The following is a 221,909-nucleotide window of genomic DNA, read 5'->3' on the forward strand; positions in this document are numbered from 1 at the left end:
GCTGCTCGGCGACGCCAAGAAGGTCACCGAGAACATCGTCAAGGCGATGTAAGGCTGGCGGCCAATGGCGCTGAACCGGGAGTGGCATCGAGACCATCGCATGCCGCCCCGGGCTACGCGCGAGCAGCGCATCAAGTGGCATGTCGCGCATGCGTCGGCGTGCGCGTGCCGGCCGATCCCCGACAGCATCAAGGCTGACGTCGAGAAGCTGCTCAAGCTTCGCGGCAAGAGATAGCTGCGGCTACCTGTGATGGCGCTGGCACTCGCAATCCTGAAATGGCTCGTGATCGCCGCGGCCGTCGTCTATCTCGGCGGACTCGCGGTGCTGTACGTTAATCAGCGCGAATTGCTGTTTCCGATCCCGCCGGTTGGGCGGACGGCGCCCGCAGCCGCCGGCCTTCCCGAAGCGGAGGAGCATGTTCTCACCACGGCTGACGACGAGAAGGTCATCGTCTGGCACGTGCCGGCGAAGCCGGGCCGGCCGGTCGTGCTGTTCTTTCCGGGCAATGGCGATTTCCTTGCCGGCCGCGTGGCACGCTTCAAGGCCATCACGGCCGACGGGACCGGGCTGGTGGCGTTGTCGTACCGCGGCTACGCCGGCTCGAGCGGATCTCCGAGCGAGCAGGGGCTGCTGCAGGACGCTGCGGCCGCCTACGCGTTCGCCACCGCGCGCTACCGCGCCGAGCAGATCGTGGCCTGGGGATTCTCTCTCGGCACCGGCGTTGCGGTCGCGCTCGCCGCCGAACACCCCATCGGCAGACTGATCCTGGAGGCACCCTATACCTCGACGGTTGACGTCGCCGGCGTGCTCTTCTGGTATGTGCCGGTCAGCCTGCTGATGCGCGATCAATTCCATTCCGACCGGCGAATCACCGGCGTCACGGCACCGCTCCTGATCATGCACGGCACCGACGATCCGGCGATCCCGATCCGCTTGGGCGAGCGGCTGTTCGGCCTCGCCCACGAGCCCAAGCAATTCGTCCGCCTGCCCGGCGGCGGGCACGACGATCTCGACAATTTCGGTGCGATGGATACCGCGAGGCGGTTTATCGGCGCCGCGAGAGGCTGACGGCGGCGATTGTCTGTCGCATAATCGAGGTCACCGAAGTGAGGGGACCCCACGATGAGCGCACACGGACCGATGCCACGGTCGGCCTGGCTGTATCCCGTTCTGGCGGTGCTGTTGTTTGGCGCAGTCTCGGCCTCCGGCTACAGCTTCGCGCCATCGGCGGGGGGCTGGGCGTTCGCCGCCGTGCTGCTGGTGATTCTGTTCGGCACCGTGTTTGCGGCTGTCCACCATGCCGAGATGATTGCCGAGCGGATCGGCGAGCCGTTCGGCACGCTGCTCCTGACGTTGGCGGTGACAGTCATCGAGGTGGCGCTGATCTCGACCATCATGCTGGGCGACACGCCGGCGCCGACCCTGGCACGCGATACCGTGTTTGCGGTGGTGATGATCGTCTGCAACGGCCTGGTCGGGCTCTGCATCTTCATCGGCGGCATCCGCTACCGCGAGCAGGATTTTCAGATCACCGGCGCCAACCTTTACCTCAGCGTTCTGTTCGTGCTCGCGACCATCACGCTCGACATGCCGAACTTCACGCTCACCGCGCCGGGCCCGATCTACTCCACGGCCCAGCTCGCCGTGATCAGCGTCGTGACCCTGCTGCTTTATGCGGTGTTCCTCTACACCCAGACCATCCGCCATCGCGATTACTTCGTCAGCGGGGCCAATGAGGCGGCGGCGCATGGCGAGGTGATGTCGGACCGCATGACGGCGATCAGTGTCGCCTTGCTGCTGGTTTCGCTGCTGGCGGTGGTGCTGCTGGCCAAGAAATTCTCGCTGGTGGTCGATGTCGTCACCGTCAAGATCGGCGCGCCGCCGGCCTTTGCCGGTCTGGTGGTGGCTGCCCTGATCCTGCTGCCGGAAAGCGTTGCCGCGGTGTCGGCGGCGCGCAAGAACGACCTGCAGAAGAGCATTAACCTCGCGCTCGGCTCCTCGATCGCCACCATCGGGCTGACGGTTCCGGCGGTAGCCGTTGCCGCCTATGCGCTCGACAAGCAACTGGTGCTCGGGCTCAGCAACCAGCATATGCTGATCCTGCTGCTCACCTTCATGGTCAGCATGCTCACCTTCGGAACCGGCCGCACCAACATCCTGTTCGGGCTCGTTCACATGGTGGTGTTCGCGGTGTTCGTGTTCATGGTATTCGTGCCTTAGAGCCTTTACCGTTCCGATCGAATCGGAACGGGGCTCTAGATTCTTGTTTGACGCGTTTTCTTCACGCGAACCGGTATCCACTTCGCTTGAAAACGCTTTCGTGGAGAAGTTGAAGTGACGATGCTCAGCGCCAAATCGGATGTTCAGGTGGATACGGCGGAGGTCCGCGTGACCGAATGGCGGCTCGCGCCGGGTAGCGCCACCGGCCACCACACTCATGAGATGGACTACGTCATCGTTCCGATCACGGCAGGCGAAATGACCATCGTGGCGCCGAATGGCGAGCGCTCGAAGGCACAGCTCGGGGCCGGCAGGTCCTATTTCCGCAAGGCCGGGGTCCAGCACGACGTGCTTAACGAGACGGCCAGCGAGATCGTGTTCCTCGAGGTCGAACTCAAGCCCTGACGCGGTGCAAAAACCCTGCAAGGAACCCTGCGCGCGCCGAATGGCAGGTCCGAGTGCGCGGGGCTGTGGAAATTCATAACCCGTTAACGGCTGCACGATGATCTAGAAGGCGGATGCGGCCTACGCAGGGGGCGCCTCCGCTGAAACCAAAGTGACACCAAAGGTGACGTCGGAACGGGGGTTTGCCACCGATCCGTCGCAGTTGATCCCTGAATGTGCCTCAAAGTTCCAGCATGAAATAACGGGGTGGGGAGTGGCAGGTCATGCTGAGTTACCTGAAGAAATTCGTGATGGACATCTTACCCTCGGTGGCAGCGACCATCATCGGGGCGTACATCGTCAATCATTACATCGTGGCCAAGCCGCAAGCGCCGGATGCCGCAGCCGTGACCGCCGCCGTGGATCCCAAGGCAGATCCAAAAGCCGTCGCCAAGCCCGCCGAAAAGTCCACCGTGGTCAGCAGCCTCCCGGAAGCCGGCGTGAAGGCCAAGGGCATGTCCGAGCGCACCCTGATCGAGCGGTCGGCGTCGGAGAAGGCCACCGTCACCGAGAAGCCCGCCGATCCCAAATCGGCTGATACCAAATCTGTCGACACCAAAGCTGATGCGCCGGCTGAGACGGCCAGCATCCCCGCCGACGCGCGCCATCATCCGGCAGCGCCGAAGGCGGTCGCGAAGGCTGCGCCAGTCGAGTCCGCCGTCACGCCGGAGGAAGCCCGCGATGCCAACGATCTTGCGCGTGCCGCCATCGAGCGGCTGCGCAAGGAGCGTCCGCAGGACGCTGCGCGGTCCCAGGACGCCGTGCGTACCCAGGACGCTCGCAGCACCGATCTCGCCCGCCTGCCTGACCAGCAGCGTCCGGCGGCAGCCCCGGCGATCCGGCCGTTGCCGCCGCCGATCATGGTGTCGAACCCGTCCAGCGACAATGCCGATCAAGCCGCGCAGCCGCGTCCGCCCTACGCCGCCAGTGCCCAGGATGCGAATCGGCTGACGCCGCCGGCGGACATTCCGGTCCCGGTGTTGCAGGCCCCGCTCGACCTGCGCGCCGACGCTGCGATGCCGGCGCCGAAGAACGAGCGCACGTCGGTGACCGACGACATGTTCTCCGGCATGAAGTCGATGTTCCACGCCGTCCTGCCCAAGTAACGCGCAGCACGGATCTATCGTTCTCGACGCATCCTGTTCGAGCGGATCGGTAACCGCTCGTTTGAAAGCGCGCTAGCCGCCGATGCGCGCCAGCCCGCTGCGCGCGCTTCCGTCATTTGGCCGCAGCGCGAGCGCGCGATTGTAGGACGCCGCTGCCTTGGCCCTGTCGCCGAGCCGCTCATAGGCCTGGCCGCGCGCGCTCCACGCCGCAACATTGCCGGGATCGGCCTGCACGGCCTCGTCGAGGTCGGAGGCGGCCTGCTTGGCCTTGTCGAGCGCGAGGTAGCTGGTGGCGCGGCCGACCAGCGGCTCGGCCTTCTGCGGCGACAGCCCGCTCGCCGCCGTGAAATCGTCGATCGCCTGCTGATGTTGTCCGCGGCCCTGATAGATCAGGCCACGCCCGTACAGCGCTTGGATGTTGTAAGGGTCGGCGGTCAGCGCCTGCTCGAACTCTGCCTGTGCCTCATCGATCTTGCCGGAATGCGCCAGCACCTGGCCGCGCGTGGCGTGATCCTTGGCGCTGTTGATGTCCTGTGGGGTGATGGTGTCGGCGGCAGGCTTGTCGGCAGCGGCAGCCTGTTTCGGCTTGTCGTCCGAGCCCCATGATCCCAAGTCGAAGGAGCAGCCCCCGAGCGGCAGGCCGAGAACCACGGCCATGATAACGAGGTGCGCCGCACGACGGCGGTGCGCAGCTTCTGGGAGCGGGGAGCGGAGCGCCGGAACGGCCATCATGCAAAGTGCTCTTGCCGGTCGTTTTGCATGGGTACCCCGGAACACGGCTGGCTTCAAAACAACAACGCGGGCCCATGGCCCGCGCTGTTAGACTTCCATATCAGCAAAACGGTTCAGCGCGGTCCGCGACCAGCGCCTGCACCACCGGGACGGCCGCCACGGTCGCCACCGGGACCAGCGCCGAACACCGGCTTCGGCTTCATCGGCAGCAGGCCTTCGCGCTGCAGCTTCTTGCGCGCCAGCTTGCGTGCGCGGCGCACGGCTTCGGCCTTTTCGCGAGCCTTCTTCTCAGAGGGCTTTTCGTAGTGACCGCGGAGCTTCATCTCGCGGAAAATGCCCTCGCGCTGCATCTTCTTCTTCAGCGCCTTCAGGGCTTGGTCGACATTGTTATCGCGGACGAGAACCTGCACGCGGCATCCTCTTTTGAATTGATCGGTTCGGAATTCTGGCGAGGTGAAGGGGCGGCAAAAGGCCTGCCTCTTAACCCTAGGCGCGCGCATGTATCAGACAAACGCGCAGATGTCCACCGGTCGAGTGACTTTAGGGCCTAGTAAAGCCACGAAATGGGGCGAAAATGCCTTCGTGCGGCCCTGATTTGGGTGGTTTGGCGCCAGGATCGGGGCCGCTCCCGGAGTTTCAGATAACCCGGACATTGGAAATAGGGGAGATGCCACATGGACATGAAGAAATACGCGGCCGAACTGATCGGTACGTTCTGGCTCACATTCGCTGGCTGCGGCAGCGCGGTGATCGCGGCCGGCTTTCCGCAGGTTGGGATCGGTCTGGTCGGCGTGTCATTGGCCTTCGGGCTGAGTGTGGTGACCATGGCCTATGCGATCGGCCATATTTCGGGCTGCCACCTCAACCCGGCCGTGACGGTCGGGCTCGCCGCGGGCGGGCGTTTCCCCGGCGGCCAGGTGCTGCCCTACATCATCGCGCAGGTCGCCGGCGCGATCATCGCGGCCTGGCTGCTCTATGTGATCGCCAGCGGCGCGCCCGGCTTCGATGTCACCAAGGGCTTCGCCTCCAACGGCTATGACGCGCACTCACCGGGCCACTACAGCATGGTGGTGTGCTTCATCACCGAAGTGGTGATGACCATGATGTTCCTGTTCATCATCATGGGATCGACCCACGGCAAGGCGCCCGCCGGCTTCGCGCCGCTCGCCATCGGCCTCGCGCTGGTGATGATCCATCTGGTCAGCATTCCCGTCACCAACACCTCGGTGAACCCGGCGCGCAGCACCGGGCCGGCTCTGTTCGTCGGCGGCTGGGCGCTGGGGCAGCTCTGGATGTTCTGGGTCGCGCCCCTGATCGGCGGCGCGCTCGGCGGCGTGATCTATCGCTGGCTCAGCGACGAGCCGACCGGCATCGTCGCCGGCGTCAAGACTGCGTGATCCGCCAGAGCGTTTTCGAGCGAAGTGGACGCCGGTTCGCGTGAAGAAAACGCGTCAAAGCGCAAAGCCAGAGCATCGGTTCTGATTCAATCAGAGCCGATGGTCTAATGGGATCGTGGCCGCCACGATCCCATTTCCATCGATGAGTCGAAGGCGGCGGCCGGAGTGGAATTAATTACGGCTTGCGGGCCGGCGTCACTTCCGTGACGTGCCCCATCTTGCGGCCAGGGCGCGGCGTGCCCTTGCCGTACAGATGCACGGTGGCGCCGGGAACGGTGAGCCACTGCTCATAGCTCAGGATGTCGTCGCCGATCAGGTTGGTCATGGTGACATCGCCGTGGCGCACCGGCTTGCCCAGCGGCCAGCCGGCGATCGCACGGATGTGCTGCTCGAACTGTGAGATCGAGGCGCCGTCGAGCGTCCAGTGGCCGGAATTGTGCACGCGCGGCGCGATCTCGTTGACCAGCACCGTCGCTGCGCCGTTACCGGGCACCACGAACATCTCCACCGCGAGCACGCCGACATAGTCGAGCGCTGCGGCGATCTTTTCGGCGATCGCCCGTGCCTGCGCCGCAAGCTCGTCGGGGATCGCGGCCGGCGCGCGAGAAGTTTTCAGAATATGGTCGCGATGCTCGTTCTCGGTGACGTCGAAGCACTCGACCTCGCCGGAAGCGGAGCGCGCCGCGATCACCGAGATCTCGCGCTCGAACGGCACGAAGGCCTCGAGGATGGCTGACTTGGTGCCGAGGCCCTGCCAGACCTGCTCGAGGTCGTCGCCGGCGCGGATGATGGCCTGGCCCTTGCCGTCATAACCGAAGCGGCGGGTCTTGATCACGGCAGGCAGGCCGATCCGTTCGATCGCTGCGCGTAGCGTGGCGACCGATGAGACGTCGGCATAATCGGCGGTGCCGATCCCGAGCTTGCTGACGAAATCCTTCTCGATCAGCCGGTCCTGCGTGGTCTCGAGGATCTTCTGTGCGGGCAGGACCGGACGACGCGCGGCGAGCACCATCGCGGTCGCGGCCGGGACATTCTCGAATTCATAGGTGACGACGTCGACGTCGTTGGCGAACAGTTCGAGCGCCTCGACGTCGGCATATTCGGCGCAGGTCGCGTTCTGCACCACGTCGAAGGCCGGCGAGTCCGGATCCGGCGAAAACACCTGGCAGCGGAGCCCGAGGCGCGCGGCGGCAAGCACCAACATCCGGCCCAATTGTCCGCCGCCGAGGATTCCAATGGTGTCGCCCGGCTTCAGCTTCACGAGGTTCGAAGCCGTCACGCCGAGCCCTCCGGATGCTCCTTGACCGCATCGGTCTGCTGCGTGCGCCAGGCCGCAAGACGGACCGACAGTGCAGGATCGTTGAGCGCGAGCACGCTTGCCGCGAGCAACGCTGCATTGATCGCTCCGGCCTTGCCGATCGCCAGCGTCCCGACCGGGATGCCGGCCGGCATCTGCACGATCGAGTACAGCGAATCGACGCCGGACAGCGCCTTCGACTCGACGGGAACCCCGAACACCGGCAGTTCCGTCAGCGCAGCCGTCATGCCCGGCAGATGGGCGGCGCCGCCGGCGCCGGCAATGATCACCTTGTGCCCGGCCGCCTTGGCGCCCTTGGCAAAGGCATAGAGCCGATCGGGGGTGCGGTGCGCCGAAACGATGCGCGTTTCGCAGGCAACACCCAGCGCGGCCAGGGTCTCGGCGGCATGGCGCATGGTCTCCCAGTCGGACTGGCTTCCCATGATGATGGCGATCGGAGCGGTCATCTCTTCAATTCTGTGCAGGAATCCAAAAGCATAGGCCGCATTATAGGGGCGGCCCGGGCGTCATCCAAGGCGTGGCAAGGGAGTTAGAATGGACTATCCTGTCTTGGTGAATCCCGGCAAGCCTTCATAAGCAGGCCTCAACAAGGATGCGCATGAAGAAGAAGACGACGGCGGCGGCCTCCGGGGCGGCAAAACGACGAAAAGGCGCGCCCGCCGCGCGCAAATCCGCACCCGGCACGACGGCAACAAAGGGGACGGGAACCAAAGCGGCTGGAACCAAAGCTTCCACGCGGGGCGCGGTCGCGTCCGGCGACAAATCCACGATCCGCAGGCTGCGGGCGCAGCTGGCGCGGGCCCAGGCCCGGATCGAGGAGCTGCAGGCCTCCGCCGAGACCGACTTCCTGCTCGACATCCTGAACCGGCGCGGCTTCGAGCGCGAGCTCGTCCGTTCGCTCTCCTTCATCAAGCGCTATCAGGCCTCCGGCGCGCTGATCGTGCTCGACGTCGACCGCCTCAAGCCGATCAACGATGCCTTCGGGCACGCGGCAGGCGACGAGGTGCTGAAGACGATCGTCGCCGCGATATCGGACCAGGTGCGCGCCTCCGACGTGATCGGCCGTCTCGGTGGCGACGAGTTCGCGGTGCTGCTGTGGAATCTCAGCGAGACCGATGCCCGCGCCAAGGCCGCTGCACTTGAAGAAGCGATCGATCGCCTGACCTTCGTGTTTCGCGGCAGCCGGGTCTCCGCGGGCGCTTCCGCAGGCGTTGCGATCCTCACCGCGCATTCGGATGCCGATCGCGTGCTCGATGAGGCCGATCGTGCGATGTATGTGCGCAAGGCGCAGCGGCGCCATGAATCCTGAAAATTACAGCGCGCTCAGATCCTCCGGCACATCGCCGTAGGCCCGCAGCAGCTTGGCGTCGCCGAATTCGCCGATCGCGGGATCGCCGGTGCGGCTGAACGCGACGGCGCCGATGCTGCCGGGCATCCGCGACATCGTCTCGGCCCGGCGCAGCGCGATCGCCGAGCTCTGGCATTCCTCGGCACTGCCGGCGACCGGTGTGCCGTCGTCGTCCTGCATGAAGGGCAGCGCCACGTAGTAGGTTACGTCAGCCATTGCTGTGCTCCCTCAGAGATCAGGCGGCGTCGCTCGCCGCATGGGTTCGCGCCGGCACGCAGCCGGCCGCGATGGCGGCCTGCAATTCCTCGAGCTCGGCTTCCAGATATTCGTTGGCCATGATCAGCGCCTTGATGGTGCTGCGCAGGTTGCCGTCGCACATCGCGATCGCCTGATCGCAGGCCTGCTCGTAGCGGCTGTTGTCGGGCAGGGAAGGCGGTGCGGACATGGCGAAACTCCCTCTGATGGCTGGCGGCTGGATCGATATGTTCTTATTTTGTTCTTTTGGAGTCAAGCGCCGAAAAGCGCACCCGCGTCCGTTGCCGCGAACGTGAAGCCAGTGAAGCGCTGTGGATGACGGGGAAAACCGCCGGCGGATCTGAACCAGTGGGCCGCCGAACCGCCGAGGCGGATGTCAGGCGATGATGTCGGGCGTGATCTGATCTTCGATGAAGGCGATGCGGTCGCGCAATTGCAGCTTCCGCTTCTTCAAGCGTTGCAGCATCAAGAGATCCGGCGCCGGCGATTGATGCAGCGCGTCGATCGCGGCATCGAGGTCGCGGTGCTCTTGTTGCAGACGCGCAAGCTCGGCGAGGAGTTCGCGCTCATCCTGATCGTTCATGGTTGTGTATTGACTGGTAAGCACGACGAGGTTGTTGCGACCGAAGCAGCCGCTCGCCGGAATATCCTCCCTGAGCGCGCGCGGCGCAAGCCGAACCGGTTCCATAGTCACGATTAGTTACAGATAAACCGAAATGAGTGCGTGCGGCATTTCGCGTCCCCTATCGACAGTACGGCCCACTCGTGTAGACTTATTGGTCCGGATCGAACCTGAGGTTTAACGCACCGAGGAGTGTTCGCAATGGCAATACAGGCCCATCTCGTTGAGCTGGAGCGTAAGCACAAAATACTCGAGAACGAACTGCACGAAGCACTCGTTCACCCCTCCGTAGACGATCTCCACATTTGCGAGCTCAAGCGCCGCAAGTTGATGGTCAAGGACCAAATCGAGCGGTTGAGACTTTCCGCCGACGACACGGTCCACTAAGCCGGTTCCTCCGCAAATCAGCAAATAATCTGGCCTTTTACCGAGGGATGAACGCCGCGGCGCGCATCCCCCGGGAGGCCATGCTGCATTTGCTCAGAGCTCTGCCAGCTCGCCGACATGGTCGGCGACCGCGAGCGACGACGTCAGTCCGGGCGATTCGATCCCGAACAGGTTGATCAGGCCCGCGACGCCGTGATCGGCCGGTCCCTGGATCAGGAAATCCTGGGTCGCGACCGCCGGCGGCACGATCTTGGGCCGGATTCCGGAATAGCTCGGCATCAGCGCCCCGTCCGGCAGGGTCGGCCAGTATTTCCGGATCGCCGGATAGAACCGCTCGGCCCGATCGGGGTCGACGGCGTAATCGATGTGATCGATCCATTCGACGTCGGGGCCGAACCTCGCCTGTCCGGCCAAGTCGAGCGTCAGGTGCACGCCGAGCCCGCCGGGCTCCGGCACCGGATAGATCAGGTGCGAGAACGGCGCCCTGGCGCTGCAGCTGAAGTAATTGCCCTTGGCCAAATAGGCCGTTGGGATCAACGCGATCGGCATGCCCTCGACGTTGCGCGCGACGGCCGTTGCGCCGAGGCCGGCGGCATTGACCAGGAGATCGCAGGCGAGCGCCATGGGCGCCGCGCCGCCAGCCTCGACCTCGAACCCGTTGGCCGCGGCCCTGGCGTGGAGCAGCGGCGTATGGAAGGCGAATGCTGCTCCGGCCGCCTCGGCGTCGCCGCGCAGCGCCAGCATATAGGCATGGCTGTCGATAATCCCGGTGGAGGGCGACAGCAGCGCCGCGTCGCAGTTCAGCGCCGGCTCCAGCGCGCGTGCCGCCTCGCCGGACAGAAGCTGCATGTCGTCGACGCCGTTGGCCTCGGCATGAGCCCGGATCGACTGGAGTTTTTCGGTCTCTTTGGCCGTGGTGGCGACGATCAGCTTGCCGCAATTCCTGTGCGGGATGCCGTGCTCGGCGCAGTAACGATAAAGTGCCCGCTTGCCGCTGACGCACATCCGCGCCATCAGGCTGCCGGCCCGGTAGTAGATGCCGGCGTGGATCACCTCGCTGTTTCGCGACGAGGTCACCGTGCCGATCCCTTCCGCCTCCTCGATCACAATCACTTCGCGACCGGCCTGTGCCAGCCGGCGCGCCACGGCGAGGCCGATCACCCCCGCACCGACGACCACACAATCAACCCTGTCCATCTCGTCCTTCACGTCCGAACATTTCCGCGCAGCCACGCCGTTGCCGCCAACATCGTTCAGCCGATCCCATCGTTTTGGGCAAGTGCTTATTAGGCAAGTGCTTGGGCCATCTCAAATAGTTGGGGAGCCATGCCCTGTTAGGGCAGCATTAATCATGTCAGGGCAATTGCCGTACATTAAGTGGCATTTTCCAGTTGCATCCCTACGCGTTTACCCGATCCAAACCGCCGGAGCCGGACACTCGCCCCGGAAATCCGCGGGTGATTGATGGCTGGCAGGAAGTGGCAGGCGGGCGGGAAGAATTCGATTCCGGCAAGGGCCGTCCTTTGCCTGATCGCCGCCGTCGTGCCGGTCGGTGCAGCCCGGGCCGCCACCGCCGCCTTCGCACCGTCGACCTACCTTGGTGACCTCGATCCCGGCGTGGTCTGGGAGCTCCTGATCGGCAGCGTGGTGGTTGCCTCCTTCCTCGGCGCGGTCGGGCTGTGGATCCTTTCGGCTCTGCGCAAGGCCAAGCGCGCGCAATTGCGGCGCAACGCCTTCGTGTCGTCCGCCCTCAACCATCTGAACCAGGGCGTGGTGATGACCGATGCGCGCGAGCGCATCGTGTTCTGCAACGACCGCTATCTCGACATCTACGGCCTGTCGCGCGCCGACATCAGGCGCAACATGACCGGCACCGAGCTGTTGGAGCTGCGCCGCGACCGCGGCGTGCTCGACATCAGTGCCGAGGATTTCTTTGCCAGGGCCGCAGCGCCCGATGGGCTGGTCACCGAACTGCCAGGCGGCAGGGCAGTGCTGGTGAAATATTTTCCGCTGCCGAACGGCGGCTCGGTCGCGACCCATCTTGATTGCACCGACCAGCGCAAGCTGTCGCGCAAGCTCGCCTCGACCACGCAATTCCTCGAATCCGTGCTCGACAACGTCCCGGTCTGCGTCGCGGCCAAGAACATCGAGGACGGCCGCTACATCTTCGCCAACCGCGCGTTCGAGCGCTTCTCGCGCTTCTCGCGCGATCACATCGTGGGCAAGCGGGCCGACGAGATCTTCCGTCCCGAGACCGCCGCCAGCATCGACACCGCCGACCGCGCCGCGCTGGACGCGCCGGAAGGCTATCACCGCAGCGAATTCTTCGTCGAACGTGGTTCGGAGAAGCGCATCCTGGCCTCGAACCGCGTGATCGCCCGCAACGAGGCCGGCGATCCGGAATTCCTGATCGCGCTGTTCGAGGACGTCACCGACCGCCGTTCGCTGTCGCGCGAGCTCGAGAACAACAAGAAATTCCTCGAGCTCGTGGTCGACAACATCCCGGTCTCGCTGATCGTGCAGCGCGTCAGCGACGGCCGCTATCTGCTGGCCAACCGCAGCGCCGAGACGATCCTCAACCGCCGCCGCGAGGACGCCGTCGGGCTGACGGCTTCCGACATCTTCAATGCGCGCGAAGCCAAGCTGATCCTCGCCCGCGACGAGGCTGCGATCAGGAAGCGCAGCATGATCGCCGAGGAGCACCCGATCTCGACCAAGGACGGCCTGCGGCTGTTCCTGACCCGCCGCATGACCGTGCTCGACGACGCCGGCGAGCCGCAATATCTGATCAAGACCCATGAGGACGTCACCGACCGGCGCCAGACCGAGTCGCGCATGGCGCACATGGCCTATCATGACGGCCTGACCGATCTGCCGAACCGCGCCGCGTTCCTGCAGGCGCTGACCCAGATGATCGAGGCCTGCGACGGCACCGACGAGGAGTTCGCCGTGCTCTGCGTCGACCTCGACGGGCTGAAGGAGATCAACGACGTCTACGGCCATGCGATGGGCGACAAGGTGCTGATCGAAGTCGCGCAGCGCTTGCAGACCGTGGCGCGCGGCGGCGTGGTTGCGCGGCTGTCCGGCGACGAATTCGGCCTCATCATCGACGGCCAGCAGCCGGCCGCCGGTATCGCGCTGGCCGAGCAGGCCGCCGAGGCGCTGGGTGAGGATTTCGCGATCGACGGCAAGTCGGTGCGTACCGGGCTCACCGCAGGGATCGCGGTGTTCCCGCACAACGGATCCGACGCCGCCTCGCTGCTGGCCAATTCCGGCGCGGCGCTGTTTCGTGCCAAGGCCAAGTCGCGCGGCACGATCTCGATCTTCGAGCCGGAGATGGACCAGCAGATCCGCGATCGCCGCGTGCTGCACCAGGAGCTGTCGGTCGCGATCAAGAACGGCGAATTGTCGCTCTACTACCAGCCGCAGGCGGCGACCGGCGCGAGCGTTGCGGGCAGCCAGATCATCGGCTTCGAGGCGCTGGCGCGCTGGCACCATCCGGTGCGCGGCTTCGTGCCGCCCAGTGACTTCATTCCGCTCGCGGAAGAAAGCGGCCTGATCGTCGAGATGGGTGAATGGATCTTGCGCGAAGCCTGCCGGGAGGCGGCCTCCTGGGCGGTGCCGATGCAGGTCGCCGTGAACCTGTCGCCGGCGCAGTTCACCCATGGCGACCTCGTCGGGCTCGTGCATTCGATCCTGCTCGAGACCGGGCTGACGCCCGACCGGCTCGAGCTCGAAATCACCGAGGGCGTGCTGATCGAGGATTTCGACCGCGGCCTGTCGCTGCTGCGTCGGCTGAAGACGCTCGGCGTGCGCATCTCGATGGACGATTTCGGCAGCGGCTATTCCTCGCTGAGCTATCTGCAGGCGTTTCCGTTCGACAAGATCAAGATCGACCGCGCCTTCGTCATCAATCTCGGCCGCAATCCGCAATCGGCCGCGATCGTCCGCGCGGTCATCGATCTCGGCCACGGCCTCGAAATGTCGATCGTCGCCGAAGGCGTCGAGACCGAGGCGCAGCTCAGTTTCCTCTCCGAGGAAGGCTGCGATGCGGTGCAGGGCTATCTGATCGGCCGGCCGGCCCCGATCGGTCAATTTGCCGCGCTGGTCGGCGGCGACCGGCTGGCCGAGACCGTGCGCAGGGCCGGCTAGCAGGCCCGAACCGTCAGCCCGGACCCGCCGGCTGCGCTTGCCATCAGTTGCGTGTCCGGCTAAATCTCGACCTACCACACCATTTTGCCGAGAAAGGAGGGCTGCGTCGTGGCGAGATTCAACGATCCCCACCTGAAGCGTGGCCCCGTCAACGCCCTGCAAATGCGTTTGCAGGGCTGACCGGAAACTCGGACAAAATCTCTTCCTGGTCTGCCCTTCGTGGCCGTGCGGCGTCGAACGTTTGAGCGTTCGCGCCTGCATTTGAATCCCTCGCCGCGCACCGACACGCACATCCGATGATGGCTGGATGCCTCTGGATCGTGTCGTGATCGCCGGCAAGACCAGAGAATTGATCGTGACCCTCATCAATGCACGCAATCTCGGCGTGACGCTGAACGCGCCGCTGTTTTCCGAACTGAACTTCGTCGTCAATGCCGGCGACCGGATCGGCCTCGTTGCTGCCAACGGCCGCGGCAAATCCACGCTGCTGCGCTGTATCACAGGCAGCATGGAGCCCAACGAAGGCGACATCACCCGCGCGCGCGGCCTGACCGTCGGCCATGTCGAGCAGGATGCGCCGTCGAGGCTGCTGGATACCCCGTTCCATGCCGCCGTGCTCGAGGCGCTTCCCGGCGAGCAGCGCGCCAGCGAGAGCTGGCGGGTCGACGTCGCCTTGCAATCGCTCGAGGTGCCGGAGGAGTTGTGGGCACGACCGCTGAGGCAATTGAGCGGCGGCTGGCTGCGGCTTGCAATGCTTGCCCGTGTGCTGGTGACCGAGCCCGACGTGCTGCTGCTCGACGAGCCGACCAACCATCTCGACCTCGCCAAGATCGGCCGGCTTGAGGCCTGGCTGAATGCGCTGCCGCGCGAGATGCCGGTGGTGATCGCAAGCCATGATCGCGCCTTCCTCGATGCGACCACCAACCGGACGCTGTTCCTGCGCCCGGAACGGTCGCAGCTGTTCGCGTTGCCCTACACCGCGGCGCGCACGGCGCTCGACGAATTCGATGCCTCGGACGAGCGGCGCTTCCAGCGCGACATGAAAGCCGTCCGGCAGCTCCGGCAGCAGGCCGCCAAGCTCAACAACCTCGGCATCAATTCCGGCAGCGACCTTCTGCTGTCGAAGACCAAGCAGTTGAAGCAGCGCGCCGAGAAGTTGGAGGAGACGGCGAAGCCGGCGCATGTCGAACGCTCGGCGGGAGCGATCCGGCTCGCCAACCGCGACACCCATGCCAAGGTTCTGATCAGGCTGAACAACGCCGCGATCGTCACGCCCGACGGCAGGCCGCTGTTCAGGACCGGCCAGCAGTTCATCTGCAGGGGCGACCGGATCGCGCTTCTCGGGCCGAACGGCGCCGGCAAGACCCGGTTCGTCGCGGCGCTGCGGCTCGCGATCGAGGACGCGGAGGCGGCAGCCGCCGAGATCAGGGCCACCGAGTCCCTGGTGCTTGGCTATTGCGATCAGGCGCTGGCCGATCTCGCGGATAGCGACACGCCGATGCGCATGCTGACGCGGCGCTTTGCGGTCGGCGACCAGCGTGCGCGCGGCCTGCTTGCCGGCGCCGGGCTCTCGATCGAGATGCAGGGCCGTGCGATCGGGCGGCTATCGGGCGGGCAGAAGGCCCGTCTCGGCATGCTGGTGCTGCGGCTCACCCAGCCGAACTTCTATCTACTCGACGAGCCGACCAACCACCTCGACATCGAGGGCCAGGAGACGCTGGAGGAGGAATTGATGGAGCAGCAGGCCAGCTGCCTGTTGGTGTCGCACGACCGCCAGTTCGTGCGCACGGTCGCCAACCGGTTCTGGGTGATCGAAGGCAAGAAGCTGATCGAGGCCGATGGCCCCGAACATTTCTTCGCCGCGGCCGGTGCGGACTAGCGATGGAGTTAGATTGGATAGCCGTCGCCAAGACAGTGTGCCTCTCCCGCTTGCGGGGCCGTCGCAGGGGCGCTGCCAAAATATCGAAAACAACCCCATGCAAAGTAGCCGGCGGCGGCTGGCGTTCGAGCCGGCTACTTGACACGTCGGGCAACTCAGAGGCATTCTTCCAATATTCCGAAATCGTGCAAGCGTCGCTCGTCCCCGCAAGCGGGAGAGGTGGAGTGTGCCGTGAGACCGCTTCACCCAGGCATCACGTCGTTAAGCGCCGCACCTTGACGCATTTTCGTGCGAACACGTATTTCGTTCGCATTGAAATGCGATAGCCGTTGCCCATGGCGGATTATGATCTCGCGATCATCGGCGGTGGCCTGAACGGCACGAGCGTTGCGCGTGATGCCGCCGGCCGCGGCCTGCGCGTGATCCTGCTGGAGCAGGGCGATCTCGGCTCCGGCGCGTCGGGGGCCTCGCCGCGGCTGGTCCACGGCGATCTGGCGGGCCTGGAACGGCGTGCGTTCTTCCGCGTCCGCAGGGCGCTCAGGGAACGCGATGTGTTGCTGCGCATCGCGCCGCATCTGGTGCGGCCGGCGCGTTTTGCGATCCCGGCGCATGCCGAGGAGCGGCCGCCGTGGCAATTGCGGTCGTTGCTGCTGCTGTACGAGCGGTTGGCCTCGCGCAGCGGCCTGCCGCGCTCGACGACGCTGGATGTCACCCACCATCCCGTCGGCAATGCGCTGAAGCGGCCGTTCGGAACCGCGTTCGAGTATTCCGACTGCGTTGTCGACGATTCCCGGCTCGTCGTGCTCAATGCGGTCGATGCCGCGGCCCGCGGCGCCGATATCCGCACCGGCGCGCGTGTGACCCGGGCCGAGCGCGGCGAGACCTGGCGGCTGGTCGCGATCGACCGCGGCTATCGGCGGGTGATCACGGCGCGGTCGCTGGTCAATGCGACCGGTGCATGGACCGCCTCCGTCGCCGACACCGTGTTGCGCGTGCCGGCGCCACCGCTCGCGACCGTGCAGATCAGCCAGATCGTGGTGCGCCGTCTGTTCGACTGCGACAACGTCTATGCGTTCCAGCACTCCGACGGACAATTGATCTTCGCCAGCCCCTATGAGCGCGACTTCACCCTGATCGGCAGCATCAGTCATCCCTTCAAGGGCGATCCCGCCATTGTCACGATGGGCGTGCGTGAGGTCGCCTATCTCTGCGACGCGGCCAATCGCTATTTTCGCGAGCAGATCACCCCGGCCGATGTGCTGCGAACGATTTCCGGCGCCAATTCCGTCGTCGCTCCCGCGCGCCGGCGCAGCAGCGATGGTGCCGCATCGCTTGATTATCGTCGCGGCAAGGCGCCGCTGCTCACCATCTTCGGTGGCGACGTCACCACCTCGCGGCGCCGCGCCGAGCGGGCGGTCTCGGAGTTCACGCGGTTCTATCCGATGACGCCGCGCTGGACCGCAACCGTGCCGCTGCCGGGCGGCGAATTCGCGTGGCAGCGCTTCGAGACCGAGGTCGACATCGCGCGCGACCGCTGGCGCTTCCTGGGCGAGGCGCAGGCGCGGCGGCTGGTGGCTGCCTACGGGCTGAACGTGAAGGATATCCTGGGCGACGCGAAGCAGAAGGCCGATCTCGGCCCGGCCTTCGGCGCCGAATTGACCGGCGCGGAGGTGCGCTACCTCATGCGCAAGGAATGGGCGCGCTTTCCCGACGATATCCTGTGGCGCCGCTCCAAGCTCGGCCTGACCATGCCGCAAGCCGATCGCGATGCGCTTGCGGCGTTCATGGCGAAGGGCGATTGAGGTTCGGCTACTGCCTTGCCGCCTCCTGCGACCAGGCGAGGTCACGCCTGGATGGACGGCGATGTAGCCGCTCCGAGATCAGGTTCGTTGCTTGCCGGCCCTGGCCGGCACGCAGGCACGCGACGATGAAGGTGTCCTCCCACAATTCGCGTTGCGCATGGCTGCCGCCGATGCGCACCAGCTCGGGCATCAGCGGCGCCAGGATACGCACGGCGCTGTCATGGTCGCCGGCAGCGAAGGCGGCAACGCCGCGGCCGAGCCCGATCGCGGCAGGGCCGGGCGCCAGCTTGCCGTCGGCGTCGCGCGCCGCCATCTCGGCCAGTCGCGCCTCAAGCGCATCGTTGTTCGTCGTGGCTGCGACCAGCGCATGGTGCACGTCGGCAAAATGCGCACCGGCCTTCGGGAAGTAGCCGTCGCCATAGGCGGCGACATCCTTCCAGTACGGCTCGAGGCCGGTCTTGCCGGCGACCGACAGCCGCCACAGCAGCGAGGCCGTGTCGGTGTAGATATTGAGCGGCGGATAAGGTCGGCCCGCCGGCTTGATGTGCTGCTCGTAAATGCCGAGCGCGCTGTCGGCGTCGCCTTCCTCGATCGCGATCAAGGCGAGGTGCCAGGCAAGATGGCCCTGCAGGAAGCTGGTGCGATCATTCGCCGGCAGCCACGCGGAGAGGAAGCTGCGGCCTTCCGCCGCGTCGCCCTGTTCGAACAGCGCATGCGCCACCGCGTGTGCGGCGCCGGCGTTCTCCGGCTTCAGTGCGTAGCCGCGCTCGGTGATGGTGCGGCCCGAGACGAGGTCGCCGGCCTCGGTCTTGGACCAGCCGAGATAGGTGAGGAACCACCAGTCGTCGCCATAGTCGCCGGCGTAACGTTCGGAGATTGCGAGCCGCGCGGCGTCATGGTCGGACCGGCCGGAGAAGGCATAGAGGCCGAAGGCGCCGAGCAACAGCGACAGCACCTGCGCATCGCGCGGATATTCGCTGAGATGCTGTTCGGCCGCTGTCATCGCCTTCTTGCCCTGGCCCTCGATCACGGACGCGATGATGTCGATGTGCTGGCGCTCGCGCGGGCTCGCGGCCGGCGCGAGCTCGCGCGCATCGTTTGCCTTGGCGCGGGCCGCGGCACCCTCCATGTTGAGCTGGTGGACGCGGGCACGGCCGAGATGGGCCAACGCGAACTCCGGGTCCTCGGCGATCGCCGCTTCGAACGCGGCATCGGCGCCGTGCAGCGCCGCCAGCATGCGATCGACGCCGTCGACGTAGTATGCGGCGGCGCGGTCCGAGATGGTGGTCAGCTGCAGGCCGTAGCGGTCGTGAATCATCGGTTGTCCTCCCGAGTTTGGCTGCGAAGTCTAGGGCATTTTCGGTTCTGATTGAATCAGAACCGAAGCTCTAGCTTTTTGTTTTGACGCGTTTTCTTCACGCGAACCGGTTTCCACTTCGCTCGAAAACGCTCTAGCAGAGGCGCGAAAGCCGACAATATTGCGGGAGATGTTCGTGAGGCGGTTGAGCCGGTGGCGATCCGCCGCTAGCTTGCCGCCAGGATTGGACCTTGCGGGGAATCGGGGCTTGCGGACGTGACATCGGGCGAAGCGAGTGCGGAAGCGGCCAAGCCGTTGCCTGAACCGGCCGTCTCGGACAAGCCGCTGCTGCGGATCGAGGGCGTCGCCAAGTCGTTCGGCAATTTCCGCGCGGTCGACCAGCTCTCGCTCGACATTCGCGCCGGCGAGTTCTTCGCACTGCTCGGCCCGAGCGGCTGCGGCAAGACCACGCTGCTGCGCATGCTTGCCGGCTTCGAGACGCCGGACGAGGGCCGCATCCTGCTCGGCGGCAGCGACATCGCCCTGGTGCTGCCGCATGAGCGGCCCGTCAACATGATGTTCCAGAACTATGCGCTGTTCCCGCATCTGTCGGTGCGCGACAACATCGCCTTCGGCCTCAGGCGCGCCGGCATGGCGCGCCGTGACATCGCGACCCGCGTCGCGGAGATGGTGGCGCTCGTCAAGCTCGAGGGGCTCGAGAAGCGCAAGCCCGACCAGCTCTCCGGCGGACAGCGGCAGCGCGTGGCGCTGGCGCGCTCGCTGGCGCGCCGCCCGCAGGTGCTGCTGCTCGACGAGCCGCTCGCCGCGCTCGACAAGAAGCTGCGCGAGAGCACGCAAGGAGAGTTGATGGAGCTGCAACGCCGGCTCGGCATGACCTTCATCATCGTCACCCACGATCAGGAGGAGGCGATGACGATGGCCGGCCGGATCGGGGTGATGGATGCCGGCCGTCTGGTCCAGGTCGCGACCCCGCGCAATCTCTACGAGGCGCCGGCCTCGCGCTGGATCGCCGAGTTCGTCGGCGACATCAACCTGTTCAACGGCCAGGTCGCCGCCCGCGAGAATGGACGGTTGACGGTCTCGACCGCGGAAGCAGGCACGCTCGCGGTCAGCGAACTGTGGCCGCCGGTGACCAAGGAGGTGGTCAGCGTCGCGATCCGTCCCGAGAAGGTGAAGTTGTCGCGCCGCGCGCCGGCGTCGGACGCGGGCGGATCGCAGGCGATCAACCGGTTGGATGGCGTCGTCGCCGACGTCAATTATCTCGGCGGCGTCACGAGCTATCGGGTGAGGCTGGAGTCCGGCGCGGTGGTGCGGTCGTCGATGGCCAATACCGCACGGCTCGATGTCGACGCCTATCTTGCCGGCCAGCGCGTGGTGGCGTGGTTCACCGCCGACGACTGCCTGGTGCTGGAGCGATGAGCGCGCGCCGCATCTTCGCCCAGCCGGCGCGGCTCGCCGCGATCGCGCCCTATCTCTGGATGGTGCTGTTCTTCCTGGTGCCGTTCGGCTTCGTACTGAAGATCAGCCTGTCGCAAACCGCGATCGCGCAGCCGCCCTATACGCCGGTGTTCGATTTCACGGAGGGGCGCGCGGCGCTGGCGGCCGCGTTCGCGCAATTGTCGTTCGATAATTTCCGCCTGCTGCTGCAGGACAATCTCTACATCCTGTCCTATCTGCGCAGCCTCGTCGTCGCCGTAACCTCGACCGTGATCCTGCTGCTGATCGGCTATCCCATCGCCTACGGGATGGCGCGGCTGCCGCAGCGCTGGCAGGGCGTGGCGATGATGCTGGTCATCGTGCCGTTCTGGACATCATTTCTGATTCGCATCTATGCCTGGATCAACATCCTGCAGCATGACGGTCTGCTCAACCAGATGCTGCTGGCGCTGCATATCGTGTCCGCGCCGGTGGTCTGGCTGTCGACCGACAGCGCGATGTATCTCGGCATCGTCTACTCCTATCTGCCGTTCATGATCCTGCCGCTCTATGCGACGCTCTCGAAGATGGATGCCTCGCTGCTGGAGGCGGCAGGCGATCTCGGCGCCTCGCCGCTGCAGGCGTTCTGGTTGGTGACGTTTCCGCTATCGCTGCCCGGCGTCGGCGCCGGCGCGCTGCTCTGCTTCATTCCCATCGTCGGCGAGTTCGTGATCCCCGATCTACTCGCCGGCTCCAACTCGCTGATGATCGGGCAGACGCTGTGGCTCGAATTCTTCACCAACAAGGACTGGCCGGTGGCGTCCGCCGCGGCGGTCGCACTGCTGCTGCTGCTGGTGCCGCCGCTCGTGCTCTACGACCGCCTGCAACGCCGCCAGTTGGAGGGTGGCCGCTGATGGCGCGCACCGCGACCCGCCTCACGCGCTTCAACATGACGTCGCTGGCGCTCGGGCTGGCGTTCCTCTATCTGCCGATCGTCATCCTGGTGATCTATTCGTTCAACGCCTCGCGGCTGGTGACGGTGTGGGGCGGCTGGTCGCTGCGCTGGTACCACGAATTCTTCAACGACCGCGCCATGCTGGATGCGGCGTGGATGAGCCTGTCGGTCGCCGCGGTGTCGGCGACGCTGGCGACATTGTTGGGCACGCTGGCGGCGGTCGGGCTGGCGCGCGGGGAACGCTTCCGGGGGCGGGCGCTGTTCTCCGGCATGCTGTATTCGCCGCTGGTGATGCCTGAGGTGATTTCCGGCCTGTCGCTGCTGCTGCTGTTCGTGGCGCTAAGTGCCGAGCGCGGATTCTGGACGGTGACGATCGCCCACACCACGCTGACGATGTGCTTCGTCACCGTGGTGGTGCAGTCGCGCCTGGCCACGCTCGACCGCAGCCTGGAGGAGGCCGCGATGGACCTCGGCTGCGATCCGGTGCGCGCGTTCCTTCTGGTGACGCTGCCACTGATCGTGCCGGCGATCGTGGCGGGGTGGATGCTCGCCTTCACGCTGTCGCTCGACGACGTCGTGATCGCGAGCTTCACCACCGGCCCTGGCTCGGCGACGCTGCCGATCCGGATCTATTCGGAAGTGCGGCTCGGCGTGAAGCCCGAGATCAACGCGATCTGCACGCTGGTGATCGCGCTGATCGCGGTGGTTATCGTGGTCGCCTCGTTCGCCTCAAAACTGTCGAGCGCACGCGGCGAAAGCGCCGCGCCTCTGTAGCGGCCCGTCATTGCGAGCGAAGCGAAGCAATCCATCGCGCCGCAAGCGGAGAGGTGGGATTGCTTCGTCGCTTCAGCGCAAAATTGCTTTGCAATTTTGTCGCGAGCTCCTCGCAATGACGACGAGGTTGGACCGGTTCCTGGCCTCACGATTTGACGGCGCCGGCCGTCAGCCCGCCGACCATGTAGCGTTTGAAGGCGTAGTAGACCGCGGCCGGCGGCAGTGCGTAGATGAAGCCGGTGGTCATCAACAGCTCCCACGGCGAATCGTCGGCGGCGAGGAAGTTGCCGAGCGCGACCGGCAGCGTGATGTCGGTGTCCTTCGACAGCAGCAGGAACGCGTAGAGATATTCGTTCCAGGCGAGCAGGATCGCATAGGTGCCGACCGCGACCAGCGATGGCATCATCAGCGGCACATAGACCAGGCGGAATAGCTGCAGCGTGGTGGCGCCGTCCATCGTTGCGGCCTCGTCGAGCTCGACCGGCAGCTTGTCGGAGGCCTGCTTCAGCACCCAGATCGCGTAGGGCGCGGCGATCGTCACCATCGCCAGGATCAACGACCAGTGATTGTTGAGCAGGCCATAGGTGCCCATGGTGCGGTACATCGGCACGGCGAGGAATGCCGCCGGGATGAAGTAGGTGAACAGCGCAAGGTTCATCACAGCGCGGCCACCCGGAACGCGCAGCCGCGAGATCGAGAACGCCGCGGCGGTGGCGACGAACAGCGTCAGCGCGCCGACGGCGAGCGCGATCACAGCCGAATTCCAGAACTGGATCCAGAAGTCGCGCAGGAAGTAATGCTGCTGGTGGAACACGATCGAGAAATTATGCAGCGTCGGATGCGTCGGCCACAGCTTACCGGTGAACGCGTCCTCCTTCGGCGAGATCGCGAACACGAACATGTGGTAGATCGGGATCATGGTCCAGATGAAGACCGGAATGCCGATCAGCAGCAGCTTGGCCTCGGTGCCGACTTCGCGGAGGGTGGGCAGCTTCATCGCGACAACCGTTTCATCATGTAATAGACCAGCGGCAGCACGAACGGCATCGCGCAGACGATCGAGGCCATCGCCAGCGACAACTGGTCGAGCCTGAGATAGCGGATGCCCAGCGTCGAGAGCACGTGGGTGAGGTCGGCAGGCCCGCCGCCGGTGAGCAGATAGACGCTGTTGAAGTCGCCGAGCGTCCAGATCATCGAGAGCAGCGTGCAGGTGATGTAGAGCGTCTGCATCGACGGCCAGGTGATGTAGCGGAATTTCTGCCACCAATTGGCGCCGTCGACGTCGGATGCCTCGTACAGATCATGCGGGATGGCGAGCCGTCCGGTCAGCAGGATCAGCGTCCAGAACGGCAGCGACTTCCAGATGTGCACGCCGATCGCCATCGCGAGTGCGACCGCAGGATCGTTCAGCCAGTTCGGGCCGTCGTCGCCGGTGAACTTGAAGATCAGCTGGTTGACCACGCCCCATTCGGGATTGAGCATGAAGCGCACGGAGAGAATGGTCGGGATCGACGGCACCGCCCAGGGCAGGATGAAGATGACAGACAGCCACCTGATCCAGGGCCGCTGCTGGGCGAAGAAGCCGGACAGGAACAGCGCGATCAGCATCTTGATGTTGATGCCGATGACCAGGAAGATCAGCGTGTTGACGGCCGCGCGCGCGAAGATCGGGTCGTTGTAAAGCGCGACATAGCTTGACGGATGACGCGCCAGCCACAGGCCGTAGCCGACCGGATAGACCACGAAGGCGAGGAAGACGAGCAGATAGGGCACGAGCAGCACGATGCCCCAGACCTGCGGCGGCGACAGCCGCGCCGAAAGCGGCGGCGAGGGGACATCGGATGCGGAGAGCGTGATCGCCATTCGGTTACTCTGGGAAGGAGATGCCGGACGCAACCACGCTGTCGTCCCGGCGAAAGCCGGGACCCATAACCACAGGTCCCGGTCGTTGCGCGAAAGTCGTCGACCAGCATACTCCACAACTGCTGCCGCGGCGTATGGGTCCCGGCTTTCGCCGGGACGACACGGAGCAAGTGGCGGCAGTGCCGGTCATCCTTTACGTTACCCCGCGACCTGCTTGATGCGGGCGATCAGTTCGTCGACGGCTTTGTCCACCGGCACCTTCTCGCTGACGACGCGGTTCATGGCCTTGGCCCAGACGTTCTCATTGTTCAGGATGGTGAACTTCCAGTTCTTGGTAAAGTCGAACGGCGCGGTGCCGCCGGTGAACTGATTCCAGACCGCCTTGCGATGCCGGTCGGCCTGCCAGAACGGGCTCGCCTGGCTGGCCTTGGTCACCGGGAACCAGCGGCCGAGCGCACCTTCGATATAGGGCCGCACATTGTCTTCCTGCATCAGGAAGCTGATGAACTGCTTGCCTTCGGCCTTGTTCTTGGCGTTGGCGAAGATCAGCCCGGTCTTGACGTCGGAGCGATACCGGATCGTCGAGCCGTCTGGCGCCTTCGGGAACGACGCCGTGATGATGTCGTGCTCGTAGGCCTGCTTGCCGGCGGCGCGCTGCGCGTCGGTCAGCGCCGGGTTGGTCGAATCCTCGAACCACTTCGCCGCGATCGAGATCGTGAAATTGTGGGTCATCACGATCGTCTTGTTGTGGAAGGCGACGTTGTTGTCCGGGTCCTTCCAGGTCGTCGAGGACGGCGGGGTGCAGCCCTTGATGTAGGTGTCGGTATAATCCTTCAGCGCGTGGATCAGGCCGTCGCGCACCTTGGGATCGTCGACCAGGAGCTTGCCGTCGTCGTCGACCAGCTTGACGTGGTAGGCGTCCATGAAGGTGTAGAACGACTGGAACGAGTCGGTGGATTCCACGCCCATCGGCTGGCCGACGCCGTAGGTGCGCTGGCCGGTCGCCTTGCGGATCCCCGGCTGCACCTTGTCGCACCAGAACGTCCAGTAATCCTCCCACTTGGTCGGGATGTCATCGGCCTTGAAGCCGGCCTTCTCCAGCATGTCGCCCCAGATCTGGACGTGCATGCTCTGCTGCTTGAGCGGGAAGCCGTAATAGGACTTCTTCTTGGTGACGTCATTGTAGAGCAGGGCCGCTTCCAGCGTGTTCGGCGCGAAGGCGTCCTTCATCGGCAGCATGATGTCGGACAGGTCTTCGAGCTTGCCCTCGAATGCCCACTTGCCCTGGGCCTGCACATCGTAGGTGTCGGAATAGGCGACGTCGGGCACGGTGCCGGAGTCCAGCGCGGCGACGGTCTTCGGAATCATGTCCTGGATCGCGTATTGCGACAGTTCGACCTTGATGCCGGTCTTGGCTTCGAATTTCTTGATCGTATCGAGCAGCGCGTCGTCTTCGGACTTGTAAAATCCCTTGCCCCACCAGACGGTGATCGTCTTGCCCTGGGCCAGAGCGGGTGCAGTTGCGGCGAACAGGCCGACCGCAGCGACCGCAATTGATAGCGCACCGATAACCTTGGATCTCACGTTCTTCTCCCCTCATGAGGCCGGTTTTTTTAACCGGTTAGGGAAAACACTAGCGCATGCCCGTGACCCGATAAAGATGCCGCGTCGACGACTTCTGTAGGGGGCTCGCGGGAGAGCGTGGATCAGTCCCGCTACATTGATGCGGAAAGTGAATGGATCGATCAGTTCGATCCTTGGTCAGTTCGACTTTGATCAGTTCGATTTGGCATTCTCGGCCGCTGTCGCCGGTGCGTTGGCGGGTGCGCCGGCCGCTGCATCGGGCGCGGCCGCGGGCCGTGCGGCTCCGCCGGTGATGCGCTCGATCACCGAGCGCACCGCATCGCGGGTCTTGCGATCCTTCACGGCGTCGAGCAGCGGGGCGGATGCGGGCGAGCGGCGGATCAGGCTTTCCGGATCGGGAAAGATCAACGGATCGTCCCACGGGCCTTGAATCACGAAGGGCAGATCGAACGCGGTGCCGCCGGCCGCCGCCGAGGTCAGGCTGGCGACGCCCTTGAGATCGTACTCGCGCGACGGCACCGAGGCGGTGCCGGTCAGCGTGATCTTCGCCGCGGGGCTCTCGACATGGATGTCGTCGGCGGTCGCGACGCCGTCGGCGAATTTCACCGAGACGCTGAGATTGTCATAGGGCGTCGAGCCGGAGCGGAAATTGCCGCCACCGGACAGCGGCCGCTTCTCCAGCCGCCGCAGCAATTGCTCGACGTTGAAGCCGGCGATCGCGCCGTCATGCCCGTTCAGCGTCGCGGTGCCGTCCAGCGACGACGCGAGCCCGAACGGGCTCGAGCCGGACGCCGTCAGGGAGACGTTGAGGTTGCCGCGGCCGGACAGCTTGTTGATGCCGAACAGTTCGCTGGCACAGGCCTGCAGATCGACATCGGTGAACTGGAATTGCGCCCTGACGTCGGCGACCGCATCCGAGCGCGCGATCGCGAACGAACCCTTGGCGATGCCGCCATACATCTGCGCCTCGCCGACACTGAGCGCGAGCGCGCCGCCGCGCAGATTGGCGCCGAACGCGGTGCGGCCGAGCTTGGACGGGCCGACCGTCACCTTGGCGGCCGACAGGCGCATGTCGAGATCGGTCGACGACAGCGAGGAGAGGTCGAACAGCTGCCGGTTCCAGTCGCGCTGGCCGCTGGCCAGCAGGCGGAATGTCGAGATGTAGGGCGTGAAATCGAGATTGCCGGCGGCAAGCGTCGCCTGCAGCGTCTGCCGGCCGTTATTGGCGTAGGTCATCACGCCCTCGGCGACATTGCCGTCGAGCTCGACATTGACATTGGTCAGAGCGACCGAGCCGCCGACCACATTGGCGCGAGCCTTCAGTGCGAAGCGGCCGAAGCCGCCACCGCCGCCGGGCGGCGCCTGGCCCATCCAGCGCAACGCGTTGCGCAGCGACGGGCTGTCCATAGTGGCCGTGCCTTCCATCATCAGGCTGGTGCGGTTGGCGACGGTTCCGTCGAACGCAATCTTCAGCGGCGCGCTGGCAAGCCGCGCCTTGAGGCCGGAACGGTCGCCCGACAGCAGCGCGACGAAATCGCTGGCACTGATCGAGCCGTCGACGCGCTCGCCGCGCCAGTCGAACTGGCCGGTTGCGGCAAAGGAACGCGAGATGGAGGGCCAGGCCAGCGACAGGTCGATGTCGCCGAGCTGTTCGGAGATGTGGTTGGTGCCGTCCTCGTAATTCAGCTCGCCGTCCTGGATCCTGATCTCCGAGAACGACACCTGATTCTCGGCGCCGGGCGTCATCGTCTTGGCGATGGTCTCGACGAACGGGGTCCAGTTACTCTCGCCGGCGCTGTCGCGAACCACATGGATATGCGGGCGGAGCATCATGACGTCGGCAATCTCGAACCGCCGCAGCAACAGCGGCAGCAGGCGCAGGTTCGCGGTCAGCACGTCGACCTGCAAGGCAGGATCGATGGTATCGGCGCCCTTCAGCCCGACATTGTGAAAGGAGACATAGCTGCCGGGAAACACCGAAACGTCGATCGGCCCGTTGACGACGAGCTCGAGCCCAGTCACGGCGCGGATCTGCGCTTCCACCGCGCTCCGCAGCGCGTCCCGGTTGAGGAACCACGACGTTCCGACCAGCCCGACGAGCGCCAAGCCGAGAAGCGCCGCGATCGGCATCCCCAGGCGCTTAATTCCTTGGGCAATCGTCAATGACATATCCGGTCGGGTTGAGTTTTGTCGGGTCGTCGTCGAACACTGCCGGCTGCGCAATGGAAGCCGGTGCCAACCCACGCAACTTGAAGGGTTTTCTTGTCGCTTTCAAGGCCATGTTGATGTCGCAGGCCGCCGCCGGTCGCCGCACGGGGCCGTGATTGACGCATTGCGAAGATTTCGCCTAATAATCCGCTGGACAGAGCCGTTCCGCGCCCTCCATCAGGTATTCATTGCATGAACAAGGTTTATCCCGACGCCAAATCGGCACTCGATGGTCTCCTCAAGGACGGCATGATGATCATGTCGGGCGGCTTCGGCCTCTGCGGCATCGCCGAGACCCTGTCGGACGCGATCCGCGATTCCGGCGTCAAGGGCCTCACCGTCGTCTCCAACAATGCCGGCGTCGACGGCATCGGCCTCAGCCGGCTGCTGGAGACACGCCAGATCAAGAAGATGATCTCGTCCTATGTCGGCGAGAACAAGCTGTTCGCCCAGCAATATCTCGCCGGCGAGCTCGAACTCGAGTTCAACCCGCAGGGCACGCTGGCCGAGCGCATCCGCGCCGGCGGCGCCGGCATCCCGGCCTTCTACACCAAGACCGGCGTCGGCACGCTGATCGCCGAAGGCAAGGAAGTGAAGGAATTCGACGGCGAGAAGTACATCATGGAACGCGGCCTGTTCGCCGACGTCGCCATCGTGCACGCCTGGAAGGGCGACACCGCCGGCAACCTCGTCTACCGCAAGACCGCGCGCAACTTTAACCCGATGATGGCGACCGCCGCGAAGGTCACCGTCGCCGAGGTCGAGCATCTGGTGCCGGCCGGCGAGATCGACCCGGACCACATCCACACCCCCGGCATTTTCGTCAAACGCATCATCGAGGTCGGGACCGGCAAGAAGCGGATCGAGTTCCGCAACACCCGCCCGCGTCCCGCAGCCTAAAACATAGATTTTCAGGAGAGCCCCATGGCTTGGACCCGTGAACAGATGGCCGCCCGCGCCGCCAAGGAATTGCGCGACGGCTATTACGTCAATCTCGGTATCGGCATCCCGACGCTGGTCTCGAACTACATCCCCGACGGCGTCGACGTGAACCTGCAGAGCGAGAACGGCATGCTCGGCATGGGACCGTTCCCTTATGAGGACGAGGTGGACGCCGACCTCATCAATGCCGGCAAGCAGACCGTGAGCGAATTGCCCTCGACCAGCTATTTCTCGTCGGCGGATTCCTTCGGCATGGTGCGCGGCGGCCATATCGATCTGTCGATCCTCGGCGCCATGCAGGTGGCGCAGAACGGTGACCTCGCCAACTGGATGATCCCCGGCAAGATGGTGAAGGGCATGGGCGGCGCTATGGACCTCGTTGCCGGCGTCAAGCGCGTCGTGGTCGTGATGGAGCATTCCGCCAAGGACGGCGCGAAGCTGCTCAAGCAGTGCAATCTGCCGCTGACCGGCGAGCGCGTGGTCGACATGGTCGTGACCGACCTTGCGGTGTTCACCATCGACAAGCACGGCAAGGACGGCATGGCGCTGATCGAGCTCGCCGACGGCGTCACGCTCGACGAGGTCAAGGCCAAGACCGAGGCGGAATTCCGCGTCGCGCTGACGAACACCTGAGATGACCGGCGCGGGACGATCCACGATCCGTCCCGCACGATCCGACGACGCCGGCTTCATCGCCCGCATCGTGCTGGCCGCGCAGCGCGGCCCGTTGCCGCGCGGCTGGTTCGACATCGTGCTCGACCGGCCGGAGGGGGAGTGTCTCGCGTTCATGGCGCGGCTCGCCGTGGCGCGGGTGCGGTCATGGTACCATGTCGCCCATTTCCTGATTGCTGAGGTCGACGGAGTGCCGGCTGCCGCGCTGTGTGCCATGCCTGCATCCGGAACGGTCGTCGCCGCACGCGCGGCGATCGAGGAGGTTGCGGCCGAGACCGGTGCCGATGCCGACGGCATCGTCGCGCGCGGCGGCTATGCCCGCAATTGCTGGGTTCAGGGCGGCGAGGGCGACTGGCTGATCGAGCACGTCGCAGCCGAAGCGTCGCATCGCGGCGGCGGCCTGGTGCAGGCCCTGATCGCCCGCGCGCTCGCAGACGGCAAGGCCGCCGGCTATTCGCGGGCATCGATCTCGTTCCTGATCGGCAACGAGGCGGCCGAGCGCTGCTACACCATGGCCGGTTTTGCCTTCGCCGAGGAGAAGCGCGATGCGGCATTCGAGGCGCTGACCGGCGCGCCGGGCTTTCGCCGATTTGCGCGGGGGATCTGAGGCGGCGGCAAGGGGGCACGTAGAAAGCGATCATATACACCGCCGTCGTCCTGGCGAAAGCCAGGACCCATAACCACCGTATTCGGTAGTGAGCGGGATCGCGGCCCCAGCGTCGCGCACCAACCAGCACTTGGGGTAATGGGTCCTGGCCTTCGATAGTTTTCGCACGATACGACGCACCGCTATTGCGTACCGCATCTCGGTGTCATCGCCCGGCTCGACCGGGCGATCCAGTATTCCAGAGGCAGTTGTGCTCGAATCGATAAGCCGCGGCGTACTGGATCGCCCGCCTTCGCGGGCGATGACAGATGAGGAGGGACACAGCTTCGCGCTCTCGCGACATGATTGTCCGAGCTTTGCTCTTCGTTTCGCCGCTCTGAGATCAGAGGGCGCAGGGAAAGCCGGGTGCCGATCGCACCCATGGGTCCCCCGGGGAGCTGTCCGTCCGGCCGTCACATCGGCGGCCGGCGCCCGTCGCTTGCCCGCTCGCGCGCGCGATGGCAGAATTGCCTCACTTTGTGCAAGATCGGACATGGCCATGCCACTCATCCGGATTTGGGTCTATGACGGTATCCTCGCTTCGGGCGTTGCGGGCATTGTCGACGTGTTCACGGCCGCCAATTCGGTGGCGGCGAAGCGGCCGCAGCGCCACAACGGCAAGCCGTCCCAGCTGCGGTGGCGCGTCGAGTCACTCAATGGCCGGCCGGTGCAGACCGCGTCCGGCCAAATCATTGGCGTCGATGGAGCGATCAGCGCGCGGTCTGCGGCGGATGCGGTGGTGATCCCCGGGCCGTTCGTCGGCGATATCGAACGCTTCTTCGCCCGGCTCGATACGGTCGAGCCGTTGCTCGCCGCGCTGCGGCGGCAACATGAGCGCGGCACCCTGCTCGCATCCTATTGCACCGGCAGCTTCATCCTCGCCGAAGCCGGCCTGCTCGACGGCCGGGTCGCGACCACCCATTGGGCGAAGGGGCGGACCTTTGCGATGCGTTACCCGGCGGTGGATCTGCGCGTCGCCGAGATCCTCACCGAGCAGAACCGGATCGTCTGCTCGGGCGCGGTGACCACCTCGCTCAATCTTGCGCTTCGGCTGGTCGAGAAGTTCGCCGGCGCCGATCTGGCCGCCGAGACCGGCAAGCTGATGCTGATCGACGGCAATCGCGTCTCGCAGGCGTCCTATGCCAGCCGCACGCACGACACCCAGCATTCCGACGCGCTGGTGGCGCAGGCGCAAAGCCTGATGGAGAAGTCGCTGCAGCGGGGCTTCAGCCTCGCCAGGCTGGCGCGCGACCTTTCGGTCAGCGAACGCACCCTGAACCGCCGCTTCAAGCTCGCGGTCGGCGAGGCCCCGCTGCAATATCTGCAGGCGCTGCGCGTCGACGTGGCCAAGCGCCTGATCGAATCCAGGCGGCTGAAGCTCGACGCGGTCAGTGCGCGTGTCGGCTACAACGATCTGTCGACCTTTCGCCGCCTGTTCAAGCGCGAAACCGGGCTTTCACCGCGCGAATACCAGCGCCGGTTTGCGCGTGTCCCCGCGCGCATGGCGCCTGCCGGCTGACGACGCCGTGTCCGAATTTGCCCTGAGAATGGCGATACTGCCACTGCTGTCGGAAGCACCCCGCGCATAGACCTCGTGCTGGCAACAACAGGAGGTCTCTCAATGCCGATGATCGACGTCACAATTCCCGAAGGAGCCTTGAAGCCGGCAGCGGAAGCGCGGCTCATCAAGGAGCTCGGCGATATCCTGATCGGTCACGAGGGATTCGACCCGGCCAACAAGGTTGCGCAAGGCGTCACCGTCGTGTTCCTGCATCGGCCGGCCGCCGTCTACGTGGCGGGCGAGCCGTCGCCGTCGCCACGCTATCGCATCGTGCCGACGGTGCCCGAGGGGCAGTACACCGAAGCCTCCCGCGCGGCTTTGGTGAAGGACGTGACCGCTGCCGTGGTACGCGCTGACGGTGGTTCGTACGAGGATGTGGCGCCGCAAGTCTGGGTGTTTCCGACCGAGATACCGGATGGCCAGTGGGGCAGCCGCGGCGTCATTCGTCTGCTGCCGGACATTCAGGCCTTCATCGCCGGCGAGCATGAACGCAAGGTCGGCGAAGAACGCCTTGCACGGCGACGGCGCGTCAAGGCGCTCGAGCTGCTTGCGGGCGCGCTTGATGCTGCCCGCAACGGCGTCGCGTGATGCGGCACCCGGCCATGGCAATCGATACGCATTTCAGGCTCGCGGCGATCCAGGCCGCCGCGGTACCGTTCGATCGCGAGGCGTCGGTGGAGAAGGCCTGTCGCCTGATCCGCGAGGCCGGTGCCATGGGGGCAACTGGCTGCCGGGCTATCCGTTCTTCTGTCATGCGCCGACCGGGCCGAGCACCTTTCGCGCCATGGCGGAATATCTCGATAGCTCCGTCGAGATTCCGTCGCCGGCCACCGACCGGCTCTGCGATGCCGCAGAGGGCGCCGGGATCGATGTCGTGATCGGCGTTGCCGAACGCGACGCAGTAACGAAGGGCACGGTCTACTGCACGCTTCTGTTCATCGGCCGCGAGGGGCGGATTCTCGGCCGTCATCGCAAACTCAAGCCGACCTTCAACGAGCGTTCGGTGTGGGCCGATGGCGACGCGGTCGGCCTGCGGGTTCATGAGCGGCCCTATGGCAGGATCAGCGGGCTCAATTGCTGGGAGCACAACACCATGTTGCCCGGCTATGCGCTGGCGGCGCAGGGAACGCAGATCCACGTCGCCGCGTGGCCGGGACGAGAGCCCGCCGTGGCGCCGCCGTCACCCACGCCGCTGTGGCCGCGACAGCTCCTGCTGTCACGCGCGTTCGCGTCCCAGGCGGGTTGCTACGTCATCGCCGTGGGCGGCATGCGGTCGCACGAGGCGACGCCCGAACGCTATCGCGAGCTGTCGACGATCGAGTACAGCGGCGACAGCGTAATCATCGATCCACGCGGTGAGATCATCGCGGGGCCGGCGCAAGGTGAGACCATCCTGATCGCTGACGGATCGCGGGAGGTTGTTCTCGCCGCCAAGGCGCTATGCGATATCGGCGGCCACTACTCGCGCCCGGACCTGCTGCGACTGATCGTCGACCGTGATCGACAGGATCGGGTCATCGATTGCGCCTTCGCCGGGCGCGTCGCGCCAGACGTGTGGGAGTAGTGCGATCTAGTGCAAAGCAGCGTCATCTGTGATGACGCTCACGCCGACGAGCTCGATGCGCGCAACTCTGGAAGCAATTTAGTCGTCACCCGCGTGTCGCGTTAGTCCAAACGCGTGTCGCAATAGTCCAAATGTTCGGACGCAAGTGACGCCAATCAAAGACGTTTTGGCGTTTCGTCGCGTGCGCGCCGGAAATGTATCGCATCAGCAATCCGGCCAACAAAAAACAAAATCCGGATCGAAGGAGGGCGCAGCTGTGGCAAGGTGCGAATGATCTCACGACATGCCCGCCGCCGCAGCCGTCTTTGCCCTCCGATTGTCTTCATCATCGAGGATCGATCCGTGATTAAGGTTTTTCGCCGCTCGTTCGTTGCCGGCCTGCTGTCGCTTGGCCTGGCGTTGCTGTCACTTCATGGCGCCCAGGCGCAGGCGCAAGCGCAGGGGACCGACACCATTCTCGTGCTCGATGCATCCGGCTCGATGTGGGGCCTGGTCGATGGGCAGAGCAAGATCTCGGCTGCGCGACAGGCGGTCGATGCCATCCTGTCGAAATGGAATCCCGCCGATCGTCTCGGCGTGATGGTCTATGGCCATCGCTCGAAGGGTGACTGCAAGGACATCGAGCTGATGGTGCCGGTCAGCAAGTTCGATCCGGCGAGGATCAAGGCCGCGATCGACGGCATCAACCCGAAGGGCAAGACGCCGATCTCGGGTTCGCTCCGTGCCGCCGCCGAGGCGCTGCACTCGACCGAGAACAAGGCCAATGTGATCCTGGTCTCCGACGGGATCGAGACCTGCGCGCCGGATCCGTGCGCGGCCGCGGCCGAGCTGAAGAAGGCCGGCATCGGCTTCACCGCCCATGTCATCGGCCTCGACGTCGCCGACCCCGCGGCGAAGAGCCAGCTGCAATGCATCGCGCGCGCGACCGGCGGCGTCTATCTCGATGCCGGCAACGCCGCGAGCCTCACCGGCGCACTGACCAAGGCGGTGGCGGCGACGCAAGGCACCAAGGTCGCAAGCGAGGCGCCGCCGAAGCCGGCGGCCGCCGATCCGTATCTCGGCAAGAACCTCCGCGGCGTGGCGCGGCTCGCCGAAGGGCTCGATCCGATCAGCGACGAGGACGTCAACTGGGGCGTCTACAAGCGCGCCGGAGGCGAGAAGGGCGAGCACGTCAACACCTTCTACGGTGCGCCGTTCGCCGACAATATCGCACCCGGCGATTACATCGTGGAAGTGAGCTACCGGCAGCTCAAGCGCGAGTTTCCGCTCAAGGTCGAGAACGGCAAGCCGGCCGCGCTCGACGTCATCCTCGATGCCGGCTACGTCACCAGCGAAGGCTCGGTTGCGGGCGGGGCTGCCAAGGTCGACGACGTGGTCTGGCAGGTCTCCGACAAGGGCGGCAGACTGGTCGCGCAGGAATACGACGCGGTGCCGCGCTTCGTGCTCGCCGCGGGCAATTACACACTGACGCTGACCAAGGGGCAGTCGAAGACCAGCAAGCCGTTCGCGGTCGCCGCGGGTGACTCCAGCAACGTCCAGCTCACCCTCGACGTCGGCAAGCTGATCGTCACCACCACCTATGCCGAGGGCGGCCCCAAGGTCGAGAAGGACCTCGTGGTCGCCGTGCACCAGCCGGCCAAGGCCGACGGTGACGAGGGCGAGAAGGTTGCGCAGGAATACGACGCCGAATCCAAGTTCGATCTGCCCGGCGGCAGCTACGAGGTGATGGTGACGGTCGGCGAGGCCAAAGGCACGGCGCGTGCGGAGGTGAAGTCCGGCGCGCCCACCCGGATCAACGTCAACCTCAACGCCGGCGTGGTCGGGATCAAGGCCGACGGCGCCCAGGAGATCGACATCTACGGTGCCGAGCGCGACATCAATGACGAGCGCAAGCGCGTCTCGGTGAGCTATGAGGCGACCTACAACGTCGCGCTCAGCGCCGGTGACTACGTCGCGGTCGGCACCTACGCCGACGGCCAGAAGGCGGAAAAGCCGTTCTCGATCGCCGCCGGCAAGCGCCAGACGCTGGAGATCAAGCAGTAGGGTGGCTGGATCGTCCGGGCCGCGGAAACAGTGCACCTCTCCCGCTCGCGGGGGACGTCGCATCTCATCGAAGATGAGATGCGGGTGGGGGCTCTCTCCACACTGGGACTCGCGGAGAGAGCCCCCACCCCGACCTTCCCCCGCAAGCGGGAGAGGGAGCCCTTCGGCCGCTCCGTCCCTGACGCACGGCCTGCCGACAATTTGGGCAGACCGCCCGGCTAATCCCGTTCACCTCGGCCACATCTCCGCCTAGTCTGACAGCAGACGGAGGCGAAACAGCATGCGGGCGATCCTTGATCACTGCACGGGCGGGAGCAGGCGCAGCCTGCCGGCCGGCACGGATTTCATCGAGGAGGGCGGCCAGACAGGTCACCTGTTCGTGCTGCTCGAGGGCAAGGTCGAGGTCGTGAAGGGCGACAGTCTGGTCGCGGTGATCGACGAGCCCGGCGCGGTGTTCGGTGAGATGAGTGTTCTGCTCGACAGGCCGCACAGCGCAAAGGTACGCACGGCGTCCAACTGCGTCCTGTACGAATTCGACGATGCAGCGTCGTTCCTGCGGGAGCAGCCTGCGCTGGCGCTGCTGATCGCGCAGCTCCTGGCGCAACGGCTGCATGTCGCCACGACCTATCTTGCCGATCTGATGCATCAATATGCCGATCACGGCACCCATCTGGCGATGGTCAGCGAAGTGCTGCAGAGCATGATCAACCTGCCGCCGATGCAGGTCGCGCCAGGCTCGGATCGGCAATCCGATCCAAGGATGTGAGCCAGTCCGGCGCCTCGCCGAGCGGCGTTGCCGGTCGATGCAGGGGGGCGTTGAGATCGACGATCTGCGCGTCGCCGGCGGCGAGCCAGAAAACCTTCTCCTGGGCGAGATCGAGCACGATGTAGACCGGCGGCCGGCCGGGCTGCAGGCCGGTATTGAACACCCAGGTCGTCCCGATCCGGTCGAACCACGAGCCGTTCGGGATGAACGGCGATTGATGCACATGGCCCGAGATCACCATCGCCGGATGGTGGCGTTCGATCCAGCGCAGCAGCTCGACGTCGCCGAAGAAGCGCTTGCCGCCCCAGCTGATCGGGGAATCCGCCGGCGGGGCGTGATGCACCCAGACCCAGCGGCGGTGCGGGATGGCGGCTGCCTCGCGCAGCTGGTCGTCGATCCGCGCCTTGACCATCGGGCCGTCCCACCACGGGCACACCGTGAACAGCGTGTCGCCGATGGTCAGATCGTCGCCGTCGCAGGCCACGCCGAATTCCCTGACGGCGGCGACCCATCGCGCAACCTTCTCGCCCTCTGCGTTGCGCTCGTCGAGGTCATGATTGCCCGAGCAGAAGATCACGCGCGTGAGGCCGGCGAGGCGCGCGAGGTATTTCGTGACGACGACGATCTGGGCGCGGAAATCGACCGCCGAGCCGAGGTTGAGCGCATCGCCGGCGAAGATCACCAGATCGAATTGCGGCGCGGCCGCCAGCAGCCAGTCGAACTGCGGCAATGAATAATGCAAGTCGGCGACGACGAGGCAGCGCATCCGCCAGATCCAGATGCCCGGAAAGCGGGCTGGGTTCGCGAGATAATGAATTTCAAACAATCGGAATTGCAGCAAGATTTATGCCGTGCCGCGCCGATCAAGCGCGACAGATTTTCGCAGTGCATTGGGGTTTACCCCTTGGAGAGGGGGCGGACCCGCCTCTCACACCCGCGCCGCGGCGTGGGAGAACACGATCTCGATCAGTGTGCCGGTGCGGCCGCCGGTGCGGATCTGGAATTTGGCGCGGTTGGCTTCGACCAGCGCCTTGGTCAGCGACAGGCTGACGCCGCCGGAGCCGGCCTGATCGGACGGCGTCGGCGCGCGGAACGGCTCCAGCGCCGCGGCGACCTCGTTGTCGTTGAGGCTCTGGCCGGTGTCGCGCACGCGCAGCATCACCTCGCCGAAATCCGACAGCGCGGTCGAGACGATCACCTGGCCACCGGCATTGGCGAGATGGATCGAGTTACCGATCAGGTTCAGCGTGATCTGGCGCAGCGCGCGGGCGTCGGCGACAACAGGCGGCAGCGTGTGCGCGAGCGAGGTGCGGATGATGATGCGCTCGCGATTGGCCTGCGGCTGCATGACAGCGACGCAGCTCTCCACCATCTCGTTGAGGTTCTGGCTGGTGAAGGCGAGGTCGAGCTTGCCGGTCTCGATCCGCGACAGATCGAGCAGGTCATTGACAATCGCGATCACCCGCTCGCCGGAGGCGCGGATGTCCTTCATGTATTCGACATAGCGCTCGTTGCCGAGCGCGCCGAAGCGCTCGCCGATCATCACCTCGGAAAAGCCGATGATGGCGTTGAGCGGCGTGCGCAGCTCGTGGCTGATCCGCGCCAGCATGTCGGATTTGGCGTTCGCCGCGCGTTCGGCAAGCCGCCGCGCCTCGCGCAATTCGCCCTCGCTCTTCCTCGTCTGCGAGAGATCGCGGAACACCGCGAAGAAGTTCGGGCCGTCGGCGCGGGTGCGGCCCATCGTCACCGACAGCGGGATGATGCCGCCCTGGCGCACGCGGCCGAGCGTCTCGCGGCCGTGGTCGAGCAGACTGGCGACGCCGGCCGACTTCACGCTCGTGAGATAGTCGAAGATGCCGTGCTGGCTTTCCGGCGCGAACAGGTCGGCGAGATTATGCGTGATGAACTCGTCGCCGTCATAGCCGAACAGCGCCTCCGCGCTGCGGTTGCAGGAATGGATGTTGCCCTCGGCATCGAACATGATGATGCCTTCGGCCGCGGTGTCGAGGATCGCGCCGAGCTCCTCGGCGTCGGCGTGGCCGGCCTGCGGCGGTAGTGGCGCAAGCACCGGCTCGGCGGCAGCCACGGGCTTGGGCTCGTGATCCGGATCGGACAGCGCGGCCGCGACCGCGGCGTCTTCGTCCAGCGTGCGTGAGAAGATCAGCGCCAGCGCGGAATCGTCGTCCCAGGTGATGGTGTGCAGCCGTGCCTCCGCGGACACGGACTGCGCGCCGTCGTCCGCGTTCTGGTTCGCGGAGATCGTCACCGGCGTGCCGGTGCCCGACGTGCTGCTTGCCTGCGAGACGCCGGGCTCGACATAGAGCGCGTCGAGCCCGCCGGCGGCTTCCAGTGCGTGCAGGCTGTCATAGCCCATGCGGGCGAGGAAGGCGTGGTTGGCATAGAGCAGGCGGTCGAGCCGGTAGATCAGGATGCCGACCGGCAAGAGATCGAGTAGCGCGCGGTCGCGCCGGGACTCTCCGCGCGGTGCGGGTTCCGTCGCGGCGAGCCAACCGGCCTTTGGCGCGTCGGCCGGCGCATCGAGCTGCGCGATCGCTTCTTGCTGCTGCGGCGCCTCCGCCTCCGGTTCGCTGGCGGGCGGCGCTTCGGCAATCGCCTCCGTGTCGGCGGGCTCGTTCGTTGTCGCGGTGAGGCCAGCCTCGCTCTCGAGCCGCGCCGACAACTGGCGGGCGAGCTCGTTGAAGGCGTTGTTCTCGACCGGCGTCAACGACGGCGGCCGCGTATCACCGGCAAGACGGAACGGCAGCACATTCTGCGGCGGGTCGTGGCGCACGTCGTTCGTTTCCTCCTGCGTTCCTCCTGTCGTTTCTTGCGGCGTTTCCACGGCGTGATCCGGATCGGCTTGGTGTGAAGTCTCTGCTGCGCTCGGCTCGGTCAATTCCTCGGGCGGTGCTGCGGTCGGGTCGGGCGGCGGAGCAACATCATGCGGCGCGGCGGGCCCGGGCGGCGCGGCGGTGCGCGGCGCGATCGAGCCGCTGAAGAACTCATAGCGGCGCAATGCGGCGAGTCGCGCAAGCCCGTCGAGGTCGCGACACACACCAAAGCCACGGTAGCCGGCGAAATTCCGGTTGCGATCGAACACCGGCAGGCCGGACAGTTCGACCGGCAGCCGGCCGCCGCCGTCGACCGGCCAGTGCAGCGTGATGCCGCTCCAGGTGTCGCGGCTGGCGACCGCCTTGAGGACGCGGCCCTCGGGATCGAGGCCAAAGCTCTCGGCGATGTCGCTCCAGAGACGGCCGAAGCCTGCCGCGGTGTGCAGGCCGATCAGGCGGGTGAATTCGTCGGAGCCGAGCGAGAAGCGGGCCTCATGGTCCATCTGCCACATGAAGCGCAGCGGATGCCGCCGCACCGGCAGCGGCTCGTCGAGCCAGGATGGCGGCGTCATCGGCGCCAGCGTCGCAGGCGCCGGTTCGGCGGCAGGCGGAGGAGGTGGCGCATCGGCGATCGCATAAGGCGAGGGCACGGCATCGGCCGGTGGCGCCGATGCTTCTGGAGTTGGCGCGTGTGCCGTCTCTTCGAGAGCGGGCGTGGGCTGCGGCTTGGGCGCTTCGATCGGTGCCGCAGCGGGCACCTCGATCAGAGCTTCCGATAGCGGTTCCTCGACCGCGGCAGGTTCGTCAGGCGTGGTGTCGAGAGGCGCGGTCTCGACCGGTGCTTGCTCTGCATGCGTTAGTTCGGCCGACGCGAGCGATGGAGCAGGGTGCGCGAGCGCTTCGACCTGTGCCTCAGCGGGCACTTCGATGAGCGCTTCCGATAACGGCTCCTCGACGGCGGCAGTTTCGTCTGGCGTGGTGTCGAATGCCGCGGCCTCGACGGGCGCGGTCTCGACGTGCGTCTCTTCCGACGCGGGAGATGGAGCCGCGCCCGTAGGCTCGGATTCAGCCGCGCTGGCGATCGGCTCGATCGCGATGCGCTCTTCCAACTGCGGGTCGAGCGCATCGAACAGCGTGAAGCTGGCCGGCGCTTCGCTTATGGGCGCGGGGGCTTCTTCACGCGCGGTTGGCGGTTCGACGGCGGCCGGTGCTGGTGGTGGCTCGACTGCCGCGGCCTCTTGCGGCGCTGCTGCGCGTCCCGGTGCTTCCGGTGCAGCCGTCTCCGGCGCAACCGGCTCGGGCTCGATCGGTGCCGCCGGTTTGGCGGCGAGATGCGCCGCGGGCTTGATCAGCGCGATCAGCGCGCGATCGGCGCCGTGGCCCATCCGCTGCAGCACGACGCGGCCGATCGCAACGCTCGCTGCCGCGCGGCCCTGCGCCAGCGCTTCGTCGCGCGCGGCATCGAGGCCGGCTTCGGTGAGATCGTGCAGGCCGGGCAGCGAACGCGCCGCCTCGTTGGTTGCGACCAAAAGTCCGTCGCCGTTGAAGGCGGCCGCTGGACGCGGCAAGCCTTGCACCAGCCGCAGCAAGCGCTCGGCGAGCGGCATGTTGCGGCCGATCGCATTGAGCGCGCTCATCAGGATGCCGTGGCTGCCGTCTGATAGCTCGATCCGCCTGCAGCCGCAGGTCGCGAGCATGCCGGGCGCCGCGCCAAAGCCGCGCAGCCGCTCCAGCCGCACCGCGCCGCCTGCGTCGAGGCTCGGCCCGAGCCGCGCGACCTGGCGGCGATGTGGATCGGCCGGGCCGAAGGCGCGCTTCGCCAGATCGGCGCCATTGGCAGCACCGAATACCTGCGCGCCGACCGGATTGGCCCACAGAATCCGTGCGCCGTCGGCCGACCACAGCCATGCCGGCAGGCCGCTCGTCGCATGGTCCGCCAGCCGCACGTCGCCGAGCGCCTGGATCTGGAATTCCGCGTCACTCATCACGCAAGATTTGACCGCATGGTTTGGCTTCTTCCTTAGCTTTGCCGGATCGCCGGCGGCCACAGGACGACAGCCTTAACAGAAGGTTAGTATCGCAACTGGGGGGCGGCAGGTCCATGTCCGCGGCCAGGGTGTCCCGCCTTAAGCCGGGATAACGTTAACTTGGCTGAACGATCCACAGCCGTTTGGCGTTGTCGGGCAGAGAGAGGCGGCTGCGACAGCGTGTTGCGGAGCCATCGCGGCGTCGCGTCATACCTGCGATTGCAGTGCCACGATATGTTTTGCTGTCCAGTCTACCTTGTATTTTACCCTGGCCCGTAAGGCCAACCGGCGGGCCGATCACCAAGCGAGGGAGAGCGACCATGAGCGACAACGGGCGTGACCATTTCGAGATCCCCAAATTCGAGATTCCCAAGGACATGCGGTCGATGGCGGAGGCGAGCTTCGATCAGGCGCGCAAGGCCTTTGAGCAGTTCGTGACCAACGCGCGGGACACCGCCGGCAAGATCGAGGAGCGCAACGCCACGATGCGCGCCGGCGCCAAGGAGCTTTCCACCAAGGCGCTGTCCTACGCCGAGAAGAACGTGCAGTCGTCGCTGGACTACGCCCAGTCGCTGCTCAAGGCCAAGGACCTCACCGAGGTCATGCGGCTGCAAAGCGAATATGTGCAGGGCCAGATGCGCTCGCTCGCCGAGCAGGCCAGCGAGATGGGCCAGGCGGTCAGCCGCGCCGCGATGGATGCGGTCAAGCCCAAGAGCTAACCGAGAGCTGACGAAGAGCTGACGGAGTGTGGCAGGGCCCAACCCTGGTCGGGGCGCGGTAATCCCATATTCCGCCACATAAAAAATGTGGCGTTGCACGCGATCGTACGTTGCGTTGCACAAAATTGACATGATATGGGTGTTTATTAGGCGTGCCCGACGAATGGCACTCCCGTGAATCAAGGCAGCGTGATCCATTTCAACGTTCCCGGCCCTTGTGTCTCCGGGACGTCCGCAATGGTCACATCTACTCACCCGTTGCGAAGGATTACACGTATGACCAACCCGTCCGATCCGTTTTCCGCCTCGATCATCCCGTTCGAGGTTCCCGAGCAGATGCGCGCGTTCGCCGAAAAGGGCGTGCTGCAGGCCCGCGACAGCTACGCCAAGTTCAAGGACGCTGCCGAGACTCACAACTCGACGGTCGAGGCCGTGTTCACCTCGGTGAACAAGGGCGCCACCGCGTATTCGGCCAAGCTGATCGAGTTCTTCAAGGCCAACACCACCTCCTCGCTCGACTTCGCCCAGGAGCTGTTCAGCGTGAAGTCGCCGACCGAAGCGATCGAGCTGTGGACCTCGCACGCCCGCAAGCAGTTCGAGACCTACACCGCGCAGGCCAAGGAACTGGCCGAGCTCGGCCAGAAGGTCGCCACCGAGACCGCCGAGCCGATCAAGGCCAGCGCCTCGAAGTTCTACCAGCAGCCGGCCGCCTGATCTCGGCCAGCATGAGATAGCGGAAGGCCCGGGCCGATGCGGTCCGGGCCTTTTTGCTGGACGGGGCCGTGGAATGGCCCGAGATAAGAGCGGAAATCAGCCCGTTACGGCCTTGCCAAAGGCGGGCGTTGCACCTAGTTTCCGCCGAAATCGCCGCCCCCTTTTTGCGGGGCTGTGCGTCAGGATGCAGTTGTAGCTCAGTTGGTTAGAGCGCCTGTCTGTGGAACAGGAGGTCGGTGGTTCGAGCCCACCCAACTGTACCATCCACACCATCACCCAACGCGACGTCGCAAGTTCGGGCCATCGCAAGCTTGCCGCCTCCCTTGATCGCCGGTGGCGTGTCATCTCGCCTGCTTGCACTTCTGCGTGCGTTCACCCACACTCCACGAAACGACGTCTTAACGACGCCTAGTGACACCTTTGGGGGATGCATGGGGATCGCCGGTTCAAGGAGATTTTCGTTTGCGTTAGCGCTCTCGATCGCCCTTGCAGCTTTGTTGCTGCCGGGCCGCGGTGAGGCTTACACGCCCGATCAGCAGCAGGCCTGTACGCCGGATGCGTTCCGGCTTTGTGGTCCCGAGATTCCCGATGTCGATCGCATCACGGCCTGCATGATCAGGAACAGGGCGCAGCTCTCTCCGGCCTGCCGCGTGTTCTTCCGCGCAGATCCCGACCCGCGCGAGGCGAGCGAGCGGCGGCCTGCGAAGCGGAAGGTCTCCAAGTTGCACAAGGCGAAGAAGTCCACCCACTGACGTCCGCCCGCTGAGCTGGTTCCTATCACGCGCACGCGACAGCCGCGAGCCCGGTGCGTTGTCTTGACGCGAACCGGTGTGCGCTGATCGCTCGGCGGCAATTTCAAGACCGTCATGCGCGACAGACTGACGCCTTGTGACGCTGTCACGCAGCATCATCTCTGGAGCTTGTGTTGTTTGCCAAATCCGTTTCGCGACGGAACGGATGGAGTGAGGCGCGTGAGCGAATACGACAAGCAAGAGATCGATCGGCACTTCGCCTGGTTCGAAGCCAAGCTTCCGGAAAAGCCGGCACGCTTCGTCGCGTGGCTGCGCAAGCCGTCGTCGCGCTACGTGCGGATTCCGCTCGCGATCCTCCTGATCATCGGCGGCATCTTCAGCTTCCTGCCGGTGCTCGGACTCTGGATGCTGCCGCTCGGACTCCTTTTGTTCGCGCAGGATGTGCCGTTCTTGCAGAAACCGACGGCGCAATTGCTCGGCTGGATCGAGCGCAAGTGGATCGCGCGCCAGCGCGCCAAGACTCGCGCCAAGACTGCCGAAAAGCGCTAGGCGTGAGTCTTATCAAGCGCTTAGCGCTTCCATTTTCGGTTGTGTCATAAGTTGAGTGTGACTCAAAAAGCAGAATGCACCGGTAATCTTGGCCGCTTTGCGGATTGCAAGAAGTTTCTTCTTTCGCGAATCAGCATGCTGATTCATTTTCGCCTCCTGGGGTCAATCTGGAGGCCAACGTATGAACGTGATTGTTTTCGCTTCGCGTAAGGGGGGCTCGGGGAAAAGTACCCTGGCTGCTCACCTCGCCGCGCAAGTGCACAAGGCAACGAAGCCCTGTCTGCTGATCGACGCCGATCCGCAGGGCTCGCTGACGCTCTGGCATAAATTGCGCGGCACCAACGAGCCGGCGATCAAGACGGCGGTGAACTCGGTCAGCGGGATCATTGCTCAAGCCAAGCGCGACGGCATCGAGTGGGTGTTCATCGACACGCCGCCGAATTTGTCGGCTGTGGTCGACGACTCCATCAAGAACGCCACGATGGTGATCATTCCGGCGCGGCCCGGCGTGTTCGACGTCAACGCGGTGCAGGAAACGATTCAGACCTGCCGCTCGATGCGCAAGCCCTACGCCGTCGTGATCAACGGCGCGCCTGCGCAGCGTGACGGCGCCGAAAGCCGCATCGTCGCGATCGCGCGTGAGGCGCTGGCGAAATTCCGCGCTCCGGTGTGGAGCGGCCAGATCACCAACCGCGCAGACCTTCTGATGGCGCTCGGCCAGGGTGAAGGCGCGCGCGAATATTATGCGGAAGGCCGCGCTGCCGCGGAGATCAATCGGCTGTGGGCCGCGATCGAACGCTCGATCAAGGCGATCCGCGGCACGGCGTCGGCGTCCGGCGCGATGCACAAGCAGGCGGCGTAACAACGCCGCTTTGGTTCGAACTGGAAAGAAACGCGCGGCACTCGCGCGTTTTTTGCGTGAGCGTCATTGCGAGCGCAGCGAAGCAATCCATTTTCCCGCGCGTGCGGAGCAATGGATTGCTTCGTCGCTTTGCTCCTCGCAATGACGGAACCGGATCGCTACGCCACCATCAGCAGATAGAACGCGATCACCGGCGCCAGGGTCAGGATCACCGACCAGATGCCGACGGCCCAAAGAATATCCTCGGTCGTAAAGCCCGGCTCACCCGGCCTCACGGCAATAAAACCATTCCTCGAATTCACGACGCCCCCGCGTTGGTCTTAAGCGCAATGCGGAGACTGATACGCGAGCGGTTTTAAGATCCCGCCCGGAATTTCGCTGGCATTTGCGGGCGGGTGCTACTTCGGATTAACCACAGCCCGGGCGGGCCGCATCCGGCGGGAGGGCGAAAGCCTCAGTGCATGCCCCCGTCGCGATCGCGGATCGCGCCGAGATGCTCGTTGATCCGGAACACGATCAGGATGAACTCGGCGGCGATGCGCGACAACACGATGCCGACGAAGATGCTCGCGATCGACGCGAGCAACTGGATGAAGCCGACGAACGGGCTGATCGCCATCGCGGTGAGGCTCCACAGGATGCCGGAGATCCCGAACAGCACGATGACCGCGATCACCAGCCAGTAGAACGTCTTGATGATCGTGGGCGTGATGAAGCGGTCCCACTGAAATAGATCCTGGAAATCGAACATCATGGTTCTCCCGGCCAGCCGAAATATGATTCGCGTCTCGTTCATCCTACTGCGTCACCCCCGGCGTGATCACTTCGTCCCGGCAGCCTGCGCAGCAGGCGTCGGTCAGGACGAGGCGTTTCGCCGGGCCAATGGTTCGGGGCGGCGCCAAAGCGCCTCCGCACCCAAAGGGATCGATACCGCAGAAGCCCAATCAGTCTCGCCAAGCCAGGCCCGGGACCGGGCGCCGGCAGTCCAGGGGCGAGCTATGCGAGTGGGCTGGTTGTGATTGCTGCAAATAACGGCCACAATCGGGCTTCCCTCCAGCATATCCTCACCCAATGACCACGCTGACCTTCGAAGACTTCAAGCCCGGCCGTTTCGGCACGTTCGGCCCGCGCCACGTTTCGCGCGAGGAAATCCTCGCCTTTGCCGCCGAATTCGACCCGCAGCCGATGCATCTCGACGAGGAGGCGGCGAAGAAATCCATGCTCCGCGGCCTGTCGGGCTCGGGCTGGCATCTCGGCTCGCTGATGATGCGGATGATGTTCGACGGCTTCATCGGCCGCACCGCATCGCTCGGCGCGCCCGGGGTCAACGAGATGCGCTGGGTGGCGCCGCTGCGTCCGGGCGACGATTTGACGCTGGATGTCGATGTCGTCGAAGCGCGCGTCTCGAAGAGCCGTCCCGAGACCGGCATCGTCACCTTCAAGAGCACGATCCGCAACGCGCGCGGCGAGATGCTGTGCGAGATGGAGGCGCCGATCATGATCGGCCGCCGTGACACTGCGAGCGCATAGGAGAGATCATGCGCTTTTTTGAAGACATGGAAATCGGCGCCCAGCGCGCGTTCGGCTCATTCACCTTCACCGCCGAGGACATCAAGCGGTTTGCCGCGCAGTTCGATCCGCAGCGCTTCCATCTCGACGAGGAGGAGGGGCGCAAGTCGCTGTTCGGCGGGCTCGCCGCATCGGGCTGGCACGTCGCCAGCGTCTGCATGAAGCTGCTGGTCGCCGACGGCAAACGGCTTGCCGCCGAAGCCGCCGCGCGCGGCGAGACGGTCGCGGTCTGGGGGCCTTCGCCGGGCTTCCGTGAGCTGCGCTGGATCCGCCCGGTGCTGGCAGGCGACACCATCAGCTTCACCAACCAGGTCGAGACCAAGCGAACGTCCGAGAAGCGGCCGGAATGGGGCATCATTCAAGCCCGCAACACCGGCGTCAATCAGCGCAATGAGGTGGTGTTCTCATTCCTAGCGACCGCCTTCGTGCCGCGCCGGAATCCCGGTTCCTGATGTTGCCCCAGCACCTCTGATGTTGCACGGACGCCATGGTTGGCAGCTACTTCTGCTGCCGACGTAGTTGTGCGTTGCGTGGAACTCATTTTTTGCTAACGCATTTTGAACCTTTATCCCTGCCTTATGGCCGGGGCACGAGCACTTGAGCGAGCACTTGGGCCGAACACCTGGGGACGACTATGGCAGATCGCAGCGCGCTGAAACTCGTCGGCATTATCTTTGCGACGGTAACGGTTGTCGTGATGCTGGCCACCGGAATGGTCGTGAAGGGCTTTGCCGACGGCAATTACTCCTTCGAGACCACTGCGAGCATCGACCGCTGATTGACCGTCTGTAATCCACGGCGCTCGAGCGAGCGCCGGGGCGCGCATTTGCGCTTTCAATGTGACCGGTCGGCAGGCTGCGTCACACTTCTCCCGATCCCGATACTTAACGATTCCAGATCAGCACCATCACGACGGTCGCGGCTGCCAGGATGCCGAGGAACCGGATCATGATCGTGCCGATGCCCTGCTGCGGCTGGCGCAGCGGTATAGGATCGGCGGCGTTATCCGGCCGGACGCTCTGCATGAATTCTCTCCAAATGGACGCCCCGCCAAGGCGCGGTCCGGACGCGAATTCCGGGTTGGACGCGGGCTCGGCATCTCAAGCTCAAATCGGCTTCTGCAAAGATTGACGCCGCGGAGTTTACACCGCGCTGAATAACGAATCGTTCTGCGCTGGATCGGCCCGCGCAAGACGAAGCCGCCGCCCCCTGTTCGGGAGGCGGCGGCCATCAGTCTGGAAAACTGATCGGGATCAGCTGTTGCGCAGGCCGTCGGCGGCGCGCTTCCACTGCGAGACGTTGTCGGCGATCATCCGCGTCGACTTCATGGCGGCCTGGCTGAGCTGGGCATAGCCGGAGATCTCGCGCTGGACGCGCTGGCCCTCGGCATGCAGCAGGTCGCGCAGGCTCTCGAGCTCGCCGATCAGCTTCTCGATCTCGGCGAGCGAGGTGCCGGCGACGCGCTGGATCAGCGAGTTGACGTTGCTGACGGTGGCATCGGTATTGGTGTCGGTCGGCGCAGTCTCCGGGCTCGCCACCGGGCGGCGCAGATAGGCGATGTCGTTGCGCACGAAGTCGCGGATGCCGGCTTCGACTTCCGAGACCGCAGCAAGGTTGGAATCGACCTCGGAAGTCGTTTCAGCGGCTTCCTCGGTACGGTTGGTGGCGTTCATCGGCTTTCCCCTGGTTCGCAATAGCGAAGCGCGGCTTGTCCCCCGCACGACGAATTGATGAAGTTACGGACCTATCAGTGCCGCCGAATTTGACCGCATCTGGGCCAAGTTGGGGCAATGCCTGATCATTAACGCGACAGGGCTAACAGATCGTTCACCATGAGCGCTTGTAGCCGGCGCCGATGCTCTTGTTGATCGTGCCCTGGGGGGTCTCGCCGACCGAGCCGGAGACGGTGACGCCGTCGAACAGCTTCTGCTCGGCGCCGACCCGGCGCAGCCATCTGTCATCGGAGGTCGACAGCGTCTGGCCGGCAGTGATGCTGGTGCCGGAGTCGGTCACGGACAGGCGTGCCGACTGATCGGTATCGTAGCTGCGCGACGGATTGCCAATGATGCCGGGCACCGGGACCACGCCCTGCTGGATCAAATTGTAGCCGCTCTGCAAGGTCAGCGAATACTGCTCCGACAGCGGCACCGATTTGCTGAGCGAGGTGCCGACCTTGCTCTGGTCGGCGCCCGGATCGACGCGCGCCTCGACCGAGGTCTTGTCCCAGATCGAAGCCACGCCACCCGTCGAGATCGAAGCCCAGGCCGAGCCGCCGGATTGCGGCAGGCTGCCGCCATTGGCGAGCCGCTCCGACAATTGCTCCGACGTCGTGATCGTGCCCTGCTTGGCGACCGTCATGTCGGCGCCGATGCGGGTGTCGAGGAACGGCGAGATCGACTGTTTGACCGACACCGCCGACGAGCCGTTGGCGTTGTTGTTGGTCGACCAGGACGGATCGTTGCCGGCGATGCTGCTGGGTTTGGCCGCACTCTTCGGCGCCAGCGTGGGCAGGCTGGTGGAGTCGGTATCGAGCTGGCTCCAGTCGAGCTTGCTCTGGTCGATGTCCTTCAGGATGTCGGCGTCATTGGCGTCGGCCGCCGGCGGCGCCTCGTCGGCCGCAGCCTCGGCGTCATCAGCGGGGGCGCCTTTCGCGCTGTCTTTCGCGATGTCCTGGGCGGCGGGAGCGATCGGCCATGGTGAGGTCTGCGCCGTGGCCGAAAGCGCTATCGCCACGCTGAAGCCGGCCGCCAGCACCGGCAGCCTTGCCCAGCCAAATCGTGATGTAGAAGTCATTCCCAGCCCGCAGATTCCAGCGCCGCAACATGCGGTTTTCTTGGTGCGAAATTGTGGCAGCGCAGCGCTTCAGGCAAGTGAGAGCCGCGTGATCGCCTAAGTGATCTCGCCCAAGTGATCGTCATGTCCGGGACAAGCGCGCGCGTGCGCAAGGCTCCCCGCGCGGCCGGTTCGGGGCTGGTAAAACCGGCCGCGTCCCGCCCGGAGCGCCGAACACGCGAAGACGCGCTTCGCGCTCGAGCCCGGACATGACGAAGGCGTGAAATCGTGGATCCGTCAGACCGCGATGCGCGGCAGGTGGATCGGGTAACCGACGGTCTGCTCGACCAGGTCGAAACTGTCGACCAGCACGCGGAAGCTCGTGAGCTTGCCGGCCTTGAACTGCGCGAAATGCGCGATCCTGAGCGAGATCGGCTTGTTGGAGTCCAATGCCGTCAGCGAATAGCGCAGCATCGAGGCGGCGGAATCCGCGCCCAGCATGATCGACTCCCGATCGAAGCGGTGAACCCTCAGGTTCTCGCCGATCTGCCTGATCACCTCGAGCACGGCGGCCTTGCCGCGGCGCGAGCCGAAAAAGGAAAACAGGTCGATCGGCCCGTAGATGGCCCATTCGACCTCGTCATCGAGCAGCGGCTCGATGTCTGCAAGCTGGCGTTCGTTGATCGCGCGATGCAATGCGCGCGAAAAACGCCAGAGGCTGTGCTCTGTCATTTTGGTCTCGTCCTGAAACTGGATTTTCAAAGCAAACGAATGGCAGGCGGTCAGCGTCGACGCCCTGCCAGGTTGCTGCACGTCACTATTACGGCCTCAAATAGTGCGGAGCGGCCAAAACGCAAATGACTTTTTTGCAATGCACAATTGCGCCGGTTTTGACCGGAATGTGACCGTCCGTCTACAGACCCGTCCAATGGAATCGGAGCGGGGTCCTGGATTCCAGTTTTGACGCGTTTTCTTCACGCGAACCGGCATCCACTTCGCTCGAAAACGCTCCGTAATTCAGCGGTCGCGCTGCCGCAGCGGCTGCCGCTCGATCACGATCTCGGCGTCGCGGATCGCCACCACCGCGAACAGCAGCGCGCCGCCGATGCCGCCGATCGCGGCGCCGAGCGGCATGAAGGTGAAAAACACCAGCGTTCCGCTGTCGAGACCTGAGGTTTTGGCCAGCCCGATCCAGGTGAGCCCGGCTCCGATGCCGAGAGCGGCGCCGCCAAGGGCGCCCAGTGCAAGGCCAAGCACAGCGAGCAATGCGACTTTCATGGTGATTTCAGCCCCGACCGCAACAAGCCCAGTGATAGGTCAGCGCCGGGCCTTCGAGGTTCAACGCTGGCGGGGACGAATTTGCGCGGCGGGGGCGTCGCCATGCGTTGCCCGGCCTTTCGGGAGCTAGCCCGCGATTTGCCCGGTCAGCGCCGCTGCGACATCACGCTCCAGCACCTGCTGGACGAGGTCGAATGTGTCGATGATCTCGCGGATCTCGGTGATCTTGCCGTCGCGCAGCGTGTAGAACACCGCGACGTCGAACTGCACGACGCGGGCGTTGTTGCGCTTGCGGAAGAACACCCGCAGCTGGGCCGCGACCTTGTCGCCTTCGGCCACCACCATCGGCGCCTCGTAGCGCATGTCGGAATAGCGCTCGTGGATCGTGGTCCACATCTGGCGCAGCGCGGCCTTGCCGCGGTGCTGGCCCATATGCGGAAGAATGTCGATCGGGGCGTTGGCGAGAAACGCGACGTCGTCACTGCAGCGATCGAGCGCGCCCTCGATGCCGCCGGCATAATAGACGTCGAGGAAGTTCAAGACGCGTTGCCGGTTCAAATCCTCGCCCATATTCGACTCCGCCGGTTCAGTCCGACTCGCCTTCGACTGGCCCTGGCCCGCATTGTGAACCGAAGCGTTCCACTCTCAAACATATGTTTTGACGCACGAGACGCGATCAGGTTCGGCAACCCCAACGTGCATTGCGGCACAACATGCGTGCGGTTGCTCCGGGGTGCCATCCCGACATGGCAAGAAACTGAACTGATGAAACTGAACTGATGAAACTGAACTGATCGCGTCTCGACGACGTGAAGCGCGCGGGGGCAGGTGGCCGCGAATTCATGAGAACTCCCCGGGCGTTTCACGTTGGCCCTGAAGCGGCGGGAACCGGCGGGGCGGCTCAGCCGTTGATCCCAGAGAATTCCATTGGAGCCGTATCATGAAATCCCTTCTTCTCGCGTTCGCCATTGCCGTTAGTGCGCTTGCCGCAACCTCGCCCGCCGATGCCAAGGGCTGCATCAAGGGTGCGGTCGTCGGCGGTGTCGCCGGCCATTATGCCGGCCATCACGGCATGCTCGGCGCCGCCGCCGGATGCCTCTACGGCCGCCATCATGCCAAGGAGCAGGAACGTCAGCGCCAACAGCCGCAGGCGCAGCGCTCGCAGCAGGAAAAGCTGTAAGCTCGGTTGCGTGAAGTCCCAGGTTCCGGGAACGCCGCCCGCACGGGCGGCGTTGTCTCGTGCGTACCGGAGACGATGATGACGAAACCGCTGAACAAGAACATCCAGCCCGTTCCCGACGACAACAGAAGCCACAAGGGCCCCGGCAGCGCCCCCAGCGTTCCCCTCGACACCACCAAGGGCCATCGCGACGACGAGAAGCACAACATCCGCGAGCAGGCCGCGCACGGCAATCTGATCCAGAACACCAGCAACAAGCGGTCGGGGTAGGGCGCGAGAGGCGGTCGGGCAGGCCGAGAGGTCGCGGCATATTCCACCGTCGTCCTGGCGAAAGCCAGGACCCATAACCACAGGGTTGTGTTGTTGCAGCGAGTTGGGCCCCCAGCGTCGCTCAACAATGGGCAGTCGGGGTAATGGGTCCCGGCCTTCGCCGGGACGACGCGGGTGGAAGTCCCGTTTCCGGCGTGACCTGCATCACGCCGCAGGCGCGAGCGCGCGGCTAGCGTGGCGGCATCGGATCACCTGATTGAGAAGGGACCGCCGCCATGAACGCCATCGCTGCACCGAAATCATCCGCGCAGAACCGGCTCGAAGGCTTTGCGCTCACCGCCATCCTCCAGGGCCTGCCGACCTTCGCCGCCGCCGTGCTGGTGCTGAAGATGGTCGGCGCCCCGGAAATTGTCGGCGAACGCTATGGCGCCGCGATCTACGTCGCGCTCGCCTCGCTGGTCTATGCAGCGATCACGCCGTGGCTTGCCGCCAAATTCCCGAAACGCTTCGTGCACATCCAAGCGCCGATGTTCTTCGACGCGAGTCTGACGTTCTCCGAGAAGATCGCGCAATGGCGGAGCCAGCCCGGCGTCTCGCTGCAACTGATGACCACGATGATCATGATGTCGCTGCTGGCGGTTGCGGTCGTCAGCGTGGGCTGAGCTTGCGCTTCGCCGCCGATCGGCCTTATCTGCGCGCATGCAAATCAGAGACGAACGCGATGAAGACGCCGCGATCAGCCACATCACGACGGCGGCCTTCGCGACAGCGCCACACAGCAGCGGCACCGAAGCCCGCATCGTCGAGGCGCTGCGCCAGGCCGGCGCGCTGACCGTCTCGCTGGTGGCGACATCGGATCACGGGCGCATTGTCGGCCACGTCGCCTTCTCGCCGGCGCAGATCGGCAGTACGCCCGGCCGCTGGTACGGCCTCGGCCCTGTCTCTGTTGCACCCGACCTGCAACGCCAGAGCATCGGCGGCGCGCTGATCCGCGAAGGACTAGCGCGCCTCGCAGCCCTGAATGCCGACGGCTGCGTCCTGCTCGGTGATCCCGCCTACTACAGCCGTTTCGGCTTCGTCAGCGATCCCGCGCTGACCTACGGCGGCAAGCCGAGCCCGTATTTTCAGTGGCTGGTGCTGAAGGGCGAGCCGACGAAGGGGGATGTGAGGTACGACGCGGCGTTCGACGTGACATAAGCACGCGAGACATTCCCAAAGTCTAGGCAAAATCAGTCGATGCCAGAAACTCCTCCGCCTTCGCTCGCGTCGGAAACCGACCAAGCTCGCGATAGTCTGGACGATGCTCGGCTGAGTCCGGTGACCGAACAACGACGAATTCGTCACCTTCTTGTGCAACAAGCTCGGTCAGGTCTTCGCTCTTGAACGGAGACATGTGCCGTGCGCCGCAATGCGGGCAATCGTCGTCGCAAGTGCAAGACCACTCGTCAGTCCAGATTTTCTTGCAGCGCGCACATCGGTAGAGATTGAGAAACCAAGCCATAGCTGTCCTCACTATTTCAGTCGGTAATTGCCCCGCGACAGGAACTCGATGAATCTGCGATCACGCAAATACTGGAGCTGTTGACGAATCTTTGGCCGGACGTTCTGGTTGCCCGGATACAGATCGCCAAGATGGCGCTCGAAAGCATAGACTTCTTCGAGGGTGAAGTCGCGTTTGCCCAGCGACTCCACGCACTTCATGACGTCGAGAAGCCAGCCACGCGATTCCAGCGACTCGCTTCGAAGAAACAGTGTCTTCTGCCACTCCGCGCGGACCAACTCCTTGTCTCGAATGACACCGTTCTGGACAATGTGGATTTTCCCGGACTCCGGGACCTTCCCGAGCAGGATATTGGAGCCGATCCAGCCGGCGCGCCGGGCGGTCGCCGCCAGCGGCTTCCGCTCCTCGATGATATCCCGAACGAAGAAATGCTTCGGGACAATCAGCAGATTGACGACCGCAAGCGTCTTAAGGTCATAGTTCATCAGCAAAAGATTGGGATTATTGCTTGCACCAAGACGTTCGCATTTCGTCTTGTAAGCGCCGTCGGCAACCTTGGGGCCGAACTTTCCCTTCTGGCTCTTGAGCTCGAACTCTTCGCTGCACGATCCGCACAGGAAGTCCGCCACTGGACTGTTGTTGGGAAACTGCGACATCTTCGCACTGCCGCAATGGGGACAGTAGGCCCAGGCTTTCACCCAGGCTTCCGTCCAGGCACGAGCGCTTTGCGAGCCGCTAGTATAGGAGGTCTGCGATTCTTCGAAGCCGAGTTTCATGAGACCAGCGTAGCGAAACGGAATCAAAAATCTAGCGCTACGCATCTACTCCAGTTCAATCTCCTCAACGCGCACCGGCATCACGCCGAAATCGCTGAACCTCACCCAGCACGGCCGCACGCGGACATAGCCGATGTTCGGCCACGCCTCCCGCTGCGGGCCGTCGGGCCACGCCGCGAAATAGACCTGCTTGCATGCGGCGAGCTCCGCACCGGTCGGAAAGTCGGCGACACCCTCGAGCTGCGTGGTCTGCTCGGCGTCCCAGCCGATCACCAGTGCGGCGCGGGGATCGGCGCGGAGGTTCTGGTATTTGCGTGAGGTGGTCAGCGTATCGAAGATGATCTCGAGTTCATCGCTGACCGCGATGCCGACGACAGCCGCCTGCGGCGCGCCGTCGTGGACCGTGCTCACGACAGCGAGCCGATGCATCCGCAGGAAGCCGAGCAGCTCGGCACGCGTCATGATCTACCTTTTCTTCCACCCGCCCCGCTTGCCCGGAGCCCCGCCGCTGCTCCGCGGCGCTGGCCCAAACTCCGGGCCTGATTGTCGCGAGTCGTTCGGCTGGATGATGCGGCTCGTGGTGCCGAACGGTTTGGCCGGCAGTGCGCTGCTCGGGCGGAAGGGCAGCGATTCCGGGCCGTGCATCTCGTCGAGGTCGGGCTTGTGCACCCGTGAGCCGGACTTGCCGCCGCGGCTCGCCTTGAGCGAGGTCTGTGCGGTCTTGTTCTTCAGCGCGGCGACCGGCAGGTTGGCGGCATCGCCGTATTTCCTGGTGCCGGCATAGGCGCCGGCCTGCTTCTGCACGTTGCGCTGCTTGGCGGTCGGATCGTCGACCACGGCCATCTCGGTGGCGCGCAGCCGTTTGACCTCGTCGCGCAGCCGCGCGGCTTCCTCGAAGTTCAGATCGGCGGCGGCCTCGCGCATCCGCGTTTCGAGGTCGCCCAGCACGGCCTCGAAATTGTGCCCGATCGAGATCACGTCGTCGGCCATACCGCCGTCGCCGATCTCGACCAACACATGGTCGCGCTCGTAGACCGAGTTGAGGATGTCGCCGATCGACTTCTTCACGCTCTCCGGCGTGATGCCATGTTCAGTATTGTACTCGACCTGCTTCTCGCGGCGGCGGTTGGTCTCGGCGATGGCGCGCTCCATCGAGCCGGTCATCTGATCGGCATAGAGGATCACCTTGCCGTCGACATTGCGCGCGGCGCGGCCGATGGTCTGGATCAAGGACGTTTCGCTGCGCAGAAAACCTTCCTTGTCGGCATCGAGAATCGCGACCAGCGCGCATTCGGGGATGTCGAGGCCCTCGCGCAACAGGTTGATGCCGACCAGCGCGTCGAACGCACCGAGGCGCAGATCGCGGATGATCTCGATGCGCTCGATGGTGTCGATGTCGGAGTGCATGTAGCGGACGCGGATGCCCTGCTCATGCAGATATTCGGTGAGGTCCTCCGCCATGCGCTTGGTCAGCACCGTGATCAGCGAGCGGTAGCCGGCCTGCGCGGTGGCGCGGACCTCGCCGACGAGGTCGTCGACCTGGGTGCGGGCGGGGCGAATATTGACAGGAGGATCGATCAGCCCGGTTGGGCGGATCACCTGCTCGACGAACACGCCGCCGCTCTCGTTGATCTCCCAGCCGCTCGGCGTCGCCGACACCGCGACGGTCTGCGGCCGCATCATGTCCCATTCCTCGAAGCGGAGCGGGCGGTTGTCCATGCAGGAGGGCAGGCGGAAGCCGTATTCGGCGAGCGTCGCCTTGCGGCGGAAGTCGCCGCGGAACATGCCGCCGATCTGCGGCACGGTGACGTGGCTTTCGTCGGCGAACACCAGCGCGTTGTCGGGCACGTATTCGAACAGCGTCGGCGGCGGTTCGCCGGGGCGGCGGCCGGTGAGATAGCGCGAATAGTTCTCGATGCCGGCGCAGCTTCCGGTCGCCTCCATCATCTCGAGATCGAAGGTGGTGCGCTGCTCCAGCCGCTGCGCCTCCAGCAGGCGGCCCTGGTCGTTGAGCTGGTCGAGCCGCATCTTCAATTCTGATTTGATCGACTTGATCGCCTGCACCAGCGTCGGGCGCGGCGTCACATAGTGCGAATTGGCGTACATCTTGATGAATTCGAGCTCGTCCTGCTTGTGGCCGGTGAGCGGATCGAACTCCTCGATGGTCTCGATGGTGTCGCCGAACAGGTTCACCCGCCAGGCGCGGTCCTCGTAGTGCGCCGGGAAGATGTCGATGACGTCGCCGCGGACCCGGAAGGTGCCGCGGGTGAAGTCGGCCTGGGTGCGCTTGTATTGCAGCGCGACCAGGTCGGCGATGAGCTGCCGCTGGTCGATGCGCTCGCCCTTCTTCAGCGCGAAGGTCATCGCGGTGTAGGTCTCGACCGAGCCGATACCGTAGATGCAGGACACCGAAGCAACGATGATGACGTCGTCGCGCTCGAGCAGCGCACGCGTCGCCGAATGGCGCATGCGGTCGATCTGCTCGTTGATCGAGGAATCCTTCTCGATATAGGTGTCGGTGCGCGGAACGTAGGCTTCCGGCTGGTAGTAGTCGTAATAGCTGACGAAATACTCGACCGCGTTGTCGGGGAAGAAGCTCTTGAACTCGCCATAGAGCTGCGCGGCCAGCGTCTTGTTCGGCGCCAGGATCAGCGCCGGGCGCTGGGTCGCCTCGATCACCTTGGCCATGGTGTAGGTCTTGCCCGAGCCGGTGACGCCGAGCAGCACCTGGGTGCGGTCGTTGCGCCCAATGCCCTCGACCAGCTCCGCGATCGCGGTCGGCTGGTCGCCCTTGGGCTCGTAGGACGACTTGATCTCGAACCGCACGCCGCCTTCGGATTTCTCCGGGCGCGGCGGCCGGTGCGGGGTCCACACCCGCATCGAGCCGTCATCCCTGCGGAATTCCGGGCGGCCGTCGCGGATCAGGTTCTCCAGCGCGTCGGCGGTCGCCTTGACGCCGAGCGCCTCCATCTTGCTGCGCGGCGGACGGGCGAGCGCCTCGTCGTCGTCCTCGGCGGTCGGCAGGCCGAGCTGTCGCGCCAGTTCCGGATCGAGCGTCGGGATGGTGGCCGAGGTGCCGTAATTGGCCTGCGGAGCTTCCTCGAGGCCGGAAGCGTCGCGCCTGGCAACGTCCTCGCTGGTCTCGCGCGTCGACGCCCGCGCGCGATGCGCGGCGGCTTCGCCGCCGGCGCGGCGGTCCCAGGAATTGTCCGGCGGCGGCTGCAGGCCGGTGCCCGAACCCATGCCGGCATCGCCGCGATTGATCGCGGGATTGAGCAGCTCAGCCAGCGCCGGTCCGATCGGTTGGACTTCGGGCCGATGAGCTTTGGATTTGGGGGATTTGCCGGGCTTTTTCGGAGTGTTCGGTGTCTTCGCCATGCCCGGAATATGGGACGAGTCCGGCAGCGAGAAAAGGGCAATCGACGGCCGGATTGGCGCACAGGCGAGGCTGCTGACAGCAGGGTGTCAGCAGGCCGCTGCTGGATGACGTGACGGGGGAGTTCCCATCCATGTCATTGCGAGCGTTAGCGAAGCAATCCATCGCGCCACAAGCGGGAATATGGATTGCTTCGTCGCTATCGCTCCTCGCAATGACGACAGTTTCTCAGGCCCGCGGCAGGTCGACGATATCGAGATGGATCGCGCCGCAGCCGTCGCAGCGCATGGTCCAGTATTCGGCGGCGCGGCCGGGAATGACGCGCAGCAGCGAGAGCCGGGCGGCGCATTCCGGGCAGCTGGTTCTGACCTGCGCCGGCCAGACCGGATCCGGCTCGCATTGCGGGGCGATCGCGACCACGACGTTGCCGGTCACGCCGACCGTATTGTCATGCCATACCGCTGTGGGAACCGGTCGATAGTCCGCTTCGCGTCGTCGATCGCCGCATCCGGATCGGACCACGCAAAGCCGATGTCGAGCATCGGAAACGGCATGCCATCGATGACGACCGGCCTTTGATCGACCCGTTGAATCCTGGCGTGCCATTGCCCCTTCCCCACCTCGAACGATTTGATCTCAAAACCGCTGTAAATCATCGCGACCTCGGGATGCCCCTTCTCATAGGAAGCATGGGCGCGCGGCGCCCAATGTGAACCAGATCACAAGTCGCGCGGTTTATTTCCGACGGGGCAAAGGAGTTCCATCATTTTGTTTTGACGCGGTTTCTTCAGGCGAACCGCACCAACGCGCTAGCCGCGGGCCGCGATGTGATCGGCGAGCACGGCCGCGTCGTCGCCGACGCCCGACAGGAACGAGGATTTCATCTTCGACAGCCATTGCAGGCCAAGAAAATACAGTCCCGGGACGTCGGAGACGCCATGGCGGTGTCGCGGTGCTCCATGGGCGTCCAGCACCGGTATGTCGATCCAGTTCAGATCGAGGCCGTAGCCGGTGGCCCAGATCACGCTGCTGATCCGTTCGGTGCGCAGGTCGACGGTATCAAGCGGTGCGGTGAGGCACGGCGGATCGGGCAAGCGGAGGCGCGCCAAGGGATCGTCGGGATGATCGAGGCCGCGTGTCGCGATGAAGTCGTCGACGATCCCGAGGAATGTCGCGTAGTAGGCGTCGCCATCGGCGATGTTGGTGGCGAGATCGGGCGCGATCTCGAGGACGCCGTCGCGCGCCGCGGTCACGCGGCCGAGCAGGGTCACGCCGTCGGCGGCGAAGCGGCGGAAATCGATGGTGTGGCCGCCATGGGCGCCCGTAATTACCGGCAGCAGGCGTGACGGGCCGCGCTGCTCGACCGGCGTCTCGTCGACGCCCATCTCGGCCAGCCACCAGAACAGGTCGCGGCCGCGATAGCGGCGCGGCAGGCGGTTGTGACGCCCGACCGAGAGGAAGACGCGGCGGCCGGCGCGGATCAGTTCGTTGGTGATCTGCGCGCCCGAGGCGCCGGCACCGATCACCAGCACCGCGCCATCAGGCAATTGCGCGGGATTTTTGTAATCGCTGGCGTGAACCTGAAACACGCCGGGGTGCTCGCGCAACAGTTCGGGCCGCAGCGGCCGCTGATAGGGGCCGGTGGCGATGACGACGTTGCGGGCCGCGATGCTGCCGCCGGCGATCTCGGCGAGGAAGCCGTCGGCGTCGCGGCGCAGTTTTGTCACCTCGACGCCGCAGCGGATCGGGGGCGCGACGAAGGCGGCGTAGTCCTCGATGAAGGCGATGATGGATGCGGTGTCCGAGAAGCCGTCGGGATCGCTGTGCGGAAACGCGAACTCCGGCAGCCGTACCGACCAGTTCGGAAACTGGAACATCAATCCGTCCCAGCGTTCGCTGCGCCAGCGCTCGGCGATCCGCCGCCGCTCCAGCACCAGATGGGCGATGCCGCGCTGCTTCAGCCGGTGGCTCATGGTGAGACCGGCCTGGCCGCCGCCGATCACCAGCGTGTCGATCGCCTCGTCAGGCATTGCGCGCTCCCTTGCGGCGCGCGGCGGGTTCCGCGGCGGCACGGATGATCCAGCGCCGGAACGCGGCGAAATCGCGCTGCTCGGCGTGGAAGCCGCGATAGACGAGGTACCAGCGCATGCCCTTCGGCACGCTGAGCGCAAACGGCGCCACCAGCCGGCCGGCGGCGAGATCGTCATCGATATAGGGCCGGATCCCCATCGCGATCCCGAGCCCGTCGCTAGCTGCCTGCAGCGCCTGGCCGTAGAACTGGAATTCCGGCCCGCGCGCCGTCAGGCGCGGCACGCCCGCGGCCTTCAGCCAGGACGGCCAGTCGTCGGGCGAATGCGCGACGCGGATCAGGCTCGGTCCCTTGAGGTCGGCGGGACGCTTCAGGGCGTTGGCGAGCCGCGCGGTGCACACCGGCATCAGGTCGGCGGCGAACAGCGGCTCGGCGACGAGGCCCGGCCACTGGCCGTCGCCGAGCTGGATGCCGCAGCTCCAGTCGTCGGCGAACGGCACCGCCATGCCGCCGGTCGTGATCCGCACCTCGATGTCGGGCTCCGCTTTGCGGAACTCGGCGAGGTGCGGGATCATCCATTTCATCGCAAAGGTCGGGCCGACGCCGACGGTAAGGACGCGCGCGCTCGCGGATGCCGTGACCTGTGCGGTGAGGCTCGCCAGCGCGTCGAAGATCGGCGTCAGCCCGCCCTGATAGGCGCGGCCGGCCTGTGTGGTGACCAGGCGGTTGGCCTTGCGCTCGAACAGCGCGACGCCGAGCCGCTCTTCCAGCAGATGCACCATCCGGCTGATCGCCGCGGCTGAGACGTTGAGCTCGCTGCCTGCGGCCGCGAAGCTGCCGGTCCGCGCCGCGGCCTCGAATGCCTTGATGCCGTTGAGAAAGAGCAGCCGCCGCATGAACCCTCAGGAAAACTGATGCAAGGGCAAGATAACTCAGTTTGCCGGCGGAGGCCAAGCAGCGCAGAAATACCGGAGACGATTTTGAATCCCTGCTGACCCCGGCGAGGACCAAATGACCGAGACCACGGACGCCCTGGTGCTCGATCTCGTGGAATGGGTCGCGCGCGAGCCGCGGCCCTATGCCGAGGTGCTCGAGGTCTGGCGCACCTCATGCCCGCGGCTGACGATCTGGGAAGACGCCGTCGACCGCGGCTATGTCGCGCGCCGTCCCTCGGTCGAGGGCATGCGGGTGATGGTGACGGAAACCGGCGAGGTGTTTTTGCGCGCGCATGGGCGGATGCATTGAAGCTGTCGCCGAGCCCGTCATTGCCGCTCGACTAGCGCGCCGGCTCGGCGAGCCGTGGCCGGATGATCTCGACCATCCGGTCGGCCGACGTGCCCGGCGGGAAGAAGCCGAGATAATTGCCGTCGCGGTCCATCAGATAGATGTAGGCGGTGTGGTCGACGGTGTAGTCGCCGGCGTCCTTCAGCGGCACCCTTGCGTAGTAGACCTTGTAGGCATCGGCGACCTTGCGGATCGCATCAAAGCTGCCGGTCAGCCCGATCAGGCGCGGGTGAAACAGCGGCACGTACTCGGCGAGATGCGCAGCGGTGTCGCGCTCGGGATCGACCGTGATGAAGATCGGTTGCACCTGATCGCCGTCAGGGCCGAGCTTGTCGAGCGCGAGCGCGATCGCCTGCAGATCGGTCGGACAGACGTCGGGGCAATAGGTGAAGCCGAAATAGACCAGCATCAGCCTGCCGCGGAACTCCTTGTCGGTGCGCGCATGGCCGGCCTGATCGGTCAGCGCGAACGGGCCGCCGACCGGCTCCCTGTTCCACATCAGGATGTCCATGATCTCGGCGGCCGAGCGCGTCGATTGCCCCAGTGCATCGCCGGCCAGTGCCGACGCCAGCGTCAGCCACAGGCCGGCGCCAGCGCATGCAATCATGCGCAGGAGCGGCGCGATCATATGCCGAAGGAGAGGCGGCTGCCGGTCGTCGTGACCAGCACCTTGTCGCCCATTTGCGCGGTCGCCTCCTGGACGAAGTTGAGCCCGGAGCAATGCATCGGGATCACCACGTCGGGGTCGAGCTTCTTGATCTCGGCGACCACCTCGGTGAGGTAGTCCTTCGGCGCCGGTCCGAGATGGAAGCCGCCGACGATCGCATGCACCTTCTGGATGCCGGAGACCTCCTGCGCCTGCTTGACAGAATTGACGATGCCGACATGGCCGCAGGACGAGATCACGACCAGGCCGAAATCCTTCACGTTGAAGCAGGTCGCGTGCTCGTGGATGTGCTCGTCGGGCACGATCTTGCCCTCCATCTCGGCCGGCAGATAGTGGCTGGCGTTGCAGCCGAGCCCGTCCTTCATGCCGAACTCGACCCAGGTCTGCGGCAGCACGCGCTCGATGCTGCGGCGGGTGATCTTGCCGGTCGTGAAGGCGTGGCCGGCGATCACGGTCGGGGTCTCGCACAGCACGGTGGTGACGCGCTGGGCGGCGAGCTGGCGGCGATCCAGCGTGCCGAAATCGGCGAACTGGCCCTTGGTCGGCGTCGCGCTGACACGGTGGCAGAAATTGTCCTCGCCGCCGGCATAGAGCTTCACGTCGGCCGGCAGCTTGTCGCGGAATTTGTCGAGGAAGCCGTTGAGGCCGCCGAAATGGTCGTAGTGCCCATGGCTCACGATCAGCGCGTCGAGCTTGGCGGGATCGACGCCGACCAGCTCCATGTTGTTGAGCAGCACTTCGGGCGTGTAGCCGTAGTCGAGCATCAGGCTGCGCCGGCTGCCTGCGGCCTCCGATTCCAGCCACAGCGACAGGCCCCATTCATTGTGCAGCGATTTGCGGAAGTCGGCGCCGCGCGCCGCCGGCGCGATCGAGACGCCGTTAGCCTGTTTCGGCTTGAAGAAGATGTCGAAGCTCGAATCGACCAGCACGCGGATCGACAGCTTGTCGACGGTCGGCACCTCGATCGGCGCGGCGCTCGCGATCTCGACGCAGGAGAATGCGCCCGCGGCGGCGGCGCCGGCGATCGCCGCCGAGCCTTTCAGGAAATCACGTCGTGCCAAATCCCGTGTCATTATTATCCCCCCAAGTTTTGAAAATTCTTCAATGCGAACCATGCGGAGCCTAGGTGCTATCGGGGCGCAGCTCAATCGGGCGCTTGCGTCGTTTGCAGATCACATTCGCGCGCGGCGCAATGCGCCGCCATTGACTTGGGTGCGGTTATGCGCCCAACTCCATGCATTCGCATCCTTCTCGCCGATGCGTCAGCAATCCCTGGAAATGCAGGATCTCGCCCATGATCGATCTCCACTACTGGTCCACGCCGAACGGCCACAAGATCACGATGTTCCTCGAAGAGACCGGACTGGAATACAAGGTTTTCCCGGTGAATATCGGCAAGGGCGATCAGTTCAGGCCGGATTTCCTGCAGGTCGCGCCTAACAACCGCATTCCGGCGATCGTCGATCACGCGCCGAAGGGCGGTGGCAAGCCGATCTCTCTGTTCGAGTCCGGTGCGATCCTGCTCTATCTCGCCGAGAAGACCGGAAAATTTCTGCCTGCGGATCTCTACGGCCGTTATGACGCGATCCAGTGGACGTTCTGGCAGATGGGCGGGCTCGGGCCGATGGCCGGGCAGAACCATCACTTCCGCAACTACGCGGTCGAGAAGCTGCCTTACGCGATCGATCGCTATGTCAACGAGACCAACCGGCTCTACGGCGTGCTCAACAAGCGGCTCGCCGACCGCGAATTCATCGCCGGCGACTATTCGATAGCGGATATGGCAAGCTATCCCTGGGTAGTGCCCTACAAGAACCAGGGCCAGGAGATCGACGACTTCCCGCATCTGAAGCGCTGGCTGGAGACCATCGGCAAGCGCCCGGCGACCGAGCGCGCCTATGCCAAGGCGAAGGAGGTCAATCCGAATTTCGGCCAGCCCGCGATCCGCACCGAGGAAGAGCGCAAGCTGCTGTTCGGACAGACCGCGGCGGTGGTACGGTAGGGCGAAGATCTCTCCCCGTCATTGCGAGCGCAGCGAAGCAATCCATATCTCGGCATAACGGATGGATGGATTGCTTCGTCGCTTTGCTCCTCGCAATGACGGATGAGGAACGAGCACGCTACGCCCCGACATACTTCGCCGGCCGCCGCTCCTTCCACGCCGCGAGCCCCTCGGCGAGATCGTGGCTCGGCACCAGCGCGGCGAATTGCTCGCTCTCGACCAGCAGGCCTTCCGCAATCGGCATGTTGAGCCCGCGCGTCGCCGCGGTGATGGTGCCGGCGACGGCACCGGGCGAATGCCTGGTGATGCGGCCGGCGAGCTCGCGCGCGGCGGTCAGCAGTTGATCGTGCGGCACGATCAGGTTGATCAGCCCGATCTCGCGCGCGTGTTCGGGCGGGAACGGATCACCCGCGAGCAGCAGCTCGAAGGCACGCTTGCGGCCCGCCAGCCGGGGCAGCCGCTGCGTGCCGCCGAAGGTCGGCGGCATGCCGAGCTTGATCTCGGGTTTTGCAAACAGCGCACGGTCGCTGGCAACAGCGAGATGCACCGCCTCGGTGATCTCGCAGCCGCCGCCGAAGGCGAGCCCGTTGACCGCGGCGATGACGGGCTTCTTGAACGCCTCCAGCCGCGCGGTCATGGCCTGGCCGCGGCGGACGAAGTCGCGCACTGCGACCGCGGCGCCCTGTTTGACGCTCTCGGAAAACTCCTTGATGTCGGCGCCCGCCGAAAACGCGCGCTCGCCGGCGCCGGTCAGGATCACGGCGCGCACTTCGGCGTCGCCCTCGATGCGGTCGAGCGCCGCCATCAGCTGATCGATCAGCTGGTAATTGAGCGCGTTGAGCTGCGCGGGACGGTTCAGGGTGATCAGGGCGATCCCGTCGTCGATGGCGAGCAGGATGGGGTCGGGCATGGCGCAGTCTCCGGCATGGGGGTTCGTGGGCCGAACCTAGAGGCTGGCGGAATTTGTGTATATTCACTGGTGAGTATACATACGACGGATGCCCAGACCCTCCGAACCCACCCGCGAGCGCATCGTCCAGGCGGCGAATTCGCTGTTCTACAGTGAAGGAATCCGCCGCGTCAGCGTCGACGAGGTGGCCGCCAAGGCCGGCCTCACCAAGCGCACGCTGTATTATCACTTCAAGAGCAAGGACGATTTGGTCGCCGCCTATCTTGCCGCACGCGACCAGCCCAATCTCGCGCTGTTCCGCAAATGGTTCGCGGAGGCCGAGGGCGGACTGCCGATGAAGGTCGAGGCGATCTTCCGGAACCTCGCACGCTCGGCGCGGCATCCGAAATGGAAGGGCTGCGGCTTCCTGCGCACCTCGGCCGAGCTCGCCAACATGCCCGGACATCCCGCGATCCGGATCGGCGCCGCGCACAAGAAGAAGTTCGAAGACTGGCTGCGCGCAACCTTCACGGAGCAGGGGATCGCCGATCCGCTCAAGCTGGCGCGGCAGATCCTGCTGCTGCTGGACGGCTCATTCGCCGTCGTGCTGCTGCATCGCGACGCGAGCTACATGGAGACCGCCGGCGAGGCCGCGCGCACGCTGATCGAGATGGCGATGGCGAAGCCGGGGCGTAGACGGAGTTAGGATTGGCCACCGCGCTTTTCGCCGTTTGATGTTCGGTCTCGCTAAGGTTGCCGGGGAGCGATGCGCTCAAGACGAGCCGCGCATTGATCATTCAGAACATCACCAAGCCTGCCTACATCCTTGATCCCGAAGTACACGTTGCAAAACGTCTCGGCCAAATGAAGGCAGGCAAGCGCGCGACGGAATACCTTCACGTACTGGCGGTCACGAAAAAAGAATGGCTTGGACTCATATGTGCTCAAGTCGCCCCTGACTTCGCCTAATGAGCCGACGGTGTACCGGACGCTTACGTTTCCGTAGCTCCACAAGCCGGCATAGACGCGGGCACCGTTGAGGTATCTCAAATCATATGCGGCGAAGCCATCCGCATCTACGACGCTTTTGAAGTACCTGAATAATCTGACGAGTAACCTTGTCTGGTCTACTCTGACCATCATTCGCTTTGTTGTGAGAATGTAAACAAAAGCTCCGCCCATGCGCAGCGCTATCAGTTGAGGTATGAAAGCAAAAAAGACCAATGCATCGACAACTATCCACCGCTTTCTGACGAGCCCATCAATGGCATATTGTTCTGGCGTTAGTGAGTAAATCCCGTGGTAGGCGATAAGCGCCAAAACGAGAGCGCCCGCCGTTACAAATGAGGCTGTGCAGAAGAAGCTGCTGAGCCATCCCGGCGTGCCAACCCAGAGAACACGCTCGCCTTCACCCAGCTTGGGCGTCACCCCAGAGGTGTCGAGCAGGTCGTTAGGCGGATCGAAGACTGACAGGCCGCGCTTGATCATCGAAAATGTCGCTCGCATACAAGGCGTAGTCGAAAGTCGGAGGTTATCCTGCTGCATCTGAACCGTAACGCAATTGAGGCCATGATGCACACTCATGATCGCTCCGCATATGCGGGACGATGGATTGCTTCGCTTCGCTCGCAACGACGGTTAAAGCGCGCCGCGCGCCTGCAGCAGCGCCAGCACCGCGTTGAGGTCCGGCAGCACGGCTGCGCATTTCGCGCGGGTCTCGTCGGTCGGCGGCGCCATGTCGGGCACCATCAGCGTGATGGCGCCGGCGGCATGGGCGGCCGTGACGCCGTGGTTGGAGTCTTCCACCGCGATGCAGGCCGCCGGCGTCACGTCGAGGCGCGCGGCCGCCTTCAGATAGAGCTCCGGGTCCGGCTTGCCGTGGGTCACGTCGTCAAGCGTCAGCAGCGTGTCGAAGCGGTCGCGGATGCCGGCGAGCGTGAGATGACGCTCGGCCGTGCGGCGGGATGACGAGGTCACGATCGCGGTCCGGCGGTCGGCGGCGGCAAGGCCGTCGAGCAGCGCGAGCGTGCCGGGCTTGAGCGGCAGGCCGGCGTCAAACATGCGATCGCGGGTGACGATGAAGGCGCGATTGACCTCGTCGAGCGGAAACGTCGCGCCGTAATGATCGCGCAGCATCGCTTCGCAGACCGGGCCGGGAAGCCCGACCATGGAATGGCACAGCGCGCCGACGCCGTCGGTATAGCCGCACGTATTCAGCGCCGCGACCAGGCTGTCGAAATAGACTTTCTCGGTGTCGAGCAGCGTGCCGTCCATGTCGAGCAGGACGGCGTCGACGGTCCAGGGTGCGGTCACTTGGCGCCCGCCGCGGCTTGCTGTTCCGCCAGCTTCCGCAAGCATGCGGGGCAGAGGCAGTCGCTGCTGTCGGTCGGCATCGGCAGGCGAAAGCTTTCGTCGGAACACCAGCACGGTCCCGTGAGCGAGCAGGAGAATTCGCTGCCGCATGCCGTGCAGGCAAGCCGGCGCGGCGATGCTGGTTCGGAACGATCGTGTGACGAGAGGTCCATTCTAACCACGATTTAATGCGCGAATTAATCTCGGGTTCATCCCGGGCCGCGCTATGATGCTGGGCAAGAGATATAGCCGGGATAGGCCGTTAAGGGAATTCTGATGGCCCGTGATTCACAAGCCGCGCTGGTTGCTCTCAACCGGTTTGGATTTGGCGCCCGTGGCGGGGCGGCCGGCGACTTCATCAACGCGGCCTCCGATCCGCGCGGATTCGTGCTGGCGGAACTGATGCGTCCGAACGGCGCGCTGCTCGAAGTGCCGGGCCTGCTCTCGACGCCGGAGCTCGGCAAGCAGGTGTTCGACTATCAGTTCGAGATCCAGCAGGCGCGCAATGCCGCGAAGGCCGCGCAGCAGGGCGCGAGCGAGACGCCGCCGCAGGGATCCGACGCGAAGCCGCAACCGCGGCGCAATCTGTCGCTGTCGACTGCCGCGAAGGAGATCGCCGGCAAGGATCCGGCGATGCAGCCGCAGGCCGCCGACAGCGCCAATGCGACGATGACGCCGTCCGCGACGATGCAGCCTCCGACGATGCAGACGGTGGCCGGTCCGCCCAAGCCGCCGGCGCAGCCGCTCAACATCATCCAGAAGACGTTCCGCGCCGAGGCGCTGGCGCGGCTGCAACGCGGCGTGGTCGCCGATTGCGGCTTCGTCGAGCGGCTCGTGGTGTTCTGGTCCAACCACTTCTGCATCTCGGCCAACAAGGGCGCGCTGGCGCGGATGTGGGCCGGCTCGTTCGAACGCGAGGCGATCCGCCCGCACGTGCTCGGCCGCTTCGGTGACATGCTGAAGACCGTCGAGCAGCATCCGGCGATGCTGTTCTTCCTCGACAACCAGCAATCGCTCGGCCCCGAGTCGCGCGCCGGCATCAACCGCAACCGCGGCCTCAACGAGAATCTGGCGCGCGAGATCATGGAGCTGCATACGCTCGGCGTCGGCGGCGGCTACACCCAGGACGACGTCACGTCGCTGGCGCGTGTGATCACCGGCTGGACCTTTGCCGGCCGCCGCGGCCAGCTCGGTGCGCCCGGCAGCTTCGTGTTCAACGCCAATGCGCATCAGCCCGGGCCGCAGCAGGTGCTGGGCAAGACCTATGCCCAGGCCGGCCTCGCGCAGGGCGAGGCCGTGCTGTCCGACATCGCGCGGCATCCCTCGACCGCGAAATTCATCGCGACCAAGTTCGCCCGCCATTTCGTTGCCGACGATCCGCCGCCGGCACTGGTGGCGAAGCTGCAGGACACCTTCACCAGAACGGACGGCGATCTCAGGGCGCTGGCCACCGCGCTCGTCCAGTCGAATGAAGCTTGGCAGGCGCCGCTGGCGAAAATGCGCTCGCCTTATGAATTCCTGCTCGCCTCCGGCCGACTGCTGGCGCGCAATCCGGAGGATCCGGGCCGCTATCTCAACGGTCTCAACGTGCTCGGCCAGCCGCTGTGGTCGCCGGCCGGGCCGAACGGCTTTCCGGATACCGCTGCGGCCTGGGCGGCGCCTGAGGGCATCAAGCTCAGGCTCGACATCTCGGCGCAGCTTGGCTCCCAGCTCGCCGACCGGTTCGACCCGCGCGACCTGCTCGAGTTGATCGCCGCCGATGCCGCTTCGGTCGAGACGCGGCGCACCATCGAGCGCGCGGAATCGCGGCAGCAGGCGCTGGCGCTGCTGCTGATGTCGCCGGAATTCCAGAGGAGATGATCATGGATTGCTCCGAGAGCCTGATGCTGCAGGCGACGTCGCGGCGCACGCTGCTGCTCGGCGGCGCTTCCTTTGCCGCCTGGGCCTATTTGCCGAAATTCGCGCGCGCCGCCGATGGCCGCGATCCGCGCTTCGTCACCATCATCCTGCGCGGCGCGCTCGATGGTCTTGCCACCGTAGCCCCGATCGGCGACCCGGATTATGCCGGACTGCACGGCGCGATCGCGCTGAAAGCCGATGGGCCGAACGCGGCGGTGATGCTCGATCCCTTCTTCGGCCTGCATCCGGCGATGCCGGAATTCGCGCGGATGTATCGCGCCAAGCAGGCCGCGGTGGTTCATGCGGTTGCGACGTCCTATCGCGACCGCTCGCATTTCGACGGCCAGGATGTGCTGGAGAGCGGCTTCCCAGGTCCCGGGCGCGTGCAGTCCGGCTGGCTCAACCGCGCGCTCGAAGCATTGCCAAAGGGCGAGCGGGTGACGAGCGCGCTCGCGGTCGGGCCGACCACGCCGCTGGTGTTGCGCGGCGCAGCGCCGACCGTCGGCTGGGCGCCGACCGCGCTGCCGCAGGCCGCCGACGACACCGCGATGCGGCTGCTCGATCTCTACCAGCATCGCGATCCGACGCTGGCGAGCGCGCTGACGCAAGGCTTGCAGCTCGAGAAGCAGGCGCAGGGCAACGAGATGAAACCGCAGCCCGGCGCAGGTGGCGTGGCGGCGATGCGGCTGGTGGCGCGCGGCGCCGCCAAGCTGATGGCGGCGGATGACGGTCCACGGATCGGCGCGCTCGCTTTCGACGGCTGGGATACCCATGCCAATGAAGGCGGCCCGGTTGGCCGGCTCGCGCAACTGCTCGGCGGTCTCGACGGCGCGCTGGCGGAATTTCAGAGCGGCCTCGGCGCGCGCTGGCGCGACACCGTGATCGTGGTCGCCACCGAGTTCGGCCGCACCGCCCGCATCAACGGCACCGAGGGCACCGACCACGGCACCGGCACCATCGCGCTGCTCGCCGGCGGCGCAGTCAATGGCGGCCGCATGATCACCGACTGGCCGGGGCTGAAGCCGGCCAATCTCTACCAGGCCCGCGACCTCGCCCCGACCGCCGACCTGCGCGCCGTGATCAAGGGCGTGCTGCACGACCAGTTCGGCCTCGGCGAGCGCGTGCTGGCCGATGCCGTGTTCCCGGACAGCGCCCCGGTGAAGCCGATGAAGGGATTGGTGGCATAGCACTCGCCACAACCACGGCGTCGTCCCGGCCAAGCGAAGCGCGAGCCGGGACCCATAACCACGAATGTTGAACGTTGCGCGATGCGGGGGCCACAGCGCGCCTCAACAACCCAATCCTGTGGTTATGGGTCCCTGCTTTCGCAGGGACGACAGCGAGGGCTACTTCGTAATCCGGTCGATCTCCGCCATCTCCTCCGCACTCAGCTTCCAGCTGATCGCTTTCACGTTCTGCTCGACCTGTTCGACGCGCGTCGCGCCGGCGATGACGCTTGCGACTTGCGGGCGGGCGGCGAGCCAGGAGAAGGCGAGTTCGAGCATGGTGTGGCCACGCGCCTGCGCGAAGGCCTGCAGCTGCTCGACGATGTCCTCGTTGCGCGGCGTGACGTAGCGATCTTTCAAGGCCGGCGCCTTGGCGAAGCGGGTGTCAGCGGGCGCCGCAGTGCCGCGCTGATATTTGCCGGTCAACAGCCCGCTGGCGAGCGGGAAGAACGGCAGCAGGCCGAGATTGTATGCTTGAGCCGCCGGCAACAGGTCCTTCTCGATGCCGCGCACCACGAGGCTGTATTCGTCCTGGCAGGACACGAAGCGGTTCACGTTCAGCTCGCGCGCGACGTATTCCGCCTCCGCGATCCGCCATGCCGGGAAGTTCGAGTTGCCGATGTAGCGCACCTTGCCCTGGCGCACGAGATCGTCGAGCGCGCGCAGCGTCTCATCGATCGGGGTCAGCGGATCGTAATCGTGCTGCTGGTAGAGATCGATGTAGTCGGTCTTCAGGCGGGTGAGGCTCGCTTCGACCGCGGACATGATGTAGCGCCGCGAGGCGCCCTGCTTGGTGCCGTCGGTCGCCATCGGCTTGGAGAATTTGGTGGCGAGCACGATGTCCTTGCGGCGATCGCCCAGCACGGTGCCGAGCACGGTCTCCGAGCCGCCCATGCCCGCATAGATGTCGGCGGTGTCGAACAGCGTGATGCCGAGATCGATCGCCTTGTGGATCACCTTGCGTGAGGTCTCCAGATCGGTGCGCTGGCCGAAATTGTTGCAGCCGATGCCGACCGCGGACACGCGCAGGCCGGAGCCGCCGAGATTACGAATTTCCATGAGACAATCCTGTGGGATAGGCGAGGGATGCCGCGCATTGTGACAAGCACGCCGACGGGCGGCAAGGTGCCGCCCTACCGCCGATCACGCATGGCACCTATCACGGACGGCAGTGTCACAAAAAAAGCGGTCCCGGTCAGACGCGGCGACTGACGGGGACCGCTCGGGGCGAAGATCTGAGACGGGGGGCCTGATCTTACGCACGCGGAAGCCTAGCCGGGCTTTGTAACGCGCCGGTGACATCTCCATTCCATCCACAGGCCGCGCAGGCGCGCTCAGATGATCTTGCGATAGATGACGAAGCCGGGCTTGTCCGCGACCTTGTCATAAAGCTGCATCGCGGTGTGATTGGTCTCGTGCGTCTGCCAGTAGACGCGCGGCGAACCGACGAGTTTCGCCTGCGCGTAGACGCCGTTGATCAAGGCGCGGCCGACGCCCTTGCCGCGCGCGGCCTGGCTGGTGAAGAGATCCTGCAGATAGCAGGTGGGCGCGATCGCCGTGGTCGAGCGGTGAAACAGATAGTGCGTCAGACCGAGCAACGTGCCGCCGGCGTCGGCGACCAGCGCAGGCATCGGCTCGTAGGCATCGAAGAAGCGCTGCCACGTCATCGCGGTGATCTCGGGCGCGAGCGCGGTCGGTCCGGACCGTTCATAGAAGGCGTTGTAGCCGTCCCACAGAGGAAGCCACTGGGCGTAATCGTCGCGCGTGACGAAGCGGATGGTGACGTCGTCGGACATGAACGAACCCTGGATGATCCCGCGTTGCACGATGTCTGCGCATCGCTCGCGAAGGTTCTACCGTCGCTATCTCGCGGGATCAATTGCCGACGTGGTCGCGCCTCATTCGGCGGCGCGCAGCAGCCGCGCCAGATGGCGTTCGCGCCCGGCGCGCTGCGCGCGATATTCGTCGGCCTTGGCCGGATCGTCGGTGTGCCGCACGAGGTCGGTCACCGGCGTGTAGCTCAGCATGCGGCCCCCGTCCGGCAGCGCCGTGCAGCTGAAGCGCAGCACCTGGCCGTCGGCGAGATTGAGGTTGATCGGCGTGGAATCGCCCGATCGCATCATCGCGATGCGCTCGGCGATGAACGCGCTCAGCTCGTCTTCCGGCAATTCGTAGGCGCCGGTGTCGCGGCCATGATACATCAGCGCGACGAACGGCGGCTTGCTGTCGGCCTGCGCATCGGAGAGCGCGAAATATTCGCGGAAGGCGCGGTTGATGAATTCGGCGCGGGTGTCGGCGTCGAGCAGCACGATGCCGATGTCGACCTGGTCGAGCGCGGCGGCGAGCCGCGCCGAGGTGGCGTGATGCTGCTGGTCCGCGGCAAAGGCGTCGATCCACTTCTGCCGCAGCATTCCGGTGATCAGGGCGGTGCCGGCCGCGGTCGCGGCCAGCATCAGCATCCGCGCGACGTCGGCGGCGTCGTAGCCGGGCAGCGCGCGATGGTCAAGGAAGAACAGCGCCGAGGCGGCCACCGCGATCGCGGCGGAGGTCAGCCCGGAGCTGATGCCACTGATCGAGCTGGCTAGCGCCACGATGCAGACGAACAGCGGCGCCGGATTGGGGACGGCGACAACGAGGCGATCGATGAGGAAGGCGGCGAGCGCCGTGATCGCCGTCAGGGCCGGACCTGAAATGGCACGCCAATCAAACCGCATGCGCGTTCTCGCTATCTGTCAAACGAACGATAAAGCGGTAGTTTGACGACAGCTCCGCAACGGCGCCGGGATTTTCGTCCCGACCGTTAAGCCGGCCTTGCGCGGGCCGAACCAGCTTTCGCTGCTTTCAAATCAAATGATATGCAGATCGCCATGGAACCCGGTTCCGGGCCTGCGGGTTACCGCGTGCTTTGCTTGAAAGAGGACATCGATGCCCGCCATTTCGCCTTCGCTGCTGCCGATCCTGATGCTGTTTGCCTCGAACGTCTTCATGACCTTCGCCTGGTACGGCCATCTCAAGTTCAAGGATCATTCGCTCCCCCTTGTGATCATGGTGAGCTGGGGCATCGCCTTCTTCGAATACTGGCTGGCGGTGCCGGCCAATCGCTGGGGCAGCGCGGTCTATAGCGCGGCGCAGCTCAAGACCATGCAGGAGGTGATCACGCTGGTCGTGTTCGCCGGCTTCTCGGTGTTGTATCTGAAGGAGCCGCTGGGCTGGAATCACGCGCTCGGCTTCGCCTTCATCGCCGCCGGCGCGTTCTTCATCTTCCACAAATGGAGCTAGCGCGTTCGCGCTAGCGGTGCGGAGCCGGCTTGGCGGCCGGCGCCGTAACATGCGCGGGGTGCGCACGGTCTTCGCCCTGCGTGCCGGTCACGATCAGGAGCGATGCCGCGAGCAGGATCGCCGCCGACAGCGTCACAGTCACAAGTCCCACGGGGGTCTTCATCATGTCGCGCCGCTGTGTCTCCCGCGCCTTGCCGCGGATCAGGTGCCAAATGGAATTGCTGGATTACGCCGGGATCGATGTCGCCATGCTGATGTTGCTCGCCAGCAGCGTCACGGCGACGACCAGGCACAGCGTCAGTGCGCCAAGCGCGAGCGACGCGGCGATCGCGTTCGTCAGGCGGGATGATGCCACTGGGGCAGGGCGGCCATGGAAGCCTGCCGTGCCGGACCACCGTTTCATGGTGTAAATCCCTCAAGCCGCGAGCGAATCACTCGCGACATCCGAGCGAATCTGCCCAGCGTCACCGGCAACATTGCGGCGGCGAGGTCCCCCGAAAACGGCGAAAATGCGGCCTCAACGGGGGTTTTGCCCGTTATTTGGGCAGTTTCCCCGCTATTCCCGGAATTCAGACCGGTTGTTCAAACGCCTGCCACAAGGCGGGCCTGAGGCTCGGCCCCGGCACCAGGCTGCCAATCCATCGAGACAAATCCGGGGGTCTGCTCGACCCGTTTCAGCCAGGCGCGGATCGACGGGAAGGTGGCCAGGTCGAAGTCGCAGCGGTCGGCGACGTGGGTGTAGCCGTAGAGGGCGATGTCGGCGACCGTGAACTGTTCGGCCGCGAAAAAGGCGTGCCCCTTGAGGTGATTTTCCATCACCTGCAGCGCCGCATAGCCGCGCTCCATCCAGTCCTCGAGCGCGTGCGTCTGCAGGTCGCGCCCGCCCTTGACCAGCGACAGCCAGAAATAGGCGGCGCCGATATTCGGCTCCAGCGCGTGCTGCTCGAAGAACATCCATTGCAGCGCCTCGGCGCGCTCGATCCGCGACTCCGGCGCCAGCGGCGTGCCGATCGCGACGTACCAGAGGATGGCGTTGGACTCGGCGAGATGGCGGCCTTCGGCGACCTCGAGCAACGGCACCTGGCCGCTCGGATTCTTGGCCAGGAAGTCCGGGGTGCGGCTCTCGCCGCGCAGGATGTCGATCTCGATCGCCTGGTATGGCGTGTTCAGCACCGCAAGCGCCAGCCGGACCTTGTAGCTGTTGCCGGAGCGCTGCATCGAATAGAGCTTGTACATTGCGTCGGGGTTCACAGGTTCACTTGGTCTGAGACGGTACGCTTGAAAATTGCGCGGCCTGTCACACCGCAATGCCGCTAAACAATGATGCCGACAGGGGTGCGTCGCAAGCCCTGGAACGTGGAAAAAGTCGAAACGTCTACCGCACTGCACGCGTGCAGAACGATTCCATCAACACGGCAGAACAACTCGGATCACGGCTGCGCGACACTGTGCACGGTGCCGGTCGATGCCATCGATACCTTGGCTGGCGCGCGGCAATTCACAAACGTTAACGCGCCATCCCGATCGCGCGATGTGCCCACCGGCTGCAACGGACCGCCCGCCGTCGGCACCATCTGGCAAGCGCCGCACGGCAATTGTCCTCGGAGCAATCCGCGCCGGCGCACGCGGCCGCAGGCCTTGCCGGCAAGGCTGGAGCGGCCATCAGCGGACTTGCCGGATATGAGTCATTTGGGGCCGGAACTTGCGGAATATTGCGCGTGTTGCGAGCCATGCGGGAAAGTTTTCGTGCTTAACCGCCAAGCTTCTTGCGATGCAGCGGCGACAGGCCTAGGGTGCCGCGATCCCATTCAAATCAAGTCGTGGCCCAACGGCTCACGACGTTTGCCAGGAGATGATAATGGCCTTCCTGTCCGCTGCGCTCGACCGTGTGAAGCCGTCCGCGACGATCGCGGTCACGGACAAAGCACGCGCGCTGAAAGCCGCGGGCCGCAACGTCATCGGCCTCGGCGCCGGCGAGCCTGACTTCGACACGCCTGCCAACATCAAGCTGGCTGCGATCCACGCGATCGAGGCCGGCAAGACCAAGTACACCGATGTCGGCGGCATTCCGGAGCTCAAGGAAGCCATCATCAACAAGTTCTCGCGCGAGAACGGCCTGAGCTACAAGCCGAACCAGATCATCGTCGGCACCGGCGGCAAGCAGGTGCTCTACAATGCGCTGATGGCGACCATCAATCCGGGCGACGAGGTGATCATCCCGGCGCCGTATTGGGTCAGCTATCCCGAAATGGTTGCGCTCGCCGGCGGCGAGTCGGTGCCGGTGGTTTGCCCGGCCTCGACCGGCTTCAAGCTGCGCCCGGAAGATCTCGAGAAGGCGATCACGCCGAAGACCAAGTGGGTGATCCTGTGCTCGCCGTCGAACCCGACCGGCTCGGCCTATACTCGGAGCGAGCTCAAGGCGATCACCGACGTGCTGGTCAAGCATCCGCATGTCTGGGTGATGACCGACGACATGTACGAGCACCTCGTTTATGACGACTTCGTCTTCACCACGGCCGCGCAGGTCGAGCCGAGCCTTTACGAGCGCACGCTGACCGTGAACGGCGTGTCGAAGGCCTACTGCATGACCGGCTGGCGCATCGGCTATGCCGGCGGCCCGGCGCAGCTGATCAAGGCGATGGCGACGATCCAGTCGCAGTCGACCTCGAACCCGTCGTCGATCGCGCAGTGGGCGTCGGTCGAGGCGCTCAACGGTCCGCAGGACTTCATCGCCGCGAACAACAAGGTGTTCAAGGAGCGCCGCGACCTCGTGGTGTCGATGCTCAACCAGGCGAACGGCATCGAGTGCCCGCGGCCGGAAGGCGCGTTCTACGTCTATCCGTCCTGCGCCGGTACGATCGGCAAGAAGGCGCCCTCGGGCAAGGTGATCGACAACGACGAGGCGTTCGTCACCGAGCTGCTCGAGAGCGAAGGCGTCGCGGTCGTGCAGGGGTCGGCGTTCGGCCTCGGACCCGCGTTCCGCATCTCCTACGCCACCAAGACCTCGGATCTCGAGGATGCTTGCAAGCGCATCCAGCGCTTCTGCGGTAATCTGCGGTAATCGGTCTGAACTAAGAAACTGGGAAACGCTCCCGCACCTGGTGCGGGAGCGTTTCTGTTTGTGTGCTGAGATCGCGCGGCGGTAAAATCGCGGAGTCAAATCACAACCTGCTCATCTCACGCGTGTGTGCGCGAACTTCGATGCCACACGCGGGAAGTTTTTACGGCGTCTTTGCGAACTGCCTTGTTTTGGACACGACCCTTGCATTCTGTCCGCCGCACAAATTCAGTTCACCTTGCGGAGACAGACCAATGCGACTTTCGACTCTCACCCTTGCAGCGCTTGCGTTGCTGGCGCCGTTCGCCACCGCCAACGCGGCACCCCAGCAGGTTCAGGCCGGGGTTCTGCAATGCCAGGGCGGCGAGAACGTCGGCTTCGTCGTCGGCTCTGTTGCCCGCCTCGAGTGCGTGTTCCAGAGCGGCGGCCGCCGTCCTGAGCCTTATGTTGCGACCGTGAAGCGGATCGGCGTCGACCTCGGCGTCACCGCGACGACCCAGCTCGCCTGGGCCGTGAGCGCGCCGACCACGCAGCTTCCGCGCGGTGCGCTTGCCGGCAGCTACGGCGGCGTCGGCGTCAACGCGTCGGTCGGCCTTGGTGCCGGCGGTAACTTCCTGTTCGGCGGCCCGAACAACGCCTATGCGCTGCAGCCGATCAGCGTGCAGGGCCAGACCGGCCTCAACGTTGCGGCCGGCATCGCCGGGATCGATCTCGAGCCGGTCCGCACCGCCGGTCCGCGCCGGCATCATCGTCACCACCGTCATCATCACCACCACTAAGCTGGTCGGTGTTCGATCAAAGAGGCCCGCGAAAGCGGGCCTCTTTTTTTGCGGTCTGTCGTTTTGTTGTCGGTTGCGTGACATTCTCTGCAGGGGGCGCGGGGCATAGCAATAGCGCCACATCCTGCAACAATCGGTGGCCGAGCACCGCAAATTCTGGCTGCACAATCGATGTTGTGGCATAGGATGCGAAAGGCGCCACAGACACGGCGCCGTTCTGCTCTCTGCTCGCGTCATTGCCTCTCAGCCGGAGACTCCCCAACATGCGTCGCTTCACTCTCCTCGCCGGTGCCGCCATCGCCACGCTGACCGCAATCGTTGGCGCCGACGCCCAACAGCCGAGCCAGCGCGTTCAGGTCGGCGTCCTGGAATGCCGCGGTGGCGCGAGTGTCGGCTTCATCGTCGGCTCCGTGACCCATCTCGGTTGCGTGCTGCGCGCCAATGGCCTGCCTGAGGATCGCTACATCGCGACCATCCAAAAGGTCGGCATCGATCTCGGCATCACCCAGGAATCGGCGCTGGCCTGGGGCGTCTACGCACCGGTGGAGCGGCTCGGGCCGGGTGCGCTCTCCGGCAATTATGCCGGCGCGCAGGGCAGCGCGACACTCGGCGTCGGCGTCGGCGGCAATGTGCTGGTCGGCGGCTCCGACAACACGATCGCCCTGCAGCCGCTCAGCGTGCAGGGCCAGGTCGGCGTCAACATCGCCGCCGGCCTCGAGAGCCTGGAGCTGCGTCCCGGCCGCTAACTCGCGCGCGCGGCGTTCTGCAATCTGCCGAAGAAGCCGCGGGCTTCTTCGGCAACGATCCCGGGCGCCTCGGCGTGAACATAATGCCCGGTGTCGACGAACCTGATCGAAGGTTCGCTCCAATAGTCCCCCAGCCTGTCCGACCATTCCGGCGCGATCAGCGGATCACGGCGGCCCCAGAGAAAGCGCGAAGGGATTTCGATGCGCGGCTGCGCCGGCAGTCTGCCTTCCAGCCAGAGCCTGCGATTGGGCGCGGACGAGGGATACCAGTCGAAGCCACCCTGGATGTTGCCCGGCTTCATGAAGTTATCGACATAGGCTTCGAGCAGGTCGCCGAATACGGCGGGATCGTCGCCCGACCAATGGTCGAGGAAATGGCGGAAGTAGAGCCGGCATGACTCGCGCGAGCTTCCGACCAGTTGCGCGGCCCATGGCAGCTGCTGGAAGTATTGATACCAGACCTCGATCAGGTGGCCGGGCTCGCCGTAGCGTTGGCCGAGGCCCGGATAGGGCGTGCAGAGATAGAGCGTGCCGGTCAGCCGCTGCGGCTGACGATGCGACATCGCCTGCATGACATAGGCGCCGAGATCGCCGCCGATCACGCCGAAGCTGATATGACCGAGCGCGTCCATGAGCGCGAACATATCCAGCGCATGCCGATCCGCGGTGGCGGACGCGTCAGGTCCGGGCGCCGGCTTGCCGGTGTCGCCGCAGCCGCGCAGGTCCGGCGCGATCAGCTCGAAACTGTCGCCGAGCCGCAGTATCAGCGGACGCCACACCAGCCAGAATTCCGGCCAGCCGTGAAGCAGCAGCAGCGGCGGGCCTTTGCCGAAGCGCGCGACGTTGACGGACAGGCCGCCGATCTCGATCTTCTGCTGCGTGATGCCGGCCGCGGCTGCATCCGCGAAGGCTTTTTCCAGTGCCGTCATGGCGATTTCCTGTGGTTTGCCGCAGGCTGTCTGCGTTCGCGCGTCCGGTCCAATACTCGTTCGATACGGTAGCAGAGCTATTGCGTATGGCTGCAAGCGCCGGCCGCCGTGCTATATCGCCGGCATGGAATTGCGACACCTCAGATATTTCGTGGCGCTCGGCGAGGAATTGAATTTCACCCGCGCGGCCGAGCGGCTGCATATCGCACAACCGCCGCTGAGCCAGCAGATCCGTCAGCTCGAGGACGAACTCGGCGTGACGCTGCTGCAGCGGAATAGCCGTCCGATCAGGCTTACCGAGGCCGGCGAGCTGTTTCTTGAGCGTGCACGCGCGCTGCTCGCAAGTTTCGAGAGCGCGGTTGCGGACACGCGGCGCGTCGGTCGCGGCCAGGCCGGCAAGCTTGCAATCGGATTCGTCGGCTCCGCGATGTTTGCCGGCCTGCCCGATATCATCGGCGCCTATCGCGACGCCTGTCCCGATGTCGAGCTCGTGCTCGACGAGATGCTGGCGGCGGAGACTGCCGAGGCGCTGCGGCGGTGCCGGATCGACGTCGGCTTCGCACGCCCGGCGCTGTTGCCCGAAGCGGGGCTCGCGCAGCGCCTGATCCTCGATGAGCCCTATGTCGCGGCGCTGCCGCGCACGCATCCCCTCGCGGCGCGAGGCGACATTGCGCTCGCCGAACTGTCCGACGATGCCTTCGTGCTCTATCCGGCGCAGCCGGAGCCTTCGGTTACCGGCCTGATCGTCGCGGCCTGCCAGGCCGCCGGCTTCACGCCGCGGCTCGCACAGGAAGTTCTACATCTGCAAACCGCGATCGGCCTGATCGCCGCCGGTGTCGGCGTGTCGCTCGTACCTGAAGGCGCGGCGCGCGCGCAGACCGGTCGCGGCGTGTCGTACGTTCGGCTTGCCGCGCCTGTTGTGACGGCTCCGCTCACGATTGCGTGGCGCGAGGAAGATGTGTCGCCTGCCGTGCAGCGCCTGCTCGACATCGTGCAGCGCTGGCGCGAGATTGCGCCGGGACTTGCGCCAAGGAACTGATGCATCGGACGCAATCGTCCGGCGAATGACGGCGCGCAGCTCCGCCGTCGCAAACTTCCGCGACGCCGCACCGCAGCGACGTTTTCCCGCTTGCCAAATGTCAAACGCAGGCAGAGCATAAACGGTCGCCGACCCAATCATGGGCCGAGCTCCAACACGAGGAGGCGGCAATGGGACAAGACGTCAGAAGTCCCCGAGGTCCACGGTGCATCGCGCTGGTGGGCCCTTTCCAAAGCGGTAAAACCACACTTCTGGAAGCGATCCTGGCGCGTACTGGCGCCATCAAGACTGCCGGCAGCGTCGATGCCGGAACTTCCGTCGGCGATGCCAGCCCCGAGGCACGTCAACACAAGATGGGCGTAGGCCTGACCGCCGCCACCACCACCTTTATGGGGGACAGCTACACCTTTATCGATTGTCCCGGCTCGATCGAGTTCGCGCACGACATGCGTGCCGCGTTGCCGGCGGTCGATGCCGCGGTCGTGGTCTGCGAGGCTGACGAGAAGAAGCTGCCGCAGCTGCAGATCATCCTGCGCGAGCTCGAGGAGCTCGGGATTCCCCGTTTCCTGTTCCTGAACAAGATCGACCGCGCCAACAAGCGCGTCCGCGAGACGCTTGCGACGCTACAGCCGGCGTCGCGCGTACCGCTGGTGCTGCGCCAGATCCCGATCTGGAATGGCGATCTGATCGAAGGCTTCGTCGATCTCGCGCTGGAGCGCGCCTTCGTCTATCGCGAGCACAAGCCGTCGGAGGTGATGGCGCTGGAAGGCGGCAATCTCGATCGCGAGAAGGAAGCGCGCTTCTCGATGCTGGAGAAGCTCGCCGATCACGACGATGCGCTGATGGAGCAATTGCTGGAGGATATCCAGCCGCCGCGCGATGCCGTGTTCGACGATCTCGCGCGCGAACTGCGCGAAGGGCTGATCTGTCCGGTGCTGCTTGGTGCGGCGAGCCGTGAGAACGGCGTGCTCCGCCTGATGAAGGCGCTGCGCCACGAGGCGCCCGGCGTCACTGAGACTGCCGCGCGGCTCGGCATCAAGGACCAGAAGGATGCGCTGGCCTATGTGTTCAAGACCGTGCATCTGCAGCACGGCGGCAAGCTGTCGCTGGCGCGCGTGCTCGCAGGCCGGCTCGACGACGGCGCGACGCTGCAATCCTCGAGCGGCGAGAGCGGGCGGGTTTCCGGCATCCTCGCGGTCTCGGGTACGCATGACAGCAAGCGGCCGCAGGCCGAAGCCGGCGACGCGGTCGCGCTCGGCAAGCTCGATGCGATCAAGACCGGCGATACGGTGTCGAGCGGCAAGACCGCCCCGGCCTCGCTGGTCAAGATCGAGCCGGTGGCGGCGGTGCTGTCGATCTCGATCGCCGCGACCGACCGCAAGGACGACGTCAAGCTCGGCCAGGCGCTGCTGCGGCTGAATGAGGAGGATCCGTCGCTGACGATGATCCAGAACCCGCGCACCCACGACACCGTGCTGTGGGGGCAGGGCGAGATGCATCTGCGCGTCGCGCAGGAACGGCTGAAGGACCGCTACGGCGTCAACGTCAAATCGCATCCGCCGGCGATCGGTTATCAGGAGACCATCCGCAAGGCGGTCACCCAGCGCGGCCGGCACAAGAAGCAGTCCGGCGGCCACGGCCAGTTCGGCGACGTCGTGCTCGACATCAAGCCGAAGCCGCGCGGAAGCGGCTTCGAATTCCACGAGAAGGTGGTCGGCGGCGCGGTGCCGCGCAACTATATCGGCGCGGTGGAGGAGGGGGTGGTCGACGCGCTCACGCGCGGCCCGCTCGGCTTCCCCGTGATCGACGTCGACGTCACACTGACCGACGGCTCCTATCACAGCGTCGACTCCTCCGACCTTGCGTTCCGCACCGCGGCGCGGGTCGGCGTCAGCGAGGCGCTGCCGCAGTGCCAGCCGGTGCTGCTGGAGCCGATCCACATGGTCGAGATCGTCTGTCCGACCGATGCGACCGCCAAGATCAACGCGATCCTGTCGGCGCGCCGCGGCCAGATCCTCGGCTTCGACACCCGCGAGGGCTGGAGCGGCTGGGACTGCGTCCGTGCCACGATGCCGGAATCCGAGATCGGCGACCTCATCGTCGAGCTGCGCTCCGCCACCGCCGGCGCCGGCACCTTCACCCGCCAGTTCGACCGCATGGCCGAAGTGACGGGCCGCGCCGCCGACCAGATCATCGCCGCGCATCGCGACGCGGCGTGAGGCTGTAACAGTCATCCCGGGCGCGCAAAACTTGCGCCCGGGACTCGCGGCTACATTTGGTTCTGTCACTATCGGCCTGCAACGATGTGCAATTACACATTGTAGAATGACCGACACTATCCCGCCACGGAGTGCGCCTACTCGTCGATCCCGGTTTGGACGGTGAGGGCAGGACCGTGCGCGTGTGGTCGAAAGTTGCCGCGTTGGCAGGCGTACTGTTGATGCATGGCGTATTTGCGCAAGACAAGCCGATGGAATTGACGCCGGCCGGCAAGGCCGTTTTGCAGGATTTGATCGCGCAGAGGCCCTCACCCTACGACACTCCCTCGTCTGGCCCCCTGCCAATGTGCGCGTTTCCCGGCGGTCTGTGTGGAGCGGTGCACCGCGACGGTACGGTCGCGGTATTTCCCCGCTACGACTGGATCGGCACATTCTCGGATCAGCGGGCCGCCGTCCGCCTCGGCGGTCTCTACGGCTTCATCGACGAGGACGGCCACGAGATCGTCAAACCACAATACCGCATCGTCGACGACTATCGGTTCGGCTTCGCGCAGGTCGATGTGGATGGAAGGTCCGGTCTGATCGACCAGGACGGCAAGATGGTGATCGAGCCGAAATATGGATTCATCCGAGCGATCAGTCCCGATCGTTTTGCCGTATCGGAAGACCGGCACCTGGGCGGTATGACCGGCGGGGAGGACTTTTCCAGTAGCCGGGTCGCGTTTACGCCGTCCGGCGAAGCGAGCTTCAGCGTCAGCGCCCCTGAGCCGTCCCTCACCGATGTCATCGACGTCCAGGGCCGATTGATCGAGTCGCGCAAACCGCCGATTCCTGGGTTCGACAACAATCCGGCACTCCGCTGGGTGCAAAAGGACAAGCTTTGGGGGCTGATGCGCGCAGACGGAAGCTGGCTCGTCGAGCCGAAATTCCAGCAGGTGAGTGCGTTGAATAACGGGCTCGCACGCGTGACCGTCAACGGCAAGGTCGGCTTTATCGACCGGCGGGGAAACTTCGTCATCGAGCCGGTTTTCGACAAAGCCGGGTGGTTCATTGCGGGCTTCGATCGCACCTCGGCCGAGCGCGACGGCATCGTGGGCGTGATCGACAAGTCAGGTGCATGGATTTTCCAGACCAATTATCAACAGCTTCAGTTTGCCTTTGCCAGCCTCAAGTCCGATCACCCGGGCGCTGTGTTTGGCTGGCACTTCAAGACGGCCGACCGGTGGGGGCTTCTAGACCTCAATGGCCGCGTAATTATCGACGCCGAATACGATCAGCCGATCGGGCAATGCGCCGATGGCCGGCTCGACGCGTACAAGAACAAGGAAGCGCTCTACTTCAAGGCGGACGGCAGCCCGCTGCAGCCGCCCGACGGCCGGCTTATCGACGCGTCGTGCTATGGCGGCACTCCGCCATTCATTCTGAAGATCGGAGACAAATTCGGTTTGGTCGACGCCGGCTCGAACCCAGTGACGCCTGTGGTGTTTGACGCGATCGTCTGGGCCGGACCGGACGTCAAGAATGCCAAGCTTCACGGCAAATGGGGTCGCCTTGGGCCCGATGGACATTGGGTGCTCGAACTCAAATTCGACTACCTCTCAACCGGCGCCGGCCTCTTCGTCGCATCGATCGACGGCAAGCGCGGCTTCATGCGCTCGGACGGATCATGGCTGATCGAGCCGAAATTCGACGCGGCCGCACTGCGTCGCGAAAATGACACCGCCTTTGTGACCCTGTCCGGAGCGACCGGCGTGCTCCGGCTTTCGGATCAATCCTGGGTCATTCCGCCGCGGCCGGGCGTTCTGTGCGATGTCAGTATCAGTCCCGTGATGGTGTCGGAAGCCGCGGGCAAGCGCGCTATCCTGTCGCGAACCGGGGAGACGTGGATCGACATTGGCGCCGAACGCGTGGGGGTCAACGTCGATTTCGGCCTCCTGACCTTTCTCAGGGACGGCAAGTGGGGGCTGGTCGATACCGCCGGGCTAGTGATGGTCGAGCCGCAGTTCGACGAGCCGGTCTACTTCACGCCGCGCCTACGCGGCGTGGCGTGGGCCAAGCGCGACGGCAAATGGTGTGCGATCGACCGGCGCGCTCACTCGGTCCCGGGCGTCGCTTGCCTCGATACCAACCCCCTGGGTCGCGACAACCGCTTCGAGTGCAAAGTTGAGCGGTGACTTCCTGCGATCACGCCCTGCGCGGGCGTGATCGTTGGCAGGATGGCCGGAGGCCGCTAGCTTGTGTCCCTGATGGGGGCGCAACGACATCATGCTTGAATCCCGCCGTAACCTGGCGCTGGCCTGCGCGCTCAGCGCGCTGGCCGGCTATGTCGACGGCATCGGCTATCTGCATCTTGGCGGGCTGTTCGTGTCCTTCATGAGCGGCAACTCGACGCGGCTCGGCGTGACCTTGGCCGAGGGCCATTGGCAGCACGCTCTGGATGCACTGGAACTGATCGTGCTGTTCGTCGCCGGCGCCGCGGCCGGCAGCCTCATCGTGCTCAGCCGCATCGCGCATCGCCAGCCCCTGGTCCTGCTGGTCGAGGCGCTGCTGCTGATGGCGGCGGCGATCGCCTATGCCTACGGCCTGCCGAACACCGCGGTCGTCGCCATCGTGCTGGCGATGGGGCTCGAGAACGCCGTGTTCCAGCTCGAAGGCGGGGCCGGGCTTGGCCTGACCTATGTCACGGGCGCGCTGGTCAAGGCGGGGCAGCTGATCGCTGCCGCCCTGACCGGCGGTGCGCCCTGGGCCTGGCTGCCTAACGTCCTGCTGTGGGCGGCGCTGGTCGCGGGCGCTCTGCTCGGGGCACTTGCCTACCGCTGGATCAATCTCGGTGCGATCCGGTTTGCCGCGGGCACCGCGTTCGCCCTCAGCGCGCTGGTTGCCGCAACCGCGAAGCGGATGGATTGACAGCGCGCCTGCCTTGGCCGATGTCACGGCCATGACATCCCAAGGCAATGCTCAAGACAACACCCAAGGTAAAACCCGCGCCGCGTGCCTGATCGGCTGGCCGGCGGCGCATTCCCGCTCGCCGCTGATCCATCATTACTGGCTGCGCACGCTCGGCATCGAGGGCGGCTACGTGATCGAGGCGGTGCCGCCGGAGGATTTCAAGGATTTCCTGTTCCGCCTGTCGCTGCGCGGCTTCGTCGGCGCCAACGTCACCCGTCCGCACAAGGAGCGCGCGCTGGCGCTGTCGGCGCCGGACGCGCGCGCCCGCGCCGTCGGGGCCGCCAACACGCTGTGGTTCGCCGATGGCGAGCTGCGCTCGACCAACACCGATGTCGAAGGCTTCATCAACAATCTCGACGCCTGCGCGCCTGGCTGGGACAAGACGGAGGACGTGCTGGTGCTGGGCGCCGGCGGCGCGTCGCGTGCGGTGGTGTTCGGCCTGATCGAGCGCGGGATTGCGCGCGTGCATCTCGTCAACCGCACCATCGATCGTGCCCGCGCGCTCGCAGAGCAATTCGGCGCCCGTGTTCATCCCGCGACGTGGGACGCGGTCGGCGAGCTGCTGCCGCGCGCAGGGCTGCTGGTGAACGCCACGTCGCTCGGCCAGCATGGCCAGCCCGCGCTCGAGGTCGATGTGCGGTTGCTGCCGCAAAATGCGGTTGTTTCCGATATTGTCTATGTGCCGCTGGTGACGCCGCTGCTCGCCGCAGCCGAGGCGCGTGGCCTGAAGACCGCCGACGGCCTCGGCATGCTGCTGCACCAGGCCGTGCGCGGTTTCGAGCTGTGGTTCGGGCAGCGCCCGCAGGTCACGTCCGAATTGCGCGCGCTTGTCGAAGCCGATCTCACAAAGACTTGAGGCCTGGAATAGCGTCTCCGGAACGGTGTCTCGTGTTAGTCCCCCGCGTTCCCTCCCGGAGATCAATGATGCCTGCCAGCCGTTCCCATGTCATTCGTCCGTTCATTGCGCTTGCGATGGTGACGGCATCCACGCTTTACGCGCTGGCGCAGCAGCCGCCGACGCCGACGCGGGTGCGTGGAACCGTCGAGAGCGTCGACGGCGATACGCTCGCGGTGAAGTCGCGCGGCGGCGAGGACGTCAAGCTGCACATGGCGGGCAATATGGTGGTGCTCGGCCTCACCAAGATCGCGCTGTCCGACATCAAGGTCGGTTCCTTCATCGGTACGACCACGGTGCCGGGGCCCGACGGCGTGCCGAAGGCGGTCGAGGTGCATGTCTTCCCCGAAAACATGCGCGGCACCGGCGAAGGCTCGCGACCGTATGATCTGAAGCCCAACAGCAGCATGACCAACGCCACGGTCGCGGAATCCGTCGTCGGCAATGACGGTCATACATTGCTGGTCAAGTACAAGGACGGCGAGAAGAAGGTGCAGGTCACGCCCGACACGCCGGTCGTGACCTATGTTCCCGGCGACAAGGCCGACCTGAAGGCCGGCGCCAAGGTCATCGCCTTCATGAAGAAGCTGCCCGACGGCTCGCTCGAAACCGACCGAATCAGCGTCGGCCGCGACGGCCTCACGCCGCCGATGTGACGCGTGGTTCGTAGCTCGGATGAAGCGAAGCGAAATCCGGGACGGTGCCGACGTTGAGAAAGTCCCGGATTGCGCTTCGCTCCATCCGGGCTACGGGATGACAGTTTCGTTATCGCAGTAACAGCATCCTCATCCGGTCCGTAGTTGTCCTGCGTGTCGCCTTCCCGCGAAGGGGAGGTAGCCGCACGGAATACCTGCAACTCCCCGGTGTTCCCTGATTCGCCAGCCAAACCCATGAGGAACACCATGCCGAAATCGACGCTGTTCGCCGCATTGCTTCTCGTTGCCTTTGCCTCAGCCGCATCGGCGCAACAACCGCCGACGGTGCGCATCCGCGGCACCATCGAGGCCGTCGACGGCGCGATGCTGTCGATCAAGTCGCGCGACGGCGACGATATGAAGGTACGCACGACCGACAACGTCGCGGTGTTCGGCGTCGCCAAGACCCATCTGTCGGAGATCAAGGCCGGTTCCTATATCGGCGTCACCGCGATGCCCGAGCCGGACGGAACGCAGAAGGCGATCGCGGTTCACATCTTCCCGGAAAACCAACGCGGCGCCGCGGAAGGTTTTCGTCCCTGGGACCTGCGCGCCAACTCGACCATGACCAACGCCACCGTCGCCGAGACCGTGGAGGGCACCGACGGCCAGAACATCCTGGTGAAATACAAGGACGGCGAGAAGAAAGTCGTGGTGCCGCCGGGAACCCCGGTCGTCACCTTCGTCTCCGGCGACAAGTCGGAGCTGAAGCCGGGCGCCAAGATCATCATCTTCGGCGCGGTGAAGAGGGACGACGGCACGCTGGAAGCCAACCGTGTCAACGTCGGCCGCGACGGCATCGCGCCGCCGATGTGACGCGAAGGCCAGTCTCTCTTAACACGTCGTCCCGGCGAAAGCCGGGACCCATAACCACAGGGTTAAGTTGTTGAAGTGCGCTGTGGCCCCAGCCATGCGCAACAATATCGATCGGTGGTTATGGGTCCCGGGTCGCGCTTCGCTTGCCCGGGACGACGCGGAGTTTGCAGCTGCGCTAAACCGCCAGCACCTTGTCGTCGATCTCGGCGATGGTGTTGACGCCGCACAGCCCCATCGTGGTGGTGAGCTCCTTGCCCAGGATGTCGAGCGCCTTGGCGACGCCGGCCTCGCCGCCGGCGCCGAGGCCGTAGGCGTAGGCGCGGCCGATCATGCAGGACTTCGCGCCGAGCGCGAGCGCGCGCATGATGTCCATGCCGGTGCGGATGCCGCCGTCGAACATGATCTCGAGCTTCGAGCCGACCTCGTCGACGATCTCCGGCAGTACCTCGATCGAGGACGGAGCGCCGTCGAGCTGGCGGCCGCCATGGTTGGACACCACGATCGCCTGCGCGCCGGTCTTGGCGGCGAGCTCGGCGTCCTCGACATCGAGAATCCCTTTAAGGATCAGCTTGCCCGGCCAGATGCTGCGGATCCAGTCGATGTCCTTCCAATTCAGCGTGGTATCGAACTGCGAGGCGGTCCATTCCGACAGCTTGGTCAGATCCTCGGTGCCTTTGACGTGACCGACGATGTTGCCGAAGCTGCGGCGCTTGCCGCGCAGCACGCCGGCGACCCATGACGGCTTGCTCGCGAAGTCCAAGAGCTTCGACAGCGACCATTCCGGCGGCACCGTCATGCCGTTCTTGATGTCCTGGTGGCGCTGGCCGATCACCTGCAGGTCGACGGTCAACACCAGCGCCGAGCATTTCGCCGCGATCGCACGCTCGATCAGCGATTTGATGAAGCCGCGGTCCTTCATGACGTAGAGCTGGAACCAGAACGGCTTGTCGACGGCGGCCGCGATGTCCTCGATCGAGCAGATCGACATCGTGCTCTGGGTGAACGGAATGCCGGCCGCTTGCGCCGCGCGGCAGGCGTGGATCTCGCCGTCGCCATGCTGCATGCCGAGCAGGCCGACCGGCGCCAGGATGAGCGGCATCGCCGAGGGCTCGCCCAGGATCGTGGTCGCCAGGCTGCGCTTGGACACATCGACCAGGATGCGCTGGCGGAACTTGATCTGCTGCAGGTCCTCGGTGTTGGCGCGCAGCGTATCCTCGGTGTAGGAGCCGCGGTCCGCATAATCGAAAAACGCCTTCGGCACCCTGCGCTTGTGCAGCTGGCGCAGATCTTCGATGCAGGTAATGTGCTTCATGGACGTTCCCGGCCCTTCTTCTCGATCGCAAGTTTGATGCAGACGTCTTGCGGGTGTTCGGTCTTGCCGTCATCTAGCATGGTTGGGTGGCCCGCCAAATCTGAAGACGGATAGGAGAGCACGATGACGCAATCAGGCTCCAAGCCGAAAGTAGACGAGAACGCCGAAAAGCGCCGGCTCGATGAGGCCCTGGAAGAGGGCCTTGAGGAGACGTTTCCCGGTTCCGACCCCGTCAATGTGACCCAGCCGGCCCCCAGCAAGGGTGACCAGCACGTCAAGCGAGGCGACAAGAGGTAGGGGACAGCAGTCGTTCCCGGGGATTGCCTGAAGGGCCATAATGTTATATTTTTCAGCGCCTTAATGCCGAAAAACGCGGTTCGGCCGCGGTAATGATTCATCATATTTTTTGAAGTCATTTTAGCGCCTGGCAGTCTATAAGGCCGATGCACGCTACACTGGTAGGCGTTCAGGACTCTCTCGCCGGGTGGTTCGAGAGGTCCGTGTTGGGGGTATCATGAGCCGCAAATATTTCGGGACCGATGGAATTCGGGGCCGCGCCAATGGGCTGATCACGCCGGAGCTCGCGCTCAAGGTGGGGCAGGCCGCAGGGTTGGTGTTTCAGCGTGGCGACCATCGCCATCGCGTCGTGATCGGCAAGGACACGCGGCTGTCCGGCTACATGATCGAATACGCCATGGTCGCAGGCTTCACCTCGGTCGGCATGGACGTGCTGCTGGTCGGCCCGATGCCGACGCCGGCGATCGCGATGCTGACCAAGTCGATGCGCGCCGATCTCGGCGTCATGATCTCGGCGTCGCATAATCTGTTCGAGGACAACGGCATCAAGCTGTTCGGCCCGCAGGGCTTCAAGCTCTCCGACGATGTCGAGAAGCAGATCGAGCAATTGCTCGACGAATCGCTCGACCGCCGCCTGGCGCAGAGTGCGAGCCTCGGCCGCGCCCGCCGCATCGACGGCGTCCACGACCGCTACATCGAATTCGCCAAGCGCACCTTGCCGCGCGACCTCTCGCTCGACGGCCTGCGCGTCGTGGTCGATTGCGCCAATGGCGCCGCCTACAAGGTGGTGCCGGAAGCGCTGTGGGAACTCGGCGCCGACGTGGTGCCGATCGGGGTCGAACCCGACGGCTTCAACATCAACAAGGAATGCGGCTCGACCTCGCCGGAAGCGCTGTCGCGGAAGGTGCGCGAGATGCGCGCCGACATCGGCATCGCGCTCGATGGCGACGCCGATCGCGTCATCCTGGTCGACGAGCGCGGCCACATCGTCGACGGCGACCAGCTGCTTGCGGTGATCGCGCAGAGCTGGAAGGAAGAGGGGCGCCTCGCCAAGCCCGGCATCGTCACGACCGTGATGTCCAATCTCGGGCTGGAGCGCTTCCTGCAGGGCCACGGGATTTCGATGGTCCGCACGCCGGTCGGCGACCGCTATGTGCTCGAGCAGATGCTGAGCGGCGGCTACAATCTCGGCGGCGAGCCGTCCGGCCATATCATCATGTCGGACTATTCGACCACCGGCGACGGCTTCGTCGCTGCGTTGCAGGTGCTCGCCGTGGTGCAGAAGCTGCGCCGTCCGGTGTCGGAGATCTGCCGGCGGTTTGATCCATTGCCGCAGATCCTGAAGAACGTGCGCTATCGCAGCGGCAAGCCGCTCGACGACGCCGAGGTCAAGTCCGCGATCACCGACGGCGAGAAGCGCCTCAACGGCCATGGCCGCCTGCTGATCCGCCCCTCCGGCACCGAGCCGGTGATCCGCGTCATGGGCGAGGGCGACGATCGCATCCTGGTGGAAGAGGTCGTCGACAACATCGTCAGCGCACTCGGCCACGCCGCCGCGGCTTAGGGCCTGCTGTTCTCCAGGGCCCTACCTGCCTCTGTCATCGCGAACTGCCTGACCCGTCATCCTGAGGCGCTCGCGGAGCGAGCCTCGAAGGATCGACGGCCCGGCTGGTAGCCGATTCATCCTTCGAGACGCGGCCAAGCGGCCGCTCCTCAGGATGACGGGTCGTCGATGAGAACTCCACAGCGCATCGCTGCCATTGGCTAGTGCAGCTGGTCCGCTTCACCTCCGCGCGCATTAAGCATTCGCTAACACTCAGGGCCTGCGTGCCGGCAAAACCCTGCGCCTGCGTCAACGCTTCATTAGCACCTGTGGCGAGATCGCCAATCTTTCGCCGCCACACGCGCGCTTTGATGGACCCATAAGCAACAGCCGCAGCAAAAGGTGAGAGAAAATCAACCTTAAAAATTAGGGTTAAGTGCCGCTTAAACATTTGCTGGCATCGTCCGGCCCGTGAGTTTCAGACGTGGGGCTTTCGTGTCGCCTCACTGGCCCAAAAGGACGAAGCCAATGCGTAGCGTAACGACCCTGATTGCCGCAGGCGCGGCATCCCTGCTGTCTTCGGTGGCGTTCGCTGCCGACATGCCGATCATGCCGCCGCCCCCGATGGCGTATGCTCCTCCGCCGGTCCAGGATTTCGGCGGCTGGTATCTGCGCGGCGACATCGGCATGACCAATACCCAGGCCAAGCTGCATGCCAATGCCTACGACACGCTGCCGGCGGGCACCACGTTCAACCAGTTCGGCACCGGCTTCGACAGCGGCATGCTGTTCGGCGTCGGCGTCGGCTATCAGTTCAACAGCTGGTTCCGCGCCGACATCACCGGTGAGTATCGCTCCAAGGTGAGCTTCAACGGCACCGACTTCTTCACGTTCCCCGGGCCGAGTTCGCTGGGCGACACCTATCATGGCGGCGTTCAGAGCTGGGTCGCCCTCGCGAACATCTATGCCGATCTCGGCACCTGGGGTTGCTTGACCCCGTTCATCGGTGCCGGTGTCGGTGCCGCGGTGATCAAGACCTCGGCCTTCTCCGACGTCACCACGTTCCCGAGCGGATCCGGCCTGACCAGCTCCTTCATCGCCGACGGTGCGACCAAGACCAACTTCGCCTGGGCGCTGCATGCCGGTGTCGCTTACAAGGTCACCAACAACTTCACGGTTGAACTGGCCTATCGTTACCTCGACATGGGCACCGCCGCCCACGGCCAGGGCCACTTCTTCGACGGCACGCCGGCCGGTCCTTCGACCTTCCAGTTCCGCGACATGACCTCGCAGGACGTGAAGCTCGGCGTACGCTTCGCCTTGCCTTGCTGCGACGTGCTGCCCCCGCCGCCGCCGCCCCCGCTGATCCGCAAGGGCTAATTTGAGGGTTAATTTCGAGCCTTCACGGTTAACGATTGAAACGGCGCGGGATCACCCCGCGCCGTTTTTCTTTGCCGTGCTTCTGCAACTTGAGTGGTCGAAAGCTCGCGGCGACAACGATTGGTTAAGGTTAACAGGCGATGATCAACGCGCATTCGGTGAGTGGGATGGAGCGTTGCAATGCGTAGGTTCTTGCTGGCGGCGATGATGTTCGGGGCGGTGACCGGCGCGCAGGCGGCCGACATGCCTGATTTCCTTCGCGGCAGTCTTCCCGCTTCCAGCGCGCCGACCAGAAACTGGGACGGCTGGTATGCCGGCGGTCAGGTCGGCCAGACATGGATCAACACCGACTTCGGGGGCAGTGTTGCTTCCCTGACCAATTCCATCTTCCGCAACACCACGCTGCAGGGGCCGACGTCCCAATTCAATCTGCTGGGCCGGGTCAATGCGCAAAGCTCGGGCTTCGGAGCGTTTGTCGGACGCAACTATCAGTTTGACGACGTCGTGGTCGGTGTCGAAGCAAACTATACCTATTGGTCCGGCCTTACGACAACGACCTCCGGAAGTCTGGGTCCGATTCAAGTCGCTCAGCCAACCCTGGTCCTGCCGGCCGGCGCGTCTGCCGCCGACGGCGTGACGTTGAATGGAAGCGCGTCGCTGAAGCTCAAGGACGAGATCACATTCCGCGGCCGCGCGGGTTGGGCGACCGGTGACTTTCTGCCTTACGCCTTCGGCGGCCTCGCAGTCGGCCGAATGGACGTTTCGCGCACGGTCACCAGCTCCGTGAACCGAACGATCAACTTTGCCGACGGAAGTTCGACCACCTTTGCACTGCCGCAGTTTTCCCAAACCGCGACAGATGCGAAGACGGACGCCTACGTTGCCGGCTGGACCGCTGGTCTCGGCCTGGAATACATGTTGTGGAACTGTGTCTTCGTGCGCGGCGAGTGGGAATACGTCAAGTTCGCACCAGTCAAGAACACGTCGGTCACGCAGAACAGCGTGCGCGCCGCCATCGGCTACAAGTTCTGACGCACGCCGCCTCGCTTGACACCGCAATCTGCGGCTGATCCGATGTTGCTCCGCAAGCGGAGCAACCTCACGTGAAAATCCATGGCGACGCCAATTCGGGCAATTGCCTGAAGGTGAAATGGGTGTGCGACAAGCTGGCGCTGCCGTACACATGGGTCGAGATCGACACCATGAAGGGCGGCAGCCGGACGGCGGAATTCCTCAAGCTGAACGGCTGGGGCCAGGTGCCGACGGTCGAGCTGGATGACGGCCGCACGCTCGCGCAATCCAACGCCATCATCCGCTACCTCGCGCGCGGCAGCGATCTGATCCCCGGCGATCCCTATCGTGCGGCGCAGATGGATGCCTGGATGTTCTGGGAGCAGAACAGCCATGAGCCCTATGTCGCCGTTTGCCGCTTTCAGACCGTGTATCTCGGCAAGGCCGTGTCGGAGATCGATCCGCACCTCATCAAGCGCGGCTATGTGGCGCTCGATCATCTGGAGCGGCATCTTGCCGGTGCGCAGTTCCTGGTCGGCGATGCGTTCTCGCTCGCCGACGTCTCGCTGCTGGCCTATACGCGCGTTGCGGAGGATGGCGGCCTCGCGCTCGAACGCTATCCCATGACCCGCCGCTGGATCGCCGATGCGGAGCATGTGCTCGCTCTGCCGCCGGTCCGCTGATCTCGGGTAAGCCTCGCCATGCGTGAAGCTTCATCGATCACGATCCGCCACGCTCGCCGCGAGGATGTCGCCGCCATCGTCGGCATGCTGGCGGACGATCCGCTCGGCAGTGCGCGCGAACGGATCGCGGATCCGCTTCCGCAAAGCTATTACGACGGCTTCGCGCGGGTCGAGCGTGATCCCAACCTGCAGCTTGTCGTCGCCGTCGACGGAGAGGGCGCCGTCGTCGGATGCCTGCAGCTTGCGGTTCTGCCGGGTATCAGCTCGCAGGGCTCTTCGCGCGGCCTGCTCGAGGACGTGCGCGTCGCAACACACTGCCGCAGCCGCGGCATCGGTGAGCAGCTCGTGCAGTGGGCGGTCGCGGAGGCGCGCGCGCAAGGCTGCATGCTGGTCGAACTGCTGACCCATCGCACACGCGTCGATGCGCAGCGCTTCTATGAGCGGCTCGGATTCGCGCGCAGCCATGTCGGCATGACGCTCCGCTTTTGACCTGCACGAGTTGTGCCGCATCCAAGACAATGCCTGCGGTAGCCGCTGCTGCGCGATCCGGTTAACAGCCAATAAACTAAGCCGGTCTCCGTGAATTTACGGGTCGGAACGAGTCCGGTATGTCGGACGTCTCCCACGGGGCGGCGGCGACTGGGGATTGGAATGTCGGATTATTCGATCGTGCGGGTCGGCAACGAGTACATCGTGCAGGCCGGCGATAAGAGCATTTTGAAAGTATCGAGCCGGCGCAGGGCAGTTAAGATCATGACTCTCGCGGCGGATTTGCTCGATCAGGAGACGATGCAGCAGGTCGAGGACGCTCCATCAATCAGCCGTGATCCCCCGACTGTCCCGGAAAAGTCGGAACTTCCTTGACGTTTTGGTGCCCTTCCACTATTTCCGACGGCGGGAAACCTCTCCCCACCGAGAGGCAGCTATCTGGAAGGGTAGATTATGACTGCAGCGAAGCCCGCTTCGCGGCCCAATGTGCCGCATTTCTCCTCCGGCCCCTGCGCCAAGCGCCCCGGCTGGAACCCCAACAATCTCAAGGACGCCGCCCTCGGCCGCTCGCATCGTGCGAAGGTCGGCAAGGCCAAGCTCAAGCTCGCGATCGAACTGACGCGCGAAGTGCTCGAGGTGCCTGCGGACTACAAGATCGGCATCGTGCCGGCGTCGGACACCGGCGCGGTCGAGATGGCGCTGTGGTCGCTGCTCGGCGCGCGGCCCGTCACCACGCTCGCCTGGGAATCCTTCGGCGAGGGCTGGGTCAGCGACATCGTCAAGGAGTTGAAGCTGAAGGACGTCACCAAGCTGAACGCGGCTTACGGTGAAATCCCCGATCTCGCCAAGGTCGATCCCGCGTCCGACGTCGTCTTCACCTGGAACGGCACCACTTCCGGCGTGCGCGTGCCGAACGCCGACTGGATCAGCGCAACGCGTGAAGGCCTGACGATTTGCGACGCGACCTCGGCCGCCTTCGCGCAGCCGCTCGATTTCGCCAAGCTCGACGTCGTCACCTTCTCCTGGCAGAAGGCGCTCGGCGGCGAAGCGGCGCACGGCATGCTGATCCTGTCGCCGCGCGCGGTGGAACGGCTCGAGACCTACAAGCCGGCCTGGCCGCTGCCGAAGATCTTCCGCCTCACCAAGGGCGGCAAGCTCAACCAGGGCATCTTCGAGGGCGAGACCATCAACACGCCGTCGATGCTCTGCGTCGAGGATTATCTCGATGCGCTGAATTGGGCGAAGTCGATCGGCGGCCTGAAGGCGCTGATCGGGCGCGCCGACGCCAACACCAAGGCGCTCGCCGACTGGAAGGCGCGGACGCCCTGGATCGACTTCCTGGCCAAGGATCCCGCGATCCGCTCCAACACCTCGGTGTGCCTGAAGTTCACCGATCCCGCGATCACCTCGCTTCCATCAGACGCCCAGGCCGACTTCTGCAAGAAGCTGGTCGCGCTGGTCGAGAAGGAGAACGCCGGCTTCGACTTCGCGTACTACCGCGATGCGCCGGCCGGCCTGCGGATCTGGTGCGGCGCTACCGTCGAGGCCAAGGACATCGAACTGCTGACGCAGTGGATCGACTGGGCCTTCGCCGAAACCAAGGCAGCGCTGCCCAAGGCGGCATAAGCTTTCTCTTGTCACCTCTCCCCGTTCTTACGGGGAGAGGTCGGATTGCGCAGCGATCCGGGTGAGGGCCTACTCGGCTTGTTCCTCGCCCGTGGCTGCCCCTCACCCCAACCCTCTCCCCGTAAGAACGGGGCGAGGGAGAAGTGATCAGAGACTTCACCACATTGGTCCAAGAGACCCGCCCGCTGCAGGGCAGAGGAACAGTCACATGACAAAACCCAAGGTTCTGATTTCCGACGCGCTGTCTCCCGCTGCCGTGCAGATCTTCAAGGATCGCGGCGTCGAGGTCGACTTCCAGCCCAATCTCGGCAAGGACAAGGAAAAGCTCGCCGAGATCATCGGCAACTATGACGGCCTTGCGATCCGCTCGGCCACCAAGGCGACCGCTAAGATCATCGAGAAGGCGACGAAGCTCAAGGTGATCGGCCGCGCCGGCATTGGCGTCGACAATGTCGAGATTCCGGCGGCGACCGCCAAGGGCATCATCGTGATGAACACGCCGTTCGGCAATTCGATCACGACCGCCGAGCACGCCATCACCCTGATGCTGGCGCTGGCGCGCGAGATCCCGCAGGCTGACGCCTCGACCCAGGCCGGCAAGTGGGAGAAGAACCGCTTCATGGGCGTCGAGATCACCGCCAAGACACTCGGGGTGATCGGTTGCGGCAATATCGGCTCGATCGTCGCCGACCGCGCGCTCGGCCTGCGCATGAAGGTGATCGCGTTCGATCCATTCCTGTCGCCGGAACGCGCCAAGGACATCGGCGTCGAGAAAGTCGAGCTCGACGATCTGCTCAAGCGCGCCGATTTCATCACGCTGCACACGCCGCTGACCGAGAAGACCCGCAACGTCATCGACGCGGCCGCGATCGCCAAGATGAAGAAGGGCGTGCGCATCATCAACTGCGCCCGCGGCGGCCTGGTCGACGAGCAGGCGCTGGTCGATGCGCTGAATTCCAAGCATGTCGCGGGCGCCGCCTTCGACGTGTTCGTCGAGGAGCCGGCGACCTCGAACGTGCTGTTCGGCCATCCCAATGTGATCTGCACCCCGCATCTCGGCGCCTCCACCACCGAAGCGCAGGAGAACGTCGCGCTGCAGGTCGCCGAGCAGATGTCGGACTATCTGCTGTCGGGCGCGATCTCCAACGCGGTCAACTTCCCCTCGATCACAGCGGAAGAGGCGCCGAAGCTGAGGCCGTTCATCGAGCTCGCCGAGAAGCTCGGCTCGTTCGCCGGCCAGCTCACCGAGAGCGGCATCCTCAAGACCACGATCACCTATGAGGGCCACGTCGCCGAGATGAAGATCAAGGCGATCACCTCGGCGGTGCTGTCCGGCCTGCTGCGGCCGATGCTGGGCGAGGTCAACGTGGTGTCGGCGCCGGTCGTCGCCAAGGAGCGCGGCATGGTGGTGGACGAGGTCGTCCGCGCCGCGCAGAGCGACTATGAAAGCCTGATCACGGTCACCGTCACCACCGAGCGCCAGGAGCGTTCGGTGTCCGGCACCGTCTATGCCGACGGCAAGCCGCGACTCGTCGACATCAAGGGCATCCGCGTCGACGCCGAGTTCGGCAAGTCGATGATCTACGTCACCAACGAGGACAAGCCGGGCTTCATCGGCGCGTTCGCGAGCCTGCTCGGCGATGCCAAGATCAACATCGCGACCTTCCATCTCGGCCGCGTCAAGCAGGGCGGCGACGCCATCGCGCTGGTCGAGGTCGACGGCGCAGTGCCGGCGGATCTGCTCGCCAAGGTGCAGTCGCTGCCGCAGGTGAAGCAGGCCAAGGCGCTGACGTTCTAACAAGACGTTTCAAACGTTGTTTGAGCGGGCTCTCGTCGTCGCCCGGGACGTGGCCCGGACGAGGGAATACGCCGCTCAAGCCCATCCAAATTCCGATCTGCGGAACATGACGCCGTCTCCGGCCCCGGAGGCGGCGTTTGTCGTTCCGGGGCGTCTGGTATTCCTGTTGCAGCGTCCAAAATATGTGTACGAAGGCGTCAAGACGCGCCACTATCCGGCGATCTCAGAGGGAGAAAACAATGCGTGAAGCCGTAATCGTTTCCTACGCGCGCACTGGCCTGGCGAAGTCCGGCCGTGGCGGATTCAACATCACCCCGCCGATGTCGCTGGCCGGGCATGCCATCAAGCACGCGGTCGAGCGCGCCGGCGTCGACAAGGACTATGTCGAGGATTGCTATCTCGGCAATTGCGCGCATGGCGCGCCGAACATCGGCCGCCAGGCGGCGCTGCTCGCCGGCCTGCCGAAGTCGACCGCGGGTGTCTCGGTGAACCGCTTCTGCTCGTCGGGCCTGCAGACCATCGCGATGGCTGCGAACTCGATCCGTTCCGACGGCTCCGATTGCATCGTCGCAGGCGGCGTCGAGAGCATCTCGATTCCTGGCGGCGGCACGCCGAAGGAATCGATCGATCCGGACCTGCTCAAGACCGCGCCCGCCATCTTCATGGCGATGATCGACACCGCCGACATCGTCGCCGAGCGCTACAAGCTCAGCCGCGAATACCAGGACGAGTATTCGCTGGAGTCGCAGCGCCGCATGGCGGCCGCGCAGCAGGCCAACAAGTTCAAGGACGAAATCGTCCCGATGAAGACCAAGATGAAGGTGGTCGACAAGGCGACCAAGGCCGAGTCGATCGTCGACTACGTCGTCGACCGCGACGAGTGCAACCGCCCCGAGACCACGCTGGAAGGCCTTGCCAAGCTTGAGCCGGTCAAGGGTCCGGGCAAGTTCGTCACCGCCGGCAACGCCAGCCAGCTGTCCGACGGCGCCGCTGCGGTGGTGCTGATGGAAGCCAAGGATGCCGAGAAGCGCGGCCTCAACCCGCTGGGCCGCTTCGTGGCCTGGGCCTCGGCCGGCTGCGAGCCCGACGAGATGGGCATCGGTCCGGTGTTCGCCGTGCCGAAGCTCTTGAAGCGCCACGGCCTGAAGGTCGAGGACATCGATCTCTGGGAGCTCAACGAAGCCTTCGCCAGCCAGTGCCTCTATTCGCGCGACCAGCTCGGCATCGATCCCGAGAAGTACAACGTCAACGGCGGCTCGATCGCGATCGGCCATCCCTTCGGCATGACCGGTGCCCGGCTCACCGGCCACCTGCTGCAGGAAGGCCGCCGCCGCAAGGCCAAGTGGGGCGTCGTGACCATGTGCATCGGCGGTGGTCAGGGCGGTGCCGGCCTGTTCGAGATCTACAGCTGAGCGCGATCGATCCTGATCGTGTCAGAACGAACGGCCCGGCAGTAACGCCGGGCCGCTTCCGTTTGAAGCCGGTTATGTTGCCGGCAAATCCGCCGCGTGTTCGCCGAACTCGAGCGCGGCGATCAACGCGAGCGTCTGCCTGAGATCGGCGGCCTGTTTCGCGCCGAAGGCGGTCTCGAAGCGCTCCTGCGCCTCACGCCAGGCGGCCTGTGACTCGTCAAGCCGGGCTTCGCCGCGCTTGGTCAGCCGCACCAGGCGGCTGCGCCGGTCACTCTTGTCGACGGCGATGGTCAAAAGGCCGTCGCGTTCCAGCGGCTTGAGGTTGTGGTTGAGCGCGGTGCGGTCGAGCACCAGCGCAGCGGCCAGCTCGCCCATCGTCGGCGCGCCCGAACGTCTGATGTGGACCAGAATGGCGCGTTGCGTGCCGCGCAGGCCGGATGTCGCCAGGACCTGATCATAGAGCTGCGACACGCGTCGCGTCGCCTTGCGCAACGCCGTGAGATTGCACCGGCTGGGTTCCGTTTTCACCATCGCCGCCTCCAAACTAGGCTTGACAGATACATGCATATGCACTTAATGGCAATATATGCATATGCACATATTTGGAGGGTGTGATGTCGGAGATCGAGGCGGAGACGATCGGGCTGGCTATCGGAGCTGACGCGCGGCCACGCTCCCGCGTCGCAACACCGCGCCAGGTGCTCGCGATCGTATCGGTGGGCATCTGCCTCGCCAACCTCGACCTCTTCATCGTCAATGTCGGGTTGCCGAACATCGCGCAGGAATTCCGCGGCGCCTCGCTCGAGGATTTGTCCTGGATCCTCAATGGCTATGCGATCGTCTATGCGGCGCTGCTGGTGTTTTTCGGCCGGCTCGCCGAACGCCACAGTCGCAATCTGAGCTTCCTGCTCGGCGTTGCGCTGTTCACGGCCGCGTCGGCGGCCTGCGCGCTTGCGCCCAACGTCGAATTGCTGGTCGTCGCCCGCATCGCGCAGGCCGCCGGTGCGGCGTTGATGACCCCGACCTCGATCGGCCTGCTTCTGGCGTCGTTCCCGCCCGACCAGCGTCCCGGCGCGGTGCGGACCTGGACGGCGATCGGCGGCCTTGCGGCCGCGCTCGGGCCGCTTGCCGGCGGCGTGCTCGTCACCTTCGACTGGCGCTGGATCTTCATCGTCAATGTCCCGATCGGCATCGTCGCACTGATCATAGGCTGGCTGAAACTGCCGGAAGTGCCCGGCCATGACGTGCCGCGTCCGAGTTCATGGGCGGCGCTACTTGTCACCTGCGGCATCGGTGCGCTGACCCTTGCGATCGTGAAGGCCAATGACTGGGGATGGGGTTCGCGCGGCGTCGCGCTTGGCTTTGCCATCGCAGCCGTCTCGCTCGCTGCCTTTACGTGGCACTGCCTCAACTCGAAGAATCCCTTCGTCGATCCTGCGTTGTTCAAGGTGCGGCCGTTCACCGGGGCGACGTTTGTCATGGCGCCATACTCGGCGGCTTTCGGCGCGATGCTGCTGTCGGTGGCGTTGTGGGAGCAAACGGTGTGGGGCTGGTCGGCGCTGAAGACCGGCCTTGCGATCGCGCCGGGTCCGCTGCTTGTCCCGTTCACCTCGCTGTTGTTTGCCCGCCGCCTGATCGCGCGATTTGGCGCCGCGGCCGTCGTGTCCGCCGGGATTGCATCGTTCGCGGGCGGTCTTGCGATTTGGGCAACGTTGCTTGGAGTTGACCCCGACATGCCCGCCTTTGTGGTCGGCATGATGTTCACTGGCATCGGCGTCGGGCTGACCTTTCCGACTCTGATGGGCGTCGGTGCCGGTTCGCTGCCGCCTTCGTCGTTTGCGACCGGCTCCGGTGTCATCAACATGATCCGGCAGGCAGCGCTGGCGATCGGCGTCGCGATCTTTGTCGCGATCCTGGCAACGCCAGTCTCGATGGCGGACCGGATCGCGGCGTTTCAGCGCGGCTGGTGGATCATGATCGCCATCACCATTGCCGGCTTCGTGCCGAATTACCTGTTCATCCGGCGCAAGGCGGATCGCTAACGGGTCAAAGCCGCCGCCGCGCCATCCGGCAGCCGCGAGCGCGCCATCGTCGCGCCGCAGGGAAACCTCAATCGAACCAGTCCCTTCCTCGCTGCGTCTCACCACGAGAAACGGTGCGCCCTGGAGTTTGGCGCGCCGTTCGTCTCGCGCGCGATGCCGCGTTTTTTTCGGAGGGATCTGATGCGAAAGATTACGAATTGTCTTGTGACCACCAGCCTGGTGCTGGCGGGTGCGCTGGTTGCGGGGCCGCTCCACGCGGCCAATCTCGACGCGGCGTCGCAGGTCGACGCCGTCACCGTCTATCCCGATGGCGCGAGCGTCACCCGCGTCATCACGCTGGATCTGCCCGCCGGCGACAACATGCTGGTCGCGAAGGATTTCCCGATGGGGCTCGATCCGTCTTCGCTGCGGGTCGAAGGCGAGGCGGGCGGCCGGCTGACGATCGGCGCCATCGACGCGCGGCCGCCGCGCCCGGTGGAGCCGGCGAACCTGCCCGAGATCGACAAGCGGATCGAGGCGCTGCGGGATCAGCGCGAGGATCTCCAGGGGATCATCACCTCGGCCGAGGCGCGGCGCAAATTCGCCGAGCATTTCGCGGAGGCCTCGCCGGTCGGCATCGGTGAGAAGGGCGAGGCGCGTCCGGTCAGCGAGTGGCGCGCCGCGTTCTCGGCGGTCGGGGACGAAGTCGCGACCGCCGACACCGCGATCCGCGACGCCGTGCGCAAGCAACGCGACATCGATCGCGAGATCGCGCGCCTCGAGGCCGATCGCGCCGCCAAGCCGCCGAGCAAGCTCGAGGTGCGGATCGAGCTGGCCTCCGCGGCCGCGACCCGCGCGACTTTGCGGGTGACCTATGCGGTGCGCAGCGCCCGCTGGATGCCGCTCTACGACGCCCGTCTCGACACCGGCGCCAAGGATCGAAAGCCGGCGATCGAACTGGTGCGCCGCGCCGAGATCACCCAGTCGACCGGCGAGGATTGGTCGAACGTCGCGCTCGCCGTCTCCACCGTGCGTGTCGCCCGCGGCGGTAACGCGCCCGACCTCAATTCGCTGATCGTGCGATATCCGCTGCCGCCGCGACCGCTGGCCGCCGGCAGAGCATTCGACAGCGTGCAACAACCCCCGGCGCTGATGCCCGCACCGGCTGCGCCGCCGATGGAGCAGCAGCATCTGCTCAAGCAGGCCGAGGAGCGCGACGCCGTCGCCGAGGTCAGCGCGTTTCAGGCCACATTCAAGATTCCCGGCCGCGTCAGCGTCGCCGCCAACGAGGGCGCCAAGAGCCTGCGTATCTCGACGGCGACGATCACCCCTGATCTCGCGGTGCGCGCCGTTCCGGTGATCGATCCGACCGCGTTCCTGGAGGCGAGCTTCGTGCAGGCCGACGAGGCGCCGCTGCTGCCGGGGCAGGTCTCGATCTATCGCGACGGCATCTTTGTCGGCCGCAGCCGGATGGCCACCGCCGCCAAGGACGAGACCGTGCGGCTCGGCTTCGGCGCCGACGACAAGGTCAAGATCGAGCGCACGGTGGTGAAGCGCAATGAAGGCTCCGCCGGCCTGATCGTGACGACGTCTAAGACCGACGAACGCGCGTTCAAGACCACGGTGCGCAACGGCCACGACTTCCCGATCAAGGTCGCGATCCAGGATCAGCTCCCGGTCAGCGAGAACGACGATATCGTGGTCGAGATGCTGCCGTCGTCGACACCGGCGACCACCACCAACCTGCGCGACAAGCGCGGCGTGCTGGAATGGGCGTTCGAGGCCAAGGCCGGCGAAGTCCGTGACATCAATTTCGCCTGGCGGATGCGCTGGCCCAAGGACAAGGGCGTCGTGATGGTGCCGGCCGGCTGATCTGCGTCAGGTGCACGACACGACGTTCGCGAATTATCGGACGAAGAAGCAGTGACGCTTCGCGGGAGGACGCGGGCTAGAAGCCCGCGTCTTCCTCCAGCCATTGCTGATTGTCCCAGCGCGCGCGGCGGCCGACGACATATTCGCGAACATCGTCCATGAAGCGCACTTTGCTGGCGAGTGCTCCAGTGAAAGCCACGATCGCCGCGATCCAGGGCCACAGATGCATTAGCAGCGAGGCGGGTATCTGATTGGCGAATCCCGCCTGCAGCGCGCCAGTGACCAGATAAGCCAACACGCCCCACGCAACGGCCAAAATCGTCGCCACGACCTCATAGCTGTCTTGATGAAATCTCACCAACCGTCGCATCAAGGCCAGGTAAGCAAAGTAGACGATCACGCCGAGCATCAAAGCGACCAGTCCCGGCGGAAGCCCCCAGCTCTGGTCCCAGCCGAGGTACGCAACGAAGCCCGCGGCGATGAACGCCTCGATGTAGGTCAGGCTGGATTTTTCCCGCATCATTTGCCCCGAAGCGATTCAAGTATCGGCCTAGGTTATCATCATTGAGCGCTTCGGTAGAGGGGCAATTGCAAGACAACCGTTGGCGCCTTGTGCAGCGCGATCCCATGTTCGGGGATTCGGATGAAGAAGGAGCGAGCTAACGCCGAGTGAGGCGGGGCAGCTCTATCACCGTCACCCTGAGGAGGCCGCAAAGCGGCCGTCTCGAAGTGCGACGGCCCGGCTTGCTCCGCGCGGCATCGTCGGGGCCGTGCATCCTTCGAGGCTCGCTCCGCTCGCACCTCAGGATGACGGAACTGCTTCCGCATATTCGCTGTCATGCCCCGCCTTGAGCGGGGCATCCAGTAAGCCGCGGCTTATCCGCTGCGTTCGAACGCCTCTGGAATACTGGGTCGCCCGATCGAGCCGGGCGACGACACTGTTGTGTGTAGCGCGAGCAACCGCCTCACTTCACCTTCAGGAAATCGCCGACTTCGAGCAGTACGAACTCGTCGTCATCGGCCTTGTTCGGATCGCGGCTCGAGGAGAACGGCAGATTGTTGTCGTTGCCGACGATGATGTGGGTCTCGTCGACCCGATCGACGTTCTCGATGGTGAAGAACGGGAAGGTGTAGACACCGTCGTTGAGCGGCTTGCGGGCCTTCTTGTTCGGATCGCGGATCTTCATCAGGTCGATATAGGCGATCTTGCGCACCGGCTTGCCGACATTAGCGTCCGACAGCTCGATCTTGTAGACGCGCTTGAACTTGGCGAGGTCAGGGAAGCAGTTCTCGCCGCGCTGGCCTTGCGGGCAGGCCTTGTCGGCAGTGCCTTCGCCATTGTCGCGCTCGATCACGAGGCCCTGGGTCGGATCGATCATGTTGAAGTCGCCGATCGCATTGCCGTTCTGCTCGAACACATATTGCCAATAGCGACCGGTGAACTTCTCCGCCGCGACGTCGAATTCGAGGATGCGCGAGGCTTCCTTGCCGTCGACCTTCTCCCAGTCCTTCTTGTCGGCATCCCACAGCGGCCCCTCGAGCAGGCCGTAGAGGAACTTGCCGTCCTTGGAGGAGGCAAAGCCCTCATAGCCCTTGGAGCGGCGCAGGTTGACGTTGGTGTAGGTGGCGCCAGGCGCGCCGGGTGACTGCACCGCCCAGTGATCCGGCGAGCGCACCGGCTTGCCGTCGGCGACCGTCTCGAACACGGCGAGGATCTTGCCGGTCTTGTCGGCCTTGAGGATGTAGGGCCCGAACTCGTCGCCGATCCAGAAAATGTCGTTGATGATCTGGAAGCCCTCGGTGTCGAAGTCGGCGCCGGTGAGGTAGCGCTTGGCGGTGTCTTCATGCACGATGCGGAACGGCACCTTCTTGTCGGGATCGTGCAGGAACACGGTCTCCTGACGCTCGATCTTGCCGTTCGCCCAGTCCATCTTGTAGCGGTTCAAATACAGCATCGAGTCCGCCGAGTTGTAGCGCGCGCCCATGCCATTGTCGGTGATCACCCAGAACGAGCCGTCCGGCATCGCCTTGATGCCGGAATGGCCTTGCAGCGGCTGGCCCTTGAACGGCAGCGACACGCCGGTCGGCCGCTCATAGGACTTGCCCATCACGGTGCCGATCGCATCGACGCGCTTGCCGGTGGTGTATTTGCCGGACGTCTTCAAATCGTTCGGGGCATCGGCGGGGGCGTCGATGAAGCTCTCTGCCGGCATCACGGCGTGTCCTGCCAGCGTCGCCGGGAATTCGCCCTCGCTCTGCGCGAACGCCGGCGTGGTGAGCAGGATCGAGGCGACGGAACAGAGCAGTGACAGGCGCATGGTTGATCTCCCAAAGGACAAACGATGCGGTGTTCTCCGAGCCGCCTGTTACAGCCCGCTGACAGTTTTGTGAACCGCGGATGTTGCGGCGGGATAAGCCTTGCGGCGGTACGTCGCCTCCTGGCCACAAATCTCGTCCCGAGAAGGTTGTGAGACTATCTGTCACGTCATTGCGAGCGAAGCGAAGCAATCCATAGCGCAGCAAGCGCAGACATGGATTGCTTCGTCGCTGTCGCTCCTCGCAATGACGAGGTTGAGGGTCTAGACGGGCCGCATCGTCTGCGGCAGCAGGAACGGCACGCCGCCTCCGGTGTAGTCGATCGTGGCGTCGATCTCGAAGATCTGCCTCAGCGTGTCGGCCCGCATCGCTGCGGCGCGGTCGCCGTCGACGGCAAGCCGGCCCCGATGCAGCAGCAGGATGCGGTCGGCGAACCGCATCGCGAGGTTGAGATCATGCAGGATCGCGATCACCGCGGTGCCGCGCGCGGCGCGCCGCCTTGCGGTCTCGACCAGGTCGATCTGATGTCGCAGATCGAGGCTCGAAGTCGGCTCGTCCAGCAGCAACAGCCCCGGCCCGTGCAGCGCCTCGCCGCAGGCGAGCTGCACCAGCACGCGGGCGAAATGCGCGCGTTGCTGCTCGCCGCCGGACAGCGTCGGCAATTGCCGGAACCGGAAATGCGCCAGTCCGACCTCGTCCAGCGCCGCGGTGACCAGCGCACGCGTCACCGCGCGCGGGCTCTCGCCGGCGCCCATGCTGACAATTTCCTCGACCGTGAACGGGAAGGTGACGTTGACGTGCTGTGACAGCATCGCGCGGTGCTGCGCCAGCTCGCGTGGACCATAGGCGTTGAGGTCGCGCTGCCTGAGCCGGATCGTTCCGCGCGACGGACGGAGATCGCCCGACAGCATCCGCAGCAGGGTCGATTTGCCGGCGCCGTTGGGACCGACGATCGCGATCATCTCGCCGGCGCCGATCTGCAGCGAGACCATATCGACCAGCGCCGCGCCGCCGACCGTCATCGATACCGATTGCGCCTCCAGCAGCGCGCTCATAGCGACACCAGGGAGCGCTGGCGCAGCAGCATGGCGAGGAAGAACGGCGCGCCGATCGCCGCGGTCAGGATGCCGATCGGCATCTCAGCAGGGGCCACGATGGTGCGCGCCACGGTGTCGGCGCCGACCAGCAGGATGGCGCCGAGCAATGCGGAGGCCGGCAGCAGCAGGCGGTGCCCGGGCCCGATCACCAGCCGCAGCAGATGCGGCACCACGATGCCGACGAAACCGACCACACCGCAAACCGAAACCGCGACCCCGGTCATCGCCGACACCAGCACGATCGAGATCCGCTTCAGCCGCTCGACGTCGACGCCGCTGTGGAATGCCTCGGCCTCGCCGAGCACCAGCACGTCGAGGCCGCGCGCGATCCAGAGGCAGGCGATCAGCGCCGCGGCCAGGACCGGGGCAAGCGCCGTGAGCTTGGTCCAGGTCGCGCCGCTCAGCGAACCCAGCATCCAGAAGGTGATGTCGCGCAGCTGGCGGTCGTCGGCGACGAACACCAGGAGCCCGATGCCCGCATTGGCGATCGCGGCAATCGCAAGCCCGGCCAGCAGGAAGATCGCGATCGAGGTCCGGCCGCCGCGGCTCGCAATGCCATAAAGCACGATGGTCGTAATCAGCGACCCGGCGAAGGCCGCGATCGGCAGCAGCTGATGCTGCAGGAAGCGCAGGCTCTCGCCGAGATGGCTGTCGGTGAATACGATCGCCAATGCGGCGGCAAACGCGCCGCCGGAGGAGACGCCGACCAGCGCCGGGTCGGCGAGGGGATTGCGGAACAGGCCCTGCATGATGGCACCGGAGACGGCGAGCAGAGCGCCGACCATCGCAGCCGCCGCAATCCGCGGAATCCGGATCGACCACAGCACGAGCTGGTCGCGCGCGAGCAGCGGGTTGGCCGCGCTGTCGGCCCATAGTCCCAGCGCGGCGGGAAGCCGTGCCACTGGGATACCCGCGGCCCCGACCGTCAGGGCGACCAGCGCGGTCCCTGCGAGCGCGGCAAGCAGGCAGAGCAGCGTGAGGGTCGCCGCCGGCCGCAACGACATGCCGGCGCGCCGTCGCTTCGCACGCGCGGGGCGTTCGGCCAGCACGCTCATTGCCGGCAGTTCGCGGTCAGCGCCGCCGGCTTGAAGGTGGCTGCCTCCGGCGCCAGCGCCGGATAGAGCTTGACCGAGAGGTCGCGTGCCGCGGCCGCCGTGCGCGGCCCGAAGCCGAGCAAATAAAGCCCCTCCATCGAGATGAAGGCCTTGTTGGTGCCGACCGGCGTCAGTGCGAAGGCCGGATGCGCGAACACGGCCTCCGATGTCAGCGAGTCCTTGCCGCGATCGATCGACAGCACGACGTCCGGTTTCGCCGCCACGATGGCCTCGTCGTTGACCGGCTTGTAGCCGTCGTAACCGTCGATCGCGTTGACGCCGCCGGCGAGCTGGATGATCTCGTCCGCGGCGGTCTTGTGGCCCGCGGCCATCGCCCGGCCGTTCAGGAGCGACATCACGAACATCACGCGCACCGGCTTCGTGACCCTGGCCCGCAGCGTGCGCAATTGCGCGAGATCGCTTTCCACCGCTGTGGCCAGGCAGGCGGCGCGCGGGTCGGCGCCGATGGCGTGGCCCACCAGCCTGATCTTCTCCACCAGCCCGGCCTCAGAGAACGTCTCCGGCACCAGCACCAGCGGCACCTTGGCCGCCTCCAGCACGTCCATGGTCTCCTTCGGCCCGGAGCCCTGCACCGCAAGCACCAGCGACGGGTGCAGGCCGAGCACGCCCTCCGGCGACAGCTGGCGCATATAGCCGACGTCGGGCTTTTCGTGCAGCGCGGACGGTGGGTAGAGACTGGTGGCATCGACGCCGGCGATGCGGTCCTCGAAGCCGAGCGCATAGAGGATCTCGGTGATCGCGCCGCCGATCGAGACGATCCGCGTGGGATCGTCGATCACGACGTCGCGGTCGCGTGCGTCGTGCACGGTGATGCCCTCGGCGATCGCTGCGCCGATCGGCAGCAGACAGGAGAGCGCGAGCAGAGCGAGCGTGCGACAAATTGTCATCGGGGGCGTCACTTGGTCAGGATCAACTTGTTCTGCGAGGTCAACCGCAAGCGGTAATGCTCTTCGCCATGCACGATGATGATTTCGCGCTCGGTCGCGAACAGGTCGCGGCTGTCGAGGCGATTCCCGTGCATGATGAGCGTTTTGGCCGCGTCGGACGCCGATACGTCCTGTTTTCCCGCCGCGCCGATGTTGTCTCCGGAAGTGGCCGACATGCTCGTGGTGCTGCGCTTTCGAAATCTTCAAATGATGCTTGCTTGTATAAGCGGGCGAAGGCGCATTCCAACGGCTGCACTTTACAATCGATGTAAACAACGCCGCCGCATTCTTGACCGTTTTGTTGCCGGCTCGTAACCAATCATCACACGATGCAGGCTTGTGGCTTGCATCGCAACGTAGCCAGCAAGCCGCTCGGTGGAGCGCACGCCAGCCAAACCAGAAAAGCGATGATCGGGCTGGGGCTAGAATGGCTGACGGGGCTAGGGTTTCGCGCGCCTTGATGTTGGGTGCGTCGGTGTTTTCATTTTCGGCAGCGCTGCCGGCAAGTGGGTTGGCGCAAACCGCCGATGCGTCGGCTGCGCGTCCCGCGACCGAGCGGCCGAAGCAGGCCCAACGCAAGCCGAAGCCTGCGGCCAACCCGCAGGCGGCGGCGTCGCCTGCGATGAATGCGCGCGCGCAGATCGGCGCGGTGCCGGTGCAATCGCTCGACACCATCACGGCGGTCGCCTCCAAGACCGAAGAGCGCGCGATCGACGCGCTGGCGCCGGTCAGCTCCGTCACGCTGGAGAAGATTCAGGGCCTGCAGCCGAACCGGGTGTCCGACATCTTCCATAACGTGCCCGGCGTCTCGTTCCAGGAGCGTGGCGACGATCCGGCGACGGTGATCAACATCCGCGGCCTGCAGGACTTCGGCCGAGTCGCTGTCGTGGTCGACGGCGCGCGGCAGAACTATCAGCGCACCGGCCACAACGCCAACGGCTCGTTTTTCCTCGATCCCGAATTGATCGGCGGCGTCGACGTGGTGCGCGGCCCGACCGCGAACATCTACGGCTCCGGCGCGATCGGCGGCGTGGTCTCGTTCCGCACCAAGGATATCGACGACGTGGTGCGTCCCGGCGAACGCTGGGGCGTCGACATGTCGGGGTCCTATGGCAGCAACAAGGACCGCGGCATGGGTTCGGTGTTCGGCGGCGTGCGCGCCGATCCGAATGTCGATGTGTTCGGCGGCGCGGTCTACCGCACCCAGAGCAACTACAAGGACGGCGCGGGCACCGAGATCGGCAACACCGGCAACGACATCGCGGCCGGCCTGATGAAGGTGACGATCCGCCCGGCCGAAGGCCACGAGTTCAAGATCGGCGGTGTCTTCCAGGACTATCAGTACAATATCGGTCAGCCGAACCGCGGCCCGACCACGACGGCGGCGCCGCTGGCCGCGATCGCGGGCTCCTCGGTCTACGCTTCCGATGCGAGGAACTACACGGGTACGCTGAGCTGGCGATATTCCAAGCCCGACGACATGCTGTTCGACTGGAACATCTCGGTCTACGGCAACCGCACCGACAACGACCAGGTTAAGACCTACAACAACCGCATCACGTCAGGCGGCGGCGTCTGCACGCTCGCCAATCCAGGCAACAACATCTCCGGCTGCGTCGGCGACAAGCGCGGCTATTCGCTCGACACCGTCGGCCTCGACGTCAACAACACCTCGCGCTTCAATTTCGGCGACTGGCGCAACGCCGTGACCTACGGCTTCGACGCCTTCCGCGACGATGTCGAGACTTTCGACTCCCGCGGCAATTCCAACATCACGACGCCCGGCGGCCAGCGCACGGTGTCCGGCGGCTTCGTGCAGTTGAAGCAGAACTATTCGACCTGGCTCGAGCTTGTCAGTGCGGTCCGCTACGATCATTACGAGCTCACCTCGATCAACACCACGACGAGCGGCGACCGGTTGTCGCCGAAGATCACGGTCGGCGTTACGCCGGTGACCGGCTTTACGCCCTATGTGAGCTATGCCGAAGGCTATCGCGCGCCGTCGATCACCGAAACCCTGATCTCGGGCGGTCATGCCACCGGCGGCGGGCCGGCGCTGTTCAACTGCCCCGACGGCACCAGCGGCCTGTTCTGCTTCCTGCCCAATGCGGCTCTGCGGCCCGAGGTCGGCAAGAACAAGGAAGCCGGCATCAACTTGAAGTATGACGGCATCTTCACTGCGAGCGACTCGTTCCGCGGCAAGATCAACGTGTTCCGCAATGACGTCGACGGCTATATCGACCTTGTCGCGTCGGCGCCGACCACGACGCCGTTCGGACGCTTCAGCCAGTTCTACCAGTACCAGAACATCGCGCACGCCCGCATCGAGGGTTTTGAGCTCGAGACGATGTATGATGCGGGCGACTGGTTCGTGGGGGTCGCCGGCCATCTGATGCGCGGCCGGAACACCGGGACCAATGTCGGGCTCGCCACCATCACGCCGCGCAAGGTGACGACGACTGGCGGCGTGCGCCTGCTCGACCGCACGCTGATCATTGCCGCGCAATGGTCCTCGTTCGGCGCCAACGACGATTTGCCGGCGGGCTATCTGCCGTCGACCGGCTACGAGCTGGTCAACCTCTATCTGACCTGGAACGCCACCAAGGACATCACCTTCACGGCGTCGGTCGACAATCTCTTGAACCAGTACTACCGGCCCTACGCGATCCCGGGCTCCTCGAGCGACGGCACGACGCAGAACGACGTGCTGTTCTCGAGCCCCGGTCCGGGCACCGTCTACAAGGCCGGGCTCAGGATTCACCTAGGTGGAGCGTAACGCGACGAGCCGATCATTCCATCCAGGTTGCTCCGGCCGCGCTGGTGCCCCCAGCGCGGCCTTGGCGTATTCATGTTATCAACGAGATCAATCGGCAGGATCCCGTGCATCCGCCGCCAAACAGGAGAAGGCTTTCATGTTCATCGCAATGAACCGGTTTCAGGTGATCAAGGGCAAGGAACAGGCGTTCGAGACGGTCTGGAAGACCCGCGAATCCTATCTCGGCGATCTGCCCGGATTCATCGAGTTTCACCTCGTGAAGGGCCCCGAGGCCGAGGACCACACGCTCTATGCGACCCATACGGTGTGGGCCAGCAAGGTGGCGTTCGAGGACTGGACCAAGTCCGATGCGTTCCGGCGTGCCCATTCCCGCGCCGGCAACGAGACCGGCGGCAGCCTCTATCTCGGTCATCCCAAATTCGAAGGTTTTGAGGTGCTGATCACCGAGCGCGCCAAGAGCCCGGCGTGACGGAGGCGGCCGTGCAGAACGCGGAGCTTGCCGGGCTGAAGGCCTATATGGCCGACAATCCCGGCGCAGTGATCGAGGACGTCGCGCGCGAGCGCAAGGTGACGCCGCGCGCGGTGCTGGAGGCGCTGCCCGACAGCATGGTGCGGATCGGGGCCGCCGAGTTCGCCGCCGCGATGCAGGACATCGCGGAATGGGGCGAGGTGACGCTGATCGTGCACACCGATGATGCGATTTTCGAGTTCACCGGCGGCATTCCGAAAGGCGAGGTGGGCCGCGGCTATTTCAACCTGATGCAGCCGAAGGGCCTGCACGGTCACCTCAGGCACGAGCGTTGCGCGGCGATCGCGTTCGTCGAGCGGCCCTTCATGGGCAAGGTGTCGGCCTTCATCGCCTTCATCAATCTCGATGGCGGCATCATGTTCAAGGTGTTCGTCGGCCGCGACGAGACGCGCGCGTTGCGCGGCGATCAGCTGGCGCGCTTCCACGCGCTGGCGGACCGCATCGCACCGAGAGCGAGCTGAGACCGACGAAGGACGGGAGGCGACCATGTCGCATCGCAGGCTTGGGCGACGCATCGCGTTGTTGGCGTGCGCCATGTTCGGAATGCTGCCGGGCGCGTGCCTTGCCGCCACCGACGCCGCGCTGCTGCCGCGCAATCTCTCGCCCTGGGGCATGTTCGAGAGCGCCGACATCGTCGTGAAGGCGGTGATGATCGGCCTGGCCTTCGCCTCGCTCGTGACCTGGACGGTCTGGCTCGCCAAGACCGTCGAGATCCGCCGCAAGACGACGCTTGCGCGGCAACGGATCGGGCTGCTCGAGCGCGACACGCAGCTTGCCGAGGTCGAGCAGGCCAGCCGCGACGGCAGCGATGCGGTGGCGCAGATCGTGCAGTCGGCGTCGCGCGAAGCTGCGCTCTCCGGCGGCATGTTCGACGACGGCTTCAAAGAGCGCATCGCGCTGCGGCTGGAGCGCGTGGAGGCGGCGATGTCGCGGCAGATCGCGCGCGGCACCGGCGTGCTCGCCACCATCGGCGCCACCGCGCCGTTCGTCGGCCTGTTCGGTACGGTGTGGGGCATCATGAATGCCTTCATCGGCATCTCCGAGGCCCACACCACCAATCTCGCGGTGGTCGCGCCTGGAATCGCGGAGGCGCTGCTTGCGACCGCGCTCGGTCTGGTGGCCGCGATTCCGGCGGTCGTGATCTACAATCACCTGACGCGTTCGATCGCGGCCTACCGCGCGCTGCTCGGCGACGCCTCGGTCATGGTGATGCTGCTGGTCAGCCGCGAGGGCGATCGCAGCCTGTTCCGGCTGGCGCGCGCCGCGGAGTAGGGGATGGGCGCGAAGCTTGGCTCTGGCGGTGCGTTCGGCGGCCGGCGTCGCGGCGACGACGACTTGATCGAGGCGCATGCGATCAACGTCACGCCGTTCATCGACGTCATGCTGGTGCTGCTGATCATCTTCATGGTGGCGGCGCCGCTGGCGACCGTCGATCTCGGCGTCGACCTGCCGGCCTCGACCGCCGAGCCGCAGCCGCGGCCGGACAAGCCGGTGTTCGTCGCGGTGAAGCCCGACCTCTCGGTCGCGGTCGGCGAGGATGTGGTCGCGCGCGACGCCCTGACCGCGACCCTTGATGGCGCGACGCAGGGCAAGAAGGACGAGCGCATCTTCCTGCGCGCCGACAAGGCCGTCAGCTATGGCGACCTGATGGAGGTGATGAACCTGTTGCGCAATGCCGGCTATCTCAAGATCGCGCTGGTCGGCCTCGACGGACGCAGCTGATTCCGATGAACGCGTATGCGCTTCATGATGCGGGCGACGATATCAGGTTGAGGCGGTGGGGCCTGTCGGCGGCCGCGATCCTGGCAGCGCATGTGGTGCTGATTGCGCTCGGCATCACCTGGGTCTCGGCGCCGCCGCCGGGCGTTGCCGTGCCGGCGGTGCTGGTCGACCTGACGCCGATCACATCCTCGCCGGCGATTTCGGAGACCGAACTGCCGCCGGGTCCGGCGATGCAGGAGGCTGACGCCTCGCCGCCGGAGCCTGCCGCCGCGCAGGCCGTGCAGCAGGAGATCGCGCCGACGCCGCTGCAGGAGAAGCCCGAGGTGACGGCGCCGCCGGAGCAGAAGCAGCAGGCCACGCCACCGAAGCCCGAGCCCACGAAGGTCGTTCCGGAGCGGAAGCCCGAACCCATCAAGCCGAAGGTGGTCCGCCGGGAGGCCAAGAAGCCGTCCGAGGCGACGCCGGCACCGCGCACCAGCGCGCCGAGCCGCGCCGAGCGTCAGGCGCCCGCGGCATCCGCGATCAGCGCCGGCGCAGCCGCGTCGGCGGTCACGGCCTACAATTCACGCGTTCGCGCGCATCTCTTACGCTTCCACTCCTATCCGGCCGGCGGCAACGGCCAGCGTGGTGTGGTCCGCCTGGTGTTCACGCTCGGCCGCGGCGGGCAGGTGCTGTCGAGCCATCTCGGCGGCTCCTCCGGCAATCCGACCTTCGACGCGCGCGCGCTGGCGATGGTACGCCGGGCCCAGCCGTTTCCTGCGTTTCCGCCCGAGGTCACGGAAGGCTCGATGGGCTTCAGCGTGCCGGTCGCGTTCGTGCCGCGGTAGCGTCCGACATTGCAGCGAGGCGCGCCCTATCCCCGTCATCCTGAGGTGCGAGCGGAGCGAGCCTCGAAGGATGCACGGCCCCGCTAGTAGCCGTCGACCCTTCGAGACGCGCTACGCGCTCCTCAGGGTGACGGAGATAGATTGAGTTCGCTTCAATACGCGGGGAGCCCCGCTACTCCTTCACCGCGCCCGTCAGCGACGACACGTAGTAGTCGACGAACAGCGAATAGAACAGCGCGACCGGCAGCGAGCCGAGCAGGGAGCCGGCCATCAGCGCGCCCCACTGGTAGACGTCGCCGGTGATGAGCTCGGTCAGGATCGCGACCGGCACGGTCTTGTTGGCGCCGCTCTGGATGAAGGCGAGCGCGTAGATGAACTCGTTCCAGGATAGCGTGAAGGAGAAGATGCCGGCCGAGATCAGGCCGGGTACCGCGAGCGGCAGCGTGATCCGCCACAGGATCTGCAGCCGCGTCGCGCCGTCGACCAGCGCGCATTCCTCGAGCTCGTAGGGGATCGACTTGAAATAGCCGATCAGCAGCCAGGTGCAGAACGGCACCAGGAAGGTCGGATAGACCAGGATCAGCGCCAACGGTGAATCGAACAGGCCGAACTGCACGATCACGGTGGCGAGCGGAATGAACAGGATCGACGGCGGCACCAGATAGGCGAGGTAGATGCCGAGCCCGACATAGGGGCTGCCGCGGAAGCGCAGCCGCTCGATCGCGTAGGCCGCGAGCGTCGAGGCGAACAGCGACAGGAAGGTCGAGCCGATCGCCACCAGCATGGTGGTCTTCAGCCAGCGCGGATACGAGGTGTCGAACAACAGATGCTTGACATGCGCGAGCGTCGGCGAGGTGATCCAGAACGGATTGTGCTCCTTGTAGTTCAGGAGCTCCGCGTTCGGTTTGAACGAGGTGATCGCCATCCAGTAGAACGGGAACAGCAGGATCAGGATGAAGCAGGCGAGCGGCAGATAGATCATCACCACGCGCCGGGCGCGGGAATCCCACGCCATCGTGTCGGGTGTGGCGCTGGCGACGTTGGAGGATTGGCCTGCAACGTCAGTCATTGGCTTCTCCCTGCTGCCATTTGCGGCGGGCGAGGCCGAAGTAGCTGAACAACGTCGCGAATACGAGGAACGGGATCATCGAGACCGCGATCGCGGCACCCTCGCCGAGCTCGCCGCCGGCGATGCCGCGCTGGAACGCCAGCGTCGCGAGCAAATGGGTCGAATTGACCGGGCCGCCGCGGGTGATGGCGTAGACGAGCTGGAAATCGGTGAAGGTGAAGATGATCGAGAACGTCATCACGATCGCGAGGATCGGCATCATCATCGGGAAGGTGATGTAGCGGAAGCGCTGCCAGGAGGTGGCGCCGTCGAGCATCGCCGCCTCGTAGAGCGAAGGCGAGATGGTCTGCAGCCCGGCCAGCAGCGAGATCGCGACGAACGGGATGCCGCGCCAGATATTGGCCGCGATCAGCGAGAACCGCGCCGGCCAGGGCGAGCCGAGGAAGTCGACATTGCTGTCGCGCAGGTGCAGCACGTCGACCAGGAGATAGGAGATGATCGAGAACTGCGGATCGTAGATCCACCAGAACGCCAGTGCGGAGAGCACCGTCGGCACGATCCACGGCAGCAGCACGATGGCGCGGATCAGGCTCTTGAACGGGAAATGGTTGTTGAGCAGCAGCGCCAGCCAGAAGCCGAGCGCGAATTTTCCGAAGGTCGCGACCGCGGTGTAGAAGATCGAGTAGAACACCGCGTTCCACCACAAGGGATCCTTGAGCAGATACTGGAAGTTCTCGAGCCCGATATAGACGCCGCGCTGGCCAATCGTGGTGTCGGTGAAGGCGAGCCAGATGCCGAGGCCGAGCGGATAGGTGAGGAACACCAGCAGCAGGCCGACCGCGGGTGCAAGGCACATCACGATCAGGAACGGCTTGTAGTCGAACAGCCGTGCGAGCCAGCCCGGCTGGCGCAGCACTTGTCCCCGTGTAGGTAGTGTCGTTACAGACATTGAATGCTCGTCCGCTGCCGTCATTGCGGGGAGCGAAGCGACGAAGCAATCCATTCTCCTGGTGGAACTATGGATTGCTTCGCTTCGCTCGCAATGACGGTTGGTCCAGATCTACGGTTCAATGACCGGCGTTACCGGCCCTGCCGCCGGAAGTACCGCTTGGCGCGCTGCTCGGCTTCCGCGGCGGCCGCTTCCGGTGTTGCCGCGTCGGTCGCCACCGAGGCGCACATCTGCACCAGCACATAGTCGGCGTTGACGGCACCGGTCGCGGTCGAGATCGGCCCCTTGTAGCCGTTGTAATAGGGGCTCTTCATCGTGTCCTTGAAGATCGCGACCTTGGGATCGCCCGACCACACCGCAGCGTCCGCGTAGGCCGCGAGCGGCTGCGACCAGTAGCCGGAGTTGGCGTTGAGCCACGGCTCGTACTGCTCCTTCTCCAGCATGAATTGCAGGAACGCCTTCGCCGCGTTGGGATACGGGCTGTGCTTGAACGCCATCGCATTCAGCGTCAGGCCGGACATCGGCGAGGTCGATGCCAGTCCCTTCGGCAGGAACTGATGCTCGGTGTCGTCGGCGACCGCCTTGGTCGCGGGATCGTTCTTCAGCGAGAAGTACAGCGAGACGCCGTTGGCGGTCAGGCCGATCTCCTGCGACGAGTAGGCGCGGTTGTTGGAGACGTCGTTCCAGGAGGGCGTGCCGGCGATGAAGGTCGGATAGAGTTCCTTCAAATATTTCAGCGCGGCGATGGTCTCCTTGCTGTTGATGATGATATTGCCTTCCTCATCGAGCAGCGCGGCGTTGTGCGACCACAACAGCCAGTTGGCGAAGCCGTTGCCGTCGCCGACGGCGTTGCCAAGCGCGAAGCCCGCCGGCTTGCCGGCCGCCTTCAGCTTCTTGCAGAGCTCGAGAATGCCGGCGTGGTCTTCCGGCACCTTGTCGAAGCCGGCCGCGTTGACCAGCGACTTGCGGTAGACCAGCGGGCCGCCCGAGGCGCCGAACGGCAGGCCGACCCAGCTCTTCGACTTCGAGCGCATGCCGTAGCGTTTCGCGAGTGTCAGCCACCCGCCGTAGCGCTTGTCGAGATAGTCGGCGACGTCGGTCAATTCGATCAGCTTGTCGATATAGATATGCGGCGCGTCGCCGAAGCCGATGATGATGTCGGGACCGGCGCCGGAGTTCGAGGTCACCGCGGTTTGCTGATTGATGTCTTCCCAGCCGACGAAGTCGACCTTGACCTCGACGCCGGTCTTGTCGGTGAATCGCTTGGCATTGGCGCGGAACACGTCTTCGTCGGCCTGGACGAAGCGCACTGGCCGCAACATGCGCAGGGTCGCGCCCTTCTCGATCGGCAGCGACGGCGCCGCCACGTCGGCAGCCTTCACTTTCGATGCGTCCTGCGCCGAAGCCCCGGTGACCGCCAGTGCCGCCGCGGACGCCCCCAGCGCCAGCGCGTCGCGACGCGTGATCTCATACTTCATGTCGTTCGCACTCCCGTTCTTTTTGTTTCGTTGTTATTGTTCCTTCCCGGCGTTGGCCGCCGGTGAAGGGTCTTGTGGTCTCGGTGCGCCCGCCACGCAAAGGGCCCGCATGACGGGCCCTCGCGCGAAAAGCGCATTCCCGCCTCAGCTGTTCGGACCGCGATCCATGCTGACGGGCTGCCAGCGGCGCAGCGCGGTGTCTTGCAGCACCGACGGGTTGACGCAGCTTACCGGCCACATGCCTTGCAGCACTAGTGACAATTCGTAGCCCACCCGGCGCTTGCGCGCCTCGTCAAAACGTGCCGATGCCGAGGCGACATGGGCGGTCAAGGTAACATTGTCCATCCCGAGCATCGGATTGTTGTGTGACGGGGGCTCCTTCTCCAGCACGTCGAGCGCGGCGTGGGCGATCCAGCCCTCCTGCAGCGCCTTGATCAGCGATTCCTCGTCGACGGTGGCGCCGCGGCCGGTGTTGATGAAGATGGCCGATTTTTTCATCTGACGAAAATGCTTCTCGGTCAGCATGTGATGCACTTCGGGCCGCGCCGGGGCGTGCATCGAGACGAAATCCGACTGCGACAGCACCTCCGACAGCGTCGAGGGAATCACGCCGTGGTCGTACATCAGCGTTTCCTGGATGAAGGGATCGTAGGCCACCATCCTGAGGCCGAACGGCGCGGCGCGCTTCGCCACCGCGCGGGCGACGCGGCCGAACGAGATGAAGCCGAGCGTCTGGCCCATCAGCCGTGGAATCTTCAGGAGCGCCGGGCGGCCCTCGGCCCAGCGGCCTGAGCGCACCATCTTGTCCTGCTCGATCAGGCGGCGGAAGCCTGCGAGCAGTAGCATCATGGCGTGGTCGGCAACCTCCTCGATGAAGGTGTCGGGGATGTTGGTGACGGGGATGCCGCGGGCGGTCGCGGCCTTGACGTCGACCGAGTCGACGCCGACGCTGCCGAGCGTGATCACCTTGCAGTTCTCCAGCGCATCGATCACCGCCTTGGTGATCGGCATGCCCTTGGCGTAGATCGCGTCCGCGGTGCGCGCGGCCGCGATGAATTCGGCCTCGTTGGCCGGCGCCTCGACGATCTCGGCGCCGATCGGATCGAGCGCCTCGCGCTCATAATCATAGCCGCCGCCGGCGACCGTGAAGCTCGCGCCCTTCGGCGTCACCACCCTGAATTTCGACATTGTCTGCTCCCGATTGAGGTCTTCTGTTCTTGCTTCTTGCTGGTTTGCTTCTTGATGTTCTTGCTTGTCGGAGCGCGGCCTGGACCACCGCTGTCCCTACTTCTACGCGAGCGGCGCTGTTCTCTCCACAATTGCCGGTTGGTCCGCGGCCCGATTCTCCGGGCTTCTACGGGGAACCTCCGTAACCATCAGGTAAAGGGTCTCACATTACGGTGAGCGGAATCAATCCGCCAATCGCGTCGCGTTCCCCGCCTCTTCTGGAGATCACCGTGAAGCTGTCAAATCTGAAAATCACCCCCAAGCTCGGCATTCTGGTGGGGGTGGCGCTCCTCGGCCTGTGCGCGGCCGGCATCCTGGCGATCAATCTGATGCAGCGTGAGATGACGAATGCGCGCATCGACCAGGCCAAGGCCATGGTCGATATGGCCAGGAACATGGCAGCGAGCCTGAAGAAGGATGTCGACGCCGGAAAGATGACCAAGGAAGCGGCACTGGCCGAGTTGGGCAAGCGCGGTAACGCGATGACCTACGATAACGGCTCGGGCTATCTGTTCGGCACGGACTACAACGGCATCACGGTGCTGGCACCCGATCCGAAGCAGGTTGGCACCAACCGGATGGACGTCGTAACCAATGGCCGCAAGCTGTCGCAGGAGCTGATGGATGGCGTGAAGGCCAAGGGCGAGATTCTGCTGTTCTATGAATACGTGAAGCCTGGTCAGGAGACGCCGATCCGGAAGCTTGGTTACGCGGTCGCAGTGCCTGGCTTCGATATGTATCTCGGCACCGGCGCCTATCTCGACGATATCGACGCCAAGATGCGTCCCATTGCCTGGTTGCTCGGGCTCGCGATCATCGGCATCGGCATCATCTCGAGTTCGGTCGCCTGGCTGATCGGGCGCAGCATTTCCCGGCCGCTGAACCTCCTTGGTGCGCGCATGCGCGACATCGCGGACGGCAAGCTCGACGGTGACATTCCCGGCGTCGGCCGTGGCGACGAGGTCGGCGGGATGGCGGCTACCGTGCAGGTCTTCAAGGACAATGCGATCCGTATCCGCGGCCTCGAGCAGGCCGAGGCCGAGACGCAGGCGCGCGCCACCGCCGAGCGGCGCAGCGCGATGCAGGACCTTGCCAGCGATTTCGAGCGCAGCGTGAACGGCATCGTCCGCACCGTGGCCTCCGCCGCCGCCGGCATGCAGACCACGGCGCAGTCGATGACCGCAACCGCCAGCGACGCCAGCGCGCGGGCCGCGACCGTGGGTGCCGCCTCCGACTCTGCCTCCAACAATGTCGGCACCGTCGCCGCGGCGGCCGAAGAGCTCTCCAGCTCCGTTGCGGAAATCTCCCGCCAGGTGGCCCGCTCCAGCGAGGTCGCTAGCCAGGCGGTGGCCGATGCCGAGCGCACCAATGCGACCGTGCAGGCGCTCTCGACCGGCGCCGAGAAGATCGGCGAGGTGGTCAAGCTGATCCACTCGATCGCCGCCCAGACCAACTTGCTCGCGCTCAACGCCACCATCGAGGCGGCGCGCGCCGGCGAATCCGGCCGTGGCTTCGCGGTGGTCGCCTCCGAGGTGAAGGCGCTGGCCAACCAGACCGCGAAGGCGACCGAGGAGATCTCGGCGCAGGTCGCGGCGATGCAGGCTTCGACCGGCGAGGCGGTGACCTCGATCGGCGGCATCACCGCGACCATCGCGCAGATGAGCGAGATCACGGCCTCGATCTCGACCGCGATCGACCAGCAGGGCGATGCGACGCGCGAGATCGCGCGCAACATTCAGCAGGTCGCGGCCGGCTCGAGCGAGATCTCCGCCCATATCGGCGGCGTCACCACCGCGGCCGCCGCAACCGGCACCGCGGCCGGCGACGTGCTGTCGAATGCGCGCGAACTCGACACCCAGTCGGGGATGCTGCGCAACGCGGTCGACGAGTTCCTGCAGAAGGTGCGTGCGGCGTAACGGATCGGGTAGGGTGGGTTAGCTTGCGAAGCGCAACCCACCCAGCGCATTCCACGACTGTGACGGAATTGGCAGGCTTTGCAGGGGCGCGCTGCCAAAAATATCGAAAACAACCCCATGCAAAGTAGCCGGTGACGGCCGGCGTGCGACCAGCCGACTTGACACGTCGGGCAAATCAGTGTCACATTTCTAATATTCCGAAAACCAGCCGTGGGCGACGCTACAATCCCGCCGGGAAGACCTGCGCGACGTGAAACGCCTTGGTGGTGATGAGCCACCTGCCGTCGATCCGATGAAACACGAGATGATCGATGAAGCCGGTTTGGCCGGCCCTGACGCGCACCTTGGCGATGGCCAGATCGGACGCGGTCTGGTCGATGCTGATGATGGCCTCATCGCGCGGCGATTTCATCGACGCCGGCGAGGGACGGCTGCGGATAAAGTCGCGAAATTCGGCGGCCGACCGCACCGTGTGCTTGCCGTCCCGGATGCCGTGCACGATGCAGGCATCGGAGAAGACGTCGCGGAACCGGCTATCGTCGACGTCATACATCAGGTTGAAATATCCATCGATCGCGGATGCGATGGCCTGGATGTCGCTCATTGCAAGATCTCCGTAGCGGATGATGTGGCGGTGGTCTCACCGGATCGAGCCGGTGATCTGCGCCGACAGTGGCCGATATGGTGGCGGAGTGCTACGACTGGGCGGTCATCTCTTGGATGACTGAGAGGCATCGGCATGGACGAAGTTGACGGTCGGCTGGTTGGCGGCCTGGTGGTCCTCGCGGCGCTGGCGGATGCGCGCAGTTTTGGCCGGGCCGCCGCACGGCTCGGCATGACGCAATCCGGGGTCAGCAAGGCGATCGCCAAGCTCGAGGCGCGCCTCGATGCCAGGCTGGTTCACCGCACCAGCCGCGCCGTCGAGCTCACCGAGGAAGGACGCGCGCTGGTCGAACGGGTCGCCGCCCATCTGGCCGGGATCGGCGAGGCGGCGGCGGAGACCTCGAAATCGCGCGACGCGGTCCGCGGCAGGCTGCGGGTCAATGTCGACCCGCTGTTCTCCCGCATGGTGCTGTCGCCGAAGCTGAGCGAGTTCCTGCTGCAGAATCCAGGCATGGAGCTGCGCATCGAGACCCGCGACCGGATCGCGGATCTGGTCAGCGACGGTTTTGACCTGGCGGTGCGTTTCGGCGAGCCGGCGCCGTCGGCGCTGATTGCGCGCCGCGTCCTCGATGCGCGCGTGCTCACCGTGGCCTCGCCGAACTATCTCGAACGACATGGCCGGCCGCTTGATCCGCGGGAGCTGGCGAGCCGCGATCATCAGTGCATCCTGGCCATCGACGCGGCGACCGGGCGTCCTTTCGATTGGGAGTTTTGGCGCGGCGGCGAGGTCGTGCCGGTCGCGGTCAACGGGCGGCTCACCGTGACCGATTCAGGAACCAAGCTCGGCGCTTGCCTGGCCGGCTTCGGCATCGCGCAGGTGATTGATCTCGGCCTCGACGATCACCTGCGGAGCGGCGCGCTGATCGAGCTGTTTCCGGACTGGCCCGACGAGCGTTTTCCGCTCTACGTCTATTACGCCTCGCGTAGCCACGTGCCGGCCAAGGTGAGGCGGTTCATCGACTTCATCACGGAAACGCTGGCGGCAAAGCCACAATCGCCGCGCAAATCCGCCGGCTTGCGCAAGGCAGGCTAGCCGTATCCGCGGCGTCGGCTAACCCTTCGCGGATCCTTGCCGCGAAGCGATGATGACGCCGGCGAGCACCAGCGCGTAGCCGATCAGATGGTACGGTGCGAGCGTCTCGCCGAGCAGCAGGATCGCCATCGCCGAGCCGAACACCGGCACCAGATGGAAGAACGGCGCCGCGCGGTTCGGGCCGATCAATGCGACGCCGCGGTTGAAGAACAGATAGGCGAGCGTGGACGGGAAGATCAGCGTGTAGCCCAGCGTGGCAAAGGTCAGAACGTCGAGCTTCAGCGTCACGCCGTTTAAGAATTCCCAGACCGCCATCGGCAACAGCATCAGCGCACCGCAGCAGGTGGTGAACGAGATCAGCGAGAGCTGATGGATTTTCGGCCGCCGCGGGATCAGCGCCGAATAGAGTCCGAACGACACCAGCGAGGCGCCGAACATGATGTCACCGCGGTTGAAGCTGATGCTGGCGAGCGCCGAGAAATCGCCGCGCAGGATGATGGTCAGCACGCCGGCCAGCGAGATCGCGATGCCGGCAAGCTGCGCCGGCGTCAACCGGACGCCGAACAGGATCAGCGACCACAGCGCCACGAACAGCGGCCCCGCCGACTGGATCAAGAGCGCGTTCAACGCCTCGGTATATTGCATCGCCCAGTAGGAGATCGCGTTGTTGAACGCGAAGCCGACCGCGGACAACAGCAGCATCAGCGGCAGCGCCTTGCGCAGCTTCGGCCAGTCCTCCTTCAGATGCGGCCAGGCGAACGGCAGCAGGATCAGGAACACGCCGAACCAGCGGATCGTGGTCAGCGTGACCGGCGGCACATGGCTGCCGACATGCCGCGCCAGCACGATATTGGCGGCCCAGAACAGCGACGTCAGGCTCAGCAGCAGATAAGGCTGGTTGTTGAGCCAGTGCAGCGGCTGATAGCGCGGGGATGTGGCAGGTGCGGGCAAGGCGGTCATTATCGGGTGGATGTTGTGCCCGAATCCGCCGCCGCCACAAGACGAAAGAGCGGATTGGAGCCATGCGTGCGGGGGCTCAATCTGTCGCGGGAGCCACACCGATAAGGCGTCATCGCCCGCGGGGGATCCGAGTAACAGAACTGAATTCCGTCATCCTGAGGTGCGAGCCCCTTCGGCGAGCCTCGAAGGATGCACGGCCCGACTGTGGCCGATTCATCCTTCGAGGCTCGCTTCGCTCGCGCCTCAGGATGACGGGGATAGTTTCTTGCGTGCGGGCCTGCGCGGCCTTCGACCTATTTCTGCGGCCCCGACAGCGAGATGTCGCGCTCGGCGCGAAACACGTTGCCGTAGAGATTGGCGATCCATTGCCGTCCGCTGGAGGTGATGTTGAGGTGGCGGATCGCCTTCTGCACGTGCGGCGCGACGCTGTCCCAGTAGAAGCGCGGATAGAGGTCGACGAGGTCGGCCGGCGAATCGTAGCCGAGCTGGCGGTTCAGTCCGGCCTCCTCGAATTCGAGGTACAGCGCGTTGGCCTTGCGGATGTAATGGGGATCGCCGAGCTGGCCGATCAGGTCGGCGGCCCGCAGCAGGATGGCCTCCTCGCCGAATTCCTCATTCCCGTCCGGCGCGCTCTGTGGAAAGCGGGTGCCCTCGATGGCGCGCGCGATGCGCTCCTTGTCGAGCTGGGCGACGCCCTTGAGCCGCTCCATCACGAAGATCTTCGAACGGTCGACGTGATAGGACATCAGCGCCGCATCCGACGAGCCGCGCGGCAGGATCACCTTGCGGCCGTCGGCTGCGACCAGATAGCCGTCCTGGTCGTCGGCATCGAACAGCCCGCGCACATAGCCGATGTCATGGGTGAGGCAGGCGACGATGACATGCGCATAGTCCTCGGCGCTCATGTGCGAGTGCAGCGCGCGGCCGCGCAGGATGGCGTGGCCGGCCAGGGTCACCAGCATGGTGTGCTCGACATTGTGATACAGCGCGTCGCTGTTGCCGATGCATTCGATCGCGATCCGCGCGATCGACGGCACCATCTCGACCAGCTGGGTCTGCGAAGAGCCGAACCGGCGCTGCATGTATTCGCCGAGGAATTTGCCGAGCGCGTCGGCCGCAAGTTCGGGAAGGGTCATCACGGCATTGACCTCCGAGATCGGGTGACGAGCTTACGGCCTGCCGGCATTTCAGGGTAGTCCCGCGATGTGACATAATCGTTGCGGCCGGTCCGACCCGGCTAGGACTGATGCGACTTTGGGCGGGAGCTGGTGGATGGGTGTCGATCTCTTGAACGTCAAAGGCTTGGGCGAACTGGATCAAGAGGCTCCGGTCGTGATGGTCAATCTGATGCGATTTCGCCAGCGGTCGCTCGACGGCGACGGCTCGGGCTGGGATGCCTATCTGCGCTACAGCGCGCTCACCGTCCCCATGATCAAGGCACGCGGCGGCACGCTGCTCTGGACCGGCAGCGCCGAGACGGTCGCGCTGGGCGAGCCGGCCGGCCAGCGCTGGGATTACCTTGCGCTGGTCTATTACCCGAGCGTCGCGGCCTTCCTCGACATGATGACCTCGGCCGACTACGAGACCCGCTGCGACCCGCATCGCCGCAACGGCTGCGAGGAGCACGTCATCATCGCGACGCGCGAGGCCTACAGCAAGTTCAAGGTCGGCGAGTAGCAAGACGCACGTCGCTTGACTGAACCCGTGTACGCCAATCCATCTCCATCTCCGTCACCGCTTCTTCAGCGGCCCTCGAAGGGTCGACGGCCCGGCTGTGGCCGATTCATCCTTCGAGGCTCGCTGCGCTCGCGCCTCAGGATGACGGGTTTGAGAGCAGGCCCAACGCCGCGCGGCAGGCCGCCTGCACCACCCGGCAGACCTCATCCCGAGACCGCCCCGCGCTCAGCGAGGCGAAGGTCGGATAGCTTGTCAGCGCGAAGATCAGGTCGACGGCGTCCTTGCGGGCCTGCGGCGGCGCGCCCTTGCCCGCGATGCGGTCGATCAATGCGGTGACGCCGCGGCGGCGGCGTTCGTTGCGCTCGCGCACGGCTTCGGCGAACTCGGGATCGGTCGCCATCGCGTCGTGCAGGCGTCCGACCGCGGAATCGCGGCTCCAGAAGCCGCAGAAGATCTCGACCATGCGGTCGAGCGCGGCGCGCGGATCGGCCATCGCCATGGCGTCGGCGAGCTGATGCAGCCCGCCATGGCGCGCGATCTCGTCGAACACGGCTTCGAGCAGTCCGCGCCGCGAGCCGAACTGGTTATAGACCGTCAGCCGCGTCACGCCGGCGGCCTTTGCCACCGTATCCAGCGAGAAGCGCGCAATGCTCTCGCCTTCGCGCAGCGTGCGCGAGGCGGCCTCGATCACGCGCTCGCGGGTCTCGGCGGCGGCGGCGCTACGCGCCGGGCTCACATAACTGCGCGGCGGCATCCGTTGGCCTTGCTTTCGTCAGATTGACTATACATTATGTATATCTAATTTCCGATGCCCTTTGGAGCGAGATCATGCAGACCGTCCTCATCATAGCCCTGTCCCTTCACGTCCTGTCATCGGTGTTTTGGGCCGGCTCCAGCTTCACTTTGGCGCGTACCGGCGGCCTCGGTGGCGAGAAGCTGCTGGTCCCGCAAATCGGCGCGGCGACGGTTGCGATCCTGACCGGTGCCACGCTGTGGCGGCTGGTCCATGAAGGTTCGTTCGCGCTGTCGGAGCAGATCCTGGCAGGCGGCGCGCTGGCCGCGCTGGCCGCCATTGCCGTGCAGATCATCGTCGGCGGCGGCGCTATCCGGCAGCTGCGCAATGGCGCGGCCGAACCGTCAGCCGCACGTTCGCGGCTCGCGGTCGCCCAGCGCATCGCGGCCGGGCTGCTCGCGATCACCGCGCTCTGCATGGGCGCCGCGCGCTACGCCTGAGCTCAATATTTCCGCACCAGGTCCGCCGTGATCTCTTTCAGGCTGCGGATGCCGAGCAGCGCGAGGTCGCGGTCGATCTCGGCGTGCAGCAGTGAGATCGCGCGCGAGACGCCGGCTTCGCCTGCGACCACCGCGCCATAGAGGAACGGGCGGCCGATCCAGACGAAATCCGCACCGAGCGCGAGCGCCTTGATCACGTCGGTGCCGCGGCGGATGCCGCCGTCCATCATCACGGTCATGCTGCCCTTCTGCGCCGCGATCTCCGGCAGGGTGCGCAAGCCCGAGACGGTATGGTCGAGCTGGCGGCCGCCATGGTTGGAGACCATCACGCCATCGCAGCCATGCTCGCGCGCCAGCCGCGCATCCTCCGGCGAGATCAGCCCCTTGATCACGAGCTTGCCGCGCCAGCGCTTGCGGATCAGCTCGACGTGTTTCCAGGCAAGCTGATCGCGGCTGCCGATGTTGCGCATCAAATTCTTGGACAGCACCGGCGGGCCCCGCTTGGCGTCCATGTTCTCGAAATGTGGCATGCCGTGATTGAACACGGTGCGTGCCCAGGTGTTCAGCAGCCAGTCCGGATGGGTGATGGTGTCCCAGAACACAAGCGGCGTGATCTCGAGCGGCACCTGGAAGCCGTTGCGGATGTTGTTCTCGCGGTTGGGCGGCACCGGCACGTCGGCGGTGACGACGAAGGTGTCGTAGCCGGCCGCCGCGACGCGATCGACCAGCGGCTCGATGCGTTCGTCGAGCCCGGCGAGATAGGCCTGGTACCAGGCCTGCTGATTGGCGGCGCGGACGTCCTCCAGCGTGATCAGCGAGGAGGCCGAGAGGATCATCGGGACGTTGGCCGCGGCCGCGGCCCGCGCCAGCACGATGTCGCCGCGATAGGCGCACAGCGCGGACGAGCCCATCGGCGGAATCCCGAACGGCGAGGCGTAGGTCTTGCCGAACAGCGTCGTGGTCTGGTCGCGGCCGGAGACGTCCTTCAGCACCCGCGGCACGAAGCCGTATTCGTCGAAGGCCCGGCGATTGTCTGACCGTGCCGCGTCGGTCTCGGCGCCGCCGGAGATGTAGCCGTAGAGGAATTTCGGCAGCAGCCGCCGCGCCTGGGGTTCGAAATCGTCGAGCGTGAGATAGCGCCGCAAATGCCGGGGCACGGCGCTCGCCGCGCGGTTGACGGTTGCGGGAGGCGGGGAAGGGGCTGCGGTCCGGTCGTGCACGTCGAGTGTTTCCGTTGTTCTTGGTTCTTGGGTGGAACGCGAGGCTAGCGCCTGCCACCGCGCCCGACAATTTTTTCGTTGAACTTGTTGACGGACTGGCTGACGTCGCTGAGCGTCCTGCGGGTTTCGGCGATCATGGCGCCGGATTTCTTGTCAAAACTCTGGATCAGCTCGCGCAACGAGATCACGGTCGGCAGCAGCTCGCCGCCATATTTGTCGCTGCCGAAGCTCTTCAGGAACTTGTCGGCGGACGTCAACTTGCTGTCGACCGCGTCGACGCCGTCCTCGGCGGCATCGATGAAGCCCGCGATCAGCTCGCCATTGCCGGACAGCGAGTTGGTGAAGTTCTCGAGCCCGAGCAGCGAGTCCTTGATGTCGGCCTCGTTCTCGGTGATGACGCGGTCGACATTGCGCAGGGCGACCCGCAGTTTCTCCTGGATGCCCATCGTGCCTTCGGCGTCGGCGGTCAGCTCGGGAATGCCGTCGGCGCCGAGCGGCGGCGGCGGCGCATCGTCGGTGCCGCCGGTGAAGGAGATCGAGGCGATCCCGGTGAGGCCCTGGAATTCGAGGCCGACCTGGGTGTCCTTCTTGATCGGGGCGTTGCCCTCGATCCGCGTCATCGCGACCACGCGGTGACGGTCGAGCCTGATCGAGACCACCTCGCCGATCCGCACGCCGGCGAAGTTGACGCTGCCGCCGCGGCGCAGGCCCGACGCCGAGCCCTCGAACACGACGCGGAACGGCACCATCCGCTTGATGCCGGCATAGCGCTGATAGCCCAGCCAGCCGCCGAGCGAGCCGGCGATCAAAGCCAGCGTCAGGGTGCCGATCACTAGATTGCTGGCGCGCGCCATGCGTTGGGGACCTGTCCGCGAAGCAGACCTCAAGAGATAGCGGATTTGCCGCCGATAGTCACCGCGCCTCTTCTTTCACCTCGCCCCGCTTTGGGAGAGGTCGGATCGCATCGAAGATGCGATCCGGGTGAGGGGGAGTCTCCGCGAGTACGTCTGGTAGTGCCGCCGCTGAACGAGCCCCTCACCCCAACCCTCTCCCCGCGAAGAGCGGGGAGAGGGAGTGGAGAGTCATGCGCTCTGCCTCCGCGACGCCGCGAAGACGCCGGCCAGCACCAGCGCGAAGCCGATGAAATGGAAGGCCTGCGGATGCTCGCCGATGAACACGATCGACATGATGGTGCCGAACACCGGAACCATGTGGAAGAACGGCGCGGCGCGGTTGGCGCCGATCAGCTGCACACCGCGGTTGAAGCACAGATAGGCCACCGTCGAGGGGAATACCGCGACATAGAACAGCGACAGCAGATTGCTGGTGGTGAGCTGCATCACCGGACGCGTGCCGAGTTCCCAGATCAGGAACGGGATCAGGAACAGCGCGCCGCAGCCGAAGGTGAAGGCCGCGACCGACAGGCCATGGATCTTGGGCCGCTTCAGGGTCAGCACCGAGTACAGCGCGAAGATCACCAGCGCGGCGATGAAGATCAGGTCGCCCTTGTTGAACTCGATCTTCGACAGCGTCGTGAGATCGCCGTGCAGCAGGATCACCAGCACGCCGGCGAGCGACAGCAAGACGCCGCAGAGCTGCGCCAGCGTCAGCCGCGCGCCGAGCAGGATCAGCGACCACAGCGCGACCATCAGCGGCACGGAGGATTGCAGCAGCAGCGTGTTGAGCGCCTGGGTGTGCTCGAGCGCCCAGTATTGCAGCGTGTTGAAGGCGCTGATGCCGGTCATCGACAGCAGCATCATGATGCCGAGATTCTTGCGGATGGCAGGCCAGTCGCTGGCGAGGTGCTTCCAGGCAAACGGCAGGATGATCAGGAACGCCACGAACCAGCGCAGGAACGACAGCGTCACCGGCGGAATATGGCCGGCGGCGAGCCGGCCGACGATCGCATTGCCGGCCCAGCACATCGCGGTGATGCAGAGCAGCAGATATGGCTGGTTGGCGATCCAGGAGCCGGACGCAGGCGATGTGGTGGAATCGGTGGCAGACATGCGAAAGGCCCGGGTTCACGACGCCGCGGCCCGCCTGCCCGGCCGTCGCCGGGCCGGTATGGATCGCCCCGGCACCCGTCACAGACACGGATTCCGCCATTCTATCAATGGTGATCGACGCATCGCGACCATGCGCGAAGGCCCCCTTACGGAAGGCGCGATGGCGCTTTGCCGGGCCGCTCAGCGGCGGCAGCACGCGCCGCTCGGTACGGCTTCTTACTTGAGCATCCTCTTCCCGGAAAACCGCCTCGCACCTTTCCGGATCACGCTCTAGCCGGTCTCCGATGGCGTGGTCTGGCGCTTGACGATCTGCTCGGCAAGCTCGATCAGGATCCGCTTGGTGTCGGGGTCCTTGACGTCGCGGAACACCCGCAGCATGCGCAGCTCGAGCAAGGATTGCAGCGATTCCGAGGCATGGCCGCCGTGTGTCTGCGTCGGGGTGGCGGGCCGGCGATTGAGGATGTCGGCGGCGACCCCGAGCATCTCGGCGACGGTCGCCAGGCGGCCGGTATCGATCTTGACGGTGCCGTCGACGCCGTTCTTTTGCAGGGAGGCGCCCGCGCACAGGATCTCGGCGAGATCTGCCTGCGACAGCCCGATTGCGCGCCAGCGCGCCTGCACCAGTTGATCGATCTGGTCGTCCTGCGATGTGCTCATGGTGCGCCTGGGCGATCTCCAGCTACGTCCGTCGACAGCATGTCCGCGACGATGATTGGTAGCAAATGGAACGGCGGTTCGTCGCGACGGGACTTCTACGGATTACCCGGATCGACAATCGGTCCCGGCGACCTGCAGGACGATCCGTGTTTTCACGACAGCCAAGCAGTCGCGCCGTGTGGGCACTGCAATACGCACCCATGGTCTGAGATCCCTGTCATCGGGCCGCAGCCTTAATTATGCAGCCTTAATATCAAGATCGTACGCGAATGCAATCTGGGGGCGATCATTGAGGCAAATCCAACCCGGATGTGTGACCTTGCTACAGTTCGCGGCGTTGCCGCTTACAGGTCGATGATTCCGAGCGCGATGCTCTTCGCCACCCCGTGCGTCTTGTTGGAGGCCTCGAGCTTGCGCAGCGCCTGCTTGATGAAGCCTTCAACCGTCTCCGGCGAAATACCGAGGATCTGCGCGGTGTCGGCCACGGTCTTGCCGCGCGCCGCCCAGGCGATCACTTCCTTCTCCCGTGCCGTGAGCTTGATGGTCTCGGCGGCGTCGGCGGGCTTCAGGATGGTCGGCGCGTTGCGCTGGTCGCGGTTGACGATGTCCATCGCCCGCTGCACCCAGTAGATCATCAACAGATGCAGTTCATGGCGATGGCAGACGAACAGTCTGTCGAAGTCGCGCGGCTGGTCTTCCCAGAAGAACACCGTCGAGCTCGAATGCACGGCGCCGAGCCGGTCGCGATAATGGAACGGCACCACGAAGCCGTCCTTGAATCCGAACTCGCGCGCGGCATCCATCGTCTTGGCCTCGGGCGCCCGCTTGTGTCCGCTGCGCTCCGGCAGCTTCAGGCTGCTCCAGCTGAACGGCGTGTTGGTGCGTCGCGACCGCGCCAGCGCCGGGTCGGCATGGACGAACTCGTTCTGCACATACGCCCGCTTCCAGGCGTCGGGAAAGGTGCCGATGTGATAGGGCAGATCAAGGTCGGGCCGGCCGGCATCGACAAAGGCGAAGCCGGAGAAGCCGTAGTTCTGGATGACACGGTGCAATGACGAGCTGAGCTCGTCGATGGTATCCGACGCCTCGATGGTTGAAATCGCGTCTACCAGGCCCATTGACTAAAACCCCCGGTTTCCGGGGGTACCACATTTGGCCCCTTTCGTTCCAGATGTTCCGCATTTGGAGGAAAGGATAATGCCGCATTCATTGGACGGATATCATGCACTCATCACCAGGGAAGAGCTTGATCCGGCGCATGTCGGGGCGATGTTGCGGCTGCGCAAGCGGCTGTTCGTCGACCATTGCGGCTGGCTTCTGAGCACGACCGGCGACGTCGAACGCGATCAGTTCGACAGCTGGTATACCGAGCACTGCCTGTTGTTCGCAGGCGCCGAGCTGGTCGGTGGCTTCCGGGCGATCCGCACCGACTATCCCTATCTGACCAAGTCGGTGTTCCCGCAGCTTGCGGTGCGCCGCTTTCCGAGCCGCCGCGACGCCTGGGAAATCAGCCGTTTCGGCGTGCTGCCTGGTGTCGCGAGGTCGCGGACGGCACGCGTCAACTACGCGCTGATGTTCCGCTTCGCCGAGCTGCGCGGGGCGGCGGCGCTCGTGGCGCTCGCCGACCTTTCCTATGAGCGCTTTCTCACCCGCATGGAGATCCGCACCCGCCGCTACGGCCCGCCGCAGGTGATCGGCAATGATCGCATGGGCCGCCCGCTGACGGCGCTCGCCGGAGAAATCCCGCTTGGTCTCGCCGACAATCCCGGCCTGACCAAATTCCTCGACCTTGGACGGCAATTGGAGATTCACGATGCCTCACATGTTCTCGGACGTTCGAGCATTCCAGCGTGACCCGCTGCGTCTGTTGCTGACGCGCGGCAACGAGGCCGAGCTGGGGCTCGTGCCCCTGCGGCTCGGTCCTGCGCCGGTCTTTCTGGTGAACGATCCCGATCTGCTGCGCCCGATCCTCAAGGCGCCGGAGACCGACATCGGAAAGGGCAAGCTGATCAAGAAGCTGACGCCGGTGCTCGGCCGCAGCTCGCTGATGCTGAGCGGCGAGGAGCACAAGCGGCGCCGGACGGTGCTGCAGAAGCACATGGCCAAGGGCAGCGTCGAGAAATTCCTGCCGCATATGTGCGCCGAAATCCGCGCGGTCGGCGCCAGCCTGGCGCGGCTCGGATCGTTCGATCCGCACCATGTCACCGCGATGCTGGCGCTCCGGACCATCTGCGTCGCGATCTTCGGCTCCCAGGTGATGTCGTCTGGCGACGAGGAAGCGCTGGTTCAGGCCGTCGGCGTGATCGAGGACGATCTGGCCGAGGAGATGTTCCGCGCGTTGCCGTTCGGTCCGGTGGCTTGGTACCGGCGCCGGCAGAACCGGGTCTGCGCCAAGCTTGCGATGTCGACGGTGGTGCAACGCCTGCGCCGCAAGGCGGGCTCGAGCAGCGCGCTGCGCGATCTCGAGGCGCTCGGCCTGAGCGATCGCGATCTCGAGGACGAGATCCTGACACTGCTGCTGGCCGGCCATCACACCACCGGTTCGACTGCGGCGTGGATGTTCTACCAGATGGCCGCCGATCCTGCTCTGATGGACGACATTGCCGACGAGGCGGCGGAGTGCCTTGGCGACGATGGCGAACTCCGGCTTGATGCGGTGAAACGCGCCAATCTGAGCGCGACGTTTGTCAAGGAGGTCTGCCGGCTCTATCCCAGCGCCTGGTGGTTCTCGCGCGAGGTGATGCAGCCGGTGACGATCGGCGGGCGCGACCTCAAGGTCGGCACCTCGCTGTTGATCTGTCCCTGGCAATTGCAGCGCGATCCCAGGCATTTCGAGGATCCCGACCGCTTCATGATGACGCGGCGCTACAACACCGACGCCTACATCCCGTTCGGCGCCGGCCCGCGCGCCTGCGCCGGGATGGGGGTTGCGATGCTCGAGTTGCAATTGCTCGCGCTCGAGATCGCCGCGGCCTATCGCTTCACCGCCGTCAGCCCGAATCCGGCGCCCTGGCCGAAAGCCTCGGTGACGCTGATTCCGCCGCCGATGACGATCGACATCGAAGTCCGCGAGCTGCCATCGCGCATCCTGCATCTCGGCGAGGAAGCCGAGCGGCTGCCATACATTTCATCCGCCAGCGCGGCGTCCATCAGCACATTACAATCGGTATCCCAATGACAACACACATCACGACGGCCAGCATCGGGCAGAGGGCCATGGATCAAGTGCAAATGCGCAGCTTGCGCGACGTCATCGCTGTCTTGATCGAGCAGCGCAGCATCGTGACGGCGGCCGGCGCGACCTTCGCCGCACATCTGCTCGACCTCGCGATCATGCAGCTCAGGCTCAACGTCAACGATATTTCGGCGGAGGAATTGTCCGGCCTGTCCGACTACGTCGGCGCGGAGTTCAACAGGGACAAGCCCTCGCATTGATCGCGCGAAGTGGGCACCGGTTCGCGTGAAGCAAACGCGTCAAAACAAGAGTCGAGAGCTTCGATTCTGATTCAATCGGAACCGAAGCTCTAGTCCTGCGTCGCCACCAGCGCCTTCATCGTGGCGCCGGCGGCAAGCGCGGCGTCGTTCGGATCGATCTCGATCTGCAGGCCGCGCTGGCCGCCATTGACGAACACGGTGACATGGGTGAGCGCGGTCTCGTCGATCGCGGTCGGCACCTTCTTTTTCTGGCCGAACGGGCTGATGCCGCCGACATGATAGCCGGTCAGCCGCTCGGCATCGGCCGGGCGCATCATCCTGGCCGACTTGCCGCCGAGGGCTGCGGCAAGCTTCTTCATGCTGACCTCGCAGTCGGACGGCACCACGGCGCAGACCGGCTTGCCGTCGACCTCCGCCATCAGCGTCTTGAGCATGCGGTTCGGGTCGACGCCGAGCGCCTCCGCCGCCTGCAGCCCGATGCTCTCGGCGCTGGAATCGTAGACATAGGTGTGGAGCCTGAAGGCAATGCCTAGCTTGCGCAGCGCAATCGTCGCTTGTGTCGAATTGGGCATGGTCCGGGCCGGTTGATACGGGCGAATGATCGCCGCAATGGGCCCGGCGATCAATCGGCCGTACGGCCAGCGTCAGGCCACCCCAACATTAAATTCCCGCCAGTCCGGCGCGGCCGGGCGCGGCATGGAATTTTCAGGGGATATCAAAGGCTTGTCGCCCCTCTAAAAGGAGCAAACGACCCCCTTCTTGCTTGCGCAGCCGACCCGCTTCCTTTATCCGGTAGGCGCCTTGCGTGCGCGCGGCCGGGCGCCGCGGTTTGGGCTGGGCATATCATGCATGGTCGCTGTGGGCGGACGCGTTTTCGCCGCGATCATGGTCTCTGAAACACCTGAAGGGAACATCTTCGCAATGGCCAATGTTGTCGTCGTCGGCGCCCAATGGGGTGACGAGGGGAAGGGCAAGATCGTCGACTGGCTGTCGGAACAGGCCGACATCGTCGTGCGCTTCCAGGGCGGCCACAATGCCGGCCATACGCTCGTGATCAATGGCGAGACCTACAAGCTGGCGCTGCTGCCCTCCGGCGTGCTGCGCCCGAACAAGCTCGCGGTGATCGGCAACGGCGTGGTGTTCGATCCGCAGGCCTTCCTCGACGAGGTCGCCAAGCTGAAGGGGCAGGGCGTTGCGGTCGGACCGGACAATCTGCGGATCGCCGAGAACGTCACGCTGATCCTGCCGCTGCATCGCGAGCTCGACTCGCTGCGCGAATCCTCCAACGCCGTCACCTCGATCGGCACCACCCGCCGCGGCATCGGCCCGGCCTATGAGGACAAGGTCGGCCGTAGAGCCATCCGCCTGATGGATCTCGCCGATCTCGATACCCTGCCGCACAAGATCGAACGCCTGCTGGCGCACCACAATGCGCTGCGCCGCGGCAACAATCTGGAGGAGATCGACGGCAAAGGCATCCTCGCCGAACTGACGGCGTTCGCACCGAAACTGCTGCCCTATGCCGAGACGGTGTGGCGGCTGCTGGATATCAAGCGCCGCGAGGGCAAGCGCATCCTGTTCGAGGGCGCGCAGGGCGCGCTGCTCGACGTCGACCACGGCACCTATCCCTATGTGACATCGTCCAATACGGTGGCGGCACAGGCCGCGACCGGCACCGGCATGGGTCCGGGCGCCGTCGGCTATGTGCTCGGCATCTGCAAGGCCTACACCACCCGGGTCGGCCAGGGTCCGTTCCCGACCGAGCTGAACGACGAGATCGGCGAGGAAATCGGCCGCCGCGGCAAGGAATTCGGCGTCAACACCGGGCGCAAGCGCCGGGTCGGCTGGTTCGACGCGATGCTGGTGCGGCAGACCGTCCGCACCTGCGGAATTGCCGGACTGGCGCTGACCAAGCTCGATATTCTCGACGGGTTCGACAGCATCAAGGTCTGCATCGGCTACATGCTCGACGGCAAGGAAATCGACCACCTGCCGGCAGGCGAGGGCGCGCAGGCCCGCATCGAGCCTATCTATGAGATCATCGAGGGCTGGAAGCAGCCGACCGCCCATGCGCGGTCCTGGGCGGACCTGCCGGCCCAGGCCATCAAGTATGTCCGCCGGGTCGAGGAGCTGGTGGGGTGCCCGGTCACCCTGCTTTCCACTAGTCCGGAACGTGAAGATACTATTCTGGTACAGAATCCGTTCGAGGCTTAACGGGATATTACCTATATCCCACCAATTGTGTGGAAATGGCTGACTACTACCCGCTGATCGCCCGTGCCATCGCCGGACTGGACCCCAACGCCCCCGGCGAAGCCCGCCGTGCGCTGTATGCGCGGGCGCGGACGGCGTTGATCCAGCAGCTCCGCGGCGTGCAGCCGCCGCTCTCCGAATCCGAGATCACCCGCGAGCGGCTGTCGCTGGAAGAGGCGGTGCGCAAGGTCGAGTCCGAGGCCGCGCAGCGCGCCCGCGAGGCCTCGCGCCCCGGCGGCGGGGCAGCCCGCAGCAGCGACCCGCTGCGCCGGGCCAATCCAAGGCCGCCGGAGGCAAGTGCAAGGCCGCCCGAGGCCAATTCCGCCGACAATGCCGCGCGCCCGCGGCCGCCGGCCGAACCGCGCCCGCCGCGCAATTTGCGCCCCGATGCGCCGCCGCCGGCCCCGCCGCGGCCGCAGAACCCGCAGGCCCCTGCTGGCCCCGATACCCAGGCGCCGCAGGCCCGGCCGGCTGCGCCGCGCCGGGGCCCCGAAGGCGCGCAGCCCCCGACGCCGCCGGCCGCCCCGGGCGTGCGCGGCTTCCGCGACATCACCGCCGACGCCGACGATCTCGGCCGTGCCGCGGCGCAAGCCAGCCGCAACGCGCGCAAGACCTACGCCAACGTGCCGTCGCCCTCGCCGGAATTCGACCGGCTCGAGCCGAGCCTCGAAAATCGCGGCGGCGATCCTGAGGCGCCGTATTCCTACGACGAGTCGATCGAGGAGGCGGAGCGCTACGCCCCGCAGCCGCCCCAGGCGCCGCCGCCGCCACGCTCGCGGGTCAGCAATGCCGAGCGCGAGCCGAAGCGGCCGCGTGTCGGTTCGATGTTCCCGTTCAAGACCGCGATCGCGATCGGCATCCTGCTGATCCTGGTCGGCACCGGCTTTCTGTTCCACCAGCAGGCCGCTACCCTTGTCAGCAGCCTGTTCAAATCCTCGGCCCCCGTCGAGGCGCCGAAGGACGCCACGGCGACGCCTTCGAGCAAGAAGATCACCGACCGCGTCGGCCAGCCGTCGTCGTCCGGCGAGCCGGTCGCCCCGGTAGCGCAGCGCGTGGTGCTCTATGACGAGGACCCGTCGGATCCGAAGGGCAAGCAATATGTCGGTTCGGTGGTCTGGCGCACCGAGCAGGTCAAGGGATCGGGCAACCAGAAGCCCGACATCGCCGTGCGCGCTGACATCGACATCCCCGATCGCAAGTTCAAGATGACGATGTCGTTCCGCCGCAACACCGATTCATCGCTGCCGGCGAGCCATACCGCGGAATTGACCTTCATCCTGCCGCAGGACTTCGCCAATGGCGGCGTCGGCAACGTGCCGGGCATCCTGATGAAGTCCAACGAGCAGGCGCGCGGCACGCCGCTGGCCGGGCTCGCGGTCAAGGTCACCGACGGCTTCTTCCTGGTCGGCCTCTCCAATGTCGACGCCGACCGTTCGCGCAATCTGCAGCTCTTGAAGGAGCGCTCCTGGTTCGACGTGCCGCTGGTCTACACCAACCAGCGCCGTGCCATCATCGCGATCGAAAAGGGCGCCCCCGGCGAGCGCGCCTTCAACGACGCCTTCGCGGCGTGGGGTGAGTAACAGCTTCAGCGCTCACCTCGGTCCTCACGATCTCATCGCCCGGCTGAGTCCGGGCGATTCCGTATCGCAGCGAACTGTTGCAGCGCATCGACGCGATGATCCCGGAACATTACCGGGCGCTTTCGAATTTCCCTAGAACCGTCGCGTGACTGCGTTACACTCGCCTGATGTCGGGCAGGGGCACGCCATGAAACGCTATCTGATCTTCGCAGCCATCGGGCCGTTCATCGGCGGCTTCCTGCTGCTGCTCATGACCACCTATCAGTCCGGCTACTGGACCGAGACCAATGGCGGCGAAGTGGCGAAGCTGTTCGTCGTGTTCGTGAAGTCGCTGCAATACAATTATCTGTTCGGCATCGTGCCGTCGCTGATGTTCGGCGCGATCGACGACATCCTGATGCATATGCGGCGGATCACACCGACGGTGCGGATGCTGATCGTAGGTCTCGTGGCGTTCGTCGGCGCGGCGCTGACCTACGCCTCGCACGGCTCCGAAAGCGGCGCCGTGCAGTTCATCCTCTACGGGCTGGTCGGCTTCATCCCGGGCGTGATCACGTCCTGGCTGGCGCACAAATATGCCGAAGAGCAGCACGTGCCGGCACAGCCGGCGTCCCAGCATTAGGGCATGTACGCATTGCCTCGGGAAAACAGAAGTCGCCGGCTTTGACATGCTCGGCGATTTCTGACGGGGCGGCACATTGAGCGCATCGCAGCCGGACAGGTGGTCATGCCAACGCATGGCGAGCAGCCGGTCGCGCAATTATAGTAATTTTGTCAATGTATTAGACGTCGGCTGAAAGCCGGGGGCATTGCCCTTCATGGAACTGTCATATGGGCGTCATGTAAACGTAGTCCCAATGTCACATGGCCGCTTTTGTCCTCCCGCGGCCGTGAGGGCGATCATATGAGCGATGTAGCGTTACCTGGTTCGATTGAGCCCGCGCGGCGCCGCGGCCCCGATCTCGAGAAGGGCTTTCATCCTCTTACCGGCATCATCTATCTCGGCGTGATCGGAGCCGCGCTGCTGTTCGTGGCCTACAGCATCTACGCGGACGTCGGCGCGACGGGCGCGGGCAAGACCTCTTATGCGGCGTTCCTGCTGCTGTTCGTGGCGCTGTTGATCTCGCTCGGCTTCGAATTCGTCAACGGCTTTCACGACACGGCGAACGCCGTCGCGACCGTAATCTACACGCGCTCGATGCCGGCCCACATTGCCGTGGTCTGGTCGGGCCTCTTCAATCTGATCGGCGTCCTGCTCTCCAGCGGTGCCGTTGCCTTCGGCATCGTCTCGTTGTTGCCGGTCGAACTGATCCTTCAGGTCGGCAGCAGTGCCGGCTTCGCCATGGTGTTTGCGCTGCTGATCGCCGCCATCATCTGGAACGTGGGCACCTGGTATTTCGGATTGCCCGCCTCGAGTTCGCACACCCTGATCGGATCGATCATGGGCGTGGGGATCGCGAATGCGCTGATGCATGGACGGGAGGGGACGTCCGGCGTGGATTGGTCGCAGGCCGTCAACACCGGCAAGGCGCTGCTGCTGTCGCCGCTGTTCGGATTTGCGCTCGCTGCCATCCTGCTCTACGGGCTGAAAACCGCGCTGTTGCGCGCAACGCCGGCGCTGTTCGGCGAGCCGAAAGGCGATCAGCCGCCGCCGTGGTGGATCCGCGGCATCCTGATCCTGACCTGTACCATGGTCAGCTTCTTTCACGGGTCGAACGACGGTCAAAAGGGCATGGGTCTCATCATGCTCATCTTGATCGGCGTGGTCCCGACCGCTTACGCACTCAACCGCGCGATGCCTGCGAGCCAGATCGCGGCATTCACCGCGAATTCGGCGGCGGCGAGCAAGGCGATCGAGGATAGGGGAGCCGATCGCAAGGTGACGGGCAATCCGCGTCCGGCGGTGACGAACTACATCGCGCTTCGACAACTCACCGACGATACCTATCCGTCACTCGCCGTTCTCGTCGGCGAAATCAGCGACCAGGTCATTCAGTATGGTTCGCTGGCGAAATTCCCGGCCGAGACCGTCGGCAACACGCGTAACGACATGTATCTGGTATCGGAGGCGCTGCGCTCGCTCATGAAGAGCAGCGACAGCGGGCTGAACGATGCCGATGTCGCGACGCTCAATCGCTACAAGGGCTCGCTGGATGCCGCGACCAAATTCATCCCGTCCTGGGTGAAGATCGCGGTCGCCATCGCGCTCGGCCTCGGCACGATGGTCGGCTGGAAGCGGATCGTCGTGACGGTGGGTGAAAAGATCGGCAAGACCCATCTGACCTATGCGCAGGGCGCCTGCGCCGAGATCACGGCGGCGGCGACCATCGCCGCGGCAGACGGATACGGCTTGCCGGTGTCGACGACGCATGTGCTGTCATCCGGCATCGCAGGCACCATGACCGCAAACGGGTCCGGCCTGCAATGGTCGACAATCCGCAACATCGCCATGGCCTGGGTTCTGACCTTGCCGGTGGCGATGCTGATCTCTGGCATTCTCTACTTCGTGTTCGCGCATTTGTTTTAGCCGGAGCAGCAAGACAACCGGATGCAAGAGATCTGCATCCGGGTTCGGGGAAAGGAATCTCGAGTGGCAGATGCAAGCTTCAGCCTTCTGACGGGCAACGATATCGAAACCCGCCTGGTCCGAGCCGGTGGCATTATTTTTCGCGAGGGCGAGGAGGCCAACGAGCTGTTCGTGATCAAGAGCGGCTATGTGCGCATTCAGGTCGGCAACAAGACCATAACGGACCTGCCGGCCGACACGATCTTTGGCGAAATGGCATTGATCGACAACGAGCCGAGGAGTGCGACCGCCACGGCGCTCACCGATGTCGAGCTCGTCCCGGTCTCGGAAAAGCAGTTTCTCTTCCTCGTCAGCCAGACGCCGCATTTCGCGCTGAAGGTGATGAGGACGCTGGCCCAGCGGCTCAGAACCATGAACAAGGGCGTCTTCTAGAGCGTTTTCGAGCGAAGTGGATCGAACGCAAAAGCGGCGGACGTTTCCGTCCGCCGCCGGCGTGATGAAAAGGCCTGGGTGCCGAAATGCTCAGGTGCCGTTGGCGCGGCAGCGGCCGCCCGGGCCGAGATACCAGCCGCGCGGACAGGCGTGCATCCACGGCCGCGCGTAGTTGCGGCGGCAGCCGCCATAGGGACCGCGATGCCAGCCGCCGCCACAGCCGCCGGCGACCGCGATGACATCGGGATTCTCGGTGGGCGTAACGGGCGCGAGCGGCATGGCGCCGGCGCTGCCGAGCGAGGCGAGAAGGAAGGCGGCCGCAATCAATCTGGTCATGAGTGTCGTCCTCTGCTGATGTCAAAAGTCATTCGTTGATCTCTTCAAAAATTCGCTGCGCGCTTCTCCAATTCGTGCGCTAGCCGCCGCCAGCGAACGCGATGCCGGCACGCACCTCGCCCATCGCCTGATCGATCAGGCCGAGCGCACGCTCTCGGTGGCCGCCCTTGTTCGGCGTCGCCCTGGTGAGCTCGGCGCGCGCCGATTGCAGCATCGCAAGGCTCTCGTCCATGTGCGGCTGGGCGCCGATCGCGTAGCCGATCCCCATGCTGGTGGTGATCGCAACCCCGAGCAGCACCTTGCGGATCGCGGAAGTCTTCATCTCTTGGTCTCCTCTGGCTGGCCCGCTTGTGTGCGGGGGCTCACTTTGAGTGGTCTTTGCCGGCTGCGAGCCGGTGCCATCGGTAAGCCCCCGGCGGCAGGCGCGTCTTGGACTGGGAAGCGCCGGAGGATTCCGGACTTGGACTGTCCGGCGCTGTGCACAGGGCCGGTGGCTTTCACCTTCCGTTCATCTCGTGGTGGCCAGACTGCCGGCCAGCACCTTGGTCCCGTCCTTCCGATGTCCGTCATCAAAAAAAGGCTGTCGACCGACATGCTGCCGCCCGGTCTGGGTGAGCGGCAGCGCTACATGTTCTTCGCCGAACTGTTCGAGCATTTCTCCAACACCGGCGAGCTCGACCCGTCACCGGCGGTGCCGTTTCGCGCGACGATGAACTCGATCCATATCGGCACCACCCTGCTCGGCCGTTGCAACGGCAGCTTCACCACCGTGCGGCGCGAGCGGCGCCAGGTGCTGGCGACCAATGACGACCGTTACTGCCTGGCGCGCAACACCGGCGACCGCGCCTCGACCGTGACGCATCGCGGGCGCGAATTCCAGATGCGGCCGGGCGCGATGGTGCTGCTCAAGCTCGACGAGCCGTTCTTCACCGCCGACGGCGCCCACCACAAGCGCTTCACCAACGTCCATCTGCCGATGGCGACCTTGCGATCCATGGTCACCGGGGTCGACGACCTGGTCGGCCGCGAGCTCGCGCCGGGCGGCGCGCTGTCGCTGGCGATGGACTATAGCGACCTGCTGCTGCAATCGCCCGATGCCGTCGATGAGGCCGGCTTCGCCATCGCGGCGCATCTGTTGGATCTCGCAGCCCTCGGCCTCGGCGCCCGCGGCGATCTTGCGGCCGCAGCACAACGCCGCGGGCTTCGCGCGGTCAGGCTGAAGTCGCTGCTGATGATCCTCGCCAAGCGCTTCACCGAGCCGGATTTCTCCGCGCACAAGCTCGCCGCCGCGACCGGCCTGTCGGAGCGCTACGTCAACGAGCTGCTCTACGAGGCGGGCGCGAGCTTCACCATGCGGTTGACCGAATTGCGGCTGACGAAAGCTGCCGAGATGCTGGTCCATGACGCCGAGCGGCGGATCAGCGACATCGCCTTCGATTGCGGGTTCAACGATCTGTCCTACTTCAACCGCTGCTTCCGCCGCCGCTTCGGTCTGACGCCATCGGCGGCGCGGGGCACGTGATGCGGCTTGAACGGCCTTGAATGTGACACAGTGGTAATGTGACGCAACTTGAACCACCTGCCTGCGTTACCATGTGATGGCCATGCCCGAGGACGACATTTTCTCTCCCCACGCCACGCGATCGCGGCCGCCTTTCGGCGGGGCGCAGGCGCGCGGCAAGATCATCGATCAGGACGGGCGCGAGCTCGGCGATGGCCCGCTGCATCCGCAGTTCCAAGGTTTTCAGGGAGCCTTTCAGGAAGGCCTCCGCTTCGACTTCCGCAACTCCACCGCCAACCCGTTCGGCAATCTGACGCGCGAGGAGCGGCTCGCGCGGCTGGAGATGATCGCAAAGCTGCTCGACGTCGCCTTCGTCGTTCCGGGCACCAATGTCCGCTACGGCATCGACGGGTTGATTGGCCTGATCCCGGTGATCGGCGATCTCATCACCACCGCGATCTCGCTGTGGCTGGTGCGTGAAGCCCGTCTGTTGGGCGCGCCCTGGCACATCACCGCGCGGATGCTTGCCAATGTCGCGGTCGACGGCGTGGTCGGCATGGTGCCGGTGGCGGGCGATGCCTTCGACGTCATGTTCCGCGCCAATATCCGCAATGTGCGGATGCTGCGGCGCTGGCTCGACAAGCAGCCGAGACTCTAGAGCCGATTCCGTTCCGATTGAATCGGAACGGGGCTCCCGATTGTTGTTTTGACGCGTTTTCTTCACGCGAACCGGTATCCACTTCGCTCGAAAACGCTCTAACCCCCAAAACAAAAGCCCCCGGATCGGTCCGAGGGCTTTTCGTTGGGCGACGAGCAGAAAGCTTTATGCGGCGTCCGCGTCGGTCTGGGCCGGCTCAGTGCGCGGACGGCGCGGCAGCGGGAAGCCTTCGCTCTCATACAGCGAACGGATGCCGTTCTGGTCGAAACGGGCTTCCTCGACCTGGAGATAGGCGCCGTTCAGCGAATCCGCTGGCAGCTGCTCCATCGCGAACTGCACGGCCTCGGCAGCAGTGCCGAAACGGCGGTAGGCAAAGCCGGCCCGCTTCTTCTTGCGGATCGCGGCAGGGAACAGTTCGGCGGACGTGTTATAGTTGAACGGACGCAGGGGACGCATGGTCGACGACCTCTTGTGTTCTTGGCATAGAGCGGCGAAAGGGATTTTGGGGGACGGCGGCCTATAATCGGCGGCGCGCCGTACATGTCATTTCGATCCCTAATATAGGCCTCTTTGACAAAAATGCGACCCCAGAAGCGCCCCCGGCAGGGCACATGCCGAATCCGCGCATGGCACGCGGTCAATCAAAATAACTCCATCAATTTCAATGGCTTACAGCCATTAAATCTTGTCGAGCAAGGCCAGGATCACGACCACGATCAAAATCACCCCAAAAAGGCCCATTCCGGAGTGGCCGAGACCATAGCCATAGCCGCGGATGCGGCCGCTATAGCCGCCCAGCAGGATAATCAGCAGGAGGATGATGAGGATCAGTCCAAGCGACATGGCGCCCTCCTCAGAACAGGCGGCAGCCGCACGGCGAGACGCCTACGGCCCCGCGAATTCGGAGCAAAGCACATTCCGGGGCGCGAGTCGTTAAGGCCGCCGGCCGATCACGAGGATGTTGTTGGGCGCCGGGGCGGCTATTTCTTGCTCTCGTCGATCGGGAGCACCTTCAGCGGGGTCGGGTAGGGCTCGACCCGCAGCGAGTCGCTGGCGATCAGGCCGATCTTGTGCAGCGGCGCCTGTTCGAGCTCGCCGGAAGCGGATTTGTGCACGGCATATTGCCAGACGCTCATCGAGCCCTTGGCGACCAGCATCTTGGCGATGCCGCCGGCATTCTGGCCCTCGACCTGCGCGAGGTCGGCGTCCGTCAGGCCGATGACGATTTCGTCCTTGGAGGTGATGACCTTGAACAGCGAGATCTTGTCGGCGGCGAACGCCGGAAGGCCCACGGCGCTGCCGATGATGAGACTGGCAAGACCGACACCAAACAAAAGCTTTGTTGGAATTAGTGACATCAAAATTTCCTTTTGTTTACGCGCGCGGACGGACGGCCGGGCCAAACAAAACCCCGCGCGACCGGTTTTTGGTCGCGCGGGGCGGATCAAACGTTCGATGGGAGAGCGGGATATTTGCCAAATCCACCGTCGTCATTGCCGGGCTCGACCCGGCAATCCATCGTGACGAAAGACTCATTGCTTGATGGATGCGCGGGTCGAGCCCGCGCATGACGAGCGGAGTTGCGGCCGTTATTTCTTCTCGTTCAGCTTCAGCGCCGCCGAGTTGATGCAGTAGCGCAGGCCGGTGGGGCCGGGGCCGTCGTTGAAGACGTGGCCGAGATGGCCGTCGCATTTCGAGCACAGCACCTCGGTGCGGACCATGCCGTGGCTCACATCGTGCTCCTCGTCGACATGGCTCTCGGCCGCGGGCTTGGAGAAGCTCGGCCAGCCGCAGCCGGAATCGAACTTCTGGTCTGACTCGAACAGCGGCTGCCCGCAGCCGGCGCAGACATAAGTGCCCTTGCGGGGATCATGCTCATATTCGCCGGTGAACGGCCGCTCGGTCGCCTTTTCGCGCAGCACGGCGTACTGCATCGGCGTCAATTCCTTGCGCCACTCGGCCTCGCTCTTGCGGACCTTGCCGTCGGTTTTGGTATCGGACATTCAACCTCCTTGGTTTGATCGTCATTGCGAGGAGCAAAGCGACGAAGCAATCCATCTTTCCGCTTGCCGCGACATGGATTGCTTCGCTTCGCTCGCAATGACGGGAAGCGTCGCCTCAGTTGGTGACCTTGGTGCTGCTCACCAGCGTCGGCTTCTCGATGTAGTCCTCCGCGAAGATCTTCTTCAAGTTCTCGACCTTCGGGATGTCGTTATACGCAATATAGGGTTGGCTCGGGTGCAGCGTCAGATAGTCCTGGTGGTAGCCCTCCGCCGGATAGAACGCCTCCAGCGCGCCGACCTTGGTGACGATCGGCTTCTTGTAGACCTTGGCCGCGTTGAGCTGGGCGATATAGGCATCCGCCACCTTCTTCTGCTCGTCGCTGGTCGTGAAGATCGCCGAGCGATACTGCGTGCCGGAGTCGGGGCCCTGGCGGTTCAGCTGGGTCGGGTCATGCACGACGGAGAAGAAGATCTGCAGGATCTTGCCGTAGGAGATCTTCTGCGGGTCGTACTTGATTTCGACGGATTCCGCGTGGCCGGTGGTGCCGGTCGAGACCTTCTCGTAGTCGGCATTGGCCTTGCTGCCGCCGGAGTAGCCGGACACCGCGCTGACGATGCCGGCGGTGTGCTGGAACACGCCCTGCACACCCCAGAAGCAGCCGCCGGCGAGCACCGCGGTCTTGATACCGGTTTCCGGCGCGCTCGCGGCCGGCGCCGGGATGACCACGGCGTCCTCGGCGGCAAGCGAGGGCGCAACGGCAAAAGCGGCAACGGCCAGCGCGCCGATCGCGGCGGCGCAAAGCGAGAGGCGGCTGAGGGAGCTTTTGGGCATGGGTTCCTCGTGGGATCGCAATTGGGGGTCAGTCTAGAGCGGCAGCCGGCATTGGCAAACCGGCCGGGCTGCTCCGACGCTTCAAAATACGGGCGAGGGGGCGTTTTGTTACGGCGCCGGCCACACGGTTTCGTGAGGGAAATCAGCGAAGTTCAGCGGTGACGGTGCCGGATTTTTGCCGCGGCCGCTCCACGCCCGTCGTCCTGGCGAAAGCCAGGACCCATAACCACCAAATGTAACTGTAGGCGGGATCGTGGCCCCAGTGTCCCGCAACAACAAGCAGCGGGGTAATGGGTCCTGGCTTTCGCCAGGACGACGCTGAATATTTGGTATCGCCTGCGAGCCACATACTCACTGTCAGGATGACGTCGGCGCCTGCGGGACGATCACACCACGATGCTCAGCCGCTTCGCCGCCCGCGTGATGCCCGTATAGAGCCACCGCGCGCGCGAGTCCTGGAACGCGAAGCTCTCGTCGAACAGCACGACGTCGTCCCATTGCGAACCCTGCGACTTATGGACGGTCAGTATGTATCCGTAGTCGAACTCGTCATAGGGCTTGCGCTGCTCCCACGGAATGCCCTCGATGCCGCCGTCGAAGCATTCGCCGCGTACCGACACCTTGGTGACCTTGTGGCCGAAATCCTCGTCCGGCATCACGCGCATGGTGATGATCTTGGACTTCGACTGCGCACGCGCCTTGACCCGCCACAGCCCGCCGTTGAACAGCGCCTTCTTGCGGTTGTTGCGCAGGCAGACCAGCTTGTCGCCGGCAACGGGGAGAGGATCCTCGATCTTTAGCCGCTGCCGCATCCGCATGTTGTAGGCGCGGCGGGTGTTGTTGCGGCCGACCAGCACCTGATCGGCGCTCATCACGCGGTCCGGATCGAGCTCCCTGCGCGAGACGACCTCACTCTCGCCATGGCGGCCGATCTCGAGCTCGCGGCCCTCGCGGATATCCATCGACATCCGCACGATCGGATCGTCCTGCGCCTGGCGGTGCACCTCGGTCAGCATCGCGTCCGGCTCGGCGTCGGTGAAGAAGCCGCCGCCCTGGATCGGCGGCAATTGCGCGGGGTCGCCGAGCACCAGCAGCGGGCAGTCGAACGACATCAGGTCGCGGCCGAGCTCGGCGTCGACCATCGAACATTCGTCGATCACGATCAGCTTCGCTTTTGATGCTGGCGCGTCGTCCCACAGCTCAAAACTCGGCTGCTCGACGCCGGACTCGCGGGCACGGTAGATCAGGGAATGGATCGTGGAGGCGCTGTCGCAACCCTTGTTGCGCATGACGAGCGCCGCCTTGCCGGTGAAAGCCGCGAACTTCACCTCGCCATCGACGCCTTCGGCGATGTGCTGGGCAAGCGTGGTCTTGCCGGTTCCGGCATAGCCGAACAGGCGGAATACCGGCGGCGTCCCGTTCTGGCCGGGCTTGGCTTTCAGCCAGTCGGCAACAGCTTTCAGCGCGGAATCCTGGTGCGGCGTAAAGGTGGTCATGTGGCTTTCGGAAGAATGAGCGCGCGACCGATAGCGCCGCGACTCACACCTGCACAAGCTAAACATTCATGCGTCCCAAGCAAGCCGTCTCCCGCCGCACGGAATTGGGGTTTCGCGCCCGAGGCTAGACTTGACCCGGGGCGCCACTAGACTGACCGAAAACAACAAGCGGTCGGGACCACCACAGGTGGTCGGGGACGACCTTGGGAGTGACGCCATGAAATTCGGCATCTTTTACGAGCTGCAACTGCCGCGCCCCTGGAACGACGGCGACGAGCTCCGGCTCTACCAGAACGCGCTGACACAATTGGAGACCGCCGACCGGCTCGCTTACGACTACGCCTGGGTCGTCGAGCATCATTTCCTCGAGGAATATTCGCACTCGCCGGCGCCGGAATCCTTCCTCGCCGCCGCGAGCCAGCGCACTAAAAACATCCGACTCGGCCACGGCATCTTCCAGCTCACCACCAATCATCCCGCGCGCGTCGCCGAGCGGGTCGCGGTGCTCGATCTGCTCTCCAACGGTCGTTGTGAATTCGGTATGGGCGAGAGCGCCTCGATCACCGAGCTGACGCCGTTCGGCCGTGACATGGAGACCAAGCGCGAGGTATTCGAGGAGGCTGTCGCAGCGATCTTCCCGATGTTCACCAAGATCGGCACCGAACATCACGGCAAATATTTCGACATCCCGCTGCGTAATGTCGTGCCGAAGCCGGTGCAGAAGCCGCATCCGCCGCTCTGGATGGCCTGCTCGCAACTGCCGACGATCGAGCGCGCCGGGCAAAACGGATTTGGTGCGCTCGGCTTTCAGTTCGTCAGCGCCGAGGCGGCGCATGCCTGGGTGCACGCCTACTACAATGCGATCACCAAGCGGCTGAACAAGCTCGCCGACTACGAGATCAATCCCAACATGGCGCTGGTGTCGTTCTTCATGTGCGCCGAGACGGATGAAGAGGCGCGCAAGCGCGCCGACGGCGCGACCTTCTTCCAGTTCGCGCTGCGCTATTACGGCCAGGCGCAGAACCGGCAGCGCCCGGCGCCCGGCACCGTCAACATGTGGGACGAGTACAACAAGTGGAAGCGCGAGAATCCCGAGGCGCAGGAAGCCGCATTGCGCGGCGGCCTGATCGGCTCGCCGGAAACCTTGCGCAAGAAGCTGCGACGCTTCCGCGCCTCGCATATCGATCAGGTGATCCTGCTCAACCAGGCCGGCAAGAACACCCATGAGCACATCTGCGAGTCGCTCGAATTGTTCGGCAAGGAAGTGATGCCGGAGTTCCAGCACGATCCCGAACACGATGCCTGGAAGAAGGGCGTGCTTGACGGCTCGATCCAGCTCGAGGAGATCGACACCCAGGCGTTCTCGGACCGCTATGGTAAACTCGCGGTCAATGTCGGCCCGAAGACCGCGGCCGCTGGGTGATCGATTGCTGTGCAGCGACCTCGCGATCGCGTGAAGAAAATAATTCGCTACGCGCGACCTGCGCCTTGAACGAAACCGCACGTGTGATGCCTGCACTGAAGTGCAGGCATCGCTATTTTTGTGCGGTGCTCGACAGCTTCGTTCGCGCGCCTCATCATCCTGACATCGCATGATCGCGTGTTGAGAAACGCGCTTGATCGTCAGGAGAATTTTGGAATGAAGCGTCGTGAGTTCCTCCAGCTGTCGCTCGCCACAGCTACTGCTGCTGCGCTGTCAGCGCGCGCGCAGGCCCAGGCGGACGCGAAGGAAATTCGTATCGGCTACCAGAAGAACGGCGTGCTCGTTATCACGCGCCAGCGTGAGGCCTTGGAAAATCATTTCAAGCCGCAGGGCGTCAGCGTGAAATGGGTCGAGTTCTCCTCGGGTCCGCCGATGATGGAAGCGATGAATGTCGGCAGCGTCGATTACGGCGCAGTCGGCGATTCCCCGCCGATCTTCGCGCAGGCGGCGGGCGCGGCCATCGTCTATGCCGCGGCGCAGCCCATCATCAACGGCTCGGGCATCCTGGTGCCGCAGAATTCGGCAATCACAGCCATCGCCGATCTCAAGGGCAAGCGGGTCGGCTTCACCAAGGGATCCAGCGCGCACAACGTCGTGATCCAGACGCTGGAGAAGGCCGGGCTGACCTACGACGACATCACGCCGGTCTATCTGACGCCGCCGGACGCAGGTCCTGCCTTTGCCAATGGCGGCATCGACGCCTGGGCGATCTGGGATCCGTATTTCGCGATCGCCGAGACCAGGCAGAACGGCCGCATTCTGGTCAAGAGCAGCGATATCACCAAGACCAACGCGTTCTACATCGCCAACCGCGATTTCGCGAACAAGCACGGTGCTCTGCTGCAGCAGATCGTCGATGTCACGACATCGACGGCGAAGTGGGCCGAGGCGCACCCCGACGAGGTCGCGAAATCGCTGGCCGCGGTCACCGGCGTGCCGCTCGATATCCAGACCATCGCGGCAAAGCGCGCCGGCTTCTCGGTCGGCCCCGTGACCGACGACATCATCGCGACCCAGCAAGGCGTCGCCGACCGCTTCTTCAAGCTCGGCCTGATCCCGAAGCAAATCGCGATCCGCGACATCGTCTGGCGCAACACCCAGACCTGATCGGCGCGCGTTTGGTCAATTCATATGCAGAGGACATTCCCATGACGCGTTTGTTTCGGCGCTGGGTCGCCCGCGCGGTGCTCTCGGTCAGCATCGTCGCGGCGACCGTCGGCGCATCCTACGGCCAGGAGAAGGTCGTCCGCATCGGCTATCAGAAATACGGCAAGCTGGTGCTCTTGAAGAGCAAGGGCTCGCTCGAGGAGAAGCTGAAATCGGTCGGCACCAAGGTGGTGTGGACTGAGTTTCCGTCCGGGCCGCCGCTGCTTGAAGCGCTCAATGTCGGCGCGATCGATTTCGGCAACACCGGCGAGGCGCCGCCGATCTTCGCGCAGGCCGCCGGAGCGCCGATCCAGTATGTCGCCTACGAGCCGCCGGCGCCGAAGGGCGAGGCGATCCTGGTGCCGAAGGACAGCCCGATCAAGTCGGTTTCTGATTTGAAGGGCAAGAAGGTCGCGCTGAACAAGGGCTCCAACGTCCACTATCTCCTGGTGAAGGCGCTGGAGAAGGCCGGCGTCAAATATTCCGAGATCGAGCCGGTGTTCCTGGCGCCGGCCGATGCGCGCGCGGCGTTCGAGCGCGGCGCGGTCGATGCCTGGGTGATCTGGGATCCGTTCCAGGCCGCGGCGGAAGCTGCGACCGGCGCACGCACCGTCGCCGACGGCATCGGCATCGTCGCGAACTATCAGTTCTACTTCGCCTCGAAGAAGTTCCTGCAAGGCGATCCGAAGATCGTCGAGCTGGTGCTGGCGCAGCTCAGCGAGGTCGATGACTGGGCCAAGGGCGACATCCACGCCGTCGCCGAACAACTCGCGCCGAGCATCGGCCTGTCGGTGCCGGTGGTCGAGGTCGCGCTGAAGCGGCAGGCCTACGGCATCAAGCCGGTCACCGACGCCGTGATCGCGGATCAGCAACAGGTCGCCGACACCTTCTTCGCGCTCGGCCTGATCCCCAAACAAATCAAGATTTCCGACGTCGCATGGAGGCCGGGCACGTGAGCACCCCAACCAACGCCAACATCCTCTGGTTCCTGCCGACCCACGGCGACAGCCGCTATCTCGGCACGTCGATCGGCGGCCGCGAGGTGAACTTCAACTATCTGCGCCAGATCGCCCAGGCCGCGGATCAGCTCGGCTATTACGGCGTGCTGCTGCCGACGGGACGGAGCTGCGAGGATTCCTGGGTGGTGGCGTCAGCCGTCGCGCCCTGGACCGAGCGCCTGCGTTATCTCGTGGCGGTCCGGCCCGGCCTGCAGTCGCCGAGCGTTGCCGCCCGCATGACCGCGACCTTGGACCGGCTGTCGAACGGCCGTCTCTTGATCAACGTCGTCACCGGCGGCGATCCGATCGAGAACAAGGGCGACGGCATCTTCCTCGACCACGACGAACGCTACGCGGTGACGCGCGAGTTCCTCAACGTCTATAGCGATCTGCTCGCAGGCAAGACGGTCAATGTCGAGGGCAAGCACATCCGGATCGAGGATGGCCGCCTGCTGTTCAATCCGGTGCAGTCGCCGCGCCCGCCGCTGTATTTCGGCGGCTCGTCGGACGCCGGCATCGACGTCGCGGTCGACACCGTCGACAAATACTTGACCTGGGGCGAGCCGCCGGCGCAGGTCGCCGAGAAGATCGCCAAGGTGAAGGCTGTTGCCGCGCAACGCGGCCGCAAGCTCTCGTTCGGCATCCGCCTGCATGTGATCGTGCGCGAGACCAACGCGGAGGCGTGGCGCGCCGCCGACGAATTGATACAGTACGTCACCGACGACACCATTATTGCCGCGCAGAAGATCTTTGCGCGGATGGATTCGGTCGGCCAGCAGCGCATGGCGCAGCTGCATGGCGGACGGCGCGACAAGCTCGAGATCAGCCCGAACCTCTGGGCCGGCGTCGGCCTGGTGCGCGGTGGGGCCGGCACCGCACTGGTCGGCGATCCCCAGACCGTCGCCGCGCGGATCAAGGAGTATCAGGACGTCGGCGTCGATACCTTCATCATGTCGGGCTACCCGCATCTCGAGGAAGCCTATCGCTTCGCCGAGCTGGTGTTCCCGCTGCTGTCGCTGGCGCAGCCCGGCAACGTAACGCCGATCCGCGTCAACACCGGGCCGTTCGGCGAGACCATCGGCAACGACTATCGTCCGCAGAAGCAGGCATCGCAATCATGAGTCTCATCGACAGTCTCCCGCGCCGCAAAGCGTTTTCGAGCGAAGTGGATACCGGTTCGCGTGAAGAAAACGCGTCGAAACAAAAATCTGGAGCTCCGTTCCGATCCCATCGGAACGGAAACAGCTCCAGCGCACCGAAATTACCCAAGGTCGACGGCTTGATTCCGTGGATCGTGCCGCTTGGCATCGTTCTGATCTGGCAACTTGCCTGTGTCACCGGCTTTGTGCCCTCGCGCGTGCTGCCGGCGCCGACCGATGTCGCGCTGGCCGGGTGGAAGCTATTGCTGTCCGGCGAGCTGGTCCGCAACATCTGGGTCAGCTTCTGGCGCGCATCGATCGGCTTTGTGATCGGTGGCGGCATCGGCTTCGCGTTCGGGCTCGCCAACGGGCTGTCGCAGCTGTCGGCGAAGCTCACCGACACCACGCTGCAGATGGTGCGCAACATCCCGCATCTGGCGTTGATCCCGCTCGTCATCCTGTGGTTCGGCATCGACGAGTCGGCCAAGCTGTTCCTGGTCGCGCTCGGCGTGTTCTTCCCGATCTATCTCAACACGCTGCACGGCATCCGCACCGTCGATCCGCAGCTGATCGAGATGGGCCGCATCTACGGCATGACCGACGGCGAACTGTTCCGCCGGGTGATCTTCCCGGGCGCGCTGCCCTCGATCTTCGTCGGGCTGCGCTTTGCGCTCGGCATCATGTGGCTGACGCTGATCGTGGCCGAGACCATCGCGGCCTCGTCGGGCCTCGGCTACATGGCGATGCAGGCGCGCGAATTCATGCTGATCGACGTCGTCGTGCTCTCGATCCTGATCTACGCCTTGCTCGGCAAGCTTGCCGACAGCGCCTCGCGGGCGCTGGAGCGGCTTACTTTGTCGTGGCACCCCGCCTTTCAGAAGAAGTGAGAATGAGAATGCAAGAAGCGCTTCGTTTCCAGCCGGTCGACGCCGAACCGGTCGACCACGCCGACGTCGTCGTGAAGGCTCGGCATTTGCGGCGCGTGACGGAAGGCGCGGCCCGCGGCCTGTCGCTGACCATCCGCGGCTTGCGCAAGGCGTTCGGCGACAATGAGGTGCTGCGCGGCATCGACCTGCACATCCCGGCCGGCCAGTTCGTCGCGATCGTCGGCCGCAGCGGCTGCGGCAAGAGCACGCTGCTGCGTCTGATCGCGGGCCTCGACGCGCCGACGGCGGGAAGCATCGCCTTCGGTGAACAACCCCGGGCGCAGGACGTCCGCGTCATGTTCCAGGAGCCGCGCCTGCTGCCCTGGGCGGGGGTGCTGTCCAATGTCGAGGTGGGGCTAGGGCGCGAGCGCTCGTCTGCGGACGCGCAAGCGCGCGCCGAGCGCGCGCTGGTCGAGGTCGGCCTCGGCGACAAGCGCGGGGAGTGGCCCTCGGTGCTTTCAGGCGGCCAGAAGCAGCGCGTGGCTCTGGCGCGGGCGCTGGTCAGCCAGCCGCGCGTGCTGGCGTTCGACGAGCCGCTCGGCGCGCTCGATGCGCTGACCCGCATTTCGATGCAGCAATTGCTGGAGCGGGTCTGGCGCGACCAGGGCTTTACCGCGATCCTGGTGACGCACGATGTCGCCGAGGCGGTCGCGCTCGCCGACCGCGTGCTGGTTATCGAGGACGGCCGGATCGCCGAGGATGTCACGATTGACCTGCCGCGGCCGCGCCGGCGTGGTTCGGCCGAGCTCGCCGCGCTCGAAGGCGAGATCCTGAAGCACCTGCTCGAGGGCAGCGAAGACACGTCCGGTCTGTGAGGTCGCCATGAATTCCATCGTCCGCAATGTTTCGATCGAGCCCGCGGTGGCGGCCGATGAATTCCGTGGCGCGATGCGCCATCTCACCGGCGGCGTCAGCGTCATCACGGCCGGCCGGGGCAAGGAGATCTCGGGAATGACGGTGACCTCGGTGTCGTCGCTGTCGGTCGAGCCGCCGTCGCTGATCGTCAGCGTCAACCGCGCTGCCTCCTCATGGCCGCTGATCGCGCGCCATGGCGTGTTCGGCGTCAACATCCTGACCGCGGATCAGCTCGACATCGCCGAGCGCTTTACCGGCAAGGGCGGCCTGAAGGGAGCAGAGCGCTTCACCGGGGCCGAATGGACGACGCGCGCCTCGGGCGCGCCGTTGCTGGTCGGGGCGCTGGCTGCGATCGACTGTGAGGTCGAGGAGGTCATCGAACGGCATTCGCACGCGATCGTCATCGGTCGCGTGCTCGATGTGATCGCATCGGAGCGCACCGCCGCGCTGGCGTATTGGCACGGCGAATATGTCGCGATCGACCGCAACGAAGACGCCGGCAGGCTGGCCGAGGTCAGCCTGCCGTCACGTCACGTCCATGCCCGAGGCGCGCGCTAGCGCCGTTTCCGTTCCGATGGAATCGGAACGGGGTTCTGGATCTTGGTCTTGACAGTTTCTTGACGCAAACCGGTCCCCACTTGCTAGGGCGTGTACTCATAAATCCGGGATGTCCGGTTATCCCCCAACAGCGGCGCATAAGCGGACATTGCAGGAGGTCCGGGTTGGGCCAACTGGGGACTCATGCACCGCAGCAAACAACGAAACTACTCGATCACCTCGTCGGCGCGGGCGAGCACCGTTAGAGGCGCCGTGAAGTCCGGCTAGCGCCAGAAGCGCTCATTGCGGATTAAGGCAACGGGTGTTCATTCATCACGCCCCAGGACTCGCAGATGCCGCCAAACGGTTTCAGCAATTCGGTGATCCCGGCCTGTGTGGTGGTGATGAAATCGTAGGTCACCACGGATTGCAGTTGTATCAGCAGGCTGTTCGGGCCGTATTCCGTGTCGTTGTGAATGACTGCCAACGGATAGTTTTGGCGCAGCAAAGTAAGGGCTTCCGGCGATGGACGATCCGCAAAGTCGATGACGAAATCAACGACGTGCGCTGTCAAAAAATCGAACCGGTCATTGGCGAGGCGTCGGAGCACATCACCGTCTGCGTCGTTTGGCCAATCCATGTCCAGCCCCTGTAAGCCGTGATTTGCCCGTAGTATCGCACGACGAACGTGTCTAAGTGAATGACGGCTACGGCGCTTATGCGACCTTGTCGCAAGTCGGAATCGGGTCAAAACCGGCAATACTCTGATTGAGCAGAAAATTTCTGCTTAGCCCCCAAAAGCCGACGTAGGCGCTTTTATGAGTACACGCCCTAGCTGCCATGGCGCCGTTGGGGTGAGCATCGGCGTGAACTCGCAGGTAACCTAAATGTGCTCAATGACGCGTGTGGAGTGAAGATACGATGAGATGATGGGTCAGCGCAGTATTTCGATCGCTGGACCTCGATCGGATACTTGGCTGCGTTGAGGTGCACATGCGTGCCTTGTTTCTCGTGCTCGCACTACTGGTCGCGGACACATCCGCACAAGCAGATCCACAGCGATTTCGCGCTGGTCTCACGCGCATTACAGTGCAGGATGTTGTCCCGTTCGACACTTTGATTGTGTATCCGACAGACGCGGCCGAAGTTGCCTTTCAGGATGGGCCATACACGATTGCCGCCAGCAGCGATGCGCCGGTTGCCTCCGGGGCGCGCTTTCCAATAGTTCTCTTCTCGCATGGCGGAGGGGGGACGATCAAAGCTGGGGGGAGTTCGCTGCCTTATGCCGCTCTTCTCACGTCCTTGGCGCGCGACGGCTTTATCGTGGTCGCGCCGTTTCATCCCGGATCCAAGCGTCCCCGCGAAGCCCTCGAAGATCGACCGCGCCAGATTCACAAGGCGCTCAATGCAATGTTGGCGGATCAACGCTTCGCGATGCATGCCAATCCTAACCGCCTTGGCATGATGGGATTTTCCTACGGCGGGGCCGTCACGCTGATCGTCGCAGGAGCGACGCCTAGCCTGGCTCACCTGGCGGCCTATTGCCGCGACCGTAGCGACGATCCCATGGCTTGCGACGGCGTGCCGACCGATGGCTCCTTGGCCAACGCGGTCGGCAGGAGATCGCCAGATGCGCTCGCCGTGAACGCCCTCATCCTGATGGAGCCGTTCGGCGCCTTGTTCGATCGAAATGGATTGACGTCGGTCGGCATGCCGACGCTGGTCTATCGCGCGGAAGGCAGCGATCTCAAGGCTGACGGCAACATCCTCGCTCTGGCGGCCGCATTGCCCCATCCGCCGCGGCAAGAGACCGTGCCGGGCGGCCATTTCATATTCTTTGGTCCTTGCCCTCCCGCGATAGCAGCTGACGCGCCCGCGGCCTGCAAGGATGCTCCCGGCGTCGACCGTGCAGCGGTCCATCGACGGATCGAGGTTGAAATAGGTGACTTCCTGCGCCGGAATCTATAGCGCGGCATCGGCGGCGGACCCATGGGCGCAGCTTGTTGGCATCGCAAATCCGGTCCGCGAGAAAACGGTATCCACGCAGCAGGTCGGTGACGCCGACCAGGTCATGGGCGTTGCCTGCCGTCACAATGAAAGATCACAGGCCGGCCGAACTCGTCCGCCAGCCCGCAAGTCATGCTGGTGCGACCGCCACGCGAGCAGCGGATCGCGTGACGGAAGGCGCCCTTTCGCGCCGCCCGTCGAGAGCGCGCCGCTGGTCCGGATCAGCCTCTAGAAGACTGCGCTTAGCGACGCCGGGCTGTCGATGATCACAGTGCTGCCGCGGACGCCAGCCCATACGGCTTGGATGGTCTGAGCTGTGTTGCTCAGCGGAATGCCGACGACGAGCGTGGTCGGGATGCGGCCAAAGCTCGACGGGGTCTCGTTATAGGTGAAGCTCGCGACCACCGGCGAGACCGTGCCATTGACGGTAACGCCGAACATGCCGCCCGGGATATCGTTGCCCGTGGCGTAGGGATTCGGAACGTTGAGGGTGATGATCGCGGTGGTGCCGACGCCCTCCGGGATCGTCAGGCTGAGGCCTTGCATCGCCGTGAAAGTCCCGGAGTTGGTGGACAACGTGCCGGCGGTCTGCGCGTAAAGGGCCATTTCACTCTCCAGTTGTCGAAATATAAAAGCGCAATAGGAGATTGAATACGGCAACTGCCCGCGAGACTCAAGGGATGAATGGCAAGGGGAACGGCAAGGGGGCCGGCGCGGCATGTTGGCCGTGGCGCTTTGCCGGCAAGCGCACTAAAAGCCGCGGATGTTTCGCAGACGTGACGGTTCGATGAAGCGCGTGGGAGCCTGGCTGTTCTATCTCGTCGGCGCAATCGCCGTCGCTTATCTCGCGCTCTATGCGTATGTGACCTTCACCGGCAGAGACATCACACCCGGCGATCCGATCCGGATCTTTCGCAAGCCCGATGCGCCCAACTATTCGTGAGGCGCGGCAGTCGCGGCGGGATCGCCTGCCGCTTCCCCTTTCTCAGCCGGCGCTCGCCATGCGCTGATAGTCGGGCGCGCCATTGCCGGCAGGGGTGATGGGGATGCCGCCGTCGGCATATTCGTTCAGCTTGTTGCGCAGCGTGCGGATCGAGATGCCGAGGATGTTGGCGGCATGGGTGCGGTTGCCGAGGCAGTGCTTCAGCGTTTCCAGGATCAAATCGCGTTCGACGTCGGCAACGGTGCGGCCGACCAGCGCGCGGGTGACCTGCTCGGCGGCCAGCGTGGCGTGCGCGACCGCGGGCGCGGTCTTGGCGAGGTCGAGACGGTCGCCGTCGGGGGTCAGGATCGCGTCGGCACCGATCTCGTCGCCCTGCGCCATCAGGACCGAGCGATGGATGGTGTTCTCGAGCTCGCGGACGTTGCCCTGCCAGCGGTTCGCGGTCAGGACGCGGCGGGCGTCGGTCGAGATCGGGCGGACCGCCACGCCGTTGGCTTCGGCATATTTCTTGGCGAAATGCTGCGCCAATTCGAGGATGTCGGCCGGACGATCGCGCAGCGGCGGGATCTTCAGGTTGACGACATTGAGGCGGAACAGCAGGTCCTCGCGGAAGCTGCCTTCGCGCACCGCCTCCGACAGATTGCGGTTCGAGGTCGCGATGATGCGGATGTCGACCGGAACCGGCTTGGTGCCGCCGACGCGGTCGATTACGCGCTCCTGGATCGCGCGCAGCAGCTTGGACTGCAGGCGGACATCCATCTCTGAGATTTCATCGAGCAGCAGCGTGCCGCCGGTCGCTTCCTCGAACTTGCCGATGCGGCGCGCCACTGCGCCGGTGAAGGCGCCTTTCTCATGGCCGAACAGTTCGGATTCCAAGAGGTGCTCCGGGATCGCGGCGCAGTTGATCGAGATGAACGGCCGCTTGGCGCGGGCCGAGCGGGAGTGGACATAGCGCGCCAGCACCTCCTTGCCGGTGCCGGATTCACCGGTGATCATCACGGAGGCGTCCGAGCCCGCGATCTGCTGCGCGAGCTTGATCACCCTGCCCATCGCCTCGTCGCGATAGATCAGATCGCGCGCGTCGTTGGCGACCGCGGCGAGCACGGCTGCGATCAGCTCGGGGTCGGGCGGCAGCGGGATGTATTCCTTGGCGCCGGCGTGGATCGCGGCGACCGCGGCGCGGGCGTCGTTGGAGATGCCGCAGGCGACGATCGGCACGTGGATGTGCTCGGCCTCGAGCCGCATCACGAGGTCGCGGATATCGAGGCCGACATCGACCAGCATGAGGTCGGCGCCCTTGCCGCTGCGCAGCACGTTCATCGCCTGCTCGGCGGCCTCGGCGTGGGTCACCGAGGCGCCGTTGTCCATCGCGATCTTGGTCGCGGTCGTGAGCTGGCCCTTCAGGGTGCCAACGATGAGAAGCCGCATGATGATCTCCTGTTCGTCTGGTCGCGCAGGTTCCGCGCGCTACCGTGAAGTTGTTACGAGCGTTCTGCCTTGATGATTTCGGTCATGGTCACGCCGAGCTTGTCTTCCACCAGCACCACTTCACCACGCGCCACCAGGCGGTTGTTGACGTAGATGTCGATCGCCTCGCCGACGCGGCGGTCGAGCTCGAGCACGGTGCCCGGTCCGAGCTTCAGCAGGTCGCCGACGTCCATCTTGGAGCGGCCGAGCACCGCCGAGACCTGCACCGGCACGTCGAACACGGCCTCGAGGTCGGCGGCGATGCGCGCGGCATTCTCGTCCTCGTTGTAGCCGATGTCGTCGATCCCGGGCGCATCGGCGGCGTTGAGATCGGGAAGCGGGACTTGGGTGTCGGTGTCGCTCATGGTTCAGCCCTCAATCCTTCAGCCGGTCTGGCCGCGGGACGCCAGATAGCGCCCGACGAGTTCGTTGATCTTGCCTTCGATCGCGGCGCGCTCCAGCACCACGCCGCCGTCGGCCCATTCGATCCGGCAGTCGCCGGTCGCAATCGTGGGCTCGGCGAGGATGACCAGCCGGCCCTGGAAGCCGGAATGCGCCGCCACCCGCTCGATATTGTCCTGCGCCGCCTCGTAGAGCGCGTCATTGATGCGGACCACGAGATGCGGCGTCGCCACCAGATGCGAGAAGCAGTCGGATACCAGCGCGGTGATCTCGCCGAGCGGCTCGCGTGCAACCAGTTCGGAGCAGAGCTTGCGGGCGACCGCGACCGCGACATCGACGGCCTCGGTCTCCATTCGGGTCTCGATGCCGGCAAAGCGGGCGGCGATGCCCTTGATCGCGGTGCCGATCTCTTCCAGCGCCTGCGCCGCGCGGCGGTCGCTCTCGACCTTGGCCTCGCGCAGCGCGGCCTCGTAGCCGGCACGATAGGCCCGCGCCTCGGCGTCGGCGACCTTCTGGGCGACCTCGGCCGGGGTCGGGGCACGCTCGCGCGAACGGTCCGGTGCCGAAAAGTCCGTGTCGAACAGGAATTTTGCGGGTGCGGCCATCAGTACACCAGCTCGTCGTCGGCGCGGTTCTTGGTCAGGGTGATCTCGCCGCGGGCGGCGAGGTCCTTGGCAAGGTTGACCAGCAGGGCCTGGGCCTCGTCGACGTCGCGCAGGCGCACCGGGCCCATCGCGGCCATGTCGTCCATCAGCATCTTGCCGGCGCGCGAGGACATGTTGCCGAGGAAGAAGCTGCGCACCTCCTCGTTGGCGCTCTTCAGCGCGACGCCGAGCTTGTCCTTGTCGATGTTGCGCATCAGCGTCTGGGCCGAGGCGGAATCGAGCTTGATCAGGTCGTCGAAGGTGAACATCAGCGCCTTGATGCGCTCGGCGGATTCGCGGTTTTCCTCTTCCAGCGAGGTGATGAAGCGGGTCTCGGTCTGGCGGTCAAAATTGTTGAAGATCTCGGCCATCACCTCATGGGCGTCGCGGCGGCGGGTCTGCGACAGGTTCGACATGAACTCGGTGCGCAGCGTCTGCTCGACGCGCTCGATCACTTCCTTCTGCACCGCCTCCATCCGCAGCATGCGGCCGACCACGTCGAGCGCGATGTCCTCGGGCAGGATCGCCAGCACGCGCGCGGCGTGCTCCGGCTTCAGTTTCGACAGCACCACGGCGATGGTCTGCGGGTATTCGTTCTTGAGGTAGTTGGCGAGCACCTCTTCCTGCACGTTGGAGAGCTTCTCCCACATGTTGCGCCCGGCGGGGCCGCGGATCTCGTCCATGATGCCGGTGACGCGCTCGGCCGGCAGATATTGCTGCAGCAGCCGTTCGGTGGCGTCGAAATTGCCCATCAGCGCGCCGGAGGCCGACATCCGCGACACGAATTCCAGCATCAGGTCCTCGACCACGTCGGCCTCGACGGTGCCGAGCGTCGACATGTGGACCGACAGCTCGCGGACCTCCTCGTCGTCGAGCATCGACCAGATCTTGCCGCCATACTGCTCGCCGAGCGCGAGCATCAGGATCGCGGCGCGCTTCGGGCCGGGCAGCGGCTTGCCCTTGGGCCGGGCGCTCTGCCGGTTCGCCAGCGTCGAGAGGACGGTGGCGATGTCGTTGGCGTTGGTGGTCTGGGGTACGGCGGCCATGTCAGTTCTCTACCGGCTCGCTCAGCCATTGTCGGACGATGGAGACGGTTTCGTTCGGATTGCGCTCGGCGAGTTCGCCGACCCGGTGCACGGCCTGGGCGTGGACCTGGCCCTGGATCTGGGCGACGTCGATCAACTGCGCTGCGCCGCTGCCGCTCGGGATCAGCGCCTGGCCGGGCGCACCGGCGCTCTCGGCATGGGCTTCGGCCAGTGCGGGCAGGCCCGCGCCGCCGCCCAGCGCCGGAATGACGTCGGCCGCCACGATGCGCTTGACCAGCGGGCGCACCACCATGAACAGCACGACGAGGCCGAGCATCATCATGACGCCGAGCTCGATGACATACATCACGTCGTCCTTGGTGAATTGCAGCATGCCGAGCAGGCCGGTCGGCTCTGCGATCGGCTGCGCGGTCGGCGGCTCGGCGAAGCGGAGGTTGACGACCTCGACCTGGTCGCCGCGCTTCTGGTCGAAGCCGATCGCGGAGCGGACCAGGGCGGCGATGCGGTCGAGCTGCTCCTTGGTGCGGTCCTGGTAGACCATCTCGCCTTTTTCGTTCTTGGCGTAGGCGCCGTCGACCAGCACCGCGACCGAGATGCGATTGACGCGGCCGGCCTCGGTCACCTCGGTCTTGGTGGTGCGGGAAATCTCGTAATTGTTGGTTTCCTCGCTCTTCTTGCTCTGGTCGCGGGCGCGGGCGGCGTTGTCCTGGTTCTGGTTGCCCGGCAATTCGTTGTTGACGGTGACCTGGCCGGAATTGTCGGCGGTGAGGCTCGATTCCTCGCGGGTCTGGGTCGAGCGCAGCACGCGGCCTTCGGGGTCGAACTTGTCCGAGGTCTGGGTGATCTTGTTGTAGTCGAAGTCGGCGGAGAGCTGGACGCGGGCGCGCCCGGCGCCGACCACCGAAGACACAATATCCTCGACCTGCTTGCGCATCCGCTTCTCGAAGGCGGCGCGGCGCTCGTCGCCGACCGCGGCATCGGCATCGGATTGGGCGCCGTCGGCGAGCAACTGGCCGGCTTCGTCGACGATCGAGACCCGCTGCGGCTTCAGCCCGTTGACCGCGGAGGCGACGACATGGCGGATCGCGCGGATCTGCTGCGGCTCCAGCGCGCCGCGCACCCTGAGCACGATCGAGGCGGATGGTTCCGGCGTCTCGCGCGAGAACAGCGGCTTTTCCGGCAGCACGAGGTGGACGCGCGCGGCCTGGACACGGTCGATGGCGCGGATGGTGCGGGCGAGCTCGCCCTCCAGCGCCCTCAAATGATTGATGTTCTGGACGAAGCTCGTGGTGCCGAGCGCGTCCGATTTGTCGAAGATCTCGTAGCCGACGCCGCCGCCCTTCGGCATGCCGCCCTCGGCGAGCTTCATCCGGAGCCGCGTCACCTTGTCTTTCGGCACCATGATCGCGGCGCCGTCGCTGCGCAGCTCGAACGGGATCGCCTGGCGCTCCAGCTCCTTGATAATGGCCGAGGAATCCTCGGTCGACAGGTCGGTGAAGAGGGTGGTCATCTGTGGCGTGGTGACGCGCATGATGACGAACGCGAAGAAACCGATGAGGGCTGCGGTGACCGCAACCATGGCCGCGAGGCGGGCCGCACCAAGACCTCGGAAGAAAGCAACCAGACTTTGCACCAACGGCCCCCAGGGATTCGGCCCACGCGGGTCCGACTGGGCAAATATTGCCTAGGGTATGGTTTCCATATGGTTAACGAAGGTTAAGAACCGCGGCAAAAACGCGGACATGAAAAAAACCGGCTTCGCAAAGCGAGGCCGGTTTTCGTCAAATACCACGGTTTAGGCGAAACTTACTGCCGGTACTGCTGGATACGTGTGGTGCGCAGTCCGGCCAGACCATGCTGGTCGATCGAGAACTGCCAGGAAAGGAACTCATCGACGGTCAACGTGTAGCGGCTGCAGGCCTCCTCAAGGGAGAGCAGGCCGCCGCGGACCGCAGCGACGACTTCAGCCTTGCGGCGGATGACCCACCGCTTGGTACCGGGGGCCGGCAGGTCCGCAATCGTTAACGGGCTGCCGTCAGGCCCGATGACGTATTTCACCCTCGGGCGATGGGGTTCTGTCATGGCGTACTCACAAACTCTCAACCACTGAACTCGCAGGAGGTAACCTACGCCCACCGGTTTAAAATTTGCCTAAGCCCAAGCGTTCAATACGAATCTCGTTGGAACGGCCGGGAACAGGTCGGCGGATTGGGCGCTTGGGAGCCGCGCGCTGCCGGCTGTGCGCCTCTTGTCGGGCAGTGGAGCAAGCGGCACCCCTCTCCCTAACCCTCCCCCGCAAGGGGCGAGGGAACCCTCCCGCCTGTGCGTCCCCCACATGTAATTGGGTTGCTCAACGTGAGGTGAGCACACTTATCAGGCTCCCTGCCCTTGCGGGGGAGGTTTTGGGGAGAGGGGGTGGTCCGGGGCGAGATGATTGATTTGAAGCTCGCTTTCGCAATCTCCTCGCGCGTCACGACATGTGTCGAAAGATTGCTGGACGGACAGTCATCACTTCTCTTTGACGACCACGACAGCGTAGCGCCGTAACGTCGTGCTCTCGTGTGCGTAAGAATCGTTGTCCGCTCACTGCAGGTGGGCGCGTTTCCCCAATCACTCCATCCGAGCACTTGTCATGATCATGAACAGACGCACCTTCTCGACCGCCTTGCTTGCCGGAGCGGCAGCTTCGCTGGTGTCTTCGCGCGGCATCGCCGCAACGCAGCCGCCGGTGAAGGCACGCAACGTCGTGCTGGTGCACGGCCTGTTCGCCGACGGCTCGTGCTGGTCCGAAGTCATTCCGCGCCTGCAGGCCGCGGGGCTCAATGTGACGTCCGTGCAAAATCCGTTGACCACGCTGCCGGAAGCGGTCGCCTCGGCGCAGCGGGTGCTCGATCGTCAGGACGGCCCGACCGTTCTGGTCGGCCATTCCTTCTCAGGCATGATCGTCACTGAGGCCGGCGTGCATCCGAATGTCTCGGCGCTGGTCTATGTCGCCGCGCGCGCACCCGATGCGGATGAGGACTACACTGCGCTGGCCAAGACCTATCCGACGCCGCCCGCGAGCGCCGGCATTGTGTTCGATGGCGACGAGGGCCGGCTGAGCGAAGCCGCGTTCCTGCGCGACTTCGCCGGTGACATCCCGGAAGCGAAAGCAAAAGTGCTCTATGCCGTGCAGCAGCCGTTCCACAAGCAACTGCTGGCAGGCATGACCAGCCACGCGGCCTGGCGCAGCAAGCCGAGCTACTACGCCGTCTCGACCGAGGACCGCACCATCAATCCGGATCTCGAACGCTTCATGGCCAAGCGGATGGGCGCCACCACGATCGAGGTGAAGGCCAGCCATCTCGCGCTGATCTCGCAGCCTGAGCCGATTGCGCGGCTGATCCTCGAGGCCGCGGGCCGGTCGGAGTGAGTATCGGCGGCAGGCGTGCTTCGGCAGCGAGCTCCGTTTTCGCCTCTCCCCGGCTGCGGGGAGAGGTCGGAATGGTTGCGTCGCGAATGCGTGTGCGCCCGAACGTGGCAAACAGCCGATGTCCGGCACGATCCAAATTTCATCAAGGGCAGTACGTCGACGGAGCGGTGACGGCTCTCAGCTGTGCATCAAGAACGGTCCTGCGTGCGCGATCCTCGACTTTCCGATTTGTAGCGGCGGTGGGCATTTTCCGATCAACTGCGCCCACCGCAGGCTTGCGCTTGGTGCTGAGCGCGTTCAGGAGCGCCGCGACGGCGGTCATCATCAAGACGCCGCCGAGACTGAGCGCGATCTGCATCGCAGGCCGGTTCGAGATGTTGAGCAGATCAAACTGGCTGACCAGTGCCAGCAGCACGCCGAGGCAATAGATCGGTAGCGAATTCTCGCCGCAGCACCGCGCGCTGCGCAGCATCGGCGTCGATAGCCCTCGCCAACCGGCGGGAACGAGCCATGACGCCACGATCGCGAGAGCCAGGAAATGCAGTAGCCGCAACGGGCTCAGATTCGATTTGTCCAATGGAAATAGCAGGTCCGTCAAAGCCTGCGGCACCACCGGCTTGACGTGCTGGCCGAGTGCAAGGACCAGGCTCGTCGCGAGAAAGAGAGTGGAAAGGACCAGCGCAGGGCGCGACGTTATCCAATCCCGGATTGTCTTCCCCTCGATGACGTACCATGCGCCCAGCACGACCAGAAACTGCCATGCCAGCGGGTTGAAGAACCAGACGCCGTCGGGCCAGGCGGGAACGCGCCAGCTGAAGACGTGCACCAGCGCATAAAGCAGCAGCGAAAGGCCAAGCGTTACGTTTGGTGCGCGCAGCAGCAGCCACAACAACGGTGCGAACAACACGTGACAGATCACAAAGACCGGCAAGACATCGGTATTGACAGGGCGGAATTGCAGGATTGCGGCGTGCGCGAGCGTCGCGCCCGGACGCTCGAACAAGACCCGCGTATTGCTGTCGTCGGCAAGACGATCGCTGTCCGCGACGTAGACGAGCACGGCGCAAGCGAGCGCGAGCAGGAGAAAGGCGGCATAGATATCCCATCCCCGCCACAGCGAACGGCCGATCATGCCTCTCCAGCCGTCACGTTGACGGGCCCTGCCGTAGGCCAGCGCGCAAGTCACGCCCGAAATGAACATGAATATTTCGGCCGCATCGCAGAAGCCGTAGTTGCGCAGCGTCAGCCAGCTTCCGACGTTGTTTGGAATGTGGTCGAGAAATATCCACCATAACGCGATCCCGCGGCAGACGTCGATGCGCGGGTCGCGACCGGTCGATCTGAATTCCGGCGGAGTTTCGCCGATCAATCGCTTCGAGGTGTGGGTTCGGTCATGCATCTGTCGATCTGTCTGGCGTGCGCGCGACCTCGTCGGGCACAGGTCCATGGGACGCTTGGATGCTCCAAGGCGTGCGCGCGCCGGACCAGCCTCCGGCCAAGCCATGGGATTGGACGCTCCAGCTACCCGAGGGTTGGCGGCGCTTTCGCCGGCCAGCCGCAATCAAGGGGCCCGGAACGATCGCCGTCTTCCGGCGGCGCCTGCAGGACTTCGCCGACGAGCGGTATCGAAAGCTGCTTTCGCATTTCGGCGAGGCGGGCACGACAGTACTCGTGATAAAGCATGTCGAATATGGTGGACATGATCGAACGCCTTCCTGATCACTGAGGTTGACTTCCCACGTGACAGATTTCGACCATTTCAACCGGCGGCCAAAAGCCAGCAGTGCCGCCGGCATTTTATGTCCGACAAGTTCTGCTTAGCGATTTGGCCAAAGCAGCGAAATAAGATCGGTATCAGCAATCTTTTCAGAAATGACCTGCCCGCGGCTCCGTAAACCGGATCAATTGCGAACAGGGGCATCAACTGCTCTTCGCTTGCGCACCGCCAGGGATGTCTAATGAATCCGATGGCGGCAATTACAGATAGCGCCATCACGACCGTCTCCTCCTAAGGGAGAAAATAAAGGCCGCGACTTTCGCGATCACTATAAACGTAATATTCTGACCGGTACGTGAACCAGTTCACATCTGCATCGATCACAGGCAAATCAGACTAGCAGATCGATAGCATGGCTTCTTGGACTTGCGCGCACGACCCTGAGAAGGCCGGTGCGTGAATTGCAAAATGCAGACATTGAAAATGGTGTGCCGCAGCATTTCATCCTGATGCTCTGTGAAGGCTGGAGGTCCCATGCCTACGGACGCAGCCGATTTTGCATCGTATCGATTTTCGACGCGCGACCTTCCGGAGCGTATTCGTCTCCCTCTATGGTGCGAGCACTTTGGGCGATGCGTCGTGCACGCCGACATCGAGCCGCTGTCGAACACTCCGATCCAGGCCGATGCGTCGCTGCAGGCGATTCAGGGTCTGCGCATGCTCGCGCTAAAGGGCACTTCGATGCGCTTCAAGCGCTTGCAGGCGAACCTTGCCGATGGCGATGATTCCGTCGGCCTCATCTTCTGCTCTCCCGGCAGAAGTCAGCTATCGCAGCGCGGCCGCGAAGTTGAGCTTCGCGCGGGCGATGCAATCGCAATTCTGCATTCCGAGCCCGCCAGCGTTATCTATGTCGATGGATTGCAATTCGGTCTGGCGGTGCCGCGCGCTGAGCTTGAACAGCGCGTATCGGATGTCGAAAGCCTGGCCATGCGGCCGATCGGGCACCGAACGGAAGCATTCCGGCTATTCGCGACATATCTGAAGTCGGTGCTCAAGGCGAGAGCACTGACCGCCCCGAAACTTCGTCATACGGTCGTGACCCACATCCATGATCTCGTCGCACTCGCGATCAGCGAGTGTCCTGCCTTGGGCGAGAGCGGCGCGAGCGCCGTCGTGGCTGCGCGGCACAATGCAGCCCTCGACTACATCACCATACACTTTCAGGAGCCTGGGCTCAGCGTTCAAACGGTCGCACGTCGCCAGGGCATCTCGCCGCGCTATCTACAGCGCCTGATGGCGTCATCGGGAACGTCGTTCACCGAGCGCCTGAATGAATTGCGTCTCCAGCGCGCGCTCGAATTGCTAACTGGGTCTCACGCCGGCCCTCAGCGGATTTCCGACATCGCGCTGGAGGTTGGTTTCTCGGACGTTTCGCATTTCAATCGCTTGTTCCGAGTTCGTTTCGGCGATTCTCCGCGCGGCGTTCGGCTTGCCCGAAAGGCGGCCAGCTGAGCCGTGCTAACGTGATCGGCACGAGAGATTATAAGGCCATCGACGGCCGGTTCTTCACCGGGGGCTCGGTGTCGGCCGCCAGGAAAGGTCGTCGGACCAAAGGTAGATCGCGATCGCCGCCAGGCACAGGGCTATGCCTATCCAGAAAACCGGCGAGTGATGGATGGGGCGTCGATCGCTCGGAACTCGCTTCATTCGATCAACTCATTGCGCGCGAATGTTGAGGTCGGCAATACCTGGAACCGGAAGTGTCGCTCAGCCAGGCCGCTCTTTGCAAGACATCGTTGACGCGGGTGAATCGGTTGCAAAGCAGAGTGAGCTAGATCACGGCGTGTGCGGGCGTCACGCATCATTGTCGGGGCGTCGCATCGGAGCGGCGAATGGAAAACGAAGGACCCCGACATCATGGCCAACATCGACCACAAGCAAGGCACCTATACGATCGCCGCCAATTCGAGCCAGCCGTTCACGTTCTGGTGGGGCAAGGATTCGAAAGCGCCGAACGAGTTTTTCGACGTATCGATCGCGCCGCATTTCGAGAAGAACCAGACCTCGATGGAGCCCCTGCACGAAACCGACCGGGCCGTGTACTGGGATCACCGCGGCGGCGTCGGCGTCGTGCTGATCCTGACCTTGCAGAATCGCAACAACTTTCCGGTGACGTTCGAGGCCAATCACGTCCGCATCTATTGATGCGGCGCGCACACGGAGCGGGCCGCGCCGGTTGCGCGGCCGGCGCAGGCCAGACCTTGTCAGCCTTGACTGGCGTTCGGGGTTCGTGAGCGCGGCGAGACAGCCTCGCACCCGGTCGTTCCACTCCGGCTGCGTTGCTACTCGCGGGCAGCCGGCGGCAGCCGTTCCCGAAGCGCTGCGATCTCGAGCATGACGGTGATGGCGATGGTCCTGAGGCGCGCATTCTCGGTCATTGTCTCGGCAAGCTGCGGGTGGGGTGCCCCGGCATGGCTTGGAGTGGTCTGGGTGCGTTCTGGCGGTGTCGGGCGTGTCGGGGTCACAGGCTAGCTCTTGCCGGCGGTCAAGGCGCGCAGCCCGGGCAGCTGCGGAGTTTCAGGGCGGAAGCGGCGTTCAAACGCGGAATATGAAGATAACGTCCGCTTGCTTACAGGAAGCTGACGTGTCGCAATTTATTGCTGTTTATGTCTGCCGATGTCGCTTGGGAAGCATGGGGCCCTGGCAATTGCTCGACGGCGCATGCCCCGTCGCAAAAGTATTTAGCGTTATCCGAAATGAAACTCAGTATAAGGTTTGCCCGTCTCACCCGATCGAGGGGCGCTGCGCATCGTCACGGGTGTTGCGACCCGCATGCGCGGGTGATGACACCGAACTTGCCCGAGATCGCCACACATTCAGTGTCGTCCTGGCGAAAGCCAGGACCCATTACCCTAAATCTCGATCGTTGCGCGACGCTGGGGCCACGGCCCTCTTCAACAACACAACCCTGTGGTTATGGGGCCTGGCTTTCGCCAGGACGACGATCGCATATGATACCCGCACTGTCATCGCCCGGCTCGACCGGGCGATCCAGTACGCCGCGGCCTCTCGGCTCAAGCACGGGCGTCTCTGGAATACTGGATCGCCCGCATGCGCGGGCGATGACACCGAACTTGCCCGAGATCGCGTCACACACTCAGTGTCGTCCCTGCGAAAGCAGGGACCCATAACCACCGAAGTTCTTTGTTGTGCGTTGCTGCTATGACGAGTCCCGTCAACAACACCCGCCGCGGAGTATGGGTCCCTGCTTCCGAATGCAGGGACGACAGGTGTGTATGCGGCAACTCGCGACGCGCAAAAGCGCACGCGCAATTCCCGCGAAGCTGAACGCCCGGATTGGTTGGATGCAGCGAAGCCTTAGCTTAGCTGCTGCCCGTCGCGCCGCGCACCACGCGCTTGATCTTGTCGGTGGTATAGGTCTGGCCGCCGATCGAGAGCAGCGGCGGGGAGGCGGTCAGGTCGACGGAGTCGACGACGCCCTGAATCTCGGTCGAGATGGCGAGGTCGTTGCCCTTGGAATCCTTGCCGGTCGCGGTCAGCGTGTAGGTGCCGGCCGGCCATTGCGTGCCGTCCGTGCCCTTGCCGTCCCAGACGAAGCTGGCATTGCCCTGCTTCAGGTTGAAATTGCCGGAATAGGCGGTCTGGCCGGACGCGCTGGTGATCGTGATGGTGGCGCTGGTGGCTTGCGGCGACACCAGATTCCAGGTCGCGGATTTGTTGAACTGCGTCTTGCTGCCGTCGACCGCGACCGTGTTGCCGACATAGACCAGCGCCTGGGTCGATTGCGCGCTCTTCTCGATCGCGATCAGCTGCTTGAGCTGATCGTTGGATTTCAGCTGCTGCTCGACGCCGGCGAACTGCACGAGCTGCTGGGTGAACTGGTTGGTGTCGAGCGGGTCGAGCGGGTTCTGATGCTGCAACTGCGTGGTCAGCAGCGTCAGGAAGGTCTGGAAATTGTCGGCGATGCCCTGCGAGGAGGTCGTCAGGCCGCTGCCGGTGCTGCTGCCGCTTCCGGAGCTCGTTCCGTTGCTGGTGCCCGGTGCTGAGACGACCGGCGTCGGCATGGTTGCGTCGACTGCCATGGTGAACTCCTTACACTCTGATATCGACGCCGCCGAGGGCGCCGGTTGCGCGGCCATAGGAGCGGCCCGCCGCTGCGGCGGGGACGCTGTCCTCCTCAGTGACGATCAAACGATGGGCGTTCGGATTGGACTGGCCGTTGTTGTTCTGGCCCGACTGCGACTGGTCGCGCAGGCTGAACTGCAATCCGCCATTGCCGGTCGACAGGCCGGCATTGTCGAGCGCGCGCTGCAGCTGGTTGGCGTCCTGGCGCAGCATCGACAGCGTTTCCGGGCGTTCGACGGTGAGATGCGAGGTCACCTGGCCGTTGCGATCGACGTCGATGCGGACATCGATGCGGCCGAGCTCGGCGGGATCGAGCCGGATCTCGAAGCGGCTCTTGCCGCTCTTGGCGGAGGCGGCGATCTGCATCGCAAGCCCGCTGAGCGGCACGGCGGCGGTCTGCGCTGCGTTGGTCACGGTCAATTGCGCGGTCGCAGACGGCGTCGTCTGGCTGGTCGGCAGTTGCGCCTGGAGTGCATTCGCCGCCTGCGCGCCGGGATCGGGCGTCGTCAGCTGGGCCTGCGCAGCCGCGTGGCCGCCGGCCGTCGGCGTCGGCGCGGCGTTGCCGTCGCCGCTTGCATCGGCCTTGATGGCGTCGGCTGCGCCGTCCGCGGTGGCCTTCGCCTTGCCGGCAACGGCCGCCGGCTGCGTGGCTGCGGGAACGATGGTGGTCGGAGCAGCCTGCGCGGTGTTGGCGTTGCCTTGAGTTGCGCCGTCCTGGTCGGTTGGCGTTGTCGCGGTCGCGTCCTTTGCGGCCACCTGTGTCTTGGCTTGCGTCGTCGTCTTCGTGGCGGGCGTTCCGGCGGCAACCGTGGCGGCGAGTGTCGCATCGCCGGTCGCCGTCGCTGCGCCGGAAACCGTTGCCGCATCCGTCGTGATGACCTGTCCCTCGGTCTTGACGCCGGCCGCCTTGGCGACCTTGTCGGCATTCGCCGTGGTGGTCGCCGCCGTTGCGGTGTCGGCGCCGGCAGGCGCGCCGCTGCCGGCCGGCGCACCGGTCGCGGCGATGACGGAGCTGGCCGCGATGGCGGCAGCCGCGATCGCAAGCGGTGCGGCCGGCTGGCCGGCTGGCGCGGTCGCCGCTGCCGGGTCAGTCGCCGGTGCGGCGGCGACGGGGACGGCAACCACGGCGCTGGCCGCTGCCGCATTGGCTGGATCCGGCTGCGGCACGGCTTGCGTCGTGGCCTTGTTGCCGGTGGATTGGGCATCGGTGCTCGACTTCGAGTCGTCCGATTTCGATTTCGACTTGGTCTTGGGCGGCGCGTCGCTGTCGCTATCGACCTTGTGGTCGTCGCGCGAGCTGCCGGAATCGCGCGACGTCCGGTCGGGGGCTGTGCTGGTGTCGCGGGAGCGTGCATCGGTCGTCGAGGTCGAATCGTCGGACCGGCGCGCGGGCGCCGGTTGGGCGTCGTACCTGTTGTTGTCGCTCGTGGACGCAGAATTGCTGTCGACCAGCGCGGCAAAGCCGTCGTTCCCCGCCTGCGGGGCGGGGTCGGGCCGCGCTGATCGCGGCGTCGAGCCCTGAAAAGACCGGCTTGCCAATGCTTCCGACGTCACGCTGACCACTGCCAACCCTCGCAAATGAGACTTCCGGCGTATTGTCAGCAAGGAGCGGGCCAACCATGGAGCGTGACAAATGATCAGTTATTTCAATTGGTTAAGAGTCGCGCACGCGGCCTGGAACGGGTTCCGGACAGGCCTCCTTTTTGCCCGGCGGCAAGATTTGCCGTCCGCGCACGGCAAGACACGGATTCCGCCGGATTGCCTCGCCGGAATACGGCCTATATTAAAGGTGGCCTCCGACGCGTCCCGAACCGACCGAACCGGCCTTGGACGCGTTCTAAGGCTTTCTGGACAAAGGCTTTTTCCAATTTCGTCGCGGAGCGCATAAGCTCGCCGCGACAGTGACCAATGACCGCTTAGAGATGCTCAACAGTCTGGATCTTGAAGGCCGCCCTGAAGACACACGGATCGTCGTTGCCATGTCCGGCGGCGTCGACTCGTCGGTGACGGCTGCGCTGTTGAAGTCGCAGGGCTATGACGTGGTCGGGATCACGCTGCAGCTCTACGACCATGGTGCCGCGACCCATCGCAAGGGCGCCTGCTGCGCCGGCCGCGACATTCACGATGCGCGCAATGTCGCGGAGCGGATCGGCATCCCGCATTATGTGCTCGATTACGAAAGCCGCTTCAAGCAATCCGTGATCGACAATTTCGCCGACAGCTACGCGCTCGGCGAGACGCCGGTGCCGTGCATTGAGTGCAACCGTTCGGTCAAGTTCCGCGATCTGCTCTCAACCTCGCGCGAGCTCGGCGCGCAGGCGCTCGCTACCGGACATTACGTCGCCTCGCGTCGGCTTGCCGACGGATCGCGCTCGCTGACTTGCGCGGCGGATGCCGATCGCGACCAGAGCTATTTCCTGTTCGCGACCACGCGCGAGCAGCTCGACTTCCTCCGCTTCCCGCTCGGCGACATGACCAAGCCGCAGACCCGCGAGCTGGCGCGGCGCTTCGATCTCGAGGTCGCTGACAAGCAGGACAGCCAGGACATCTGCTTCGTGCCGACCGGCCGCTACACCGACATCATCGGACGGCTGAAGCCGAATGCGATCGCGCCGGGCGACATCGTCGATCTCGCCGGCAATGTCATCGGCCAGCACCAGGGCATCGTTCATTTCACCGTTGGCCAGCGCAAGGGCCTCGGCATCGCCTCGGGCCATCCGCTCTATGTGGTCAAGCTCGACGCGGCGACGCGCCGGGTCGTGGTCGGGCCGCGCGAGGCGCTGCGGATGGATCGCATCGCGCTGCGCGACGTCAACTGGATCGGCAACGGCGCGCTGGACCGCGTGATCGGCGAGGGTATCGAGATCTATGTCCGCGTGCGTTCGACGCGCGCGCCGCAGCCGGCATGGTTGCGCGCCACGGATGGCGGCTATGAGGTCGAGCTCGTCGCGGGCGAGGAGGGCGTGTCGCCCGGCCAGGCCTGCGTGTTCTACGACGCAGCCTCCGGGCAGGCGCGCGTGCTCGGCGGCGGCTTCATCAGAAGTGCGAGCGCGAGCCGCATGGCGCGGGCCGCGACGCAGGATGCGATGGCGCCGCTCGCGGAAGCGGTTCGCGGCTAGACAGAAGAAGCATCGGGGCAGGGGAATGGCTGGGGACATCGACCGCGAGGGGGTCGAAAAGGCGTATGGCCGCTGGGCACCGATCTACGATCTCGTGTTCGGCAAGGTGTTCGATCAGGGCCGTCAGTCGACGATCGCGGAGGCCGACCGGATCGGCGGACGCGTGCTCGACGTCGGCGTCGGGACCGGGCTGTCGCTGTCGGAATATGCGCGCACCACAAAGCTGTGCGGCGTCGATATTTCCGAGCCGATGCTGCGGCGGGCGCTCAAGCGCGTGCGTGCGCTGGGCCTCAGCAATGTCGAGACGCTGGCGGTGATGGACGCCAAGCACCTCGCATTTCCGGATTCGTTTTTCGACGCGGTGGTCGCGCAATACGTCATCACCGCAGTGCCGGATCCCGAAGCCACGCTGGATGATTTCATCCGCGTGCTGAAGCCGGGCGGCGAGCTGATCTTGGTCAATCACATCGGCGCCGAGAGCGGCCCGCGCCGCATCTTCGAGCTCGCCTTCGCGCCGCTGGCGCGGCGGCTGGGCTGGCGTCCGGAATTTCCCTGGGAGCGGCTGACCAATTGGGCTGCGAAACATGGCGGCGTCAGCCTTGCGGAACGCCGGCCGATGCCGCCGATGGGGCATTTCTCGCTGATCCGCTTCCGCAAATCGTGAGGCTGCGGCGATTTTGACGGGAACATCGGCGCGTCGTCACGGTTTTCTCGTCATGAGGATCAATCGAACGCTCGCTTTATCCTGTGCCCTGATCATGGCGCCCGTCGTTGCCGCGGCGCAGGCGCCGCCGACGCCCGCCACGCCGCCGGCACAGACGGCACCGCCGGCGCCGCAGCGCGCCGCCGCGAATTGCGCGCCGCAGCAGCCTTCGCATCCGGCTGTTGCGGTTCCGGAGGGAACCACCACCGGGCAGGCTTTGGGCGACAAGCTCGCCAGATCCGACGGCGTGCTGTGTCCGCCGGCCGGCGTCGACCCCGAAATGCGTGCGCCGACCCCGCAAGGCGGCAACACGCCGGTGATTCCGCCGCCCGGCAGCCCCGGCGGCGACCCATCGGTGAGGCCAAAATAGCCTCTATCTGCAATAGTTTGCGGTCTCGTCCGGGTTTGCTTGACAGGCGTGCGTGCCACTCTTTATATGCCGCGCGTTCGCACCTGCGGCTCTACGCCGCCGATCGCGAGCTCATGGCGGGGTAGCTCAGCTGGTTAGAGCACGGGAATCATAATCCTGGGGTCGGGGGTTCGAGTCCCTCTCCCGCTACCATCTTTACCCACACTCCTCGGACGTTGTGGGGGTAGGCCTGCTCACCCAGCAGTGCGTTCAAACGTCCCACAATCTCAACGGTGACCCCGCCTGGATGCGAGCCGTTTCGAAATACCGTTACGGTCTCAACGAGATCCCTGACTGCTTCCGCTGCCTCAGAATCCCCAGCATTCACGCCCTTGGACAAAGCGTCCTGAAGATGGACGAGTTGTTGCTCATAGCGCGCCAGTACCGCCGGGTGGAGCGAGATAACATCGCCAACAGCAGGTTCGGCGTTCAGCTCGTTTGCTACCTGCTTTCGCTCTTCGTCTAAGGCGCTTGAGCGCGGACCGAGCACCGCTGGGTCACCGTGCCCTTTTGCTATCGCGTCGACGAGCCGGCTAATCTCGCGATTGAGCTCGCCGAGCCGCATTTCAAGGTGAGCCCGTTTAGCGTTCGCCTTGGCTGAGAGACGTTTCCGCTCTTCGTGATAAGTGTGCACGTACTCAGCGATCACGCTTGGATGCCGCATCTCGGCCTCCAACCCGGCAAGAACTGCACTCTCCACCGCTGTGAGATAAAATGTCTTTGCATCGCGACACACACCACTCTCCGTGGCGGCTGAACAGCGGATGCGAATACGTTCCGACTTATCCCTGCCGTTCGTTGACATTCCTGACCCGCATGCTCCGCAGCGGAGGAGGCCCGACAGCATGTGGCGCGGCCGCCTCTGATGATTCGGATGGGTATTGCCGCGCGCCTGCTTGCGACTCTGCGCGGCGTCAAACAGCTCTTGAGAGATAATGCGAAGGTCCGGCACGTCCGTGGCCTGCCAGTCGTTCTTGGCGTTCGGACGCGACAGTCGCTTTCCGGTGTCAGGATCTTTGACCATCCTCACTTTATTCCAGACGAGGCGCCCCGCGTAGAGTCCGTTCTAGAGTATGCCTGTGCCACGCTGCATATTGCCATTAATTGTCGAGGCGTTCCATGCGCGCCCGCGTGGCGGCGATATGCCTTCATTGTTCAGATCGTAGGCGATTTCACGAGGCGTCCTACCAGCAACGTATTCTTCGAAAATGCGCTGGACGATGTTAGCTTCAGCTTCGACAATGATCCGCTTGCCCTTCTCGCCGACGGCGGGAGCATAGCCGTAGGCCCTCCCGCCTGCATTGAGGCCTTGGCCGACGCGACCCGCCAGACCTCTGCGCACCTTGTGAGCGTTGTCCTCGCGATACAGCTGACCCACCAGCCCGCGAAGTCCGACCAGGACTGTGTTTACGACGCCTTCATGGACCGCTCGTATTTCAATACCGAGGAATGAAAGCCGCTTATGGATACCAGCGAGGTCTTCCATATCGCGCGAGAGGCGATCGAGAGCCTCGACGACCACGACATTGAAAGACAGGTCTCTTGCTTGATCCAATAGACGAAGCAAGCCACCCCGTCCCATGATGGAGCCGCCAGAACGGGCTCTATCCTCATACACTTCGATGATGTTTATGCCCTCGCGCGAGGCGTAGCCTCGACAGAGCGCGATTTGGTCCTCGATCGATCTTTCGTTTTGCGGGTCGGTCGAGAACCGGGCGTAGATCACCGCTTTCTTTATTGACAGTTTCGATGCTGGCCTGATCTCGTTCATGATCTTCCCTTGCCGCCTGGCGTGCCAATGCCCGTGCAAGGCGTAGAATCGCCTCGTCCGGAATCAACTGCAAGGGTAATTTGGGAATTCTGGGACGCACGATCAAACTGCTCGCTCGCAGATGCACAGCATGATCGAACGATCAAAAGCTCGGAAGAACTTAGGTTCATGAGGGCGAACCGCGCCACCAATGCTGATACTATCTCTATCCATGTGCGAAGCATGAATCCGCGCGCATTCCGCCGGAAGCTCAGAATACTTTCTGCCGTACAATCAGAAAGCGTGGCGTGCAAATCGGTTGGCGCGACCCTGGCGCCAGCGATGCGGAGATCAAGGTCGGTCAGACCATGCCATTCTCGGGGCCGGCATCGGCCTATGCCTCGATCGGCAAGACAGAGGCCGCCTATTTCAAGATGATCAACGATCAGGGCGGTATCAACGGCCGCAAGATCAACCTGATTCAGTATGACGACGCCTATTCGCCGCCGAAGGCGGTGGAGCAGGTGCGCAAGCTCATCGAGAGCGACGAGGTGCTCCTGACTTTCCAGATCCTCGGCACGCCTTCGAACGCAGCCGTGCAGAAATATCTCAATTCCAGGAAGGTGCCACAGCTGTTCGCGGCCGCCAGCGCCTCGAGGTTCTCCGATCCGAAAGACTTTCCGTGGACCATGGGCTATGATCCGAACAACTTTGTCGAGGGGCGCATCTACGGCCAGTTCATCCTGAAGGAGCATCCGGACGCCAGGATCGGCGTGCTTTATCAGAATGACGACTTCGGCAAGGATTATCTGAACGGCATCAAGGCGGGGCTCGGAGACAATGCCGCCAAGATGGTGGTCGCGGAAGCTGCCTACGAGGTGACCGATCCGGCCGTCGACTCGCAAGTCCTCAGGATCAAGGATGCCGGCGCCGACCTGTTCTTCATCGCCGCCACCCCGAAGCAGACGGCGCAGGCAATCAAGAAGACCGCTGAGATCGGGTGGCATCCGGTCCAGATCGTCGACATGAAGGCTAGCTCGGTCGGCAGCGTCCTGAAACCGGCCGGGCTTGAAAACGCCAAGGGTCTCATCAGCACCAATTACGGCAAGGAGCCGCTCGATCCGCAATGGAAGGACGATCCGGGCATAAAGCGCTATCTGGCCTTCATGGAGAAGTACGATCCGGACGGGGACAAGAGCTCGAACTTCAACACCTATGCCTACAGTGCGGCACAGCTTCTGGTCCACGTGTTGCAGCAGTGCGGCGACGACCTGACGCGCGAGAACGTCATGAAGCAGGCGGCCTCGCTCAAGAATGTCACGGGCGACCTCGCGCTGCCCGGGATCACGATCGACACCTCGCCGACCGACTACCGCCTCCACAAACGGTTGCAGATGATGCGGTTCAACGGCGAACGCTGGGAGCTGTTCGGCCCAATCCTGGAGGTCGCGGGGCCTGCGGGCTAGTTGCTGAGTTCTGCGATCCAATCGGCGGCCTGTGGGCCGCCGATTTTTTTCGGAGGCGGCATCGCGTGCCGGATCAGGCGCGAATCCTCGACCCCGGACGGGAACGGGCTCAGCGGCGTATGATCTTCTTGAGGATTTCGGTAAGTGTTCGAAATTCTTCCCGGGTCAAGGGAGCGAACGTCTCGCTTGAAATCTCACCGACCGTTTCGATTGCGGCGTCCGCCACTCGTCTGCCCTTGTCGGTCAAATCGACCTCTCGCCGTCGCGGATCCAAAGGATCCTCGGAACTCGTTATAAGGCCGCGTAATTTGAGACGATTAATAACGCCGGTAATGGTAGCTGAGTCGTAGTGTATCAGGCGTCCCAAATGGTTTTGCGAACAAGGTCCGACCTCCCTCAATTTCGCCAGCGTTGAGAATTGGGGTGCCGTCAATTCTTCAATCATCTTCGTGGCAAAGATGGCTGTGTGAGTACGGAGCGCGACGCGCAGCAAGAAGCCCGGTGCGTCATCCAGCCTGTATGACTGTGCAGCTTCTTTTTGCTTTTCCACCGAGCGCCGCTTCGTTTTCGTTTGCACGACTTTCGTTCCCTTGCGGTTGCCGCATCTCGCCGAGAGAGCTTTGGCTGATCGACTCCGAAGTCCTCGGCGCCGATCATTGGTCTACATTCGTTGAACTCAGGAATCCATCTTTGTTGGCCGGAGACCGACTTTATCGTCCCACCGCCGTGTTGAGGTGATCCGGCACGAGCTGCCCGTTTCCCGGCTCCTCGGTCGTCCGGGTGGCGGACATCTACAGCTTTGAGGACTGAAGCCCGTGCGGGCTCAACATTCGGCCGCGAGCTGTTGGACGGGCTCCCCTCATTCGCGGTGCGGTGCATCATTGTGTGTACAAGTGCAGCACTTGCATACAAGTGATAAATGCCGTAGTGTCCGCAGATCGCCTCAGCGGGGCACCAAGGCACCATCGGCTTCACGAATGTCGGCAATTGACCAAATGAGCTCCGTTCGACCAGACCTGATCGAGAAGGTCACCGGGCGCGCCGAATACATTACCGACCTGATGGTCCCGGGGATGCTGCACGGATTTGTGGTTCGCTCGCCGGCCGTTCATGCCCGCATCGTTTCGATCGAAGCGGGCGCCGCCCGTTCCACGGACGGTGTCGTGGACGTGCTGATCGGTGAGGATGTTGCCTCGTTCGGGCGCTGGGGCGTTGTGCTCAAGGACCGGCCGATCATTGCCACCGACCGCGTGCGATATGTAGGCGAACCCGTCGCCGTGGTAATCGCTGAAACCATCGAGATCGCGGAAAACGCCGCAGAACTCATTGATGTCAGTTACGAGGAGCTTCCGCGGGCAACGAGCATACAGGAGGCCATGGCGGACGGCGCGCCGCTGATCCACGAGCGCCACGAAAATCTTCAGGACTTCTATTTCAAGGGTGGCGCCAAGCCGACGCAAGGCAGCAACATCTTCCACACCCACCGCAGCAATGTCGGCGACGTCGACGCCGCCGAGGCGGCCGCTGCCTACGTTCACGAGGATCACTTCACGTTCCCGGCCATCTCTCACTTTGCGATGGAGCCGCACGCGGTCATCGCGGACTTCAACGGCGATTCCCTCACGGTCTGGTCCGGTGCGCAGACGCCGACCGCTGTTCAAAAGGTGCTGTCGCGCCTGTTCCGTCTGCAGTTGGCCAAGGTCCGCGTGATCGTCCCTTTCGTCGGCGGCGGCTTCGGCGGCAAGGCGTCGGTGAAGATCGAGCCGCTGGTGGCGGCCGCGTCGTGGAAAGTGCAGCGCGCCGTCCGCGTGGCCCAATCCATTTCCGATTCAATGCTGACCTGCCGAAGGCTCGGGGCCGAGATCGCGATTCGCACGGCCGTGGACGCAAAGGGGCGAATCCTCGCCAAGAGCGCCAAACTGCTGCTCGATGGCGGCGCCTATTCCGACACGGGCTCCGCTGTCGCCACCAAATCGGCCAATCGCATCATCGGTCCCTATGCGGTGCCGAACCTGCGCCTCGAGGCTTCGGCCGTTTACACCAACACCGTGCCCGGCGCTGCCTTCCGTTCTATCGGCGGGCCGCAGGCTGTCTGGGCCAAAGAATCCCACATGGACAATGTCGCTGCGGCCATCGGCATGGATCCGGCCGAGTTCCGGTTGAAGAACCTCGCGGCCCGTGGCGAGCGCACGCGACCCGATCTGCGTGCGCTCGACATGGACATGAGTGAGCTGATGGGCCGTGTGACCCAGTCGTTCGCATCGGACTCGCAGGCCTCGAATCGGCGGTCTCGCGGAATGGCGGTCGCCGCGACCGATCCGGCGAACACGCCGATCGCCAACGCGATCGTCCGTCTCAAGATCGATGGATCGATCCTGGTTTCGGTCTCCAGCGTCGAAGTCGGCCAGGGCGCGCATGCAACCATGGCCCGGATCGCCGCGCAGACGCTGAAGCAGCCGTTCTCCGCAGTCAGCACCTTGCGCGCAGATACGGCCGTCGCCCCATACGACTGGGGCACGGGCGCGAGCCGATCGACCGTCGTGGTCGGCCTGTCGGTCGAGAACGCTGCGCTCGATGCCGCCGATCAGATCCTCGACATGGTCATGGATGTCTGGGAGCTTCCCAAAGAGAGTCTGTCGCTCGTCGAGGGGGGCGTCTCTACCGGGTCGGAGGTTCTGACCTTCCATCAGATTTTCCACCGCACGCTCGGCGTCGACTCCGGGGAGGTCGTCGGGCGTGGCGCGATCACGCCGCGTTCGAAGAAAGGCGCGCTGGCCGAGTCACCGCTGTTCTGGGAAACATCCGCGGGCCTTGCCGAAATCGTCGTCGATGAGGACACCGGCGAGATTCGCGTGCCCCGTTACGCGAGCGCCGCCGACGTCGGGCGCGTGATCAATCGCGTCGCCGCCGAAGGGCAGGACGAGGGCGCCGCCACCATGGGCTTCGGACACGCGCTCTACGAACAGCTGGAATTCGAGGACGGTCAGCCCGTCAATGCGACGCCGATCGACTACACGATCCCGCGCATTTCGGACGTGCCGCCGGTGTTCGATACCATCCTGATCGAGAATGGCGACGGGCCGGGTCCGAGCGGCGCCAAAGGAATGGGCGAAGGAGCGATCCTGCCCGTCGCGCCGGCAATCGCCAACGCGCTGTTCTCGGCCTACGGCGTCCGGATTACCGATCTCCCGATGACGCCTGAAAAGGTATGGCGCGCCCTGCAGAAGAGGAAGTGAGTTCATGGAATTCAATATGTCGATGCTGGTGCCGGCGACGCCAGAGGATCTCTGGAAGACGTTGATCGACGTGCCCAGCATCTCGTCCTGCATCCCCGGATGCGAGGACGTCGAAGAGATCGCGCGGCTGGAATCCTACAAGGCGACGGTCAAGCAGAAGATCGGGCCTTTCAAGCTCGAAGTGCCGGCTGAGATCCTTGTCGAGTCGGTGACGGAGCCGTCTCACGTCCGCACTCGTGCCACGGGCCGCGACAAAATCACCGGGACCAGGCTCGCGGTCATCCTCGACGTCAGCGTGATTCCGGAAGACTCGGGCTCCAAGCTGGCCGTCGACGCGAAGGTCGACATCCAGGGGCGCCTGGCGACCATGGGACTCGGGATCATCAGACGCCGCGTTGACCAGAATTTCGAGGAATTCGAGACGCGACTCAAAAACCTGCTGGGCGCGGCCTGATCATGCTGCCGACTCCTTTCGAATTTGAGAGGGCATCCACCATCGCCGACGCCATCAGGGCGGTCGGGCAGGAGGGCGACGGCATGTTTTATTCCGGCGGCACCGAATTGCTGCTGGCGATGAAGATGCGCGTCATCCATACCGAGCGGCTTATCGACATCAAAGGAATCCCCGGCCTCGATCGCATCGTCCTGAACGACGCGAACGAGCTGGAAATCGGCTCGCGCTGCACACACAAGAAGATCGCGGGCGATTCCATCATTCTCGAACACGTGCCGGCGCTGGCCTCGCTCTGTGCCAACGTGGCGAACGTCCGGGTCCGCAGCGTCGGAACAATCGGCGGCAATCTGTGCTTCGGCGAGCCGCATGCAGATCCGCCAACGATGCTCGGCGCGTTGGATGCGCGGCTTGTGCTTCAAGGTCCGAGCGGCACCCGCCTTGTTCACGCCGACGATTTTATCCGGAGCGAGCTGGAAACGGTGCGGGAACCCGACGAGTTGCTGACGCGCGTGGTGTTTCCGCGCCCCTCTGGGCCCGTGACCTATCGGCGGTTCAAGCACGGTGAGAGGCCCTCGGTGAACGTCGCCATGGCCTGGTCGCTGGACGCCAACGGAAGGAGGATCAGAAGCGCCCGCGTGCGGGTCGGAGCGCTCGGTTCGCGACCTCAGCCCTTGAAGGCAGTTGAAAAAGCTCTCCAGGACATATCCGTCGCCGAGGTTCGCCCGGCTATCGAGGCGGTGCTCCCGACGGCACTGGATGAGCTTGAAGTCAATGAGGATAGGCATGGCGGCGCCGACTATAAGCGCCACCTTGCAGGTGTCTTGCTGCTGCGAAACGCCGAAGAGGCCATCGCGGCAGGCGGGAGCGCATGACATGATACATGTGCTGCCCATTTCATTCTCGTTGAACGGCCAGGCGACCGCGATCGACGTCCCGACCCATACGCTGTTGATCGATCTGATCCGGGATCGCCTTGGTCTGAAGGGAACCAAGCGTTCCTGCGACATGGAAGTATGCGGCGCGTGCACCGTTCTGCTCGACGGTGAACCGATTTCGAGTTGCACCACACTCGCCGTCGATGTCGATCGGCGGGAGGTCACGACCATTGAGGGCGTGACGCCGCCCGATGGCCTGTCACGGATTCAGAAGGCGTTCGTGCTTCACGGCGGCCTTCAGTGCGGCTTCTGCACGCCAGGCTTCATTATGGCGGTCACAGCGCTGCTGAAGGCGACGCCGCACCCGACCGACGAAGAAATCCGTCACTACCTGCACGGCAACCTATGCCGTTGCACGGGATACACCAAGATTTTCGAAGCCGTAAGGAGCCTTGCCGCCGGGCAAGTCTCCGAAGATGCCGCTTAACCGATCGCGAGACAGCGTACTTATCGTTTGGAGATGTCATGAGTATTGAACGGGTCAGTAAATCGAGCGTCCTCATTGCCGGCGCCGGCATTGGCGGCTTGGCGATGGCGCTATCGTTGCTCCGTCGCGGCATCGATTGTGATGTATTCGAGCAAGCGTCCGAGTTGCGTGAGGTAGGAGCCGGCCTTTGGGTCTCCATGAACGGCGTGCGCGTTCTTCGGGATCTTGGCCTCACCGAACAGGTCGAGCAAAACTGCATAGCGGCCGAGCGACGCTCGATTCGGCTGTGGAACACCGGGGATAGGTGGCCGCTCTACAACCGCAGCTCCGATGCAGCGCGTAATCAGCCCTATCTGCTGCTCCGCGCTCACCTGCTGAAGCTTCTCGTTGACGGCGTGCGCCAGTTGAAGCCGGGTGCCATTCATCTGAACGCCCACGTTGTCGGGTTCAGTCAAAACGACGAAGGGGTTCGGGCCAAGCTCGCCGACGGCTCCGAGGTCGAAGGGCGCGCCCTGATCGGCGCTGACGGTGCTCATTCGAAGGTCCGTCTTGGCCTTATCGGCAAGATCGAGAGCCAGTACACGAAGACCATCGCCTGGCGTGGTCTCGTGCCGGTCGACCGCCTTGCACCGCATCAGCGCGAACCCGAGGTGGCAACCTGGATTGGGCCCACCGCGCATGTCACGGCCTATCCGGTCCGCTGGCAGAACACGGTCATGATGACCTTTTCGGGCCAGGTCGACCATAACGACTGGCTGCTCGAATCCTGGTCGGAGAAGGGCTCGGCCGAGGAGTGCCTGAAGGACTTCGAGGGTTGGCATCCGGACATCATCGAACTGGTCAAGAACGTGGATACGCTGAACAAGTGGGGCCTGTTCGTGCGGCCGTCGCTGGATACGTGGTCAATGGGACGTGTCACCCTGCTCGGCGACGCTTGCCATTCGATGCTCCCATACCTCGGGCAGGGTGTGAACATGGCCCTGGAGGATGCATCCGTCCTCGCACGTTGTTTCGAGGAGCAACCCGATGACCTCCCGGTAGCATTCAAGACCTATCAGAGCCTACGGCTCGATCGTACCACGGTGGTCACGAAGTCCGCGGCCAGCATGCTGCCGATCTTCCATAGCCAAGAGCTGAGCACGCCGGAGACGGCGAGTGATTACATCAAGACTCAGTGGGCGCCGGAGGCGTCGGCTGCGCGATACGATTGGATTTACCGGTACGACGCGACCACCGTGCCGCTTCACTGACATCCCCGCGAGTATGACCGCTGGAGCACAACAGTGACTGGCATCAAGCAACCTTGGGACGATGTGATACCCCTCGATGAGCGCGAGACCTATGCTCTCGCCGGGCTGGGTGGCGCAGCGGGATTCGGCAAACGACCGGCGTTGCTGGTCATCGACGTGCAGTATCGTTCGGTCGGCGACCGGCCGATGCCGATCCGCGAAGCGATCAAGCAATACCCCACCAGCTGCGGCGAGGCTGGTTGGCATGCCGTTGCACACATCGCCGAATTGGTGCGGTTGTTCCGCGAGAAGAGGTGGTCGGTGATTTTCCCGCATGTCGCGCGGAAGGTGGGCCAGGACCAGGGCGCGTTCTCCGCGAAGATCCCCGGTATCATGCGGATCCCGCCCGAGGGCTATGGGTTCGTCCGTGAGGTGGCTCCGGAGCCCGGCGAGTTGCTGCTGCCGAAGACGCAGGCAAGCGCATTCTTCGGTACTCCGCTTGCGACGTATCTGATCGGGGCCGCCGTCGACTCGCTTGTGGTGACGGGCTGCACGACCAGCGGCTGCGTGCGGGCCTCGGTCGTAGATGCGTGCGCGCTGAACTTCAAATCAATCGTGCCGAGCGATGCCGTCTATGACCGCTCGCCCACGTCGCACGCCGTCAACCTGTTCGATATCGCCAGCAAATACGCAGATGTGGTGCCGACGGAAGTCGCAATCGAGCGCCTTCGTCCGCTGTCGGACTTCCGCACAGAGGATTGGCCGACATGAGCCGCACCCCAGCCTCCGGACTTCTGTATGGGGCACATGTGCGTGCCAACGGCATCCGTCAGCACTATCTGCGTTTCGGCGGAACAGGACCTGCTATCGTGATTGTGCCGGGCATATCGACGACCGCGGCGCAATGGGCTTTCATCGCGGAGCGATTGTGCATCGGACACGACGTATACGTGCTCGATGTCCGCGGCCGCGGCCTGTCCGAAAGTGGCCCGCATCTCAATTACTCTCTCGACGCGTGCGCATCCGATCTCGTCTCGTTCGCTGAAGCGCTCGGACTTGGTCCGTACACACTGATGGGCCACTCAATGGGCGGCCGCATCGGAATACGTGCTGCACGCTGGCGGCCATCATCTGTTGAACAGCTGATATTGATCGATCCACCGGTCTCTGGTCCGGGACGCCGGGCCTACCCGATTCCGATCGAACCCCTCCTCAAACTGCTTCATAGCGCAAAGCTTGGCGAGATCGACGCAGCTCTGCGCAGCCCTTCCGCTCCTCGGTGGCCTGAGCAGCACATCCGCGCCAGGGCGGAGTGGATGCATACTTGCGACGAGCGCGCGCTCATCGAAGGTCACAGGGGCTTTCATCACGATGACATTCATCGCGACCTCGCCCACCTCAGCGTTCCGACCGCATTAATCGTTGCGGGGCGGGGAGGGGTCATTCGGCCCGAAGATGAAACAGAAATTCGCAGATTGCTGCCGTCACTTGCGATCAGGACGCTGGAGAGCGCGGGGCACCAAATGCAGATCGACGATACCGAAGGCTTTCTTTCGATCGTTGAAGAGCTTCTAGCGCGACCGGTTCGACCGTCGCGCGTCCACGTCCAGCAAACAGGAGATCAGTGAAGATGTCCCGACAGATCGTTGATGTTGACATGCTAGAGCTTTTCAAGGCCGAGTTGACACTCTGCAAGGTGAAGAAGGGCGAAATTGTTGCGGTCCTGAGCGGCGGCGAGGATCAGCAGGAATACGCCCAGGCTTTCATGCTCGCTGCGCAAAGCCTGGGCGCAACGACCTTTCATCTCAACGTGCCGAAGTACGGCCAGGGCAAGGTCGCGGGCGTGCAGGGCCGGCATGCGCTCGCCGGCAACCAGCCGGCGATCGATACGCTCAAGCGCGTGGATATGGTGATTGATCTTCTGGGGCTGCTGTTCTCCCGTGAGCAACTCGAAATTCAGGAGACAGGCACGCGCATCCTGCGCGTGATGGAGCCCTTCCACATCCTCAAGAAGATGTTCCCGACCGAAGATCTGCGCCGGCGAACGGAGCTCTCTCGAACCCTCCTGCAGTCGGCCAGCAAAATGCGGATCACGTCGCCGGGCGGAACGGACGTCATCTATGGCCTGAAGCAATACCCGGTCATTTCCGAATACGGATACACCGATGAGCCCGGGCGCTGGGATCACTTCCCGTCAGGTTTTGCCTTTACTCAGGCGACCGACGGCGAGGTCAACGGCACCGTGGTGCTGACGCCCGGTGACATCCTCTGCGCGTTTAAACGTTACATCCAGTCGCCAGTCACGCTGACCATCAAGGATGGCTACATCGTCGACCTCAAGGGCGAAGGCACCGATGCGTTGCTCATCAAGCATTATATCGACAGCTTCGGCGATCCGCGCGGCTGGGCGATCTCGCATATCGGCTGGGGGGCGAACGAGCGTGCCACCTGGCACCACATCGCCGCTTCCCAGGAACTCTCGTCGGAGCACATTATGAATGCGCTCTCCTTCTACGGGAACGTCCTGTTCTCGACGGGTCCGAACACGGAGCTTGGCGGTACGAATGACACGCCGTGTCATTTGGACATTCCGCTTCGCGGCTGCAGCCTGTGGCTCGACGATATCCACATCCTAGACAAGGGCAATTTTGCTTATCCGGAGTTGAAGGCACCGGGCCGCTAGGCCCTGCGCATCACGCGCGCAAGTCCGGAGCCTCGAATGCGCTCCGAATGATATCGGGGTCGCGCTTGTGACCTCCAACAAATGCCGAAGTCGCCGTTCGACTCTCAAAGACGCAGCAAGCGTCTCGGCAAGTCTATCAATCTCAATCCTCCAACAGGAACGCGTCACATGTCGGCAGCCACCTCGAGTTCGGAAGACTACACCCCGGGGCAACGGTACTCGATCATGATATCGGCGATGCTGGGCTACATACTCGATTTCTATGACGTTCTGATATTCCCGTTCCTCTTGCCTGCGATCCAGCGATCGATGTCGCTATCGCTCACCGAGGTCGGTTCACTGCAAGCGCTTACGTTGTTCGGATCGGCCATCGGTGGAGCGCTATTCGGCGTTATCGGTGATCGATTTGGCCGAAAGACTTCGCTTCAGCTCACAATCGCACTGTTTTCTGTCGCCGCGATTGTTTCGGCGTTCGCATGGAATTACTGGTCTCTTGCCGCGCTGCGCTTGATCACCGGCATCGGTCTCGGCGGCGAGTACGGCGTCGGCATGGTGCTCTTCAACGAGGCCTGGAAAAAAGGCAGCCGAGGTTTGGGGGCGGCCGCGCTCCAAGGTTGCGCTGTGATCGCGTCCTCCACGGCTTCAATCGTTGGCATCTGGCTGATTGCAACGTTCAGTGACGAGTGGAGCTGGCGCATCGGTTTGCTGAGTGGCGGCGTGCCCATTCTGCTGATCATTTTTATTCGCTTCTTCATGCCTGAATCCAAGATCTGGCTGGAGTATGAAGCGCAACGCAAGGCCAGCCGGGCCACGGCAGAAGCTCGCACACTTCCCCTCGCGGATCTCTTCCGGAACGGGCTGGCACGGCAGACCGTCATCGGCTTCGTATGGTTGATGAGCTATATGCTCTGCTACTACAGCGTCGTGTCTTTTATTCCGACGCTGCTGCTGCGTGATATGCATACGCCAGGTGATGTCGTCCGTACGACGGCCATCCTGCTCTCCGTAGTCAGCGGCATTTGCTACCTCGCGAACGGCTTTTTCAACGACAGAGCCGGCCGCCGCTTCGGAGCTCTCGTGCCCGCGCTGTTTTGGGTCGGGTCTCTGGTCGGTATGGCCGTATGGGGCAGTCAGCTCTACGCCGGATCGAAGACCGAATGGCCGATGTTCTGGCTCTACATCGGTTTCGGCATTGGCAACGTGGCGCTGGGTGTGACCGGCGTCTGGATTTCCGAACTCTATCCGGTCAACCTGCGTGCGACGGCGGTGTCTACATTCTATATGGGAGGTCGAGGGCTCGGCAGCATCGCCCCCGTGATTGTACCGCTTGCGGCCGGGCATTTAGGCGGAAGCCTGCTGAACGGCATGGTGGCCGTGGCCCTTCCCGCTGCGGCTATCTTCATTCTCTCCTCACTTCTGCTTCCCGAGACCCTGGGTCGTGATTTATCCGCAAGGGGTTTTAAGGTCGACACGGAAACGGAAGGCAACATGAAGGCAGCTTCGGTCTCGGGTGTTTGACAGACGAACGAGCAGATGACGGCGCGCGCATTACTCGACACGATTCGAACGTGTGACCCTTTGCCTGCAGGCGACCCTCGGTCGATAGCAACCGGTGGTTTTCGTGGCATCGACAATCCTATGCGAGGATCGCTTGACCTCCGCATGGATCGGAGACGGTCTGACTGTTTGACCGTGGAATTCGTGTTCCTCGCTGCTTCTTGTCGCGCAGGGTAACGTACATCATCGCGGTCATTAAGGCGTCGTTGAACGCGTCATGTTGAGGAAGCGAAGGAATGTCGAGGTCCGCGAGAATTGCGGAAAACGAAAGATCGATCGAGATGTTAGGGGGGCATCGCCGTACTTCCGCTCGTAGTAGAGGCTGGAGATCTCGATGCGCGGATTTGGCGGTTTGATTCCAATGAACGGAAGAATATATTTGTCCAGCATCGCGATGTCGAAATCGACGTAGTACCCGATGAGCGGCCGCCCGCCGACGAAATGCAGGAAGTCAGGCAACAGCTTCCGGATCGGGACTTGATGCTCAACGTCGACCTGACGCAGGCGGTGTATCTTGATCGCATCCGTTCGTATGCTTGCATCGGGGCGTACGAACCCCTCGAAGCGCTCACTTGTCAGAATGCGGTTGCCTCTGATTTTGATGGCGCCGATGCTGATGACGTCGTCCGTACGTACGTTTAGCCCCGTGGTCTCGCAATCGATGGCGACAACTTCGTCCACGGGGCCGCCCTTGAACATGAATCGATATGACTGGTCGCCTATCGAAGCTTGATGAAACAGGCGTTTGATCGCGCGCGGAATCTGGCGGAGCGGGGGCGTCGTCGAAGAGAACGAGCTCGCGATGTCAATAAACGTGCTGGAATGGGCCACCCAGGCGGGGCCGTACGAGAAAGCGAAAGCGTCGATTGACCAACACTGAAGTTTGGGAGCGAACGGGTACGTCGTCTCCACGGTTCAACCTTCTCGCCGAGAAAAGCATCGGCATCGTCGGATGCGGGTCCAAGGTCGCCGCGATGCGCGCTTTGTCGCGGCCCTGACGGACCGGGTGAGCACCAAGCGGGGAGCGCAAGATGCGGGGCGCCAACCCGTGGGGCGTCCGTTTCCTCAAGAGATCGCGATCCAGAAACTGCTTGCCAAGGTATGTACCATTCGGTAAACAGTGTACCGATTGGTACAAGGAGAAACGTAGATGACCATTATCGCCCCGCCTTTCACGCTCGAAAGCGCAACTCAGAAGGTCCGCCTCGCCGAGGACGGTTGGAATAGCCGGGATCCAGAAAAGGTGTCGCTCGCCTACACGCCGGACAGCCGCTGGCGCAATCGTGCTGAATTCGCCACTGGTCGCGCCGAGATCGTTGCGTTCCTGACCCGTAAGTGGGCCAAGGAACTGGACTACCGGCTAATCAAGGAGCTCTGGGCCTTCAGGGACAATCGGATCGGTGTCCGCTACGCCTATGAGTGGCGCGACGACAGCCGTAACTGGTTCCGTTCCTATGGCAACGAGAACTGGGAATATGATGCTGCCGGCTTGATGCAGCGGCGGTTCGCCTGCATCAACGATCTTCCGATCAAGGAAGCCGACCGCAAATTCCATTGGCCTCTCGGTCGTCGACCGGACGACCATCCGGGGCTCACGGAGTTGGGACTCTAAACAGCGAGGCGTATCGCATGCGGACGCTCAACGAGCGCCCTGACGTCGTTCCCCTCATAGCCGAAGTCTTTCGGGACTTAGGCTATGAGGGAGCGTCGCTCAGCCGGATCACCGAAAAGACCGGCTTAGGGAAGGGTAGCCTCTACCATTTCTTCCCCGGTGGAAAAGAAGACATGGCGAAAGCCGTGTTGGAGGACGTTGGCACCTGGTTCGAGCGCCAGATCTTTCAACCTCTGCGAACCGACAGGCCAGACATCGCGATCCCCCGAATGTGGGAGGCCGTTGATTCCTATTTCCGGTCGGGTGCGCGCATCTGTCTCGTCGGCGCCTTTGCCCTCGACGAAACGCGGGATCGATTTGCCGACGCCATCTCGGGCTATTTCGGCCAGTGGATCGCTTCGCTGCGCGATGCTCTCGTCCGGGAAGGCTGGAGCCCCGCGAGCGCCGAAGAGCGCGCCGAGGATATCGTGCTCGGAATCCAGGGTGCGTTAGTACTGGCGCGCGCAAGCAGGGACAAAACGGTATTCGCCCGCGCAATGGCACGTCTCAAGGCACGGCTGGAACGCAGTGCCGCGCAGTGAGATCCGTCACAACCGGCTTCGATGGTGGCGTTCAGCGCAAGGAGGTTGGTCTGACCCGCGAAGTCGCTGATGAACTGCACGATGTCGCCGATCTTATGCGCCACTGACGAGAGATCTTGGACGGCCCTGTTGGTAGCCTCGGCCTGGTCGACGGCGTCTCCGGCGATCTGACGCGACTGTACCGTTTGACGTCCGATTTCCGCAACGGAAACCGCGAGTTCCTCTGCCTCAGCAGCGACCGACTGAACGCTGGTCGTCGTCTGTTTGGCAGCCGCTGCGACCGTCGACGCTCGCTCGCTCGCTTCCTGAGCTGTGGCAGACAGGTCTTCGGACATGGAGCGCATCGTCGTCGATGAACGACCTAGATTTTCAAGCGAATCCCGAACACCGGTCTCGAATTCGTCAGCGAGATTGCTGAGCATGCGCTTCTTCTCTATCTCAGATTGCGACTTGATGACATCTTGCTCTGCCCTCAGCCGGTCGCTCTCGACCATGATTTCCTTAAGCACCTGAACGGACTTCGCCATGGCGCCGACCTCATCGCCTCGCTCGAGTGCCGGAACAGAAGTGTCCGTTTCGCCCTTCGCCAGCCGGCGCATAGCTTCTGTCATGTGGGCGATCGGACCAACGATGCTGCGTCCGAGTAGAACCGACAGGCTGACCACCATCAGCAGGACAGTCGCGATTACCGCGCCAGTCCACCGCACCTCTGACCAAAAGACGGGATCTACGTCGTCGACGTAGATCCCGCTAGCAATGATCCAACCGTAAGGCTTGAAGTCGACGTTGAACGAGATTTTGGGTGAAGGCTGAGCCGCCTGAGGCCTCGAGAATCTGTAGCTCACGAATCCACCTCCCTTGAGGCCGGCGTCGATTTGCTGCCGCACGAACGCGATACCGCCGCTGTCGGCGGTTTGCCCCATGTAGGTGTCTTCCAACTTTGCGTTCGGATGGACCCGCATGTAGCCGGCCTGGTCCAAGGCAAAAAAGTAGTCGTCTCCGAAGCGAAGGGACTTCAGCAACGTCCTTCCCTGGGAAGCAGCTTGCTCGATGGTCAGCCCTCTCTCTACGCTGCCCTCGTAGTCGCGCTGCACCGCCTGTCGCGCCAGCAACACGAGGGATTCCAGTTTCGTCTTGCGGTCCTCGAGCATGGTGTCGCGCAACTTTACGAGGCCGACCGTTGCAACGACGACTATGCTCAGGATCGAGATCGCCGAAACCATCAAAAGCTTGAAAGAAATGCGAACGTTGCTCAGCATCCTTGGTCCTGCTCCGGATCGGCGCTGGCGGCGCCTAGAGGTGTCTTGGCTTTTCGATGCCAAGACTCTTCGTTCCGTGGATAAGACGCGGTTAAGAGCGTCGAACGTTGCTGGCCGAAATCACGATAACAGTTATCGAGATTTGGAATGAACAAAACCGAGGGTTCAGTAGAGGAAGTGCCTTAGGCAACGAGCATGCGTTGAAGATGGGGGAGCGCTTGACGCGTCGGCAGTCTCAGATCTCAGCTTGGCACCTCATGCCCGCGCTCGAGCGACGACGTGATGCTTTGCTTCAGCGCCGCGGCGGCTATCGCAGCGTTGCGGCGCTGGCGTTCAAGGACATCGACGCCATCAGACGAATGAATTCGATCAAGACCGCAGGATGATCCCTCACGCGCGTTTTCCCATCGGCACCACGTTTCCACCGCTCCGCGGCACCAGGGACACGACTGCCGCCCTTGCGAGGCCTTCCAAGGCGGTCGCAATGTATTTCGCGTAGTGCCGTTCGATCATTTTGACTGAGGTGTTGTGCAGTTTGGCGACCTGTTGGATGGGCAAGCCCCTTCGGAGACCGCGCACGATGCTCGAGTGCCGCAAAGCATAGGGAATCACCTCCCGCATACCGGCGCGCTCGCGAATGGCCTTCCACGGACGTGCAAGTTCGCCTCTTTTCCACGGACCGCGTTCAGACTTCTTCCACGCGATGCCCCCCGGCTCCTGTTCATGGATCCATCGCTCGAAAAGAGGTGCATCGCTTGGCCGCCCGGCGATTGGGGGCAAAAGCACGTCAATCACATCGTCGCCCACTGGAACCGGGTCTAAGCCGCTATTGCCGCCGCGCCCCTTGTAGGAGCCCGGCACCATCAGACGCCGTGCAGAAACCTGTGCGTCGCCCACGCGCATTCGCCCGACCTGGGCATATCGCGCGCCGGTCGCGGCCAGACATACGACGATCCGATATAGATCGCCATCAAACCCAAGCTCCTGATCGACTTCATACGCAGCTTGAAGGATGGCGCCAACCTCTTCATCCGTGAGAATCTGGTTATCCCTGCATTCTGCTGGTCGCATGCGACGTAACTTTTACGAACTTGCCACACCCGGTCCTGCGCCTATTGCGAGCGAGGCGCTCAAGTATATCGCCGAGTTCTACGCCATCCAAAAGGACATCCGCGGCCGCAGCGCCGAGGAGCGCCGTCTCGTTCGGCAACAGAAAGGCCAGCCGCTGGCGGAAGCCTTCGAGCGGTGGCTCCGTGCAAGGCTCGCGTTGATCAGTCAAAAGGGCAAGTTGGCCGACGCCATCCGCTATGCGCTCTCACGCTGGGAGGGCCTGATGCGCTTCATCAATGATGGCCGTATCGAGCTCGACAACAACGCCGTCGAGCGCTCGATCCGCCCGATCACGCTGAACCGGAAAAATGCGCTGTTCGCAGGCTCCGACGGCGGCGCCGAGCATTGGGCCACCATCGCCTCCCTGGTCGAAACCTGTAAGCTGAACGACGTCGATCCGCTCGCCTACCTGACCGACGCCCTCACCAGGATCGTCAACGGCCATCCAAACAGCGACATCGATCAACTGCTTCCGTGGGCCTATTGCCGTCAAGACCTCAAAGCTGTGGCCTGAGAACGACGCTTACGATCAGGCCGCGACGCCTGAGGTCGTTATTGATCTGGATCAACTTGGCCGCGCGGTTCAAGCCACCCTGGGATTTCTACCGATGGGATTGACACTCTCGGCAGGTGCGGGATGATAGTTCCGGCAGTGACGATCAAACCGTCGTTGAATTTGGTTCGCGCAAAATCCTTAGCTTCTGCCTCTGTTGCGAACGTCTTAGTTAAGCGCGGATGTCGCCTTCTTGACAGCGTGCCATCTTTCGGCACTTCAAAAGTGACATACCAAGTATGGTTCATCCCGCGATGCCGCCACCCAGTGTCGGTCGCCTGTTCTCCGCACCGGGACGATAAAAAGCCTCCGCCGGGAAACGATGAAGATCGTGTCTCCGTGGCTTGCAAACGAGTGCTTTACCGCCGCGCCCCAACGCGATTGACGCCACCATTTGCATTGCCACCGGCGTTATGACGGACCGCAGCGCGCGCCACCGGACGAGGCCGTAGCACGACGCCAGCCCTTGCGACGCAATGGGCGGGATAACCGACGTATTCGCAGTACACGACCGCCTTGGCTGGCACTGGATCGAAGGCAACGCCTGCAAGCCCCAACAGGGCGCTAGCGGCAATCCCGGCAACCGTCGCTGACTTGATCGAAAGACGCGGATGCATGGCGGACCTCCCTCGCGTGCTGTTTGAACACAGCCTGAGTGCCAAAAGGATCGCTGACGTTGACCTAGATCAAGGGAGCGACCAGCCAAGTCCATGCCAGGCTGCGAGAAACGGATTACCGCCCTGGGACGCCATCTTGAGCGGCTCGATCAGCTCGCGCTGACAAATATGATCAGCAGCGTCGAACTGAGTTCGATGAGCCGTTCTTGCAACTCGCGGCCGCTCAGGCGATGAAACGTCGCTTGAAGCACGCCGGTTACGAGGTCGCCGTCTATGCGTCAGCGTAGGGGTTGCCGGATCGCTTGCCGAGCGACAGCATTCCGAGTTGCATCCTTCTCGACGTCCGGATGCCGCCCGCAGATGGGCGACCGGAATGACCTATTAACGTCGCGCTGGTGATTTGAGCCTGGCAAATAGTATCGCTGACGGCTTCGCGGAGATGCGCACCGCCGGCTTCATACTGCATGTGACGATGTCGACCTGGTCAACCGCGAAGATCCGCCCTTAAGTTGGCAACTTCGGCTCAACCCCACCGTGGGTCACCTCCAAGAGCGAGTGTCCGGACGCTATGTCTAGTGCCAGTTCTTCTGCATTGCATTCATGACGGTATCCGACTTGTGCGTCTTGCAGTAGCTGCCTACAACCTTCGCGTTCCGCTTAACGTAGCGGATGTCGAGTTCGCTGAGATTCTTTGTCGCGCTGAAATAGCCGCCCATCCACGAACTTATCAGGGCCTGTCGCTCGGCATCTGAATCAAGGAGCTGCTTGCAGGTGAGCACCGAAAGGTCAATCACGACCTGGGCGTGGGCTGGCATAATATTCGTCAGGATCAGCACACAGAAGCTGGAAATAATAGTCCGTTTCATAAGGCCTCCGTGTGTCGCCTGTGGTCGCTATTGAGCCGTTGCGCGTTGAAGACCGGCCATCACGGTTTGCGTCGGGTTTAAAGCGCACCACGACTTCACATTCGCGACGTTTCGAGCATAGGCATTCAAGTCAACGAACACGTAACCGGTTTTCTGATTGAACCAACCGCTCATCCACGCAGAAAAGACCGCCGAGTCTTCGGCTGAAAGCGCTAGATAGTCGGCACATGTCACACGGGCCATATCGATCTTAACTTGCGCGTGGGCTGCGCATGGCCAGGTCGCGCCCGCGAGGATCAGATAGAGCACGGATTTCCGCATGATCAACTCCGTCACCAATGAGTTGCATTCAGGAAGGAGAATCGGTTGCCAGTATTGATTCAGATCAATCTGCGAAACGCGGCGGCGGGTTTGATCCAGATCAAGCTCTTTCTTTTGTGCCGCGCCGCACTAGGAAGCCTGTGACAAGCACAGAAGCAGTCGAGACGTGCCCCTCTTATCGACAATGGCCTTGAGGCCGCAGACCTTCACTGCCGTCGCGTCACAGGCGGAGGCTGCCGATGCGGATCCTGATGCACGTCTTCTCCTATTCAGTCAGTCCGGTCGGCCGCCACAAACGACAGAACGGAGTGGAGGATTCTCCCGACCGTGGTGTTCCAGGAGTTTTTCAATAAGGAGCGCTGCCTGAGAGCGCGAGGCGCATGTGAGCGCGCTGCGCGGCCCCCGGCCGTAGGGCGCGCATCGATAAGGCTCGATGCGCGCCTGGGTCGCCCGCGTGCTGGCGGCACGACCTCGTCATCAGGGCCCGGGTTGATGCGTGTTGCAAGGGCCGGTGAAGGTGTCGCATCGCCGGCCGAGGCCGTTTCCCACAATGCGGCCATCAATTGAAGACCGGGATAGCCGTTGAACTCCTGCGTCACGGAGAGGTCGGCCACGCGGCATCGTATTTCGCACGGTCGCCGCCGCGGGCTCAAACCTTTGCTGCCTCGACCAGATCTCGCTAATCGTCCGCCCGTCCGCTGGGCCCGGAAATGAACTGATCGATGCGCTTCTGCTTGGGCATGTCTCTCTCCCTATCTTCGCGCGGTCGCGGACGGACCGTGATGCCGGGCCGCATCGATCCATTGATCCAAGTCAACGGTCGTGCGCCTCGGAGGCGTCCGAATGCACTTCCCGGTGCAATATCGTCCGAGGCAGCGGGCGGGCCGACCGGCGTGCGATGAAACAGTTCACGTCGGAGCCGCCCGGCTGACGATGCGGCCGGGTGCTCTTCCTTTGAATCAGACGGTTGCCCGGCGTTGCCCTCTCCGACCACGCTGTCGAGCGACTGGACGGCGCGTTCATATGCGGGCCTCGTTGAGGTCGGCTTCGCGGCGCGGCAGCGCGTTCAAGGAAGCGATCACAGGGATACCAAGCTTCGTCCAGTTGCAGACCCAGCCGTAGCCCCAAAGCAGAACACGATTGGTACCCTTTCGTCGCGGTGCGTCGACGAAGCAGTGACGATGTCCATCATGCTCATCGGCGAAACGTCGACTGTCCCGAATCCTGAACGGCTCAATAGGCGACGGCTTGCCGTCGGCGAGGATTGATCTGAATCAAGCATCGCCGGGTTTCACGGATCAGATTCTGCGCAAATGGCTGGAGGGCATGCGCCATGGGTACCGTCAGGTGGATGATCTCCACCGCTCCGGAAATCTTCCTGCTGCTTTCCATCGCCATCGGCACGGTGCTGGGCCGAGTCAAGATTCGTGGTTTCTCGATCGGAACGACAGCCTGCATACTGGTGGTGGCCGTTCTCATTGGTCAGCTCGGGACCTTTACATTCCCGTCGGTGCTGCGCGTGCTTCTGTTCAGCCTGTTTGTGTTCACGATCGGCTACCGGTCCGGCCCCGAATTCTTCGCCTCCTTGAGCATCCGCACCCTGGCGCAGGTCGTCATGGCGCTCGTGCTCGGCAGTACGGGCCTCATCCTCGTTTTGATATTTGCATTCACGTTCAAGCTCGATCCGGGCACGGCCTCGGGACTTGCCGCCGGTGGGCTGACGCAATCTTCCATCATCGGCACGGCGTCCGGAGCGCTCGCGCAGGTCGGCCTGTCCAGTGATGCTTTGAAGCAGCAGGAAGCAAACATCGCAGCCGGATACGCCGTCACCTATGTCCTCGGCTATATTCTCACGCTCCTGTACGTGCCGTTTGTCGCACCGAAACTGATGCGGATCGATTTGAAGGCGGAGGCGGCGAAGCTGGAGGCCGAGCTTTCCGGCGGCAACCCGCCACAAAGTGAAAATCTCCACTATCGCAAATTCCAGGCGCGCGCGTACCGGGTATGGGCCGCCGCGGGACGCACGGTCAAGGACGTCGAAGAGGAAATCGGCAGCCGCACTGTCGTCGAGCGAATCGTGCGGCAGGGAGCCGATATCGAGCCGCGCCTCGACACCATTCTCGAACCCGGCGACGACATCGTCGTCGCCGGGCGAACCGCTGCCCTCGTCGCGGCAAAGCCGGTCATCGGCAAGGAAATCGATGCCGACGAAATCCTGAAGGCAATCCCAGGCAATGTGATCGACGTCCTCGTCGACAGCCGCCATCTCCATGGCCGATCGATCAAGGAGATCGCTGAACGCGTCGGCAACGACGCACGCGGCGTCTATCTCCGTACGCTGACCCGGATGGGCCGCGAGGTCCCGTTGGGCCCGGACACTCGCGTCTATGTCGGAGACGTCATGACGCTCGTCGGCAGCACTCGCAACATCGAGCGCGCCGCCACGAAGGTCGGGCAGATCCTGCGCTCCGGCGACCGCGCCGACATCGCCTTTCTCGCAACCGGCATCGCCGCGGGCCTCCTCGCGGGTCTCGTCAGCTTCAGGGTCGGCGGCATCCCGCTGACCCTGGGCGGCGGCGGCGGCGCGCTGATCGCTGGCCTCGTCTGCGGCTGGCTGCGGTCGCGCCGGCCGACCATCGGAGCGTTACCACGCGCAGCACAGCAGACACTGAGCGATCTCGGGCTCGGTGGCTTCATCGCAGCAATCGGCCTCGGCAACGGAGCCGCGGCCTGGGCTGCGATACAGGCGCACGGGGCCTTGCTGGTGGGCATGGGCCTGGTCGTCACGCTGGTGCCGCTGATCATCGCGACGCTGTTTGCGCGCTATGTGTTGCACATGAATCCGGTCATCACCTGCGGGGCGCTGGCTGGCGCCATGACCGTCGATGCTGCGGTGACCGGAGCCTGCGAAGTCGCCGAGAGTCAGACCCCAGTACTCGGCGTCGCAGTGCCCTACGCCATCGGCAATGTCGTCCTGACCGTGCTCGGCCCGATCATCGTGGCGCTCACTTATACCGGCTGACGGAGGTGACGATGCGTAGGCAATTGGCTGCAATCTTCCGACCGCTCTTGACGGCTTTGGTTCTCCTTGCCGCCTTCGGCTTGCCGGCCATCTCCGGGGACAATGTCCGCATCTAGGAGGAGATCTGGGCGCTGCCGCTGCCACTCCCGATATTCGCCCCGTCGGCTACGGCCCCTTCCCGTTCGCGATCATGAATCATGGCATCTCGCTCAAGCCGGTCGATTGCGGCTTCTTTCGGCTGGTTGAATTCCGCGACGCCGCGAAGTGGTTCGCCAAGCGCGGCTACATCGTGGTGGCGCAGGTCGATCTCTGGATCATCGACTACATGGTGGCCGAGAAACGCGTTCTCCCGAACGACGACGTCGTCGTCGGACACTCCGCCGGCGGCTGGGTTTCCATCGCTGTCGAGTGTGAACCCGCCGCAGGTCAGGGCGATCATCACCTTCGCAGCAGGTCGCGGCGGTCGCGTCGACGGCAAGCCCAACAACAACTGCGCGCCGGAGAGACTGGTCGAAGCGACCGCGGATTTCGACCGCACCTCGCGGATGCCGATGCTGTGGTTCTATGTTGAGAACGACACGTTCTTTGGCCCGGCGTTGTCGATCGTGACGATCACAGCCATCAGGTGCGATCGAGGCAGCGCCGTGTCCTACAATCCGGTGGTGCGGGCGACGCCGATTGCCGCGACAGTCACCAGCGCGTGAATCTTGATGTTGATCACGCTGATGACGGTGCCAAGCGGGAACTGGCCTGCCATCGCGTGCCCCCGTCGCGGACTCGGCCATGCTCTTGGTTTGGTCGGTCAGCGATTGTTATCCAGCGCATGGGCTGATGAGACGCCTTGATGCAGATCAAGAGAGCGCGGCGGCCCATAGCCAACATCTCCCCGCTGCGGAGCGTGTTCGGTACGAATCCAGGCAACCGTCAGCTCCCAAGCCACGGACAGAATGATCGGTCCGATGAAGAGGCCAATGATGCCATGGACGAGGGTTCCCCCGATCACCCCGATCAGGATGACGAGTGCGGGCGTGGTAAGGCCTCGCCCCATGACGAGCGGCTTTAGGATGTTGTCGAGCACTGATACGATCACGAGAAACACCGTCAGCAGAAGCGCGATCGGGAATTCCTTGGCGGTCCAGATCCAGATAATGACCGGCAGGATGACGATCGTTCCGCCGATCTGCACGATCGACAGCAATAGCACCACGAACGCCAGCAGTCCCGCGCTGGCGATACCGGCCAGCTTGAACCCAATGCCGGCGAGCAAGGATTGGACGATCGCGACGCCGATCACACCCTGGGCGACCGCACGGATGGTGGTACCCGCGAGGTCCAGAAAGTGCTCGCTCTGGTCCGGCACGATCCGTGACAGAAAGTCACGACCTGCGGCCACGAGTTGCGGGCCATATGGAAACAAGACGCCAGCCACGACCACGGACAGCAGGAACTTCACGGTCCCCACACCGGCATTGCCGGCAAATCCAAGCAAGGTCGTCGCGAGGGGCTTGAGATAGGGCACCACTTCGCGCAGAAGCGAACGCAGATTGGTCGAGGCCTGATCCCAGAGATCGAAGAGCCGAGGCCCGACGAGTGGCCAATCCTTGATCGATTGTGGTGGCGAAGGAACCAACACCTCGCCCGCTGTCATTTGACCGGCAAGATCCCTGATCCCGTCGACTGCGCCCATGCCGAGCCACGTCGCGGGCCCAATGACAACGGCAAGACTGATAACGGTTAGGATCGCTGCCGCAAGTTTCGGCCGGCCGCCGAGGATTTTGGCGCGGCGCTGAAACACCGGATTAAGCGCGACGGCGAGCACGACACTCCAGGCCAGGATTGGCACGAACGGACGGATCAGGAGCAGTGTCCAGGCGATCAGGACCGCGAGCAAACCCAGCCGGATCACAAGCTGGATGATCTCGTCTCCGGAGATGATCTGACGGAGTGTTCTCACGGACGCGCCTTCAGCCTTGGCCACGCAAGTTGCGGGTGAGAGAGCCTAGTCCCCCCTCTCGCGCGGAGGGCTTGATCCAGATCAAGCGAACACGACCGACCGGGAGGCCCATAGGCGGGATTTGGCAAGTGCGCCGCCTTGCTGACTGACGACCGATCCACTCGCATTCTTGCAGCCACCGGCATGGCCTTCGGATGGATCGGCTCGACGGTGGCTTTCGGCGCGGAGCCGCCGCTCTGGGTCAACCAACAAGAGGAAGCCTGATCCTAAACGACGCGCCGCCCTGATCCCTATTTCTCGCTGATATCAGCCCCTTGTGTGCCTGGACAATAGTGCGCGCGATGGATAGTCCCATGCCCATGCCTTCGGCCTTGCTGGTGTAGAACGGCTCGAAGACCCCTTCTAGTTTGTCTTCGGGAATGCCCGAACCTTGATCTGACACGGATAGCTGAGCGAAGTGTTCGACCCGCGAAGTTCGGATGCTGATGATGCGATTCTCGCTCGGCGTGTCCTTCATCGCGTCGACCCCGTTCGCGACAAGGTTCAGAATGACTTGTTGAAGCTGGATGCGGTCGCCGAGGACCGGAAGCGCACCCGGCGCTATCACGCCGATCAACTCGACCTTTCGTGCGACAGCCAACGCCGAGAGAAATTCGATGGTTTCCCGCGCGACGTCATTGAGGTCGAGACGTTTCAGTTCGAAGGGGGCCTTTTTCAGAAGGCTGCGCATGCTCCGGATGACCTCGTTAGCGCGCCGGTCATCGTTCAAAATATCGTCCACAATCTCGTTCAGTTCGGAAATGTCAGGGCTGGGAGATTGCAGGATTGCCTTTGCGGTTTCGGCGTTCGTCAGAATAGAGCCGAGCGGCTGGTTGATTTCGTGAGCAATCGAGGCGGTCAGTTCACCAGCAGTCGAGAAGCGATTGACATGAGCAAGTTCAGCCATGCGCTGCCGCGCCTGCACTTCGGCAAGTTGACGCCGACGATGCTCACGCAGCAGGACCGAGATAAACCCGGTCTGTATCAGAATGATAGCGACGATGGATGCGATCTGCCACCTATACCGCTCCCAAACCGTTGGCTGTCGGAAGTAGACGGTGCTGCCAATAGGCAGGTTACTGTCGCTGATCCCAAACCGCTGCATTTGCCGCCAGTCAAATTTTGGCGATGCGTATTCGATGGCCGGAGTTTTGATATTGCCTGCTTTTTCTCCCTCAAGGATGCGCATGGCAACGGCTGCGGCTATCCGCCCTCCCTCCAGCGGAGAGAACATCGGGCCGCCAACGACATTCTCTCCGAAAAAAGAACCATCGAAAGAGAAAATCGGCGCGCTGGCTGAGGCAGCGAGCTTATTCAGAGCATTGCCCGTTTCGTGTGTTATCCCTGCCGCATCGACATTCATTAGAACAAAGAAGATTGCGGTATGAGGCGGAAGATGTTTCGCTTTTTTAAGAAGTTCGTCGAATGGAAGTTCATCGTACCATTTTAGCTCGACCCGGCCCGCGAGTGGCGCGAGTTCTCGACGCATTTCTTCCGTCCAAAATCGCTCTATCTGAGAAGTGCCGTTTATAATTGCGATGGTCTTTGTGTCGGGCAAGACGCGCATGATATTCTCGAAAAGAAACGGAACATCATTCGTGGCCGACACTACAGCGTCATTATCCGTCAGTTTTTCATATTGAACTACGCGCTCGTCTACGGCTGTAATGATCATCGGCACCATTGGAAAAATAAGCTGACGATGGCGCTGGATGAAACTGGCTGCCGGTGCGCCAAGGGCCACGATAAGGTCGGGCGGATGGTCCCTGTAGACGGTGCTAAGGTACTCAACGACGGCACCTTCCAATTTTTCCTGAGATTGGCCGGCATTCACAAGTGAATGTTCCAGAAATTCCACCGAACTCTGCGAGTGCAGGTCTATTTCTGTACGAATGGCCTGAGCGTAGTCGCTCCAAGGTTTGGAACGAGGACCGAATGAATGCAGCATCAGAACTCGCTTGGGCCCTGGATCAGCCGCCTGACTTTGACCCAGCGTCGCCAGCAACAATGCGGCCGCCAGCGCAGCGGCGAAGGTCCAGGTGCAAAAAGATCGCCATGATAAGGCAACTAGCCAAAACTGCATTGCTGTCTTGCCGCGACGATGGCCCGCGCCTGATCGAGCGAACAGAACGGCTACGGACTGTCGCCCTGCCATACGACATCCTTCCTCAATATCCGTCGCCCCAACGATATTGCCACGCGATAGCAATTGCCGTCAGTTCGCTTCCTGTGCGGGTCGTGATGCCGGTACTGGCAGAGAGCTTGAGTGAGTTCTGTCGATTGATCGGCAAAGCGACCGTCAAGCCAGCTCGCGTTATCGCCTGCTCGTTATCACTTTTGACGCCGTTGAGGGCCGTGCGGCCGCCCGCGAAATAGAGCCCGTCCAGCGCCATCCATACGCCGGACTGAAACGTATAGATGACATGTCCCTGCACGGCATAGATTGGAGCCTGCGAGAACGTATTGCCGCCGAAGAAGTCGGTGTTGTTGCTGAAGAAAGTTACGCTTGGGGCTAGCTCGGCGGTCCATGGACCCCATGCCTTTGAAATCCCGAACTCGGGCCGGAATGACCAGCGATTTCCGCCTAGGTTGAGCAGCTTCGTGGTGTCATACTGCCCGACCGGCGCGGAGACCTGCATGCTTACTCCGACGATTAGATCCTGCCGATAGCTGGCGAATTCCTTCGCCGAGAGCGCGGGTGCCCCAAACAAGTTGACCGAGAAGCGAAATCGCGGATCGCCCAAGCCCAACATCTCCCGCTCGCGCGGCTCACCGTTCACGAGGCCATGCGCGGCGAAGGACGATGTCGGCACGATCACATCAAGCTTGGCAGACTGGCCCGCAAGCTCGAAGGACCGAACATAGGCCAGCACCCCGGTGTCGGAGCGGAATGTGGTATTGGCAATCGCCGTGTTGGGATCGAACGCGAGCTTGCCTTGCGAGTAAGCGTAACCCGCGATCAGAAAATTCAACCCGATAGGCGTATTAGAGTAGGATCGCGGCTCCGCCTCCTGTCCATTCGCATTGGAGACCACGGATAAAGCGGCAATCATTCCGCATGCCAAGCCGAGAGAGAGCCGGCTTGCGACACGCGCTTCAGGCGCATCGGAGCTTGCATCGACCACAATGGGCGCATCACTGACCGTCAATTGCACCCCAACGCCATGCCGGTTCATCGAAGCATCCTACCAAGCGACCCTGTCGGTTCAAGGGATCGAACGGTCCATTGGCAACCTTCGTCATCGTTTTATGCTTCAGGCACGAGGAGCCACGCAAAGGCCCAGCGATCCATCTCGCCAAAATCGGTATCCGGGGTAGCGCGGTCCCCGCATAAGTTGCGCCCTCGACAGGACCCTTAAGGAACGATGACGAACATCCGGCATCGCAGCGCCTTCACCAGTTCTCGGTAGGACTACAGAGAGGCCCTATTCACTGTCCTAGGCATATAAGTTTCGATAGGTCGCAATTCGTTTTGACCCAAATCAACGAGCGGACCGGCAACAGCTTCAAACGTTCACAGCATGAAATGGGATCGGATAACGATGGCTGGCTGCGTCTCAATCGCACTTTCCGTGCTGATCCTGATTGTCATCTTCACGATGTAGCCGAGCGCCTTCCGGCGCTCTCCGTGGGTGAACGGAGTTCCGGTGATATAACTTTTTATGGCTTGGCACAAACTGCACTGGCGCTACCGAGTTTTCCCGGCTTTGGTCGTCAACCTAAAAGAGAGGACGTGCGTTATGCCGGACGACCTACTCTACAAGGTGCTCGCTGTAGTTTTCGGGCTTTGCCCTGTCGCACTGACAGCCGCCGTTATGTTTATTTCAGGATAATTCCCCGCAACCTGGCCCGACCAACCACCCGGGATGGTAGATGGCCCCAGTACCGGCCCCCGTGGCCCCAAAAAGGTGTTGCCGGAGCGCTCGACCAGAGGCCGCCTCAGTTGGCGGCCTCTTTCATTTATTGACGCGATCCCATGTCGCCTCTTGGCCCTTTTCGCAAGTGCCGCGCGGGCTATCGAAAGTCCGGTGTCGGGGTGAAGCGGACGTTACTGTTGCGTGCTCCGACTTCCGCGTTTTCGCGCGATAACGGGAACGTGACCGATGCCCCGGCTGAACGTCTAGCTACGTTGATCTGCGTCAATACGCGTGGAGGCATGCATTCATTGGTGAAGGATGGGGTGGGTATTCCTCAAAACGGAGAAGAGCTCATGAAGTATGTAAGAAAGGCAGCGCTTGCAGCTTCTGCCTTCGGTTGTGCAGCACTGTTCTCCTTTGGTTGGGCTGAGCAAGGCGGCATCTCGCTGTCAGTCGAGAGCGCCCAGGCGCGGGTTGGTCGCCCGCTAACCCCCGTGAGCGTTGCGGGCGTTGCGCGTCGTCAGAACCGACGGGCGGCCTACTACGGGGCAGGTGTTGTCGGCGCAGGCGTCGCAGCGGTCGGCACGGGTGCCGCTATCGCCGCCACTGCTGCGCCTAACGCTTGGGGAAACAACAATTGGGGGAACAACAATTGGCGCGGCGCTTACGCGGCCCAAACTGATCCTTACTTTGGGCAAGCTCACTACGTCCACAGGGCTTACCCCGGACATAGCCCCTACTACGGTTATTCCGGATGGGATGATTACTCGGCGCGTAACGGCATCAAATGCACACCGGGTGGCACAATTAAACTTGACGACGGTCAGATGTATTTCTGCCAGTAGGGGCTCCACCTTCGCATCGCGAAAGAGGCGGCTTTCTCGGCCGCCTTTTTGCGAGCTGCTCAGACGAAGGAGTATTAATTGATTGACCTAGATCAACACTCCGCCGGTCTATCAGATTGCCTATAACTGTTGTCGACAATATGGACACAGACCAGACAGCCTTTGCCGTCTACCCAATGTGACAACAGGGAGTAGGTGCAATGAGAGCTTTCTCAATTATCGGACTGCTGTTTGCAGCAGTGGTGCTGGCGACCGTTCCGGTCTCGCCGCAGGTGACTCCGCGCGGCGTCGAGTTAAGCGTTGATCAAGCGCAGGCCATCACGTACCGGCGCGCCCGCGTGACTGCGCGTCGTGTCGACCGTCGCGATTTCCGCCAAACACGGCGCGCCGTGCGGCGTGGTGTCTATTAACGGAGCACGATGGGCAAGGATGATGGCGCGGGCAAAGTGAGCCAGAACCGGTTCCAGTCGCCGCCGTGCGGCTCGATCGACGACGTAGCAGGACGAGCCCAGGTCAATGTTTCGGGGGCGCACCGGAGCGACCGGCATGCCACTGGCGGCATATTTCTGGAAGGTCGGAGCAGTGTTGCTCGCGCTGCTCTTTGTTGCAGATTATTGGCTGCCGAGAGCCCCAACCGTCGATCAGGCGGCTGCGAACCGGCCGGCCGTACTTATCCACTCAGATCGCAAATGGCCCGAGCGTGTTGTCTTCGATACCCAATCGCCGGTGATCGTCGCCGCTGCGCCCGTGGCCGAGGCAACCGAAGTCGCAACTTTGTCGGATGTGGCCGAACCGCCAATTACCGTCGCACAGAGCCCGGCGGTGGCGAATTCTTTCGCGATGCTGCCGGATACACGCCCGCCTGAAACCGTCGATCGCAAGCGACAACGCAAGAAGTTGCATGTTGCGGCTCGACCGAGGCGAAACGTCCAGCCGCAGATGCTTCTGGCGGCACGACGGGGGCAGTTCGGCTGGTTCGGCTTCGGAACCTGGTGATCGGCGTCCGGTCGAGACCTGTATCTCACTCAGCGTTTCATTGTTCATCGATAAGCCAAGCTTGGATGCGGGACGACGGAATGAGTTGCCTTGGGACGTGCGGATTGATCATGCCCGCAAATACAGCGAGACCTTCAAAAGTTCAATTCCACGCTGGTCAGGAGCTTGAGGAGTAGCCGAGATCGCCTTCGTGGTGATCGACGACTACCAGGGACAGGGCGTCGGCACCTTACTCATGCACCACCTTCTCAATCTAGCGCTCGGACAACGACACCAGGAATATGTACGTACAGTGTCGTGCATAAACGTTTGCATTTGAGTGTTGCCATTTTGTTACGGAGATCTTGCCCGACGCACACTACGCTCTGCGCTGGTAGTGCAAGTGGTTTGCACGCGAGCGTGCAGTTGAGAGAGGGGACACTGGGATGAGAAAGTTCTTCGCCGCCGCTGTCAGTTTCGCGGCAATTGCAATGGCCGCCGCACCTGCATCGGCCGCCGACATGGCAGTCAAGGCTCCGCCTCCGGCTCCGCTGCCGGTGATCTACAACTGGAGCGGCTTCTACATAGGCGCCAACGGCGGCTGGGGACAGAGCCGCAACTGCTGGGATTTCGTTGGGGTGGCCGGTACGGTCATCGGTGACGGCTGCCGCGAGCGGTCAGGCGGCCTCGTCGGCGGGCAGATCGGCTACCGTTGGCAGGCCAATCAGTGGGTGTTCGGGCTGGAAGCCCAGGGGGATTGGGCTGATCTCAGCAGCCAGCGTGTCAGTATTATCGCTCCGGCGTTCTCGACCCGCACGAAAACGGACGGCATCGGGCTTTTCACCGGCCAGATCGGCTACGCCTGGAACGCCTCTCTGCTGTACGTGAAGGGCGGCGCGGCGGTCACGAGCAATCGTTTCAGCATCCTTAGCACGCTTACCGGCGCCGAACTGGCCTCCGCAAGCGCGACCCGCTGGGGTGGGACCGTGGGTGTAGGCTGGGAGTACGGCTTTGCACCAAATTGGTCTGCCGGTATTGAATACGACCACCTGTTCATGGGGGACGCGAACAATTCGTTCTCTGTCGCCAACCCGATTGTTGCCGGTGCGCTCAATCGGATCAGCCAAGACGTCGATATGGTCACCTTGCGCATCAACTACCGCTTCGGCGGCTATTCGACGCCGGTGGCGGCGCGCTACTGACAGCCAAGCTATCTCCAGCGGACCCAAAGCCCCGGCCTCGGCCGGGGCTGTCTTATCGAGCCTGTCGGGCAGTGGTTGTTGCGAGTGATGATTTCGCGCACGCGGCGGTTCCGCGAAAATCAGGAAAGGCGACTCATTGAGCCGCCTCTTCCGAAGAAGTGGACGTCGACAGCACCGTGAGGGACACCAGTGTGAGAAAGGTCGGAGCCCGCTATCACAATGCCAACCTTTCCCGGCTTTTGCGCTGGCAAGGCCGTAACGTGCTGTGCCCAGCGCTGAAGTGCCTCGCGCATCTCGGCCGCGTACCGGGCCCGGTTATATACCCCAGCCACGCCGGCCCGGTGGCCGCTGACGTGGTTTAGGATCGCCTCAACGATGTGCGGCAACACGCCAAGTCGGTCGGCCATCACCGTGGACGCCGATCTCCGGAGATCGTGAACTGTCCAATGGGGGAGGGTTTGCCAAGGGCCTGGGCGATGCGCTCATCAAGCGCTGCCTTCGATTTTGACCAGCCGGAGAACCCGCGATGCCGGTCACCGCTGCGTCGGGGTCCGCCACCAAAGAGGAAGTCTCTGCCGTTTCGGCGGGGCGGGAGTAGGGCCAAGGCGGCGGGAACCAATGGTAGTAAGTGCTCGCGATGGTTCTTGGTCCGGGCGCTTGGCAGCGTCCAGAGACCCGAGAGGGTATCCAGTTCGGCCCATTGCATGCTGCCTACCTCATCACGGCGTTGGGCCGTGAGCAGCAACAAACGCACAATGTGTCCGTAATCATCCTCGCCGCTGGCCCACCTGATGGCTGACAGCTCCGTCTCGGTGAGGACCCGTTCGCGGCTTCCCGGCTGCGCGGGTCGATTGGTGCCGAGAACCGGGTTCGCGGCAATGTCGAGTCCCTCGCGTATTGCCCAGTTGAACATTGAGGACAGGGCTGTACGGGCGCGGGCTGCTGAGACCTTTCCATGATCTGATGCGATGTCAGCGATACGAGCCGAGATATGACGGCGGGTGATCTGGAAGACCGAGACCGGATGCAGGGATTTCCAACTGACCAACAAGTAGCGTTCAAAGCGCTGGTCGGGCACGCGAAAGGCTCGGTGACGAGCTAATACATCCATACGCTTGATACGGCGGTCATCATGACGGCGGACACAATCTCCGGCTACATCAAGGCCTCCTTGACGGCATCGAGTTCAAGCAAACCGCCTATGCGCTCGACCGCGACTCACGAAAGCTGCCCTGGCCCGCATCCTGAAGAGGGCTTCGGGTGGTGATCAGGAGGAGGCCGAAGATGGATGCCGTCCGGCGACCTAGACCATGCGCAGACCAATCGCGCGGCCCCAGCAGTCGACGACAAACTCTCCGAAAGCCTAACCAGCGCGCAATGTACGTCCTTTGTGCGCCACTGCGTCGCACTCGTAAACGTCACTCAGGCTTGGCCTCTCCTAATAAGTCTGAACTACCTCATTTCTTGAGAAGCGCGCACTTCGATTCGCTGACGGGCCTGTAGGCATTCTCGCCTTTGACCGTTTTCACGATCTCGAGGTAGTCCCATGGCTCCTTTGACTCGGACGGCTTCTTGACGCGGGCGAGGTACATGTCGCGAATGACGCGGCCGTCCTCGCGCAGCTTGCCGCCATGCACGAAAGCGTCGCCGATCGGCAGGTCGCGCATCTTGGCCATCACCGCGGCTGGATCATCAGTCCCCGCCGCCTTGATCGCCTTAAGATAGTGCAGCACGGCGCCGTAGACGCCGGTGTGGATCATGGTCGGCATCACCTTGGTCCTGGCGAAGAATCTCCGCGACCAGGCGCGGGTCTTTTCATCCATGTTCCAGTAGGAGGCCGTGGTCATATAGGTGCCTTGCGCAGCTTGCAGGCCGATGGCGTGCACGTCGGTGTCGAACATCAAGAGACCGACCAGCTTCTGTCCGCTCTGGACCAGTCCATATTCGCCGGATTGCTTGATCGCGTTATCCGTGTCCTGGCCGGCATTCGCGAATGCCACCACATCGGCCTTCGAGTTCTGCGCCTGCAGGACGAAAGAGGAAAAATCCGCCGTGTTGGTCGGATGCCGCACGCTGCCGAGAACCTTGCCGTCCAGCTCCTTGATGAAACGTGTGGCGTCCTTCTCCAGTTGCTGGCCGAAGGCATAGTCCGCGGTGACAAAGAACCAGGACTTGCCGCCCTCGTTGAGGACTGCCGAGGCTGTCACCTTGGAAAGTGCATAGGTGTCGTAGGCGAAGTGCACCGTGTTGGGGCTGCACAGCTCGTCCGTCAGGGAGCTGGCGCCGGGCCCGGAGAGCAGGGCGATCTTGTTGCGCTCCCTGACCATGTTGTGAACGGCGATCGCAATGCCTGAATTCGGGATGTCGGCGACGGCGTCGACCTTGCCGTTGTCGAACCAGTCCCGCACGATCTGCAGGCCGACATCGGTTTTCATCTGGTGATCGGCGCTGACGATCTCGATCGGCTTGCCCAGAACCGTCGAGCCGAATTCCTCGACCGCCATTTTCGCCGCCTCGACTGAGCCGGGACCGCTGTTGTCGCGACCCCAGCTGGAAAGATCGGTCAGGACGCCGATGCGGACGACGTCATTCGATATCTGCGCGGTCGCCGTCGATGTCGCCGCCGCAAGCATGGCCAGAGCCAGGAAATGCTTCTTCACGTAGTCTCCCTCGTTTTCTTATGGTGGGTGGTTGGTTCAGGTCAGCTAGCTGTCGCCGAATCGGGGCTTGCGCTTCTCGCGAAAGGCGCCGATGCCTTCGCGTGCGTCGGCATGCGTCAACAGGAACGGAAAGCCGTCGATCGCGTGGCGCATCTCGTCGCCACCGAGCCCGCGGTTGTAGAACGATTTCGCCATCTGCACGGCAAGGCGGGGCTGTGCGGCAATGCGCTCCGCGAACGCCAGCGCCTCGGGAAGAAGGCTGTCGTCGGGGACAGCGCGAGACACGATGCCGAGGCGACATGCCTCGTCAGCACTGACGGGCTCGCCGAGGATGCTCATCTCTTTGGCTTTCGCGCGGCCAACGATGTCGGCCAGACGCACGATGGCGAAGCCGGGCAATAGCCCGAGCTTGATCTCCGGCACGGCGAAACGGGCGCTTTCCGCGGCGATGATGAAGTCGCAGGCAATCGCAAGCTCGAAGCCGCCGCCATAGGCGATTCCGTTGACCGCGGCTATGACCGGCTTGAGCGCCCGTTCCGGCGCAGTGAGAACATCCATGGCGTCGATGAAGAACGCGCGCGCCTTCTCCGGGTCGAAATCGAAGTTGCCGATATCGGCGCCGGCACAGAATGCCTTGCCGCCCGCGCCCGTCATGACGGTTGCGCGGATCTGGTTGTCCTGATCGGCGCGCTTCAGGCCTTCGCGAATGCCTTCGCGAATGCCGGTGGTCAGGGCGTTCAGCTTGTTCGGCTCATCGAGCGTCAAGACCGCGATCTTGCCCCGGACCTCGTAGTTCACGCTTCCCAATCGCAACATGTTCATCCCCAATTATTATGACTGCTCCGAAGGCCGCGTTATTGCGCGGCCTGATCCGGCTCGACGACGGCAACGACCGCATTTCGCTCGACGGTTTCGCCTGGCTTGATGTGAACCGCGGTGACGACGCCGTCCACCTCACTGGCAATACGCAGCTCCATCTTCATGGACTCCATGACGACGGCCGTGTCTCCGGCCTTCACGCGGGTGCCCACTGCGACATTGACCTTCAACACCGCGCCCGTCATCGGGGCGCGCAGTTCGCCGCTGATCTCGGAACTCGTGCTGATGTACCTGAGATAGGGGATAGCGATCATCGTGCGCGCGCGACACGGATCGTGCACGAAGATGGAGTTGTCCTTCTGGCGGATACGTACCGTCTCGCGCCGTGAGTTCACAACGGCGACAAATTCGTCATTGCCGATCGGTGAAAGCTTCACCGCAATCCGGTCGTCGTCTACGCCGATCAGCATCGAACCGTCGGGCTGCAGCGGAGCGAAGCGGATTTCCGCGCTGGTGCCTGCGCTCTCAAGGTGCAGCAGGGGGATCGGAGACATCCCGTCGCCTCCCGTCCCCATGTGCCAACCGGTCAATCCGCTGGAGCGCCACGGGCCGTCGGACGCGGACTGGCGCTGGCGCATCATCCAGAAACAGGCGCCCAGCGCGAGCGCGCCTGCGTCGATGGCATCAGCCCGGTCCACGAGCGCGGCGATCTCTTCGTCGATCAGGCGTGTATGGAACGTTGCGCTTCGGGTCGCGGGCAGGGCGATCAGGCGCCCGAGAAACTCCCGATTGGTCGTTACCCCGAAGATTGAGGTTTCATCGAGCGCGCGGCCAAGGCTGTCGAGTGCCTGATCGCGGGTTGCGGCGTGCGCGATGAGCTTGGCAAGCATCGAATCGTAGTAGGGCGTAACGCTCGACCCACTCTCCACGCCGGTCTCGATGCGGATGTCGCCGCTCGGAAAGCGAACGTAGGCAATATCGCCAGTGGAAGGTATGAAACCGTCGTTTGGATCTTCGGCGCAGATGCGGGCTTCGACGGCGTGACCACGGCAGATGACCTCGTCCTGTGTCATCGGCAGGCCTTCGCCGGCTGCGACGCGGAGCATGGTCTCGACGATATCAATACCGGTCACCATTTCCGTCACGGGATGCTCGACCTGGAGCCGGGGATTGACCTCCAGGAAGTAGTAGTCGGTGTCGCTGACGATGAACTCGACCGTGCCGACGCCGCGATATTTAAGACGGCGGCCAAGCCGGACGGCATCGCCAAGGATGCGCTCGCGGAGCCTGGGCGGCAAGTTGGCGGCGGGCGCTTCCTCGATCAGCTTCTGGTGACGGCGCTGGAGTGAGCATTCGCGCTCGAACAGATGAACGACGTTGCCGTTGCCATCTCCGGCGATTTGCACTTCGAGGTGCCGGCCGCGCTGGATCAGCTTTTCCACAATGAGACCGGCATCGCCAAAGGCATTTCTGGCCTCGCGCATTGCGGACTCGATCTCGTCGGGCAGCCCGTCGAGCGACGAGATGGCCCGCATGCCTTTGCCTCCGCCGCCAGCGGCAGCCTTCAGCATGACGGGCAACAGGAGCTGGCGAATCGCACGTTCGATTTCAACCGGGTCTTGGCTCGGAACCTTGCTGCCGGGCACGGTCGGAACGTCCGCGGCGACGGCCTCACGTTTCGCGGATGCCTTGTCGCCGAGCCGCTCGATGGTCTCCGGCGTCGGTCCGATGAAGACCAGGCCGGTCGCCTCGACCGCGCGAGCGAAGGCGGCGTTCTCGGCCAGGAAGCCGAATCCCGGATGAATCGCTTCGGCGCCGGTAGCCTTTGCGGCGGCGATCACGGCGTCGATCCGCAGGTAGCTCTCCGAGGCTGGCGCGCCACCGATCTCGATGGATTCGCCGATGGCCTTGACGTGCAAGGCGTCGGCATCCGCGGTGGAATGAACGCCGGCCACCGCAACGCCGAGACGTCGGCAGGTGCGAGCGATCCGGCAAGCGATTTCGCCTCGGTTGGCGATCAGGATCTTCTTGAACACGGCTGGTCTCCTTCGTTTACATCCGGAACACGCCGAAATCGGTGTGCTGATGCGGAATCCTGCCGGCGAGGTCGAGCAGCAGCGCCATCACGCTGCGGGTTTCGAGCGGATCGATCACCATGTCGCACCAGGTGTTGCGGGCGAAGTTGTAGGCATTGGCGAAGGCTTCGAAAGTCTGCCGGGTCGGCGCCATGTAGGCCTCGCGCTCGGCGTCGGTCCACGTCGTACCCTCGCGCTTGTGCACTTCGTCGCGGACCATCGCGAGCGTCGTGGCGGCCTGGTCGGGACCCATGATCGCGGAACGGGCATTGGGCCACATCATCATTGCGTTCGGCCGGAACGCGCGGCCGCACATCGCGAGGTATCCCGCACCGTAGGCGTTGCCGATGATCAGCGTATATTTCGGCACATTGGCGCTCGCCATCGCCGTGACCATCTTCGCCCCGTTCTTGGTGATGCCGCCTTCCTCGGCATCGCGGCCGACCATGAAGCCGGTGACGTCGGCCATGAACAGCAGCGGAATGTCACGCTTGCAGCACAGCTCGATGAAATGCGTCGCCTTCAGCGCGCTCTCGGAGAACAGCACACCGTTGTTGCAGAGGATGCCGATCTCGAAGCCCATGATCCGCGCGAAACCGGTAATGAGGGTGTCGCCGTAGAGCGGCTTGAATTCATGGAATTCGCTGCCGTCTACGAGACGGGCGAGGATGTCGCGATTGTTGGTGGGAACGCGGGGATCCGAACTGATCAGACCGTAGATTTCCGCCGGATCGAGCAAGGGATCGCGTACCGGGCCGATCGTCCAGCTCTGCTTTGGGATTTCGCCGAGATTGGCCACGATCTCGCGCGTGATGGCAATCGCATGGGCGTCGTTCTCGGCGAGATGATCGGTCACGCCGCTGACACGGCTGTGCATCTCGCCGCCGCCCAGCGCCTCGATGCCGACTTCCTCGCGCGTGGCCGCGTAGACGAGCTGCGGGCCGCCGAGAAACATCGCGCCCTGGTTCCGGATGATAACGGTTTCGTCGCAAAGGGCGGGGATGTAGGCGCCGCCGGCAGTGGACGGGCCATGCACGATCGCGATCTGCGGAATGCCCTCGGCGGACATCCGGACCTGATTGTAGAAGATCGACCCGAACTGGCCGTCGTCCGGGAAAATGTTGGGTTGGTCGGGCAGATTGGCGCCGCCCGACTGAACCATGGTCACGCATGGAAGCCGGTGCTGCCAGGCGAAACGCTGGGCGCGGACGTGCTTCTTGCAGGTGATGCCGTAGTAGGTGCCGCCCTTCACGGTGGGCTCGTTGGCGATGATCATACAGGGGCGGCCGGATATCATCCCGACGCCGGTGATAATGCTGCCGCCGGGCGGCACGCCGTCGTACAGCCCTTCGCCCGCAAGCTGACAGAATTCGAGGAATGGCGATCCGGGATCGATCAGGGCCGCGATCCGCTCGCGTGGCAAGAGCTGGTCACGCTCCTTGTGCAGCTTACGCGCACGTTCGGGCCCGCCGATCGCAGCCGCAGCCCGGCGACGTCGAAGATCGGCGACACGTGCAGAGTAAGCGTCGCGGTTGCGTAGATATTCCTCGCTCGAGGTGACGACGTCCGATTTCATGATCGCCATTGTGCGCGCCCCTGGTTGCTAGGCTCGCCCATCGATGGCTTGCCGATGTTGTCGTGGATTGCTCTGCAGGTCAGCGCGCATTTCGGTATCCGAATGCGCGTCTGTCCGCGGGTAAGGGTGAAATTCATCTTGTCGATCATCTCGTTAAAATCTAACAAGTGTTAGAATTAGTCGCGCGCCGATGCAAGGAGAACTCATGCAAGCCTCTAGGCTTTCCGGAATCGCGGCAGCGTGATGTCGTCGGAGACGCGTTCGAAGGTCAGCTCGACATCCATGTCGAAGGTGACGTCCGCTGGGTTACTTCCCGTCAAGGTGCTGATCATGCGCGGCCCTTCCGTGAGCTCGACGAGCAGTACCGCGTACGGAACGTCGACCTTGAAGGCCGGGCCCGGCGCGCGATGCACCACGCTGAAGGAGTGGACCTTGCCTCGGCCCCGTGCCGGTATGTGCTCGAGCTCCTCACCGCCGCACTGACGGCACGTCGCTTGCTGATAATACTGCACATGTCGGCACCGGCCGCAGTGCTGCAGCAGCAGCTTTCCCTCTTGCAAGCCGCGCCAGAACGCGGCCGTGTCGGCGTCCGGGGCGGGGAGGGGCTTTCGGGCAGCATCGTCGAGCGACATTACAATGCCTCCCGTGTGCCCAGAACGGTGCTGGCGTTGGTCGCAAATCCTGCTCCAAGGCTATGCACCAGCCCAAGCTGCGCGCGCGCCACTTGCCGATCGCCGCACTGGCCGCGTAGTTGCGCGATCACCTCATGGAAGTGAAACAGGGAGCCGGGGATTCCCGAGTGGGCGAACGAAAGCAGGCCGCCGTGGGTGTTGGCGGGAATCCGGCCGCCGTAGGTCATTTGCCCGTCGGCGACGAACGGCCCACCTTCTCCCTTGCGGCAGAAGCCGAGGTCTTCGAGCATCATGATCACGGTCCCGGTGAAGCAATCGTAGATGCCGGCAACATCCATGTCAGCCGGCCCGTAACCAGCCATGGCATAGGCTAGTCGGCCAGACTCGACGGCCCCCGTCGAAGTGAGGGACGGCATCAGGAAGATGTGCTCGTGGGTGTAGCACTCGCCGCAGCCGAGGATGTAGACCGGCTTCTCGATGCCGAGCGCCTCGGCATATTCGGCGGAGACGAGGACGAACGCCGCTCCACCGTCAGATATCAATGAACAGTCGAGCTTGTGATAGGGCGTGGTAACCATCGGCGAGGTGAGCACGTCCTCGACCGTGATCGGGGTGGTCTGTTGTGCGCCGGGCGTCTGCGACGCGTGGCGCCTGTGCGCCACCGCGACCTCGGCGAGTTGCTCGACCGTGGTGCCGAATTCCTTCATATGCCGGTGCGCGGTCATGGCGAAGGTGTTGGCAACGGGAATTCCGAAAGGCATTTCGTATTGCTGATCCCGGCTCTCGGTGAGCGAACGCAGCGCGAGATCCGGCGTCAGTCCGGTCAGAAGGCTGTCAGCCGCGACAACCAGCACGACCTTGGCAAGGCCGCCGTGAATGGCAGCCGCACCGATGCTGAGCATCGTCGCTGCCGTGGCACCGGAGACTTGCAGCGTGTTCGAGAAGGTGGGGCGAATCCCGAAATATTCGCTGAATGCAACGCTGAAGCGATGGAAGGGAGATGCGAAAGCATGGCTCGAGAGGACGCCGTCCACCTCGCTCTTCGATATCCCGGCATCGGCCAGCGCATTCCTGGCGGCTTCGGCGGCGAGCGAAAGCGGGCTACGGCCTGACACCTTGCCGACCGCCGACATTCCGATGCCGATGACGGCGACCTTTCCTCGAAGACTGGTGTCGCTCATGTGGAGGCTTTCAACAGGCGTTCGAGTTCGTGGCGCTGGACCTTGCCGCTCGTGGAGCGCGGAAATTCGTCAAAGGCGATGAAGCGGAATTCACGCGGCCGCTTGTAGCCGGCCAGTTCGCGGCGGCACAAATCGACGAGCTCGGCCTCGGTCGGCTGGGCATCGTTACGGCATGCAACAAAAGCGACGGGAGCCTCTCCCCACCGGACGTCGGCGGCGCGCACGACCGTGACCTCCGTGATCCGCTCGTCGCTCAGCAGCACACGCTCGATCTCGGCAGGATAGATGTTCTCGCCGCCAGACTTGATCAGGTATTTGGCGCGGTCGACAAAATCGAGCGATCCGTCGTGGTTGCGCCTGAATACGTCGCCCATGTGAAACCAGCCGCCGCGGAAGTCGCGCGCGTTGGTCTCGTCCGCCTGCCAATAGCCCGAGAACAGCGTGGGGCTTCGGATCGCCAATTCGCCGGGCTCGCCGGGTGCAACCTCGTTGTCGGATGAATCGACGAGTTTGATCTCGCAGAATGCGTTCTGACGCTTGGACAGGCTCGCCGGCACCTGACCCGGAGCGATCAACGCCCTTGTCGCAGGCGGCAGGCCGGTTTCGGTCGAGCCGAAACTGTTGAGATAGGGCGCGTCGAGAAGCTCGGTCACCGCGGCGATGGCGTGCGGGGGCACGAGGTCCGCCATGGCCCCGCAAACCTGCACACCCTTGACGTTCGCCCGTTGCGCCTTCAGGCCTTCGACGAAGGCCTCCACCATGCCGGGGATCAATACCAGCCAGCCAATGTCGTGCTGGGATACCGCCGTCAACAGCGGTTCGAGTTGGAATCCATCCACCACAATGACCGTTCCGCCGCGCAACAGCGTGGCGAGCGCGTGGTCGGTCGATGCCATGTGGAACAGGGGTGTCCACGCGACGAAGGTCGCATGCGGCGCTATGCCGAGCTCTGACGAGAAGACCAGCGCGCGCATCACCATCGCGCGGTGGGAAATGACGGCGCCCTTCGGCAGGCCGGTCGTTCCGCTCGTGTAGAGAATGACGAGTCCGTCTTCGGGCTGCGCCACGGGCGGGGGGACGCGCCCATCCTGCCGCGCGAGCTCGCTTTCATATTGTGGTCCGATCTCCAGGATCGGGTGGATCCTGGCCGCGGGCGGAAGGTTTGCAGCGAGATCGGCCTCGACGACCAGCAGATTGGGCGACACCAGCTCGATGCAATAAGCGAGCTCGCGTTCCGACAATCGCCAGTTCAAGCATGCCGTGATGATCCCCAGGTTGGCGGCTGCCAGCTCGATCTCGAGACATTCCGGGCGATTTCGCGACAAGAGGCCAAGGCGGTCACCCCGCCGCAATCCCCGCGCGGCGAGGGCAGCGGTCAGACGACGCACCCGGTCGCGTAACTCCCCATAGGTCATACGCCTCTCGCGGTGTTCGATTGCGACCCTTCCGGCATGGAGTTCGGCGCAGACGTTGAATAGCGCTCCGACGGTTCCAACATCGGATACGGCGCCAATCTGGGGACTGAACTCGGTTACCATGCACGTTTCCTCGAGCGCTGCCTTTCGACAATCTTCCAAACCGGTGCTTGCGCCGGCGGATTACAAATTCTAACATTTGTTAGAAACAATTGGTAGCGCTTCTTATTCGTCAACAGCGGGAAGTTCAACATGTCCAATCGATACGCCACCTACACCAGGCTGAAGCTCGACTATCCGGCCGAACGGATATTGAGGATCACCTTCGATCGTCCCGAGACCTACAATTCCGTCGACGCGGAGACCCATACGCAGCTCACCCATATCTGGCGCGACATTGACAACGATCCCGATATCAATGCCGTGATCGTCACCGGGGCGGGAAAGGCGTTCTCAGCCGGCGGTGATTTCGAGCTGATCAAGTCGCTGCTCGACAATCCTGCGGCGCGGATGGCCACCTGGAAGGAAGCGAAGGACCTCGTCTACAACGTCATCAACTGCAACAAGCCGATCATCTCGGCCATCAATGGCATAGCGGTGGGAGCTGGCCTCGTCGTCGGGATCCTCGCCGACGTGTCGATTTGCGGCAAATCGGCGCGGATCGTCGACGGGCACACACGGCTCGGCGTCGCGGCGGGCGACGTCGCCTGCATCATCTGGCCGCTGCTCTGCGGACTGGCGAAGGCGAAATACTATCTGCTCACGTGCAAGCCGTTGTCGGGCGAGGAAGCCGAGCGGATCGGGCTGGTTTCGCTGTGTGTGGAAGATTCGGAGCTGCAGAGGATCGCGCTGGAGACAGCGCAGGATCTCGCCGCCGGCGCCCAGAGCGCGATCCGCTGGACCAAATACGCGTTGAACAACTGGCTTCGCGTCAACGGGCCGCTGTTCGATACCTCGACTGCGCTGGAAATCCTCGGCTTCGCCGGCAACGAGGCGCGCGAGGGATTGGCTTCTCACCTGGAGAAGCGCAAGCCCTCATTCCCGACGGATTGCCCGATCTAGTCCCGATCGGTACGCGTCGAGGCAACCGGCCTGGCTGGTTGCCTCGACGTCTGCCTTGGCCGCTACGTCTTGAGCCTGAGCCGGATGTGCGCGATGGCCTCCGGGTTGGCGAGCGCCGACAGGTCTCCAGGGTCCTTGTCCTCGAACACCGCGCGGAGCACGCGACGCATGATCTTCATGTTGCGCGTTCTCGGCAGGTCGTCGACCAGCAGAACCCGTTCCGGGCGGTATGAGGCGCCCATACCGTGAACCAGCGCCTGGGACAGTTCCTCGGGCAAGGTGCCCGACTCCTGCAGTCCAGCGCTCGGCACGCAGGCGCACACGATCGCAGAGCCTTTCACCGGATGAGGGATGCTGAAGACCGCAGCTTCCGCGACCTTGCCGGTCGCGGTCAAGACGCCTTCCAGTTCTGCCGGACCGACGCGCTTTCCCGAGATCTTGATGGTGTCGTCCGAGCGGCCGAGAATGTAGTAGAGGCCGTCCCTTCCGCGCACGGCGAAGTCGCCGTGTACCCAGATCCCGGGGATCGTATTCCAGTAGCTCTCGAGATAGCGCTGGTCAGCCTTCCAAAGGCTCTTGGTGAGCCCGATCGATGCGTGACGCAGGACGAGCTCGCCGACCTCGCCATCGGGAACGCCGTGGCCCGCCATGTCGACAATATCTGCGCCGACCCCGAGAGCTGGTCGCGAAAACGAGCATGGGTTCATCGGATGATTCGGCGTGCCCGTGAATATGCAGCCGCCGACTTCCGTGCCGCCGGAGATGTTGATGATCGGAATCTTCGACTTGCAAACGTGCTCGAAGAACCATCTCCACGGTGTCTCGGTCCAGGCTTCGCCGCCTGAAGCAGTGATCCGCAAGCTCGAGAGGTCGTATCTCTCGACCTCCTCGCCATATCGCATCATCCCTCGCACGATGGTCGGCGATACGCCGAGATAGGTGACCTTGTGTTCCTCGATGAGGCGCCAGAAGCGGCCCGTATCGGGATAATCCGGCGTTCCCTCCGCGACCAGCAGCCTGCCGCCGGCGAAGCTTGGGATGCAGGCGCACATCGCGCCCACCATCCATCCCATGTCGCTGAAGAAGAAGAACAGATCGGTCGGCTTGAAGTCGCCGCAGATGATCATGTCCCGCGTGACCATGGAGCCGATGAAGCTGATATGCGTCCACACGCAACCCTTCGGCTCGCCGGTCGTGCCCGAGGTGTAGAGCAGGATGGCGGGATCCTCCGCGTCCATCTCGGCGGTCGGCAGGTCCGCGCCCTCCCGGGCGATTTCATCCCACCAATGGTCTCGCCCCCGGCACATGGGGGTGTCGATGCCGAGCGCGCCGCGGTCGGCCACGACGACGTGCCGGACGCTCGGCGCAGCTTCGAGTGCCTCGTCGAGGACCGATTTCAGCGGCGCCGGAACGCCGCGGCGCCGGGTGCCGTTCGCCGTGATGACCGCCTTCGCTTCGCCGTGGTTGAGCCGAGATCGGATTGGGTCGGGGCCAAAGCCTGAAAATAGCGGCATCGCGATCGCGCCGATCTTCAAGATCGCAAAGAAGGCCACGAATGTTTCCGGCAGGTTCGGCATGTAGATGGCGACGACATCACCCTTGCCGATACCGAGTTCGCGCAGGCCGGAGGCCAGCCGTCCGACGGCGGTGGCGAACTCGCCGTAGCTCAATCGACGCTGTTCGTGCTTGTCCTCGCCTTCCCAGATCAGAAAGGGCTTGTCCCAGACTGCCGTGCCGCGATGCCTGTCGATGCAGTTGAGGACGATGTTCGTGGTCCCGCCGACGCACCAGCGCGCCCACGGCTCGCCTCGCGCGCGATCCAGGACCCTGTCGAAAGCGCGATAGAAGCGGACGTCGCAGAACTTGAACACTTCCTCCACGAGCCACGCCGGATCGGCATCCGCCCTCGCGGCCAGTGCGTCGTAGTCGGGCTGCCCCGTAGCGCGAAGAAACGCACTCAGGTTGCTCTTCTCCACGAGTTCCGCGGGCGGCGTCCAGAGATGCGCCATCTTGTTTCCTCCTACGAGCTCTTCGCCATTCTGTTGCATTCGGCGTGCGGCGATGTATTCTAACAAATGTTAGAATTCAAGGAAGAAGATATTGTGACCGACAAAGAACAGGTCCGCTATGCGGTCGAGGGCGGCATTGCGACTGTGACGATCGACCGTCCTGAGCGAAAGAACGCGCTGTCAGTCGAGGCGATGAATGGTCTGACGGATGCCTGGAGCAGGGTGGAAGCCGATCCGTCGGTGCGCGTCGTCATTCTGACCTCGGCGGACTGCGGCGTATTCTGTGCAGGACTCGATCTGAAACAGGCCGCAGAAATCCGGTCGCGGGATGGAGTGGATATCCTGACGCTGATGCGCGATCCGATGCAGAATGCGATGCGGAAGGTCTCCAAGCCGATCATCGCCGCCATGACCGGTTCCTTGATGGCCGGCGGGATGATGCTGGCGCTGAAGTGCGACCTGAGGGTCGCGTTGCGCGGCACGCGCGCCGGTATCACCGAAGTGAAGATGGGGCGCGGGACGCCCTGGGCAGTGCCGTTGCTGTGGATGCTGCCGCAGCCAATGCTGATGGAAATGGTTCTCACCGGAGAGACGATGCCGATCGAGCGGCTGGCCGAGCATGGATTCGTCAATTCTCTCGAAGAAACGCCGCAAGCGGTCCGGGAGCGCGCGCAGGAACTGGCCCGCAAGGTCGTGGAAGGCGCGCCGCTGTCGGTCAAGGCGGCCAAGGCCAGCGTGCTTGCCGCGATGGATCTCGGCTACGCGCAGGGACTCGTCGAAGCCGAGCGGCTCCATGTCGAGACCTATGCAAGTCTCGATGCCATCGAAGGGCCGAAAGCCTTCGCGGAGAGGCGCAAGCCGGTGTGGCGGGGCAGGTAACGTGCCTCAGGAGGTGCGAACGCCCTCGAAGATCAGCAGTTCCGTGCGGTGCGCCAGTTCAAGCACCGCATCGCGGGTCTCCAGCCTGAACCATTCGATCGTCCAGTTGAGGGAGCCGATCACGAACATGCGCAACGGCACCACCTCCATGTCGGCCCGGATTTCGCCGGCGCGCCGCGCCTCGATGAAGAGCTTGTCCCAATATTCGGCGTAGGCGCGCCGCAACGGCCGATGCGGCTTCTTCAAATGCTCCGGCAATTGACCGTAGATGCGGATGTTGGCTGACGTGAAGTCGCTGGTCTCGAGCAGCGCGACAAGATGGGCCTCGATCGCGAGGCCGATCCTGCGCCGGTGCGACACCTTGCCTGCCCGCTCGACCGCATTCCTTACGGTTTCGAAGACGTGACGGAGGCCGCGGTCCAGGACCTCGCCAAGGATCTCTTCCTTGGAATCAAAATGGTAGTAGATGCTGCCGGCCTTGATTTTTGCCCTCGCGGCGATCTGGCGCAGTGTCGTGGCCGAAAATCCCTGGCGCCGGAACAGTTGTGCTGCGGACTGCAAGATCAGATCTCGCGATCGCTCGGATTTTGTCGCGGCTGCCGTGGGATTCTTGTCGCGGGCGGTCTTGCGCCCAGTGCCCGTGGGCGATCTCCTTGGTCGGCGCGCCTCCGCCTGCCGACGAGATCGGTCGCCGGAACGCACGGATGACGGCATGCCTGATCAAGCTCCCTGTCAAAATACTGGCCGGCTGGTTCGAGCGGCCTACGATCGTTGTCGAAGCAGATTCCGGTGAGAATGGCAATATCCGCCCAGAGGGGCACGGCGATACCTGCGATGACAACGTCTGGGGCGCGCTCCAGGTCGCCACCGGCGAGTGCCGGCATTGATGGCTTGGCGTCCCCGAACTCAAACCCGTGCTTGGCGGCGATAGATCGCGCGAGCAGGCTGATTGCCGCAGCGCGACAGCCGATGCCGGATCATGGCGCCGTGAGCGATTCGGCGTGAGCGTGCATCGCGTCGGCGATGATCCGGGAATGGCCGCGGAATTCCGCCACGATCTTCCCGTTCGCCGCATTGGTGAGGCTGCAGTCATAGATCGCCGTGCGGCCCGTGCGACAGCGCTCCCGAACATGCGCAATCAGGCGATCGCCGG

At 64.1% G+C, this 221,909-nt stretch carries 227 protein-coding genes, 2 tRNA genes and 5 pseudogenes (1 of these 234 running past the window's edge); 125 read left to right on the forward strand and 109 right to left on the reverse strand.

The genetic code is table 11. From position 1 onward, the window contains the following. The first annotated feature begins 100 nt into the window (after positions 1-100). The 5 genes from JQ573_RS40645 to JQ573_RS22985 all read left to right on the forward strand — a co-directional run bounded on the left by JQ573_RS40645 (position 101) and on the right by JQ573_RS22985 (position 3,771). Positions 101-235: a hypothetical protein gene (locus JQ573_RS40645; protein ID WP_283815106.1), complete on the forward strand. Its 135-nt coding sequence runs from the start codon at positions 101-103 to the stop codon at positions 233-235. A 15-nt stretch (positions 236-250) separates the two neighbouring features. Further along, positions 251-1,069, forward strand: a complete 819-nt coding sequence (locus tag JQ573_RS22970; protein ID WP_212316310.1) for an alpha/beta hydrolase — start codon at positions 251-253, stop codon at positions 1,067-1,069. Positions 1,070-1,123: 54 nt separating this feature from the next. Then, entirely contained in the window at positions 1,124-2,221 is a 1,098-nt protein-coding gene (locus JQ573_RS22975) for a calcium:proton antiporter (protein ID WP_212316308.1), read from the forward strand. Between the two features lie 120 nt (positions 2,222-2,341). Next, positions 2,342-2,626, forward strand: coding sequence for a cupin domain-containing protein (locus JQ573_RS22980; protein ID WP_092123500.1), 285 nt, complete (start codon positions 2,342-2,344; stop codon positions 2,624-2,626). A gap of 263 nt (positions 2,627-2,889) precedes the next feature. Then, positions 2,890-3,771: a hypothetical protein gene (locus tag JQ573_RS22985; protein WP_212316306.1), complete on the forward strand. Its 882-nt coding sequence runs from the start codon at positions 2,890-2,892 to the stop codon at positions 3,769-3,771. 72 nt (positions 3,772-3,843) lie between these two features. On the opposite strand, the gene JQ573_RS22990 is transcribed toward JQ573_RS22985, so the two are convergent. Together JQ573_RS22990 and rpsU are read right to left on the reverse strand one after the other, a co-directional pair. Further along, positions 3,844-4,428, reverse strand: coding sequence for a tetratricopeptide repeat protein (locus tag JQ573_RS22990; protein WP_249132185.1), 585 nt, complete (start codon positions 4,426-4,428; stop codon positions 3,844-3,846). Positions 4,429-4,616: 188 nt separating this feature from the next. After that, the gene (gene rpsU, locus JQ573_RS22995; RefSeq protein WP_021078544.1) at positions 4,617-4,913 is read right to left on the reverse strand and encodes a 30S ribosomal protein S21; all 297 of its coding nucleotides are present in this window, start codon (positions 4,911-4,913) and stop codon (positions 4,617-4,619) included. Positions 4,914-5,177: 264 nt separating this feature from the next. Between rpsU and aqpZ the strand changes: the two genes are divergently transcribed. After that, entirely contained in the window at positions 5,178-5,900 is a 723-nt protein-coding gene (aqpZ, locus tag JQ573_RS23000; protein ID WP_092123506.1) for an aquaporin Z, read from the forward strand. Between the two features lie 175 nt (positions 5,901-6,075). Here aqpZ and JQ573_RS23005 read toward each other — a convergent pair whose 3' ends face one another. Both JQ573_RS23005 and purE read right to left on the reverse strand, forming a co-directional pair. Beyond that, positions 6,076-7,179, reverse strand: coding sequence for a 5-(carboxyamino)imidazole ribonucleotide synthase (locus JQ573_RS23005; protein WP_212316302.1), 1,104 nt, complete (start codon positions 7,177-7,179; stop codon positions 6,076-6,078). Next, positions 7,176-7,664 (reverse strand): 5-(carboxyamino)imidazole ribonucleotide mutase, encoded by a 489-nt coding sequence (gene purE / locus JQ573_RS23010; protein ID WP_212316300.1) that lies wholly within the window; start codon positions 7,662-7,664, stop codon positions 7,176-7,178. Before purE ends, JQ573_RS23005 begins: the two co-directional genes overlap by 4 nt. Before the next feature lie 146 nt (positions 7,665-7,810). Between purE and JQ573_RS23015 the strand changes: the two genes are divergently transcribed. After that, on the forward strand, positions 7,811-8,527 hold the full coding sequence (locus JQ573_RS23015; protein ID WP_212316298.1) for a GGDEF domain-containing protein: 717 nt from the start codon (positions 7,811-7,813) through the stop codon (positions 8,525-8,527). A 3-nt stretch (positions 8,528-8,530) separates the two neighbouring features. Here JQ573_RS23015 and JQ573_RS23020 read toward each other — a convergent pair whose 3' ends face one another. The 3 genes from JQ573_RS23020 to JQ573_RS23030 all read right to left on the reverse strand — a co-directional run bounded on the left by JQ573_RS23020 (position 8,531) and on the right by JQ573_RS23030 (position 9,404). Further along, entirely contained in the window at positions 8,531-8,782 is a 252-nt protein-coding gene (locus JQ573_RS23020) for a hypothetical protein (protein ID WP_212316296.1), read from the reverse strand. Positions 8,783-8,801: 19 nt separating this feature from the next. Next, entirely contained in the window at positions 8,802-9,011 is a 210-nt protein-coding gene (locus tag JQ573_RS23025; RefSeq protein WP_092123514.1) for a hypothetical protein, read from the reverse strand. A 186-nt stretch (positions 9,012-9,197) separates the two neighbouring features. Continuing rightward, positions 9,198-9,404, reverse strand: a complete 207-nt coding sequence (locus JQ573_RS23030; protein ID WP_024583705.1) for a YdcH family protein — start codon at positions 9,402-9,404, stop codon at positions 9,198-9,200. 240 nt (positions 9,405-9,644) lie between these two features. On the opposite strand from JQ573_RS23030, the gene JQ573_RS23035 reads away from it, so the two are divergent. Continuing rightward, positions 9,645-9,830, forward strand: a complete 186-nt coding sequence (locus JQ573_RS23035; protein ID WP_050422666.1) for a YdcH family protein — start codon at positions 9,645-9,647, stop codon at positions 9,828-9,830. A gap of 93 nt (positions 9,831-9,923) precedes the next feature. Here the strand turns inward: JQ573_RS23035 and JQ573_RS23040 are convergent, their stop codons facing one another. Further along, entirely contained in the window at positions 9,924-11,063 is a 1,140-nt protein-coding gene (locus JQ573_RS23040) for an NAD(P)/FAD-dependent oxidoreductase (RefSeq protein ID WP_312011598.1), read from the reverse strand. A 231-nt stretch (positions 11,064-11,294) separates the two neighbouring features. On the opposite strand from JQ573_RS23040, the gene JQ573_RS23045 reads away from it, so the two are divergent. From JQ573_RS23045 to JQ573_RS23055, 3 genes are all read left to right on the forward strand, one after another. Further along, positions 11,295-13,982 carry an EAL domain-containing protein gene (locus tag JQ573_RS23045; protein WP_212316292.1) on the forward strand — a complete coding sequence of 896 codons (2,688 nt, stop codon included), beginning with the start codon at positions 11,295-11,297 and terminating at the stop codon, positions 13,980-13,982. A gap of 307 nt (positions 13,983-14,289) precedes the next feature. Then, on the forward strand, positions 14,290-15,861 hold the full coding sequence (locus JQ573_RS23050) for an ABC-F family ATP-binding cassette domain-containing protein (protein ID WP_249132187.1): 1,572 nt from the start codon (positions 14,290-14,292) through the stop codon (positions 15,859-15,861). Between the two features lie 335 nt (positions 15,862-16,196). Continuing rightward, positions 16,197-17,663, forward strand: coding sequence for a glycerol-3-phosphate dehydrogenase (locus JQ573_RS23055; RefSeq protein ID WP_212316290.1), 1,467 nt, complete (start codon positions 16,197-16,199; stop codon positions 17,661-17,663). Between the two features lie 7 nt (positions 17,664-17,670). Here JQ573_RS23055 and JQ573_RS23060 read toward each other — a convergent pair whose 3' ends face one another. Then, entirely contained in the window at positions 17,671-18,900 is a 1,230-nt protein-coding gene (locus tag JQ573_RS23060) for a tetratricopeptide repeat protein (RefSeq protein ID WP_212316506.1), read from the reverse strand. Positions 18,901-19,275: 375 nt separating this feature from the next. Here JQ573_RS23060 and JQ573_RS23065 point away from each other — a divergent pair, with 375 nt between their 5' ends. The 3 genes from JQ573_RS23065 to JQ573_RS23075 are packed head-to-tail and all read left to right on the forward strand — an operon-like array spanning position 19,276 to position 22,126. After that, positions 19,276-20,400 carry an ABC transporter ATP-binding protein gene (locus tag JQ573_RS23065; RefSeq protein ID WP_212316504.1) on the forward strand — a complete coding sequence of 375 codons (1,125 nt, stop codon included), beginning with the start codon at positions 19,276-19,278 and terminating at the stop codon, positions 20,398-20,400. Then, a complete protein-coding gene (locus tag JQ573_RS23070; RefSeq protein ID WP_212316288.1) occupies positions 20,397-21,311 on the forward strand; it encodes an ABC transporter permease in 915 nt (304 codons plus the stop codon). Before JQ573_RS23065 ends, JQ573_RS23070 begins: the two co-directional genes overlap by 4 nt. Next, complete coding sequence (locus JQ573_RS23075; RefSeq protein ID WP_212316286.1) at positions 21,311-22,126, forward strand: ABC transporter permease; 816 nt, start codon at positions 21,311-21,313, stop codon at positions 22,124-22,126. Before JQ573_RS23070 ends, JQ573_RS23075 begins: the two co-directional genes overlap by 1 nt. A 145-nt stretch (positions 22,127-22,271) precedes the next feature. Here the strand turns inward: JQ573_RS23075 and JQ573_RS23080 are convergent, their stop codons facing one another. From JQ573_RS23080 to JQ573_RS23095, 4 genes are all read right to left on the reverse strand, one after another. After that, a complete protein-coding gene (locus tag JQ573_RS23080; RefSeq protein WP_176533664.1) occupies positions 22,272-23,123 on the reverse strand; it encodes a carbohydrate ABC transporter permease in 852 nt (283 codons plus the stop codon). Continuing rightward, complete coding sequence (locus JQ573_RS23085) at positions 23,120-23,989, reverse strand: carbohydrate ABC transporter permease (protein WP_092123532.1); 870 nt, start codon at positions 23,987-23,989, stop codon at positions 23,120-23,122. Before JQ573_RS23085 ends, JQ573_RS23080 begins: the two co-directional genes overlap by 4 nt. A 198-nt stretch (positions 23,990-24,187) precedes the next feature. Further along, positions 24,188-25,573 (reverse strand): ABC transporter substrate-binding protein, encoded by a 1,386-nt coding sequence (locus tag JQ573_RS23090; RefSeq protein WP_212316284.1) that lies wholly within the window; start codon positions 25,571-25,573, stop codon positions 24,188-24,190. Between the two features lie 192 nt (positions 25,574-25,765). After that, positions 25,766-27,742, reverse strand: coding sequence for an AsmA family protein (locus tag JQ573_RS23095; protein ID WP_212316282.1), 1,977 nt, complete (start codon positions 27,740-27,742; stop codon positions 25,766-25,768). Positions 27,743-27,973: 231 nt separating this feature from the next. On the opposite strand from JQ573_RS23095, the gene JQ573_RS23100 reads away from it, so the two are divergent. The 8 genes from JQ573_RS23100 to JQ573_RS23135 all read left to right on the forward strand — a co-directional run bounded on the left by JQ573_RS23100 (position 27,974) and on the right by JQ573_RS23135 (position 35,975). Continuing rightward, positions 27,974-28,681 (forward strand): CoA transferase subunit A, encoded by a 708-nt coding sequence (locus tag JQ573_RS23100; RefSeq protein ID WP_092123538.1) that lies wholly within the window; start codon positions 27,974-27,976, stop codon positions 28,679-28,681. A 24-nt stretch (positions 28,682-28,705) separates the two neighbouring features. Beyond that, positions 28,706-29,356: a 3-oxoacid CoA-transferase subunit B gene (locus JQ573_RS23105; protein ID WP_092123540.1), complete on the forward strand. Its 651-nt coding sequence runs from the start codon at positions 28,706-28,708 to the stop codon at positions 29,354-29,356. Position 29,357: 1 nt separating this feature from the next. Continuing rightward, positions 29,358-30,002 (forward strand): GNAT family N-acetyltransferase, encoded by a 645-nt coding sequence (locus tag JQ573_RS23110; RefSeq protein WP_212316280.1) that lies wholly within the window; start codon positions 29,358-29,360, stop codon positions 30,000-30,002. Positions 30,003-30,534: 532 nt separating this feature from the next. Beyond that, the gene (locus tag JQ573_RS23115; RefSeq protein ID WP_249132189.1) at positions 30,535-31,560 is read left to right on the forward strand and encodes a GlxA family transcriptional regulator; all 1,026 of its coding nucleotides are present in this window, start codon (positions 30,535-30,537) and stop codon (positions 31,558-31,560) included. A gap of 102 nt (positions 31,561-31,662) precedes the next feature. Then, on the forward strand, positions 31,663-32,190 hold the full coding sequence (locus tag JQ573_RS23120) for a Tautomerase enzyme (RefSeq protein ID WP_212316278.1): 528 nt from the start codon (positions 31,663-31,665) through the stop codon (positions 32,188-32,190). 196 nt (positions 32,191-32,386) lie between these two features. Next, entirely contained in the window at positions 32,387-33,166 is a 780-nt protein-coding gene (locus tag JQ573_RS23125) for a nitrilase-related carbon-nitrogen hydrolase (protein WP_249132191.1), read from the forward strand. A 342-nt stretch (positions 33,167-33,508) separates the two neighbouring features. Beyond that, on the forward strand, positions 33,509-35,209 hold the full coding sequence (locus JQ573_RS23130) for a VWA domain-containing protein (protein WP_212316274.1): 1,701 nt from the start codon (positions 33,509-33,511) through the stop codon (positions 35,207-35,209). Between the two features lie 280 nt (positions 35,210-35,489). Beyond that, the gene (locus tag JQ573_RS23135; RefSeq protein WP_212316272.1) at positions 35,490-35,975 is read left to right on the forward strand and encodes a cyclic nucleotide-binding domain-containing protein; all 486 of its coding nucleotides are present in this window, start codon (positions 35,490-35,492) and stop codon (positions 35,973-35,975) included. On the opposite strand, the gene JQ573_RS23140 is transcribed toward JQ573_RS23135, so the two are convergent. After that, positions 35,914-36,741, reverse strand: a complete 828-nt coding sequence (locus JQ573_RS23140; RefSeq protein ID WP_212316270.1) for a metallophosphoesterase — start codon at positions 36,739-36,741, stop codon at positions 35,914-35,916. The two genes, JQ573_RS23135 and JQ573_RS23140, sit on opposite strands and share 62 nt — an antisense overlap. A gap of 162 nt (positions 36,742-36,903) precedes the next feature. Beyond that, complete coding sequence (locus JQ573_RS23145; RefSeq protein WP_212316268.1) at positions 36,904-40,791, reverse strand: PAS domain-containing protein; 3,888 nt, start codon at positions 40,789-40,791, stop codon at positions 36,904-36,906. A 362-nt stretch (positions 40,792-41,153) separates the two neighbouring features. On the opposite strand from JQ573_RS23145, the gene JQ573_RS23150 reads away from it, so the two are divergent. The 5 genes from JQ573_RS23150 to JQ573_RS23170 all read left to right on the forward strand — a co-directional run bounded on the left by JQ573_RS23150 (position 41,154) and on the right by JQ573_RS23170 (position 43,567). Continuing rightward, positions 41,154-41,552: a phasin family protein gene (locus tag JQ573_RS23150; RefSeq protein ID WP_212316267.1), complete on the forward strand. Its 399-nt coding sequence runs from the start codon at positions 41,154-41,156 to the stop codon at positions 41,550-41,552. A 276-nt stretch (positions 41,553-41,828) separates the two neighbouring features. Beyond that, positions 41,829-42,266 (forward strand): phasin, encoded by a 438-nt coding sequence (locus JQ573_RS23155; protein ID WP_212316266.1) that lies wholly within the window; start codon positions 41,829-41,831, stop codon positions 42,264-42,266. A 186-nt stretch (positions 42,267-42,452) separates the two neighbouring features. Beyond that, positions 42,453-42,529: transfer RNA gene (locus JQ573_RS23160), tRNA-His, on the forward strand. A 234-nt stretch (positions 42,530-42,763) separates the two neighbouring features. Beyond that, the gene (locus tag JQ573_RS23165) at positions 42,764-43,018 is read left to right on the forward strand and encodes a hypothetical protein (protein ID WP_312011599.1); all 255 of its coding nucleotides are present in this window, start codon (positions 42,764-42,766) and stop codon (positions 43,016-43,018) included. A gap of 210 nt (positions 43,019-43,228) precedes the next feature. Then, positions 43,229-43,567, forward strand: a complete 339-nt coding sequence (locus tag JQ573_RS23170; protein ID WP_212316265.1) for a hypothetical protein — start codon at positions 43,229-43,231, stop codon at positions 43,565-43,567. A gap of 12 nt (positions 43,568-43,579) precedes the next feature. Here the strand turns inward: JQ573_RS23170 and JQ573_RS40650 are convergent, their stop codons facing one another. Further along, entirely contained in the window at positions 43,580-43,714 is a 135-nt protein-coding gene (locus JQ573_RS40650) for a hypothetical protein (protein WP_283815108.1), read from the reverse strand. A 34-nt stretch (positions 43,715-43,748) separates the two neighbouring features. On the opposite strand from JQ573_RS40650, the gene JQ573_RS23175 reads away from it, so the two are divergent. Next, positions 43,749-44,429 carry a ParA family protein gene (locus JQ573_RS23175; RefSeq protein ID WP_021081815.1) on the forward strand — a complete coding sequence of 227 codons (681 nt, stop codon included), beginning with the start codon at positions 43,749-43,751 and terminating at the stop codon, positions 44,427-44,429. Between the two features lie 158 nt (positions 44,430-44,587). On the opposite strand, the gene JQ573_RS23180 is transcribed toward JQ573_RS23175, so the two are convergent. Together JQ573_RS23180 and JQ573_RS23185 are read right to left on the reverse strand one after the other, a co-directional pair. Beyond that, positions 44,588-44,731 carry a hypothetical protein gene (locus JQ573_RS23180; protein WP_171947763.1) on the reverse strand — a complete coding sequence of 48 codons (144 nt, stop codon included), beginning with the start codon at positions 44,729-44,731 and terminating at the stop codon, positions 44,588-44,590. Positions 44,732-44,883: 152 nt separating this feature from the next. Continuing rightward, the gene (locus JQ573_RS23185) at positions 44,884-45,180 is read right to left on the reverse strand and encodes a DUF4282 domain-containing protein (RefSeq protein WP_092126096.1); all 297 of its coding nucleotides are present in this window, start codon (positions 45,178-45,180) and stop codon (positions 44,884-44,886) included. 320 nt (positions 45,181-45,500) lie between these two features. On the opposite strand from JQ573_RS23185, the gene JQ573_RS23190 reads away from it, so the two are divergent. The 3 genes from JQ573_RS23190 to JQ573_RS23200 all read left to right on the forward strand — a co-directional run bounded on the left by JQ573_RS23190 (position 45,501) and on the right by JQ573_RS23200 (position 46,776). Continuing rightward, positions 45,501-45,959 (forward strand): MaoC family dehydratase, encoded by a 459-nt coding sequence (locus JQ573_RS23190; RefSeq protein WP_212316264.1) that lies wholly within the window; start codon positions 45,501-45,503, stop codon positions 45,957-45,959. Positions 45,960-45,967: 8 nt separating this feature from the next. Next, positions 45,968-46,450, forward strand: coding sequence for a MaoC family dehydratase (locus JQ573_RS23195; protein WP_097673100.1), 483 nt, complete (start codon positions 45,968-45,970; stop codon positions 46,448-46,450). 182 nt (positions 46,451-46,632) lie between these two features. After that, entirely contained in the window at positions 46,633-46,776 is a 144-nt protein-coding gene (locus JQ573_RS23200; RefSeq protein ID WP_016841369.1) for a hypothetical protein, read from the forward strand. A 106-nt stretch (positions 46,777-46,882) separates the two neighbouring features. On the opposite strand, the gene JQ573_RS23205 is transcribed toward JQ573_RS23200, so the two are convergent. From JQ573_RS23205 to JQ573_RS23230, 6 genes are all read right to left on the reverse strand, one after another. Further along, a complete protein-coding gene (locus tag JQ573_RS23205) occupies positions 46,883-47,023 on the reverse strand; it encodes a hypothetical protein (RefSeq protein WP_173640867.1) in 141 nt (46 codons plus the stop codon). Between the two features lie 228 nt (positions 47,024-47,251). After that, positions 47,252-47,671 (reverse strand): hypothetical protein, encoded by a 420-nt coding sequence (locus tag JQ573_RS23210; RefSeq protein WP_092117486.1) that lies wholly within the window; start codon positions 47,669-47,671, stop codon positions 47,252-47,254. Between the two features lie 154 nt (positions 47,672-47,825). Then, on the reverse strand, positions 47,826-48,791 hold the full coding sequence (locus JQ573_RS23215; RefSeq protein WP_212316263.1) for a hypothetical protein: 966 nt from the start codon (positions 48,789-48,791) through the stop codon (positions 47,826-47,828). Positions 48,792-49,067: 276 nt separating this feature from the next. Continuing rightward, positions 49,068-49,502, reverse strand: a complete 435-nt coding sequence (locus JQ573_RS23220; protein WP_171947760.1) for a nuclear transport factor 2 family protein — start codon at positions 49,500-49,502, stop codon at positions 49,068-49,070. 285 nt (positions 49,503-49,787) lie between these two features. Continuing rightward, a complete protein-coding gene (locus JQ573_RS23225; protein WP_097673103.1) occupies positions 49,788-50,048 on the reverse strand; it encodes a hypothetical protein in 261 nt (86 codons plus the stop codon). Positions 50,049-50,174: 126 nt separating this feature from the next. After that, positions 50,175-50,618: a nuclear transport factor 2 family protein gene (locus JQ573_RS23230; protein ID WP_212316262.1), complete on the reverse strand. Its 444-nt coding sequence runs from the start codon at positions 50,616-50,618 to the stop codon at positions 50,175-50,177. A 370-nt stretch (positions 50,619-50,988) separates the two neighbouring features. On the opposite strand from JQ573_RS23230, the gene JQ573_RS23235 reads away from it, so the two are divergent. The 4 genes from JQ573_RS23235 (at position 50,989) to JQ573_RS23250 (ending at position 52,695) form a co-directional block, all read left to right on the forward strand. Then, the gene (locus JQ573_RS23235) at positions 50,989-51,228 is read left to right on the forward strand and encodes a hypothetical protein (RefSeq protein ID WP_212316261.1); all 240 of its coding nucleotides are present in this window, start codon (positions 50,989-50,991) and stop codon (positions 51,226-51,228) included. 78 nt (positions 51,229-51,306) lie between these two features. Beyond that, positions 51,307-51,498, forward strand: a complete 192-nt coding sequence (locus JQ573_RS23240) for a hypothetical protein (protein WP_249132196.1) — start codon at positions 51,307-51,309, stop codon at positions 51,496-51,498. Positions 51,499-51,773: 275 nt separating this feature from the next. Then, positions 51,774-52,160 carry a hypothetical protein gene (locus JQ573_RS23245; RefSeq protein WP_212316257.1) on the forward strand — a complete coding sequence of 129 codons (387 nt, stop codon included), beginning with the start codon at positions 51,774-51,776 and terminating at the stop codon, positions 52,158-52,160. A gap of 37 nt (positions 52,161-52,197) precedes the next feature. Further along, positions 52,198-52,695 (forward strand): GNAT family N-acetyltransferase, encoded by a 498-nt coding sequence (locus JQ573_RS23250; protein ID WP_212316255.1) that lies wholly within the window; start codon positions 52,198-52,200, stop codon positions 52,693-52,695. Between the two features lie 22 nt (positions 52,696-52,717). On the opposite strand, the gene JQ573_RS23255 is transcribed toward JQ573_RS23250, so the two are convergent. The 8 genes from JQ573_RS23255 to JQ573_RS23290 all read right to left on the reverse strand — a co-directional run bounded on the left by JQ573_RS23255 (position 52,718) and on the right by JQ573_RS23290 (position 60,076). Beyond that, positions 52,718-52,999, reverse strand: a complete 282-nt coding sequence (locus tag JQ573_RS23255; protein ID WP_212316253.1) for a hypothetical protein — start codon at positions 52,997-52,999, stop codon at positions 52,718-52,720. Positions 53,000-53,010: 11 nt separating this feature from the next. Beyond that, positions 53,011-53,775 carry a DpnI domain-containing protein gene (locus tag JQ573_RS23260; RefSeq protein WP_212316251.1) on the reverse strand — a complete coding sequence of 255 codons (765 nt, stop codon included), beginning with the start codon at positions 53,773-53,775 and terminating at the stop codon, positions 53,011-53,013. A gap of 45 nt (positions 53,776-53,820) precedes the next feature. After that, on the reverse strand, positions 53,821-54,237 hold the full coding sequence (locus tag JQ573_RS23265; protein WP_212316249.1) for a pyridoxamine 5'-phosphate oxidase family protein: 417 nt from the start codon (positions 54,235-54,237) through the stop codon (positions 53,821-53,823). A gap of 3 nt (positions 54,238-54,240) precedes the next feature. After that, positions 54,241-57,153, reverse strand: coding sequence for an excinuclease ABC subunit UvrB (gene uvrB, locus JQ573_RS23270; protein WP_212316247.1), 2,913 nt, complete (start codon positions 57,151-57,153; stop codon positions 54,241-54,243). Positions 57,154-57,379: 226 nt separating this feature from the next. Next, the gene (locus JQ573_RS23275; protein WP_249132359.1) at positions 57,380-57,586 is read right to left on the reverse strand and encodes a hypothetical protein; all 207 of its coding nucleotides are present in this window, start codon (positions 57,584-57,586) and stop codon (positions 57,380-57,382) included. Further along, entirely contained in the window at positions 57,583-57,807 is a 225-nt protein-coding gene (locus tag JQ573_RS23280) for a hypothetical protein (RefSeq protein ID WP_212316244.1), read from the reverse strand. The genes JQ573_RS23275 and JQ573_RS23280 overlap by 4 nt, the downstream gene beginning before the upstream one ends. Positions 57,808-57,960: 153 nt before the next feature. Then, positions 57,961-59,181 carry an NAD(P)-binding domain-containing protein gene (locus JQ573_RS23285; RefSeq protein ID WP_212316242.1) on the reverse strand — a complete coding sequence of 407 codons (1,221 nt, stop codon included), beginning with the start codon at positions 59,179-59,181 and terminating at the stop codon, positions 57,961-57,963. After that, on the reverse strand, positions 59,174-60,076 hold the full coding sequence (locus JQ573_RS23290) for a LysR substrate-binding domain-containing protein (protein WP_212316240.1): 903 nt from the start codon (positions 60,074-60,076) through the stop codon (positions 59,174-59,176). Before JQ573_RS23290 ends, JQ573_RS23285 begins: the two co-directional genes overlap by 8 nt. 115 nt (positions 60,077-60,191) lie before the next feature. Between JQ573_RS23290 and JQ573_RS23295 the strand changes: the two genes are divergently transcribed. After that, positions 60,192-60,425 (forward strand): hypothetical protein, encoded by a 234-nt coding sequence (locus tag JQ573_RS23295; RefSeq protein WP_212316238.1) that lies wholly within the window; start codon positions 60,192-60,194, stop codon positions 60,423-60,425. 31 nt (positions 60,426-60,456) lie between these two features. Here JQ573_RS23295 and JQ573_RS23300 read toward each other — a convergent pair whose 3' ends face one another. Together JQ573_RS23300 and JQ573_RS23305 are read right to left on the reverse strand one after the other, a co-directional pair. After that, on the reverse strand, positions 60,457-61,071 hold the full coding sequence (locus JQ573_RS23300) for an SCO family protein (RefSeq protein WP_249132199.1): 615 nt from the start codon (positions 61,069-61,071) through the stop codon (positions 60,457-60,459). A gap of 17 nt (positions 61,072-61,088) precedes the next feature. Next, complete coding sequence (locus JQ573_RS23305) at positions 61,089-62,204, reverse strand: MBL fold metallo-hydrolase (RefSeq protein ID WP_212316234.1); 1,116 nt, start codon at positions 62,202-62,204, stop codon at positions 61,089-61,091. Between the two features lie 221 nt (positions 62,205-62,425). Here JQ573_RS23305 and JQ573_RS23310 point away from each other — a divergent pair, with 221 nt between their 5' ends. Beyond that, complete coding sequence (locus JQ573_RS23310; RefSeq protein ID WP_212316232.1) at positions 62,426-63,133, forward strand: glutathione S-transferase N-terminal domain-containing protein; 708 nt, start codon at positions 62,426-62,428, stop codon at positions 63,131-63,133. A gap of 118 nt (positions 63,134-63,251) precedes the next feature. On the opposite strand, the gene JQ573_RS23315 is transcribed toward JQ573_RS23310, so the two are convergent. Next, positions 63,252-64,043, reverse strand: a complete 792-nt coding sequence (locus JQ573_RS23315) for a crotonase/enoyl-CoA hydratase family protein (RefSeq protein WP_212316230.1) — start codon at positions 64,041-64,043, stop codon at positions 63,252-63,254. Positions 64,044-64,131: 88 nt separating this feature from the next. Here JQ573_RS23315 and JQ573_RS23320 point away from each other — a divergent pair, with 88 nt between their 5' ends. Beyond that, positions 64,132-64,728, forward strand: a complete 597-nt coding sequence (locus JQ573_RS23320; RefSeq protein ID WP_212316228.1) for a TetR/AcrR family transcriptional regulator — start codon at positions 64,132-64,134, stop codon at positions 64,726-64,728. Positions 64,729-64,769: 41 nt separating this feature from the next. Here JQ573_RS23320 and JQ573_RS23325 read toward each other — a convergent pair whose 3' ends face one another. Together JQ573_RS23325 and JQ573_RS23330 are read right to left on the reverse strand one after the other, a co-directional pair. Continuing rightward, positions 64,770-65,510, reverse strand: coding sequence for a hypothetical protein (locus JQ573_RS23325; RefSeq protein WP_212316226.1), 741 nt, complete (start codon positions 65,508-65,510; stop codon positions 64,770-64,772). A gap of 150 nt (positions 65,511-65,660) precedes the next feature. Then, positions 65,661-66,335: an HAD family phosphatase gene (locus tag JQ573_RS23330; RefSeq protein ID WP_212316224.1), complete on the reverse strand. Its 675-nt coding sequence runs from the start codon at positions 66,333-66,335 to the stop codon at positions 65,661-65,663. Between the two features lie 315 nt (positions 66,336-66,650). Here JQ573_RS23330 and JQ573_RS23335 point away from each other — a divergent pair, with 315 nt between their 5' ends. Both JQ573_RS23335 and JQ573_RS23340 read left to right on the forward strand, forming a co-directional pair. Further along, positions 66,651-68,234: a DUF1800 domain-containing protein gene (locus JQ573_RS23335; protein ID WP_212316222.1), complete on the forward strand. Its 1,584-nt coding sequence runs from the start codon at positions 66,651-66,653 to the stop codon at positions 68,232-68,234. Continuing rightward, on the forward strand, positions 68,231-69,460 hold the full coding sequence (locus JQ573_RS23340) for a DUF1501 domain-containing protein (protein WP_212316221.1): 1,230 nt from the start codon (positions 68,231-68,233) through the stop codon (positions 69,458-69,460). The genes JQ573_RS23335 and JQ573_RS23340 overlap by 4 nt, the downstream gene beginning before the upstream one ends. Positions 69,461-69,619: 159 nt before the next feature. On the opposite strand, the gene JQ573_RS23345 is transcribed toward JQ573_RS23340, so the two are convergent. The 3 genes from JQ573_RS23345 to JQ573_RS23355 form a co-directional block, all read right to left on the reverse strand. After that, the gene (locus JQ573_RS23345) at positions 69,620-70,558 is read right to left on the reverse strand and encodes an aldo/keto reductase (protein ID WP_212316219.1); all 939 of its coding nucleotides are present in this window, start codon (positions 70,556-70,558) and stop codon (positions 69,620-69,622) included. 275 nt (positions 70,559-70,833) lie between these two features. Beyond that, positions 70,834-71,295, reverse strand: a complete 462-nt coding sequence (locus JQ573_RS23350) for a GNAT family N-acetyltransferase (protein ID WP_212316217.1) — start codon at positions 71,293-71,295, stop codon at positions 70,834-70,836. A 102-nt stretch (positions 71,296-71,397) separates the two neighbouring features. After that, positions 71,398-72,213 (reverse strand): PAS-domain containing protein, encoded by an 816-nt coding sequence (locus tag JQ573_RS23355; RefSeq protein ID WP_212316215.1) that lies wholly within the window; start codon positions 72,211-72,213, stop codon positions 71,398-71,400. Positions 72,214-72,424: 211 nt separating this feature from the next. On the opposite strand from JQ573_RS23355, the gene JQ573_RS23360 reads away from it, so the two are divergent. Then, positions 72,425-72,778 (forward strand): DMT family protein, encoded by a 354-nt coding sequence (locus tag JQ573_RS23360; protein WP_212016991.1) that lies wholly within the window; start codon positions 72,425-72,427, stop codon positions 72,776-72,778. 10 nt (positions 72,779-72,788) lie between these two features. Here JQ573_RS23360 and JQ573_RS23365 read toward each other — a convergent pair whose 3' ends face one another. The 3 genes from JQ573_RS23365 to JQ573_RS23375 all read right to left on the reverse strand — a co-directional run bounded on the left by JQ573_RS23365 (position 72,789) and on the right by JQ573_RS23375 (position 74,014). Then, positions 72,789-72,929 carry a hypothetical protein gene (locus JQ573_RS23365; protein WP_212316522.1) on the reverse strand — a complete coding sequence of 47 codons (141 nt, stop codon included), beginning with the start codon at positions 72,927-72,929 and terminating at the stop codon, positions 72,789-72,791. A gap of 75 nt (positions 72,930-73,004) precedes the next feature. Next, positions 73,005-73,181 (reverse strand): hypothetical protein, encoded by a 177-nt coding sequence (locus JQ573_RS23370; RefSeq protein ID WP_173640895.1) that lies wholly within the window; start codon positions 73,179-73,181, stop codon positions 73,005-73,007. 179 nt (positions 73,182-73,360) lie between these two features. Beyond that, the gene (locus JQ573_RS23375; protein ID WP_092117422.1) at positions 73,361-74,014 is read right to left on the reverse strand and encodes a glutathione S-transferase family protein; all 654 of its coding nucleotides are present in this window, start codon (positions 74,012-74,014) and stop codon (positions 73,361-73,363) included. 622 nt (positions 74,015-74,636) lie between these two features. On the opposite strand from JQ573_RS23375, the gene JQ573_RS23380 reads away from it, so the two are divergent. The 3 genes from JQ573_RS23380 to JQ573_RS23390 all read left to right on the forward strand — a co-directional run bounded on the left by JQ573_RS23380 (position 74,637) and on the right by JQ573_RS23390 (position 77,361). Beyond that, positions 74,637-75,839, forward strand: coding sequence for a pyridoxal phosphate-dependent aminotransferase (locus JQ573_RS23380; protein ID WP_097673133.1), 1,203 nt, complete (start codon positions 74,637-74,639; stop codon positions 75,837-75,839). 251 nt (positions 75,840-76,090) lie between these two features. Then, the gene (locus JQ573_RS23385) at positions 76,091-76,615 is read left to right on the forward strand and encodes a DUF992 domain-containing protein (protein ID WP_212316213.1); all 525 of its coding nucleotides are present in this window, start codon (positions 76,091-76,093) and stop codon (positions 76,613-76,615) included. A 263-nt stretch (positions 76,616-76,878) separates the two neighbouring features. Continuing rightward, the gene (locus JQ573_RS23390) at positions 76,879-77,361 is read left to right on the forward strand and encodes a DUF992 domain-containing protein (RefSeq protein WP_097673135.1); all 483 of its coding nucleotides are present in this window, start codon (positions 76,879-76,881) and stop codon (positions 77,359-77,361) included. On the opposite strand, the gene JQ573_RS23395 is transcribed toward JQ573_RS23390, so the two are convergent. Continuing rightward, positions 77,358-78,290: an alpha/beta fold hydrolase gene (locus tag JQ573_RS23395; RefSeq protein WP_212316212.1), complete on the reverse strand. Its 933-nt coding sequence runs from the start codon at positions 78,288-78,290 to the stop codon at positions 77,358-77,360. The two genes, JQ573_RS23390 and JQ573_RS23395, sit on opposite strands and share 4 nt — an antisense overlap. A 124-nt stretch (positions 78,291-78,414) precedes the next feature. Here JQ573_RS23395 and JQ573_RS23400 point away from each other — a divergent pair, with 124 nt between their 5' ends. From JQ573_RS23400 to JQ573_RS23430, 7 genes are all read left to right on the forward strand, one after another. Beyond that, positions 78,415-79,329 (forward strand): LysR substrate-binding domain-containing protein, encoded by a 915-nt coding sequence (locus JQ573_RS23400; RefSeq protein WP_212316211.1) that lies wholly within the window; start codon positions 78,415-78,417, stop codon positions 79,327-79,329. A gap of 170 nt (positions 79,330-79,499) precedes the next feature. Beyond that, a complete protein-coding gene (locus tag JQ573_RS23405; RefSeq protein WP_212316210.1) occupies positions 79,500-81,548 on the forward strand; it encodes an elongation factor G in 2,049 nt (682 codons plus the stop codon). 182 nt (positions 81,549-81,730) lie between these two features. Continuing rightward, positions 81,731-83,722 (forward strand): WG repeat-containing protein, encoded by a 1,992-nt coding sequence (locus JQ573_RS23410; protein WP_212316209.1) that lies wholly within the window; start codon positions 81,731-81,733, stop codon positions 83,720-83,722. A gap of 91 nt (positions 83,723-83,813) precedes the next feature. After that, positions 83,814-84,455, forward strand: coding sequence for a YoaK family protein (locus tag JQ573_RS23415; RefSeq protein ID WP_212316208.1), 642 nt, complete (start codon positions 83,814-83,816; stop codon positions 84,453-84,455). Between the two features lie 31 nt (positions 84,456-84,486). Next, positions 84,487-85,353 (forward strand): shikimate dehydrogenase, encoded by an 867-nt coding sequence (locus JQ573_RS23420; protein WP_212316207.1) that lies wholly within the window; start codon positions 84,487-84,489, stop codon positions 85,351-85,353. Positions 85,354-85,469: 116 nt separating this feature from the next. After that, positions 85,470-86,048 (forward strand): hypothetical protein, encoded by a 579-nt coding sequence (locus tag JQ573_RS23425; RefSeq protein ID WP_212316497.1) that lies wholly within the window; start codon positions 85,470-85,472, stop codon positions 86,046-86,048. A gap of 246 nt (positions 86,049-86,294) precedes the next feature. Beyond that, positions 86,295-86,903, forward strand: a complete 609-nt coding sequence (locus JQ573_RS23430) for a hypothetical protein (protein WP_212316205.1) — start codon at positions 86,295-86,297, stop codon at positions 86,901-86,903. Between the two features lie 175 nt (positions 86,904-87,078). Here JQ573_RS23430 and JQ573_RS23435 read toward each other — a convergent pair whose 3' ends face one another. After that, complete coding sequence (locus JQ573_RS23435) at positions 87,079-88,215, reverse strand: alpha-hydroxy acid oxidase (RefSeq protein WP_212316204.1); 1,137 nt, start codon at positions 88,213-88,215, stop codon at positions 87,079-87,081. Between the two features lie 123 nt (positions 88,216-88,338). Here JQ573_RS23435 and JQ573_RS23440 point away from each other — a divergent pair, with 123 nt between their 5' ends. From JQ573_RS23440 to JQ573_RS23485, 10 genes are all read left to right on the forward strand, one after another. After that, the gene (locus JQ573_RS23440; RefSeq protein ID WP_212316202.1) at positions 88,339-88,512 is read left to right on the forward strand and encodes a hypothetical protein; all 174 of its coding nucleotides are present in this window, start codon (positions 88,339-88,341) and stop codon (positions 88,510-88,512) included. Between the two features lie 217 nt (positions 88,513-88,729). Continuing rightward, a complete protein-coding gene (glmM, locus tag JQ573_RS23445) occupies positions 88,730-90,076 on the forward strand; it encodes a phosphoglucosamine mutase (protein WP_092117402.1) in 1,347 nt (448 codons plus the stop codon). 507 nt (positions 90,077-90,583) lie between these two features. Further along, positions 90,584-91,435: an outer membrane protein gene (locus JQ573_RS23450; RefSeq protein WP_212316200.1), complete on the forward strand. Its 852-nt coding sequence runs from the start codon at positions 90,584-90,586 to the stop codon at positions 91,433-91,435. A 180-nt stretch (positions 91,436-91,615) separates the two neighbouring features. Beyond that, complete coding sequence (locus JQ573_RS23455; RefSeq protein WP_212316198.1) at positions 91,616-92,467, forward strand: outer membrane protein; 852 nt, start codon at positions 91,616-91,618, stop codon at positions 92,465-92,467. A gap of 71 nt (positions 92,468-92,538) precedes the next feature. Beyond that, entirely contained in the window at positions 92,539-93,129 is a 591-nt protein-coding gene (locus JQ573_RS23460) for a glutathione S-transferase family protein (protein WP_212408743.1), read from the forward strand. A gap of 18 nt (positions 93,130-93,147) precedes the next feature. Beyond that, a complete protein-coding gene (locus tag JQ573_RS23465; protein WP_212408745.1) occupies positions 93,148-93,618 on the forward strand; it encodes a GNAT family N-acetyltransferase in 471 nt (156 codons plus the stop codon). A 162-nt stretch (positions 93,619-93,780) separates the two neighbouring features. Then, positions 93,781-93,993 (forward strand): hypothetical protein, encoded by a 213-nt coding sequence (locus JQ573_RS23470; protein WP_212316196.1) that lies wholly within the window; start codon positions 93,781-93,783, stop codon positions 93,991-93,993. A 78-nt stretch (positions 93,994-94,071) separates the two neighbouring features. Beyond that, the gene (locus JQ573_RS23475) at positions 94,072-95,244 is read left to right on the forward strand and encodes a phosphoserine transaminase (protein WP_212316194.1); all 1,173 of its coding nucleotides are present in this window, start codon (positions 94,072-94,074) and stop codon (positions 95,242-95,244) included. Between the two features lie 208 nt (positions 95,245-95,452). Next, on the forward strand, positions 95,453-97,042 hold the full coding sequence (serA, locus tag JQ573_RS23480) for a phosphoglycerate dehydrogenase (protein WP_212316192.1): 1,590 nt from the start codon (positions 95,453-95,455) through the stop codon (positions 97,040-97,042). Positions 97,043-97,281: 239 nt separating this feature from the next. Beyond that, complete coding sequence (locus tag JQ573_RS23485; RefSeq protein WP_212316190.1) at positions 97,282-98,454, forward strand: acetyl-CoA C-acyltransferase; 1,173 nt, start codon at positions 97,282-97,284, stop codon at positions 98,452-98,454. A gap of 72 nt (positions 98,455-98,526) precedes the next feature. Here the strand turns inward: JQ573_RS23485 and JQ573_RS23490 are convergent, their stop codons facing one another. Beyond that, complete coding sequence (locus JQ573_RS23490) at positions 98,527-98,997, reverse strand: MarR family winged helix-turn-helix transcriptional regulator (protein ID WP_249132204.1); 471 nt, start codon at positions 98,995-98,997, stop codon at positions 98,527-98,529. Between the two features lie 71 nt (positions 98,998-99,068). Here JQ573_RS23490 and JQ573_RS23495 point away from each other — a divergent pair, with 71 nt between their 5' ends. Then, positions 99,069-100,496 carry an MFS transporter gene (locus tag JQ573_RS23495; protein WP_212316188.1) on the forward strand — a complete coding sequence of 476 codons (1,428 nt, stop codon included), beginning with the start codon at positions 99,069-99,071 and terminating at the stop codon, positions 100,494-100,496. A gap of 180 nt (positions 100,497-100,676) precedes the next feature. Then, positions 100,677-102,347: a mucoidy inhibitor MuiA family protein gene (locus JQ573_RS23500; protein ID WP_212316186.1), complete on the forward strand. Its 1,671-nt coding sequence runs from the start codon at positions 100,677-100,679 to the stop codon at positions 102,345-102,347. 76 nt (positions 102,348-102,423) lie between these two features. Here the strand turns inward: JQ573_RS23500 and JQ573_RS23505 are convergent, their stop codons facing one another. The 6 genes from JQ573_RS23505 to hemP all read right to left on the reverse strand — a co-directional run bounded on the left by JQ573_RS23505 (position 102,424) and on the right by hemP (position 107,977). Continuing rightward, the gene (locus JQ573_RS23505; protein WP_212316184.1) at positions 102,424-102,867 is read right to left on the reverse strand and encodes a hypothetical protein; all 444 of its coding nucleotides are present in this window, start codon (positions 102,865-102,867) and stop codon (positions 102,424-102,426) included. 445 nt (positions 102,868-103,312) lie between these two features. Then, positions 103,313-104,665, reverse strand: a complete 1,353-nt coding sequence (locus tag JQ573_RS23510) for an esterase-like activity of phytase family protein (RefSeq protein ID WP_212316182.1) — start codon at positions 104,663-104,665, stop codon at positions 103,313-103,315. A gap of 261 nt (positions 104,666-104,926) precedes the next feature. Continuing rightward, on the reverse strand, positions 104,927-105,718 hold the full coding sequence (locus tag JQ573_RS23515; protein ID WP_212316180.1) for a heme ABC transporter ATP-binding protein: 792 nt from the start codon (positions 105,716-105,718) through the stop codon (positions 104,927-104,929). Next, positions 105,715-106,815 (reverse strand): iron ABC transporter permease, encoded by a 1,101-nt coding sequence (locus JQ573_RS23520; RefSeq protein ID WP_212316178.1) that lies wholly within the window; start codon positions 106,813-106,815, stop codon positions 105,715-105,717. The genes JQ573_RS23515 and JQ573_RS23520 overlap by 4 nt, the downstream gene beginning before the upstream one ends. Beyond that, positions 106,812-107,762 (reverse strand): hemin ABC transporter substrate-binding protein, encoded by a 951-nt coding sequence (locus JQ573_RS23525; protein WP_212316176.1) that lies wholly within the window; start codon positions 107,760-107,762, stop codon positions 106,812-106,814. The genes JQ573_RS23520 and JQ573_RS23525 overlap by 4 nt, the downstream gene beginning before the upstream one ends. Before the next feature lie 8 nt (positions 107,763-107,770). Continuing rightward, positions 107,771-107,977, reverse strand: a complete 207-nt coding sequence (gene hemP, locus JQ573_RS40285) for a hemin uptake protein HemP (RefSeq protein WP_249132206.1) — start codon at positions 107,975-107,977, stop codon at positions 107,771-107,773. On the opposite strand from hemP, the gene JQ573_RS23535 reads away from it, so the two are divergent. From JQ573_RS23535 to JQ573_RS23565, 7 genes are all read left to right on the forward strand, one after another. After that, positions 107,895-108,116: a hypothetical protein gene (locus JQ573_RS23535; RefSeq protein WP_212316172.1), complete on the forward strand. Its 222-nt coding sequence runs from the start codon at positions 107,895-107,897 to the stop codon at positions 108,114-108,116. The genes hemP and JQ573_RS23535 overlap by 83 nt on opposite strands. A 112-nt stretch (positions 108,117-108,228) precedes the next feature. Then, positions 108,229-110,577 (forward strand): TonB-dependent hemoglobin/transferrin/lactoferrin family receptor, encoded by a 2,349-nt coding sequence (locus tag JQ573_RS23540; protein ID WP_212316170.1) that lies wholly within the window; start codon positions 108,229-108,231, stop codon positions 110,575-110,577. Positions 110,578-110,713: 136 nt separating this feature from the next. Next, on the forward strand, positions 110,714-111,046 hold the full coding sequence (locus tag JQ573_RS23545) for an antibiotic biosynthesis monooxygenase (protein ID WP_212316168.1): 333 nt from the start codon (positions 110,714-110,716) through the stop codon (positions 111,044-111,046). Between the two features lie 47 nt (positions 111,047-111,093). Continuing rightward, entirely contained in the window at positions 111,094-111,567 is a 474-nt protein-coding gene (gene hutX / locus JQ573_RS23550) for a heme utilization cystosolic carrier protein HutX (RefSeq protein ID WP_249132289.1), read from the forward strand. Positions 111,568-111,592: 25 nt separating this feature from the next. Beyond that, a complete protein-coding gene (gene exbB / locus JQ573_RS23555; RefSeq protein ID WP_409334716.1) occupies positions 111,593-112,378 on the forward strand; it encodes a tonB-system energizer ExbB in 786 nt (261 codons plus the stop codon). Between the two features lie 3 nt (positions 112,379-112,381). Then, positions 112,382-112,828 carry a TonB system transport protein ExbD gene (gene exbD / locus JQ573_RS23560; protein ID WP_212316166.1) on the forward strand — a complete coding sequence of 149 codons (447 nt, stop codon included), beginning with the start codon at positions 112,382-112,384 and terminating at the stop codon, positions 112,826-112,828. 5 nt (positions 112,829-112,833) lie between these two features. Continuing rightward, complete coding sequence (locus JQ573_RS23565; protein ID WP_212316164.1) at positions 112,834-113,655, forward strand: energy transducer TonB; 822 nt, start codon at positions 112,834-112,836, stop codon at positions 113,653-113,655. 172 nt (positions 113,656-113,827) lie between these two features. On the opposite strand, the gene JQ573_RS23570 is transcribed toward JQ573_RS23565, so the two are convergent. The 4 genes from JQ573_RS23570 to JQ573_RS23585 form a co-directional block, all read right to left on the reverse strand. Then, entirely contained in the window at positions 113,828-114,670 is an 843-nt protein-coding gene (locus JQ573_RS23570) for a carbohydrate ABC transporter permease (protein ID WP_375789772.1), read from the reverse strand. 46 nt (positions 114,671-114,716) lie between these two features. Then, a complete protein-coding gene (locus JQ573_RS23575) occupies positions 114,717-115,673 on the reverse strand; it encodes a carbohydrate ABC transporter permease (RefSeq protein ID WP_212316160.1) in 957 nt (318 codons plus the stop codon). A gap of 131 nt (positions 115,674-115,804) precedes the next feature. Beyond that, entirely contained in the window at positions 115,805-117,151 is a 1,347-nt protein-coding gene (locus JQ573_RS23580; RefSeq protein WP_212316158.1) for an ABC transporter substrate-binding protein, read from the reverse strand. 144 nt (positions 117,152-117,295) lie between these two features. Beyond that, positions 117,296-118,339: a C-terminal binding protein gene (locus JQ573_RS23585; protein WP_212316156.1), complete on the reverse strand. Its 1,044-nt coding sequence runs from the start codon at positions 118,337-118,339 to the stop codon at positions 117,296-117,298. A 269-nt stretch (positions 118,340-118,608) separates the two neighbouring features. Here JQ573_RS23585 and JQ573_RS23590 point away from each other — a divergent pair, with 269 nt between their 5' ends. Beyond that, positions 118,609-120,294 (forward strand): methyl-accepting chemotaxis protein, encoded by a 1,686-nt coding sequence (locus tag JQ573_RS23590; RefSeq protein ID WP_212316154.1) that lies wholly within the window; start codon positions 118,609-118,611, stop codon positions 120,292-120,294. A 220-nt stretch (positions 120,295-120,514) separates the two neighbouring features. Here the strand turns inward: JQ573_RS23590 and JQ573_RS23595 are convergent, their stop codons facing one another. After that, positions 120,515-120,898 (reverse strand): nuclear transport factor 2 family protein, encoded by a 384-nt coding sequence (locus JQ573_RS23595; protein WP_212316152.1) that lies wholly within the window; start codon positions 120,896-120,898, stop codon positions 120,515-120,517. A 135-nt stretch (positions 120,899-121,033) separates the two neighbouring features. Here JQ573_RS23595 and JQ573_RS23600 point away from each other — a divergent pair, with 135 nt between their 5' ends. Then, positions 121,034-121,990, forward strand: coding sequence for a LysR family transcriptional regulator (locus JQ573_RS23600; protein ID WP_212316150.1), 957 nt, complete (start codon positions 121,034-121,036; stop codon positions 121,988-121,990). An 18-nt stretch (positions 121,991-122,008) separates the two neighbouring features. On the opposite strand, the gene JQ573_RS23605 is transcribed toward JQ573_RS23600, so the two are convergent. Both JQ573_RS23605 and JQ573_RS23610 read right to left on the reverse strand, forming a co-directional pair. Further along, positions 122,009-122,950, reverse strand: coding sequence for a DMT family transporter (locus JQ573_RS23605; protein WP_212316149.1), 942 nt, complete (start codon positions 122,948-122,950; stop codon positions 122,009-122,011). Between the two features lie 293 nt (positions 122,951-123,243). Continuing rightward, complete coding sequence (locus JQ573_RS23610) at positions 123,244-124,089, reverse strand: metal-dependent phosphohydrolase (RefSeq protein ID WP_212316147.1); 846 nt, start codon at positions 124,087-124,089, stop codon at positions 123,244-123,246. Positions 124,090-124,222: 133 nt separating this feature from the next. Between JQ573_RS23610 and JQ573_RS23615 the strand changes: the two genes are divergently transcribed. Next, the gene (locus JQ573_RS23615) at positions 124,223-124,627 is read left to right on the forward strand and encodes a DUF1330 domain-containing protein (RefSeq protein ID WP_212316145.1); all 405 of its coding nucleotides are present in this window, start codon (positions 124,223-124,225) and stop codon (positions 124,625-124,627) included. Positions 124,628-124,763: 136 nt separating this feature from the next. Here the strand turns inward: JQ573_RS23615 and JQ573_RS23620 are convergent, their stop codons facing one another. Further along, entirely contained in the window at positions 124,764-125,381 is a 618-nt protein-coding gene (locus JQ573_RS23620) for a TetR/AcrR family transcriptional regulator (RefSeq protein ID WP_212316143.1), read from the reverse strand. Between the two features lie 74 nt (positions 125,382-125,455). Here JQ573_RS23620 and JQ573_RS23625 point away from each other — a divergent pair, with 74 nt between their 5' ends. Then, positions 125,456-125,860, forward strand: a complete 405-nt coding sequence (locus JQ573_RS23625) for a hypothetical protein (protein WP_212316141.1) — start codon at positions 125,456-125,458, stop codon at positions 125,858-125,860. A gap of 2 nt (positions 125,861-125,862) precedes the next feature. Here JQ573_RS23625 and JQ573_RS23630 read toward each other — a convergent pair whose 3' ends face one another. The 5 genes from JQ573_RS23630 to JQ573_RS23650 all read right to left on the reverse strand — a co-directional run bounded on the left by JQ573_RS23630 (position 125,863) and on the right by JQ573_RS23650 (position 130,864). Next, positions 125,863-127,017: an alpha-hydroxy acid oxidase gene (locus JQ573_RS23630; protein ID WP_212316140.1), complete on the reverse strand. Its 1,155-nt coding sequence runs from the start codon at positions 127,015-127,017 to the stop codon at positions 125,863-125,865. Between the two features lie 107 nt (positions 127,018-127,124). Beyond that, positions 127,125-127,934, reverse strand: coding sequence for an MlaD family protein (locus tag JQ573_RS23635; RefSeq protein WP_212316138.1), 810 nt, complete (start codon positions 127,932-127,934; stop codon positions 127,125-127,127). Between the two features lie 228 nt (positions 127,935-128,162). Beyond that, positions 128,163-129,089 carry a DMT family transporter gene (locus JQ573_RS23640; protein ID WP_212316136.1) on the reverse strand — a complete coding sequence of 309 codons (927 nt, stop codon included), beginning with the start codon at positions 129,087-129,089 and terminating at the stop codon, positions 128,163-128,165. Between the two features lie 270 nt (positions 129,090-129,359). Next, a complete protein-coding gene (locus JQ573_RS23645) occupies positions 129,360-129,746 on the reverse strand; it encodes a hypothetical protein (RefSeq protein ID WP_212316134.1) in 387 nt (128 codons plus the stop codon). Between the two features lie 344 nt (positions 129,747-130,090). After that, a complete protein-coding gene (locus JQ573_RS23650) occupies positions 130,091-130,864 on the reverse strand; it encodes a LuxR family transcriptional regulator (RefSeq protein ID WP_212316132.1) in 774 nt (257 codons plus the stop codon). Between the two features lie 79 nt (positions 130,865-130,943). Here JQ573_RS23650 and JQ573_RS23655 point away from each other — a divergent pair, with 79 nt between their 5' ends. Genes JQ573_RS23655 through JQ573_RS23665 form a run of 3 tightly spaced genes read left to right on the forward strand, consistent with a single transcriptional unit; the run spans position 130,944 to position 133,181 of the window. Next, positions 130,944-131,600, forward strand: a complete 657-nt coding sequence (locus JQ573_RS23655; protein ID WP_212316130.1) for an acyl-homoserine-lactone synthase — start codon at positions 130,944-130,946, stop codon at positions 131,598-131,600. Next, complete coding sequence (locus JQ573_RS23660) at positions 131,560-132,924, forward strand: cytochrome P450 (protein ID WP_249132209.1); 1,365 nt, start codon at positions 131,560-131,562, stop codon at positions 132,922-132,924. The genes JQ573_RS23655 and JQ573_RS23660 overlap by 41 nt, the downstream gene beginning before the upstream one ends. A gap of 38 nt (positions 132,925-132,962) precedes the next feature. Further along, on the forward strand, positions 132,963-133,181 hold the full coding sequence (locus JQ573_RS23665) for a hypothetical protein (protein WP_092117320.1): 219 nt from the start codon (positions 132,963-132,965) through the stop codon (positions 133,179-133,181). 89 nt (positions 133,182-133,270) lie between these two features. On the opposite strand, the gene ybaK is transcribed toward JQ573_RS23665, so the two are convergent. Continuing rightward, positions 133,271-133,753 (reverse strand): Cys-tRNA(Pro) deacylase, encoded by a 483-nt coding sequence (gene ybaK, locus JQ573_RS23670; protein ID WP_212316129.1) that lies wholly within the window; start codon positions 133,751-133,753, stop codon positions 133,271-133,273. 349 nt (positions 133,754-134,102) lie between these two features. Here ybaK and JQ573_RS23675 point away from each other — a divergent pair, with 349 nt between their 5' ends. The 5 genes from JQ573_RS23675 to JQ573_RS23695 all read left to right on the forward strand — a co-directional run bounded on the left by JQ573_RS23675 (position 134,103) and on the right by JQ573_RS23695 (position 139,973). Continuing rightward, complete coding sequence (locus JQ573_RS23675) at positions 134,103-135,395, forward strand: adenylosuccinate synthase (RefSeq protein WP_212316127.1); 1,293 nt, start codon at positions 134,103-134,105, stop codon at positions 135,393-135,395. 35 nt (positions 135,396-135,430) lie between these two features. Then, positions 135,431-137,014, forward strand: a complete 1,584-nt coding sequence (locus JQ573_RS23680) for a hypothetical protein (RefSeq protein ID WP_212316125.1) — start codon at positions 135,431-135,433, stop codon at positions 137,012-137,014. 187 nt (positions 137,015-137,201) lie between these two features. After that, positions 137,202-137,636 carry a DUF5413 family protein gene (locus tag JQ573_RS23685; protein ID WP_212316123.1) on the forward strand — a complete coding sequence of 145 codons (435 nt, stop codon included), beginning with the start codon at positions 137,202-137,204 and terminating at the stop codon, positions 137,634-137,636. 282 nt (positions 137,637-137,918) lie between these two features. Beyond that, positions 137,919-139,541: an inorganic phosphate transporter gene (locus tag JQ573_RS23690; protein WP_212316121.1), complete on the forward strand. Its 1,623-nt coding sequence runs from the start codon at positions 137,919-137,921 to the stop codon at positions 139,539-139,541. Positions 139,542-139,562: 21 nt separating this feature from the next. After that, positions 139,563-139,973 (forward strand): Crp/Fnr family transcriptional regulator, encoded by a 411-nt coding sequence (locus tag JQ573_RS23695; RefSeq protein ID WP_212316119.1) that lies wholly within the window; start codon positions 139,563-139,565, stop codon positions 139,971-139,973. 90 nt (positions 139,974-140,063) lie between these two features. On the opposite strand, the gene JQ573_RS23700 is transcribed toward JQ573_RS23695, so the two are convergent. Both JQ573_RS23700 and JQ573_RS23705 read right to left on the reverse strand, forming a co-directional pair. Further along, positions 140,064-140,309, reverse strand: a complete 246-nt coding sequence (locus JQ573_RS23700; RefSeq protein ID WP_212316117.1) for a GCG_CRPN prefix-to-repeats domain-containing protein — start codon at positions 140,307-140,309, stop codon at positions 140,064-140,066. 79 nt (positions 140,310-140,388) lie between these two features. After that, positions 140,389-140,631, reverse strand: coding sequence for a hypothetical protein (locus JQ573_RS23705; RefSeq protein ID WP_212316115.1), 243 nt, complete (start codon positions 140,629-140,631; stop codon positions 140,389-140,391). 237 nt (positions 140,632-140,868) lie between these two features. Between JQ573_RS23705 and JQ573_RS23710 the strand changes: the two genes are divergently transcribed. Both JQ573_RS23710 and JQ573_RS23715 read left to right on the forward strand, forming a co-directional pair. Further along, positions 140,869-141,831: an AraC family transcriptional regulator gene (locus tag JQ573_RS23710; protein ID WP_212316113.1), complete on the forward strand. Its 963-nt coding sequence runs from the start codon at positions 140,869-140,871 to the stop codon at positions 141,829-141,831. Between the two features lie 76 nt (positions 141,832-141,907). Further along, positions 141,908-142,468, forward strand: coding sequence for a DUF4112 domain-containing protein (locus tag JQ573_RS23715; RefSeq protein WP_212316111.1), 561 nt, complete (start codon positions 141,908-141,910; stop codon positions 142,466-142,468). Between the two features lie 165 nt (positions 142,469-142,633). Here the strand turns inward: JQ573_RS23715 and JQ573_RS23720 are convergent, their stop codons facing one another. The 6 genes from JQ573_RS23720 to JQ573_RS23745 form a co-directional block, all read right to left on the reverse strand. Further along, positions 142,634-142,924: a hypothetical protein gene (locus tag JQ573_RS23720; RefSeq protein ID WP_173640953.1), complete on the reverse strand. Its 291-nt coding sequence runs from the start codon at positions 142,922-142,924 to the stop codon at positions 142,634-142,636. 222 nt (positions 142,925-143,146) lie between these two features. Further along, on the reverse strand, positions 143,147-143,311 hold the full coding sequence (locus tag JQ573_RS23725) for a DUF3309 family protein (protein ID WP_176533426.1): 165 nt from the start codon (positions 143,309-143,311) through the stop codon (positions 143,147-143,149). Positions 143,312-143,448: 137 nt separating this feature from the next. Beyond that, positions 143,449-143,826 (reverse strand): hypothetical protein, encoded by a 378-nt coding sequence (locus JQ573_RS23730; RefSeq protein WP_212316109.1) that lies wholly within the window; start codon positions 143,824-143,826, stop codon positions 143,449-143,451. A gap of 231 nt (positions 143,827-144,057) precedes the next feature. After that, a complete protein-coding gene (gene msrB / locus JQ573_RS23735; RefSeq protein ID WP_212316107.1) occupies positions 144,058-144,471 on the reverse strand; it encodes a peptide-methionine (R)-S-oxide reductase MsrB in 414 nt (137 codons plus the stop codon). A gap of 115 nt (positions 144,472-144,586) precedes the next feature. Beyond that, positions 144,587-145,303, reverse strand: coding sequence for a peptide-methionine (S)-S-oxide reductase MsrA (msrA, locus tag JQ573_RS23740; RefSeq protein ID WP_212316106.1), 717 nt, complete (start codon positions 145,301-145,303; stop codon positions 144,587-144,589). 386 nt (positions 145,304-145,689) lie between these two features. Beyond that, positions 145,690-146,799 carry an ATP-dependent RecD-like DNA helicase gene (locus tag JQ573_RS23745; RefSeq protein WP_212316104.1) on the reverse strand — a complete coding sequence of 370 codons (1,110 nt, stop codon included), beginning with the start codon at positions 146,797-146,799 and terminating at the stop codon, positions 145,690-145,692. 217 nt (positions 146,800-147,016) lie between these two features. On the opposite strand from JQ573_RS23745, the gene JQ573_RS23750 reads away from it, so the two are divergent. From JQ573_RS23750 to JQ573_RS23780, 7 genes are all read left to right on the forward strand, one after another. Continuing rightward, a complete protein-coding gene (locus tag JQ573_RS23750; RefSeq protein WP_212316102.1) occupies positions 147,017-148,222 on the forward strand; it encodes an LLM class flavin-dependent oxidoreductase in 1,206 nt (401 codons plus the stop codon). A gap of 216 nt (positions 148,223-148,438) precedes the next feature. Then, positions 148,439-149,389, forward strand: coding sequence for a sulfonate ABC transporter substrate-binding protein (locus JQ573_RS23755; RefSeq protein WP_212316100.1), 951 nt, complete (start codon positions 148,439-148,441; stop codon positions 149,387-149,389). A 41-nt stretch (positions 149,390-149,430) separates the two neighbouring features. Further along, complete coding sequence (locus JQ573_RS23760; RefSeq protein WP_212316098.1) at positions 149,431-150,384, forward strand: sulfonate ABC transporter substrate-binding protein; 954 nt, start codon at positions 149,431-149,433, stop codon at positions 150,382-150,384. Next, on the forward strand, positions 150,366-151,547 hold the full coding sequence (gene ssuD, locus JQ573_RS23765; RefSeq protein WP_212316096.1) for an FMNH2-dependent alkanesulfonate monooxygenase: 1,182 nt from the start codon (positions 150,366-150,368) through the stop codon (positions 151,545-151,547). The genes JQ573_RS23760 and ssuD overlap by 19 nt, the downstream gene beginning before the upstream one ends. A 158-nt stretch (positions 151,548-151,705) precedes the next feature. Further along, positions 151,706-152,452 (forward strand): ABC transporter permease subunit, encoded by a 747-nt coding sequence (locus tag JQ573_RS23770; protein ID WP_212316094.1) that lies wholly within the window; start codon positions 151,706-151,708, stop codon positions 152,450-152,452. A gap of 8 nt (positions 152,453-152,460) precedes the next feature. Next, positions 152,461-153,306, forward strand: coding sequence for an ATP-binding cassette domain-containing protein (locus JQ573_RS23775; protein WP_212316488.1), 846 nt, complete (start codon positions 152,461-152,463; stop codon positions 153,304-153,306). A 7-nt stretch (positions 153,307-153,313) separates the two neighbouring features. After that, positions 153,314-153,904: a flavin reductase family protein gene (locus JQ573_RS23780; RefSeq protein ID WP_212316092.1), complete on the forward strand. Its 591-nt coding sequence runs from the start codon at positions 153,314-153,316 to the stop codon at positions 153,902-153,904. 289 nt (positions 153,905-154,193) lie between these two features. Here JQ573_RS23780 and JQ573_RS23785 read toward each other — a convergent pair whose 3' ends face one another. Beyond that, positions 154,194-154,523: a ribonuclease E inhibitor RraB gene (locus JQ573_RS23785; protein WP_212316090.1), complete on the reverse strand. Its 330-nt coding sequence runs from the start codon at positions 154,521-154,523 to the stop codon at positions 154,194-154,196. Positions 154,524-154,876: 353 nt separating this feature from the next. Here JQ573_RS23785 and JQ573_RS23790 point away from each other — a divergent pair, with 353 nt between their 5' ends. Then, on the forward strand, positions 154,877-155,851 hold the full coding sequence (locus JQ573_RS23790; RefSeq protein ID WP_212316088.1) for a dienelactone hydrolase: 975 nt from the start codon (positions 154,877-154,879) through the stop codon (positions 155,849-155,851). 267 nt (positions 155,852-156,118) lie between these two features. Here JQ573_RS23790 and JQ573_RS23795 read toward each other — a convergent pair whose 3' ends face one another. Then, positions 156,119-156,496 (reverse strand): hypothetical protein, encoded by a 378-nt coding sequence (locus JQ573_RS23795; RefSeq protein ID WP_212316086.1) that lies wholly within the window; start codon positions 156,494-156,496, stop codon positions 156,119-156,121. Between the two features lie 181 nt (positions 156,497-156,677). On the opposite strand from JQ573_RS23795, the gene JQ573_RS23800 reads away from it, so the two are divergent. After that, positions 156,678-156,833, forward strand: coding sequence for a hypothetical protein (locus JQ573_RS23800; RefSeq protein ID WP_171947754.1), 156 nt, complete (start codon positions 156,678-156,680; stop codon positions 156,831-156,833). A 42-nt stretch (positions 156,834-156,875) separates the two neighbouring features. Here JQ573_RS23800 and JQ573_RS23805 read toward each other — a convergent pair whose 3' ends face one another. The 6 genes from JQ573_RS23805 to JQ573_RS23830 form a co-directional block, all read right to left on the reverse strand. After that, positions 156,876-158,261 carry a sigma-54-dependent Fis family transcriptional regulator gene (locus JQ573_RS23805; protein ID WP_212316084.1) on the reverse strand — a complete coding sequence of 462 codons (1,386 nt, stop codon included), beginning with the start codon at positions 158,259-158,261 and terminating at the stop codon, positions 156,876-156,878. Between the two features lie 53 nt (positions 158,262-158,314). After that, positions 158,315-158,665, reverse strand: coding sequence for a flagellar motor switch protein FliN (gene fliN, locus JQ573_RS23810; RefSeq protein ID WP_050631817.1), 351 nt, complete (start codon positions 158,663-158,665; stop codon positions 158,315-158,317). A gap of 18 nt (positions 158,666-158,683) precedes the next feature. Further along, complete coding sequence (locus JQ573_RS23815; protein ID WP_212316082.1) at positions 158,684-159,307, reverse strand: FliH/SctL family protein; 624 nt, start codon at positions 159,305-159,307, stop codon at positions 158,684-158,686. Beyond that, positions 159,307-160,392, reverse strand: coding sequence for a flagellar motor switch protein FliG (gene fliG / locus JQ573_RS23820; protein ID WP_021077001.1), 1,086 nt, complete (start codon positions 160,390-160,392; stop codon positions 159,307-159,309). The genes JQ573_RS23815 and fliG overlap by 1 nt, the downstream gene beginning before the upstream one ends. Position 160,393: 1 nt before the next feature. Beyond that, positions 160,394-161,971 carry a flagellar basal-body MS-ring/collar protein FliF gene (gene fliF / locus JQ573_RS23825; RefSeq protein ID WP_249132299.1) on the reverse strand — a complete coding sequence of 526 codons (1,578 nt, stop codon included), beginning with the start codon at positions 161,969-161,971 and terminating at the stop codon, positions 160,394-160,396. Between the two features lie 227 nt (positions 161,972-162,198). Beyond that, positions 162,199-162,474 (reverse strand): DUF1153 domain-containing protein, encoded by a 276-nt coding sequence (locus tag JQ573_RS23830; protein WP_002714638.1) that lies wholly within the window; start codon positions 162,472-162,474, stop codon positions 162,199-162,201. A 550-nt stretch (positions 162,475-163,024) separates the two neighbouring features. Between JQ573_RS23830 and JQ573_RS23835 the strand changes: the two genes are divergently transcribed. Next, complete coding sequence (locus JQ573_RS23835; protein WP_212316078.1) at positions 163,025-163,804, forward strand: alpha/beta fold hydrolase; 780 nt, start codon at positions 163,025-163,027, stop codon at positions 163,802-163,804. Positions 163,805-163,946: 142 nt separating this feature from the next. On the opposite strand, the gene JQ573_RS23840 is transcribed toward JQ573_RS23835, so the two are convergent. Continuing rightward, on the reverse strand, positions 163,947-165,203 hold the full coding sequence (locus JQ573_RS23840; protein WP_212316076.1) for an OpgC family protein: 1,257 nt from the start codon (positions 165,201-165,203) through the stop codon (positions 163,947-163,949). A gap of 122 nt (positions 165,204-165,325) precedes the next feature. After that, positions 165,326-165,505 carry a hypothetical protein gene (locus JQ573_RS23845; RefSeq protein ID WP_212316074.1) on the reverse strand — a complete coding sequence of 60 codons (180 nt, stop codon included), beginning with the start codon at positions 165,503-165,505 and terminating at the stop codon, positions 165,326-165,328. Positions 165,506-166,055: 550 nt separating this feature from the next. Here JQ573_RS23845 and JQ573_RS23850 point away from each other — a divergent pair. Both JQ573_RS23850 and JQ573_RS23855 read left to right on the forward strand, forming a co-directional pair. Then, a complete protein-coding gene (locus JQ573_RS23850) occupies positions 166,056-167,033 on the forward strand; it encodes a helix-turn-helix domain-containing protein (protein WP_212316072.1) in 978 nt (325 codons plus the stop codon). Between the two features lie 405 nt (positions 167,034-167,438). Beyond that, entirely contained in the window at positions 167,439-167,726 is a 288-nt protein-coding gene (locus JQ573_RS23855) for a hypothetical protein (RefSeq protein WP_176533406.1), read from the forward strand. 1,178 nt (positions 167,727-168,904) lie between these two features. On the opposite strand, the gene JQ573_RS23860 is transcribed toward JQ573_RS23855, so the two are convergent. Together JQ573_RS23860 and JQ573_RS23865 are read right to left on the reverse strand one after the other, a co-directional pair. Then, positions 168,905-169,624: a flagellar hook assembly protein FlgD gene (locus JQ573_RS23860; protein ID WP_212316070.1), complete on the reverse strand. Its 720-nt coding sequence runs from the start codon at positions 169,622-169,624 to the stop codon at positions 168,905-168,907. A 10-nt stretch (positions 169,625-169,634) separates the two neighbouring features. Continuing rightward, on the reverse strand, positions 169,635-171,230 hold the full coding sequence (locus JQ573_RS23865) for a flagellar hook-length control protein FliK (RefSeq protein ID WP_312011600.1): 1,596 nt from the start codon (positions 171,228-171,230) through the stop codon (positions 169,635-169,637). A 359-nt stretch (positions 171,231-171,589) separates the two neighbouring features. Between JQ573_RS23865 and mnmA the strand changes: the two genes are divergently transcribed. The 4 genes from mnmA (at position 171,590) to JQ573_RS23885 (ending at position 174,051) form a co-directional block, all read left to right on the forward strand. Further along, positions 171,590-172,786, forward strand: a complete 1,197-nt coding sequence (mnmA, locus tag JQ573_RS23870) for a tRNA 2-thiouridine(34) synthase MnmA (protein ID WP_212316069.1) — start codon at positions 171,590-171,592, stop codon at positions 172,784-172,786. 25 nt (positions 172,787-172,811) lie between these two features. After that, entirely contained in the window at positions 172,812-173,450 is a 639-nt protein-coding gene (locus tag JQ573_RS23875; protein WP_173640979.1) for a class I SAM-dependent methyltransferase, read from the forward strand. A gap of 52 nt (positions 173,451-173,502) precedes the next feature. Continuing rightward, positions 173,503-173,859 (forward strand): hypothetical protein, encoded by a 357-nt coding sequence (locus JQ573_RS23880; protein WP_212316067.1) that lies wholly within the window; start codon positions 173,503-173,505, stop codon positions 173,857-173,859. A gap of 115 nt (positions 173,860-173,974) precedes the next feature. Next, positions 173,975-174,051: transfer RNA gene (locus JQ573_RS23885), tRNA-Met, on the forward strand. Here the strand turns inward: JQ573_RS23885 and JQ573_RS40795 are convergent. Continuing rightward, positions 174,008-174,745, reverse strand: a complete 738-nt coding sequence (locus JQ573_RS40795; RefSeq protein WP_312011625.1) for a recombinase zinc beta ribbon domain-containing protein — start codon at positions 174,743-174,745, stop codon at positions 174,008-174,010. The genes JQ573_RS23885 and JQ573_RS40795 overlap by 44 nt on opposite strands. 57 nt (positions 174,746-174,802) lie before the next feature. Next, positions 174,803-175,669: pseudogene (locus JQ573_RS40800) on the reverse strand (recombinase family protein); the annotation flags it as partial. Between the two features lie 287 nt (positions 175,670-175,956). Here JQ573_RS40800 and JQ573_RS23895 point away from each other — a divergent pair. Then, entirely contained in the window at positions 175,957-177,114 is a 1,158-nt protein-coding gene (locus JQ573_RS23895; protein ID WP_312011601.1) for an ABC transporter substrate-binding protein, read from the forward strand. Positions 177,115-177,223: 109 nt separating this feature from the next. Here JQ573_RS23895 and JQ573_RS23900 read toward each other — a convergent pair whose 3' ends face one another. Then, positions 177,224-177,691, reverse strand: coding sequence for a MarR family winged helix-turn-helix transcriptional regulator (locus tag JQ573_RS23900; RefSeq protein WP_212316065.1), 468 nt, complete (start codon positions 177,689-177,691; stop codon positions 177,224-177,226). A 400-nt stretch (positions 177,692-178,091) separates the two neighbouring features. On the opposite strand from JQ573_RS23900, the gene JQ573_RS23905 reads away from it, so the two are divergent. The 9 genes from JQ573_RS23905 to JQ573_RS23945 all read left to right on the forward strand — a co-directional run bounded on the left by JQ573_RS23905 (position 178,092) and on the right by JQ573_RS23945 (position 187,596). Then, a complete protein-coding gene (locus tag JQ573_RS23905; RefSeq protein WP_212316063.1) occupies positions 178,092-180,350 on the forward strand; it encodes a xanthine dehydrogenase family protein molybdopterin-binding subunit in 2,259 nt (752 codons plus the stop codon). A 16-nt stretch (positions 180,351-180,366) separates the two neighbouring features. Next, on the forward strand, positions 180,367-180,804 hold the full coding sequence (locus JQ573_RS23910; protein ID WP_223970479.1) for a CoxG family protein: 438 nt from the start codon (positions 180,367-180,369) through the stop codon (positions 180,802-180,804). Between the two features lie 2 nt (positions 180,805-180,806). Beyond that, entirely contained in the window at positions 180,807-181,676 is an 870-nt protein-coding gene (locus JQ573_RS23915; protein ID WP_212316059.1) for a xanthine dehydrogenase family protein subunit M, read from the forward strand. Position 181,677: 1 nt separating this feature from the next. Then, positions 181,678-182,166, forward strand: a complete 489-nt coding sequence (locus JQ573_RS23920) for a (2Fe-2S)-binding protein (protein ID WP_212316057.1) — start codon at positions 181,678-181,680, stop codon at positions 182,164-182,166. Positions 182,167-182,204: 38 nt separating this feature from the next. After that, the gene (locus tag JQ573_RS23925) at positions 182,205-183,416 is read left to right on the forward strand and encodes an FAD-dependent monooxygenase (RefSeq protein ID WP_212316055.1); all 1,212 of its coding nucleotides are present in this window, start codon (positions 182,205-182,207) and stop codon (positions 183,414-183,416) included. Between the two features lie 33 nt (positions 183,417-183,449). Then, positions 183,450-184,166: an isochorismatase family protein gene (locus JQ573_RS23930; protein ID WP_212316053.1), complete on the forward strand. Its 717-nt coding sequence runs from the start codon at positions 183,450-183,452 to the stop codon at positions 184,164-184,166. Next, positions 184,163-185,023: an alpha/beta fold hydrolase gene (locus JQ573_RS23935; protein ID WP_212316052.1), complete on the forward strand. Its 861-nt coding sequence runs from the start codon at positions 184,163-184,165 to the stop codon at positions 185,021-185,023. The genes JQ573_RS23930 and JQ573_RS23935 overlap by 4 nt, the downstream gene beginning before the upstream one ends. 2 nt (positions 185,024-185,025) lie before the next feature. After that, positions 185,026-186,078: a leucyl aminopeptidase gene (locus tag JQ573_RS23940; RefSeq protein WP_212316050.1), complete on the forward strand. Its 1,053-nt coding sequence runs from the start codon at positions 185,026-185,028 to the stop codon at positions 186,076-186,078. A gap of 168 nt (positions 186,079-186,246) precedes the next feature. Continuing rightward, on the forward strand, positions 186,247-187,596 hold the full coding sequence (locus tag JQ573_RS23945) for an MFS transporter (RefSeq protein ID WP_249132213.1): 1,350 nt from the start codon (positions 186,247-186,249) through the stop codon (positions 187,594-187,596). Between the two features lie 234 nt (positions 187,597-187,830). On the opposite strand, the gene JQ573_RS23950 is transcribed toward JQ573_RS23945, so the two are convergent. Then, entirely contained in the window at positions 187,831-188,547 is a 717-nt protein-coding gene (locus tag JQ573_RS23950; RefSeq protein WP_312011602.1) for a 3'-5' exonuclease, read from the reverse strand. Positions 188,548-188,785: 238 nt separating this feature from the next. Here JQ573_RS23950 and JQ573_RS23955 point away from each other — a divergent pair, with 238 nt between their 5' ends. Next, positions 188,786-189,247, forward strand: a complete 462-nt coding sequence (locus JQ573_RS23955; RefSeq protein WP_212316048.1) for a nuclear transport factor 2 family protein — start codon at positions 188,786-188,788, stop codon at positions 189,245-189,247. A gap of 17 nt (positions 189,248-189,264) precedes the next feature. Next, on the forward strand, positions 189,265-189,828 hold the full coding sequence (locus JQ573_RS40290) for a TetR/AcrR family transcriptional regulator (protein ID WP_249132215.1): 564 nt from the start codon (positions 189,265-189,267) through the stop codon (positions 189,826-189,828). An 11-nt stretch (positions 189,829-189,839) separates the two neighbouring features. On the opposite strand, the pseudogene JQ573_RS23960 reads toward JQ573_RS40290, so the two are convergent. Then, positions 189,840-191,087, reverse strand: a pseudogene (locus JQ573_RS23960) (cache domain-containing protein); the annotation flags it as partial. Positions 191,088-191,194: 107 nt separating this feature from the next. Between JQ573_RS23960 and JQ573_RS23965 the strand changes: the two are divergent. Next, positions 191,195-191,473, forward strand: a complete 279-nt coding sequence (locus JQ573_RS23965; protein ID WP_212316045.1) for a hypothetical protein — start codon at positions 191,195-191,197, stop codon at positions 191,471-191,473. A 4-nt stretch (positions 191,474-191,477) separates the two neighbouring features. Here the strand turns inward: JQ573_RS23965 and JQ573_RS23970 are convergent, their stop codons facing one another. Then, on the reverse strand, positions 191,478-192,158 hold the full coding sequence (locus tag JQ573_RS23970) for a tyrosine-type recombinase/integrase (RefSeq protein ID WP_312011603.1): 681 nt from the start codon (positions 192,156-192,158) through the stop codon (positions 191,478-191,480). On the opposite strand from JQ573_RS23970, the pseudogene tnpC reads away from it, so the two are divergent. Then, positions 192,141-192,711: pseudogene (gene tnpC / locus JQ573_RS23975) on the forward strand (IS66 family transposase); the annotation flags it as partial. The gene JQ573_RS23970 and the pseudogene tnpC sit on opposite strands and share 18 nt — an antisense overlap. 398 nt (positions 192,712-193,109) lie before the next feature. On the opposite strand, the gene JQ573_RS40300 reads toward tnpC, so the two are convergent. The 3 genes from JQ573_RS40300 to JQ573_RS23985 form a co-directional block, all read right to left on the reverse strand. Beyond that, positions 193,110-193,367, reverse strand: coding sequence for a hypothetical protein (locus JQ573_RS40300; RefSeq protein ID WP_249132219.1), 258 nt, complete (start codon positions 193,365-193,367; stop codon positions 193,110-193,112). A 572-nt stretch (positions 193,368-193,939) separates the two neighbouring features. Next, positions 193,940-194,233, reverse strand: a complete 294-nt coding sequence (locus JQ573_RS23980; protein WP_212316043.1) for an HdeA/HdeB family chaperone — start codon at positions 194,231-194,233, stop codon at positions 193,940-193,942. A gap of 27 nt (positions 194,234-194,260) precedes the next feature. After that, positions 194,261-194,554, reverse strand: coding sequence for an HdeA/HdeB family chaperone (locus JQ573_RS23985; RefSeq protein ID WP_029085248.1), 294 nt, complete (start codon positions 194,552-194,554; stop codon positions 194,261-194,263). Positions 194,555-195,887: 1,333 nt separating this feature from the next. Here JQ573_RS23985 and JQ573_RS23990 point away from each other — a divergent pair. Together JQ573_RS23990 and JQ573_RS23995 are read left to right on the forward strand one after the other, a co-directional pair. Next, positions 195,888-197,576, forward strand: coding sequence for an aspartate:alanine exchanger family transporter (locus tag JQ573_RS23990; protein WP_212316041.1), 1,689 nt, complete (start codon positions 195,888-195,890; stop codon positions 197,574-197,576). A gap of 11 nt (positions 197,577-197,587) precedes the next feature. Next, positions 197,588-198,178 (forward strand): annotated as a pseudogene (locus JQ573_RS23995) (dienelactone hydrolase); the annotation flags it as partial. Positions 198,179-198,378: 200 nt separating this feature from the next. Here JQ573_RS23995 and JQ573_RS24000 read toward each other — a convergent pair. The 3 genes from JQ573_RS24000 to JQ573_RS24010 all read right to left on the reverse strand — a co-directional run bounded on the left by JQ573_RS24000 (position 198,379) and on the right by JQ573_RS24010 (position 202,745). Beyond that, the gene (locus tag JQ573_RS24000; protein ID WP_212316480.1) at positions 198,379-199,530 is read right to left on the reverse strand and encodes an AI-2E family transporter; all 1,152 of its coding nucleotides are present in this window, start codon (positions 199,528-199,530) and stop codon (positions 198,379-198,381) included. Positions 199,531-199,771: 241 nt separating this feature from the next. Beyond that, entirely contained in the window at positions 199,772-201,724 is a 1,953-nt protein-coding gene (locus tag JQ573_RS24005; RefSeq protein WP_312011604.1) for a sensor histidine kinase, read from the reverse strand. A 13-nt stretch (positions 201,725-201,737) separates the two neighbouring features. Continuing rightward, entirely contained in the window at positions 201,738-202,745 is a 1,008-nt protein-coding gene (locus JQ573_RS24010; protein ID WP_212316039.1) for a transporter, read from the reverse strand. A gap of 920 nt (positions 202,746-203,665) precedes the next feature. Between JQ573_RS24010 and JQ573_RS40305 the strand changes: the two genes are divergently transcribed. From JQ573_RS40305 to JQ573_RS24035, 5 genes are all read left to right on the forward strand, one after another. Continuing rightward, positions 203,666-204,271, forward strand: coding sequence for a hypothetical protein (locus tag JQ573_RS40305; RefSeq protein ID WP_312011605.1), 606 nt, complete (start codon positions 203,666-203,668; stop codon positions 204,269-204,271). 200 nt (positions 204,272-204,471) lie between these two features. Further along, positions 204,472-204,681: a hypothetical protein gene (locus tag JQ573_RS24020; protein ID WP_165128452.1), complete on the forward strand. Its 210-nt coding sequence runs from the start codon at positions 204,472-204,474 to the stop codon at positions 204,679-204,681. A gap of 136 nt (positions 204,682-204,817) precedes the next feature. Next, positions 204,818-205,267, forward strand: coding sequence for a hypothetical protein (locus JQ573_RS24025; protein WP_212316038.1), 450 nt, complete (start codon positions 204,818-204,820; stop codon positions 205,265-205,267). 181 nt (positions 205,268-205,448) lie between these two features. Next, positions 205,449-205,586 carry a GNAT family N-acetyltransferase gene (locus tag JQ573_RS24030; RefSeq protein WP_212316476.1) on the forward strand — a complete coding sequence of 46 codons (138 nt, stop codon included), beginning with the start codon at positions 205,449-205,451 and terminating at the stop codon, positions 205,584-205,586. 106 nt (positions 205,587-205,692) lie between these two features. Further along, the gene (locus JQ573_RS24035; RefSeq protein ID WP_212316037.1) at positions 205,693-206,448 is read left to right on the forward strand and encodes an outer membrane protein; all 756 of its coding nucleotides are present in this window, start codon (positions 205,693-205,695) and stop codon (positions 206,446-206,448) included. Positions 206,449-206,854: 406 nt separating this feature from the next. Here JQ573_RS24035 and JQ573_RS24040 read toward each other — a convergent pair whose 3' ends face one another. After that, positions 206,855-207,526 (reverse strand): hypothetical protein, encoded by a 672-nt coding sequence (locus tag JQ573_RS24040; RefSeq protein ID WP_212316036.1) that lies wholly within the window; start codon positions 207,524-207,526, stop codon positions 206,855-206,857. Between JQ573_RS24040 and JQ573_RS40310 the strand changes: the two are divergent. After that, positions 207,497-207,755 (forward strand): annotated as a pseudogene (locus tag JQ573_RS40310) (integrase); the annotation flags it as partial. The gene JQ573_RS24040 and the pseudogene JQ573_RS40310 overlap by 30 nt on opposite strands. Positions 207,756-207,905: 150 nt before the next feature. On the opposite strand, the gene JQ573_RS24045 reads toward JQ573_RS40310, so the two are convergent. The 7 genes from JQ573_RS24045 to JQ573_RS24075 form a co-directional block, all read right to left on the reverse strand. After that, positions 207,906-209,081, reverse strand: coding sequence for an ABC transporter substrate-binding protein (locus JQ573_RS24045; protein WP_212316474.1), 1,176 nt, complete (start codon positions 209,079-209,081; stop codon positions 207,906-207,908). Positions 209,082-209,153: 72 nt separating this feature from the next. Continuing rightward, on the reverse strand, positions 209,154-209,924 hold the full coding sequence (locus JQ573_RS24050) for an enoyl-CoA hydratase/isomerase family protein (protein ID WP_249132221.1): 771 nt from the start codon (positions 209,922-209,924) through the stop codon (positions 209,154-209,156). A gap of 38 nt (positions 209,925-209,962) precedes the next feature. Continuing rightward, a complete protein-coding gene (locus JQ573_RS24055) occupies positions 209,963-211,963 on the reverse strand; it encodes a biotin carboxylase N-terminal domain-containing protein (protein ID WP_212316035.1) in 2,001 nt (666 codons plus the stop codon). A 16-nt stretch (positions 211,964-211,979) separates the two neighbouring features. After that, positions 211,980-213,587 carry a carboxyl transferase domain-containing protein gene (locus tag JQ573_RS24060; RefSeq protein WP_212316034.1) on the reverse strand — a complete coding sequence of 536 codons (1,608 nt, stop codon included), beginning with the start codon at positions 213,585-213,587 and terminating at the stop codon, positions 211,980-211,982. A 206-nt stretch (positions 213,588-213,793) separates the two neighbouring features. Next, complete coding sequence (locus JQ573_RS24065) at positions 213,794-214,210, reverse strand: Zn-ribbon domain-containing OB-fold protein (protein WP_212316033.1); 417 nt, start codon at positions 214,208-214,210, stop codon at positions 213,794-213,796. Further along, positions 214,210-215,391 carry a thiolase C-terminal domain-containing protein gene (locus JQ573_RS24070; RefSeq protein WP_212316032.1) on the reverse strand — a complete coding sequence of 394 codons (1,182 nt, stop codon included), beginning with the start codon at positions 215,389-215,391 and terminating at the stop codon, positions 214,210-214,212. The genes JQ573_RS24065 and JQ573_RS24070 overlap by 1 nt, the downstream gene beginning before the upstream one ends. Beyond that, positions 215,388-216,929 (reverse strand): class I adenylate-forming enzyme family protein, encoded by a 1,542-nt coding sequence (locus tag JQ573_RS24075; protein WP_212316030.1) that lies wholly within the window; start codon positions 216,927-216,929, stop codon positions 215,388-215,390. The genes JQ573_RS24070 and JQ573_RS24075 overlap by 4 nt, the downstream gene beginning before the upstream one ends. 129 nt (positions 216,930-217,058) lie before the next feature. Between JQ573_RS24075 and JQ573_RS24080 the strand changes: the two genes are divergently transcribed. Continuing rightward, positions 217,059-217,868 carry an enoyl-CoA hydratase/isomerase family protein gene (locus JQ573_RS24080; protein WP_212316028.1) on the forward strand — a complete coding sequence of 270 codons (810 nt, stop codon included), beginning with the start codon at positions 217,059-217,061 and terminating at the stop codon, positions 217,866-217,868. Positions 217,869-217,930: 62 nt separating this feature from the next. Here the strand turns inward: JQ573_RS24080 and JQ573_RS24085 are convergent, their stop codons facing one another. Further along, a complete protein-coding gene (locus JQ573_RS24085) occupies positions 217,931-219,877 on the reverse strand; it encodes an AMP-binding protein (protein ID WP_212316026.1) in 1,947 nt (648 codons plus the stop codon). Positions 219,878-219,943: 66 nt separating this feature from the next. Between JQ573_RS24085 and JQ573_RS24090 the strand changes: the two genes are divergently transcribed. Further along, a complete protein-coding gene (locus JQ573_RS24090) occupies positions 219,944-220,756 on the forward strand; it encodes an enoyl-CoA hydratase/isomerase family protein (RefSeq protein WP_212316024.1) in 813 nt (270 codons plus the stop codon). A gap of 6 nt (positions 220,757-220,762) precedes the next feature. Here JQ573_RS24090 and JQ573_RS24095 read toward each other — a convergent pair whose 3' ends face one another. Next, a complete protein-coding gene (locus JQ573_RS24095) occupies positions 220,763-221,317 on the reverse strand; it encodes a TetR/AcrR family transcriptional regulator (RefSeq protein ID WP_212316022.1) in 555 nt (184 codons plus the stop codon). A gap of 143 nt (positions 221,318-221,460) precedes the next feature. On the opposite strand from JQ573_RS24095, the gene JQ573_RS24100 reads away from it, so the two are divergent. Beyond that, positions 221,461-221,643 (forward strand): hypothetical protein, encoded by a 183-nt coding sequence (locus JQ573_RS24100; protein ID WP_212316020.1) that lies wholly within the window; start codon positions 221,461-221,463, stop codon positions 221,641-221,643. Between the two features lie 90 nt (positions 221,644-221,733). On the opposite strand, the gene paaI is transcribed toward JQ573_RS24100, so the two are convergent. Further along, positions 221,734-221,909: the end of a hydroxyphenylacetyl-CoA thioesterase PaaI gene (gene paaI, locus JQ573_RS24105; RefSeq protein ID WP_249132226.1), read on the reverse strand. 331 nt of this gene lie beyond the right edge of the window; the window shows 176 of its 507 coding nt (coding positions 332-507); its start codon lies off the right edge, out of view; its stop codon occupies positions 221,734-221,736.

The organism is Bradyrhizobium sp. AUGA SZCCT0105 (assembly GCF_018129565.1).
Lineage (GTDB): Bacteria > Pseudomonadota > Alphaproteobacteria > Rhizobiales > Xanthobacteraceae > Bradyrhizobium.

What these genes read in the sequence shown, in the direction of transcription:
- JQ573_RS40645 (WP_283815106.1), top strand. Translation starts at nt 101, where the DNA reads ATGCCGCCCCGGGCTACGCGCGAGCAGCGCATCAAGTGGCATGTCGCG.
- JQ573_RS22970 (WP_212316310.1), top strand. Translation starts at nt 251, where the DNA reads ATGGCGCTGGCACTCGCAATCCTGAAATGGCTCGTGATCGCCGCGGCC.
- JQ573_RS22975 (WP_212316308.1), top strand. Translation starts at nt 1,124, where the DNA reads ATGAGCGCACACGGACCGATGCCACGGTCGGCCTGGCTGTATCCCGTT.
- JQ573_RS22980 (WP_092123500.1), top strand. Translation starts at nt 2,342, where the DNA reads ATGCTCAGCGCCAAATCGGATGTTCAGGTGGATACGGCGGAGGTCCGC.
- JQ573_RS22985 (WP_212316306.1), top strand. Translation starts at nt 2,890, where the DNA reads ATGCTGAGTTACCTGAAGAAATTCGTGATGGACATCTTACCCTCGGTG.
- JQ573_RS22990 (WP_249132185.1), bottom strand. Translation starts at nt 4,428, where the DNA reads ATGGCCGTGGTTCTCGGCCTGCCGCTCGGGGGCTGCTCCTTCGACTTG.
- aqpZ (WP_092123506.1), top strand. Translation starts at nt 5,178, where the DNA reads ATGGACATGAAGAAATACGCGGCCGAACTGATCGGTACGTTCTGGCTC.
- purE (WP_212316300.1), bottom strand. Translation starts at nt 7,664, where the DNA reads ATGACCGCTCCGATCGCCATCATCATGGGAAGCCAGTCCGACTGGGAG.
- JQ573_RS23015 (WP_212316298.1), top strand. Translation starts at nt 7,811, where the DNA reads ATGCGCATGAAGAAGAAGACGACGGCGGCGGCCTCCGGGGCGGCAAAA.
- JQ573_RS23020 (WP_212316296.1), bottom strand. Translation starts at nt 8,782, where the DNA reads ATGGCTGACGTAACCTACTACGTGGCGCTGCCCTTCATGCAGGACGAC.
- JQ573_RS23025 (WP_092123514.1), bottom strand. Translation starts at nt 9,011, where the DNA reads ATGTCCGCACCGCCTTCCCTGCCCGACAACAGCCGCTACGAGCAGGCC.
- JQ573_RS23030 (WP_024583705.1), bottom strand. Translation starts at nt 9,404, where the DNA reads ATGAACGATCAGGATGAGCGCGAACTCCTCGCCGAGCTTGCGCGTCTG.
- JQ573_RS23035 (WP_050422666.1), top strand. Translation starts at nt 9,645, where the DNA reads ATGGCAATACAGGCCCATCTCGTTGAGCTGGAGCGTAAGCACAAAATA.
- JQ573_RS23045 (WP_212316292.1), top strand. Translation starts at nt 11,295, where the DNA reads ATGGCTGGCAGGAAGTGGCAGGCGGGCGGGAAGAATTCGATTCCGGCA.
- JQ573_RS23050 (WP_249132187.1), top strand. Translation starts at nt 14,290, where the DNA reads ATGCCTCTGGATCGTGTCGTGATCGCCGGCAAGACCAGAGAATTGATC.
- JQ573_RS23055 (WP_212316290.1), top strand. Translation starts at nt 16,197, where the DNA reads ATGGCGGATTATGATCTCGCGATCATCGGCGGTGGCCTGAACGGCACG.
- JQ573_RS23060 (WP_212316506.1), bottom strand. Translation starts at nt 18,900, where the DNA reads ATGCTGGCGGCGCTGCACGGCGCCGATGCCGCGTTCGAAGCGGCGATC.
- JQ573_RS23070 (WP_212316288.1), top strand. Translation starts at nt 20,397, where the DNA reads ATGAGCGCGCGCCGCATCTTCGCCCAGCCGGCGCGGCTCGCCGCGATC.
- JQ573_RS23075 (WP_212316286.1), top strand. Translation starts at nt 21,311, where the DNA reads ATGGCGCGCACCGCGACCCGCCTCACGCGCTTCAACATGACGTCGCTG.
- JQ573_RS23080 (WP_176533664.1), bottom strand. Translation starts at nt 23,123, where the DNA reads ATGAAGCTGCCCACCCTCCGCGAAGTCGGCACCGAGGCCAAGCTGCTG.
- JQ573_RS23085 (WP_092123532.1), bottom strand. Translation starts at nt 23,989, where the DNA reads ATGGCGATCACGCTCTCCGCATCCGATGTCCCCTCGCCGCCGCTTTCG.
- JQ573_RS23095 (WP_212316282.1), bottom strand. Translation starts at nt 27,742, where the DNA reads ATGTCATTGACGATTGCCCAAGGAATTAAGCGCCTGGGGATGCCGATC.
- JQ573_RS23100 (WP_092123538.1), top strand. Translation starts at nt 27,974, where the DNA reads ATGAACAAGGTTTATCCCGACGCCAAATCGGCACTCGATGGTCTCCTC.
- JQ573_RS23105 (WP_092123540.1), top strand. Translation starts at nt 28,706, where the DNA reads ATGGCTTGGACCCGTGAACAGATGGCCGCCCGCGCCGCCAAGGAATTG.
- JQ573_RS23110 (WP_212316280.1), top strand. Translation starts at nt 29,358, where the DNA reads ATGACCGGCGCGGGACGATCCACGATCCGTCCCGCACGATCCGACGAC.
- JQ573_RS23115 (WP_249132189.1), top strand. Translation starts at nt 30,535, where the DNA reads ATGGCCATGCCACTCATCCGGATTTGGGTCTATGACGGTATCCTCGCT.
- JQ573_RS23120 (WP_212316278.1), top strand. Translation starts at nt 31,663, where the DNA reads ATGCCGATGATCGACGTCACAATTCCCGAAGGAGCCTTGAAGCCGGCA.
- JQ573_RS23125 (WP_249132191.1), top strand. Translation starts at nt 32,387, where the DNA reads ATGGCGGAATATCTCGATAGCTCCGTCGAGATTCCGTCGCCGGCCACC.
- JQ573_RS23135 (WP_212316272.1), top strand. Translation starts at nt 35,490, where the DNA reads ATGCGGGCGATCCTTGATCACTGCACGGGCGGGAGCAGGCGCAGCCTG.
- JQ573_RS23140 (WP_212316270.1), bottom strand. Translation starts at nt 36,741, where the DNA reads ATGCGCTGCCTCGTCGTCGCCGACTTGCATTATTCATTGCCGCAGTTC.
- JQ573_RS23145 (WP_212316268.1), bottom strand. Translation starts at nt 40,791, where the DNA reads ATGAGTGACGCGGAATTCCAGATCCAGGCGCTCGGCGACGTGCGGCTG.
- JQ573_RS23150 (WP_212316267.1), top strand. Translation starts at nt 41,154, where the DNA reads ATGAGCGACAACGGGCGTGACCATTTCGAGATCCCCAAATTCGAGATT.
- JQ573_RS23155 (WP_212316266.1), top strand. Translation starts at nt 41,829, where the DNA reads ATGACCAACCCGTCCGATCCGTTTTCCGCCTCGATCATCCCGTTCGAG.
- JQ573_RS40650 (WP_283815108.1), bottom strand. Translation starts at nt 43,714, where the DNA reads ATGAATCAGCATGCTGATTCGCGAAAGAAGAAACTTCTTGCAATCCGC.
- JQ573_RS23175 (WP_021081815.1), top strand. Translation starts at nt 43,749, where the DNA reads ATGAACGTGATTGTTTTCGCTTCGCGTAAGGGGGGCTCGGGGAAAAGT.
- JQ573_RS23185 (WP_092126096.1), bottom strand. Translation starts at nt 45,180, where the DNA reads ATGTTCGATTTCCAGGATCTATTTCAGTGGGACCGCTTCATCACGCCC.
- JQ573_RS23190 (WP_212316264.1), top strand. Translation starts at nt 45,501, where the DNA reads ATGACCACGCTGACCTTCGAAGACTTCAAGCCCGGCCGTTTCGGCACG.
- JQ573_RS23195 (WP_097673100.1), top strand. Translation starts at nt 45,968, where the DNA reads ATGCGCTTTTTTGAAGACATGGAAATCGGCGCCCAGCGCGCGTTCGGC.
- JQ573_RS23200 (WP_016841369.1), top strand. Translation starts at nt 46,633, where the DNA reads ATGGCAGATCGCAGCGCGCTGAAACTCGTCGGCATTATCTTTGCGACG.
- JQ573_RS23205 (WP_173640867.1), bottom strand. Translation starts at nt 47,023, where the DNA reads ATGCAGAGCGTCCGGCCGGATAACGCCGCCGATCCTATACCGCTGCGC.
- JQ573_RS23210 (WP_092117486.1), bottom strand. Translation starts at nt 47,671, where the DNA reads ATGAACGCCACCAACCGTACCGAGGAAGCCGCTGAAACGACTTCCGAG.
- JQ573_RS23215 (WP_212316263.1), bottom strand. Translation starts at nt 48,791, where the DNA reads ATGACTTCTACATCACGATTTGGCTGGGCAAGGCTGCCGGTGCTGGCG.
- JQ573_RS23220 (WP_171947760.1), bottom strand. Translation starts at nt 49,502, where the DNA reads ATGACAGAGCACAGCCTCTGGCGTTTTTCGCGCGCATTGCATCGCGCG.
- JQ573_RS23225 (WP_097673103.1), bottom strand. Translation starts at nt 50,048, where the DNA reads ATGAAAGTCGCATTGCTCGCTGTGCTTGGCCTTGCACTGGGCGCCCTT.
- JQ573_RS23230 (WP_212316262.1), bottom strand. Translation starts at nt 50,618, where the DNA reads ATGGGCGAGGATTTGAACCGGCAACGCGTCTTGAACTTCCTCGACGTC.
- JQ573_RS23235 (WP_212316261.1), top strand. Translation starts at nt 50,989, where the DNA reads ATGAAATCCCTTCTTCTCGCGTTCGCCATTGCCGTTAGTGCGCTTGCC.
- JQ573_RS23240 (WP_249132196.1), top strand. Translation starts at nt 51,307, where the DNA reads ATGACGAAACCGCTGAACAAGAACATCCAGCCCGTTCCCGACGACAAC.
- JQ573_RS23245 (WP_212316257.1), top strand. Translation starts at nt 51,774, where the DNA reads ATGAACGCCATCGCTGCACCGAAATCATCCGCGCAGAACCGGCTCGAA.
- JQ573_RS23250 (WP_212316255.1), top strand. Translation starts at nt 52,198, where the DNA reads ATGCAAATCAGAGACGAACGCGATGAAGACGCCGCGATCAGCCACATC.
- JQ573_RS23255 (WP_212316253.1), bottom strand. Translation starts at nt 52,999, where the DNA reads ATGGCTTGGTTTCTCAATCTCTACCGATGTGCGCGCTGCAAGAAAATC.
- JQ573_RS23260 (WP_212316251.1), bottom strand. Translation starts at nt 53,775, where the DNA reads ATGAAACTCGGCTTCGAAGAATCGCAGACCTCCTATACTAGCGGCTCG.
- JQ573_RS23265 (WP_212316249.1), bottom strand. Translation starts at nt 54,237, where the DNA reads ATGACGCGTGCCGAGCTGCTCGGCTTCCTGCGGATGCATCGGCTCGCT.
- uvrB (WP_212316247.1), bottom strand. Translation starts at nt 57,153, where the DNA reads ATGGCGAAGACACCGAACACTCCGAAAAAGCCCGGCAAATCCCCCAAA.
- JQ573_RS23280 (WP_212316244.1), bottom strand. Translation starts at nt 57,807, where the DNA reads ATGATTTACAGCGGTTTTGAGATCAAATCGTTCGAGGTGGGGAAGGGG.
- JQ573_RS23285 (WP_212316242.1), bottom strand. Translation starts at nt 59,181, where the DNA reads ATGCCTGACGAGGCGATCGACACGCTGGTGATCGGCGGCGGCCAGGCC.
- JQ573_RS23290 (WP_212316240.1), bottom strand. Translation starts at nt 60,076, where the DNA reads ATGCGGCGGCTGCTCTTTCTCAACGGCATCAAGGCATTCGAGGCCGCG.
- JQ573_RS23295 (WP_212316238.1), top strand. Translation starts at nt 60,192, where the DNA reads ATGACCGAGACCACGGACGCCCTGGTGCTCGATCTCGTGGAATGGGTC.
- JQ573_RS23300 (WP_249132199.1), bottom strand. Translation starts at nt 61,071, where the DNA reads ATGATTGCATGCGCTGGCGCCGGCCTGTGGCTGACGCTGGCGTCGGCA.
- JQ573_RS23305 (WP_212316234.1), bottom strand. Translation starts at nt 62,204, where the DNA reads ATGACACGGGATTTGGCACGACGTGATTTCCTGAAAGGCTCGGCGGCG.
- JQ573_RS23310 (WP_212316232.1), top strand. Translation starts at nt 62,426, where the DNA reads ATGATCGATCTCCACTACTGGTCCACGCCGAACGGCCACAAGATCACG.
- JQ573_RS23315 (WP_212316230.1), bottom strand. Translation starts at nt 64,043, where the DNA reads ATGCCCGACCCCATCCTGCTCGCCATCGACGACGGGATCGCCCTGATC.
- JQ573_RS23320 (WP_212316228.1), top strand. Translation starts at nt 64,132, where the DNA reads ATGCCCAGACCCTCCGAACCCACCCGCGAGCGCATCGTCCAGGCGGCG.
- JQ573_RS23325 (WP_212316226.1), bottom strand. Translation starts at nt 65,510, where the DNA reads ATGATCAAGCGCGGCCTGTCAGTCTTCGATCCGCCTAACGACCTGCTC.
- JQ573_RS23335 (WP_212316222.1), top strand. Translation starts at nt 66,651, where the DNA reads ATGGCCCGTGATTCACAAGCCGCGCTGGTTGCTCTCAACCGGTTTGGA.
- JQ573_RS23340 (WP_212316221.1), top strand. Translation starts at nt 68,231, where the DNA reads ATGATCATGGATTGCTCCGAGAGCCTGATGCTGCAGGCGACGTCGCGG.
- JQ573_RS23345 (WP_212316219.1), bottom strand. Translation starts at nt 70,558, where the DNA reads ATGGAAATTCGTAATCTCGGCGGCTCCGGCCTGCGCGTGTCCGCGGTC.
- JQ573_RS23350 (WP_212316217.1), bottom strand. Translation starts at nt 71,295, where the DNA reads ATGTCCGACGACGTCACCATCCGCTTCGTCACGCGCGACGATTACGCC.
- JQ573_RS23355 (WP_212316215.1), bottom strand. Translation starts at nt 72,213, where the DNA reads ATGCGGTTTGATTGGCGTGCCATTTCAGGTCCGGCCCTGACGGCGATC.
- JQ573_RS23360 (WP_212016991.1), top strand. Translation starts at nt 72,425, where the DNA reads ATGCCCGCCATTTCGCCTTCGCTGCTGCCGATCCTGATGCTGTTTGCC.
- JQ573_RS23370 (WP_173640895.1), bottom strand. Translation starts at nt 73,181, where the DNA reads ATGAAACGGTGGTCCGGCACGGCAGGCTTCCATGGCCGCCCTGCCCCA.
- JQ573_RS23375 (WP_092117422.1), bottom strand. Translation starts at nt 74,014, where the DNA reads ATGTACAAGCTCTATTCGATGCAGCGCTCCGGCAACAGCTACAAGGTC.
- JQ573_RS23380 (WP_097673133.1), top strand. Translation starts at nt 74,637, where the DNA reads ATGGCCTTCCTGTCCGCTGCGCTCGACCGTGTGAAGCCGTCCGCGACG.
- JQ573_RS23385 (WP_212316213.1), top strand. Translation starts at nt 76,091, where the DNA reads ATGCGACTTTCGACTCTCACCCTTGCAGCGCTTGCGTTGCTGGCGCCG.
- JQ573_RS23390 (WP_097673135.1), top strand. Translation starts at nt 76,879, where the DNA reads ATGCGTCGCTTCACTCTCCTCGCCGGTGCCGCCATCGCCACGCTGACC.
- JQ573_RS23395 (WP_212316212.1), bottom strand. Translation starts at nt 78,290, where the DNA reads ATGACGGCACTGGAAAAAGCCTTCGCGGATGCAGCCGCGGCCGGCATC.
- JQ573_RS23400 (WP_212316211.1), top strand. Translation starts at nt 78,415, where the DNA reads ATGGAATTGCGACACCTCAGATATTTCGTGGCGCTCGGCGAGGAATTG.
- JQ573_RS23405 (WP_212316210.1), top strand. Translation starts at nt 79,500, where the DNA reads ATGGGACAAGACGTCAGAAGTCCCCGAGGTCCACGGTGCATCGCGCTG.
- JQ573_RS23415 (WP_212316208.1), top strand. Translation starts at nt 83,814, where the DNA reads ATGCTTGAATCCCGCCGTAACCTGGCGCTGGCCTGCGCGCTCAGCGCG.
- JQ573_RS23420 (WP_212316207.1), top strand. Translation starts at nt 84,487, where the DNA reads ATGACATCCCAAGGCAATGCTCAAGACAACACCCAAGGTAAAACCCGC.
- JQ573_RS23425 (WP_212316497.1), top strand. Translation starts at nt 85,470, where the DNA reads ATGGTGACGGCATCCACGCTTTACGCGCTGGCGCAGCAGCCGCCGACG.
- JQ573_RS23430 (WP_212316205.1), top strand. Translation starts at nt 86,295, where the DNA reads ATGCCGAAATCGACGCTGTTCGCCGCATTGCTTCTCGTTGCCTTTGCC.
- JQ573_RS23435 (WP_212316204.1), bottom strand. Translation starts at nt 88,215, where the DNA reads ATGAAGCACATTACCTGCATCGAAGATCTGCGCCAGCTGCACAAGCGC.
- JQ573_RS23440 (WP_212316202.1), top strand. Translation starts at nt 88,339, where the DNA reads ATGACGCAATCAGGCTCCAAGCCGAAAGTAGACGAGAACGCCGAAAAG.
- glmM (WP_092117402.1), top strand. Translation starts at nt 88,730, where the DNA reads ATGAGCCGCAAATATTTCGGGACCGATGGAATTCGGGGCCGCGCCAAT.
- JQ573_RS23450 (WP_212316200.1), top strand. Translation starts at nt 90,584, where the DNA reads ATGCGTAGCGTAACGACCCTGATTGCCGCAGGCGCGGCATCCCTGCTG.
- JQ573_RS23455 (WP_212316198.1), top strand. Translation starts at nt 91,616, where the DNA reads ATGCGTAGGTTCTTGCTGGCGGCGATGATGTTCGGGGCGGTGACCGGC.
- JQ573_RS23465 (WP_212408745.1), top strand. Translation starts at nt 93,148, where the DNA reads ATGCGTGAAGCTTCATCGATCACGATCCGCCACGCTCGCCGCGAGGAT.
- JQ573_RS23470 (WP_212316196.1), top strand. Translation starts at nt 93,781, where the DNA reads ATGTCGGATTATTCGATCGTGCGGGTCGGCAACGAGTACATCGTGCAG.
- JQ573_RS23475 (WP_212316194.1), top strand. Translation starts at nt 94,072, where the DNA reads ATGACTGCAGCGAAGCCCGCTTCGCGGCCCAATGTGCCGCATTTCTCC.
- serA (WP_212316192.1), top strand. Translation starts at nt 95,453, where the DNA reads ATGACAAAACCCAAGGTTCTGATTTCCGACGCGCTGTCTCCCGCTGCC.
- JQ573_RS23485 (WP_212316190.1), top strand. Translation starts at nt 97,282, where the DNA reads ATGCGTGAAGCCGTAATCGTTTCCTACGCGCGCACTGGCCTGGCGAAG.
- JQ573_RS23495 (WP_212316188.1), top strand. Translation starts at nt 99,069, where the DNA reads ATGTCGGAGATCGAGGCGGAGACGATCGGGCTGGCTATCGGAGCTGAC.
- JQ573_RS23500 (WP_212316186.1), top strand. Translation starts at nt 100,677, where the DNA reads ATGCGAAAGATTACGAATTGTCTTGTGACCACCAGCCTGGTGCTGGCG.
- JQ573_RS23505 (WP_212316184.1), bottom strand. Translation starts at nt 102,867, where the DNA reads ATGCGGGAAAAATCCAGCCTGACCTACATCGAGGCGTTCATCGCCGCG.
- JQ573_RS23510 (WP_212316182.1), bottom strand. Translation starts at nt 104,665, where the DNA reads ATGCGCCTGTCACTGCTCTGTTCCGTCGCCTCGATCCTGCTCACCACG.
- JQ573_RS23515 (WP_212316180.1), bottom strand. Translation starts at nt 105,718, where the DNA reads ATGAGCGCGCTGCTGGAGGCGCAATCGGTATCGATGACGGTCGGCGGC.
- JQ573_RS23520 (WP_212316178.1), bottom strand. Translation starts at nt 106,815, where the DNA reads ATGAGCGTGCTGGCCGAACGCCCCGCGCGTGCGAAGCGACGGCGCGCC.
- JQ573_RS23525 (WP_212316176.1), bottom strand. Translation starts at nt 107,762, where the DNA reads ATGACAATTTGTCGCACGCTCGCTCTGCTCGCGCTCTCCTGTCTGCTG.
- JQ573_RS23535 (WP_212316172.1), top strand. Translation starts at nt 107,895, where the DNA reads ATGATGAGCGTTTTGGCCGCGTCGGACGCCGATACGTCCTGTTTTCCC.
- hemP (WP_249132206.1), bottom strand. Translation starts at nt 107,977, where the DNA reads ATGTCGGCCACTTCCGGAGACAACATCGGCGCGGCGGGAAAACAGGAC.
- JQ573_RS23540 (WP_212316170.1), top strand. Translation starts at nt 108,229, where the DNA reads ATGGCTGACGGGGCTAGGGTTTCGCGCGCCTTGATGTTGGGTGCGTCG.
- JQ573_RS23545 (WP_212316168.1), top strand. Translation starts at nt 110,714, where the DNA reads ATGTTCATCGCAATGAACCGGTTTCAGGTGATCAAGGGCAAGGAACAG.
- hutX (WP_249132289.1), top strand. Translation starts at nt 111,094, where the DNA reads ATGGCCGACAATCCCGGCGCAGTGATCGAGGACGTCGCGCGCGAGCGC.
- exbB (WP_409334716.1), top strand. Translation starts at nt 111,593, where the DNA reads ATGTCGCATCGCAGGCTTGGGCGACGCATCGCGTTGTTGGCGTGCGCC.
- exbD (WP_212316166.1), top strand. Translation starts at nt 112,382, where the DNA reads ATGGGCGCGAAGCTTGGCTCTGGCGGTGCGTTCGGCGGCCGGCGTCGC.
- JQ573_RS23565 (WP_212316164.1), top strand. Translation starts at nt 112,834, where the DNA reads ATGAACGCGTATGCGCTTCATGATGCGGGCGACGATATCAGGTTGAGG.
- JQ573_RS23570 (WP_375789772.1), bottom strand. Translation starts at nt 114,670, where the DNA reads ATGGCGTGGGATTCCCGCGCCCGGCGCGTGGTGATGATCTATCTGCCG.
- JQ573_RS23575 (WP_212316160.1), bottom strand. Translation starts at nt 115,673, where the DNA reads ATGTCTGTAACGACACTACCTACACGGGGACAAGTGCTGCGCCAGCCG.
- JQ573_RS23580 (WP_212316158.1), bottom strand. Translation starts at nt 117,151, where the DNA reads ATGAAGTATGAGATCACGCGTCGCGACGCGCTGGCGCTGGGGGCGTCC.
- JQ573_RS23585 (WP_212316156.1), bottom strand. Translation starts at nt 118,339, where the DNA reads ATGTCGAAATTCAGGGTGGTGACGCCGAAGGGCGCGAGCTTCACGGTC.
- JQ573_RS23595 (WP_212316152.1), bottom strand. Translation starts at nt 120,898, where the DNA reads ATGAGCGACATCCAGGCCATCGCATCCGCGATCGATGGATATTTCAAC.
- JQ573_RS23600 (WP_212316150.1), top strand. Translation starts at nt 121,034, where the DNA reads ATGGACGAAGTTGACGGTCGGCTGGTTGGCGGCCTGGTGGTCCTCGCG.
- JQ573_RS23605 (WP_212316149.1), bottom strand. Translation starts at nt 122,950, where the DNA reads ATGACCGCCTTGCCCGCACCTGCCACATCCCCGCGCTATCAGCCGCTG.
- JQ573_RS23615 (WP_212316145.1), top strand. Translation starts at nt 124,223, where the DNA reads ATGGGTGTCGATCTCTTGAACGTCAAAGGCTTGGGCGAACTGGATCAA.
- JQ573_RS23620 (WP_212316143.1), bottom strand. Translation starts at nt 125,381, where the DNA reads ATGCCGCCGCGCAGTTATGTGAGCCCGGCGCGTAGCGCCGCCGCCGCC.
- JQ573_RS23625 (WP_212316141.1), top strand. Translation starts at nt 125,456, where the DNA reads ATGCAGACCGTCCTCATCATAGCCCTGTCCCTTCACGTCCTGTCATCG.
- JQ573_RS23635 (WP_212316138.1), bottom strand. Translation starts at nt 127,934, where the DNA reads ATGGCGCGCGCCAGCAATCTAGTGATCGGCACCCTGACGCTGGCTTTG.
- JQ573_RS23640 (WP_212316136.1), bottom strand. Translation starts at nt 129,089, where the DNA reads ATGTCTGCCACCGATTCCACCACATCGCCTGCGTCCGGCTCCTGGATC.
- JQ573_RS23645 (WP_212316134.1), bottom strand. Translation starts at nt 129,746, where the DNA reads ATGAGCACATCGCAGGACGACCAGATCGATCAACTGGTGCAGGCGCGC.
- JQ573_RS23650 (WP_212316132.1), bottom strand. Translation starts at nt 130,864, where the DNA reads ATGGGCCTGGTAGACGCGATTTCAACCATCGAGGCGTCGGATACCATC.
- JQ573_RS23655 (WP_212316130.1), top strand. Translation starts at nt 130,944, where the DNA reads ATGCCGCATTCATTGGACGGATATCATGCACTCATCACCAGGGAAGAG.
- JQ573_RS23660 (WP_249132209.1), top strand. Translation starts at nt 131,560, where the DNA reads ATGCCTCACATGTTCTCGGACGTTCGAGCATTCCAGCGTGACCCGCTG.
- JQ573_RS23665 (WP_092117320.1), top strand. Translation starts at nt 132,963, where the DNA reads ATGGATCAAGTGCAAATGCGCAGCTTGCGCGACGTCATCGCTGTCTTG.
- ybaK (WP_212316129.1), bottom strand. Translation starts at nt 133,753, where the DNA reads ATGCCCAATTCGACACAAGCGACGATTGCGCTGCGCAAGCTAGGCATT.
- JQ573_RS23675 (WP_212316127.1), top strand. Translation starts at nt 134,103, where the DNA reads ATGGCCAATGTTGTCGTCGTCGGCGCCCAATGGGGTGACGAGGGGAAG.
- JQ573_RS23680 (WP_212316125.1), top strand. Translation starts at nt 135,431, where the DNA reads ATGGCTGACTACTACCCGCTGATCGCCCGTGCCATCGCCGGACTGGAC.
- JQ573_RS23685 (WP_212316123.1), top strand. Translation starts at nt 137,202, where the DNA reads ATGAAACGCTATCTGATCTTCGCAGCCATCGGGCCGTTCATCGGCGGC.
- JQ573_RS23690 (WP_212316121.1), top strand. Translation starts at nt 137,919, where the DNA reads ATGAGCGATGTAGCGTTACCTGGTTCGATTGAGCCCGCGCGGCGCCGC.
- JQ573_RS23695 (WP_212316119.1), top strand. Translation starts at nt 139,563, where the DNA reads ATGCAAGAGATCTGCATCCGGGTTCGGGGAAAGGAATCTCGAGTGGCA.
- JQ573_RS23700 (WP_212316117.1), bottom strand. Translation starts at nt 140,309, where the DNA reads ATGACCAGATTGATTGCGGCCGCCTTCCTTCTCGCCTCGCTCGGCAGC.
- JQ573_RS23705 (WP_212316115.1), bottom strand. Translation starts at nt 140,631, where the DNA reads ATGAAGACTTCCGCGATCCGCAAGGTGCTGCTCGGGGTTGCGATCACC.
- JQ573_RS23710 (WP_212316113.1), top strand. Translation starts at nt 140,869, where the DNA reads ATGTCCGTCATCAAAAAAAGGCTGTCGACCGACATGCTGCCGCCCGGT.
- JQ573_RS23715 (WP_212316111.1), top strand. Translation starts at nt 141,908, where the DNA reads ATGGCCATGCCCGAGGACGACATTTTCTCTCCCCACGCCACGCGATCG.
- JQ573_RS23720 (WP_173640953.1), bottom strand. Translation starts at nt 142,924, where the DNA reads ATGCGTCCCCTGCGTCCGTTCAACTATAACACGTCCGCCGAACTGTTC.
- JQ573_RS23725 (WP_176533426.1), bottom strand. Translation starts at nt 143,311, where the DNA reads ATGTCGCTTGGACTGATCCTCATCATCCTCCTGCTGATTATCCTGCTG.
- JQ573_RS23730 (WP_212316109.1), bottom strand. Translation starts at nt 143,826, where the DNA reads ATGTCACTAATTCCAACAAAGCTTTTGTTTGGTGTCGGTCTTGCCAGT.
- msrB (WP_212316107.1), bottom strand. Translation starts at nt 144,471, where the DNA reads ATGTCCGATACCAAAACCGACGGCAAGGTCCGCAAGAGCGAGGCCGAG.
- msrA (WP_212316106.1), bottom strand. Translation starts at nt 145,303, where the DNA reads ATGCCCAAAAGCTCCCTCAGCCGCCTCTCGCTTTGCGCCGCCGCGATC.
- JQ573_RS23745 (WP_212316104.1), bottom strand. Translation starts at nt 146,799, where the DNA reads ATGACCACCTTTACGCCGCACCAGGATTCCGCGCTGAAAGCTGTTGCC.
- JQ573_RS23750 (WP_212316102.1), top strand. Translation starts at nt 147,017, where the DNA reads ATGAAATTCGGCATCTTTTACGAGCTGCAACTGCCGCGCCCCTGGAAC.
- JQ573_RS23755 (WP_212316100.1), top strand. Translation starts at nt 148,439, where the DNA reads ATGAAGCGTCGTGAGTTCCTCCAGCTGTCGCTCGCCACAGCTACTGCT.
- JQ573_RS23760 (WP_212316098.1), top strand. Translation starts at nt 149,431, where the DNA reads ATGACGCGTTTGTTTCGGCGCTGGGTCGCCCGCGCGGTGCTCTCGGTC.
- ssuD (WP_212316096.1), top strand. Translation starts at nt 150,366, where the DNA reads ATGGAGGCCGGGCACGTGAGCACCCCAACCAACGCCAACATCCTCTGG.
- JQ573_RS23775 (WP_212316488.1), top strand. Translation starts at nt 152,461, where the DNA reads ATGCAAGAAGCGCTTCGTTTCCAGCCGGTCGACGCCGAACCGGTCGAC.
- JQ573_RS23780 (WP_212316092.1), top strand. Translation starts at nt 153,314, where the DNA reads ATGAATTCCATCGTCCGCAATGTTTCGATCGAGCCCGCGGTGGCGGCC.
- JQ573_RS23785 (WP_212316090.1), bottom strand. Translation starts at nt 154,523, where the DNA reads ATGGATTGGCCAAACGACGCAGACGGTGATGTGCTCCGACGCCTCGCC.
- JQ573_RS23790 (WP_212316088.1), top strand. Translation starts at nt 154,877, where the DNA reads ATGCGTGCCTTGTTTCTCGTGCTCGCACTACTGGTCGCGGACACATCC.
- JQ573_RS23795 (WP_212316086.1), bottom strand. Translation starts at nt 156,496, where the DNA reads ATGGCCCTTTACGCGCAGACCGCCGGCACGTTGTCCACCAACTCCGGG.
- JQ573_RS23800 (WP_171947754.1), top strand. Translation starts at nt 156,678, where the DNA reads ATGAAGCGCGTGGGAGCCTGGCTGTTCTATCTCGTCGGCGCAATCGCC.
- JQ573_RS23805 (WP_212316084.1), bottom strand. Translation starts at nt 158,261, where the DNA reads ATGCGGCTTCTCATCGTTGGCACCCTGAAGGGCCAGCTCACGACCGCG.
- fliN (WP_050631817.1), bottom strand. Translation starts at nt 158,665, where the DNA reads ATGAGCGACACCGACACCCAAGTCCCGCTTCCCGATCTCAACGCCGCC.
- JQ573_RS23815 (WP_212316082.1), bottom strand. Translation starts at nt 159,307, where the DNA reads ATGGCCGCACCCGCAAAATTCCTGTTCGACACGGACTTTTCGGCACCG.
- fliG (WP_021077001.1), bottom strand. Translation starts at nt 160,392, where the DNA reads ATGGCCGCCGTACCCCAGACCACCAACGCCAACGACATCGCCACCGTC.
- fliF (WP_249132299.1), bottom strand. Translation starts at nt 161,971, where the DNA reads ATGGTTGCGGTCACCGCAGCCCTCATCGGTTTCTTCGCGTTCGTCATC.
- JQ573_RS23830 (WP_002714638.1), bottom strand. Translation starts at nt 162,474, where the DNA reads ATGACAGAACCCCATCGCCCGAGGGTGAAATACGTCATCGGGCCTGAC.
- JQ573_RS23835 (WP_212316078.1), top strand. Translation starts at nt 163,025, where the DNA reads ATGATCATGAACAGACGCACCTTCTCGACCGCCTTGCTTGCCGGAGCG.
- JQ573_RS23840 (WP_212316076.1), bottom strand. Translation starts at nt 165,203, where the DNA reads ATGCATGACCGAACCCACACCTCGAAGCGATTGATCGGCGAAACTCCG.
- JQ573_RS23845 (WP_212316074.1), bottom strand. Translation starts at nt 165,505, where the DNA reads ATGTCCACCATATTCGACATGCTTTATCACGAGTACTGTCGTGCCCGC.
- JQ573_RS23850 (WP_212316072.1), top strand. Translation starts at nt 166,056, where the DNA reads ATGCCTACGGACGCAGCCGATTTTGCATCGTATCGATTTTCGACGCGC.
- JQ573_RS23855 (WP_176533406.1), top strand. Translation starts at nt 167,439, where the DNA reads ATGGCCAACATCGACCACAAGCAAGGCACCTATACGATCGCCGCCAAT.
- JQ573_RS23860 (WP_212316070.1), bottom strand. Translation starts at nt 169,624, where the DNA reads ATGGCAGTCGACGCAACCATGCCGACGCCGGTCGTCTCAGCACCGGGC.
- mnmA (WP_212316069.1), top strand. Translation starts at nt 171,590, where the DNA reads ATGCTCAACAGTCTGGATCTTGAAGGCCGCCCTGAAGACACACGGATC.
- JQ573_RS23875 (WP_173640979.1), top strand. Translation starts at nt 172,812, where the DNA reads ATGGCTGGGGACATCGACCGCGAGGGGGTCGAAAAGGCGTATGGCCGC.
- JQ573_RS23880 (WP_212316067.1), top strand. Translation starts at nt 173,503, where the DNA reads ATGAGGATCAATCGAACGCTCGCTTTATCCTGTGCCCTGATCATGGCG.
- JQ573_RS40795 (WP_312011625.1), bottom strand. Translation starts at nt 174,745, where the DNA reads ATGCTGTCGGGCCTCCTCCGCTGCGGAGCATGCGGGTCAGGAATGTCA.
- JQ573_RS23905 (WP_212316063.1), top strand. Translation starts at nt 178,092, where the DNA reads ATGTCGGCAATTGACCAAATGAGCTCCGTTCGACCAGACCTGATCGAG.
- JQ573_RS23910 (WP_223970479.1), top strand. Translation starts at nt 180,367, where the DNA reads ATGTCGATGCTGGTGCCGGCGACGCCAGAGGATCTCTGGAAGACGTTG.
- JQ573_RS23915 (WP_212316059.1), top strand. Translation starts at nt 180,807, where the DNA reads ATGCTGCCGACTCCTTTCGAATTTGAGAGGGCATCCACCATCGCCGAC.
- JQ573_RS23920 (WP_212316057.1), top strand. Translation starts at nt 181,678, where the DNA reads ATGATACATGTGCTGCCCATTTCATTCTCGTTGAACGGCCAGGCGACC.
- JQ573_RS23925 (WP_212316055.1), top strand. Translation starts at nt 182,205, where the DNA reads ATGAGTATTGAACGGGTCAGTAAATCGAGCGTCCTCATTGCCGGCGCC.
- JQ573_RS23935 (WP_212316052.1), top strand. Translation starts at nt 184,163, where the DNA reads ATGAGCCGCACCCCAGCCTCCGGACTTCTGTATGGGGCACATGTGCGT.
- JQ573_RS23940 (WP_212316050.1), top strand. Translation starts at nt 185,026, where the DNA reads ATGTCCCGACAGATCGTTGATGTTGACATGCTAGAGCTTTTCAAGGCC.
- JQ573_RS23945 (WP_249132213.1), top strand. Translation starts at nt 186,247, where the DNA reads ATGTCGGCAGCCACCTCGAGTTCGGAAGACTACACCCCGGGGCAACGG.
- JQ573_RS23955 (WP_212316048.1), top strand. Translation starts at nt 188,786, where the DNA reads ATGACCATTATCGCCCCGCCTTTCACGCTCGAAAGCGCAACTCAGAAG.
- JQ573_RS40290 (WP_249132215.1), top strand. Translation starts at nt 189,265, where the DNA reads ATGCGGACGCTCAACGAGCGCCCTGACGTCGTTCCCCTCATAGCCGAA.
- JQ573_RS23970 (WP_312011603.1), bottom strand. Translation starts at nt 192,158, where the DNA reads ATGCGACCAGCAGAATGCAGGGATAACCAGATTCTCACGGATGAAGAG.
- JQ573_RS40300 (WP_249132219.1), bottom strand. Translation starts at nt 193,367, where the DNA reads ATGCATCCGCGTCTTTCGATCAAGTCAGCGACGGTTGCCGGGATTGCC.
- JQ573_RS23980 (WP_212316043.1), bottom strand. Translation starts at nt 194,233, where the DNA reads ATGAAACGGACTATTATTTCCAGCTTCTGTGTGCTGATCCTGACGAAT.
- JQ573_RS23985 (WP_029085248.1), bottom strand. Translation starts at nt 194,554, where the DNA reads ATGCGGAAATCCGTGCTCTATCTGATCCTCGCGGGCGCGACCTGGCCA.
- JQ573_RS23990 (WP_212316041.1), top strand. Translation starts at nt 195,888, where the DNA reads ATGGGTACCGTCAGGTGGATGATCTCCACCGCTCCGGAAATCTTCCTG.
- JQ573_RS24005 (WP_312011604.1), bottom strand. Translation starts at nt 201,724, where the DNA reads ATGGCAGGGCGACAGTCCGTAGCCGTTCTGTTCGCTCGATCAGGCGCG.
- JQ573_RS24010 (WP_212316039.1), bottom strand. Translation starts at nt 202,745, where the DNA reads ATGAACCGGCATGGCGTTGGGGTGCAATTGACGGTCAGTGATGCGCCC.
- JQ573_RS24020 (WP_165128452.1), top strand. Translation starts at nt 204,472, where the DNA reads ATGAGAGCTTTCTCAATTATCGGACTGCTGTTTGCAGCAGTGGTGCTG.
- JQ573_RS24025 (WP_212316038.1), top strand. Translation starts at nt 204,818, where the DNA reads ATGCCACTGGCGGCATATTTCTGGAAGGTCGGAGCAGTGTTGCTCGCG.
- JQ573_RS24035 (WP_212316037.1), top strand. Translation starts at nt 205,693, where the DNA reads ATGAGAAAGTTCTTCGCCGCCGCTGTCAGTTTCGCGGCAATTGCAATG.
- JQ573_RS24045 (WP_212316474.1), bottom strand. Translation starts at nt 209,081, where the DNA reads ATGCTTGCGGCGGCGACATCGACGGCGACCGCGCAGATATCGAATGAC.
- JQ573_RS24050 (WP_249132221.1), bottom strand. Translation starts at nt 209,924, where the DNA reads ATGTTGCGATTGGGAAGCGTGAACTACGAGGTCCGGGGCAAGATCGCG.
- JQ573_RS24060 (WP_212316034.1), bottom strand. Translation starts at nt 213,587, where the DNA reads ATGGCGATCATGAAATCGGACGTCGTCACCTCGAGCGAGGAATATCTA.
- JQ573_RS24065 (WP_212316033.1), bottom strand. Translation starts at nt 214,210, where the DNA reads ATGTCGCTCGACGATGCTGCCCGAAAGCCCCTCCCCGCCCCGGACGCC.
- JQ573_RS24070 (WP_212316032.1), bottom strand. Translation starts at nt 215,391, where the DNA reads ATGAGCGACACCAGTCTTCGAGGAAAGGTCGCCGTCATCGGCATCGGA.
- JQ573_RS24075 (WP_212316030.1), bottom strand. Translation starts at nt 216,929, where the DNA reads ATGGTAACCGAGTTCAGTCCCCAGATTGGCGCCGTATCCGATGTTGGA.
- JQ573_RS24080 (WP_212316028.1), top strand. Translation starts at nt 217,059, where the DNA reads ATGTCCAATCGATACGCCACCTACACCAGGCTGAAGCTCGACTATCCG.
- JQ573_RS24085 (WP_212316026.1), bottom strand. Translation starts at nt 219,877, where the DNA reads ATGGCGCATCTCTGGACGCCGCCCGCGGAACTCGTGGAGAAGAGCAAC.
- JQ573_RS24090 (WP_212316024.1), top strand. Translation starts at nt 219,944, where the DNA reads ATGTTAGAATTCAAGGAAGAAGATATTGTGACCGACAAAGAACAGGTC.
- JQ573_RS24100 (WP_212316020.1), top strand. Translation starts at nt 221,461, where the DNA reads ATGACGGCATGCCTGATCAAGCTCCCTGTCAAAATACTGGCCGGCTGG.